220 protein-coding genes and 3 pseudogenes (1 of these 223 cut by a window edge) are annotated in these 221,215 nt (G+C 67.3%); 124 read left to right on the forward strand and 99 right to left on the reverse strand.

Features of this window, described 5'->3' with window-relative positions; translation table 11 throughout:
- Positions 1–246 precede the first annotated feature (246 nt).
- The 4 genes from AC1PZ7_RS07500 to AC1PZ7_RS07515 all read left to right on the forward strand — a co-directional run bounded on the left by AC1PZ7_RS07500 (position 247) and on the right by AC1PZ7_RS07515 (position 2,902).
- A complete protein-coding gene (locus tag AC1PZ7_RS07500; protein ID WP_482358856.1) occupies positions 247–570 on the forward strand; it encodes a DUF736 domain-containing protein in 324 nt (107 codons plus the stop codon).
- A gap of 391 nt (positions 571–961) precedes the next feature.
- Entirely contained in the window at positions 962–1,804 is an 843-nt protein-coding gene (locus AC1PZ7_RS07505) for a DUF932 domain-containing protein (protein ID WP_482358857.1), read from the forward strand.
- Positions 1,805–2,112: 308 nt separating this feature from the next.
- A complete protein-coding gene (locus AC1PZ7_RS07510; RefSeq protein ID WP_482358858.1) occupies positions 2,113–2,367 on the forward strand; it encodes a transcriptional regulator domain-containing protein in 255 nt (84 codons plus the stop codon).
- Positions 2,368–2,413: 46 nt separating this feature from the next.
- Positions 2,414–2,902, forward strand: coding sequence for a DUF2285 domain-containing protein (locus AC1PZ7_RS07515; RefSeq protein WP_482358859.1), 489 nt, complete (start codon positions 2,414–2,416; stop codon positions 2,900–2,902).
- Positions 2,903–2,939: 37 nt separating this feature from the next.
- Here AC1PZ7_RS07515 and AC1PZ7_RS07520 read toward each other — a convergent pair whose 3' ends face one another.
- Positions 2,940–3,656 carry an alpha/beta hydrolase gene (locus AC1PZ7_RS07520; protein WP_482358860.1) on the reverse strand — a complete coding sequence of 239 codons (717 nt, stop codon included), beginning with the start codon at positions 3,654–3,656 and terminating at the stop codon, positions 2,940–2,942.
- 260 nt (positions 3,657–3,916) lie between these two features.
- On the opposite strand from AC1PZ7_RS07520, the gene AC1PZ7_RS07525 reads away from it, so the two are divergent.
- From AC1PZ7_RS07525 to AC1PZ7_RS07565, 9 genes are all read left to right on the forward strand, one after another.
- Positions 3,917–4,186 carry a helix-turn-helix transcriptional regulator gene (locus AC1PZ7_RS07525; protein WP_482358861.1) on the forward strand — a complete coding sequence of 90 codons (270 nt, stop codon included), beginning with the start codon at positions 3,917–3,919 and terminating at the stop codon, positions 4,184–4,186.
- Complete coding sequence (locus AC1PZ7_RS07530) at positions 4,187–5,281, forward strand: replication initiator protein A (protein ID WP_482358862.1); 1,095 nt, start codon at positions 4,187–4,189, stop codon at positions 5,279–5,281. It begins immediately after the preceding gene.
- Positions 5,278–5,931: a ParA family partition ATPase gene (parA, locus tag AC1PZ7_RS07535; protein ID WP_482358863.1), complete on the forward strand. Its 654-nt coding sequence runs from the start codon at positions 5,278–5,280 to the stop codon at positions 5,929–5,931. Before AC1PZ7_RS07530 ends, parA (AC1PZ7_RS07535) begins: the two co-directional genes overlap by 4 nt.
- Positions 5,928–6,182 carry a ribbon-helix-helix protein gene (locus tag AC1PZ7_RS07540; RefSeq protein ID WP_482358864.1) on the forward strand — a complete coding sequence of 85 codons (255 nt, stop codon included), beginning with the start codon at positions 5,928–5,930 and terminating at the stop codon, positions 6,180–6,182. The genes parA (AC1PZ7_RS07535) and AC1PZ7_RS07540 overlap by 4 nt, the downstream gene beginning before the upstream one ends.
- Positions 6,179–6,700 (forward strand): DUF2840 domain-containing protein, encoded by a 522-nt coding sequence (locus AC1PZ7_RS07545; protein WP_482358865.1) that lies wholly within the window; start codon positions 6,179–6,181, stop codon positions 6,698–6,700. Before AC1PZ7_RS07540 ends, AC1PZ7_RS07545 begins: the two co-directional genes overlap by 4 nt.
- Positions 6,697–7,242 carry a S26 family signal peptidase gene (locus tag AC1PZ7_RS07550; RefSeq protein ID WP_482358866.1) on the forward strand — a complete coding sequence of 182 codons (546 nt, stop codon included), beginning with the start codon at positions 6,697–6,699 and terminating at the stop codon, positions 7,240–7,242. The genes AC1PZ7_RS07545 and AC1PZ7_RS07550 overlap by 4 nt, the downstream gene beginning before the upstream one ends.
- A gap of 68 nt (positions 7,243–7,310) precedes the next feature.
- Entirely contained in the window at positions 7,311–7,646 is a 336-nt protein-coding gene (locus AC1PZ7_RS07555) for a DUF736 domain-containing protein (protein WP_482358867.1), read from the forward strand.
- Positions 7,647–7,650: 4 nt separating this feature from the next.
- Positions 7,651–8,565 (forward strand): lytic transglycosylase domain-containing protein, encoded by a 915-nt coding sequence (locus AC1PZ7_RS07560; RefSeq protein ID WP_482358868.1) that lies wholly within the window; start codon positions 7,651–7,653, stop codon positions 8,563–8,565.
- A 1,108-nt stretch (positions 8,566–9,673) separates the two neighbouring features.
- Positions 9,674–10,909, forward strand: coding sequence for a DUF3363 domain-containing protein (locus AC1PZ7_RS07565; protein WP_482359594.1), 1,236 nt, complete (start codon positions 9,674–9,676; stop codon positions 10,907–10,909).
- A 32-nt stretch (positions 10,910–10,941) separates the two neighbouring features.
- On the opposite strand, the gene AC1PZ7_RS07570 is transcribed toward AC1PZ7_RS07565, so the two are convergent.
- A complete protein-coding gene (locus AC1PZ7_RS07570; protein ID WP_482358869.1) occupies positions 10,942–11,850 on the reverse strand; it encodes a LysR family transcriptional regulator in 909 nt (302 codons plus the stop codon).
- Between the two features lie 170 nt (positions 11,851–12,020).
- Here AC1PZ7_RS07570 and AC1PZ7_RS07575 point away from each other — a divergent pair, with 170 nt between their 5' ends.
- Both AC1PZ7_RS07575 and AC1PZ7_RS07580 read left to right on the forward strand, forming a co-directional pair.
- Complete coding sequence (locus AC1PZ7_RS07575) at positions 12,021–13,238, forward strand: MFS transporter (RefSeq protein WP_482358870.1); 1,218 nt, start codon at positions 12,021–12,023, stop codon at positions 13,236–13,238.
- 34 nt (positions 13,239–13,272) lie between these two features.
- Positions 13,273–14,466 (forward strand): serine hydrolase domain-containing protein, encoded by a 1,194-nt coding sequence (locus AC1PZ7_RS07580; protein WP_482358871.1) that lies wholly within the window; start codon positions 13,273–13,275, stop codon positions 14,464–14,466.
- A 61-nt stretch (positions 14,467–14,527) separates the two neighbouring features.
- Here the strand turns inward: AC1PZ7_RS07580 and AC1PZ7_RS07585 are convergent, their stop codons facing one another.
- On the reverse strand, positions 14,528–15,433 hold the full coding sequence (locus AC1PZ7_RS07585; protein ID WP_482358872.1) for a LysR family transcriptional regulator: 906 nt from the start codon (positions 15,431–15,433) through the stop codon (positions 14,528–14,530).
- Between the two features lie 144 nt (positions 15,434–15,577).
- On the opposite strand from AC1PZ7_RS07585, the gene AC1PZ7_RS07590 reads away from it, so the two are divergent.
- From AC1PZ7_RS07590 to AC1PZ7_RS07600, 3 genes are read left to right on the forward strand one after another with little or no spacing between them, the layout of a single operon-like run.
- The gene (locus AC1PZ7_RS07590; RefSeq protein ID WP_482358873.1) at positions 15,578–16,792 is read left to right on the forward strand and encodes an MFS transporter; all 1,215 of its coding nucleotides are present in this window, start codon (positions 15,578–15,580) and stop codon (positions 16,790–16,792) included.
- Position 16,793: 1 nt separating this feature from the next.
- Positions 16,794–17,723: an alpha/beta hydrolase gene (locus tag AC1PZ7_RS07595; protein ID WP_482358874.1), complete on the forward strand. Its 930-nt coding sequence runs from the start codon at positions 16,794–16,796 to the stop codon at positions 17,721–17,723.
- 6 nt (positions 17,724–17,729) lie between these two features.
- The gene (locus tag AC1PZ7_RS07600; RefSeq protein WP_482358875.1) at positions 17,730–18,683 is read left to right on the forward strand and encodes a LysR family transcriptional regulator; all 954 of its coding nucleotides are present in this window, start codon (positions 17,730–17,732) and stop codon (positions 18,681–18,683) included.
- Here AC1PZ7_RS07600 and AC1PZ7_RS07605 read toward each other — a convergent pair.
- Positions 18,675–18,887: a helix-turn-helix domain-containing protein gene (locus AC1PZ7_RS07605; RefSeq protein WP_482358876.1), complete on the reverse strand. Its 213-nt coding sequence runs from the start codon at positions 18,885–18,887 to the stop codon at positions 18,675–18,677. The two genes, AC1PZ7_RS07600 and AC1PZ7_RS07605, sit on opposite strands and share 9 nt — an antisense overlap.
- Before the next feature lie 206 nt (positions 18,888–19,093).
- Here AC1PZ7_RS07605 and AC1PZ7_RS07610 point away from each other — a divergent pair, with 206 nt between their 5' ends.
- The 17 genes and pseudogenes from AC1PZ7_RS07610 (at position 19,094) to AC1PZ7_RS07690 (ending at position 35,495) form a co-directional block, all read left to right on the forward strand.
- On the forward strand, positions 19,094–19,393 hold the full coding sequence (locus tag AC1PZ7_RS07610) for a DNA -binding domain-containing protein (protein ID WP_482358877.1): 300 nt from the start codon (positions 19,094–19,096) through the stop codon (positions 19,391–19,393).
- A gap of 118 nt (positions 19,394–19,511) precedes the next feature.
- Positions 19,512–21,503, forward strand: coding sequence for a conjugal transfer protein TraG (locus AC1PZ7_RS07615; protein ID WP_482358878.1), 1,992 nt, complete (start codon positions 19,512–19,514; stop codon positions 21,501–21,503).
- Positions 21,504–21,515: 12 nt separating this feature from the next.
- Complete coding sequence (locus AC1PZ7_RS07620) at positions 21,516–21,965, forward strand: ribbon-helix-helix domain-containing protein (protein ID WP_482358879.1); 450 nt, start codon at positions 21,516–21,518, stop codon at positions 21,963–21,965.
- Positions 21,966–22,901: 936 nt separating this feature from the next.
- On the forward strand, positions 22,902–23,918 hold the full coding sequence (gene trbB, locus AC1PZ7_RS07625; protein WP_482358880.1) for a P-type conjugative transfer ATPase TrbB: 1,017 nt from the start codon (positions 22,902–22,904) through the stop codon (positions 23,916–23,918).
- Positions 23,915–24,247 carry a TrbC/VirB2 family type IV secretion system protein gene (locus AC1PZ7_RS07630; protein ID WP_018390147.1) on the forward strand — a complete coding sequence of 111 codons (333 nt, stop codon included), beginning with the start codon at positions 23,915–23,917 and terminating at the stop codon, positions 24,245–24,247. Before trbB ends, AC1PZ7_RS07630 begins: the two co-directional genes overlap by 4 nt.
- Positions 24,247–24,525, forward strand: a complete 279-nt coding sequence (locus AC1PZ7_RS07635) for a VirB3 family type IV secretion system protein (protein ID WP_482358881.1) — start codon at positions 24,247–24,249, stop codon at positions 24,523–24,525. Before AC1PZ7_RS07630 ends, AC1PZ7_RS07635 begins: the two co-directional genes overlap by 1 nt.
- 13 nt (positions 24,526–24,538) lie before the next feature.
- Positions 24,539–26,977, forward strand: a complete 2,439-nt coding sequence (gene trbE, locus AC1PZ7_RS07640; RefSeq protein WP_482358882.1) for a conjugal transfer protein TrbE — start codon at positions 24,539–24,541, stop codon at positions 26,975–26,977.
- A complete protein-coding gene (gene trbJ / locus AC1PZ7_RS07645; protein ID WP_482358883.1) occupies positions 26,974–27,750 on the forward strand; it encodes a P-type conjugative transfer protein TrbJ in 777 nt (258 codons plus the stop codon). Before trbE ends, trbJ begins: the two co-directional genes overlap by 4 nt.
- A 14-nt stretch (positions 27,751–27,764) precedes the next feature.
- Positions 27,765–28,040: pseudogene (gene trbK-alt / locus AC1PZ7_RS07650) on the forward strand (putative entry exclusion protein TrbK-alt); the annotation flags it as partial.
- Positions 28,041–28,128: 88 nt separating this feature from the next.
- A complete protein-coding gene (trbL, locus tag AC1PZ7_RS07655) occupies positions 28,129–29,433 on the forward strand; it encodes a P-type conjugative transfer protein TrbL (RefSeq protein ID WP_482358884.1) in 1,305 nt (434 codons plus the stop codon).
- Positions 29,433–30,116, forward strand: coding sequence for a conjugal transfer protein TrbF (gene trbF, locus AC1PZ7_RS07660; protein ID WP_482358885.1), 684 nt, complete (start codon positions 29,433–29,435; stop codon positions 30,114–30,116). Before trbL ends, trbF begins: the two co-directional genes overlap by 1 nt.
- Positions 30,113–31,189: a P-type conjugative transfer protein TrbG gene (trbG, locus tag AC1PZ7_RS07665; RefSeq protein WP_482358886.1), complete on the forward strand. Its 1,077-nt coding sequence runs from the start codon at positions 30,113–30,115 to the stop codon at positions 31,187–31,189. Before trbF ends, trbG begins: the two co-directional genes overlap by 4 nt.
- On the forward strand, positions 31,186–32,430 hold the full coding sequence (locus tag AC1PZ7_RS07670; RefSeq protein ID WP_482358887.1) for a TraB/TrbI/VirB10 family type IV secretion system protein: 1,245 nt from the start codon (positions 31,186–31,188) through the stop codon (positions 32,428–32,430). Before trbG ends, AC1PZ7_RS07670 begins: the two co-directional genes overlap by 4 nt.
- The gene (locus tag AC1PZ7_RS07675; RefSeq protein ID WP_482358888.1) at positions 32,427–32,669 is read left to right on the forward strand and encodes a DUF2274 domain-containing protein; all 243 of its coding nucleotides are present in this window, start codon (positions 32,427–32,429) and stop codon (positions 32,667–32,669) included. Before AC1PZ7_RS07670 ends, AC1PZ7_RS07675 begins: the two co-directional genes overlap by 4 nt.
- 213 nt (positions 32,670–32,882) lie before the next feature.
- Positions 32,883–33,101, forward strand: coding sequence for a hypothetical protein (locus tag AC1PZ7_RS07680; RefSeq protein ID WP_482358889.1), 219 nt, complete (start codon positions 32,883–32,885; stop codon positions 33,099–33,101).
- Positions 33,102–33,250: 149 nt separating this feature from the next.
- Entirely contained in the window at positions 33,251–33,649 is a 399-nt protein-coding gene (locus AC1PZ7_RS07685; protein ID WP_482359595.1) for an HVO_A0114 family putative DNA-binding protein, read from the forward strand.
- On the forward strand, positions 33,639–35,495 hold the full coding sequence (locus AC1PZ7_RS07690; RefSeq protein WP_482358890.1) for a recombinase family protein: 1,857 nt from the start codon (positions 33,639–33,641) through the stop codon (positions 35,493–35,495). Before AC1PZ7_RS07685 ends, AC1PZ7_RS07690 begins: the two co-directional genes overlap by 11 nt.
- Positions 35,496–35,596: 101 nt before the next feature.
- On the opposite strand, the pseudogene AC1PZ7_RS07695 reads toward AC1PZ7_RS07690, so the two are convergent.
- From AC1PZ7_RS07695 to AC1PZ7_RS07760, 14 genes and pseudogenes are all read right to left on the reverse strand, one after another.
- Positions 35,597–37,041: pseudogene (locus tag AC1PZ7_RS07695) on the reverse strand (IS1182 family transposase).
- Between the two features lie 64 nt (positions 37,042–37,105).
- Entirely contained in the window at positions 37,106–37,552 is a 447-nt protein-coding gene (locus AC1PZ7_RS07700) for a CopG family transcriptional regulator (protein WP_482358891.1), read from the reverse strand.
- Between the two features lie 5 nt (positions 37,553–37,557).
- Positions 37,558–39,549, reverse strand: a complete 1,992-nt coding sequence (locus AC1PZ7_RS07705) for a conjugal transfer protein TraG (protein WP_482358892.1) — start codon at positions 39,547–39,549, stop codon at positions 37,558–37,560.
- 21 nt (positions 39,550–39,570) lie between these two features.
- Positions 39,571–41,310, reverse strand: a complete 1,740-nt coding sequence (locus AC1PZ7_RS07710; RefSeq protein WP_482358893.1) for a relaxase/mobilization nuclease domain-containing protein — start codon at positions 41,308–41,310, stop codon at positions 39,571–39,573.
- Between the two features lie 243 nt (positions 41,311–41,553).
- Positions 41,554–42,216, reverse strand: a complete 663-nt coding sequence (locus AC1PZ7_RS07715; RefSeq protein WP_482358894.1) for a lytic transglycosylase domain-containing protein — start codon at positions 42,214–42,216, stop codon at positions 41,554–41,556.
- 1 nt (position 42,217) lies between these two features.
- Positions 42,218–42,763, reverse strand: coding sequence for a S26 family signal peptidase (locus tag AC1PZ7_RS07720; RefSeq protein ID WP_482358895.1), 546 nt, complete (start codon positions 42,761–42,763; stop codon positions 42,218–42,220).
- Positions 42,760–43,281, reverse strand: a complete 522-nt coding sequence (locus AC1PZ7_RS07725) for a DUF2840 domain-containing protein (protein ID WP_482358896.1) — start codon at positions 43,279–43,281, stop codon at positions 42,760–42,762. Before AC1PZ7_RS07725 ends, AC1PZ7_RS07720 begins: the two co-directional genes overlap by 4 nt.
- Entirely contained in the window at positions 43,278–43,529 is a 252-nt protein-coding gene (locus AC1PZ7_RS07730; RefSeq protein WP_482358897.1) for a hypothetical protein, read from the reverse strand. Before AC1PZ7_RS07730 ends, AC1PZ7_RS07725 begins: the two co-directional genes overlap by 4 nt.
- Complete coding sequence (gene parA / locus AC1PZ7_RS07735; protein ID WP_482358898.1) at positions 43,526–44,179, reverse strand: ParA family partition ATPase; 654 nt, start codon at positions 44,177–44,179, stop codon at positions 43,526–43,528. Before parA (AC1PZ7_RS07735) ends, AC1PZ7_RS07730 begins: the two co-directional genes overlap by 4 nt.
- Positions 44,176–45,285, reverse strand: coding sequence for a replication initiator protein A (locus AC1PZ7_RS07740; RefSeq protein WP_482358899.1), 1,110 nt, complete (start codon positions 45,283–45,285; stop codon positions 44,176–44,178). The genes parA (AC1PZ7_RS07735) and AC1PZ7_RS07740 overlap by 4 nt, the downstream gene beginning before the upstream one ends.
- 11 nt (positions 45,286–45,296) lie before the next feature.
- The gene (locus tag AC1PZ7_RS07745; protein WP_306892167.1) at positions 45,297–45,578 is read right to left on the reverse strand and encodes a helix-turn-helix transcriptional regulator; all 282 of its coding nucleotides are present in this window, start codon (positions 45,576–45,578) and stop codon (positions 45,297–45,299) included.
- A 119-nt stretch (positions 45,579–45,697) separates the two neighbouring features.
- Entirely contained in the window at positions 45,698–46,159 is a 462-nt protein-coding gene (locus tag AC1PZ7_RS07750; RefSeq protein ID WP_482358900.1) for a DUF2285 domain-containing protein, read from the reverse strand.
- A 102-nt stretch (positions 46,160–46,261) separates the two neighbouring features.
- Positions 46,262–46,477: a transcriptional regulator domain-containing protein gene (locus AC1PZ7_RS07755; protein ID WP_230360584.1), complete on the reverse strand. Its 216-nt coding sequence runs from the start codon at positions 46,475–46,477 to the stop codon at positions 46,262–46,264.
- A gap of 108 nt (positions 46,478–46,585) precedes the next feature.
- On the reverse strand, positions 46,586–46,846 hold the full coding sequence (locus tag AC1PZ7_RS07760) for a DNA -binding domain-containing protein (protein WP_482358901.1): 261 nt from the start codon (positions 46,844–46,846) through the stop codon (positions 46,586–46,588).
- Positions 46,847–47,171: 325 nt separating this feature from the next.
- Here AC1PZ7_RS07760 and AC1PZ7_RS07765 point away from each other — a divergent pair, with 325 nt between their 5' ends.
- A complete protein-coding gene (locus AC1PZ7_RS07765; protein ID WP_230360585.1) occupies positions 47,172–47,447 on the forward strand; it encodes a helix-turn-helix domain-containing protein in 276 nt (91 codons plus the stop codon).
- 23 nt (positions 47,448–47,470) lie between these two features.
- On the opposite strand, the gene AC1PZ7_RS07770 is transcribed toward AC1PZ7_RS07765, so the two are convergent.
- Together AC1PZ7_RS07770 and AC1PZ7_RS07775 are read right to left on the reverse strand one after the other, a co-directional pair.
- Positions 47,471–48,409 (reverse strand): LysR family transcriptional regulator, encoded by a 939-nt coding sequence (locus tag AC1PZ7_RS07770; protein ID WP_482358902.1) that lies wholly within the window; start codon positions 48,407–48,409, stop codon positions 47,471–47,473.
- Complete coding sequence (locus tag AC1PZ7_RS07775) at positions 48,406–49,233, reverse strand: hypothetical protein (protein ID WP_482358903.1); 828 nt, start codon at positions 49,231–49,233, stop codon at positions 48,406–48,408. The genes AC1PZ7_RS07770 and AC1PZ7_RS07775 overlap by 4 nt, the downstream gene beginning before the upstream one ends.
- A 209-nt stretch (positions 49,234–49,442) precedes the next feature.
- Between AC1PZ7_RS07775 and AC1PZ7_RS07780 the strand changes: the two genes are divergently transcribed.
- The 9 genes from AC1PZ7_RS07780 (at position 49,443) to AC1PZ7_RS07820 (ending at position 56,789) form a co-directional block, all read left to right on the forward strand.
- Positions 49,443–50,126, forward strand: a complete 684-nt coding sequence (locus AC1PZ7_RS07780; RefSeq protein ID WP_026221112.1) for a GntR family transcriptional regulator — start codon at positions 49,443–49,445, stop codon at positions 50,124–50,126.
- An 8-nt stretch (positions 50,127–50,134) separates the two neighbouring features.
- On the forward strand, positions 50,135–51,256 hold the full coding sequence (locus AC1PZ7_RS07785) for an ABC transporter ATP-binding protein (protein ID WP_482358904.1): 1,122 nt from the start codon (positions 50,135–50,137) through the stop codon (positions 51,254–51,256).
- 31 nt (positions 51,257–51,287) lie between these two features.
- Entirely contained in the window at positions 51,288–52,361 is a 1,074-nt protein-coding gene (locus AC1PZ7_RS07790) for an ABC transporter substrate-binding protein (protein ID WP_482358905.1), read from the forward strand.
- Entirely contained in the window at positions 52,358–53,530 is a 1,173-nt protein-coding gene (locus AC1PZ7_RS07795; protein WP_482358906.1) for an ABC transporter permease, read from the forward strand. The genes AC1PZ7_RS07790 and AC1PZ7_RS07795 overlap by 4 nt, the downstream gene beginning before the upstream one ends.
- Complete coding sequence (locus AC1PZ7_RS07800; protein ID WP_482358907.1) at positions 53,527–54,345, forward strand: ABC transporter permease; 819 nt, start codon at positions 53,527–53,529, stop codon at positions 54,343–54,345. The genes AC1PZ7_RS07795 and AC1PZ7_RS07800 overlap by 4 nt, the downstream gene beginning before the upstream one ends.
- Positions 54,342–54,566, forward strand: a complete 225-nt coding sequence (locus AC1PZ7_RS07805; protein ID WP_482358908.1) for a hypothetical protein — start codon at positions 54,342–54,344, stop codon at positions 54,564–54,566. Before AC1PZ7_RS07800 ends, AC1PZ7_RS07805 begins: the two co-directional genes overlap by 4 nt.
- On the forward strand, positions 54,563–56,005 hold the full coding sequence (locus AC1PZ7_RS07810) for an amidase (protein ID WP_482358909.1): 1,443 nt from the start codon (positions 54,563–54,565) through the stop codon (positions 56,003–56,005). The genes AC1PZ7_RS07805 and AC1PZ7_RS07810 overlap by 4 nt, the downstream gene beginning before the upstream one ends.
- Positions 56,006–56,118: 113 nt before the next feature.
- Positions 56,119–56,415: a type II toxin-antitoxin system HigB family toxin gene (locus AC1PZ7_RS07815; protein ID WP_482358910.1), complete on the forward strand. Its 297-nt coding sequence runs from the start codon at positions 56,119–56,121 to the stop codon at positions 56,413–56,415.
- Positions 56,412–56,789, forward strand: coding sequence for a helix-turn-helix domain-containing protein (locus tag AC1PZ7_RS07820; RefSeq protein WP_482358911.1), 378 nt, complete (start codon positions 56,412–56,414; stop codon positions 56,787–56,789). The genes AC1PZ7_RS07815 and AC1PZ7_RS07820 overlap by 4 nt, the downstream gene beginning before the upstream one ends.
- A 155-nt stretch (positions 56,790–56,944) precedes the next feature.
- On the opposite strand, the gene AC1PZ7_RS07825 is transcribed toward AC1PZ7_RS07820, so the two are convergent.
- Together AC1PZ7_RS07825 and AC1PZ7_RS07830 are read right to left on the reverse strand one after the other, a co-directional pair.
- Entirely contained in the window at positions 56,945–57,652 is a 708-nt protein-coding gene (locus AC1PZ7_RS07825; protein WP_482358912.1) for a GntR family transcriptional regulator, read from the reverse strand.
- Positions 57,653–57,675: 23 nt separating this feature from the next.
- Positions 57,676–58,827 carry a M24 family metallopeptidase gene (locus tag AC1PZ7_RS07830; RefSeq protein WP_482358913.1) on the reverse strand — a complete coding sequence of 384 codons (1,152 nt, stop codon included), beginning with the start codon at positions 58,825–58,827 and terminating at the stop codon, positions 57,676–57,678.
- A gap of 126 nt (positions 58,828–58,953) precedes the next feature.
- Here AC1PZ7_RS07830 and AC1PZ7_RS07835 point away from each other — a divergent pair, with 126 nt between their 5' ends.
- From AC1PZ7_RS07835 to AC1PZ7_RS07845, 3 genes are all read left to right on the forward strand, one after another.
- Entirely contained in the window at positions 58,954–59,691 is a 738-nt protein-coding gene (locus AC1PZ7_RS07835; protein ID WP_482358914.1) for a maleate cis-trans isomerase family protein, read from the forward strand.
- Complete coding sequence (locus tag AC1PZ7_RS07840; RefSeq protein ID WP_482358915.1) at positions 59,692–60,378, forward strand: GntR family transcriptional regulator; 687 nt, start codon at positions 59,692–59,694, stop codon at positions 60,376–60,378. It abuts the gene before it with no gap.
- 102 nt (positions 60,379–60,480) lie between these two features.
- Positions 60,481–60,699 carry a helix-turn-helix domain-containing protein gene (locus tag AC1PZ7_RS07845; protein ID WP_482358916.1) on the forward strand — a complete coding sequence of 73 codons (219 nt, stop codon included), beginning with the start codon at positions 60,481–60,483 and terminating at the stop codon, positions 60,697–60,699.
- Between the two features lie 55 nt (positions 60,700–60,754).
- Here AC1PZ7_RS07845 and AC1PZ7_RS07850 read toward each other — a convergent pair whose 3' ends face one another.
- Positions 60,755–61,081 (reverse strand): DUF736 domain-containing protein, encoded by a 327-nt coding sequence (locus AC1PZ7_RS07850; protein ID WP_482358917.1) that lies wholly within the window; start codon positions 61,079–61,081, stop codon positions 60,755–60,757.
- Positions 61,082–61,546: 465 nt separating this feature from the next.
- Between AC1PZ7_RS07850 and AC1PZ7_RS07855 the strand changes: the two genes are divergently transcribed.
- Positions 61,547–62,263, forward strand: a complete 717-nt coding sequence (locus tag AC1PZ7_RS07855; RefSeq protein ID WP_482358918.1) for an AAA family ATPase — start codon at positions 61,547–61,549, stop codon at positions 62,261–62,263.
- A 19-nt stretch (positions 62,264–62,282) separates the two neighbouring features.
- Here AC1PZ7_RS07855 and AC1PZ7_RS07860 read toward each other — a convergent pair whose 3' ends face one another.
- The 7 genes from AC1PZ7_RS07860 to AC1PZ7_RS07890 all read right to left on the reverse strand — a co-directional run bounded on the left by AC1PZ7_RS07860 (position 62,283) and on the right by AC1PZ7_RS07890 (position 69,260).
- Positions 62,283–62,450, reverse strand: coding sequence for a hypothetical protein (locus AC1PZ7_RS07860; protein ID WP_482358919.1), 168 nt, complete (start codon positions 62,448–62,450; stop codon positions 62,283–62,285).
- Positions 62,451–62,732: 282 nt separating this feature from the next.
- Entirely contained in the window at positions 62,733–63,155 is a 423-nt protein-coding gene (locus AC1PZ7_RS07865) for a PIN domain-containing protein (protein WP_482358920.1), read from the reverse strand.
- On the reverse strand, positions 63,152–63,406 hold the full coding sequence (locus AC1PZ7_RS07870; RefSeq protein ID WP_132036189.1) for a FitA-like ribbon-helix-helix domain-containing protein: 255 nt from the start codon (positions 63,404–63,406) through the stop codon (positions 63,152–63,154). The genes AC1PZ7_RS07865 and AC1PZ7_RS07870 overlap by 4 nt, the downstream gene beginning before the upstream one ends.
- Before the next feature lie 85 nt (positions 63,407–63,491).
- Positions 63,492–64,418 carry a DUF2493 domain-containing protein gene (locus AC1PZ7_RS07875; protein WP_482359596.1) on the reverse strand — a complete coding sequence of 309 codons (927 nt, stop codon included), beginning with the start codon at positions 64,416–64,418 and terminating at the stop codon, positions 63,492–63,494.
- A 314-nt stretch (positions 64,419–64,732) separates the two neighbouring features.
- The gene (locus AC1PZ7_RS07880) at positions 64,733–65,767 is read right to left on the reverse strand and encodes a DUF7146 domain-containing protein (protein WP_482358921.1); all 1,035 of its coding nucleotides are present in this window, start codon (positions 65,765–65,767) and stop codon (positions 64,733–64,735) included.
- A gap of 69 nt (positions 65,768–65,836) precedes the next feature.
- Positions 65,837–67,900, reverse strand: a complete 2,064-nt coding sequence (locus tag AC1PZ7_RS07885) for a ParB/RepB/Spo0J family partition protein (protein ID WP_482358922.1) — start codon at positions 67,898–67,900, stop codon at positions 65,837–65,839.
- A gap of 166 nt (positions 67,901–68,066) precedes the next feature.
- Complete coding sequence (locus AC1PZ7_RS07890; protein ID WP_482358923.1) at positions 68,067–69,260, reverse strand: DUF932 domain-containing protein; 1,194 nt, start codon at positions 69,258–69,260, stop codon at positions 68,067–68,069.
- A gap of 283 nt (positions 69,261–69,543) precedes the next feature.
- On the opposite strand from AC1PZ7_RS07890, the pseudogene AC1PZ7_RS07895 reads away from it, so the two are divergent.
- A pseudogene (locus tag AC1PZ7_RS07895) lies at positions 69,544–69,711 on the forward strand (JAB domain-containing protein); the annotation flags it as partial.
- An 86-nt stretch (positions 69,712–69,797) separates the two neighbouring features.
- Here the strand turns inward: AC1PZ7_RS07895 and AC1PZ7_RS07900 are convergent.
- The 11 genes from AC1PZ7_RS07900 to AC1PZ7_RS07950 all read right to left on the reverse strand — a co-directional run bounded on the left by AC1PZ7_RS07900 (position 69,798) and on the right by AC1PZ7_RS07950 (position 80,529).
- The gene (locus AC1PZ7_RS07900) at positions 69,798–70,829 is read right to left on the reverse strand and encodes a glycosyltransferase family 2 protein (protein WP_482358924.1); all 1,032 of its coding nucleotides are present in this window, start codon (positions 70,827–70,829) and stop codon (positions 69,798–69,800) included.
- 198 nt (positions 70,830–71,027) lie between these two features.
- Positions 71,028–71,882, reverse strand: a complete 855-nt coding sequence (locus AC1PZ7_RS07905; RefSeq protein WP_482358925.1) for a hypothetical protein — start codon at positions 71,880–71,882, stop codon at positions 71,028–71,030.
- A 127-nt stretch (positions 71,883–72,009) separates the two neighbouring features.
- Complete coding sequence (locus AC1PZ7_RS07910) at positions 72,010–72,750, reverse strand: protease inhibitor Inh/omp19 family protein (RefSeq protein WP_482358926.1); 741 nt, start codon at positions 72,748–72,750, stop codon at positions 72,010–72,012.
- A 12-nt stretch (positions 72,751–72,762) separates the two neighbouring features.
- Positions 72,763–73,746, reverse strand: coding sequence for a 2-hydroxyacid dehydrogenase (locus AC1PZ7_RS07915; RefSeq protein ID WP_482358927.1), 984 nt, complete (start codon positions 73,744–73,746; stop codon positions 72,763–72,765).
- A gap of 108 nt (positions 73,747–73,854) precedes the next feature.
- Complete coding sequence (locus AC1PZ7_RS07920; protein WP_482358928.1) at positions 73,855–74,349, reverse strand: MarR family winged helix-turn-helix transcriptional regulator; 495 nt, start codon at positions 74,347–74,349, stop codon at positions 73,855–73,857.
- Between the two features lie 125 nt (positions 74,350–74,474).
- Positions 74,475–75,062, reverse strand: a complete 588-nt coding sequence (locus AC1PZ7_RS07925) for an NAD(P)H-dependent oxidoreductase (RefSeq protein ID WP_482358929.1) — start codon at positions 75,060–75,062, stop codon at positions 74,475–74,477.
- Positions 75,062–76,483 carry an FAD-binding oxidoreductase gene (locus AC1PZ7_RS07930; RefSeq protein ID WP_482358930.1) on the reverse strand — a complete coding sequence of 474 codons (1,422 nt, stop codon included), beginning with the start codon at positions 76,481–76,483 and terminating at the stop codon, positions 75,062–75,064. The genes AC1PZ7_RS07925 and AC1PZ7_RS07930 overlap by 1 nt, the downstream gene beginning before the upstream one ends.
- Positions 76,473–77,795: a cytosine deaminase gene (locus tag AC1PZ7_RS07935; protein ID WP_482358931.1), complete on the reverse strand. Its 1,323-nt coding sequence runs from the start codon at positions 77,793–77,795 to the stop codon at positions 76,473–76,475. The genes AC1PZ7_RS07930 and AC1PZ7_RS07935 overlap by 11 nt, the downstream gene beginning before the upstream one ends.
- Entirely contained in the window at positions 77,792–78,574 is a 783-nt protein-coding gene (locus tag AC1PZ7_RS07940; RefSeq protein ID WP_482358932.1) for an ABC transporter permease, read from the reverse strand. The genes AC1PZ7_RS07935 and AC1PZ7_RS07940 overlap by 4 nt, the downstream gene beginning before the upstream one ends.
- A 14-nt stretch (positions 78,575–78,588) precedes the next feature.
- On the reverse strand, positions 78,589–79,389 hold the full coding sequence (locus AC1PZ7_RS07945) for an ABC transporter ATP-binding protein (protein ID WP_482358933.1): 801 nt from the start codon (positions 79,387–79,389) through the stop codon (positions 78,589–78,591).
- A 114-nt stretch (positions 79,390–79,503) separates the two neighbouring features.
- Positions 79,504–80,529, reverse strand: a complete 1,026-nt coding sequence (locus tag AC1PZ7_RS07950; RefSeq protein WP_482358934.1) for an ABC transporter substrate-binding protein — start codon at positions 80,527–80,529, stop codon at positions 79,504–79,506.
- A 191-nt stretch (positions 80,530–80,720) separates the two neighbouring features.
- Between AC1PZ7_RS07950 and AC1PZ7_RS07955 the strand changes: the two genes are divergently transcribed.
- From AC1PZ7_RS07955 to AC1PZ7_RS07965, 3 genes are read left to right on the forward strand one after another with little or no spacing between them, the layout of a single operon-like run.
- Entirely contained in the window at positions 80,721–81,110 is a 390-nt protein-coding gene (locus AC1PZ7_RS07955; RefSeq protein WP_482358935.1) for a RidA family protein, read from the forward strand.
- A gap of 39 nt (positions 81,111–81,149) precedes the next feature.
- Positions 81,150–81,968 (forward strand): creatininase family protein, encoded by an 819-nt coding sequence (locus AC1PZ7_RS07960; RefSeq protein WP_482358936.1) that lies wholly within the window; start codon positions 81,150–81,152, stop codon positions 81,966–81,968.
- Positions 81,968–83,008 carry an Ldh family oxidoreductase gene (locus tag AC1PZ7_RS07965; RefSeq protein ID WP_482358937.1) on the forward strand — a complete coding sequence of 347 codons (1,041 nt, stop codon included), beginning with the start codon at positions 81,968–81,970 and terminating at the stop codon, positions 83,006–83,008. Before AC1PZ7_RS07960 ends, AC1PZ7_RS07965 begins: the two co-directional genes overlap by 1 nt.
- A gap of 80 nt (positions 83,009–83,088) precedes the next feature.
- On the opposite strand, the gene ppa is transcribed toward AC1PZ7_RS07965, so the two are convergent.
- Positions 83,089–83,616, reverse strand: coding sequence for an inorganic diphosphatase (gene ppa, locus AC1PZ7_RS07970; protein ID WP_482358938.1), 528 nt, complete (start codon positions 83,614–83,616; stop codon positions 83,089–83,091).
- A 239-nt stretch (positions 83,617–83,855) separates the two neighbouring features.
- Between ppa and AC1PZ7_RS07975 the strand changes: the two genes are divergently transcribed.
- From AC1PZ7_RS07975 to AC1PZ7_RS08010, 8 genes are all read left to right on the forward strand, one after another.
- Positions 83,856–84,194 (forward strand): hypothetical protein, encoded by a 339-nt coding sequence (locus tag AC1PZ7_RS07975; protein ID WP_482358939.1) that lies wholly within the window; start codon positions 83,856–83,858, stop codon positions 84,192–84,194.
- Entirely contained in the window at positions 84,194–84,949 is a 756-nt protein-coding gene (aztA, locus tag AC1PZ7_RS07980; RefSeq protein WP_482358940.1) for a zinc ABC transporter ATP-binding protein AztA, read from the forward strand. The genes AC1PZ7_RS07975 and aztA overlap by 1 nt, the downstream gene beginning before the upstream one ends.
- Positions 84,949–85,815 carry a metal ABC transporter permease gene (locus AC1PZ7_RS07985; protein WP_482359597.1) on the forward strand — a complete coding sequence of 289 codons (867 nt, stop codon included), beginning with the start codon at positions 84,949–84,951 and terminating at the stop codon, positions 85,813–85,815. Before aztA ends, AC1PZ7_RS07985 begins: the two co-directional genes overlap by 1 nt.
- 13 nt (positions 85,816–85,828) lie before the next feature.
- Positions 85,829–86,812: a metal ABC transporter substrate-binding protein gene (locus AC1PZ7_RS07990; RefSeq protein ID WP_482358941.1), complete on the forward strand. Its 984-nt coding sequence runs from the start codon at positions 85,829–85,831 to the stop codon at positions 86,810–86,812.
- 140 nt (positions 86,813–86,952) lie between these two features.
- Positions 86,953–87,927: a CobW family GTP-binding protein gene (locus AC1PZ7_RS07995; protein WP_482358942.1), complete on the forward strand. Its 975-nt coding sequence runs from the start codon at positions 86,953–86,955 to the stop codon at positions 87,925–87,927.
- Between the two features lie 213 nt (positions 87,928–88,140).
- Positions 88,141–89,136 carry a WD40 repeat domain-containing protein gene (locus AC1PZ7_RS08000; RefSeq protein ID WP_482358943.1) on the forward strand — a complete coding sequence of 332 codons (996 nt, stop codon included), beginning with the start codon at positions 88,141–88,143 and terminating at the stop codon, positions 89,134–89,136.
- 178 nt (positions 89,137–89,314) lie between these two features.
- Positions 89,315–92,764, forward strand: coding sequence for an autotransporter outer membrane beta-barrel domain-containing protein (locus AC1PZ7_RS08005; RefSeq protein ID WP_482358944.1), 3,450 nt, complete (start codon positions 89,315–89,317; stop codon positions 92,762–92,764).
- Positions 92,765–92,895: 131 nt separating this feature from the next.
- On the forward strand, positions 92,896–93,636 hold the full coding sequence (locus AC1PZ7_RS08010) for an acetoacetate decarboxylase (RefSeq protein WP_482358945.1): 741 nt from the start codon (positions 92,896–92,898) through the stop codon (positions 93,634–93,636).
- A gap of 108 nt (positions 93,637–93,744) precedes the next feature.
- Here the strand turns inward: AC1PZ7_RS08010 and AC1PZ7_RS08015 are convergent, their stop codons facing one another.
- The 6 genes from AC1PZ7_RS08015 to AC1PZ7_RS08040 all read right to left on the reverse strand — a co-directional run bounded on the left by AC1PZ7_RS08015 (position 93,745) and on the right by AC1PZ7_RS08040 (position 99,173).
- On the reverse strand, positions 93,745–94,713 hold the full coding sequence (locus tag AC1PZ7_RS08015) for a nickel/cobalt transporter (protein ID WP_482358946.1): 969 nt from the start codon (positions 94,711–94,713) through the stop codon (positions 93,745–93,747).
- Positions 94,704–95,342 (reverse strand): DUF1007 family protein, encoded by a 639-nt coding sequence (locus AC1PZ7_RS08020; protein ID WP_482358947.1) that lies wholly within the window; start codon positions 95,340–95,342, stop codon positions 94,704–94,706. The genes AC1PZ7_RS08015 and AC1PZ7_RS08020 overlap by 10 nt, the downstream gene beginning before the upstream one ends.
- Before the next feature lie 139 nt (positions 95,343–95,481).
- Complete coding sequence (locus tag AC1PZ7_RS08025; protein WP_482358948.1) at positions 95,482–96,519, reverse strand: aspartate-semialdehyde dehydrogenase; 1,038 nt, start codon at positions 96,517–96,519, stop codon at positions 95,482–95,484.
- Between the two features lie 260 nt (positions 96,520–96,779).
- Positions 96,780–97,172, reverse strand: a complete 393-nt coding sequence (locus AC1PZ7_RS08030) for a rhodanese-like domain-containing protein (protein WP_482358949.1) — start codon at positions 97,170–97,172, stop codon at positions 96,780–96,782.
- A 5-nt stretch (positions 97,173–97,177) separates the two neighbouring features.
- Positions 97,178–98,485, reverse strand: coding sequence for a flavodoxin-dependent (E)-4-hydroxy-3-methylbut-2-enyl-diphosphate synthase (gene ispG / locus AC1PZ7_RS08035; RefSeq protein ID WP_482358950.1), 1,308 nt, complete (start codon positions 98,483–98,485; stop codon positions 97,178–97,180).
- Between the two features lie 112 nt (positions 98,486–98,597).
- The gene (locus AC1PZ7_RS08040) at positions 98,598–99,173 is read right to left on the reverse strand and encodes a Fur family transcriptional regulator (protein ID WP_482358951.1); all 576 of its coding nucleotides are present in this window, start codon (positions 99,171–99,173) and stop codon (positions 98,598–98,600) included.
- Between the two features lie 393 nt (positions 99,174–99,566).
- On the opposite strand from AC1PZ7_RS08040, the gene AC1PZ7_RS08045 reads away from it, so the two are divergent.
- The 4 genes from AC1PZ7_RS08045 to AC1PZ7_RS08060 all read left to right on the forward strand — a co-directional run bounded on the left by AC1PZ7_RS08045 (position 99,567) and on the right by AC1PZ7_RS08060 (position 102,898).
- Positions 99,567–99,812 carry a hypothetical protein gene (locus AC1PZ7_RS08045; protein WP_482358952.1) on the forward strand — a complete coding sequence of 82 codons (246 nt, stop codon included), beginning with the start codon at positions 99,567–99,569 and terminating at the stop codon, positions 99,810–99,812.
- Between the two features lie 137 nt (positions 99,813–99,949).
- Positions 99,950–100,732, forward strand: coding sequence for a 3-hydroxybutyrate dehydrogenase (locus AC1PZ7_RS08050; protein ID WP_482358953.1), 783 nt, complete (start codon positions 99,950–99,952; stop codon positions 100,730–100,732).
- Between the two features lie 19 nt (positions 100,733–100,751).
- On the forward strand, positions 100,752–102,026 hold the full coding sequence (locus AC1PZ7_RS08055; protein WP_482358954.1) for a patatin-like phospholipase family protein: 1,275 nt from the start codon (positions 100,752–100,754) through the stop codon (positions 102,024–102,026).
- 104 nt (positions 102,027–102,130) lie between these two features.
- The gene (locus AC1PZ7_RS08060; protein WP_482358955.1) at positions 102,131–102,898 is read left to right on the forward strand and encodes an RluA family pseudouridine synthase; all 768 of its coding nucleotides are present in this window, start codon (positions 102,131–102,133) and stop codon (positions 102,896–102,898) included.
- Here AC1PZ7_RS08060 and AC1PZ7_RS08065 read toward each other — a convergent pair.
- The gene (locus tag AC1PZ7_RS08065; protein ID WP_482358956.1) at positions 102,873–103,844 is read right to left on the reverse strand and encodes a glucokinase; all 972 of its coding nucleotides are present in this window, start codon (positions 103,842–103,844) and stop codon (positions 102,873–102,875) included. The genes AC1PZ7_RS08060 and AC1PZ7_RS08065 overlap by 26 nt on opposite strands.
- Positions 103,845–104,000: 156 nt before the next feature.
- On the opposite strand from AC1PZ7_RS08065, the gene AC1PZ7_RS08070 reads away from it, so the two are divergent.
- The 3 genes from AC1PZ7_RS08070 (at position 104,001) to purH (ending at position 108,882) form a co-directional block, all read left to right on the forward strand.
- Positions 104,001–105,338: an RsmB/NOP family class I SAM-dependent RNA methyltransferase gene (locus AC1PZ7_RS08070; RefSeq protein ID WP_482358957.1), complete on the forward strand. Its 1,338-nt coding sequence runs from the start codon at positions 104,001–104,003 to the stop codon at positions 105,336–105,338.
- A 110-nt stretch (positions 105,339–105,448) separates the two neighbouring features.
- A complete protein-coding gene (locus AC1PZ7_RS08075) occupies positions 105,449–107,167 on the forward strand; it encodes a heparinase II/III family protein (RefSeq protein WP_482358958.1) in 1,719 nt (572 codons plus the stop codon).
- Between the two features lie 113 nt (positions 107,168–107,280).
- Positions 107,281–108,882 carry a bifunctional phosphoribosylaminoimidazolecarboxamide formyltransferase/IMP cyclohydrolase gene (purH, locus tag AC1PZ7_RS08080; RefSeq protein WP_482358959.1) on the forward strand — a complete coding sequence of 534 codons (1,602 nt, stop codon included), beginning with the start codon at positions 107,281–107,283 and terminating at the stop codon, positions 108,880–108,882.
- 61 nt (positions 108,883–108,943) lie between these two features.
- Here the strand turns inward: purH and AC1PZ7_RS08085 are convergent, their stop codons facing one another.
- Positions 108,944–109,648, reverse strand: coding sequence for an OmpW/AlkL family protein (locus AC1PZ7_RS08085; protein WP_482358960.1), 705 nt, complete (start codon positions 109,646–109,648; stop codon positions 108,944–108,946).
- A gap of 240 nt (positions 109,649–109,888) precedes the next feature.
- Here AC1PZ7_RS08085 and AC1PZ7_RS08090 point away from each other — a divergent pair, with 240 nt between their 5' ends.
- Entirely contained in the window at positions 109,889–114,742 is a 4,854-nt protein-coding gene (locus AC1PZ7_RS08090) for an NAD-glutamate dehydrogenase (protein WP_482358961.1), read from the forward strand.
- A 194-nt stretch (positions 114,743–114,936) separates the two neighbouring features.
- Here AC1PZ7_RS08090 and acs read toward each other — a convergent pair whose 3' ends face one another.
- A complete protein-coding gene (gene acs / locus AC1PZ7_RS08095) occupies positions 114,937–116,892 on the reverse strand; it encodes an acetate--CoA ligase (RefSeq protein ID WP_482358962.1) in 1,956 nt (651 codons plus the stop codon).
- 493 nt (positions 116,893–117,385) lie between these two features.
- Positions 117,386–118,666, reverse strand: coding sequence for a histidinol dehydrogenase (gene hisD, locus AC1PZ7_RS08100; RefSeq protein WP_482358963.1), 1,281 nt, complete (start codon positions 118,664–118,666; stop codon positions 117,386–117,388).
- A gap of 125 nt (positions 118,667–118,791) precedes the next feature.
- On the opposite strand from hisD, the gene AC1PZ7_RS08105 reads away from it, so the two are divergent.
- The 5 genes from AC1PZ7_RS08105 to AC1PZ7_RS08125 all read left to right on the forward strand — a co-directional run bounded on the left by AC1PZ7_RS08105 (position 118,792) and on the right by AC1PZ7_RS08125 (position 123,793).
- The gene (locus tag AC1PZ7_RS08105) at positions 118,792–119,340 is read left to right on the forward strand and encodes a cupin domain-containing protein (protein WP_482359598.1); all 549 of its coding nucleotides are present in this window, start codon (positions 118,792–118,794) and stop codon (positions 119,338–119,340) included.
- A gap of 140 nt (positions 119,341–119,480) precedes the next feature.
- Positions 119,481–120,530 carry an ABC transporter substrate-binding protein gene (locus AC1PZ7_RS08110; protein ID WP_482359599.1) on the forward strand — a complete coding sequence of 350 codons (1,050 nt, stop codon included), beginning with the start codon at positions 119,481–119,483 and terminating at the stop codon, positions 120,528–120,530.
- A gap of 188 nt (positions 120,531–120,718) precedes the next feature.
- Entirely contained in the window at positions 120,719–121,795 is a 1,077-nt protein-coding gene (locus AC1PZ7_RS08115; RefSeq protein ID WP_482358964.1) for an ABC transporter ATP-binding protein, read from the forward strand.
- Positions 121,792–122,970 carry an ABC transporter permease gene (locus AC1PZ7_RS08120; RefSeq protein ID WP_482358965.1) on the forward strand — a complete coding sequence of 393 codons (1,179 nt, stop codon included), beginning with the start codon at positions 121,792–121,794 and terminating at the stop codon, positions 122,968–122,970. Before AC1PZ7_RS08115 ends, AC1PZ7_RS08120 begins: the two co-directional genes overlap by 4 nt.
- Before the next feature lies 1 nt (position 122,971).
- Positions 122,972–123,793, forward strand: coding sequence for an ABC transporter permease (locus tag AC1PZ7_RS08125; RefSeq protein WP_482358966.1), 822 nt, complete (start codon positions 122,972–122,974; stop codon positions 123,791–123,793).
- 264 nt (positions 123,794–124,057) lie between these two features.
- On the opposite strand, the gene AC1PZ7_RS08130 is transcribed toward AC1PZ7_RS08125, so the two are convergent.
- From AC1PZ7_RS08130 to AC1PZ7_RS08150, 5 genes are all read right to left on the reverse strand, one after another.
- Positions 124,058–125,377: a TRAP transporter large permease gene (locus tag AC1PZ7_RS08130; RefSeq protein ID WP_482358967.1), complete on the reverse strand. Its 1,320-nt coding sequence runs from the start codon at positions 125,375–125,377 to the stop codon at positions 124,058–124,060.
- A complete protein-coding gene (locus AC1PZ7_RS08135; RefSeq protein ID WP_482358968.1) occupies positions 125,377–125,949 on the reverse strand; it encodes a TRAP transporter small permease subunit in 573 nt (190 codons plus the stop codon). The genes AC1PZ7_RS08130 and AC1PZ7_RS08135 overlap by 1 nt, the downstream gene beginning before the upstream one ends.
- Positions 125,950–125,962: 13 nt before the next feature.
- On the reverse strand, positions 125,963–126,967 hold the full coding sequence (locus tag AC1PZ7_RS08140) for a TRAP transporter substrate-binding protein (protein ID WP_482358969.1): 1,005 nt from the start codon (positions 126,965–126,967) through the stop codon (positions 125,963–125,965).
- A 110-nt stretch (positions 126,968–127,077) separates the two neighbouring features.
- Positions 127,078–128,601, reverse strand: a complete 1,524-nt coding sequence (locus AC1PZ7_RS08145) for a malonate--CoA ligase (RefSeq protein WP_482358970.1) — start codon at positions 128,599–128,601, stop codon at positions 127,078–127,080.
- A gap of 9 nt (positions 128,602–128,610) precedes the next feature.
- On the reverse strand, positions 128,611–129,978 hold the full coding sequence (locus tag AC1PZ7_RS08150) for a malonyl-CoA decarboxylase (RefSeq protein ID WP_482358971.1): 1,368 nt from the start codon (positions 129,976–129,978) through the stop codon (positions 128,611–128,613).
- A 192-nt stretch (positions 129,979–130,170) separates the two neighbouring features.
- Between AC1PZ7_RS08150 and AC1PZ7_RS08155 the strand changes: the two genes are divergently transcribed.
- Both AC1PZ7_RS08155 and AC1PZ7_RS08160 read left to right on the forward strand, forming a co-directional pair.
- The gene (locus AC1PZ7_RS08155; protein WP_482358972.1) at positions 130,171–130,836 is read left to right on the forward strand and encodes a GntR family transcriptional regulator; all 666 of its coding nucleotides are present in this window, start codon (positions 130,171–130,173) and stop codon (positions 130,834–130,836) included.
- Between the two features lie 148 nt (positions 130,837–130,984).
- Positions 130,985–131,335 carry a YdeI/OmpD-associated family protein gene (locus tag AC1PZ7_RS08160; protein ID WP_482359600.1) on the forward strand — a complete coding sequence of 117 codons (351 nt, stop codon included), beginning with the start codon at positions 130,985–130,987 and terminating at the stop codon, positions 131,333–131,335.
- 147 nt (positions 131,336–131,482) lie between these two features.
- Here the strand turns inward: AC1PZ7_RS08160 and AC1PZ7_RS08165 are convergent, their stop codons facing one another.
- The 3 genes from AC1PZ7_RS08165 to AC1PZ7_RS08175 all read right to left on the reverse strand — a co-directional run bounded on the left by AC1PZ7_RS08165 (position 131,483) and on the right by AC1PZ7_RS08175 (position 135,945).
- Positions 131,483–132,547, reverse strand: coding sequence for an alpha/beta fold hydrolase (locus AC1PZ7_RS08165; protein WP_482358973.1), 1,065 nt, complete (start codon positions 132,545–132,547; stop codon positions 131,483–131,485).
- Positions 132,548–132,738: 191 nt separating this feature from the next.
- Positions 132,739–134,157: an aldehyde dehydrogenase family protein gene (locus AC1PZ7_RS08170; protein ID WP_482358974.1), complete on the reverse strand. Its 1,419-nt coding sequence runs from the start codon at positions 134,155–134,157 to the stop codon at positions 132,739–132,741.
- A 192-nt stretch (positions 134,158–134,349) separates the two neighbouring features.
- On the reverse strand, positions 134,350–135,945 hold the full coding sequence (locus AC1PZ7_RS08175) for an ABC-F family ATP-binding cassette domain-containing protein (RefSeq protein ID WP_482358975.1): 1,596 nt from the start codon (positions 135,943–135,945) through the stop codon (positions 134,350–134,352).
- A 96-nt stretch (positions 135,946–136,041) separates the two neighbouring features.
- On the opposite strand from AC1PZ7_RS08175, the gene AC1PZ7_RS08180 reads away from it, so the two are divergent.
- A complete protein-coding gene (locus AC1PZ7_RS08180; RefSeq protein WP_482358976.1) occupies positions 136,042–136,692 on the forward strand; it encodes a TetR/AcrR family transcriptional regulator in 651 nt (216 codons plus the stop codon).
- A gap of 147 nt (positions 136,693–136,839) precedes the next feature.
- Here the strand turns inward: AC1PZ7_RS08180 and AC1PZ7_RS08185 are convergent, their stop codons facing one another.
- Positions 136,840–137,745 carry a LysR family transcriptional regulator gene (locus AC1PZ7_RS08185; protein WP_482358977.1) on the reverse strand — a complete coding sequence of 302 codons (906 nt, stop codon included), beginning with the start codon at positions 137,743–137,745 and terminating at the stop codon, positions 136,840–136,842.
- Positions 137,746–137,887: 142 nt separating this feature from the next.
- On the opposite strand from AC1PZ7_RS08185, the gene AC1PZ7_RS08190 reads away from it, so the two are divergent.
- The 4 genes from AC1PZ7_RS08190 to AC1PZ7_RS08205 are packed head-to-tail and all read left to right on the forward strand — an operon-like array spanning position 137,888 to position 141,656.
- Complete coding sequence (locus AC1PZ7_RS08190; protein WP_482358978.1) at positions 137,888–138,874, forward strand: Bug family tripartite tricarboxylate transporter substrate binding protein; 987 nt, start codon at positions 137,888–137,890, stop codon at positions 138,872–138,874.
- A 14-nt stretch (positions 138,875–138,888) separates the two neighbouring features.
- Positions 138,889–139,338 (forward strand): tripartite tricarboxylate transporter TctB family protein, encoded by a 450-nt coding sequence (locus AC1PZ7_RS08195; protein ID WP_482358979.1) that lies wholly within the window; start codon positions 138,889–138,891, stop codon positions 139,336–139,338.
- A 16-nt stretch (positions 139,339–139,354) separates the two neighbouring features.
- Positions 139,355–140,854 carry a tripartite tricarboxylate transporter permease gene (locus AC1PZ7_RS08200; protein WP_482358980.1) on the forward strand — a complete coding sequence of 500 codons (1,500 nt, stop codon included), beginning with the start codon at positions 139,355–139,357 and terminating at the stop codon, positions 140,852–140,854.
- Between the two features lie 37 nt (positions 140,855–140,891).
- Positions 140,892–141,656, forward strand: a complete 765-nt coding sequence (locus AC1PZ7_RS08205) for an aldolase/citrate lyase family protein (RefSeq protein ID WP_482358981.1) — start codon at positions 140,892–140,894, stop codon at positions 141,654–141,656.
- 164 nt (positions 141,657–141,820) lie between these two features.
- Here the strand turns inward: AC1PZ7_RS08205 and AC1PZ7_RS08210 are convergent, their stop codons facing one another.
- The 5 genes from AC1PZ7_RS08210 to AC1PZ7_RS08230 form a co-directional block, all read right to left on the reverse strand.
- Complete coding sequence (locus tag AC1PZ7_RS08210) at positions 141,821–142,699, reverse strand: hypothetical protein (RefSeq protein WP_482358982.1); 879 nt, start codon at positions 142,697–142,699, stop codon at positions 141,821–141,823.
- The gene (locus AC1PZ7_RS08215) at positions 142,696–143,367 is read right to left on the reverse strand and encodes an ABC transporter ATP-binding protein (RefSeq protein WP_482358983.1); all 672 of its coding nucleotides are present in this window, start codon (positions 143,365–143,367) and stop codon (positions 142,696–142,698) included. Before AC1PZ7_RS08215 ends, AC1PZ7_RS08210 begins: the two co-directional genes overlap by 4 nt.
- Positions 143,364–144,614, reverse strand: coding sequence for an ABC transporter permease (locus AC1PZ7_RS08220; RefSeq protein WP_482358984.1), 1,251 nt, complete (start codon positions 144,612–144,614; stop codon positions 143,364–143,366). The genes AC1PZ7_RS08215 and AC1PZ7_RS08220 overlap by 4 nt, the downstream gene beginning before the upstream one ends.
- A gap of 19 nt (positions 144,615–144,633) precedes the next feature.
- Positions 144,634–146,490 carry a hypothetical protein gene (locus AC1PZ7_RS08225; RefSeq protein ID WP_482358985.1) on the reverse strand — a complete coding sequence of 619 codons (1,857 nt, stop codon included), beginning with the start codon at positions 146,488–146,490 and terminating at the stop codon, positions 144,634–144,636.
- Between the two features lie 87 nt (positions 146,491–146,577).
- Entirely contained in the window at positions 146,578–147,321 is a 744-nt protein-coding gene (locus tag AC1PZ7_RS08230; RefSeq protein WP_482358986.1) for a J domain-containing protein, read from the reverse strand.
- Between the two features lie 323 nt (positions 147,322–147,644).
- Between AC1PZ7_RS08230 and AC1PZ7_RS08235 the strand changes: the two genes are divergently transcribed.
- The 3 genes from AC1PZ7_RS08235 (at position 147,645) to AC1PZ7_RS08245 (ending at position 151,567) form a co-directional block, all read left to right on the forward strand.
- The gene (locus AC1PZ7_RS08235; RefSeq protein ID WP_482358987.1) at positions 147,645–148,118 is read left to right on the forward strand and encodes a hypothetical protein; all 474 of its coding nucleotides are present in this window, start codon (positions 147,645–147,647) and stop codon (positions 148,116–148,118) included.
- A gap of 374 nt (positions 148,119–148,492) precedes the next feature.
- Entirely contained in the window at positions 148,493–149,473 is a 981-nt protein-coding gene (locus AC1PZ7_RS08240) for a TAXI family TRAP transporter solute-binding subunit (protein ID WP_482358988.1), read from the forward strand.
- 21 nt (positions 149,474–149,494) lie between these two features.
- A complete protein-coding gene (locus tag AC1PZ7_RS08245) occupies positions 149,495–151,567 on the forward strand; it encodes a TRAP transporter permease (RefSeq protein ID WP_482358989.1) in 2,073 nt (690 codons plus the stop codon).
- A 201-nt stretch (positions 151,568–151,768) separates the two neighbouring features.
- On the opposite strand, the gene AC1PZ7_RS08250 is transcribed toward AC1PZ7_RS08245, so the two are convergent.
- From AC1PZ7_RS08250 to AC1PZ7_RS08290, 9 genes are all read right to left on the reverse strand, one after another.
- Positions 151,769–152,650 carry a sugar kinase gene (locus tag AC1PZ7_RS08250; RefSeq protein ID WP_482358990.1) on the reverse strand — a complete coding sequence of 294 codons (882 nt, stop codon included), beginning with the start codon at positions 152,648–152,650 and terminating at the stop codon, positions 151,769–151,771.
- A 4-nt stretch (positions 152,651–152,654) separates the two neighbouring features.
- Entirely contained in the window at positions 152,655–154,124 is a 1,470-nt protein-coding gene (locus AC1PZ7_RS08255; RefSeq protein WP_482358991.1) for a mannitol dehydrogenase family protein, read from the reverse strand.
- Positions 154,121–155,338 (reverse strand): mannonate dehydratase, encoded by a 1,218-nt coding sequence (gene uxuA / locus AC1PZ7_RS08260; RefSeq protein ID WP_482358992.1) that lies wholly within the window; start codon positions 155,336–155,338, stop codon positions 154,121–154,123. Before uxuA ends, AC1PZ7_RS08255 begins: the two co-directional genes overlap by 4 nt.
- Positions 155,339–155,371: 33 nt before the next feature.
- Positions 155,372–156,442, reverse strand: coding sequence for an L-idonate 5-dehydrogenase (locus AC1PZ7_RS08265; RefSeq protein ID WP_482358993.1), 1,071 nt, complete (start codon positions 156,440–156,442; stop codon positions 155,372–155,374).
- 8 nt (positions 156,443–156,450) lie between these two features.
- On the reverse strand, positions 156,451–157,728 hold the full coding sequence (locus AC1PZ7_RS08270; protein WP_482358994.1) for a TRAP transporter large permease: 1,278 nt from the start codon (positions 157,726–157,728) through the stop codon (positions 156,451–156,453).
- Entirely contained in the window at positions 157,728–158,228 is a 501-nt protein-coding gene (locus AC1PZ7_RS08275) for a TRAP transporter small permease (protein ID WP_482358995.1), read from the reverse strand. The genes AC1PZ7_RS08270 and AC1PZ7_RS08275 overlap by 1 nt, the downstream gene beginning before the upstream one ends.
- Before the next feature lie 56 nt (positions 158,229–158,284).
- Positions 158,285–159,259 carry a TRAP transporter substrate-binding protein gene (locus AC1PZ7_RS08280; protein ID WP_482358996.1) on the reverse strand — a complete coding sequence of 325 codons (975 nt, stop codon included), beginning with the start codon at positions 159,257–159,259 and terminating at the stop codon, positions 158,285–158,287.
- 44 nt (positions 159,260–159,303) lie between these two features.
- The gene (locus AC1PZ7_RS08285; protein ID WP_482358997.1) at positions 159,304–159,993 is read right to left on the reverse strand and encodes a GntR family transcriptional regulator; all 690 of its coding nucleotides are present in this window, start codon (positions 159,991–159,993) and stop codon (positions 159,304–159,306) included.
- 200 nt (positions 159,994–160,193) lie between these two features.
- A complete protein-coding gene (locus AC1PZ7_RS08290; protein WP_482358998.1) occupies positions 160,194–160,871 on the reverse strand; it encodes a TetR/AcrR family transcriptional regulator in 678 nt (225 codons plus the stop codon).
- Between the two features lie 282 nt (positions 160,872–161,153).
- Here AC1PZ7_RS08290 and AC1PZ7_RS08295 point away from each other — a divergent pair, with 282 nt between their 5' ends.
- Genes AC1PZ7_RS08295 through AC1PZ7_RS08305 form a run of 3 tightly spaced genes read left to right on the forward strand, consistent with a single transcriptional unit; the run spans position 161,154 to position 165,572 of the window.
- Positions 161,154–163,313: a TonB-dependent siderophore receptor gene (locus AC1PZ7_RS08295; protein ID WP_482358999.1), complete on the forward strand. Its 2,160-nt coding sequence runs from the start codon at positions 161,154–161,156 to the stop codon at positions 163,311–163,313.
- A gap of 11 nt (positions 163,314–163,324) precedes the next feature.
- Entirely contained in the window at positions 163,325–164,446 is a 1,122-nt protein-coding gene (locus AC1PZ7_RS08300) for an ABC transporter substrate-binding protein (RefSeq protein ID WP_482359000.1), read from the forward strand.
- A gap of 4 nt (positions 164,447–164,450) precedes the next feature.
- On the forward strand, positions 164,451–165,572 hold the full coding sequence (locus AC1PZ7_RS08305; protein WP_482359001.1) for a siderophore-interacting protein: 1,122 nt from the start codon (positions 164,451–164,453) through the stop codon (positions 165,570–165,572).
- A gap of 13 nt (positions 165,573–165,585) precedes the next feature.
- Here AC1PZ7_RS08305 and AC1PZ7_RS08310 read toward each other — a convergent pair whose 3' ends face one another.
- From AC1PZ7_RS08310 to tsaD, 4 genes are read right to left on the reverse strand one after another with little or no spacing between them, the layout of a single operon-like run.
- A complete protein-coding gene (locus AC1PZ7_RS08310) occupies positions 165,586–166,278 on the reverse strand; it encodes a class I SAM-dependent methyltransferase (protein WP_482359002.1) in 693 nt (230 codons plus the stop codon).
- Positions 166,275–166,694 (reverse strand): EVE domain-containing protein, encoded by a 420-nt coding sequence (locus tag AC1PZ7_RS08315; RefSeq protein ID WP_482359003.1) that lies wholly within the window; start codon positions 166,692–166,694, stop codon positions 166,275–166,277. Before AC1PZ7_RS08315 ends, AC1PZ7_RS08310 begins: the two co-directional genes overlap by 4 nt.
- 1 nt (position 166,695) lies before the next feature.
- On the reverse strand, positions 166,696–167,685 hold the full coding sequence (locus AC1PZ7_RS08320; protein ID WP_482359004.1) for an NAD(P)H-dependent glycerol-3-phosphate dehydrogenase: 990 nt from the start codon (positions 167,683–167,685) through the stop codon (positions 166,696–166,698).
- Positions 167,685–168,761, reverse strand: coding sequence for a tRNA (adenosine(37)-N6)-threonylcarbamoyltransferase complex transferase subunit TsaD (gene tsaD, locus AC1PZ7_RS08325; RefSeq protein WP_482359005.1), 1,077 nt, complete (start codon positions 168,759–168,761; stop codon positions 167,685–167,687). Before tsaD ends, AC1PZ7_RS08320 begins: the two co-directional genes overlap by 1 nt.
- A 62-nt stretch (positions 168,762–168,823) precedes the next feature.
- Between tsaD and hemC the strand changes: the two genes are divergently transcribed.
- From hemC to AC1PZ7_RS08345, 4 genes are all read left to right on the forward strand, one after another.
- A complete protein-coding gene (gene hemC, locus AC1PZ7_RS08330) occupies positions 168,824–169,753 on the forward strand; it encodes a hydroxymethylbilane synthase (protein WP_482359006.1) in 930 nt (309 codons plus the stop codon).
- A 2-nt stretch (positions 169,754–169,755) separates the two neighbouring features.
- Positions 169,756–170,475, forward strand: coding sequence for a uroporphyrinogen-III synthase (locus tag AC1PZ7_RS08335; RefSeq protein ID WP_482359007.1), 720 nt, complete (start codon positions 169,756–169,758; stop codon positions 170,473–170,475).
- A gap of 95 nt (positions 170,476–170,570) precedes the next feature.
- Entirely contained in the window at positions 170,571–171,980 is a 1,410-nt protein-coding gene (locus AC1PZ7_RS08340; protein WP_482359008.1) for a COG4223 family protein, read from the forward strand.
- Complete coding sequence (locus AC1PZ7_RS08345) at positions 171,977–173,584, forward strand: heme biosynthesis HemY N-terminal domain-containing protein (protein WP_482359009.1); 1,608 nt, start codon at positions 171,977–171,979, stop codon at positions 173,582–173,584. The genes AC1PZ7_RS08340 and AC1PZ7_RS08345 overlap by 4 nt, the downstream gene beginning before the upstream one ends.
- A gap of 320 nt (positions 173,585–173,904) precedes the next feature.
- Here the strand turns inward: AC1PZ7_RS08345 and cobT are convergent, their stop codons facing one another.
- The 3 genes from cobT to AC1PZ7_RS08360 all read right to left on the reverse strand — a co-directional run bounded on the left by cobT (position 173,905) and on the right by AC1PZ7_RS08360 (position 177,665).
- Positions 173,905–175,866 carry a cobaltochelatase subunit CobT gene (cobT, locus tag AC1PZ7_RS08350; RefSeq protein WP_482359010.1) on the reverse strand — a complete coding sequence of 654 codons (1,962 nt, stop codon included), beginning with the start codon at positions 175,864–175,866 and terminating at the stop codon, positions 173,905–173,907.
- Positions 175,867–176,007: 141 nt separating this feature from the next.
- Positions 176,008–176,994, reverse strand: coding sequence for a cobaltochelatase subunit CobS (gene cobS / locus AC1PZ7_RS08355; protein WP_482359011.1), 987 nt, complete (start codon positions 176,992–176,994; stop codon positions 176,008–176,010).
- Between the two features lie 53 nt (positions 176,995–177,047).
- Positions 177,048–177,665: a J domain-containing protein gene (locus tag AC1PZ7_RS08360; RefSeq protein ID WP_482359012.1), complete on the reverse strand. Its 618-nt coding sequence runs from the start codon at positions 177,663–177,665 to the stop codon at positions 177,048–177,050.
- A gap of 134 nt (positions 177,666–177,799) precedes the next feature.
- Here AC1PZ7_RS08360 and AC1PZ7_RS08365 point away from each other — a divergent pair, with 134 nt between their 5' ends.
- The gene (locus AC1PZ7_RS08365; protein WP_482359013.1) at positions 177,800–178,108 is read left to right on the forward strand and encodes a BolA family protein; all 309 of its coding nucleotides are present in this window, start codon (positions 177,800–177,802) and stop codon (positions 178,106–178,108) included.
- 73 nt (positions 178,109–178,181) lie between these two features.
- Here the strand turns inward: AC1PZ7_RS08365 and AC1PZ7_RS08370 are convergent, their stop codons facing one another.
- Genes AC1PZ7_RS08370 through AC1PZ7_RS08380 form a run of 3 tightly spaced genes read right to left on the reverse strand, consistent with a single transcriptional unit; the run spans position 178,182 to position 181,198 of the window.
- The gene (locus AC1PZ7_RS08370; RefSeq protein WP_482359014.1) at positions 178,182–179,459 is read right to left on the reverse strand and encodes an HlyC/CorC family transporter; all 1,278 of its coding nucleotides are present in this window, start codon (positions 179,457–179,459) and stop codon (positions 178,182–178,184) included.
- Between the two features lie 9 nt (positions 179,460–179,468).
- Positions 179,469–180,608, reverse strand: coding sequence for a 3-dehydroquinate synthase (gene aroB / locus AC1PZ7_RS08375; protein WP_482359015.1), 1,140 nt, complete (start codon positions 180,606–180,608; stop codon positions 179,469–179,471).
- Entirely contained in the window at positions 180,605–181,198 is a 594-nt protein-coding gene (locus tag AC1PZ7_RS08380) for a shikimate kinase (protein WP_482359016.1), read from the reverse strand. The genes aroB and AC1PZ7_RS08380 overlap by 4 nt, the downstream gene beginning before the upstream one ends.
- 204 nt (positions 181,199–181,402) lie before the next feature.
- Between AC1PZ7_RS08380 and AC1PZ7_RS08385 the strand changes: the two genes are divergently transcribed.
- From AC1PZ7_RS08385 to AC1PZ7_RS08400, 4 genes are all read left to right on the forward strand, one after another.
- Positions 181,403–181,546: a hypothetical protein gene (locus tag AC1PZ7_RS08385; RefSeq protein WP_482359017.1), complete on the forward strand. Its 144-nt coding sequence runs from the start codon at positions 181,403–181,405 to the stop codon at positions 181,544–181,546.
- A 10-nt stretch (positions 181,547–181,556) separates the two neighbouring features.
- Positions 181,557–182,531: a site-specific tyrosine recombinase XerD gene (locus tag AC1PZ7_RS08390; protein ID WP_482359018.1), complete on the forward strand. Its 975-nt coding sequence runs from the start codon at positions 181,557–181,559 to the stop codon at positions 182,529–182,531.
- A 117-nt stretch (positions 182,532–182,648) separates the two neighbouring features.
- The gene (locus AC1PZ7_RS08395; RefSeq protein ID WP_482359019.1) at positions 182,649–183,602 is read left to right on the forward strand and encodes an acetyl-CoA carboxylase carboxyltransferase subunit alpha; all 954 of its coding nucleotides are present in this window, start codon (positions 182,649–182,651) and stop codon (positions 183,600–183,602) included.
- Positions 183,603–183,779: 177 nt separating this feature from the next.
- The gene (locus AC1PZ7_RS08400) at positions 183,780–185,501 is read left to right on the forward strand and encodes a L,D-transpeptidase family protein (protein ID WP_482359020.1); all 1,722 of its coding nucleotides are present in this window, start codon (positions 183,780–183,782) and stop codon (positions 185,499–185,501) included.
- 48 nt (positions 185,502–185,549) lie between these two features.
- On the opposite strand, the gene AC1PZ7_RS08405 is transcribed toward AC1PZ7_RS08400, so the two are convergent.
- On the reverse strand, positions 185,550–185,936 hold the full coding sequence (locus tag AC1PZ7_RS08405; RefSeq protein ID WP_482359021.1) for a DUF4440 domain-containing protein: 387 nt from the start codon (positions 185,934–185,936) through the stop codon (positions 185,550–185,552).
- Positions 185,933–188,734, reverse strand: coding sequence for a preprotein translocase subunit SecA (secA, locus tag AC1PZ7_RS08410; protein ID WP_482359022.1), 2,802 nt, complete (start codon positions 188,732–188,734; stop codon positions 185,933–185,935). Before secA ends, AC1PZ7_RS08405 begins: the two co-directional genes overlap by 4 nt.
- 423 nt (positions 188,735–189,157) lie before the next feature.
- Here secA and AC1PZ7_RS08415 point away from each other — a divergent pair, with 423 nt between their 5' ends.
- Positions 189,158–190,141, forward strand: a complete 984-nt coding sequence (locus AC1PZ7_RS08415) for a peptidylprolyl isomerase (protein ID WP_482359023.1) — start codon at positions 189,158–189,160, stop codon at positions 190,139–190,141.
- Between the two features lie 688 nt (positions 190,142–190,829).
- Here AC1PZ7_RS08415 and AC1PZ7_RS08420 read toward each other — a convergent pair.
- Positions 190,830–191,459: a TetR/AcrR family transcriptional regulator gene (locus AC1PZ7_RS08420; RefSeq protein ID WP_482359024.1), complete on the reverse strand. Its 630-nt coding sequence runs from the start codon at positions 191,457–191,459 to the stop codon at positions 190,830–190,832.
- A gap of 1,025 nt (positions 191,460–192,484) precedes the next feature.
- Here AC1PZ7_RS08420 and argJ point away from each other — a divergent pair.
- Both argJ and mutT read left to right on the forward strand, forming a co-directional pair.
- Positions 192,485–193,723, forward strand: a complete 1,239-nt coding sequence (argJ, locus tag AC1PZ7_RS08425; protein ID WP_482359025.1) for a bifunctional glutamate N-acetyltransferase/amino-acid acetyltransferase ArgJ — start codon at positions 192,485–192,487, stop codon at positions 193,721–193,723.
- Between the two features lie 19 nt (positions 193,724–193,742).
- Positions 193,743–194,153, forward strand: coding sequence for an 8-oxo-dGTP diphosphatase MutT (gene mutT / locus AC1PZ7_RS08430; protein WP_482359026.1), 411 nt, complete (start codon positions 193,743–193,745; stop codon positions 194,151–194,153).
- Here the strand turns inward: mutT and AC1PZ7_RS08435 are convergent.
- Entirely contained in the window at positions 194,150–195,034 is an 885-nt protein-coding gene (locus AC1PZ7_RS08435) for a methyltransferase domain-containing protein (RefSeq protein WP_482359027.1), read from the reverse strand. The two genes, mutT and AC1PZ7_RS08435, sit on opposite strands and share 4 nt — an antisense overlap.
- A gap of 96 nt (positions 195,035–195,130) precedes the next feature.
- Between AC1PZ7_RS08435 and AC1PZ7_RS08440 the strand changes: the two genes are divergently transcribed.
- From AC1PZ7_RS08440 to AC1PZ7_RS08455, 4 genes are read left to right on the forward strand one after another with little or no spacing between them, the layout of a single operon-like run.
- Complete coding sequence (locus AC1PZ7_RS08440) at positions 195,131–195,988, forward strand: ComF family protein (RefSeq protein ID WP_482359028.1); 858 nt, start codon at positions 195,131–195,133, stop codon at positions 195,986–195,988.
- A gap of 50 nt (positions 195,989–196,038) precedes the next feature.
- On the forward strand, positions 196,039–196,296 hold the full coding sequence (gene grxC, locus AC1PZ7_RS08445; RefSeq protein WP_482359029.1) for a glutaredoxin 3: 258 nt from the start codon (positions 196,039–196,041) through the stop codon (positions 196,294–196,296).
- Between the two features lie 47 nt (positions 196,297–196,343).
- On the forward strand, positions 196,344–197,237 hold the full coding sequence (locus AC1PZ7_RS08450; protein ID WP_482359601.1) for a carbon-nitrogen hydrolase family protein: 894 nt from the start codon (positions 196,344–196,346) through the stop codon (positions 197,235–197,237).
- Positions 197,234–197,740, forward strand: coding sequence for a DUF1178 family protein (locus tag AC1PZ7_RS08455; RefSeq protein ID WP_482359030.1), 507 nt, complete (start codon positions 197,234–197,236; stop codon positions 197,738–197,740). The genes AC1PZ7_RS08450 and AC1PZ7_RS08455 overlap by 4 nt, the downstream gene beginning before the upstream one ends.
- 157 nt (positions 197,741–197,897) lie before the next feature.
- Here AC1PZ7_RS08455 and AC1PZ7_RS08460 read toward each other — a convergent pair whose 3' ends face one another.
- Genes AC1PZ7_RS08460 through AC1PZ7_RS08475 form a run of 4 tightly spaced genes read right to left on the reverse strand, consistent with a single transcriptional unit; the run spans position 197,898 to position 199,714 of the window.
- Positions 197,898–198,488, reverse strand: a complete 591-nt coding sequence (locus AC1PZ7_RS08460; RefSeq protein WP_482359031.1) for a DsbE family thiol:disulfide interchange protein — start codon at positions 198,486–198,488, stop codon at positions 197,898–197,900.
- Positions 198,485–198,658, reverse strand: coding sequence for a heme exporter protein CcmD (ccmD, locus tag AC1PZ7_RS08465; RefSeq protein ID WP_482359032.1), 174 nt, complete (start codon positions 198,656–198,658; stop codon positions 198,485–198,487). Before ccmD ends, AC1PZ7_RS08460 begins: the two co-directional genes overlap by 4 nt.
- Complete coding sequence (locus AC1PZ7_RS08470) at positions 198,658–198,987, reverse strand: antibiotic biosynthesis monooxygenase family protein (protein WP_482359033.1); 330 nt, start codon at positions 198,985–198,987, stop codon at positions 198,658–198,660. The genes ccmD and AC1PZ7_RS08470 overlap by 1 nt, the downstream gene beginning before the upstream one ends.
- Positions 198,980–199,714, reverse strand: coding sequence for a heme ABC transporter permease (locus AC1PZ7_RS08475; protein ID WP_482359034.1), 735 nt, complete (start codon positions 199,712–199,714; stop codon positions 198,980–198,982). Before AC1PZ7_RS08475 ends, AC1PZ7_RS08470 begins: the two co-directional genes overlap by 8 nt.
- A gap of 135 nt (positions 199,715–199,849) precedes the next feature.
- On the opposite strand from AC1PZ7_RS08475, the gene AC1PZ7_RS08480 reads away from it, so the two are divergent.
- The gene (locus tag AC1PZ7_RS08480) at positions 199,850–200,251 is read left to right on the forward strand and encodes a DUF930 domain-containing protein (RefSeq protein ID WP_482359035.1); all 402 of its coding nucleotides are present in this window, start codon (positions 199,850–199,852) and stop codon (positions 200,249–200,251) included.
- Positions 200,252–200,379: 128 nt separating this feature from the next.
- Here the strand turns inward: AC1PZ7_RS08480 and AC1PZ7_RS08485 are convergent, their stop codons facing one another.
- Complete coding sequence (locus tag AC1PZ7_RS08485) at positions 200,380–201,894, reverse strand: pyruvate kinase (RefSeq protein WP_482359036.1); 1,515 nt, start codon at positions 201,892–201,894, stop codon at positions 200,380–200,382.
- A 300-nt stretch (positions 201,895–202,194) separates the two neighbouring features.
- Between AC1PZ7_RS08485 and ffh the strand changes: the two genes are divergently transcribed.
- From ffh to rplS, 5 genes are all read left to right on the forward strand, one after another.
- Positions 202,195–203,736 (forward strand): signal recognition particle protein, encoded by a 1,542-nt coding sequence (gene ffh / locus AC1PZ7_RS08490; RefSeq protein WP_482359037.1) that lies wholly within the window; start codon positions 202,195–202,197, stop codon positions 203,734–203,736.
- 175 nt (positions 203,737–203,911) lie between these two features.
- Complete coding sequence (gene rpsP, locus AC1PZ7_RS08495) at positions 203,912–204,286, forward strand: 30S ribosomal protein S16 (RefSeq protein WP_482359038.1); 375 nt, start codon at positions 203,912–203,914, stop codon at positions 204,284–204,286.
- Positions 204,287–204,505: 219 nt separating this feature from the next.
- On the forward strand, positions 204,506–205,048 hold the full coding sequence (rimM, locus tag AC1PZ7_RS08500; protein ID WP_482359039.1) for a ribosome maturation factor RimM: 543 nt from the start codon (positions 204,506–204,508) through the stop codon (positions 205,046–205,048).
- An 11-nt stretch (positions 205,049–205,059) separates the two neighbouring features.
- On the forward strand, positions 205,060–205,779 hold the full coding sequence (gene trmD / locus AC1PZ7_RS08505; RefSeq protein WP_482359040.1) for a tRNA (guanosine(37)-N1)-methyltransferase TrmD: 720 nt from the start codon (positions 205,060–205,062) through the stop codon (positions 205,777–205,779).
- 96 nt (positions 205,780–205,875) lie between these two features.
- Complete coding sequence (gene rplS, locus AC1PZ7_RS08510; RefSeq protein WP_482359041.1) at positions 205,876–206,289, forward strand: 50S ribosomal protein L19; 414 nt, start codon at positions 205,876–205,878, stop codon at positions 206,287–206,289.
- A 118-nt stretch (positions 206,290–206,407) separates the two neighbouring features.
- Here rplS and AC1PZ7_RS08515 read toward each other — a convergent pair whose 3' ends face one another.
- Positions 206,408–207,163 carry an SDR family NAD(P)-dependent oxidoreductase gene (locus tag AC1PZ7_RS08515; protein ID WP_482359042.1) on the reverse strand — a complete coding sequence of 252 codons (756 nt, stop codon included), beginning with the start codon at positions 207,161–207,163 and terminating at the stop codon, positions 206,408–206,410.
- Between the two features lie 157 nt (positions 207,164–207,320).
- Here AC1PZ7_RS08515 and AC1PZ7_RS08520 point away from each other — a divergent pair, with 157 nt between their 5' ends.
- Positions 207,321–208,208 (forward strand): AraC family transcriptional regulator, encoded by an 888-nt coding sequence (locus AC1PZ7_RS08520; protein ID WP_482359043.1) that lies wholly within the window; start codon positions 207,321–207,323, stop codon positions 208,206–208,208.
- Between the two features lie 84 nt (positions 208,209–208,292).
- Here the strand turns inward: AC1PZ7_RS08520 and AC1PZ7_RS08525 are convergent, their stop codons facing one another.
- Positions 208,293–208,541, reverse strand: a complete 249-nt coding sequence (locus AC1PZ7_RS08525) for a hypothetical protein (protein ID WP_482359044.1) — start codon at positions 208,539–208,541, stop codon at positions 208,293–208,295.
- A gap of 513 nt (positions 208,542–209,054) precedes the next feature.
- Between AC1PZ7_RS08525 and leuC the strand changes: the two genes are divergently transcribed.
- A complete protein-coding gene (leuC, locus tag AC1PZ7_RS08530) occupies positions 209,055–210,476 on the forward strand; it encodes a 3-isopropylmalate dehydratase large subunit (protein ID WP_482359045.1) in 1,422 nt (473 codons plus the stop codon).
- Positions 210,477–210,529: 53 nt separating this feature from the next.
- Here the strand turns inward: leuC and AC1PZ7_RS08535 are convergent, their stop codons facing one another.
- Positions 210,530–210,964 (reverse strand): hypothetical protein, encoded by a 435-nt coding sequence (locus AC1PZ7_RS08535; RefSeq protein WP_482359046.1) that lies wholly within the window; start codon positions 210,962–210,964, stop codon positions 210,530–210,532.
- Between the two features lie 158 nt (positions 210,965–211,122).
- Here AC1PZ7_RS08535 and AC1PZ7_RS08540 point away from each other — a divergent pair, with 158 nt between their 5' ends.
- The 10 genes from AC1PZ7_RS08540 to leuB all read left to right on the forward strand — a co-directional run bounded on the left by AC1PZ7_RS08540 (position 211,123) and on the right by leuB (position 218,190).
- Positions 211,123–211,257: a hypothetical protein gene (locus tag AC1PZ7_RS08540; RefSeq protein WP_482359047.1), complete on the forward strand. Its 135-nt coding sequence runs from the start codon at positions 211,123–211,125 to the stop codon at positions 211,255–211,257.
- Positions 211,258–211,261: 4 nt separating this feature from the next.
- Complete coding sequence (locus AC1PZ7_RS08545) at positions 211,262–211,690, forward strand: metallopeptidase family protein (RefSeq protein ID WP_482359048.1); 429 nt, start codon at positions 211,262–211,264, stop codon at positions 211,688–211,690.
- A 64-nt stretch (positions 211,691–211,754) separates the two neighbouring features.
- Entirely contained in the window at positions 211,755–212,315 is a 561-nt protein-coding gene (locus AC1PZ7_RS08550) for a cytochrome b (protein ID WP_482359049.1), read from the forward strand.
- A gap of 115 nt (positions 212,316–212,430) precedes the next feature.
- On the forward strand, positions 212,431–213,036 hold the full coding sequence (leuD, locus tag AC1PZ7_RS08555) for a 3-isopropylmalate dehydratase small subunit (RefSeq protein ID WP_482359050.1): 606 nt from the start codon (positions 212,431–212,433) through the stop codon (positions 213,034–213,036).
- A gap of 156 nt (positions 213,037–213,192) precedes the next feature.
- Positions 213,193–213,579: a RidA family protein gene (locus tag AC1PZ7_RS08560; protein ID WP_482359051.1), complete on the forward strand. Its 387-nt coding sequence runs from the start codon at positions 213,193–213,195 to the stop codon at positions 213,577–213,579.
- A 93-nt stretch (positions 213,580–213,672) separates the two neighbouring features.
- Positions 213,673–214,014, forward strand: coding sequence for a ribbon-helix-helix domain-containing protein (locus tag AC1PZ7_RS08565; RefSeq protein WP_482359052.1), 342 nt, complete (start codon positions 213,673–213,675; stop codon positions 214,012–214,014).
- 155 nt (positions 214,015–214,169) lie between these two features.
- Positions 214,170–214,565, forward strand: coding sequence for a VOC family protein (locus AC1PZ7_RS08570; RefSeq protein WP_482359053.1), 396 nt, complete (start codon positions 214,170–214,172; stop codon positions 214,563–214,565).
- Positions 214,566–214,622: 57 nt separating this feature from the next.
- A complete protein-coding gene (locus tag AC1PZ7_RS08575; RefSeq protein WP_482359054.1) occupies positions 214,623–215,159 on the forward strand; it encodes a Twin-arginine translocation pathway signal in 537 nt (178 codons plus the stop codon).
- Positions 215,160–215,174: 15 nt separating this feature from the next.
- Positions 215,175–216,746 (forward strand): GMC family oxidoreductase, encoded by a 1,572-nt coding sequence (locus AC1PZ7_RS08580; RefSeq protein WP_482359055.1) that lies wholly within the window; start codon positions 215,175–215,177, stop codon positions 216,744–216,746.
- A 334-nt stretch (positions 216,747–217,080) separates the two neighbouring features.
- Complete coding sequence (leuB, locus tag AC1PZ7_RS08585) at positions 217,081–218,190, forward strand: 3-isopropylmalate dehydrogenase (RefSeq protein WP_482359056.1); 1,110 nt, start codon at positions 217,081–217,083, stop codon at positions 218,188–218,190.
- 116 nt (positions 218,191–218,306) lie between these two features.
- On the opposite strand, the gene AC1PZ7_RS08590 is transcribed toward leuB, so the two are convergent.
- Positions 218,307–218,579, reverse strand: coding sequence for a hypothetical protein (locus tag AC1PZ7_RS08590; protein WP_482359057.1), 273 nt, complete (start codon positions 218,577–218,579; stop codon positions 218,307–218,309).
- Positions 218,580–218,675: 96 nt separating this feature from the next.
- Entirely contained in the window at positions 218,676–219,599 is a 924-nt protein-coding gene (locus AC1PZ7_RS08595) for a polyprenyl synthetase family protein (protein ID WP_482359058.1), read from the reverse strand.
- Between the two features lie 136 nt (positions 219,600–219,735).
- On the opposite strand from AC1PZ7_RS08595, the gene AC1PZ7_RS08600 reads away from it, so the two are divergent.
- From AC1PZ7_RS08600 to AC1PZ7_RS08610, 3 genes are all read left to right on the forward strand, one after another.
- Positions 219,736–220,404 (forward strand): transglycosylase domain-containing protein, encoded by a 669-nt coding sequence (locus AC1PZ7_RS08600; RefSeq protein WP_482359059.1) that lies wholly within the window; start codon positions 219,736–219,738, stop codon positions 220,402–220,404.
- 179 nt (positions 220,405–220,583) lie between these two features.
- Positions 220,584–220,769 carry a 50S ribosomal protein L32 gene (gene rpmF / locus AC1PZ7_RS08605; protein WP_018387408.1) on the forward strand — a complete coding sequence of 62 codons (186 nt, stop codon included), beginning with the start codon at positions 220,584–220,586 and terminating at the stop codon, positions 220,767–220,769.
- A 299-nt stretch (positions 220,770–221,068) separates the two neighbouring features.
- Positions 221,069–221,215: the 5' portion of an alpha/beta hydrolase gene (locus AC1PZ7_RS08610; protein WP_482359060.1), read on the forward strand. Its footprint extends 1,050 nt past the window's final position; 147 of the gene's 1,197 nt are visible here — the first part of the coding sequence; it begins with the start codon at positions 221,069–221,071; its stop codon lies beyond the right edge, outside the window.

Below are 221,215 nucleotides of genomic sequence, written 5' to 3' on the forward strand. Positions count from 1 at the left end.
ACACCCACGGCGCCCTCGAATGGATTGGGTCTGACCGAAGACCGGCTGCGCCTCGCTCGTCTTCCCGCAACGTCCGCCGCCAGCTTTTTTCCGCCGCCTGCGGCTTTGCATCGCGAAGCAAAAAAGCCGTCGCCTCACGCCTTCCACTGCGTTCCAGCCCTCCGGGTGCGGGGCCGATCGTCCCCGATCGCACGACCACCATCGAGGCCGCGATAGGCGCGGCCCGAAGGAAAAAGGAACACGGCCATGGCGACCATCGGCACCTTCACCAAGAACGACAACGGCTCGGCTGGCTTCACCGGCGCGGTCAAGACCCTGACCCTCAACGTCAAGACCGTGAAATTCGTGCCCACCGAGGGCGACAGCGAGCGCTGCCCCGACTTCCGTATCTTCGCAGGGGCCACGGAATTCGGAGCGGCCTGGAAGAAGACCGCCCGCGAGACGCAGCGCGAATATCTCTCCGTCAAGCTGGATGATCCAAGCTTTCCCGCACCGATCTACGCCAGCCTGGTCGAGGGCGAGGATGGCGAAGGCCATAATCTCATCTGGTCGCGCCGCAACGGCGACTGAGACCGGACACCTCCCGAAGCCTCGCTCGCCCGAGCGGGGCTTCGTCCTGGTCATGACCGTCACCGCCTGTCAGGGAGTACGGCGATCAGGATGTACCGTTTTTCAGGGTTTGCGGGTTTGCACATCCCGATCAGATCCTGATGCCCGGCGCCCGCTGGCGCTCATGCCGGGCGGGTCTGGCTAGGGGCGCTGCCCCCGCGCGGCGCAAGGGATCGCTGGCGCTCGTCCGGGCCGGTGTCCCCGGCCTTCCTTCACGTCGTTCCTCCGTTCCGTGCAGGTCGGGTGATCCCCCTCCGGCCCGGCCGCCCTTGCACCTTGCTACCCCGGTCTCGGCGACGGCCAGGGTTGCAGCGCAGCGCTGCGCTCCAACCCAAGCCCACGGAGACAGAAAATGTATCATCAACTCGCCACCCGGTTCGGCCGGAACAGCCACCAGATCAGCGGGCGCGAAGCCCTCGACAACGAAGCCCTCTACCGCCACGTCCCGTCCGTCTTCGCCCGCGAGGCGCATGACAGCCGGTCGGATCGCTACGTTTACGTCCCTACCATCGAGATCGTGGAAGGGCTGCGAAAGGAAGGATGGTTCCCGTTCTTCGCCGTGCAGTCGGTGCCGCGCGACGGCAGCCGTCACGGCCACGCCAAGCATATGTTGCGCCTGCGCCGGGATGACGGCATCGGCAAGCCGGAGGCGGCGGAAGTCATCATCGTCAACAGCCATGACGGAACGTCGGCCTATCAGATGTTCGCGGGGATGCTGCGGTTCGTCTGCACAAACAGCATGATTGCGGGCGAGCGCTTTGAGGAAGTGCGCGTTCCCCACAAGGGCGGCATACAGGATCAGATCATCGAAGGCGTCTATACGGTCGCCGAAGACTTTCCGCGCCTGATCGACGCGACCGAGACGATGAAGGACACGCGACTGTCGCAGGACGAACAGCGCGTGCTGGCCGAGGCGAGCCTCGTCGCCCGTTATGGCGAGGACGAAAGCCCCGTCCGCCCGGATCAGATCATCGCACCGCGCCGTCGCGAGGATGTCGGGCAAAGCCTGTGGAGCACCTTCAACGTCATTCAGGAGAACATGATACGCGGCGGGCTGGAGGGTCGCCGGACCAATGCCGATGGCTGTATCCGCCGCAGCCGGACCCGCCCGATCAACGGCATCGGTCAGAATGTCGGACTAAACCGGGCGCTGTGGACGCTGGCGGAAAGGATGCAGCGCCTGAAGCGCGGATGATCGTAAAGCCGTGCAGCCGGATTTCCGGTTGCACGGCTTTACGTCTTTCCGGTTCCGCACACCCTGAGATTTTCCGCCGATCCGTGGGACCGGATCGGCGGGCGCGGCCATGTCTATGACACGGCCGCTGCTCGCCGGGCTGCGCCCGGCTCGCTAAATCACATCTGCGATGTTAAGTAATGATTCACCAATATTGATCGGATTGTGCGATCTACATATCCTATAACAGCAAGTTCAAAATACACCTCAAGTTGTGAATACTCGATCTTTCCGGTGCCGACGGCGCATTGGAGGAAAGAGGTGACGCCATGCCGAGTTCTGATTGGCGCGCGCCGGCCGCTTATGGACATGCTCAGAGCATTCCTGCCGCCGGCTTCGCTTGGGAATATCTCCGCCGCGACGACGAGTATCGCCGCGACTTCCATCGCCTGAAACGAAAATCCCGCGACGACACCGAGGCGCAGACCGCGTTCTCCAACCGCTGGGGGTTACGATTTCGCGGCGGACCCGGACCAGCCCGCCGATCGCGCCGCGCTCTTCTGGACGCCCGCGCTTCAGCCTGACGCCTTCGAGCTTCGTCCGTCAGGCGATCCACCCGGCGACTTCGCCATGCCCATCGTGCTGCCGGGACTTCCCGGTCTCGCGGCACGATCGCCGATGGACAGCGCCTGGCACGGTCTTTGGCGCGGATGGGGTGGGGATCATCGATTCTGGCTTGCGGAACCGCCGCCGGGCGATCCGACGAACTTCGTCGTCATCCTGCCGCTCGACGCCCTGTTCGAGCTGCGCGCCGAGGCCGCGCTGCGCTTCTGGCTGGCGCTGGCCGGACGCCCGCCCGGCGATCGGCGGCACGACCTTCCGCCCCAGACCCGCGACCGGCATATCCTGATCCTGCGCGCGCTTGACGCAAAACTGGCCGGGGCCAGCTATCGCGCCATCGCCGAAGCGTTGCTCGGCTTTCGCGGCAACAAGACCGATTGGGAGAGCGATCCCCGCAAGAACCAGACGCGCCGTCTCGTCGCCGATGGCACTCACTATGTGCGCGGCGGCTATCGCGATCTCCTTCACTATCCCGTCCATCTCCCGACTAAGTGGTAGCCCAGCGTGCCTGGCCGGCGCCGTTCAGCGGCGCGCTTCATTCATGAGGGCCAGCGCCGTATCCGGCCAGGAAGCGGCCCGTGTCCGTCGCCAGCGACCGGAGGAAATCAACCCGCGCCGGGTGCGGATCTGGGGTGTTCGGTGGCAGTTCGTCCATGAAGGTGAAGTGCCCAGCCTTTTCGACGACATGCAGATCCACGGGAGCCTGGTCCTTCAGCGCGTCCTTGAGGAAATGTGCCTGTGCGGGCGGCGTGAGTCTGTCCTGACCGCCCGCCCAGACTTGCATCGGAACCGTAACCGACGCCAGTGCACCCGGACGCCGAAAAAAGTCCGTCGGCGGGGTGAAGAGCACCAGCCGATCGAAGGGGCGCTCGGCCGTGATAAGCAGTTCGTCTCCCGCCAGCGTCGAACCCGTCGCGCCCGCGAGCACTAGCAGCACCACGGTGCCGATCGAATGGCCGACGCCGCAGATCGGCAGATCGGGCGGGCAATAGCGGGCCATCGCCAGCGCGACTCTCCTGGCACGCTCCGTCAACTCAGCCTTGGTCGGGACGGGTGAGGCCAGCATCTCGAAATGAGGCGCGACCACCAGGAAGCCCTTGCCAGCAAAATCTTGCAGCAGTCCCAGGTGGCGCATCGGATTTCCGCCGCGCCCGGCCGCGAAAACAACACACCGCGTGACGGTGCCGGGGTGCAAGACGGTGATGTCGAAAGCGCCCTCGCTGGTCTCAATTCTATGTGTCGTCACGCCCATGACGCCTTCCGTTTGCTTGTGATCGCGCTGCGCGGTCAATAATGCCGATTTAAAGCCGCGACATCTCCACGGCGCGACAAGTTCAGCTCTAGCAAATATCGCAGCGCTGTTCCTGGCCGTTGTTGCTCTTTCGCCTGCCGGGGTGCCGGAATCGCACTCCCCTGATTCCGGCACGCTGCAAGCCGCCGATCCTCCGCCACGGTTCGCCATAGCCCGCTGTCGCCGCCGACAGCCGCCGAACCTGACCCGGAGGTATTATCATGATCGACCCGAAGACGGGGCTGCCGCCCCGATTCCTACGCACGCCCGATGCGGCCCGCTTTCTCGGCATCTCGCTGCGGACGCTGGAGAAGCACCGCACCTACGGCACCGGCCCGACCTATCGCAAGATCGGCGGGCGCGTCGTCTACGCGCTGGACGATCTGCAAACCTGGACGGCGGTCGCCGCCCGCAAATCCACCACCGACAAGGATGCCGACCGGGTTTTCCCGGCGCGTCCCCTGACGCCCGCCGAGCGGGGCGCACGCTGAATGTCCGGCGCTCCCTCCCACGACGCCGCACGGCGCTCCCAGCGCCTTGTCGGCAGCGAGCGGGCGCGGCTCGATCCGTTCGTCGTCGCGACGGGCGATGCGTCGCCCCGCGATCAGCGCGACCTGATGGAACGGCCGTTCTTCTCGCTATCGAAGACGCCGCGCACCACGCCGATCCTCTACAAGGCCGCCGACATCGAGGTGCAGGTGCTCGGAATGCCCGAGCATGGCATGGCGACCATCTGGGATGCCGATGTGCTGATCTGGGCCGCCAGCCAGATCGTCGAGGCCGAGAACCACGGCCTGCGCACCTCGCGTTTCTTCCGCTTCACGCCGTACCAGCTCCTGCGCGGCATCGGCCGCGACACCGGCAATCGCCAGTATCAGTTGTTGAAGGCGTCGCTGGCGAGGCTCCAGTCTACCGTCATCGCCACCACCATCCGCAACGGCGTTCATTGGCGGCGGCGGCAATTCTCCTGGATCAACGAATGGGAGGAGATGACCACCCGCGACGGCCGCGTCGAAGGCATGGAATTCGTCCTGCCCGAATGGTTCTACAATGGCGTCGTCGATCGCTCGTTGGTCCTGACCATCGACCCGGACTATTTCCGGCTGACTGGCGGTATCGAACGCTGGCTGTATCGCGTCGCCCGCAAGCACGCCGGTCGCCAGCCGCACGGCTGGCTGTTCGAGGTCGCTCATCTCCACGAGAAGTCCGGCAGCCTGGCGCGGATTTCGGATTTCGCGCTGGATCTCCGGCGCATCGTCGCCCGCCAGCCGCTGCCCGGCTACCGCATCGACATCTGGCGGGAGGGACGGCGCGAATACTTGCAAATCCGGCCCGCCGAACAATTCACAGTGCCTGTGGATAAGGCTGTGGAAGCCATCGGTACATCAGGCGCAAAGGGTATCGGTACATCAGGCGCAGCCCTATCGGCACATCAGGCGCATGGACCACAGTTAAACCTTTGGCCTAAAACGCTGAATCCGACCGCTAACTTAGAGTCTAATAAAGAATCTAACTCTTTTTCTTTGACGCGCGCGATCGCGAGCCATGGTGCCAGTGCCGCCGGGCGATCGAGGCGCGTGCCATGATCGTCGCCCTGCTCAATCAAAAGGGCGGCGTCGGCAAGACGACGCTGGCCCTGCATCTTGCCGGCGAATGGGCGAGAACCGGCCATCGCGTCACGCTGATCGACGCCGACCCGCAAGGCTCGGCACTCGACTGGTCACAGCAGCGGGCGCGTGAAGGCCGTCCACGGCTGTTCGGCGTCGTCGGCCTGGCCCGCGATACGCTGCACCGGGAAGCGCCAGAACTGGCGCGTAATGTCGATCACATCGTCATCGACGGACCGCCGCGTGTCGCCGGGCTGATGCGCTCGGCATTACTCGCCGCCGATCTCGTGCTGATCCCGGTGCAGCCGTCACCGTTCGACGGATGGGCCTCGGCCGAGATGCTGGCGCTGCTGACGGAAGCGCGCATCTACCGGCCGGAGCTTGTCGCCCGCTTCGTGCTCAATCGCTGCGGCGCGCGCACAGTCATCGCTCGTGAGACGGCCGAGACGTTGGCCGATCACGATCCGCCCTTGCTTGCCGCCACCATCGGCCAGCGCGTCGTCTTCGCCGACGCCGCGCAGTCCGGGCGGCTCGCATCGGAAATCGACGCGGACAGTCCGGCCGCGCGCGAGATCGCAGCGCTGGCCGCAGAGATCGGCCGCCTCAACATCGGAAGGATCGCGCCATGAGCGAACGATCCCCGAAACGCGGCTTCGCGGCGCGTCCCGCCGATCCCGAGAGCTGGATCAAGGCCAGCGAACCGCCACCAGCCCGAGCGGGAGACGGTGCTGCGTTCACCGCGCGACTGACGATCGACATCACGCCGGAACTGCGCGGCCGGATCAAGATCGTGGCCTTCCAGCGCGGCGTCACCGTCGCCGAGATGCTGCGCGCGCTGCTCGCGCGCGAATTCCCATCCACCGAAGGAGACACCCCATGACCGGCAACGCGGCTCCCCGCGTGCGCGGCGGCCCCGTGCCGTCAGCACTACCATTTGACAGCCTGACCCGCGTCGAACTCACCCATGTCGAGAACAAGATCGAGCACTGGATCAGGTTCGGTCGCGAAGCCCATGAACAGATCCTCGACCGCCGCCGCCGCATCTTCTCGTTCCGGCCAGGTAGCACCTTCGCCTTCGTCCGCTGGGCCTCGAACGACTTCGGCACGATCATCTCGCGCATCGACATCGTGCGGACCGTGGGGCCGGGCGAACCCTATCAGACGCTACCTTTCGTGCGCCCCGGCGGCGACATCCTGCTCAAGATCGACGGCTGGTCCAGGGTCGAACAGGTGCTCCGTCACATCGACGCCATCCAGGCGATCGGCATCGATCCGGAGAAGGTTTCGCCCGATCACTGGCGGCACGTCCACAACCGTCTGACCGCCGGTCACGAGCCGCGCGCCTACACCGCCGATCAGCATCGGGCGTTCTTGCTGCGCCGGAGGGCCGAGCCATGACCCGCTTCGGCTATGTGATGGTGACGTATTTCACGATCATGGGCGTCACTATTTCGTCCTTCATCCCGACACCGACCCGGCTGGTGTGGAACGTCTCCGCCAGCGCGCCGATCGGCCTCTACGATATCGATCCGCCCGGCGACATCACCGTCACCGATCTGGTCGCGGTCGATCCGCCCGAAGCGCTCGCCGACTTCATGGTCGAGCGCGGCTATATCGGTCGCGGTGTGCCGCTGCTCAAGCGCGTCATGGGACTGCCGGGGCAGGAAGTCTGCCGCATCCGCCGCACGATCACGGTCGATGGCGTCGAGCTTGGCGCGGCGCTCGACCGTGACCGGACGGGCCGCGAACTGCCGGTCTGGCAGGGCTGCCACCGTATCGGCGGTGACGAGATCTTCCTGATGAACCCGGCTGTCCGCGACAGCCTGGACGGCCGCTATTTCGGCCCAATCCCGGTCAGCGCCGTCATCGGCCGGGCGACGCCGATCTACACCGACGAGGACGGCGACGGCCGCTTCGTCTGGCGCGCCGCGACGCGCTGACAGCCGTAATTCCGGCGGGTGCGGTGCTCGCCGGCTTTCACCCAACCCCCAGCATCGAGGAGATTTCCATGCCGCAGATCGGCCAGTTTACGCGCGAGACGACAGGTTTCGTCGGGCGCGTCCATACGCTCACGCTTTACCGCGAACTCACCATCGTTGCGGCCGAGCCGTGCGATGCCGAAAACGCGCCGGACTATCGCATCCACCACGGCGCCGACGATGGCCCGGAGATCGGCGCGGGCTGGAAACGCACAGGCGAACGCGCGGGCGAATACATCTCGCTGTTGATCGACGACCCGGCCTTGCCGCAGCCGATCCGCGCCAATCTGTTTCGCGACGATGACGGCGGAGCCGCCTGGTCGCTGCACTGGACGCGCCCGGTCAAGCGCAGCGAGCGGGAGTGAGGTCATGCGCTATCTCTTCAGAATTGCGCGCCTGATTTCTCGTCAAAGCCCCATCCCTTTGTTCGCGAACAGGCCGTCTCATCCCTTCGTCCCGCTCGACGATCCGTCGGCCAGCGCGCGCAGCGAAGGTCCAGGGCGATCGAAGATCGGCGCGTCGCGCACACCCTTGACCGCAGCGAGCACGCTGGCAGACTGGCGTCGAAGCGGAGACAGAACGTCCGTCCGATTGGCGGTCCTTCTACTTTCCTCTGTGCTCGCCGTTGCGATGCCGCTGCCCTCTCGCGCGCAATCCGAGCCGGTCCAGCATCAGATTCAGGCCGATCCCTATGCCGCTGATATCGCCGAGGCGGCGCAGCGGTTCGGCATTCCGGCGGCGTGGATCAGGGCCGTCATGCGCGTCGAAAGCGCCAATGACGTGCGGGCGATCTCGCCGAAAGGTGCGATGGGCCTGATGCAGATCATGCCGGCGACCTGGGCCGATTTGCGCGCTCGCCATCGGCTCGGCAGCGATCCCTACGATCCGCGCGACAACATTCTGGCGGGCGCGGCGTATCTGCGCGAGCTGCATGACCGCTACGGATCACCGGGGTTTCTCGCCGCCTACAATGCCGGTCCCGGTCGCTACGAAGAGCATCTCGCGGGCCGTCCGTTGCCCGCCGAGACCCGCGCTTATGTCGCCACGCTCGCGCCGCTGATCGGCGGCGGCGCGGTCACCGCGCTGGTCGAAGTCGCGGGGGCCGATCCGCTGTCATGGACCCGCGCACCGCTGTTCGTCGCGCAGGCCGAGCGCACATCGTCCGCCGATTCTGTGCAGTCGAATGACACACCGGCTGCAACGCCCGTGCGCGATGTCTTGGCGATCGCGCCGCAGTCAGGCGGCTTGTTCGTGGCCCGAGCGGAAACGGGAGGGCCACGATGAGCATGGCGGTTGGGTGTGCCCGGCAGTCCTTTCCAGTGTGCAGCGTGTATGGATCGGATCAGGCTGGATCAGGGTCAGGACGGGCAGAAGGGGTAGGAAGGCGGGAGGGCAAGATTAAAGCGGACGGCACCCCATGGGTCCGATCCGGGGGCCAAGCCCTTGTCTGCACACTGTTTGAGACGGCACCGCCGTTAGGCCAGCATGGTGCCGCCGGTTGCCGCAAACCCAGCATCCGCTGCGTTTTCGGCGGCACTCTCGCCCAAAACCGACGGTTTCGGGAGGTTTGCCGTCGATGAGCGCCGACGACGACAACCGCTTCCGTCCGAAGCCCGGCCGCGTCCGCTCCGATGCGGCGAAGGTCGGCCACGCGAAGAGCTTCCTCACCAAGGTCCGGAAGATCGCCCGCCAGCAGGGCGCGGCCTCCGGTCGGGTCTCTCGCGGCAACGCTGGAGTATCCGGCAAGCCGAGCCGCAATGGTGCGGTCGCCTCCGGCCGGGGCGTCAAGCGCGGGCGTGGCGCGGCCTTCGTCCGTTCGCGCAACCTGTCGAACGGCTGGAGCCATCGCCAGCCCGGTAGCCGCCGTGTCATCGTCAAATCGCGTTCCGTCCGCGCTGCCGGCAAGAGCGGCAAGGCCGCCGCCCATCTGCGCTACATCCAGCGCGACGGAACCTCGCGCGACGGCGAGCGCGGCCGGCTCTATTCGGCGAATGAGGACCGCGCCGACGGCGACGCCTTCCTCGATCGCGGCAAGGACGACCGTCACCAGTTCCGCTTCATCGTCTCGCCGGAAGACGGCGCCGAGATCGAAGACCTGACCGGCCATACCCGCGACCTGATGCGCCAGCTCGAAGCCGATCTCGGCACGAAGCTCGATTGGGTGGCAGTCAACCACTTCAACACCGGCCATCCGCATGTCCATGTCATCGTCAACGGCCGCGACGATCTCGGCGAGGATCTGGTCATCAACGGCGACTATCTCGCCAATGGTATCCGCGAACGGGCGAGCGAACTGGCGACGCTGGAACTCGGCCCCGTCACCGAGATTGAACAGCGCCGCAAGCTGACGGCCGAGATCGATCAGGACCGCTTCACCCGCATCGACCGGGCGATGCTGAATGAGGTCGCCGAGGATGGACGGCTCGACCTGCGCCATGCGCCCGACGATCTGCGTGGCCAGGAGGACCGGACGCTTCGCATCCGCCGTCTCGGCAAGCTGGAGAAGATGGGCCTCGCCACCGAACCGTCACCCGGCGTCTGGGAACTGAGCGACCGGCTGGAGCCGACTTTGCGCGAGATGGGCGAGCGCGGCGACATCGTCCGCACCATGCAGAAGGCGATGCGCGCCGGGGGCCATGACCGCGATCCGATGAGCTTCCAGATTCACGACGCAGCACCCGCGACGCCGATCGTCGGCCGGGTGGTGGACAAGCATCTCTCTGACGAGCTGGGCGAGAACCTGACGCTGGTGATCGACGGTATCGACGGCCGCACGCATTACGTCTCCGGCGTCGATCAGGCGAAGGTGGCCGACGCCCGCATCGGCAGCGTCATCGAGATCGGCGCGACCGACGCCGGGCCGCGCCCGGCCGACCGCGCCATCGCCGGCATGGCCGAGGACGGCATCTACCGGCCGAGCCGCCATCTGGAGCAGGCGCGCTTCGATGGCCGTGTGCCGGGTGGGGACTATGAGGGCTTCGTCGATGCTCATGTGCGGCGGCTGGAGGCGCTGCGCCGCGACGGGATCGTCGAACGGATCGACGCCGATCGGTGGCGCATCCCACAGGATTTCGAGTCCCGCGCTGCCGCCCATGATGCAGGCCGTGGCCGCCAGTTCAACATCCGCGTCCTCTCGACCTTCGATCTGGAAAAGCAGATCACGGCGGATGGCGCGACCTGGCTCGACCGGAAGCTGGTCGGGCGCGGACCGTCCGACATCGCACCGGCGGGGTTCGGGCAGGAGGTCAGTCAGGCCATGGACCGCCGACGCGAGCGTCTGATCGAACAGGGCGATGCCGCGCGCCAGCAAAACGGCCGCGTCCTTTACCGCCGCGACCTTCTATCGACGCTGGAGGCGCGCGAGGTCGCCCGCGCCGGTGCGGAGCTGGCGGCGACGAAGCCGACGCCGTTCCGCGCGGCCGGCGACGGAGAGTCCGTCAGCGGCACCTTCACCGGGACCGTCAATCTCACCAGCGGCAAGTTCGCCATCGTCGAGAAGAGCCACGAGTTCACGCTCGTCCCGTGGCGGCCGGTGATTGACCGGCAACTCGGCAAAGAGGTGACGGGCATCGTGCAGGATGGGTCGGTGTCGTGGCAGATGGGGCGGCAGCAGGGATTGGGATTGTAAACCGCGAGGAGTTTCAGCCTGTCCTTCGCGGGTCAACTTATGGGAACGACGGGCCGCTCAGCGAACAGGTTCTCCGCCATGAAGTCCACAAAGACCCGCAGTTTGGGTGAGAGCTGACGGCTGGACGGCCAGAGAATTCGAAAGGCGCCCGCATTCTGGACGTGATCGGTCAGGACAACCACCAGCCGACCTTCTTCAATCTGTTGGCGCACGGCAAAATCCGGGAGACAAGCGATGCCGATGCCCTGTTCGGCCATATGGATCAGCGGCTCGATATTGTTCGCGATGGCGGACTGGGGAAGCGCGATGTCCAGATCCTTGCGGCCGCGCTTCAGCGGCCAGCGTTCGAGCTTGCCGGTGGTCGGATAGCGGTGATGAAGGCAGGCGTGCGACAGGAGATCGTCGGGCGCCTGGGGCGTGCCGCGCCGGTCCAGATAGTCCGGCGCTGCGACGATCTGGTGATGGTAGGCGCCCAGCACCCGCATCATCAGCCGTGAATCGCTGACCTCGCCGGTTCGCACCACGGCGTCGAACCCTTCGTCGATGACATCGACAAGCCGGTCGGTGAAATCGAGGTCCAGTTCGATCTCCGGCCAGGTGCGCATGAAGGCGGTTAGCGTCGGCATCATCAGCATACCGACGAGCGGCAGGCTGACCCTCAGTTTGCCCCGCGGCGCACCCTGGGTCTGCGACAGCTCCAGTTCGGCCGCCTCGACCTCGCAGAAGATGCGGCGACAGCGTTCGAGAAACAGCGTGCCCTCCGGCGTCAGCGTGATCGTGCGCGTGGAGCGATGGAACAGCCGCACGTTCAGCCGTTCTTCCAGCCGAGCGATCGCCTTCCCGATCGCCGATGGGGACACGCCCAACTGTCGTCCGGCGAGCGTAAAGCTGCGGGCGTCCGCCGCTTGAACGAAGGCGTTGAGCGAACCGAGACTGTCCATCCATCACACCGCTATTACGGACAATATTGTCCTGTGTGTTGTGAATTGTAGCTGTGTTATCATCGATATCCAATCGATTTATTATGCCTGCCAAAGCTTTAGCCGGGGACCGGCGCTGTCGCCGACCTTGGCGCGCGCCTGTCTGCCGCATCTCCAGAGCAGGCAGACCGATGACGATCAGCACCGAAGCGAAGACGATTGACGAAACGCACGAGGACGAAGGCCAACCGGCGCGGCTTCCAATGGTCGGACTGCTGGCGCTCGCCATGGCCGGGTTCATCACCATCCTGACCGAGGCTCTGCCGGCCGGTCTTCTGCCGCAGATCAGCGAAGGCCTCTCTGTCTCCGAAGCCTTGGTGGGGCAACTCGTCACCATTTACGCCATCGGCTCGCTGGTCGCCGCCATTCCCCTGACGGCTGCCACGCAAGAGATGCGGCGACGCCCGCTGCTGCTTGCCGCTATCGCCGGATTTGCGGTCGCCAACACCGTGACGGCTGTGTCCGGCAGCTACACGCTGACAATGGTGGCTCGCTTTTTTGCGGGCGTTTCGGCGGGTCTGCTCTGGGCGCTGCTCGCCGGCTATGCCGCGCGCATGGTGCCGGAGCATCTGAAGGGACGCGCGATTGCAGTCGCCATGGTCGGCACGCCACTGGCGCTGTCGCTCGGCGTGCCCGCCGGCACGTTCCTGGGCGCGGCCATCGGTTGGCGCGCCTGCTTCGGCATCATGAGCGTGTTGACGCTGATCCTGATCGTCTGGGTGCTCGTCAAGGTGCCGGACTATCTCGGCCAGGCGGCGGACAAAAGGCAGCAACTCGCTGCTGTCTTCACCATTCCCGGCATCCGCCCGGTTCTGTTCGTCACGCTCGCCTTCGTGCTCGCCCACAACATCCTCTACACCTATATCGCGCCGTTTCTCGGCCAAGCCGGCATGAGCGAACGGACGGATCTCGTTCTGCTGGTCTTCGGCGTGACCTCGCTCGTTGGCATCTGGATCGTCGGCGTCCTGATCGACCACAGGCTGAGGGAACTGACCCTTGTCAGCACGTTCCTGTTTGGCCTTTCGGCAAGTGCGATGGGGATCTGGAACGATGCTCCCGCCGTGATCTATGGCGCGGTTGGAGCTTGGGGTCTCGCCTTCGGGGGAGCCGCTACTCTCTTTCAGACGGCCTTGGCGAAAACGGCAGGCGAAGCCGCCGATGTCGCGCAGTCCATGCTTGTCACGGTCTGGAACACGGCCATCGCGGGCGGGGGAATCGTCGGCGGCCTGCTGCTCGAAAGCTTCGGGGTCCGCGCGTTTCCGATCGCGCTGGTCGTGCTGCTGCTGGCGACGCTCATCGTCGCCTGGGCTTCGCACACCAACGGCTTCCCTGCCGCGCGCCGATCCTAATCCAACACATCAAACATCCATTCAGGAGGCCCTTATGCCGCAGTTCACCGCCAACCCATCGTCCCCAGAGCGTCTTCCAGATAACTCCGCACTCTTTGCGCGGGTCGATGCAGTCATTGAGACGGCGATTGCCGAACAGCGTATCGCAGGGGCCGTGGTGCTCATCGCCCGCGATGGTGAGACAATTTTCACCCGCGCCGCAGGGCTTGCCGATCGCGAGGCGGAACGGCCGATGCGGATCGACACGCTGTTTCGCCTGTCATCTGTCTCGAAGGTCTATGTTTCCGTGGCAGCCATGGTGCTCATGCATCAAGGCAAGCTGGCGCTCGATGCTCCGGTGGCGACCTGGCTCCCGGATTTCAGGCCACCAGCGCCAGACGGCACGATGCCTGACATCACCGTTCGACAGCTCCTGAGCCACACGGCCGGTCTCGGCTACGGCTTCCTGGAGCCGACGGACGGTCCCTACCATCGGGCGGGTGTCTCAGACGGCATGGATGCGTCGGACATCACGCTCGACGAAAATGTCCGCCGTATCGGGACGGTGCCACTGCTCTTCACGCCCGGCACGTCCTGGAGTTATTCGCTGGCGACCGACGTGCTCGGCGCTGTGATTGAGCGTGCAACCGGCCTGCCGCTGGACAAAGCGATACGCAGTCTCGTCACCGGGCCGCTCGGTCTTTTCGATAGCGACTTCGCGTTGACAGATGCCGATCGCCTTGCCGCTGCCTATACAAGCGATCCATCCGGCTTACGCCGCATGAACGATCTGGAGATCGTGCCGCTGTGGGAGGGAGTCGAAGGCCTACGCCTCTCGCTCACACGGGCTTTTGACGCGAACGCCTTTCCTTCAGGCGGGGCCGGCATGATCGGCACGGCTGGCGATCTGCTGCATCTCCTCGAAACCCTGCGAAACGGCGGCGCGCCGCTACTGCCAGCACCGTTGGTGGACGAGATGGCTGTGGACCACGCCATCGGCATGGAACTGATGCCTTGGCCCGGTCGCGGATTTGGTCTCGGCTTCACCATTCTGCGCGATCCGGTGGCGGCGGGCTTTCCGGAGGCGCCCGGCACATGGCGTCTCGGCGGTGCCTACGGGCACTCTTGGTCCGTCGATCGGACGAACAAGCTTACGGTCGTCGCCTTCACGAATTCGGGCTTGGAGGGGCAGTCACCCGGTGGTCGATTCCCGGCAGAACTCACCCAGGCGATTTATGCTGGTCTGTGATTTTCGAGGCAGCCGGGGCCGAAGCGGGATTGCGCCTATATTTCCCCGGCGCGCGAGCCGCTTAGTGCTCCCAAGGGGGCTCGCGCCAGAGCTGGGCGAGGAAATCTCCAAAGACGCTGATCCGCTTTGGCACAGGCTCGCGTTTGGCACGGACGAAGCTGATCGGACTCGCTTCTTCCACCCAGCCGGGAAGGATGTGGACCAGCCGTCCCGCTTTCAATTCGTCCGAGACGTCCCAAAGCTCTCGCAGGGAAATGCCAAGCCCTGCCACACACCATGTCCGCAAGGTGATGCCGCTGTCCGTCGCAAGGTCGCTCGACACCGCCATTTCCGCCGTCGTCCCACCGTTGTGCAGCGTCCAGATGTTTCGCAGCCCCGGATAGGCGATGAGCAGGCAAGTGTGCCCGGTGAGATCTTGCGGGTGCTCCGGCATACCCCGTCGAGCGAGATAGTCTGGCGCGGCGACCAGAATGCGGCGATTGTCGGCAAGATGGCGGGCAATCAGGCGGGAGTCGGAGAGCTTTCCAACCCGGATCGCGACATCGATCTCGCCCGCATAGAGATCGACGATCCTATCGGTCAGATGCAACTCGAACCCCACCTTGGGATGGAGCTTGCGAAACTCCGCCGTCGCAGCGGCGACATAGCGGCCTCCGAAGGGCACGGGTGCGGTGATGCGGATCGTGCCAGAAAGGTCGGCGGAACCGGCTCTCGCAATCTCGGACGCCTCTTCCAGCAGCGCGATAGCGCCACGGGCGCGTTCGGCGATGGCGTGCCCTTCATCGGTGATCTTCAGCCGGCGGGTGTTTCGCTGAAACAGGCTCGTACCGAACTGCTTTTCCAACCGCGCAATCTGTTTGCTGACCGTCGTTGGCGCGAGATCCATCGATCGCGCCGCAGCCGAGAAGCTGCCGCAGTCGACGACACGAACGAACACCATCAGATCATCGAGATTGCGCGGAATCATTTAATCCATATCGCCATAAGTGTTCTCCTATTATGCACCTTTCCGCCCAATTGCGCTATGGGCAAACTGCCGACCAAGAGCCCATGCCCGCCTGTTCCAGACGCTCGCCAAAGGAGACGCGGGCCTCATTGGAAAGGTCGGACCATGCCTCCCGTCATCTACATCTTCTCGCTATGCGCCTTTGCCGTCGGATTCACCGAGTTCATCACCATCGGCCTCGTCTCGGCCATGGCGAGCGACCTTCAGGTAGACGTCACCCGTATCGGACTGACGGTCACGACCTATGCCGCCGGCGTCGTCATCGGCGCGCCGGTGCTGACCGCGCTGGCCTCGGGTCTATCGCGCAAGCGGCTGATCCTCATCGCCATGCTGATCTTCAGCGCCGGGAACCTGATCGCCGGTCTGTCTGAAAGCCTTATGCCACTGCTGTTCGCCCGGCTGCTCTCGGGTCTGGCTCACGGAGTTTTCTTCGCGGTTGCATCGAGCGTGGCGACACGCCTTGTCGCGCCGGAGCGTGCGGGCGCAGCCCTCGCACTGGTGTTCGGCGGCGTGACTGTCGCGATGTCACTCGGCGTACCCATCGGCACCTGGCTCGGAACCATCTTGCACTGGCAGTTGATCTTCCTGGTCATCGCCGGATGCGGCCTTATCGGCAGTCTCGGGATTGCCACGCTGATGTCGGCGAACGCCGGAGAGGCGGCGACGAAAGGCGCGGGCTGGCGCGATCTCGGCGTATTGTTCGACCGGCGGCTTCTGGCCGGTGCCAGCATTCCAATGCTGTCCTATACCGGCTCGTTCGCGCTCTATACCTACGTCTCTCCGATCCTGCTCGACATAACCCAGGTCAGCGTCGAGACCGCGAGCCTGACCTTGCTCGCCTATGGCCTCGGCGCAGCGCTGGGCAATGTGCTGGGCGGTAAACTGACGGACAGCCAGGGCATGGACCGGGCTTCACTGATCCTGCTCATCGGCGTCGTCGTCTCGCTCGGCCTGATCTCCTTCGCCTTCCATGCATCGCTCGCCATGATCGGGCTGGTGGCGTTGCTCGGCCTCACTACCTATGGCGCGATCCCCCCGCTTCAGTCGCGCATCTTGATGCTGGCACAGCGCCACCAGCCACAGGCGATGGACGTAGCCTCCGGCATGAACATCGCCGCCTTCAATGCCGGGGTGGTGGTCGGCTCGGGCATCGGCGGGGCCATTATCCCCGCTATGGGGCTGACCGCGCTGGCCCCGCTCGGGGCGGTTGTCGCGCTTGTCTCCATCGTCGCGCTTCTCTGGCAGATCGCGCTGCCGTCGATGAAGGCCCCGGCGCGCGGGGTGGGGACTACGCCAGCGCCCCTGCAGGGAGGACACTGAGATGGCGCTGCAACCGCAAGCCAAGGCTTTCCTCGACGCCTACAACGCAAACGCGTCAACGATCGACTACAATACGATCTCCGCCGAGGATTTGAGGCGTCTCTTCGCCATTCCCAAACCAGCGATCGTCTCCACCGGGTTGAAGGCCGTGGAGGATCGGTCGATCGACCTACCATCGGGTCCGCTAGGGCTGAGGGTCTATCAGCCGAAAGGCCTCGGACCGTTTCCAATGACACTGTTCGTTCACGGTGGCGGTTTCGTCATTGGCGATCTCGACACGACGGACGGTATCTGCCGCGCCCTCGCGGAAGATGCCGGAAGCCTCGTGGTGTCCGTCGATTATCGGCGCGCACCAGAAGCGCCTTTTCCGGCAGGATTGGAGGATTGCTGGGCTGCCTTGCGCTGGATCGCGACCCATGGTCACGCGATCGGCGGCGATCCTTCGCGGATTGCCGTGGCGGGTAACAGTTCGGGCGGCAATTTTGCCGCCGTCCTCGCCCAGCGCGCCAGACAGGAAGGCCACGACCTGCGGCATCAACTTCTGCTGTTTCCCGTAACGGACAGGCGCATGGCGCATTCGTCTCACCATCTGTTCGGCGATGGCTACTTCCTGACGGCGCGGATGATGCGCTGGTTCTGGAAGCAGTATTTGCCGGTGGGGACCGATGATCTCGATCCCCGGATTACGCCGTTGCTGGCGCGTGATCTCTCTGGCCTCGCACCCGCGACCATTTTCACGGCGGAGTTCGATGTCTTGCGCGACGAGGGCGAGAATTATGCGCGATCACTCAAACGCGCGGGCGTGCCCGTCAGCATGAAGCGCTGGCCGGGGCAAATCCACGATTTCACGCTGATGCAGGGCAAGATTGATGATGCGGACTTCGCGCTTCGCGAGGCGGCGGCATCGCTAAAACGCAGCTTTGACCAATAGGTGACGATGAGACGTACAGCGAGAAACAGGACAAGCGATGATGAGGATGCTCCGGGCCGCAGTGCGGGGAGAATACCGCTTGTTGCCCTGAAGCAAGCCGTTGCCGTCGCGGAATATCTCAACTTCCGCCATGCTGCCAACAGGCTCGGCGTCAGCCAGTCTAGTGTCAGCACCCGGATCAAGGCATTGGAAGAGGACCTTGGCATCCTGCTATTCGAGAGGCGGCATCGAGGAGTTCGATTAACCGACGCTGGTCGCAGCTTTATCGCGGAAGTCGCAGCAGGCATCGAGCATCTCGATCACGCCATCATAACGGCTGGGGCCATTTCGTCCGGCACGGTCGGGCGTCTCTCCGTCGGGCTACATTCGTCTATCGCGGCTGGCTTCCTGGCCGATCTCCGGCGTCGGTATCGGGAAGATTACCCGAACGTCGAAGTCGTTATCGCCGAAGGGCGATCCGCCGATACGATCCGACGGGTTCGGGAAGGCGCGCTCGACATCGCCTTTGTCATGGGAGCCGTCGATGCACCCGACTGCCATTCCCGCGTGATCTGGAGCGAACCATTTGTCATCGTTGTGCCTGTCCGTCATCCATTGGCAACGGCCGGAAACTTTGGATGGCTTGATCTGGCGTCGGAGACTTTTCTTGTTCGACGGGGCGGCGCTGGTCCGCAGGTGCAGGACCATATCGTCCGCAGACTCGCCGAGTTGCACCGGTTTCCGAACGTCCGCCGGTGCGATGTCGGCCGCGACACGCTGATGCACATGGTTGCTGATGGCGAGGGGGCCACGCTCACCACCGAAGCAGCGACGCATGTGCCGTTTCCTGGCGTTGTGTTCCGTACTGTCGCCGACGAGACGGAACAGGCCCGGTTCAGCGCCGTGTGGTCGCCGCACAACCGCAGCCAGGCGCTGAAGAATTTGCTCGATCTTGCCGCCGAGATGGGCCGCTCAGCCTGATGTCGTCACAAGCTCAGCCGGTTTGACGCCCAGCGCTTCCGCGATCTGACCGAGGACGGTGACGCTGGCCGACACATCGGCGCGCTCGATAGCCCCGATATAGCGCGCGCTCAGGCCAGCTCGATCAGCCAACTCCTCCTGCGTCAGTTGCTTGTCATGACGTATCCGACGCAGATTGATCGCCATGACCTCCTTGAGATCCATGACGAGAGCGGAGCCTGAATAGGAATGATCGTTCCAGGAACGATCATTCCGATTCGTCGTGCGATGTGATATTCACCGGATCGCTTCGACTATTGGCGACGAAACGATGCTTGGCGGAACTGTATCGCCGGACGCGACCGTCTCACACGAGAAGCAAAAATGAGGTAATCATTTTCCCGAGCCGCGGTGCCGGAAGGAGGCCGCAGATGCGCGTCAAACCCGAACTCGATCCCGACGTCGATGACCTCGCTCCCATGGAGCCGGATGTGACCATCTATGACGAGGCGCATTTCGTCACCTATCTGCGCTTGCTGGATGCCGAGACCGCCGGTGCGGACTGGACGGAGGTGGCGCGGATCGTACTGCATCGCGATCCGCTTGCAGAGCAAGGCCGGACGCGGACGTGCTGGGAAAGCCATCTCGCCCGCGCCCAGTGGATGACGAAGATCGGCTACCGGAAGATACTCGAACAGGCCGTCGAGGAAGCCCGCAACGCGCGGCACTGACCCGTCCGATTTCTACGCCATGGTATCCGGCAGCACGCTCGCTGTTCTTTCCTGTTGCCTATCGCGAAACCGCCTATTCTCTGATCGGCTCCGTCTCTTTTGCCGATTGGAGCCTCGCATGTCGGGAAGCCGTGTCCTCTGGGGCCAGATCACCATCGTCGTCGCCATCGTGCTGGCGACGATCTGGGGTGCGACCGAGTGGACGGCGTGGCGGCTCGGCTTTCAGGGGCAACTCGGGACGCCATGGTTCGAGTTGGGGGGCTGGCCAGTCTATTATCCGCCGACCTTCTTCTGGTGGTGGTACGCCTACGACGCCTATGCGCCGACGATCTTCATCGAAGGGGCGATCATCGCCGCGTCGGGCGGGTTCCTCTCCATCGTCGTCGCCATTACCCTGTCGGTCTGGCGCGCGCGTGAGGCGAAGAATGTCGCCACCTACGGGTCGGCGCGCTGGGCCTCGCCCGAGGAGGTGAAGGCGGCCGGACTGCTCGGCCCGGATGGGGTGGTGCTCGGCAGGCTGGAGCGCGATTATCTCCGCCATGACGGCCCGGAGCATGTGCTGTGCTTCGCGCCGACCCGTTCCGGCAAGGGCGTCGGCCTCGTCGTGCCGACGCTGCTGACCTGGCCGGGCAGCGTCATCGTTCACGACATCAAGGGCGAGAACTGGGGTCTGACGGCGGGTTTCCGCGCCGGGCATGGCCGCGTCCTGCTCTTCGATCCGACCGACGCGAAGTCGTCGGCCTACAATCCGCTGCTGGAGGTGCGGCGCGGCGATTGGGAGGTGCGCGACGTTCAGAACATCGCCGACATCCTGGTCGATCCCGAAGGCGCGCTCGACAAGCGGAACCATTGGGAAAAGACCAGCCATTCGCTGCTGGTCGGCGTGATCCTGCACGTCCTTTACGCCGAGCCGGACAAAACGTTGGCGGGCGTCGCCAACTTCCTCTCCGATCCGAAGCGGCCGATGGAGGCGACGCTGCGCGCGATGATGTCCACGCCGCATCTGGGCGAAGCCGGTGTCCATCCCGTCATCGCGTCGTCGGCGCGCGAGCTGCTCAACAAATCCGACAACGAGCGTTCGGGCGTACTTTCAACCGCTATGTCTTTCCTCGGTCTCTACCGCGATCCCGTGGTGGCGAAGGTGACGGCGCGTTGTGACTGGCGCATCGCCGATCTCGTAGCGGGCAAGCGGCCGGTCAGCCTCTACCTCGTCGTGCCGCCGTCCGACATCGCCCGCACCAAGCCGCTGATCCGCCTGATCCTCAATCAGGTCGGACGGCGGCTGACCGAGGAATTGAACGCCGCCAACCGCCATCGCCTGCTGCTGATGCTGGACGAGTTTCCGGCGCTGGGGCGGCTCGACTTCTTCGAGTCCGCGCTGGCCTTCATGGCCGGCTACGGCATCAAGAGTTTTCTGATCGCGCAGTCGCTGAACCAGATCGAGAAGGCCTATGGCGCGAACAATTCGGTGCTCGACAATTGCCATGTCCGCGTCGCCTTCGCCACCAATGACGAGCGCACCGCCAAGCGGGTGTCGGACTCGCTCGGCACCGCGACGGAGATGCGCGATTCCACCAACTATGCCGGCCACAGGCTGTCGCCCTGGCTCGGCCATCTCATGGTGTCGCGGCAGGAAACGGCCCGTCCGCTGCTCACCCCCGGCGAGGTGATGCAGCTTCCGCCGACCGACGAACTGCTGCTGGTCGCGGGCGTGCCGCCGATCCGGGCGAGGAAGGCGCGCTATTATGAGGACGCCCGCTTCAAGGAGCGGTTGCTGCCACCGCCAGACCTGTCCGCCGCGGCCAAGGCGCCGAAAGCGCCATCAGGCGACGACTGGTCGGCACTGACGATCCCGACGCCTGCCGCGCCATCAGCCCCCCCGATCGCTGACGCGGCCGCGACCGATCCCGCCAATGCCGGCATCCGCCGCGAACCGGAACTGCCCGAGCATGAGGAGATCGTCCCCGACGAACGTCCGGTGGCGGGCGAGTTCGATGTGCTCGACGACGAACCGGACGTGGACGCCGCCAAAGCCCGCACCATCCGCCAGCAGGTCACGTCCGTTGCACGTCAGGCGACCATGGACCCGGCCGACGGCATAGAACTGTAAGGAGCCGCCGCCATGCAGACCAAGGCCCGCATGAATGTCTATTTCGAGCCGGACCTGTTGAAGAAGGTCGAGGCGCTGGCGCTCCGCCGCAACGTCTCCAAGTCGGCGGTGATCGAAGCCGCCGTCGCGTCCTTCCTGTCAGCCGACGCCTCCGAGCGGCTGGAGGCGGTGTTCGCCCGCCGCATGGACAAGCTCGGCCGGCAGGTCGAAGGACTGGACGAGGATCTCGCCATCCTCGGCGAGACGCTGTCGCTGTTCATCCGCTTCTGGCTGACCGTGACCCCGCCGCTGCCCGACAGCGCCCAGGCATCCGCGCGGGCGAAAGGCGCGGAGCGGTTCGACGGCTTCCTGCAATCGCTCGGACGCAGGCTGGCGACAGGTGATCGGTTCCTGAAGGAGTTGTCGCGGGACGTGCCCGAGACTTCCTTATCAGAGTCGATGAAAGAGGGTGGCTCAAACTGAGTCGGACCACGAAACCAAGCCAGAGTTCCGCGTGTCTTTTCAAGATTACGCATGATATTGACATTTTATGCGTCGTATCAGATTATTACGCAAGGAATCGTAATCAGGAGGCGTTATCATGGCATTCAGGGCAGATGAGGCCGCATTGAGAGGGTTCGAACGGGCCAAGACCTATTTGATCCCACGCAACGCCAGTCCGGCCGAACGTGTTCGGGCCGAAACGGTCCTGCGTGAGGTACTTGAATCTTGTGGGCCTGTGGTGGAGGCATATCCGTCTTGGCATCCACTGGTAGCTCAGCATGACGGCCATGATCCTGCGAGGTTTCCGGGAGAGAACTGTGGCTATCGTGGCTTAGATCACACGATATACTTCGCGCACGGCTTCATTACCTGCCCATACCATAATGGCAGTGCCGTTATCGAATCCGCTCAGAAAATCCGGACAGCCCATTGTGCAAGCATTGAGGCTGAGGAGTTGGATGCTCCTCTCTACAATCAAGGGACGAAGCCCATACTAGTCCGTTGCGAGTGGTCCCAGCCTCTTGATGCGGATCTCCTTATTCCGAAAGCCTTGGCAGTACCATTGATGCTGGAGCAAGAAGTCCCGGTGTGGACATGGTCTCAGCGAGCAGAGACTTGGGACACCATGCGCCCATATTTGTTAGGCGATCCTCACGGCAACAGGTCTTCGCTATTTGTCGGGCAAGACACGGCGCTCGCTATCAAGAAAATATATCTCGCTCTAATAGAGAGTGGAATGTTCGGGCCGATAAAGTCGAGGTGACACCGGTAATATTCCGACCCTCCTATTTACCGCCGTTTGCCGCCGATCCCCGCACGGCGTCAGATACGTGTTGAATCAGCCAAACTTCCGGCTCTTTTAATCATCCCCGTCGGGGAAGCGTCTGTGTCGTCCCCGGCGAGATCGGGGATGGAATGGCGGGATCGCAGCAGAATTCGGAGAGTTTGACGCGAGGCGCGCGGATGCTGCGCACCGCGCTCGGCCCCGCTATCGCGCGCTTTCTGGAAGACCCCGCCGTCGTCGAGGTGATGCTCAACCCGGACGGGCGGTTGTGGATCGACCGGCTGTCGGAAGGACTGTCCGATACCGGCGAGCGGCTCGCTCCGGCCGATGGCGAACGCATCGTGCGCCTGGTGGCGCATCACGTCGGGGCCGAGGTCCATGCCGGTGCGCCGCGTGTCTCGGCCGAACTGCCCGAGACCGGTGAGCGGTTCGAGGGACTGTTGCCGCCCGTCGTTGCCGCTCCGGCCTTCGCCATCCGCAAGCCCGCCGTCGCCGTCTTCACCCTCGCAGATTATGTCGCGGCCGGGATCATGACGCCGGGCCAGGCAGAGGCGCTGCGCTCGGCCGTCACGGCGCGCGCCAACATCCTGGTCGCCGGCGGCACCTCGACCGGCAAAACCACGCTAACCAATGCGCTCCTGGCCGAGGTGGCGAACACCACCGATCGCGTCGTCATCATCGAGGATACGCGCGAGCTGCAATGCGCCGCGCCCAACCTCGTCGCGATGCGCACCAAGGATGGCGTCGCCTCGCTGTCCGATCTTGTCCGCTCATCGCTGCGCCTACGGCCCGACCGCATCCCGATCGGTGAGGTGCGCGGCCCAGAGGCGCTCGATCTCCTGAAGGCCTGGGGCACCGGCCATCCCGGTGGCATCGGCACCATTCATGCCGGCAGCGCCATCGGCGCGATCCGCCGCCTCGAACAGCTCATCCAGGAAGCCGTCGTCACCGTGCCGCGCGCCCTGATCGCCGAGACCATCGATCTCGTCGCCGTGCTCGCCGGGCGCGGCGCGCAGCGCCGCCTCGTCGAACTCGCTCGCGTCGAGGGTCTCGGCCCCGACGGCGATTACCGCGTCGTGCCTGCCGTCACCGACGGCGGCGACATCCAGCCCGTCCTCAACCTTGAACCCACAGGAGATATCCGATGATCCGCACGCTTTCACGCGGCTGCCGCCACATGGCGATGGCCGCTGCCACCGTTTCCCTCAGCCTCATGCTGGCGCCCGCCGCCTATGCCTCCGGTTCGTCGATGCCGTGGGAAGCGCCGCTGCAATCCATCCTCCAGTCGATCGAAGGTCCGGTCGCCAAGATCATCGCGGTGATCGTCATCATCTCGACCGGTCTGGCGCTGGCCTTCGGCGACACGTCGGGCGGCTTTCGCCGACTGATCCAGATCGTCTTTGGCCTGTCGATCGCCTTCGCGGCCAGTTCGTTCTTCCTGTCGTTCTTCTCCTTCGGCGGCGGGGCGTTGGTCTGATGGCGAGCGTCGCCGAGCAGGCCGAAGTGCCGGGCTACACGGTGCCGGTCCACCGGGCGCTGACCGAGCATATCCTGCTCGGCGGCGCGCCGCGTGGCCTCGCCATCCTCAACGGCACGCTGGCGGCCGCACTCGGCCTGGGCCTGCGCCTCTGGCTGGTCGGCCTCGTCATCTGGGCGATCGGCCATCTCGCCGCCGTCTGGGCGGCGAAGCGCGATCCGATGTTCGTCGATGTGGTGCGCCGCCATCTGCGCATCCCCGGCCATCTCGGCGTTTGAGGAGACTGGTCCCATGATGAACCTCGCAGAGTATCGCCGCACCGCCACCCGTCTCGCCGACTTCCTGCCCTGGGTGGCGCTGGTTGGCTCCGGTGTCGTCCTCAACAAGGACGGCAGCTTCCAGCGCACGGCGAGCTTCCGTGGTCCCGACCTCGACAGTGCCGTGCCCGCCGAACTGGTCGCGGTCGCTGGGCGGCTCAACAATGCCTTCCGCCGCCTGGGATCGGGGTGGGCGATCTTCGTCGAGGCCCAGCGCCATGAGGCTGCGTCCTATCCCGCCAGCCGTTTTCCCGACACCGCTTCGGCGCTGGTCGATGCCGAGCGCAAGGCGGACTTCGAGGAGGCCGGCTCGCACTACGAATCCAGCTACTTTCTGACCTTCACCTACCTGCCGCCGGCCGAGGACGCGGCACGGGCCGAGGCCTGGCTTTACGAGGGCCGCGAGCGGTCGGGCGTCGATGGCCGCGAGATGCTCACCGTCTTCGTCGATCGCACCGACCGCGTGCTGCAACTGGTGGACGGCTTCATGCCGGAGTGCGTCTGGCTCGATGATGCCCAGACGCTGACCTATCTGCACTCGACCGTCTCCACCAATCGGCACCGCGTTCGTGTGCCCGAGACGCCGATGTATCTCGATGCGCTCGTCGCCGACCAGCCGCTCACCGGCGGGCTGGAGCCGCGCTTGGGTTCGACGCATCTGCGCGTGCTGACTGTCGTCGGTTTCCCGACCGCGACCACGCCGGGTCTGCTCGACGAGTTGAATCGCTTGGCGTTCCCGTATCGCTGGTCCACCCGCGCCATCCTGCTCGACAAGACCGACGCCACCAGGCTGCTGACCAAGATCCGGCGGCAATGGTTCGCCAAGCGCAAGTCGATCGCCGCCATCCTCAAGGAGGTGATGACCAATGAGGCCTCCGCCCTGGTCGACACCGACGCCGCTAACAAGGCGGCCGACGCCGACATGGCCCTGCAGGAACTCGGCGCGGACTATGCCGGTATCGCCTATGTCACCGCGACCGTTACCGTCTGGGACGATGATCCGCGTCTCGCCGACGAGAAGCTGCGACTGACGGAAAAAATCGTCCAGGGCCGCGACTTCACGGCGATGGCCGAGACGATCAACGCAGCCGACGCCTGGCTCGGCAGTTTGCCGGGCCACGTCTACGCCAACGTCCGGCAACCGCCCATCAGCACCTTGAACCTCGCCCACATGATCCCGCTTTCGGCGGTGTGGGCTGGTCCGGAACGGGACGAGCATTTTGCAGCGCCCCCACTGCTCTTCGGCAAGACCGAAGGCTCGACCCCGTTCCGGTTATCCCTTCATGTCGGCGATGTCGGCCATACGCTCATCGTCGGCCCGACCGGCGCCGGCAAGTCCGTGCTGCTGGCGCTGATGGCGCTTCAGTTCAGGCGCTACCCGAAAGCGCAGGTCTTCGCCTTCGACTTCGGCGGCAGTATTCGCGCCGCCGCGCTCGCCATGGGCGGCGACTGGCACGACCTTGGCGGCGGACTGTCGGACGGCAGCGACGAGAGCGTGTCGCTCCAGCCGCTCGCGCGCATTCATGATGTCCCCGAACGGGCCTGGGCAGCCGACTGGATCGTGGCGATCCTGACGCGCGAAGGCGTCGCCATCACCCCCGAGGTCAAGGAATACATCTGGACCGCGTTGACTTCGTTGGCGTCCGCACCCGTGGCCGAGCGCACGATCACCGGCCTCACGGTTCTGCTCCAGTCGAACGACCTGAAGCAGGCGTTGCGACCCTATTGCGTCGGCGGCGCCCATGGCCGTCTCCTCGATGCCGAGGCCGAATATCTCGGCTCCGCAACCGTTCAGGCCTTCGAGACCGAAGGACTCATCGGCACCGAGGCCGCGCCCGCCGTGCTGGCCTATCTGTTTCACCGCATCGGCGACCGGCTCGACGGATCGCCGACGCTTATCATCATCGACGAAGGCTGGCTCGCCCTCGACGACGAGGGATTTTCCGGCCAGCTCCGCGAGTGGCTGAAGACGCTGCGCAAGAAGAACGCCAGCGTCATCTTCGCCACGCAGTCGCTGTCCGACATCGATGGCAGCGCCATTGCGCCCGCGATCATCGAAAGCTGCCAGACCCGGCTCCTGCTCCCGAACGAACGCGCGATCGAGCCGCAGATTACCGCCATCTATCGGCGGTTCGGCCTCAACGACCGCCAGATCGAGATCCTCGCGCGGGCCACGCCGAAGCGCGACTATTACTGCCAGTCGCGGCGCGGCAACCGGCTGTTCGAGCTGGGCCTGTCCGACGTGGCATTGGCGCTCTGCGCCGTCTCGTCGAAAACCGACCAGACCGAGATCGCCCGCATCGTCGCCAAGCATGGCCGCGACGGCTTCCTCGCCGCCTGGCTTCGCCATCGCGGCGTCGCCTGGGCCGCCGACCTCATCCCCAACCTCACCAATATGGAGATCGCATCATGACGCTTCCTCGTGTCCGTGGCCGTTCCCGCGCGGCGTTTGTCGCCACATCCATCCTGTCCATGCCGCTGGCGCTGTCACCGATCGTCACCACGCCGGCCGCCGCGCAGTGGATCGTCTACGATCCGACCAACTACGCGCAGAACGTCCTCACGGCGGCGCGCACGCTCCAACAGGTCAATCAGCAGATCACCCAGCTTCAGAACGAAGCGACGATGCTGATCAATCAGGCCCGCAATCTGGCAAGCCTGCCGTACTCGTCCCTCAGCCAGCTTCAGCAGTCGATCGCCAAGACGCAGGCGCTTCTCACGCAAGCGCAGAACATCGCCTACGACGTCCAGAATATCGATCGGGCCTTCCAGACGACCTACGGCACGGCCTCGACCTCGGCGAGCAGCGCCACCCTGATCGCCGACGCCAAGACGCGCTGGCAGAACTCCGTCGCCGGTTTGCAGGACGCCATGCGCGTGCAGGCCACCGTCGTCGGCAATATCGACACCAACAGCACCCAGATGTCGGCGCTGGTCGGATCGAGCCAGTCCGCGACCGGCGCGCTTCAGGCGACGCAGGCCGGCAACCAGCTTCTCGCGCTTCAGGCCCAGCAGCTCGCCGATCTGACCGCTGTCGTCGCCGCCAACGGCCGGGCACAAGCGCTGACCGAGGCCGAACGCGCGGCGGCGGCCGAACAGGGCCGCGAGCAGCGCCGCCGTTTCCTGACGCCGGGCACGGGCTACCAGCCCGGCAACGCGCAGATGTTCAACAACGGCAGCAACTGACCGGGGGACACGCCATGGAAGGCAAGACGTTCGCCCGCATCGCTGCCGCCATCTTCGCTGGCGTTGCCATCACCGCGACCGCGATCGAGATGACCCGCGAGGACGACACGCCGGCCAATCCGGCTGCGGCCGTGGTTGCGTCGGCCGCGACCGATCCGTTGCGCGAGGGGCAGCGCCGGTGCCAGCGTCTCGGTGAGGCCGGCGCGCGTGACGCCGAATGTCTGCGCGTCTGGGCCGAGAGCCGCGACCGCTTCCTTGGTCTCGACAGGTCGCCGCGACCCACGACCCCGCAATCCGCGCCGGCTGTCACCACGACCGACGATCCCGTCATGAAGCAGACCGCGCCGGCCGAGCCGAATACGACCGAGGAACGATAGTATGGGCGGCACCGGCGTCATCGACCAGTTCCTGGCCGTCTTCACCCGCTACATCGACAGTGGCTTCGGCCTGCTGTCGGGCGAGGTCGCCTTCATCGCCACGACGCTGATCGTCATCGACGTGACGCTGGCGGCGCTGTTCTGGTCGATGGGCGGCGACGACGACATCATCGGACGGCTCATCAAGAAGACGCTGTTCGTCGGGGTGTTCGCCTACATCATCGGCAACTGGAATAACCTTGCCCGCATCGTCTTCGAGAGCTTTGCCGGCCTTGGCCTGAAGGCGAGCGGCACCGGGTTCACGACCGCCGATCTCCTGCGGCCCGGCAAGGTGGCGCAGGTCGGTCTCGACGCGGGGCGGCCGCTGCTCGAATCGATCTCCGGCCTGATGGGTTGGATCTCGTTCTTCGAGAATTTCATCCAGATCGCCTGCCTGCTGTTCGCCTGGGCGCTGGTGCTGCTGGCCTTCTTCATCCTCGCCATCCAGCTCTTCGTCACCTTGATCGAGTTCAAGCTGACGACGCTGGCAGGCTTCGTGCTGATCCCCTTCGGCCTGTTCGGCAAGTCCGCCTTCATGGCCGAACGGGTGCTGGGCAACGTCATTTCGAGCGGCATCAAGGTGCTGGTGCTCGCCGTCATCATCGGCATCGGCTCCACGCTGTTCAGCCAGTTCACCGCAGGGTTCGGCGGGACAGCGCCGACGATCGACGACGCCATGGCGATCGTACTCGCCGCGCTTTCGCTGCTGGGCCTCGGCATCTTCGGCCCCGGAATTGCCAACGGCCTCGTCTCCGGCGGTCCCCAGCTTGGCGCGGGTGCGGCGATCGGCACCGGCCTTGCCGCTGGCGGTATGGTCGCCGCCGGAGGGGCTGCGATCGGCGCCGTCGCGTCCGGTGGGGCTGCTCTCGCGGGAGGCGCAGCCGCTGCGGCCCGAGGCGGGGCCACGCTCGCGGGCGGCGCCACCGCCGCCTATCGCGCAGGTGGTGCATCGGGCGTCGCCAGCAGCGGCGCATCCAAGGCGGGAGCCGCCATCGCCAACCCGTTCAAGCGCGCCGCCGCGTCGATGAAGGACAGCTTCCAGGCGGGCGAACGGTCCGTCGCTGGCGAGACTGCATCCGCCGAGGGCGCTGACGCGCCGTCTGATTCTTCGCCGTCCGCTGCCAGCAACGGCCTGCCTGCCTGGGCCAAGCGCATGAAGCGCGGCCAGCAAGCCTCGCACGGCATTCAGGCCGCCGCCCATGCCGTCAAATCCGGCGACAGCCATGGCGGCGGCTCTTCCGTCAACCTCTCCGAAAGCGACCGCTGATGTTCAAGCGACCCGCCACCCATTACGGCAAGACGCCGCAACCCGAGACACCGTATCAACGCGCCGCCCAGGTCTGGGACGACCGTATTGGCTCCGCCCGCGTACAAGCCAGGAATTGGCGGCTGATGGCCTTCGGATCGCTGATCCTGTCGGCCGGACTGTCCAGCGCGCTGGTCTGGCAATCCGCCAACGGCTCGATCGTGCCGTGGGTGGTGCAGGTCGACAAGCTTGGGGCAGCACAGGCCGTCGCGCCGGCGCAAGCCGACTATCGTCCGACCGATCCGCAGATCGCCTGGCACCTCGCGCGCTTCATCGAGCAGGTCCGCTCGATCCCGGCCGACGCCATCATCGTGCGGCAGAACTGGCTACGCGCCTACGAGTTCACCACCGATCGCGGGGCGATGGCGCTGAACGACTATGCCCGCGTCAACGACCCCTTCACCAAGGTCGGCAAGCAACAGATCGCCATCGAGGTGTCGAGTGTGATCCGCGCATCGCCCGACAGCTTCCGCGTCGCATGGGTGGAGCGCCGCTATCAGGACGGCTCGCTCGCCGAAACCGCGCGCTGGACCGCCATCCTCACCATCGCCGTCGCGCCACCCCGCGACGCCGAAAAGCTCCGGGCCAATCCGCTCGGAATCTACGTCAACGCCATCAACTGGTCGAAGGAGCTTGGACAATGATCCGGCCGTCTCATCTGACCGCCGGACATCCGGCGAACCGTATTCACGCCATGCCGCCCATGTGCGGAGCCGGAAAAGCGGCTTTCCGTAAAACCACGCTGGCGGCTTTGCTGCTGTCCGCCACGATGCTTGCCGGCTGCGCCACGACGCAGAAGCCGCCCGAGATCGCCTATGACGATGCCGCGCCTGCCGTGCAGATGGTCGATGCGCCAGCGCCCGTCACCGTCGTCGAGTTGCCGCGCCCCTTGCCGTTACCCGGCCAAATGAAGCCGGTGGAGGAATCCCGGCGTGCGCCGGAGCCGACCGATCCAGCCGCGCGCGTCAATCAAGCCAACGCTGCCGCCCGCATCCAGCCCGTCCGCGACGGCTTCATCAACGCCATGCAGGTCTATCCCTACACCGGCGGCGCGCTCTATCAGGTCTATACCGCCGTCGGGCAGATTACCGACATCGCGCTTCAGCCCGGCGAAACCCTCGTCGGTTCTGGCCCGGTGGCCGCCGGCGACACCGTGCGCTGGATCATCGGCGACACGCTCAGCGGCTCCGGTGCGACCCAACAGGTCCATATCCTGGTGAAGCCGACCCGCGCCGATCTGATGACCAACCTCATCATCAACACCAACCTGCGCACTTACCATATGGAGCTGCGCTCGACCGAGCGGACCTATATGGCGTCGGTGTCCTGGCAGTATCCGCAGGACCAGCTCATCGCACTGCGCCGCCAGAACAGCCAGGCCGAAGCCGCGCAGCCCATCGCCAGCGGCGTCGATCTCGCCAACGTCAACTTCCGCTATGCGATCGAGGGCGACCGAGCGCCGTGGCGGCCGTTGCGCGCGTTCGACGATGGCCGGCAGGTGTTCATCGAGTTCCCGCGCGGCATCGCCCAAGGCGAGATGCCGCCGCTGTTCGTCGTCGGTCCCGAGGGCAACACCTCCGAGCTGGTGAACTACCGGGTGCGCGGCCGGCATATGATCGTCGATCGGCTGTTCGCCGCCGCCGAACTGCGCTTCGGTACGGGTGACAACCAGAAGCGTGTCCGCATCACCCGTACCGACGGGAGGCCGGCATCGTGAGCGAGATCGATCCCGATAAGAGCGCCAAGCCAGGACCGACGCCGGACACGTCTGACGATGACGCCAAGCCACTGACCGGCGAGCCGGCTGCCCCGATGCGGCTTCGTGCCGAGCCACCCCGCGTCACTCGCTTGTCGCGGAAAGTTCTGGCCAGTCTCGGCCTGGTCGCCAGCGTCGGTATCGGCGGCGCGCTGATCTATGCGCTCCAGACCCGTGATGGCGGCGGCGGAAACACTGAACTCTATTCGACCGAAAACCGCGCGACTGCCGACGGTCTCAATACTTTGCCGCGCGACTATACCGGCCCGGTCCTGGGACCAGCTTTGCCGGGCGATCTCGGGCGGCCGATTCTCGATGCCCAGAACAGGGGCCAGCCGGTCCCCGCGCCGGGCATCGCCACACCCACGCCGGGTCTCAGCGCCGAAGAGCAGCGCCGGCTTCAGGAAATCGAAGCGGCGCGGACCGGCCGACTGTTCGCCTCGACCGAGACGCGCAGCGTCGCGTCACCGGCGACCACGACCGCCAATGCCACAGCGCCCCTGCCGGACCTGACCAGCCTCGGTCTCGCGCCGCAGCCGGCGACACCTTCGGCTCAGGACCGCCAGCTCGCTTTCCTCAACCAGGCGGCCGACAGGCGCACCGTCGCGCCGGATCGCGTCGCCGCGCCGGCGTCGCCGAACATCCTTCAGGCCGGCGCTGTCATTCCGGCCGCGCTCATCACCGGCATCCGCTCCGATCTGCCCGGCCAGATCACCGCCCAGGTCACGGAGAATATTTACGACAGCCCTACGGGCCGCATCCTGCTGGTGCCGCAGGGCACGCGGTTGATCGGCCAATATGACAATGGCGTCGGCTTCGGGCAGCGCCGCGTCCTGCTGGTCTGGAACCGGCTCATCATGCCCGACGGCCGCTCGATCGTTCTGGAGCGCCAGCCGGGCACAGACGCAGAAGGCTATGCGGGGCTTGAGGATGGCGTCGATTATCATTGGGGCGAACTGTTCAAGGCCGCAGCGCTTTCGACGTTGCTGAGCATCGGCGCCAACACCGGATCGTCCAGCGACGAGAGCGATCTGCTCGGCGCCATCCGCGACGGCGCCTCCGACAGCATCGGTCAGACCGGACGGCAGATCGTCCAGCGCCAGCTCAACATCGCCCCGACGCTGACCATCAGGCCGGGTTTCCCCGTCCGGGTTGTCGTTACGAGAGATCTCGTGCTCGAAGCCTACGGAGCCACGCCATGACCAAGCTGAAGCTCGGCCCGATCACTGAGACCAAGCCGGTGAAGATAACGGTGGACCTACCCGCCGACCTGCACCGCGATCTCACCGCCTATGCCGAAGTCCTCGGCCGCGAAAACAACCATCCGCCGACCGATCCCGTCCGCCTGATCGTGCCGATGCTGGAGCGGTTCATCGCCACCGATCGAGGATTTGCGAAGGCGCGGCGGGCTATGCCGTCCGGCACGGGTGGGCAATCATGACGCCGACGCTCGCCCGTTTTCGCGTGACCGATCGCGCAACCCGATCGAGGTTTCGGACCGTACCGTCTTCACATGAAATTAAATCCGCCGATGCTGGGAGAATTGCGCGGCGTCAGGGCGAGGGAGCGAGTGTCTTTACGGTTGGTCATCTCCCGGAACGCGATCCCCATGTCCCGGCGCGGCGCTGATCGCTCGCAACGCCGGCTCCGTATCGTGTCCGGCGCTTTGCCCGACGACCTCTACGACTATATCCCGCAGGACGACATCGAGACGCCGGCCCCGCGCATCGGCCGACCGCCGAAGCATGACGTCGAGTCCTGGACCGTGACCGACGACTGGCCCGAGCGCGTGCCGGTGACGGAGGCCGAGATCGACCTGTTCGAGGCATGGTTCGGCGACATCTTCGATGAGATATTCGGACCGTCCGCATGACGATTTCAGGAATTGCCGAGGCGGGAACAGCATCTCTTTTTCCTTGATAAAGTTATGTAAGTGTGATAATTATAATGGCGAGTTTCTGTTTCGCCGTTTGACACCTTCGTCGGTCGGCGAGTGCCCCAAGGGAGGCCACGCCCGTGACCATGCTGAAGGTCGGCATTGCCGATTCCGAGGAGATGAAGGCCCGCACGCTACGTATTGCGCGAGGTGAGGAGAAACCTTCGCCGGGAGATCCGACGGTCTGGTTCGTCTCGACAGAATCCTTCTCCAAGGTCTTGTCGGCTCCCAATCGCGAGATGCTGCGCATCATCGCACACGAGAAGCCGGATTCGCTCGACGCTCTGGCCGCACTGACCGGGCGTGCGAAGTCCAACCTTTCCCGTACCCTGAAAGCCATGATCGGCTACGGCCTGATCCGTATGGAGCGCGATGGCCGCAAGCTCGCGCCGAAACTCATCCACGATCGCGTCGTGCTGGAACTGGCGTTGACCGGCCCGCGCCGCCAGCCACCCCGCAGCAAGGAGACCCTTCATGAACGCTGAAACACCCGGCATCGCCACGCGCGCAGCCCTCTATCTCCGGGTCTCGACCGCGCGGCAGGCAGAGCATGACGTGTCCATCCCCGACCAGAAGCGTCAGGGCGAGGCCTACTGCCTGTCGCGCGGCTATCAGCTTGTCGATACCTACGTCGAGCCAGGCGCGACCGCCACCAACGACCGCCGACCCGAGTTCCAGCGCATGATCGAGGCGGGCACCACCAAGCCCGCACCCTTCGATATCGTCGTCGTCCACTCGTTCAGCCGCTTCTTCCGCGATCACTTCGAGCTGGAGTTCTACGTCCGCAAGCTGGCCAAGAACGGCGTGAAGCTCGTCTCCATCACCCAGGAAATGGGCGACGACCCGATGCACGTCATGATGCGCCAGATCATGGCGCTGTTCGACGAGTATCAGTCCAAGGAGAACGGCAAGCACGTCATGCGCGCCTTGAAGGAGAACGCCCGGCAGGGCTTCTGGAACGGCGCATTGCCGCCGATCGGCTACCGCATCGTCGCCGCAGAGCAGCGCGGGACCAAGACCAAGAAGAAGCTGGAGATCGATCCGCTCCACGCCGACACGGTGCGGCTGATCTACCGGCTGGCGCTGGAGGGGAACGGCACGTCCGGTCCGATGGGCGTCAAGGCGATCGTGTCCCACCTGAACGCGCGCCGCATCTTCACCCGCGACGGCGGGCGCTGGGGTATCGGCCAGCTTCACCGCATTCTGACGCGCCGCACCTATATCGGCGAGCACGAGTTCAACAAGCGCTCCAAGACCAAGGAGTTGAAGCCCATCAGCGAGATCGTCACGGTGCCCGTGCCGCCGTTGATCGACCTTGAGACCTTCGACGCCGTGCAGGCGCATCTGAAGGCCCGTAATCCCAAGGTCACGCCGCCGCGCGTGGTCAGCGGGCCGACCTTGCTCACGGGCATCTGCTTCTGCGCCAAGTGCGGCGGGGCCATGACCATCCGCACCGGCAAGGGCGGGCGCTATCGCTACTACACCTGCTCGATCAAGGCGCGGCAGGGCGAGACCGGCTGTTCGGGCCGCTCGATCCCGATGGAGAAGCTCGACACCATCGTCGCCAGCCATATCGAAGGCCGGCTCCTCCAGCCCGACCGGCTGGAGGAGGTGCTGGCTTCGGTCCTCGACCGTCGCCATGAGCGCGCAGAACGCCGGCAGGAGCATATCGGCGAGTTGAACCGCAGGGCGGCCGAGACCGACCTTCGCCTCAAGCGCCTCTACGACGCGATCGAATCAGGCGTCGCCGATATCTCCGATCCGGCGCTGAAAGACCGCATCGCCGGGTTGAAGGCGCTCCGCGATCAAGCACAGGTCGATGCCGAGCGGGCGCAGGCCATGCTCGAAAGCTCCGGCAATCAGGCGGTGACGCCCGCCACCGTGCGCCGGTTCGCCGACGTGGCGCGGCAGCGCATCAAGCTCGACGGGGGCGGTTATCGGCGGGATCACCTGCGCGCCTTCGCCCAGCGCGTCGAGGTCGCCGAGACCGAAGTTCGCATCATGGGATCGAAGGGAGAGCTGCTCCGCACGCTCACCGCCGTTTCCAGCGGGAAATCGGCGGGAATCGGCGTGCCCAGCTTGGGACTGAAGTGGCGGACCGCGTGGGATTCGAACACATACGCCGAAGAAATTTGCTGGCTGTCGGCCGCTCCACAAGCAATGTCGGCTTTCGGGAAGTCTCAAGTGTCAGGCCAACGTCCGAGATGGCGGCGCAAAGCGGACGTCGCTGAAAGGGCAGTCGAGGGTCCGCAACGGGTCTTGGCCGTGTCAAAACGCCTGATCGAACGCGGTTTTGTTCTTGCCGCCGTGGCGAGGGACGGCGTGGCGTGAAGTTGACGCCGACAACCCGCTGAAGTGCTCGATCCCGCAAGCCGATGCTCGTGGGGCTTCGTTCCCTGCTGGGAGGCCGGTGCAGGCTATGAAGGGGCCGGTCAGACGGCCCTGATGGCGGCGATCAGCGCTTGCCGGCGGAGGATGTTCATCACTCGGGTCAGATTGTAGGCGAGCACGTGCAGCGCCATCTCGGCGGCGACGTTGGGCAGCCGCTTCATCAGGAAGTGGGTCGCGCCCATCCTGGCTTTGATCGTGCCGAAGGGATGCTCGACCGTCTCGCGCCGCACCCGCATCAGTCCGGGATTGGCATCCAGCCTGTTCTGGACGTCCTCGTTCAGATGCTCATGCTCCCAGCGGGTGATCCGGCGTTCCTTGGCTGTCGTGCATTGCGCCTTGATCGTGAAGGCCAGGCAGGCGGCCGTCGACCAGTAGCGCCGCAAGTCCATACCCTTCTCGACAGTGCTGAAGTGGTAGGTCAGAACAGCGCCCGCCGGGCAGCGCTACGCATCCTGGTCAGGGAGATAGACGAAGTCCTGCTTGCCGAAGCGTCCCGCCGCCTTCGCGCCCGATGTCTGCGGCCTGGGCAGCGTCACGGTGAGACCGGCATCCACACATTCCTTGATCTGCTCGCCGTCGAAGTAGCCGCGATCTGCGATGACATGGAGTTCATCGGCGCCGAGCGTCCGCTGCGCCGCCTTGGCCATAGGCGCCAGCTGGGCGCGTTCGTTGCCTATGTTGGTGACCTCGTGGGTCACGATCAGATGATGCTCCGCCTCGACGATGACCTGCACATTGTATCCCACGACGCCGGAGCCCCGGCCGCTCGTCGCCATCGAGCGTGCGTCGGGATCGGTCAGAGAAACCTGCTGGTCGGGTGATTGCCTCATCAAACCATTGAGCGCGTCGAGATGGACCATCTCCTGCCGGAGCCTACCGATCTTCTCCTTCAAGCGCACCGTCTTAGTGGTGATGGCCTCGCTAGGTTCCTGCTGGTCGGCACTGTCGAACTGACTGAGATAGCGCGCGATGCTTTCCTCGATCTGCGCGAGGCGGTGGGCCATCTTGGCGTGGGTGAAGTTCCTGTCGCGATTGTTCACTGCCTTGAACTTGCTGCCGTCGACGACAACCGTGTGGCCCGCGAGAAGTCCCATCTGTCGGCAGAGGGAAGCGAAGCGGACGCAGACACCGCGGAGCGCCGGGCCATTCTTCTTCCGGAAGTCCGCGATCGTCTTGTGGTCAGGCACAAGCCGCCCGAGTAGCCACATCAGCTCGACGTTGCGGCCTGCTTCGCGCTCCAGGCGTCGGCTCGACTGCACCTGGTTGAGATAGCCGTAGATGTAGAGCTTCAGCAGCACGGCGGGATGGTAGGCAGGCCGCCCCGTGCTCGCCGGCATCGCGCCGCCGAAGCCGAGACCTAGCAGGTTCAGCGTATCGACGAAGGCCTCAATTACGTGAACCGGGTTGTTTTCGTCTACCCAGTCGTCGAGACACTCGGGCAGGAGGCAGAGCCGGATCGATCTGCACCTTCCACGAAACGGCCCATCCGGCCCCTCCCGTAATCCTACGCGGAGATTCTACCCGACTCACCTGTTTTCACATAGCCGGGGTCAACTCCGGCCGCCCCCGTCTTCCTCCGATCCCGCAACATCCTCCACGATCTCCTGCCGCAGCTGGGGCCCCTTAGCGAGGCGCCGGCCGAGCGCGCGGGTATAGGCCGCGTAGCGCTCGGAGAGCTTGACCCGTGCCGCCTGGGCCGCGGGCTCGGGCAGTGCGGGAGTCGTGGCAAGCCAGAAGCGGATGAAGGTGGCGAAGGCCTCTGTCGAGATGCCGAGGTCGCGCTCCAGCCGCGCGAGACGTCGGTCAAGCTGGCCTAGGCGCCGGGCAAGAGCGGCGTCCTGGCGTTCGGCGCTGTCGGGCGACAGGAAGGAGGCAATCGCGGCCTGGGCGATCAGGGACATGGACTGGTCGCGCTGGGCGGCGTAGTGCGCCAGCAGGTCCATGATGTCGGGCTCGAGATAGACGGAGATCTGCGCTTTCTTCGTGCGGCCTGCCATCGCGATCACAACTCCATGCCGTCATTGGGATTGAGGCTGAGCTGTCGGGCGACGCCTTGCATCAGGCCGGTCATGCGCCGGTTCCGGGTGGCGACGTCCTCCATCTCGTCGTCGCGATCCGTGTCGAACTCGAACTCGTTCTCGATGGGCTGCATTTTCTCGACGGCCTTCACGCGGCTGAGCTCCAGCTGATGCCGGTGCTCTGAGCCGGTGGGGTCATCGTCTTGACCTCCGACGGTTGCACTCCCGCCCATGCCCTCCGGCGGCTTTGGCAACGGCAGCGCTGTCCAGTCATCGTGTTGGACGGTCGGGCCACGAGAGGAGGGTGGTGGCGGCAGGAGCCGGTCCCGAAAACGCGCGTCCTCATAGTAGCGGGCCTTCTTGGCCCGGATCGGCGGGGTGCCGGCGACCATGACGATCTCATCAGTGGATGGCAGCTGCATGACCTCGCCGGGGGTAAGCAGCGGTCGGGCGGTTTCCGAGCGCGACACCATGAGATGGCCGAGCCAGGGCGAGAGGCGGTGGCCGGCATAATTCTTCATCGCCTTCATCTCGGTGGCGGTGCCGAGCGCATCCGAGACGCGCTTGGCGGTGCGCTCGTCGTTCGTCGCGAAGCTCACGCGGACATGGCAGTTGTCGAGGATGGAGTTGTTCGGGCCATAGGCTTTTTCGATCTGGTTCAGCGATTGGGCGATGAGGAAGGCTTTCAGGCGATAGCCGGCCATGAAGGCGAGCGCGGACTCAAAGAAGTCGAGCCGGCCGAGCGCGGGGAACTCGTCCAGCATGAGCAGCAACCGATGGTGTCCGCTCTTGGCCTGCAGGTCCTCGGTCAGGCGCCGGCCGATCTGGTTGAGCAGAAGGCGGATCAGCGGTTTGGTGCGGTTGATGTCGGAGGGCGGCACCACAAGATAGAGGGTCGCGGGGGCCTTGCCGCCGACGATATCGGCGATGCGCCAGTCGCAGCGCCGCGTCACCTCGGCAATCACCGGATCGCGGTAGAGGCCGAGGAAGGACATGGCCGTGGAGAGCACGCCCGAGCGCTCGTTGTCGGATTTGTTCAGCAGTTCGCGCGCGGCGCTGGCGATGACGGGATGCGGGCCCGCCTCGCCGAGGTGGGCGGTCTTCATCATGGCAGCGAGCGTGGTCTCGATCGGCCGTTTCGGATCGGAGAGGAAGGCGGCGACGCCCGCGAGCGTCTTGTCCTTCTCGGCATAGAGCACGTGAAGGATGGCGCCGACGAGCAGCGCGTGGCTGGTCTTCTCCCAATGGTTCCGCTTTTCCAGCGAGCCTTCGGGGTCCACCAGGATGTCGGCGATGTTCTGGACGTCGCGGACTTCCCATTCACCGCGGCGCACTTCCAGCAGCGGATTGTAGGCGGCCGATGTCGCATTGGTCGGGTCGAACAGCAGCACGCGGCCATGCCGGGCCCGGAAGCCGGCGGTCAACTGCCAGTTCTCGCCCTTGATGTCATGGACGATGGCTGAACCCGGCCAGGTCAGCAGTGAGGGCACCACCAGGCCGACACCCTTGCCGGACCGGGTCGGTGCGAAGCACAGCACATGCTCTGACCCGTCATGGCGCAGGTAGTCGCGTTCATACTGGCCGAGGACGACGCCATCCGAGCCGAGCAGCCCGGCGGCGCGGACCTCCTCCCTTTCGGCCCAGCGCGCCGAACCATAGGTCTCGACCCTGGAGGCCTCGCGTGCCCGCCAGACCGACAGGGCGATGGCGACCGCGATGGAGAGGAAGCCGCCGGAGGCGGCGATCAGTGCGCCGCGAAAGAACACGTCCGGCGCATAGGCATCGAAAAAATACCACCACCAGAAGAAGGCTGGTGGATAGTAGACCGAAACCCCGAGCCACTCGAACCACGGCGCGCCCAGCTGCGCCTGATAGCCGAGGCTCCAGGCCACATATTGTGTCGCGCCCCAGATGGCCGCGAGCACGATGAGCAGCACGGTGAGGATCTGCCCCCAGAGGATTTTCGTCGCCGACATGGTGATGATCCTTCTCCCAGGTCAGAGGCCGAGGCCGCGCTTGCGACCGAAGCTCCAGTCGACGCCACCATCGTCACGGGCGACACCGGAGACATGCTTGCCGAGCCGGCGCTCCAGAGAGGGCGACCAGGGCACGAGCTGGAAGCCGATCGCATCGTCCAGCATGGCGAAGCGGCCGGACGCGAGGTTGAGGCGCTGGCGATACGTGCCGGCGACATACTCGCCGGTGCCGGCCTTGTTGAAGGGAAGGCCGCTCTCGGTTGAAAGCTTGTGACCGATAGCCTCCAGTTCGCGGCGACGCAGCGTCTCGATGAGATTGCGGGCGTGGACGACACGGCGTCCCTGGCGCTCGGCGAGGCCCTCGCGGATGAGATGCTCGGCGCGCCGGTCGAGTGCCTGGCTCACCTCGGCGCCGAAGCCGCCGTCCGACAGAGCGACGGGCTCACGCGCAATGGCCTGCCGGTCGAGCCAGGTGGCACCGGTAGCGCTCACCTGATGGGCGAGGTCCAGATCGGAGCGCACGGCGAGCGCGACACGCCGTTTGCCGTGCGCGTCGTCGAAGGTCCGCAGTTCGACGATAGAGCCCGGCGCGCCATCGCCGGCGGCGTCGAGATCGGGCAGCCGGATGTGATGGGAGCGCCCGTCCACGCCATCGACGATGGCATAGGCCGAGCCGTGGAGTTCATCATGAAGGCCGCGGGCGACCAGCCGGCCGATCACCGGCGTGTCGAGACTCTCTGCGGCAAGGACATAGTTGGCTGTGCCGCGCTCTATGCCCCGCTCATTCAGGGCGCGGTGCATCCGCTTGATGATATCGCCACGCTCACCGAGCGCGCGCAGGGTGGATTCCGCCTCCGGCTCCATCACCCATTGAGCGCTGCCGATCTCGCTGGTGAGCCCGAGCGCCTCGAGTTTGCGGAGGCGCCCGATCTTGAGCGCATGGTGTTCGTCCGGCTGCCGGCCGGAAACCGGCGCCATGTCGATGATGCCGCTCTCGCGGACCTCGCGGACAAGCTGGCGGTCGAGCTCGGTCCAGCGCTCGGCCTTGATCTGGCGTTCCAAACTCCGGCGAATGTCGCGTTCGGTGCGCGGGCCGAGTTCCTGGGTGATCAGGTCACGGGCGCGATCGCGCATGCCCTCTTTGATGTAGTCGCGGGAGATCACGAGATCCTGGCCATCGTCGCGGCGGCCCCGGACGATCAGATGCACATGGGGATGCTCGGTGTTCCAGTGATCGACGGCGACCCAGTCGAGCCCGGTGCCGAGGTCCTTCTCCATCTGCCGGGTGAGGTCACGGGTGAAGGCCCGCAGGTCCTCCATCTCCAAAGCGTCGTCAGGCGAGACGATGAACCGAAAATGGTGACGGTCATCGCGGCAGCGCTCCGTGAAGGCGTCGACATCCACGCTCTCGATCTCGGGACCGAACAGCCGCGCCCTCTCACCATCGCGGGTGACGCCCTCGCGGCGGAGATAGGTGAGGTGCTGACTGAGGGAGCCCGCACGGGCCGTGTGTCGGACGACGCGGGCCTTCACCACGGCGCCGCGTGAGCGCGCGGTGATCCGGCGGCTGGCCTGAAGGCTGGCGACCTGTCCGCTGCCGAAGCGCAAGCGGTTGCCGACAGCGATCTTGCCAGACAGAGAGCCCCCGCCGCCGGCCTTCCGGGCTGCGGCGAGCGCCTGGGCGACGAAGGGACGGGCCTGCTGGGCGCGGGTCGAGCGGATGCGGCCGGGACGGACGCGGAACTCGCGTTCATCGCTCATGGCGAAACCTCGCAATGTGCGGAAAATCGTTGATGCGCAGCCATTTGCCGGATGCGCAAACCTTGCGGTCCGGCGCGGTAAGGTGCCGAAGGCGCCGAAAACATCTGCAGAACCAACATCCCGACCGTCGCGCAATGTGCGCCCTTTTATCCTGCCCTCGTGCGGTCGTGGTTCCTGTCCTGCGCCTCCTTGCGCGCCATGGAACGCCAGAGCCCGACAGGATGCGAAAGCGGGTCCGCCTCGTCATGGCGCCCTCCGCGATGGCAAAGGTGCAACGAAAAGCGCTCCCGATCGCGGCGCGAGGAACGCCGCATCGATGGGATTGCTGCGCGCGGGCGGCGTGGCGAACAGCGGCGCCTCGCGCCAGCTTTGCGCCATTGGACGCAGCAATCCGGTGGCGCCGGCTGCAGACTCTTTGTCGAGGATTGGCGCCAGAGCCGCGATGTAAGTGCGCGTCTCCGGCGGCAGCGGCTTGCCGGCACGCGACGCCTCATAGCGCGCCGGCCCGGCATTGTAGGCCGCGAGCATGGCGCGGATGCTGTCATAGCGGTCATGGAGCTGCCGCAGATAGGCGGCGCCAGCGAGGATGTTGTCATGCGGGTCGAACGGATCGGCGCCGAGACCGTGATGGACGCGAAGCTCGTCCCAGGTCGCAGGCATGATCTGCATTAGGCCCATGGCACCGGCGGGTGAGACGGCACGCGGATCGCCGCCGCTCTCGGCCCGCAGGACCGCACGGATCCAGCTGGTCGGAAGCTCGAAGCGCTGCGCGGCTTCGTCGATAAAGGCAGCATAGGACGTGACGACGTACGCCGCAGTTGGCGTCATAGGTTGCGCGCTGGCAGAGTCAGGCGACGCACCGCCGATCAGCAGTCCGGATGCGAGAAAGAGCGCAGCGCGATGCATGTCAGCGCACCGCCGCGCGCCAAATGAAGTCACTGTGGCCGGCCTCATCCGTGAGGAGTGGCATTGCCCGCCCGATGACGGTCGTCGCCGGGATCGGGCCAAAGTAGCGCCCGTCGAGACTGTCCGGAACATCCGGGTTCATCAGGAACAGATGGTCAGGAGCGATACGCCGGCAGCCCTGCCAGACCGGTAGGTCACGACCCAAGCGATCGCGCCGAAGGGCCTCGCCCAGCGGCACGCCATCGATGGTGACGGCGTCGCCGAGGCGGCAGACTTCTTGCCCCGGCAGCCCCATCACGCGCTTAAGCAGCGGCGTGCCTTCGCCGATATAGCCGCGTGCGATGAAGAACGCGGCGAGCGGCGGTGGCGGCATTATCGCGACCAGATCGGTGATCTCAAAATGATCGGCGGGCTCGAGAGCATAGACACCGACCGGCACGCTCGCCGAGACATTCCAGATCAGCTTGAGCGGTGTCGGCACCGTGGCGGCGAAGGCTATGCCGACGCTGGCGGCCGTCGTTATCAGCACATAGGCGGCGCGGTTCATTGTCCGCACTCCTGCCGCTTCAGCCACGCCTGATGACGCTCAATCGTGTAGGCGCGCGGCTCGAAGCCGACGCTGACGCGGTGGGCGACGTGACACCAATGGTCAGGGGCGACGGTCCCCGCATCGATGCCGATCGCCTCGATGGCGTCGATGTGCTGCAGAATTTTCTCGACCTTCGGCCATCCATCCACCCGCAGCAGGATCTCGCCGCCCGGACGCACGAAGGGCAGCGTCTGGTAGCTCTCGCCTTGCGCCACGCAGCGCACGATGTCGAGGCGGGAGGCCACGGTGCCGAAATCGTTCGACGCCCATCGGACGAAGGCGAAGATGCAGCCGGGAGGGAAAGAGAGGATGCGCCGGCGGCGATCCAGAAGCTGCTCATGCGCGTGATGGCCGAAGCGGATCCAGTTCTCGATACGCTTCTCGATATGGGTCAGCTCGGCGTGGGTCAGGGCATCGGATGGGGGACTGGACGCGGATGCCGTGCTTGCCGCACGGGGCGCAAACGCCTCGCTCATGGCTGATCTCCTGATGTCGGAGGGAATTCACGCGCGAGCAGGTCGCGCAGCATCTCGGCGACGGTGACGCAGCGCCGGAAGGCGGCGACCTTGATCCGCCCACGCAGTTCAGGCGTCACATCGATGGTGAGGCGCGCGGTGAACGCGGCGCCGGGGCGGCGTTCGGCAGAGACATCCGCCGCCTTGATCCAATGCTCGGGATCGGCAGGCCGGGAGGCAAAGTCGCGGCGGATCGGGCGTTCGCTCATCGCGCGGCCCTCCCGAGGTCGAGACCATTGATCTCGGCGTTCAGAGCGGCGATCTCGCGCGTGGCCGGCCCCGCATCGTCGCGCTCGAAGACGAGACGTCCGGATTGCGCGGCCGCCGCAAAGGCGATGCGCTGGCCTATCGTACTGGCGAGCACTGGAGGATCGTGATCGGCCAGCGTCCGTGCGGTCTCGCGGGCGAGAACGGTGCGCGCGCCGCAGCGGTTCAGGACGAACCGGACCAACATTTCTGGGCGGTAGATGCGCGCCTCGCGGATCAGCGCCAGCATCTCGGCCGACGCCCAGCCGTCAAAGGGCGAGGGCTGCACCGGGATCAGCACCAGATCGGCGGCGAGCAGCGCCGAGCGCATCAGCCCGGCGACGCGGGGCGGTCCATCGATGACGATGTGATCGGCGTCACGCGCGAGCTCCGGCGCCTCCCGGTGCAGGGTGTCGCGGGCGAGCCCGACGACACCGAACAGCCGTGACAGGCCCTCGCGGCCCCGCTGCTGCGACCAGTCGAGGCTGGAGCCCTGCGGATCGGCGTCGATCAGCGTGATCCGCTGTCCCTGCTGGGCCCACTGCCCGGCGAGATGGAGCGCCAGCGTCGTCTTGCCGACCCCGCCCTTCTGGTTGAGGAGCGCGACGATCATCGATGCCCCCTCGCGCGAGGGGGCGTCTGCGAGGGCCTGTGAGGCGGCGTTTTTCCAGGCCACTTTGCCCCCAGTTGGGGCTGATCGACGGCGCTCGCAAAAGCGCTCGCACGCCTCTTAAAGTTAGATTCTGGGTTAGACTCTAAGTTAAGGGCGCGATTTTCTGATGCAGGACAGTGAGTTCGGGCCTGTTTGGGTTCCTGATAGCACGAGGCACCGGTTCCCGATGGCACGATAGCCCGGGTTCCCGATAGCACGAGGCTATCTACAGGCTGTTCACAGGGCGCGGCAGGCTCGAAGGCGAGCAGCAGCCGGCCGCCGACCTCGACCTCAACGAACAGCATGTAGCCGGGAAGCGGCTGGCGCCGGATCAGATCCCTGAGCTCGAAGGCGAAGCGCTTGAACGGCGACAGGCTGCCCGACTTCTGGTGCAGGTGCCGGAAATCGAACCGCCACCCGTCCTGTTGCCGCCCGCCATGCTTGCGCACCAGCCGGTAAAGCCAGCGCTCCAGCCCGCCCGTCAGCCCGAAATAAGCCCGGTCGATGGTGAGCACGAGCGCGTCATCGAGCACGGCGCGGTAGAACCAGTCCGGCAGGATCAGGTCGACACCATCGGGCCGGCCGTTGCGGTCGGTCCGTTCCTGCCATTCATGGATCCAGGAGAAGCGGTGCCGGCGTCCCTCCGCCGGCTGGCGGATGGTGGTCGAGACCGTCGTCGACTGGAGGCGGTCGAGCGCGGCCTTGAGGCGCTGATAGTCGCGCAGCGAGGTGCCTCGCCCGACAAAGGTGAGGATCTCATAGGGCGTCGCCGCCATCAGGCGCGAGGTGCGCAGCCCCGCGTCGCGCGCCTCGACGATCTGGCTAGCGGCCCAGATGAGAATGTCGGCGTCCCAGATCGTCGCCATGCCGTGGTCGGGCACGGCCTCGACCCGGATGGCGATGCTGCCGGTTCGGAAATCGATCGGCGCGACGCGCGGTGTCTTGGAGAGGGAGAAGAAGGGATAGGCCATGAGATCCTGCGCATCGCGTAGTGCGAAGTCCCCCGGCAGGGCGCGGAACAGATCGAGCTGTCCGCGCTCCGAGAGGCTGTGATGCCGCGCCGCCATGGGTGGGGCGTTCAGCGTGCGGCGCGGCCGGCGAACGAACCGGCGGCAAGCGCATGGCGCTTGGCCGGCAGCACGGTGCCGCGCGGATCGGAGGTCGAGGTGACCGCGCCGCGCTCGGTCCAGGCCTGGAGGTCGTCGATGGAATAGACGACGCGCCCGCCAAGCTTGCGATAGGCGGGGCCGGTGCCATAGGTGCGGTGCTTTTCCAGCGTGCGGGCCGACAGGCTGAGAAACGCGGCGGCTTCCTTAGTGCGCAGGTAGCGCGGCGGGAGGGTGGCGAGATCGGGTCGCATGGAGCGGGCCTCCGTGGGCGTGGCGGGAGCCGCCGGAGTGCGGCGGCGGACGGTGACCACGGTGGCGGAGGAGGAATGTCGGGAGGGATGGGGAAGATTGGGGGGCTGAAATCCCCACCCTAGCGGGGCGAAGTGTGGCGGCGTCGCCGATGAAGGAGCTTGCGGTAATCGCCCTCGATCATGCGCCGCGCATCCTCCACGAGCGCGATGACGGTGTCGCGCAGGGAGGACGTCTTCCAGGGCGCTGCCGCGACCCGAGCCTTACCGAATAGGCTGGTGGCGATCTCACGATAGGTCGCGCCCGCACGGCGACCGTCCCCCGCTTGAAACATGTGGCGCAAGCGACGGCGCTGCTGGAGTGTGATCCTCCGGTCTGGCGGCACGGCCGCTCTCTGCATATGGGCCCAGAGCCGCAACAGGGCCTCAATCCGATCTGCCAAGTGCGCATCCATCCGGACGAGCGCGCATAGGGACGGATGGAGGCCATGGCCGTTTGGCAGCATGACGGTGATCGCATCGCGGCCCGCGCCGACGATTGCACAGCCGGGTGCAGGCGGGTGATGGATTGCGTCTAGTGGCATTGGTCGGCGGTCACGCGGCCATCGTCGATATCGCGCAGCGCGACAAGCGCGATGAGGCCAGGGTCGGTTTCTAGGTCCCAGACGACAGAAACGGTCCGGGCATCACGTGCGGGATCGATCGGGAAATCGTAGACCCCAGCGCGCTTGCATGAGCGCCGCGAGGGTCTCCTTCTCAGGATCGTCGACCACACGGAACCTGGCGTAGTCCCGCCGATACGCCTCGTTGCGCCGAAGCCATTCCCAGGCGAGCTGTGAGGGTGAGAGAGCATCTACGAAGGCGTAGGCCTCTGATGACTGCCAAGCCGTTTCCAGGACCATTGGGGAGCCCTTTCGAGCGTGCCGCGATACGCCCGACGATCTCGTCAGAAGGGAGCTTCCGGAAGAAACGCCGAAGACATGGCCTGATGCCCGGCCGGCATCACCCGATCACTTGTCGGGTCGACGCAGGAATTCCTGATATCCTTGCGCCGACATCCAGCGCGCCCGCGCCAGATGGGCTGCGTGGACACGCCGGGCGTGTCCCGGCGCGGTGAGCGGGTCCAGGCCGAACAGCAGCGCTACAACTTCCTCCCAATCGGCGCCCGCCGCTTCGGCATCGAGCAGCTGCAGATAGAGCACGGCATGACTGCGATCATAGTCGGTTACGGTCGGCGCATCGGGCGGCGTATCGTGGAAGGCTCGGGTCATGGCGAGCGTCGCTCTTCATCGTGATGAGCGAGAGACTAGGCCGAACACGTGGTGGGACGGCAGGCCGTGGAGCGCCATCATGTGATGAGGCCACGGCATCGCGGGAGCGTGCCCAGATGCGTACGCCCGCACGTGATCGGCGGTCGGCTGGACGGGTATCGAACCGTTCTACTCTCAGGACAATCGAAGCCGCCGGCATCGAGTTCATTCCCGAGAATGGTGGCGGGGCTGGCGTTCGCTTCAGGACGCCAGCGCGCAAAGCAGATTAGTCTTTACATATTATAGTTGATAAACTTGGCTACCGGAATCCGCGACCGCTTGCGCCATGGACATGCGCAAGCTGGTCGGCCGCAATCTCGCGCGCCTGCGTCAGGCTCAGAAGCTGACTCAGGAGGAGCTTGCCATGCGTTCGGGGTTCAGCCAGCAATATCTGTCCGACGTTGAGCGCGGCCTCAAGAATCCGACGATCATCACACTGTACGAGATCGCGCTGGCCCTGAGCGTGAGCCATGTGGCGCTCGTCGAGCCGGACGGCATGGCAGAGGAGACGGCGCCACAGCCTAAGCGAAGGCGCGCCGCAGGGACGGGCCGGATCAAGTGACACGACAACGGAATGTGCGGAGATCACGTTCGGACGGCGCACCGGTGGCCCGGCGATTTCCTCAGTTCGCGCGCGACGGACAGAAGCCGCGTCAGAGCCGGGTTGGGATTCGATCGTGACCAGACGGCACGAAGCGGCAATCCCTGTCCTTTGAGAGGACGGCAGGTGACCGGTGCATGAGATGACACGGAAACGGTCGTCAGCGTCAGGCCCTGTCCAAGCGCGACCAGTTGCAGGAGGTTTGTCTCCCGGGCGAGCGGCTCAACGGAGAGGCAAACGGTAGGCACGTGGGCCAAGAGGTCTCGGAAAACGGGCAGAGCCGGGTCGCCCGCCATGAAAATGAAATGCCGCCTGGCGAGTTCATCGAGGTCGATCGCGGGCGACGCGGCGAGAACATCCCGCTCTGCCATGACGATAAGCACAGGCTCGTCCCACAGATCGAGTCCGGACTTGCCCTTCAGCGCTGGTGCCCCGGCTTGAATCACGACATCAAGTTCATGTCGCCGAGCCGCCTGACACTGCGACGCCGGATCCGTGTCGACGAGTTCGACCCGGACGTGCGGACAGACCTGCAGGAATCGGTGAAGCAGTTGCGTGAGGCGTGCTCCCGGCGTGATCGGAGGCAGACCGATGCGAAGCACGCCTTCTTGTGCGGTTCCGGCGCGCTCCACCGCCAGTGCGGCCTGCGATGCCTGTGCCAGGATCTCTTGCGCGGGTCCCAGCAGACGACGGCCGGCGAAAGTCGGCCGCACGCCGGCATGGGACCGGGCAAAAAGGGTGGCCCCAATGGCATCCTCAATGTCACGAATACGCCGGCTCAGAGTCGATTGCTGCACCCCCAGCCGGTCCGCTGCCCGCCGGAAGCTGCCCTCTTCGGCCGCGGCTAAAATGAACCGCCAATGTTTCAGCAGGAAGGGATCTAGGCGCTGCGCAATGGCGGCAATATCCCGCTGCGCCTTCATGCACCGTCCTCGCGAGGCGTCGACAGGTGGAAGGCGGCGTAGATATAGCCGGTCGTACGCTCCAGCCGATCATCCATGCCTTGCTCGGCCATCAAGGCGAGGATGGAGACGCGTTCGTGCTCGGTCGAGAACCGACGCTGGCGTTGCCGAAGGTGGGCGCTCTCGATGGTGACGAGACCGAACCCCGCCAGCATCGCGGCAATGTCCCCATAGCCGAAGGGATGCATCGCGAAGCTCGCGACCCAGGGGCGGGACGCGGCAGTCACCTCATAGACCCGTTTGAATGTTCGCACGGTCGCATAGCCGACGCAGCCCGTGCTGATGATCAGATCCGTGTCGCGAAGAGCTTCACGGTCCGCTGGGGAGAGTTCCTCGGTCTCCAGATTGGCTGTCACTGCTGCTCCAATCAGGCCGACGTCACGGGCGTAGCGCAACGCCTGCCGACTCGGATCCAGGCCCACGATCTCAAGGTCCTCCCGCAGCTTCTGGCGCGTGAAGAAGGCCTCGTGATCCTCAAGGCTTTGCGACGCCAGCGGCCCATCCGCCAGCGTATAGGCGGCGTAGAGATCGTCCAAGGTGAGCGGAGCGCGCAGCAGAGCCGCGTTGAGCCCGTAGGATGCACCGATATCCACGATCTTGAGAGGTCGATGCGGCCGCTGGCGGCGGAGACGCGCGATGATGGTTTCGAACACCGGTTTGGCACGGTCGCAGATCATGTAGTCGAGAGCGAGATGGGCCAGGTAATAGGCCTGCGGCCAGGGCTGGTCATAGGTCGGCGAGAAGTCGTGCTTGGCCGCCTGCATCCCAGATTCAGATCCGCTCATCGACATCATCCGCCTTCGCATTTTCTCGCGTGACAGCGAGGAATTTTCGCGGCCAGAGCCGTCGATGGCAAACTACTTTCAGGAATGTACCAGACATTTCATAAACTTACTCCAACTGACGCAAACCAGTATACCGGTTACTGAATCCGGGATGCGGCCGTTGACGATACATATTTTAAGATGTACCACTTGAACAACAGGAGGCCGCCATGACCGTGACTGTTGAGAGTCGACCCACGCCGAGGGAGCGGTTTTCCGCTATCCACCGCGCCCTGCGCGACCGTATCTGTCTTCTGATCTACCCGCCCGGGACGGCACTTAGCGAAGCCGAGCTCGCGCGCGAATTCGGTGTCAGCCGCACCCCCATGCGGCGGGTGATGCAGGCGCTGGAGAATGAAGGGCTGATCGAGACCACACCCAATGTCGGCTCGATGGTAACGTCGGTGGAACTCAAATCCCTGCGCGACGCCTATGCGCTGCGCATGAAGCTTGCTGAACTGCTCGGCGACCTCAACCCGGCGTCCATGCTCGACGCCATTACCGCGACGCTCCGCGAGCTTCTGGCCGAATGCCAGCCGCTGAGCGGTCAGGTCGATGTGCGCGCCCTGGCCCAGATCAGCCATCGGCTTCAGGACGAGATCCTGCATCTTTCCGGCAATGCCGAATACCGGCAGGTTTCCGAGGTTCTCTACTACAAGACGATCCGCGCCTATCTCGAGATCCTACCCGAACTCAACTGGGCGGCCGAGGTCGCGGCACAAGCCGACGAGATCACCGAAATCCTGGCTTCGCTCGCCGCTGGCGATATCCGCGCGGTGGGCTTCATCCGGCGCAACCACATCGCCCGCACCCTCAACCGCATCACCAGCTTCATGCTGGGTGATCACGATTGAGGGTGCCCATGCTGATGAAAGTTACGAGCGCGCTGGCGCCATCAGGCAACGGGGTCCAGGCGGAAGCTCTGGTGCTGCGCCGCGTAGACAAGACTTATGACGGTATCACCAAGGTAGTGGACGCGCTTGATCTCGACGTTCACCCGGGCGAGTTCCTGACTATTCTCGGTCCCTCGGGCTCCGGCAAGACCAGTCTACTGATGATGCTCGCCGGCTTCGAGCCGCCGAGCGCCGGGACAATCGAGATCGGCGGGCGCGACGTGTCCAGGCTGCCGCCCTACAAGCGTAATATCGGCATGGTGTTCCAGCATTATGCGCTGTTCCCGCACCTGACCGTCGGCGAGAACCTAGCCTATCCACTCCAGGCGCGCGGCTGGCGCAAATCCGAGATCACTGAGCGTGTCGCCTGGGCGCTGCAGCTTATCCGCCTTGACGGCATGCGGGATCGGCGCCCGGCGCAACTGTCCGGCGGGCAGCAGCAGCGCATCGCCGTGGCTCGGGCGCTGATCTACAAGCCGCAGCTCGTGTTGATGGACGAGCCGCTCGGCGCGCTCGACAAGCAGCTGCGCGAGCAGATGCAGGACGAGATTGTCCGGCTGCATCGCGAGCTACGACCGACCATCGTCTATGTCACCCACGACCAGAGCGAGGCCTTGTCGCTCTCGGATCGTGTCGCAGTGTTCGAAGCGGGGCGGATTGCCCAGATCGGCACGCCCTCTGAGCTCTATGAGGCACCGCGCACCGCCTTCGTGGCCGGCTTCATCGGCGAGAACAACCGCATCACTGGCATGGTGATCGCCACCAATACGGAATTCTGCCATGTCCGCTGCGCCGATGGCGCAGTCCTTGAAGCGCGAAACATCGCAGGCGCGCGCATCGGCCATCGGGTGAGCCTTGCGGTCCGGCCGGAGCGGCTGCGGCCGGCACAGGTCGGGGACGGATCCTCGGTCGAGGCGGAGGTCGCCGACATCGCCTATCTCGGAGAGGTTTCCCGTGTGCGCTGCCGGATGCGCGACGGCACCGAGATCATCTGGAAACTGCCCAATTGCGGCCAGAGCGCGCGCCCTGAGCGAGGCGCGACCATCGCTCTCGGTTTCTGCCGAGAGGACGCACGGGCCTTCGCCGCCTGACCGCACCCTTCCCATCTTAAGGAGGTTCATCATGGTTATCGCGTGCCCGAAATTGTTGACCGCAGCCGTTCTCTGCCTTCTGATTGCTTCTGGCCCCGCGCGCGCGGCGGACGCTCTGACCATCGCCTCCTTCGGCGGCCAATACACGGCAAGCCAGAGCAAGTCGCAGTATGATCCGTTCACCGCCAGAACCGGCGTGACGATCAAGTCGGTCGACTACAATGGGGGACTTGCCGAGCTCACCGCCCAGGTCCGTTCGGGCACGGTGAACTGGGACATCGTTGATGTCGAGTTGCAGGATCTTGATCGTGGCTGCGCCGACGGTCTGTTCGAGAAGATCGATCCGGCGCAACTGCCAGCAGGTTCCGATGGAGTTCCCGCCATCAAGGACTTTGTTACCGGGTCACTTCATGAGTGCGGTGTCGGCACCGTCATTTGGTCCAATGTGCTGGCCTTCAGCGATCCGGCCTTTCCCGATGCCAAGCCGAGCCGGATTGAGGACTTCTTCGATCTGGAGAGGTTTCCGGGTCGACGCGGACTGCCCAAGCGTCCTCACGCCATGCTTGAATGGGCGTTGATGGCCGACGGCGTGGCAGCCTCTGAGGTCTATCGGGTGCTGGCAACGCCGGAAGGTCTCGGCCGTGCCTTTGCCAAGCTCGATAGGGTCAAGGATCACGCCGTCTTCTGGGAGACCGGAGCGCAGATGATCCAGCTTCTCGCTGATGGCGAGGTGGCGCTATCCGCTGCCTATAATGGGCGCGTGCAATCGGCAATCTCGGAGGATGCCAAGCCGCTGAAGATCATCTGGGACCGCCAGATCTGGAACGCGGACTACTACGCCATTGTCGCCGGTACCGGAGCCAAGGACCGGGCGCTCGATTTCGTACGCTTTGCCACCGGAACCGTTCCGCTGGCCGAGCAGACCAAATACATCGCCTATGGTCCTGTGCGTCGATCCTCCCAGCCGCTGATCGCGCCGGCGATCGCCGCCACGCTTCCAACGGCACCGGCCAATTTCAACAACGCTCTGGCCTTCGACGCCGCCTGGTGGACAGTCCACGGCGACGCGATCAATGAACGTTATGCGGCATGGCTGGTCCAATGAACGCGGCCTCGCCCTCCCGCGCCGGCTGGGCGCTCGTGCTACCCCTTGTCGCCTTCATCGCCATCGCCTTCCTGGCGCCCATCGCGACCATGCTCCTGCGCAGCGTCCATGATCCGGAAATCGCCGATCTCATGCCGCGTACGCGCCAGGCCCTCATTCAGTGGGACGGGATCGGCGTTCCGCAAATGGCCGCTGAAGCGGTTACTGCGGATTTGCGCGAGGCGAGCGCGACCAACCAGATCGGCCGGCTCGCCCAACGCCTCAACCGCGAACAGAACGGGCTTCGCGCGCTGATCGACGTCACCGCGCGACATCTAGAGCGGGAGCCTGACACGAAGGTTACGCGGATCGATCCAGGCTGGAGCGATCCCGATCTCTGGCGGGTTCTGGCGCGCGTGACCCCGCCCTGGACGGGGCAACATCTACTCAATGCCTTGGATTTGACCGTGACAGCTGACGGAACAATGGTCCGGCAGGAGGAGGCGCGGCGGCTTTATGTCGATCTCTTCCTGCGAACCGCCTGGGTCGCTGCGTTGGTGACCATCATCTGTGCGCTGCTCGGCTATCCCTATGCCTATGCCATGGCAGCGGCCGGCCCCTCATTACGTGCGCTGCTGCTGTTCCTGGTGCTGCTGCCGTTCTGGACCTCGTTGCTGGTGCGCGCCACCGCTTGGATCGTGCTGCTGCAACGGCGTGGCGTCATCAATGAAGGGCTGCTCGCGATGGGCCTCATTGGCGAGACCGGCCGTCTCGACCTGATCTACAACATGACGGGCACCATCATCGTCATGGTTCACGTGCTGCTGCCCTTCTTCGTGCTTCCGCTCTATTCGGTGATGGCGGGACTGCCGACCTCCTATGTGCGCGCCTCAGCAAGCCTGGGAGCGCATCCACTGCGAACCTTCGCACGCGTCTATCTTCCGCTGACCTATCCCGGCGTTGCAGCCGGCGGTCTGCTCGTCTTCATCCTGTCGCTTGGCTATTACGTCACACCGGCCCTGGTGGGAGGACGAACCGGCCAGCTCATCAGCAATCAGATCGCTTTTCATATGCAGAGGAGCTTGAACTGGGGCTTGGCTGCCGCTCTTGGGACGTTGCTTCTGCTCGCGGTTCTGCTCCTCGCTTTGACGCTGCCGCGCCTCGCCGAACGCGGAGGGCTGCGCGCATGAGCCGGCTCGCCCGTTTCGGGTTCTATCTTCTCTGCGGGCTGATCGCGGCCTTCCTTGTGCTGCCACTCCTCGTGATCGTGCCGCTGTCCTTCAATCCGGAGCCGTATTTCTCCTTTACGCCGGCCATGCTTCAGCTTGATCCGGCGGGCTGGTCATTGCGCTGGTACCGGGAAATTACGGAAAGCGCGCAGTGGCGGCTGGCCCTGCGAAACAGCCTGAGCATCGCGGCCGTCGTCACGCCGCTGGCAACCCTGCTCGGCACGATGGCGGCGCTCGGATTGCGGCGGCTACCGGCGCGGCCGCGCAAGATGTTGGCCGTCATCATCGCGTCGCCGCTGGTGGTGCCCGTCATCCTGTTCGCCACCGGCATCTATTTCTTCCTGGCGCCGCTGGGGCTTACCCAATCCTTCGCCGGTATCATTCTCGCCCATACCGCATTGGCTGCGCCCTATGTGGTGGTGACGGTGGGAAGCACGCTCACCACCTTTGACGAGCGCCTGCTGCGGGCCGCGTCCATTCTGGGCTCGCCGCCCTTATCCGCCTTTTTCAAGGTGACCTTGCCGCTGATCGCGCCTGGTATCGCCTCAGGTGCTCTGTTCGCCTTTGTCACGTCATTCGATGAAGCGGTCATCGCCCTGTTCCTGGCTGGCTATGACCAGCGCACCATTCCGTTGCAGATGTGGTCGGGTGTGCGGGACCAGTTGAGTCCCGCCGTGCTCGCCGCAGCCACGCTCATGGTGCTTCTCGTCACCATCGTCATGCTCGCAGCGATGCTGATCGCTCGCTCGGCGCGATCGGCAGGAGCACGCAGATGAGCCGTCCGGACTGGCTCGACGCCGATTTCCTGGCCACCGTCGCTGCGCGGCTTGCCGGGCGTGACTGGCCCGCAGCGACGTTGGCGCCGCTGGTGCATGGGGCGGGGCATGGCCTCGTCAGTGGCCTGGGCGATCTGTTGGCAGGCCTGCAGAGGCTCGCTGATCAGGATCTCGCCGACATCGGACCGGCAATCACCCCTTTCCAGGAAACAGACCAATGAGCGACCTCACGCGTCTGTCCTTGCGCAAGCTCCGCCGGCTGATGGTCTCCGGGGAGGTCCGGCCGGAAGAGGTGACCGTGGCGTTTCTGGCGCGAGCCGAAGCCCGCAATAGTCGTGATCTCAGCTATGTCTCGATCGGAGCAGAAGAGGCTCTGGCATGCGCTAGCCGGGTGGAACAGGCTGGCGCATCGGGGCGCCTCGCCGGCATACCCTTCTCCTGCAAGGATGTGTTCGACACAGTGACGTTGCCGACCACAGCCGGCTCGCGCGCCATGCATGATTACCGGCCGATCAGAGACGCGCAGGCGCTTGAACGCCTCAAGGCGTCTGGCGCCATCCTTTTGGGAAAGAACAATCTGCACGAGTTCTGCTACGGCATCACCGGCGCCAACACGGCCTTCGGCACGCCAGCTAACCCACATGATCCAGGCCGCCTGGCGGGCGGATCCTCCAGCGGCTCCGCCGTTGCCGTTGCCAACCGCACGGCGATGTTTGCGCTCGGCACCGATACGGGCGGCTCGGTCCGGGTTCCCGCCAGCCTGTGCGGCCTTGTCGGCTTCAAGCCGACGCGCGGGCAGATCAGCCTGAAGGGCGCGGTGCCATTCTGCTGGTCGCTGGATCATGCCGGGATTCTTGCGCGAAGCTGCGGGGACGCGGCCGAGGTGTTCCTCGCCATTCGCGAAGCGGATGAGGGCGTCTTGGCAGCGAACGCCGATCATTCCGAGCGTGGTAACTCGCTGCATGGCCTACGCATCGGCGTACCCAGGGGAGCCTATCTTGAGGATACGACGTCCGACATTGCCCTACGCGTGCATCAGCTGATCGCGGAATGCCGCCGGCTCGGGGCTCACATCATCGACGTGGTGATGCCAGACGCTACCTATGTGCGCACGGCCTCGCTGGCCGTTCAACTGGTCGAGGCCTTTGCCTGGCACCGGACAAATCTCCAGCGCCGATTTGATCTGTATGGCGAGGATGTTCGCGAGGGCCTGCTTCAAGGCCAGTTCATCCTGGCCGAGCACTATGTGCAGGCGCTCCGGCTGATCGCCATGAAGCAGGCCGAGGTGAGCGTGGTACTCAAAGACGTCGATGTGCTGATGACGCCGACGACGCCGATCGTCGCACCAGCGCTGGATCAGCAGCAGGTGACGCTAGCGGGCGTTCCGGTGCCTGTCGGCAATGCGCTGTCGCACTTCACCTGTCTTTTCAACCTGACCGGTCACCCCGCGCTATCCGTTCCCATCGGTCGGGACGGTGATGGCCTGCCGATCGGGGTGCAACTGATCGGTGCGCATCATCGGGACATGAAGCTCCTGGCGATCGGCGCCGCACTGGAACGGGTCGGTCTGGCCGGCTGGATCGAGCCGAATGACGAGATGGATGATGGCACCGCCATGCCGTCTCCGCTGGCGGAGCAGCGAGAGCTCTATCCGCATTAGGGATACGGGCGCTACGGATACCATCCAACTCCGAGTGGCGCCGCCTGTGGAGATGGCGTTCCCAATCTGGGAAAATGCCTTGTTCCCGATTCGGGAATTCGCTATAAGCTCCTATGCAGATCATCGCTCGCCGGACTCTCAAGCTCTTCTGGGAGCGCTATCCGCAAGCTGAGACGCCACTCGTGCTTTGGTATGCCCGCGTGGGGAAGGCCGCGTGGGCCGGCCCTCAGGACGTGAAAGCGACCTTCGGGACTACCGTGGATTTCATAGGGGACAACCGCCTGATCTTCGATGTCGGTGGCAACAAGTTCCGCCTCATCGTCCACGTCGCCTATCCATTCCGTCGGGTGTTGATCAAGTTCGTGGGCACTCACGCTGAATATGACGCCATAGATCCGGAGACCGTTTGATGGACATTCGACCGATCAAGACCGACGCGGACTATGAGTGGGCGCTGGCCGAGGTGACACGGTATTTCGAGCAACAGCCTGAGCCAGGCTCAATGGAAGGAGACCGCTTCGACGTGCTCTCGGACCTTATCGCGGTCTATGAGGAGCGGCACTTTCCGCTGCCAGATGCCGATCCTGTCGAAGCGCTGCGCGCTTTCCTTGAGGCGACTGGGCGAACGCAGCAGGATCTTGCCGCACTGCTCGGCTCCGCACCGCGCGCATCGGAAGTCTTGCGCCGCAAGCGGGCCCTGACCGTCGATATGATCGGCAAATTGAGCAAGGAGTGGGGTATTCCGGCGGATGTCCTGGTGCGGCCTTACAGGCTGGCGGCGTAAGACGTCTCCAAGTAAGATTTCATCGCGGGGGATGGTGCGGGTACGATCAAGCTCGATTTGCGAAGGCCAACCGATTAGTGGGGTCATTGAGATCCACAGTGTCCGCCTTTCCGGGCATTACTCGATCGAGGTGATTTCTTTCTCGATCACACGCGTTAGTCCTGCATCAAGGAGGTCGCGAGCGCGCGCATGACCAGATCCGGCAGCGCCACCTCAAGAACCTGGAAATGATCGTTCAGAGCCATCACAGCCGCCTCCATTCTTCCCTCGTTCAGTGCCGAGGTCAGGGCGGCGAGGGAGGCATGTAGCGGCGCGGTCAGCTCGGATGATCGATAGGCGCAGCGGCGAAGATGATGGGTCCGTTCGCACAGATCGATCACGTTGCGCTCAATGACATCGCTGCCCGTCCATCGGCTCATGGCGATGAGCAGGGCTTCGGTTCGGCGTGCCAGCGCAACGGCCGTCCTTGGATCGCACGGCGTCAAGGGAGGAGGTCCCAGGTCGGCCAAAGGGCGCAATGATTCCTGACATGCCCCGACTTCGAGGCTGTGTCGGAGGAGAAGCTGCAGGAGGTCATGGATTTCCTGCATCTCGCGCAGGCGCAGTTCGAGGGCGAAGAACCCTCTCGCTGGAACAGCAGCAATATGACCTTCGGCATGCAGGCGGATCAGCGCTTCGCGCACAGGCGTATTACTGACCTTCAGCTGGTCCGACAGTTCGACGACGGCCAAATGCTGGCCAGGACGGAACCTGTAGAGCAGCGCCCGTGTTTTCAGGGCACGGTAGACCTGATGCCGCCGGTCCCCGCCGAGACATCCTGATGGCCGCGATCCCGGGCAAAAACGGTCCTCGTCCCGTTTCATCCTAGCGTCTGCGGCTCCCTGCTTCAAAGAACCTTCAGGTCGCGGGGATAGGGCGTGAGATAGTCGAAACCGTCGTCAGTCACGACGATTGAGTCGCCGATGCGTCCACCGCCCTTGCCGGGCACGGTAATGCCGCCGTCGATAGCAAAGGTCATGCCGGCCTGTAATTCACGCATCTCACCGCGCTTGAGTTCCGGCGCCTCCAGCAGCGACATGCCGACCGAGCGGCCGGTGCGATAGCCCGGCGAGAAGCCAGCCGCCGCATAGGCCTCTTCCGCTGCGGCATTGACCGCCTCGCAGCGTATGCCGGGACGAATTGTGGCGAGTGCGGCGCGCTGGGCAGCCACGGAGGCCTCCTGGATGCGTGCCTGTTCGTCAGTCATGGACCCCACAAAGAACTGGCGGTCAAAGCCGAGCTTGTAGTTGCGGAAGTTTACCATGCCGCAGAAGCACAGATAGACCGGATCGCCCGGCTCCAGCGGGCGCACGGCGGCGCGGCGATGGACCATGCAGGTGTCTGTGCCTGACTGAAGGATCTGCAGATTGTGGATCAGCGGCGAGACATAGCGGTCCTGCGGATCGCGCAGCAGGGAGGCGGCCCGGCGCGTGCCGGCCTGCATGGCGGCGAGCGCGATCTCATATTCGGGCACACCGGGACCGATCGCGTCCGCGGCCGCATCCATCATGGAAACGGCAACCTCGCCGGCCTGGCGCATGATGGCAATCTCGTCCGGAGACTTGATCATGCGCTGCTCTGCGATCAGCGGAGCAATATCCGTCAGGATGCGAGCTGGAAGTTGCTCCCTGATCTCGGCGGCGATCACATTCGGTAGCCGGGCCGCTTCGATCCCGATCTGCGTGGCCGTTGCGGGGCTGCCCAATAGTCCAATGAGCAGGTCCCGCCATTCCCGGCCGCCGTCGGTCCAGGGTCGGATGTCCCCGACCCAGCTCATGGCGGCGCACATTTCCGATTCCATCAGCGGAGTGAGGATCACCGGAGCCTGACCGGAACGCACGATCATCAGCGTCGGCCGCCCGAATTCCATGCCGAGATAATTCCAGTAGCCCCCGTAATAGGCGATCGAGTCTGGATCACTGAGAAGGGCCAGTTCGATGCCGGCGCTCTCGAGAGACCGGGCGAGAAGATGCGTGCGCATCTCAAAGGGGCTTGTCATTTGCCAACCTGTATGCAGCTATGGTGTGTCTCACGATAGAGAGACGCGAATTACGTTGTCAATAAGGGAATTAGGACTGTGTTGGCGGGGAGATTTTCCCTAGCTGCATACATCAAGGGGCGGGGCGTGCGTGAGATCAAGAGCGATGCTGGTCGCCATCACCGGGCAAAGATCGGATTTGTGCTGTTGGCGATGGAACAGACCATCGAGGACGACATGTTCACGCTCCGTCCAAGGGGCGTGGGCATTCACTTCACGCGCGCACCCATGGCGAACCGGGTCAGCGTCGATACACTGGCGGCCATGGCCTCGGGCATTGGCGATGCCGCCAGCCTACTCCTGCCGGAGGAGCCGCTCGATGTCGTCTGTTATGCCTGCACCTCGGGCAGCGTCGTCATCGGAGAGGATCAGGTGTTTGCTGAACTGAACCGGGGCAAGCCCAACGCCCGGGCCACTTCGTTGATCACCTCGGTCATGCGTGCACTGCAGGCACTAAAGGTGAGCCGCATTGCCATTGCCACGCCCTACCTTGCCGAGGTCGATGCCATCGAGCGCAGCTATATGGCGGCGCGCGGCTTTGAGATCGTTCACATGCAGGGATTGGGCATCGAGAAGGATGCCGATATGGTGAGGGTCACGCCGGAAGCCATTCTGGATTTTGCCCTCAGCGTCGATCGTCCCGAAGCAGAGGCGCTGTTCATCAGCTGTGGCGCCCTGCGCTCCCTCGACGTGATCGAGGAACTCGAGCGCAGGCTCGGCAAACCGGTCGTGACCAGCAATCAGGCGATGATGTGGGACTGTCTGCGTCTTGCCGGGATCGCCGACCAGCGGGATGATTATGGCATTCTGCTTCGGGAGCATTGAGTGAGCGAGAGCGCGACGAGCGAAGCCGCAAGGACACGAGCCCCGCGCGGTCAGGTCACCGACATCTACCGGACCTTGCGCGACCGTATCTGTCTGCTTCGCTACCCACCCGGGATGCTGCTCGGCGAGCACGAACTCGCCGAAGAGTTCACGGTCAGTCGCACGCCGGTGCGCCAGGCGCTGCAGCGGCTGGAATATGACGGACTTACCGAGACCCGCAACGGCGTTGGAACCATGGTGACGGGCGTCGACCCGAACGCCTTCCGCGATATTTATGCGTTTCGGCTGCGCCTGAGCGAAATGATGGGCGAGTTCCCTGCGGAAGAAGAGGTGCCACGCGCCCTCTCCACGATCCTGGTGCTTCAGGACCGACTGGGGGACCTGAAAGGCCATCGGGACATGGAAGCGTTCTGGCAGCTCAATCACGAGCTCCATCACGCCACCAACCGGCTGATCGCCAATCTTGCCCTGCGCGACACCCATGAGCGCTATTACTTCCAAGCCTCAAGGATCTGGTACAGCGTGATTGAGGCCTTCTTCGAGGAGCAACTCGCCGATCTGGCCAGTGAGCTCGGTGAGATCGCGGGCGCGCTGCGGGCCGGCGACATAAGGGCGGTCGGCTATATCCAGCGCAACCACATCGCCTTTGGCCTGCATCGTGTCGCGAGCGCGCACACCGCCGTTTGACGCTGCCAGCTCTGGCCGGACGGACCACGTCCCATGCGGCCAGATGTGTTTACATATTATAGTTGATAAACTTGGCACGACGGAATTGCGATCGGTTTGCGCATGGATATGCGCAAGCTGGTCGGACGAAATTTCGCCCGCGTGCGTCAGGCCAAGGACCTGACGCAGGAACAGGTTGCCGAGCGCTCGGGTCTGAGCCAGCAATATCTGAGCGGTCTCGAGCGGGGCCGGCGCAATCCGACGATCATCACGCTCTACGAGCTGGCGCGTGCTCTCGATGTGAGCCATGTCGAGCTCGTCCTTCCGCCTGACGAGAAGTGATGTCCGCCCGGCTGACCCCGGCCGGTGAGGCCGGGGCCGTGATCCGGGCGAGGTCTTAGTCGCTCCGGCGTCCGTTGGGGCGCGACCAAATCAGCGAAAAGCCTTCGCCGTCCTCATCGTCGAACAGGTTGGCGTAGATCGGCGCGGTGAAGCTCGGATCATCGAGCTTGAGGCCGAGATAGTCGCGGCCCTCGGTGGAGCGCTTGGACCAAGCGGCCCCGATCTCGGCGCGGCCGACCAACACGCGGTGGCTGGGGGCGTTCTCGCCGGTGGCGCGGGTGTCGGGGACAATGCGCACGCCTTTCGCCTGAACGCTGAGGGTGACGATGTCGCCGGTGAACTCGTTGGTGCCGGTCTTCTTGAAGGTGCCGATGGTCGCCATGATAAGTCTCCGATCTTCCGTTTCGGGCCCGCACCATTGCGGCCTCGATGGCGATCGACAGGCCGAAGGGGTTCGGCGGTGCACCCCATCTCCACGCGAGCGCGCGAGCGGCTGGGGTGGGGCCTGACAGCACAGGAGGACTTTGTTGCTCCGCGAGGAATGCCGGCTCCGCGAAGGGAGCCGGCAGGGGAAGAAAGTCCGACGCCGCTGTTGCACCTCGGCGATCCAGGCATCGCCGTCCTTCGGACAGATCAGGCCATTGAAGAGGCCGGTGGGTGGGGGCACACGTTCAACGGTTGGTGAGGCAGACGATGGCGTGTTCGCGCGGCCGGCGGGAAACCCACGTCGTATCAGCGGACGTCATGGCAAGCGTTTCGGGTCCGTTTAGCGGCATTCGGATCGACCCCCGCAACGACCGAGCCCATCTTCACCTGGCTGAGACTGCTTCAGGTCGGAGAAGCCGCCATGGCGAACGTCGACCAGGGCACGTATGCCGACCTCTGGCAGATGCCGTCAGCGTCACCAGCCGCATCGCGCGGGGTGCGCCGATGCCATAACGCGGTTGCGGCCTCGCGAATCCCCATCCAGGAAACGATGCCGGTGATGCGGGCCGGGTGTCATTTTGAAGAGCTACCAATGGATCGATATGTCGTCATTTCAGGCTGTTCAGGTGGCGGCAAGTCGACATTGCTGGCCGAGCTTGAACGTCGTGGCTTTGCCGCCGTGGAGGAACCCGGGCGCCGCATTGTCAGCGAACAGCTCCGCAGCGGCGGGACGGATCTGCCCTGGGTGGATAGGACCGCCTTCGCACGGCGCTCGGTCGCCCTGGCGCTGGAAGACAGAGCGGCAGCACTTGTCCGACCAGGATGGGTGTTCTTTGATCGTGGGCTGATTGATGCTGCGATCGCTTGTGAACGCGCGACCGGCAAGCCGATAGTTGTCACGCTTGGCGTGGCTCATCGTTACAATCGTCAAGTATTTCTGGCGCCTCCCTGGCCGGAAATCTATGAGGTTGATCATGAGCGGCGGCACGATCTTTCCGCGGCGATTGCCGAATATGAGCGTCTGATCGTCGCTTATCCCAACCTCGGTTATGAGGTGACGATCCTGCCCAAGGTCTCCGTTGCTGCTCGTGCCGACTTCGTCATCAATCGATTGAAAGCGCTGGGGGCTTCAGAGTGAGGATGCCCCTCCCGCCCGATCATGGCGCGAAGGGATCGATTTCACGGACGATCACAGCTTCGTCGCCGTCATATTCGGCAACCGGTACGACGGAGAGCGTGCCGTCGCCGGCGCGGAAGATGACGACGGTGGTCATCAGGGTGGTGGAGAGGCTGAAGGCGAAGGCGTGAGCGATCTGGGCGGACATCGACCTGGCTCCTGCGCGAGCGGAGGTCCATCCCCCGCTGACAGGCGCCCGAAAGGTCCGGTCGGTGGCCGCAATCACCGCCTGAGGCGCAGCCGGAGCGGCGGCACGCGCAGCGTTGTCCGACCCTTCATGGGTTGATGGCGTCAGGCCATTGGCTGGACCCAAGGATCAGCGTCGTGAAGCGGGGATTGTCGTCCGGTCAGGAGATCGTGATGGTGGGTTGCTGCGCAGGTCGCTTCTGCTGGGTTGCAAGGTCGAACACCTGCTGTCCGTGGCAGGTCGTCAGCGTTGCATGTTCCACGGATTGATGACCACCACACCGGCGGCATGGAACGCGCTGGTATCGCGCGTGGCCACAGTGAAGCCCCGGGAGGCTGCGATTGCGGCGATATAGCCGTCGGGCGTCGGAAAGCCCTTGCCGGCCGCGCGCGCCTTCACGGCGAGGTCGGCATAGTGTCGTGCGGCAGCGACATCGAACGGCAGGACGCGGTCAGCGAACAGCTCCATCACACCGTCCAGGGCTTCGGTGAGCCGGTCTTTGCGCTTGCCCGCGGGCAGCGCACCTATGCCATACAACAGTTCGGCGATGGTGACGCTGGAGAGATAGAGCGTCTCGGCCGCCTGCTCGTCGAGCCACGCCCGGACGGTGTCGTCAGGCGCGGGCTTCATCGCCTCCGATATGACATTGGTGTCGAGAAGGATCATTCGAAGCTCATGGGCTCGGCAGGTGTCCTGTCACGCGCCGGGCTGAGGGCGTCGATATCCTCATTGGTCAGCCCCAGCCGGCGGCTGCGTTCCGCGAGCGCCGTTCCGAGCCGGAGGCGCGTGTCAGGTCGGACGGCGGTCTCAAGAATGTCGCGCATCTCGGCTTCGGTGCTGCGGCCATGCTGTGCCGCGCGCACCTTGAGGGCACGGTGCGTCGCCTCGGAGAGGTTACGAATCGTCACTGCTGGCATGATGGCGCCTCCAGTAAGGCTGATAGCGTTGTTAGCAAAATAGAAAATTTGCCATCACATTCAAGATGGCGGGTTCCGGCGGCGCTTAGGCGCTGCCGGAGCCGAAGCGATAGACCGGGATGCCCATCTTACGGGCCTTGTCGGCCAGATTGTCCTGAATGCCGGTGCCGGGGAAGATCACGACCCCGATCGGCACCACGTTCAGCATCTGGTCGTTGCGCTTGAACGGCGCCGCCTTGGCGTGCCTCGCCCAGTCGGGTTTGAAGGCCACCTGCGGCACCTTGCGGCTGTCGGCCCAGAGGGACGCGATCTTTTCGGCGCCTTTGGGCGACCCGCCATGCAGGAGCACCATGTCCGGGTGCTTGGTGTGGATCTGATCGAGCTTGGCCCAGATCTGCCCGTGGTCAGCGGTGTCGCCGCCCGAGAAGGCGATCTTCGGCCCGGCGGGCACGAGTACCTCGGTATCCGCGCGCCGCCGGGCGGCGAGGAAATCCCGGCTGTCGATCAGCGATGCGGTGAGATGGCGATGGTTGACCCGTGATCCGGCGCGTGGCGCCCAGGGCGAGCCGATGGCGATATGGTAGCGATCCGCAGCGGCCTCGCGGAAGGTTTCCATGCCGTCGCGCCGGCCAATCAGGTTCACGCCCATGTCGATCAGGCGCTCGAGTTCGAGAGACTTTACCTCCGAGCCGTCCTGCTCGCGCTGAAGCCGCTTCTGGGCCTGCTCGTTGTCGTCCAGCTTCTGTTCGATCCGGTCCACGGCGCGGTGGAACATGTTGACGGTCGACCAGAAGAGATCGGGAAGCTCGGCATCGAGGCTGGTGTCGGTGATCGTGGCGACCAGGGCGTCGAAGATATCGGCGATGGCCCCTTCGATGAGGCGCTCCTCCGGTGGCGGGCGCTGGTCGCGTTCGTCTTCGGAAGGACGATGGCCGTGGAGCTGCAACTCCTGGATCAGGTGGTCGGTCGGGGATGACACGTGGTGCGGCTCGTGGTCGTCATGCGCGCTCATGGGATGTCCCAATGGTTGGACCGCGACCGTTGCGGCCTTCATGGCGACGAAGCCGTCGGGCGGGACGGACCTGCACCCGGAGCGAAGTGACAGGGCCACAGCGCCGGCGGAGGATGGCGACAAGCCGGCGATTTTGTCTCGCGATGGAAAGCGGCCTGAAGGCCGCGCCGGAAAATCGTCGGCTGCAGCCATTGCCGATCCGGCCCGGCTGACGGCCGATCGCCCTCTTGAAGGCGCAAGGCGCGGTCCTCTTGCCGTTACTGACGCATTCTTGCCGGCATGGCGGCCACGTATCGCGGTTCGGCCCTTTCCAGCTATGAGGCTAGGCTCATAAAGCGCGCGACGTCCTCCGCCGCGAGTCGCACCCGAACGCACGTCCGGAGGGCATCCATACCGAGCCGCTGGAGATCCTCGTTGAAGTCCCCGAGGGTTGGCGACAATGGAATGGCCTCGATGCCTTCGGCGTTCGCGCGTTGGATCAGCATGTCCCGTGCGGCGTTTCCCGCCGGATCGTTGTCGCGAACGATGTAGAGCCGCCTCAAGGCAGGTGGGAACAGGATGGCGGCCAGATGCGCGGCCGAAAGCGCCGGTGCCATCGCCATGCCGGGTAAGACCTGCCGAAGCGACAGCATGGTCTCGATGCCTTCGCCTGCCGCCATCACGCTACGGGGCACACCGATGCGGACGGTAGACCCAAGCAGATCACCCATCGCCTTGCGCGGCGTGTCGACCGGAGCTTTGCCGGAGCCGTCGGGGGCGAGCCAGGTGCGGTGCACGCCGGTGATCCTGTCGGTGAGATCGGTGACGGCGGCGATCATGGCGGGCCAAGTCTCGGTCGGGCCGTCGTCGGGCTTATAGTAGCAGCGCGGATGGAAGCGCAGGTTTCCGGTTCCGTGCAGAAGCGTAATGCCGCGTCGGCGCAAATACGTCTCTGCAATGGTCCCGGCGATGGGCTGCGACATGGCGAACAGCCGCCGTGCCGCTTCGACCGACCCTGATGGAGCAGGCATGACACGGCGACGTGGTGCTGTGGGCTCCGGTTTGGGATACGGCAGGTTGAGAAAGATCCGCGCTTCTTCGGCAACGTCAATGAAGTCGGTGAGGCGCAGCGATCCACGGATGACGTCGAGAAGATCGCCATGTTCGCCGGTGGCGGCATCGGTCCATTTGCCCGCCGGCCCCTTCGCGGATGCATGGAGCCGGACAAAGAGCGAGCGGCCGGGCGTGTTGCGGACATCGCCGACCAGCCAGTAGCGGTCCTCCCGGCGTCCATTGGAAAGATAGTGACGGCAGACGGCTTCGGCCCGATCTGCGAGCCGGCGCGATAGATCTTGAGCAATCCCGGACATGGCGAGCTTTTCAAAAACAAAGGCCCGCCGACAGAGCCGGCGGGCCGAGGTTCAGGATCGTGTTGAGGGTTACTCCGCCGCCACGGCAGGGGGGATGTCCGTGGTGTCCTCAGTATCCTCAGGGCTTTCGTCTTCGCCCAGGGCCGTTGTGCCGTCCTGCGCCGCCGTTTCTTCGCCGGCCTCCGGTTCGGTTCCGCGCAGCGGGTCAGGCAGCCAGCCGCTATCGGCCAGCAGAGCTTCGGCCTCGCGGGCCATGTCGCCCTTTTTGAGGTGCGCGATGCGCTCTGCGGAACGCACCCCCTTGGCCTCGCTCACCGCCTGCAGAATGCGGGCCTTGGTGACCCGACCGAGGAAACTGTCCACGGTTGGCCTCCACCCGGCTGCCACCATGTCGAGGTCGACGGCGCGGGCGAGCTGATCGGCATGGTTGAGCGCGCGTGGGCGCCGGTTCCAGGCCTCATGAACGGCGTTCACCGACAGGCTCACGATGTGAGCGAACAGGCCGGAGCGGCTGTCGCTGTTCCAATCCCGCAGCGCCTCCCAGAGATCGGCCGAGTCCTTCGGCAGGAGCTTGGCCCAGCCCTCATGCCGGGCGTGGATCTCCTCGGACGAGGCGCTGTCGTTCAGCCCCGGCGCCTGCGCGCTGAAGGTCACGCTCTTCAGGTCGAGTTCGAGGCAGCTATCCGAGCCGTAGCGATAGAAGCTCGTCAGCGTCAGGGCATGCAGAGCGGCGAGGAAGGCGACATCGGGCCGCTTGCCCAGCGCCTGGCGCAGGCCGAGCGTGCGGTGTGCGGTCAGTTCGGTCATCAGCCGGTCCGAGATGGATGACAAGCCTTCATCCTCCTCGGAACCGGAGATCGGTGCCTCCGCCGTATCGGCATCGTTCGCGCCCGTGGCCGAAGCCGCGACAAGATGTGGGCCGACGTCTTCCGCGGTGACTTCGGGCTCCACCGGCAACTCGTCCTCCGGCCGCACATAGCCGCGCTCAATACGCACTGCGCCATCATGGGCGATACTGACGAAGGCGCCGGCGCGCGCCACATCTAGCGGATCGAAGGTGATCGGACGCGCCTCGAAGGCCTCGATCGCCGTCTCGATCTCGCCAAGCCGCGCGTCGACCTCCTCCGGCAGTTCATCCGCCTCGGCGTGTTCCGCCGACAGTCGGTCATATTCCGCCTGAAGGGCGGCGCGGCTGGCCTCCTCTTCGGTGGTGAGCGGAATGGTCTCACCACGCAGCTGGCGCAGGCCATAGGTGTGACCATAGGCGAAGTCAGGGGCCATCTCGACCCATTTCCAGCCCTCGCCGGCGACAGCGTCCGCCTCGGCCTTGAGCTTCTCGGCCACCAGCCGGTCGATGAGCGCGGCATCCTGCAGCCAGCCGCCATCATCGCCCTGGAACAGGTCGCGCAGGATGGTGCCACCAGCCTCGACATAGGCCTCGAGGCCGATGAACTGGGCGCGCTTGTCGCAGGCACGCACCGCACCTTCGGTCAGCATGCGGCGGATGGCATAGGGCTGCTTGTCATAGGAGGTCTTCAGCCGCTCGAAGACCTGTTCCTGGCGCGCATGATCGCCGGAGACGGTGAAGGCCATGAGTTGGTCGAGCGTCATGCCGTCCTCGGCGTAGACTTCTAGCAACACCGGCGAGACCGAGGCGAGCTTGAGGCGTTGCTTGACCACGCCGATGGAGACGAAGAAGGCGGCAGCAATCTCCTCCTCGGACTGGCCCTTCTCGCGCAGAGCGAGGAAGGCTCGGAACTGGTCGAGCGGATGCAGCGGCGCGCGCTGAACGTTCTCGGCGAGCGAATCCTCCTCCGCGATGCCGCCCTCCCGGATGACGCAAGGCACCGGCGCGGTCTTGGCGAGGCGCTTCTGCTTTACCAGCAATTCCAGCGCCCGATAGCGCCGTCCGCCGGCCGGGATCTCGAACATGCCGGTCTCGGCTCCGGCGTCATCGACGACGGGCCGGACGCTGAGGCCCTGCAGCAGGCCTCGCCGGGCGATGTCCTCGGCCAGTTCCTCGATCGAGACGCCGGCCTTGATGCGTCGGACGTTCGACTGGCTGAGCAGGAGCTTGTTGAAGGGGATGTCGCGCGAGGGCGAGAGCGTGATCTTCTGAACCGTGGTCGCCATGGAAGGCACCTCCGCGACGGGCGGCCAAGAGCCTCTCTCTCGGCCTCCAACCCGTCACGAAGCGCAGCGCCGCCCTCTCACTCTGGAGGGCGACGCTGCAGAAACGCACAAGCGGAAAGACACAAAGCCGGAGACACAGTTTTCGGCATCTCCGGCTTTCCGGAACTCAGGCAGCCCGATCGAGCAGCTTCTTGGCCCGCCCCTCAAGATCGAGCCGGGCATCCTGGTGGGGCTTGTCGCGTGCGACGGCGGTGATGCCCTGCACGAAGTCGAAGATGCTCTCGGGCTTGCGCCCTTCCTCGGCCAGAGCCGTGTCGATGATCTTTGCCGTCTCCGCCTTGGAGAAGCCCCGGTTGTGCAGGAAGTCGCTGCGGTCCTCGTCGGTGCGCGCGACGATCTTCTCCCGTGCTGCCTTGATTCCGTTGACGAAGGGCATGGGCGAGGAATTGGCGAAGCGGGTCATGGCCGGCGCCGCCTCATGGGCAAAGCGCGAGGCCGCGTATTTGGAATGGCGGATGGTGATCTCCTGGAAGTCCTCGACGCCCCAGAGATTGCGGTTCTGGCAGACGGCACGCAGATAGAAACTCGCGATGCCGAGCGTCTTGGCCCCCACCTCCGAGTTCCAGCAGTAAAAGCCCCGGAAATAGAGGTCCGGCGAACCGTCGGGCAAATGCCCGGCCTCGATCGGGTTCAGATCGTCGACCAGAAACAGGAACACGTCGCGGTCGGAGGCGTAGAGCGTCGTCGTATCCTTGGTGATGTCGACACGCGGATTGTAGATGCCCGTCGACCAGTCGAGCACGCCGGGCACCTTCCAGCGCGTGTCGCCGGTGCCGTTGCCGGCAATGCGTTGCACCGCCTCGACCAGTTCGTGATCATAGATGCGACCATAGTCCGGGCCAGTCACGGCGCGCAGCTCGATGCGACCATTGGCGGTTTCAAAGGTCTTGATCTGCTCGGGGCGGTGCGAGGTCAGCCCATATTGCAGATTGATGCCGGCCAGCGCGGCGGGAAGCTGACGCAGATAGGCGGCCGGTGCGCCGATCTGAGCCGCGAGCTGACCGAAGGACCAATGGTTCGGCTCGACGGGCGCATCCGCCCCGGGCAGGACCAGCGACAGCCGCTCGGCATTGGAGCGGCTCGCCTCCACATGGATGCGGGACGTCTCAACAAGGCGCGACCGGCTGTGATCGGCCCGGCCCCGCACCATCGCGGCCAGTTCGCGGAGCGACAGGAACCGTTCGTCATCCGGCCGGGAGAACCATTCCGACGACACGCGCCCGACCCGCTCGCCGCGCGTGACATCCACCTTGTAGCCGCCACTGGCGTCGCGACCGGCATCCAGAACCTGCATGTTCATGGGGATCAACCTCCATGACGGGCGCTGGAAGACTCTCTCCCAGCCCTCAACCCGTCACGGAAGTCCGATCCGGCCTCTCACTCGTGAACTCGACGGTCATCGCTTCCCACTGCGAGCCCCGCGAGTGTACGACAGCACCCGCACTCAGCGTGCTGCGTTGCCGTTTCAGGCTATGAAGGCGGGATAATGCAGAGCCTTGAGCCATTGATATCCCAATTAAATATCCCAGTAAGACTGGTAATATCATATATGTGTTATATTTCAATGCATTAGTCGATATAATATCGTGATGCACAACCATCCGAGCGGCGATCCGACCCCCTCCAATGCCGACATCCAGATGACGCGGACCATCATCGACGTGGCCAAGCCGCTGGGCATCGAGGTGCATGACCACATCATCGTCGGCAAGGACGGCCACGCCTCGCTGCGCGGGCTCCGGCTGATCTGACGCGGGGGCTTCGGGCTCGCGCGAGAAGCCGCGCCTGTCCCGCGGCGATCCGGGAATATGATCGAGCATGAGACGAACAGGGAAATCTAGCGACTGCTGGCACCCTGATTGTGGGAAGCGCGATGGGCGCCAGATGATTTGAAGTACTTCTTGTAAAAATTGCGGGCGATCCGAATGGACCATTTGGGGGCCACCAGAAGCGGCAGGGCGCGTGTCCAGTACGCCGGAAGTGTTCCGTATGTCCTCGCGAGGAAAATGATCGCCTGTATGGTTCCCTCGGTTCGCTCGGGCATGGTCTTGGCGTTGGTAATTCGTGCCATTATGTGCGTATTGAAGATACGTTGGCGCATGATAGCGCGGGTTTCGGGGGCTTCCGCGAATAGTAGATCTGCAATGTCGCTATAGGCCTGTGCGTCGATCTTGAGCCGGTCCAGCCAGCCATAGCGCGCCTGCAGTTGATCATTTCCCGTTCGGAAGCCGACGCAGGGGGGCTGAATAACGCCCCACTGACCAGTCTCGCCGATGATGCGACCGAGTATTATTACCTGGACATAGTAATTCCTGATTGACTTTATCGTGGGATCATTGATCTCCCGGTTCCAAAGATCTCTCTTCACAACAAGCGCGGACATGAATCCCAACAATTCCGCCATGGAAGAGAATACGGCCTTCGCTCCCGTCATCAATTGCGTAGGCGGCGTGGCGCGAATGCCGACCGGGGTGCTCATGGTGATGTCGTAGTCGATTACGCCGAGCGTGAAGCCTACGGCGTGAGGCCACAGTTCAATCGCATCCAGCAGGCGGCGAATGCTGCCGGGCTCCAATCGGTCGTCGTCACCCATCAGCCAGATATAGGGGGAGGTAGCAGCGGCGACGACGGCGAGAAAATTTCCGTCAATGCCGATATTCGTGGGTTGCGAGATAAAATTATAGTTCTTAAAGCATGACCTGTAGCTCTCGGCCGTGGAGACGGTGCCGTCAATCGACGCGTCATCGCTTATGATGACTTCAATGTCGTCGGAATGTCCTTGTTCAATGATGCTGTCGAGAAGCTCGGAAAGTAATGATGCACGGTTATATGTCGGGATGCATATGGAAAGGATTGGCATCGCGAACATATCTCCATTTCAACATGCTTTAAAAATCGAAATATCAATTCGATGTAGAGTGCGCGTAAGAGCGTCGACGGGTACATCTCGTCCGCGACGGCTGCATGCTCGCTCCCTTGGTGGATCCTCTGCCATCCGGAGCGTGAGCCGTTCCGTACCGGAAGCCTCGTAACGCCCTGTTATCTGGGTGGCTCGACCCCGCCGGGCCTATGATCTCGCCGGCAAGGTCCTGAGCCGATCATACGCCTTCTTCATGTGATAGCGAGCGGTCGCGCGGACGATCTGTGCGCAAGAGAGCAGGCGCTCATGCGGCGCATTCTTCTTTCTTTCTATGCGTCCGAGCAATCCCCAGTCGATCCCGGGCAGGTCCCACCAGGGATAGGATCCCGTGAACGTCTTCGGCAGCACAATTGATCTGAAGTTCATCAGGCCGGCGGGCCGAATTCCTTCGCCGGAGCCAATCCAGAACTCCGCCGAGTGGCGACGCTTGTGCGCCGGCTGCGTCCAGTTCGTTCCGAACTTGTCCAGGTTCTGATTTTCAACGCGATCCGCAAAGACAGCGGGATCGACCAATGAAGCAATATAGTCGGCATTCGCCCACCAATTATTGCTTGCGAAATGCGGAAGTGGCTCTTCGTGCCAGAATATGCCGCAGGCGTCGTAACGCGCGAGCTTGGACAGGCAATCGGACATGTCGTCGATGTAATACTGATACAGCATCTGCCTCCAGGTTCGCCGTATCTCGAACCCAGGCCCGACATATCGTCCTCCGAGACAATTGAAATACAGCACCTTCGCGTCGGCGTTTTTGACGCTGTAACGTCGTATTGACTGCAGTGTAGGTACTTCAAATACGGTTATGTCGTCGTGTCGTCGGAATAATGATATCCGTGAATCGTTCGATTCAATGGTGACATTGCCATTGCCGACAGCGTTTATTTCGATAGATCGAATCAGGTGTTCAAGTTTCGATGTCGAAATGGCGTTCAGGACTTCATTCATCACCTCATTATATCGGCCGATCGTCGCGACATGAAGGAAGATGGCAACATGCTCGTTCATGGCGTCCATCCTGGCCCTTCGGGTACGTGCTTCATCAATATCATACGCATCAACGAGAGCCGCGGGCCAGGCATTCGGACGGATGATCGCGCCTTCCTGCGCGCGATGACCGCATCGCCGGTGCGCCTCAAGGCCGGGTCAGAAGCAGCGGCGTGCCCTCGTCGGGAGGCACCTTTTCCCAGCTGCCGTCTTCCTGCCGGGCGAAGCGCAGACCTTCACCGCTTGCCGTCAGCAGAACGAGATCGTTGCCGTCGAGACGCCAGCGGTCGGGCGCCAGCGCGACGACGGGCGCGGCGCAGGCCGGGCCGAGCGTGATCCGGAAGGTGCCGGCGTCCGCACGTGCATCGGTCAGTTCGAGCCGGCAGAGCGGCTTGCCGGCGGTCCGCGCCAGATCCCAGCCGCCGACGAGGTCGGCCGGGTGGATGCCGGGGTCGGCGAGGCGGGGGTTGACGAGGAAATAGACGCCGTCGCCTTCGCGCAGAGCCTCCCAGGTGCCGCCGACGCCCTCGGTGAACTCGGCGACCAGCCGACCGTCCGGTGCGAGCAGGCGGATGGCGTTGCCCGGCCCCGGCGTCCAGGCGGCGATATCGACGCTGAACAGGATGGCAGCGGCGCAGGCTTGCCTGTCGAAGCCCACGTCGAAGGCCACGCCGCCGGCGTCCTTGCGGGCGTGCGGCTTGCCGCTGAGCACGATCGGGCAGATGTGGTCGCCATCCGCATTGGTCAGCTGGTAGCTGTCGACCAGCGTGGCCGCCTCGGGTGTGGCGGCTTCCTGCGCCCGTGCCGGCGCGGCGAGGGAGAGGCACGCGAGCAGCGCGGAGAGCGCGGCGGCCCGTCCCGATGGTGCGATGGGCTGGCGCGGCCTCATGCGTGGCTCCTCTCAGGCCCCCGCCTTCACGGGCGTTTCCGGCACCGGCGTGAGTACGGGCCCGCCATCGCGCCAGGTGAGCAGATTGTCGACGACGAGCTGGCCCATGGCGTCGCGGGTGACGTGAGTGGCGGAGGCGACGTGCGGCAGCAGCACCGCGTTGTCGAGGGCGATCAGGGCTTCCGGCACATGCGGCTCGTCGGCGAAGACGTCGAGGCCGGCCGCGGCGATGGTGCCGTCCTGCAGCGCCCTGATCAGCGCCGGCTCGTCGACCACTGAGCCACGCGCCACATTGATCAGCACGCCCTTCGGCCCGAGCGCGGCGAGCACTTCGGCGTTGATCATGTTGTGCGTCTCCGGGCCGCCGGGGACGATGACGATGAGGGCATCGACGTCGCGTGCCAGCGCGAGCAGGTCGGGATAGTGCGCGTAGGGGACGTTCTCGACGGGGCGGCGGCTGTGATAGGCGATGGGCCGGCCGAAGCCTTCCAGTCGGCGGGCGATGGCCCGGCCGATCCGCCCCATGCCGACGATGCCGATGGTGCGGTCGCGCAGCGTCGCCGTCAGCGGGAAGCCGCCGGAGGGCCACTTGCCGGCGCGCAGATGGCGTTCGGCCTGTGGAATCTGGCGGATGGTGGCGAGCAGCAGGCCGATGGTGAGGTCCGCCACCTCGTCGTCGAGCACGCCGGGCGTATTCGTCACGACGACGCCCCGCCGGCCCGCCGCTTCGGCATCCACCGCGTCATAGCCGACGCCGAAATTGGCGACGATCTCCAGCGCCGGCAACCGCGCCATCAGCGCGTCCGTCACCCGGCGCGCGCCGCCCCCGGTGGAGCCGACGCCGGTGGCGACGGCGCGGATGCGCGGAGCAACCTCGGCGAGGACGGTCTCCGTGTCCGGGGCGTCGAGCCGGTGAACGGTGAAGTGCTCGTTCAGCTGCGCCTCGATCATTCCCATCATGGGGCCGGTCTGGAGAAGGTCGGGGCGAGCGGACATGGGGAACTCCTGGGCGGTGGGGGCGGTATTCCTCACCAAAGCCCGCGCGGTTTCAAGTCCCCTTCCGCCGGTCGCGACGGGGAGCGCGTCGACGTCGCGGCGAAAGGATCAGGCCGTCTCTTCCTCGACGCCATCCTCGGCGTCCTCGTCCGGATCGGCGACGACGCTGCCGAGCTGGGCGGAGAGGTTGCGCTCGATCTTGCGCAGCATCTTGCGCATGCGCTTGCGCTCTTTGCCGTCGAGGCCCGCGGTCATGGTCTCTTCCAGCGAGTCCCATATGCCATCGATCGCGCCGGCGCGCAGGCGCCCTTCCTCGGTGAGGTGCACCCGGACCAGCCGGGCGTCGCCCTCCGAGGCGCGCCGGACCAGAAGGCCCTGCGCCGAGAGGCGCCCCACCGTCTTGGAGGCGGTGGGCGGGCGTACCTTCAGCGCGGCGGCCAGCTCGGTCATGGTGCGGCCGTCCGATTCGGAGAGCAGCTTGAGCACATTTTCCTGCCCCGGGAACAGGCCGAGCTCCTGGAGCCGACGTGCCGCCAAGACCCGCTGAAGGCGCGCGACATGGTGCAGTCGCTGGCCAATCTTCTTATCGAAGCTGTCCTTCATGCGGGCCCCCGCGACCGAAACACGTCAGGCAACAACTATTTGTTGCGATAAAAACGCGTTGCCGTGACACGAACATGGCGGCAATCGGCAGCTTCGTCAAAGCGGCGGTAAATTGCAGCTGCTTTCTACAGTTCGGCGAAGCGCGCCTCGACCCGGGCGAGGAAGGCGGCACGCTTTTCCGCACTCACCGAATCCATGCCGTGAAGGGCAAACCACAATCTGCGCGCGCGCGGATGCGCGATCCCGCCAATGCCGTCGAGCAGGATGCGCCGCCCCGGCTGGCCGATCCACAGCCACCAGTACCAGGGCGAGCCGAGGGTGGTGACGGCGGCGACGATGCGGATGTTGGTGAGCCGGCGTTCGAGCGGCCGGTTGGGTTGCGGCATGCCGAAGGTCTCGTGCGGCACCAGCACCCGGTCGAGCCAGCCTTTCAGCATAGCGGGAGGGCCGTACCACCAGGTCGGGGCGACGAAGACCAGCGCCTCGGCCTTTTTCACCCGCTCGAGAGGGTCGGCGATGGGCCGCACATTGGTGCCGGGCTGGTGATAGCCGAGCCGCTCCTCGCGGCACATGACGGGATCGAAGCCCTCGGCATAGAGGTCCATCAGGTCGACCTCGTGGCCGGCGGCCTTCAGCCCGCGCAGCACGGCGTCGCGCACCGCGGCGTTGAAGCTCTCCTCTACCGGATGGCAGTAGACGACGAGCGCGCGCATCACGCCTCGCTCCGCGCCGCATGGCGTTCGAGGCCGGGGAAGAGATAGGTGCGGTTGCCGCCGAAATCGAAGTCGGGACGGTCCCAGGCGATCATCTTGCCGGGGTTGAGCAGCCCCTCGGGATCGGCCTCGCGCTTGAAGGCGAGCTGCGCCGCGTCCGTCTGCTTCATGCCGCCTTCCTCCAGCGTGTAGCGGTGGGGGTTGAACACCGGGATGCCGAGCCCTTCGTGCAGGGCGACGATCTCGGCCAGCCGGTCCTCGCTCGTGAAGCGCACCAGAGGCAGGCCGAAGCAGGTGACCTTGCCGTCGAAGCGGACGAATTCGAGGTGCGCAGGCACCTCCTCGCGCAGTATCGCATGGACCTGTACGACCAGCGCGAGCTGGTCGGGGAAGGGATAGAGCGTCTGCAGATAGGTGATCGCCGGGTCGACGCGCAGCGCCCGCAGCGTCGTGTGGTTCCAGGCAAGCTCATAGAGCGGTGGCAGGCCTCGGGCTTCCTCGGTGGAGAGGAGGTCTGAGCGGAACAGCATTCTGCCGCCCCGGCGCGCGGTGAAGCTCTCGAAGGCCGCGCGCGCGATCGGCGCCACCATCGCCAACACGACGTGCATCCCGTCGGGCAGGTATTTGCGGTGACGCAGAAAATAGTCCTGCGGGACCGGCGCGGCGATGACCGAGAGCAGCTTCTTGAGGATGGCGTCCTGCTCGCCCAGCGCATTGGCATAGGCGGCAGCCTCGGCGAAGTCGTCAAAGCCGACGATGGCCTCGATCCAGCCATAGGCCGGGGCGAGCGGCATCTCGACCTCGAGGATGATGCCGTTGGTGCCATAGGCGTGCGCGATCTTCTGCACTTCCTCGCCGGAGAGGTCGAGGAGGCGCGGCTCGGCCTCCATGGTGGCGATGCGCAGCGAGATGATGTTGCCGAGATCGCGCAGGCCGCCCCAGCTGATCGAGCCGACCCCGCCCGAACCGCCGGCGATGAAGCCGCCGATGGACGCCGTGCGGTAGGTGGAGGGGTGCAGGCGCAGTTCCTGCCCGCTCGCCGCGCAGGCGGCGTCGATATCGGCGATGATGGCGCCGGCCTGCGCGCGCACCCGGCCGGGGGCGATCTCCAGCACCCTGTCGAGGCCGGACAGGTCGAGCACCAGCCCGCCCGCCAGCGGCATGGCCTGGCCGTAATTGCCGGTGCCGGCGCCGCGCGGGGTGACGGGAATGGCGAGCGCGAAGCAGGCGGCGAGGACGCGCAGCACCTCCTCCTCGCTGGTCGGGAAGGCGACGATGTCGCCGTTCACCGCGTCGAGCTGGCGCTTGAGGGTCGGCGAGTACCAGTAGAAATCCCGGCTTTTCTGGCGCACCAGAGCGGGGTTGTCCTCGGTGCGGATGCCGCCGAGCCGGGCCTTGAGGGCGGCGAGGTCAAGGGTCACGCGGGCGCTCCATCAGCTCGTCGAGTTCGGCATAGTCGGGCGGCGTCGCGTCGATGGCGCGGCCGGCGCGCAGCACGCGGCGGTCGGTCTGCGGCCGCGCGAGCCACTCGTTGAGGCTGCGGGCCTGGAAGATCGACAGGTCGGCCGGGCGGCCCGGCGCGAGCAGGCCGGCGGCGACGCCCATATGAACGGCGGGCGTGCGGGCGATCAGGGCCGGCCAGTCGCCATGCGGATGGTCGAGATGGGCGATGCGACTCGCTTCCCGGTAGACCTCGACGAGATCGAGGTCGCCATAGGCGTAGAAGGGGTCGCGGGTATTGTCGCTGGCGATCATGACGGGAATGCCGCGCGCCTTCATCTCGTGCAGCAGCGTGACGCCGCGCCAGCGCGGGGTACGGGCGGGGATGCGGTCCTGCAGATAGAGGTTGCACAGGGGGAGCGAGACGGCGGCGATTCCGGCCTGCGCCACGAGGTCGAGGGTGCGGTCGATCTCGCTGTGGTCCTTGAGCGCCAGCGCGCAGCAATGGCCGGCGAGGAGGGGGCCCTGGAAGCGGCGGCGCAGCGCGATCCGGGCGATGTCGTGCAGCGCGCGCGCCTCGCTGTCGCGTTCGTCGATATGCAGGTCGAGGGCGAGGCCGTGGCGCTCGGCGGCGTCGAACAGCCGTTCCAGCCCGGCATCGAGTGCGGGCGTCACATAGGTGTAGGTGCCGAGCAGCCCGTCATGCTCGCGGATCAGCTCGAGGAGGGCAGCAAAAGGAGCCGCGTCGAGGACGCTGTCGATCGCCATCAGGCCGACCGCCTGCAACTCGATGCGCCCGCGCCATGCCTCGCGCATCTCGGCGAAGACCTTCCACGCGGCTGCCGCGCGCGGGCCGTCGGAATCGATGTGGGTGCGGATCGCGACGGTGCCGTGCGCGAAGGCGCAGCGCAGCGCGAAATCGAAGCGGCGGCGGACGTCCGCCTCGTCCCAGTTCGCGGCGCGATCGGCGGCGACGGCGGCGATGGCGCTCTCGAACGTGCCGTCCGGGTTCGGCGCGCGCTTCCAGATGAAGCCCTTGTCGAGATGGGTGTGGATGTCGACGAGGCCGGGCAGGACCAGCCGGCCGGCCAGATCGAGGCGGGGTCCGTTCGAGGCCAGCGCGCCGGCAGGGGCGAGGCGCGCGAGGCGGCCGTCCTCGATCGCGAGGTCGAGCGCGATCAGCCCCTCGGCATCGACCGGGCCGGGGGGCGCCGCCGGCATCAGGCAGGCCGGCGCGCGCGCATCGCCGAGCACATAGGCGGCGGGCGGGGCGGCAAGGTCGGGCGTCCTCATGCAGGGCCGCCGATTTCACTCTCGTGCCAGCGGCGCAGCACGAGCCATGAGAGCAGGCTCAGCACCGCATAGATCAGGATGCCGGCGAGCGAGATCAGCAGCAGCGCGGCGAAGAGGCGCGGAATGTTGAGCCGGTAGGCGGATTCGATGATGCGGAAGGCGAGGCCCGAGCCCTGCCCGGCCGAGCCGGCGGCGATCTCGCCGACCACCGCCCCGATCAGCGCCAGCCCGCCGGCGATGCGCAAGCCGCCGAGAAAATACGGCAGGGCGGTCGGCAGCTTGAGCTGCATCAGCGTCTGCCAGCGCGAGGCGCCGGCGAGGCGGAACAGGTCGCGCAGGTTCGGATCGACCGAGTTGAGCCCCAGCGTGGTGTTGGACAGCACCGGGAAGAAGGCGACGATCCAGGCGCAGACCAGCACGGCGGCGTCGGTCGACATGTAGATCAGCATCAGCGGCGCCACCGCGATCACCGGCGTCACCTGCAGGATGACGGCGATCGGGAACAGCGAGAACTCGACGATGCGTGCGCTGGCGAAGATGAGCGCCAGCCCGACGCCGCCGACCACCGCGATGAGCAGCGCCAGCGCCGTCGTCTCCAGCGTCACCAGCATGGAGCGCAGCAGCACGACGCGGTCGTTGATCAGGGTCTCCAGCACCAGACCGGGGGCCGGCAGCACATAGGGCGGCAGGTTGTTCACCTTCACCACCATGGCCCAGGCGAAAACGAGCGCGGCGAGCACGCCGATCGGCAGGAGCCAGCGGAAGGGCGAGCGGGCCATGCGCGCCTCCAGTCTCAGTTGGCTTCCATCGCCCGGGCGAGGGCGAGCGAGGTTTCCCGGCACAGGCCGGCATATTCCGGCGAGGTGCGGAACGCCTCGTCGCGCGGCTGGTTCGGGTCGATATGGAGCTCGGCCGAGACGCGGCCCGGCCGGGCGCGGAACACCAGGATGCGCGAGGAGAGATAGACCGATTCGAACACCGAATGGGTGACGAAGACGATGGTGCAGCCCAGACGCCGCCAGACCTCGAGCAGATCGTTGTTCAGCTTGAAACGGGTGATCTCGTCCAGCGCGGCGAAGGGCTCGTCCATCAGGAGCAGGCGCGGCTTGGTGACGAGGGCGCGGGCGATGGAGACGCGCATCTTCATGCCGCCGGACAATTCGCGCGGATAGGCGTCGCGGAAGGACGAAAGCCCGACCATCTCCAGCGCCTCGGCGATGGCGGGCTCGGCCGCGCGGCGCCCGACGCCGGCGAGCCTGAGCGGCAGGTGCACATTGCCGAACACGCTCGCCCACGGCATCAGCGTCGGCTCCTGGAACACGAAGCCGATCGACGGCGGGTCGTTGGAGCGGCGCGCGGCCTCGCCACGGCTCCAGTCGATGCGCCCGGCGCTCGGCTCGGTGAGGCCGGCGATCAGCCGCAGCGCCGTCGACTTGCCGCAGCCGGAGGGGCCGAGCAGCGAGAGGAACTCGCCCTGCCGGACCTCCATGTCGAGGCCGTCGAGCGCCGTCACGGTGTTGGCGAAACGCTTGCCGACGCCGTTCAGGCGTAGCAGCGCCTCGCCGGCATCGGCTTCCGGGGCGGCTTGGTTCATGCGGGGCACGCCCGGGAACCCGGGGCCGCCAGGGCGCGCATCAGGGCATGCGGCATCACGGCGTGCGGTATCATGGCGTGCGGTATCATGGCGCGCAGCGTCATGGACGTTCCGTCATTTCGGCGCCAGTTCCTTGCCGACGCCCTTGTTCACGAACTGGATGGTGTAGGATTTGCCGAAGTCGATGCCGGGCTTCAGCACCTTGGCCTGCACCATCTTGTCATAGAAGCTCTTCATCCGTGCGTCGGTCATGGCGCCGATGCCGAGCGACGTGGTGTCGCCGGAATCGACGATGCCATATTCCTTCAGCTTGGCGATGGAGAAGGCGATCATCGCGTCGGTCATCTCAGGATTGTCCTGCTTGATCAGCGCGTTGGCCTTGGTGTTGTCGCCGTAGAGATAATTGTACCAGCCGATGATCGAGGCATCGACGAAGCGCTGCACCAGATCGGGGTGCTGCTTCACCAGCTCGCTGCGGGTCTCGATGGTGGTGGCGTAGGTGTCGAAGCCATAATCGGCGAGCAGGAACAGCTTGGGCTTGAAGCCGCCCTGCTGCTCCACCGCATAGGGCTCGGAGGTGACGTAGCCCTGCATGGCGCTGTTCTTGTCGACGAGGAACGGCGCGGCGTTGAAGGTGTAGGGCTTCACCTGGTTCTCGCTGAAGCCGTAATCGGCGACCAGCCACTGGTAGTAGCTCGCCAGCCCCTCCTTGGAGATGAACAGCGTTTTCGTCTTGAGCTGCTCGAAGGTCTCGACGTCCGGATGGGCGATCAGGACCTGCGGATCCTTCTGGAACATCGCCGCGACGACCACCGTGGGGATGTCCTCGACCACCGAAGAGATCGCCTGCAGCATGTTGGCGCCCATGTAGAAATCGATCTTGCCGACCGGCAGCAGCAACCGGTTGTTGGCCTGCGGACCGCCGGGCAGGATGGTGACGTTCAGCCCGTATTTCTCGTAGGTGCCGTCGGCCACCGCCTGGTAGAAGCCACCATGCTCGGCCTGGGCCACCCAGTTGGTGCCGAAGGTGACCTTGTCGGCGGCCGCGGCCGGGGTGCCCGGCACGAGGGTGGCGAGGGCGATCGCGGTCAGCACCGCGAGGGGGAAGAAGGACCGCAAGCGTGGCAAACGCAGGCGCATCGATGTCTCCATCCGGGTATGAAGGGGCGGTGCGTGACGGATCATATGCCGTCATGATAGGCGAGCTTAATCGCGATGCACATACACTGCGGTGACAAGTCTGTGCATTCGCGTCGCGCTGCGCGCATCCCCTCCGTCTCGCCGCGCGCCGCCCGATTTCGCCGCTGGATATCCCTGCCGAGTGTACCGACATGCTGCGCCATCTGGTTCCGCCCGACATCCGCCGCCCCTTCGCCCGCTACAGCCATGCCGTCGAGGTAACGGCGGGCGCACGGCTGCTTCTCACCTCCGGGCAGCTCGGCATCTCGGCGCAGGACGCCATCCCCGAGGACGTCGAGGCACAGGCCGAGCTGTGTTTTCGTGCCATCGCGGCGTGCCTCGCCGAGGCCGGCATGGAGCCGGCCGACATCGTCCGGCTCAACGCCTATGTCACCGATCGTGCCCACATGGCCGGCTACATGGCGGCGCGCGACCGCTTCGTCGCCGATCCGCCGCCGGCCTCGACGCTGATGATCGTCTCCGGCTTCACCCGGCCCGAGTTCAAGGTCGAGATCGAGGCGCTGGCCGCACGGGCGGATTGAGACTAAAACCCCGCGACCCTCTTCGCCCGGACCGCTGCCATGCCCCCCAAACGCTTCTGGACCGAACTCGCCTGGACCGACTTCGCCGCCGGCGATACCGAAAACTGGATCGCCGTGCTGCCGGTGGCGGCGGTGGAACAGCACGGGCCGCATCTGCCGGTCGGCGTCGACGCCTATATCGGCGAGGGTTATCTCAAGGAGGTGGCGCGGCTGCTGCCGGACGACATTCCGGCCGTGTTCCTGCCGCTGCAGGCGGTCGGCAAGTCCAATGAGCACGTCCACTTTCCCGGCACGCTCACCCTGTCGGCCGAGACGGTGATCCGCGCCTGGACCGAGATCGGCGAGAGCGTGCGCCGCGCCGGGGTGCGCAAGCTGGTCATCGTCAATTCGCATGGCGGCAACGTGCCGATCCTCGACATCGTGTCGCGCGATCTGCGCGCCCGGCTCGGCATGCTGGCGGTCACCGTCTCCTGGCATCGTTTCGGTTATCCCGAGGGGTTGTTCTCGGCACAGGAGCGCCAGCACGGCATCCATGCCGGCGGGGTCGAGACCTCGCTGATGATGGCTTTCCGCCCGGACACGGTACGGAGCGAGGAAGTGCGCGACTTCCCGCCCGTGACGCTTGCCATGGAGCAGGAATTCGCCTTCCTGCGCGCCGGCACGCCGGCCGGCTTCGGCTGGATGGCGCAGGATATCCAGCCCGCCGGGGCGATGGGCGACGCCACCGAGGCGAGCCTCGAGAAGGGCGAGACCTGCGCGCTCTACGGCGCGCGCGCCTTCGTCGAACTGCTTGCCGACGTCCACCGCTTCGATCTCGCCCGGTTGCCGGCGGGGCCGCTCGGCGGGGCGGCAATGTGATGGAAGGATCGCCTGCCCGGGCGGGGTTCCACGCCCGCCGTCTCGACCTCGACGAGGCGCGGGCCTATGCCGCCCGCGTGCTGGAGCGTTTCGGCACCGCGCCGTCCAATGCCCGCATCACCGCCGAGGCGTTGATCCGCGCCGAGGCGGACGGGCTCGGCACGCACGGGCTCACCCGCCTGCCGAGCTACGCCGCCATGGCGGCGGCCGGCAAGATCGACGGCCATGCCGTGCCGACGCTGCGCCGCGTGGCGCCCTCGGTGCTGGCGGTCGATGCCGGCAACGGTTTCGCCTATCCCGCCATCGAACTGGGCCTGCCGGAGATCGCCGCGGTTGCCCGCGAGAGCGGCATCGGGCTGATGGCGATCCGTCGTTCCAGTCATTTCGGTGTTGCCGGCCAGCCGGTCGAGACGTTGGCCGCCGAGGGACTGGTCGGCCTCGCCTTTTCCAACGCCTCGGCCTCCATCGCTCCCTGGGGTGGACGCAAGCCGGTGTTCGGCACCAATCCGATCGCCTTCGCCACGCCGCTGAAGGGGCGGCCGCCGGCGGTGGTGGACCTCTCCGTCGCGCGGGTGGCGCGCGGCAACCTGCTCGCCGCCGTGCAGCGGGGCGAGGCCAGCATTCCCGAGGGCTGGGCGTTCGACACGGAAGGCAACCCGACCACCGACGCCAAGGCGGGGCTTGCCGGCACGATGGTGCCGATGGGCGAGGCGAAGGGCACGGCGCTCGCCTTCATCATCGAGGTGATGGCCGCCGCGCTGACCGCCTCGACCTTCTCCTTCGACGCGCCGAGCTTCTTCGACGGCAAGGGGCCGCCGGCCTCGGTCGGCCATGTGGTCATCGCCATAAACCCCGGCGCGGTGGCGGGCGACGCCTATCTCGACCATCTGGAGCGGCTGGCGCTCACCATCGAGAGCGAACCGGGCGCGCGGCTTCCGGGCACGCGGCGGCTGGTCAACCGCGCGCGCTCCGTGCGCGAGGGCGTGGTGCTCGGCGCGGCGCTGCAGCGGGCGCTGGCCGAGATGGGCTTCGAGGGCTGAGCAAAGCGCCGAAACGCAAAGAGGCCCGGGCGTGGCCCGGGCCTCTTCATCCGCCGATGGATCGGCTCAGTCGGATCGGCTCACTTCTTGGCAGCCTGAATCGCCTTGACGATGATCTCGCGGGCGCGCTCCGGGCCTTCCCAGTCGGCCACGGAGACCTTCTTGCCCTTCTCCAGATCCTTGTAGTGGGTGAAGAAATGCGCCACCTGCTCGACGACCAGCGGCGGCAGGTCGGCATAGCTCGTCACCTTGGAGTGGTAGGGGTAGACCGAGTCCGCCGGCACGGCGAGGATCTTCTCGTCGCCGCCCTTCTCGTCGGTCATCATCAGCACGCCGATCGGGCGGGCGGCGATGACGGAGCCCGCCAGCAGCGCGATCGGCGAGATGACGATGACGTCGAGCGGGTCGCCGTCGTCGCCGAGCGACTGCGGGATGAAGCCGTAATTGCCCGGGTAGAACATCGGCGTGTGCAGGAAGCGGTCGACGAACAGCGCGCCCGATTCCTTGTCGAGCTCGTACTTCACCGGCGCGCCGCCGGCCGGGATCTCGATGACGGCGTGGATTTCGTCAGGCGGATTGGGTCCGGCCGAAATGCGTGAAATGTCCATGGACGGGCTCCAGATCGAACAGGCCGGCAGCGCCGGCGGGGCAAAAGGCGCCCTCTCATAAGTCGATGCGGGCGCGCCGTCGAGACGGGGCGTCCCATCAATTCGGCGGGGCGAGCATTCCGTGCGACGGCGCGCGGCGTCGTTGACGCCGCGCAAGCCTCCCGTCGATACAGTGTATCTTTTCGGCTGGACGGGCGTTGCCGATATACTGTATCAATCTCCCACTCTGGAGTTTGAGCATGTCCGTCGCCCCCGCCCGTCTTCACGTTCATGGCCATGATCGTTCCCCTCCGCATGGGCATGGAGCCGCCGAAGCCGGCGCCGCGGGGCACGGGCATGCTCATTCCCCGGACGGGCCGGGCCACGCCGGACATGCCCATGTCCATGTGGCGCAGGACGGTGCGGGCCATGCCCACGCGCACCGCCACCACTCGCATCCCGCCGGCGCGCGCCATCCGGCGGCGCGACCGGGCTTCTCGCTGCTGCGCCTGTCGGCCTGGCAGCGCCTCGCCATCGCCCTGCCGCTGGCCGGGCTGCTCTGGGCGGCGGCGCTGGCGGTGATCGGGGTCGGCGCGTGATGGGCAACGTGCTTTCCTTCCGTGACCTGACGCTCGGCTACGACCGGCATCCGGCGGTGCACCATCTCGACGGCGACGTGCCGGCGGGCGACCTGCTCGCCATCTGCGGGCCGAACGGCGCCGGCAAGTCGACCCTGCTCAAGGGCATCGCCGGCGTGCTGTCGCCGTTGAACGGCCGCATCGAGGGGCATGTTCCCGCCCATGAGATCGCCTATCTGCCGCAGGCGGCGGAAGTCGACCGCTCCTTTCCCATCGATGTCTACGACCTTGTCTCCATGGGGCTGTGGCGCCGGGCCGGGCTGTTCGGCGGCATCAGCCGGGCCGACCGTACGCGCATCGAGGCGGCCATCGCCGCCGTCGGGCTGGAAGGCTTCGAGGCGCGGCCCATCGGCACGCTGTCGGGTGGCCAGATGCAGCGCACGCTGTTCGCCCGCCTGCTGCTGCAGGACGCCCGCCTGATCCTGCTCGACGAGCCCTTCACCGCGCTCGACGCCGGCACGGTCGCCGATCTGGTGGCGGTGGTGGAGCGCTGGAATCGCGAGGGCCGCACTGTCCTCGCCGTGCTGCACGACCTCGAACTCGTCCGCAGCCATTTCCCGCGCACGTTGCTGCTGGCCCGCGAGGCGGTGGCCTGGGGCGCCACCCGCGAGGTGTTGACCGCCTCCAACCTCGCCGAGGCTCGCCGCATGTGCGAGGCGTGGGACGAGGATGCCCCGGCCTGCGCGCCGGCGGATGCGCCGGGAAGGGCCGCGTGATGTACGATCTCCTCATCGGCCCCTTCGCCGAATTCGACTTCATGCGCCGCGCGCTGGTCGGCGTGCTGGCGCTGGGCATCGGCGCCGGCCCCATCGGCGTGCTGATGATGCTGCGCCGCATGAGCCTCGCCGGCGACGCCATGGCGCATGCCGTGCTGCCGGGCGCGGCGGTCGGCTTCCTCGCCGCCGGGCTCAACCTCTTCGCCATGACCGTGGGCGGGCTTGTCGCCGGCTTCGCGGTGGCGCTCGGTGCCGGCGCGGTGGCGCGGGCGACGCAGATGAAGGAAGACGCGGCGCTGGCCGCCTTCTACCTCATCTCGCTGGCGCTCGGCGTGCTGCTGGTGTCGCTGCGCGGCTCGAATGTCGACCTGCTGCACGTGCTGTTCGGCACGGTGCTGGCGCTCGACGACGCGACGCTGCTGCTCATCGTCTCGATCTCCAGCCTGACGCTGGTGGTGCTGGCGCTGCTGTGGCGCCCGCTGGTGCTGGAGAGCGTCGATCCCGGCTTCCTGCGCTCGGTCAGCCGGGCGGGGGCGCCCTCGCATCTCGTCTTCCTGGCGCTGGTGGTTATGAACCTCGTCGGCGGCTTCCATGCGCTCGGCACGCTGCTGGCGGTCGGGCTGATGATGCTGCCGGCCGCCGCCGCCCGCTTCTGGACCCGCGAACTGACCGCGCTGGTCGGCGTGTCGGTGCTGGTCGCCTGCGCCTCGGGTGCCCTCGGCCTGCTGGTCTCCTACCATTCCGGCGTGCCCTCCGGGCCGGCCATCATCCTTGTCGCCGGCGGCGCCTATGCGCTGTCGGTGCTGTTCGGGCCGGTCGGGGGGCTGCTGCCCCGCTTCCTGCCGCACCGCCATCTCGAAGCTTGAGGAGCCCTTTCAAATGCTCACCCGCCGCCTCTACCTTGCCGGCGCACTTGCGCTCGGTGTCGCCATCCCCCTCGCGGCTCCCGCCATGGCGCAGGATGCCGCGCCGAAGATACCCGTCGTTGCCTCCTTCTCGATCCTCGGCGATTTCGTCAGCGAGGTCGGCGGCGACCGGGTCGCGGTGACGACCCTGGTCGGCCCCAATGGCGATGCCCATGTCTTCCAGCCGGCTCCCGGCGACGCCAAGAAGGTGGCGGCGGCGAAGCTGGTCTTCGTCAACGGCCTCGGCTTCGAGGGCTGGATCGATCGCCTCGTGAAGGCGTCCGGCACCAAGGCCGAGATCGTCGTCGCCACCAAGGGCATCACGCCGCGCGAGATGGCCGACGAGGACGAGGAAGAGCACGGCCACGCGGATGCGCATGATCACGACAAGGGCCACGAGCATGCGCAGGAGCACGGCCACGACCATGGCGGCACCGACCCGCATGCATGGCAGTCGGTTCCCAACGCCGAGATCTACGTCGCCAATATCCGCGACGCGCTGATCGCCGCCGATCCCGCCGGCAAGGCGACCTATGAGGCGAATGCGAACGCCTATACCGCGAAGCTCCAGGCACTCGATGCCGAGGTGAAGGCGGCGGTCGCGGCCATTCCCGCCGACAAGCGCCGTATCATCACCTCGCACGACGCCTTCGGCTATTTCGGCGCCGCCTACGGCATCGAGTTCGTCGCTCCGCAGGGAGTGTCCACCGAGGCGGAGGCCTCCGCCAAGGATGTCGCCACGATCATCCGCCAGATCAAGGCCGAGAAGATCCCGGCGGTGTTCGTCGAGAACATCTCCGACCCGCGCCTCGTCAAGCGCATCGCCAGCGAGACCGGCGCCAAGATCGGCGGTGAGCTGTTCTCCGACGCTCTCTCCGATGACAAAGGCCCGGCGAGCACCTACATCGACATGATGAACAACAACATCCGCGAGCTCTCCTCGGCACTGTCGAGCTGAATGGGGCTGCTCCCTCTCCCCGAGGGGGAGAGGGTTGGGGTGAGGGGGACGCCGGCGCGGCAGTTCCCCTCACCGACCCGCTTCGCGGGCCACCTCTCCCCGACGGGGAGAGGGAAAGTAGAGACGATTGGAGTGGCGCGATGCCCGACACTGAGACCAACAAAATCCCCGTCACCGTGCTGACCGGCTATCTCGGCGCCGGCAAGACGACGCTGCTCAACCGCATCCTCTCGGAGCCGCACGGCAAGAAATTCGCCGTCGTCGTCAACGAGTTCGGCGAGATCGGCATCGACAATGACCTCGTCGTCGGTGCCGACGAGGAAGTGTTCGAGATGAACAATGGCTGCATCTGCTGCACCGTGCGCGGCGATCTCATCCGCATCATCGACGGCCTGCTCAAGCGCAAGGGCGATTTCGACGGCATCATCGTCGAGACCACGGGCCTGGCCGACCCCGCGCCGGTGGCGCAGACCTTCTTCGTCGACGAGACCGTCGGCGCCAAGACGACGCTCGACGCCGTGGTCACGGTCGCCGATGCGAAATGGCTGAAGGACCGGCTGAAGGACGCGCCGGAGGCGAAGAACCAGATCGCCTTCGCCGACGTGATCCTGCTCAACAAGACCGACCTCGTCTCGGAGACCGAGCTGAAGGACGTCGAGATGCGCATCCGCGCCATCAACCCCTTCGCCCGCGTCCACCGCACGCAGAACTCGAACATCGCCATCGACAAGGTGCTCGGGCAGGGCGCCTTCGACCTCGACCGCATCCAGGCGATCGACCCCGATTTCCTCGAAGGCGGCCACAAGCACTTCCACGACGAGGACATGCAGTCCTTTTCCTTCTCGTCGGGCAAGCCGCTGGATCCCGACAAGTTCTTCCCGTGGATCCAGGAGCTGACCCAGAAGGAAGGCCCGAACATCCTGCGCTCCAAGGGCATTCTCGCCTTCAAGGACGACCCGGACCGCTTCGTGTTCCAGGGCGTGCACATGATCCTCGATGGCGACCACCAGCGCCCCTGGCGGGCGGACGAGCCGAAGACCAGCCGCATCGTCTTCATCGGCCGCAAGCTCGACGCCAAGGCGCTGGAGGCCGGCTTCCTCTCCTGCGTGGCGTGAGGGATGCCGCCCGGGACGCACCCGCCGTCATCCCGGCCGTAGCGCAGCGTAGAGCCGGGATCGCTCTCCATTCGGCATACGGTCCCGGATACGGCCTGACGGCCGTTCCGGGATGACGGACGGGGGGCAGCCTCTCCTCGATGACCGTGCGGCGTGACGGCGGGCGCGAATTGGGCTAACCCGACATCCGTTCCTCAGAAAGCTGGTAAGCCCATGGCCGCCCTGTCTTCCTCCCCGTCCTCCCTGACCTCGAAGCTGCGCCGGCTCGATCTCGGCGGCGCCGTCGCCGGCGTGCGCTTTCTCGGCGACACGGCAGCCTTCGTGCTCGGCGAGGGCGAGGTGGTGCTGGTGGGGCCGGAAGAAACCCGCCTGCGCGCGCATCAGGGGGCGGTGCTTTCGGTGGCCGGCGACGCGCGGCGGATCATCACCGGGGGCGACGACGGGCGTGTGGCGACGACGAAGGCCGATGGTTCGGTCGAGACGCTGTTCGAGCAGAAGGGCCGCTGGATCGACCAGGTGGCGGCCGGTCCCGATGGCGCGGTCGCCTATTCCACCGGCAAGACCGCGCATTTCCAGCCGGTCAAGGGCGAGCGCAAGTCGCTCGACCTGCCCTCCACCGTTGGCGGCCTCGCCTTCGCCCCCAAGGGCACGCGGCTCGCCATCGCCCATTATGGCGGCGTGACGCTGTGGTTTCCCAATGCGGTGGCCAAGCCGGAAGTGCTCGAATGGAAGGGCTCGCATCGCGGCGTCATCTGGAGCCCGGACATGCGCTTCGTGGTGACGACGATGCAGGAGCCGGCGCTGCATGGCTGGCGGCTCGCCGATGGCGGGCACATGCGCATGTCGGGTTACCCCTCGCGGGTGAAGTCGATGGAGTTCACCGCCGGCGGCAAGTTCCTCGCCACCTCCGGTTCCGCTGAGGCGATCCTCTGGCCTTTCGCCAGCAAGGAAGGGCCGATGGGCAAGCAGCCCAGCATGCTGGCGCCGCGCGACGTGCGCGTCTCGGCCGTCGCGACCCATCCCAGGGACGAGGTGATCGCCTGCGGCTATGAGGACGGGCTGGTGCTGATGGTGCGCGTCTCGGACGGCGCCGAGATCCTGCTGCGCGCCCCCGACGACAATGCGGTGAGCGCCATGGCGTGGCGCGCCGACGGCGGCATGCTGGCCATCGGCACCGAGGGCGAGGCGGCGGGCCTGATGGCGTTCTGACGCCGGCGCCTTTCCGCTCAAGGACTTGGACGGGAAGCTGTGACACTCGCGCCACAATGGCGCGGGGAGGGCGGTGGTCCGCCGCGATCCGGCGCCGTGTCACCGGGCTGTCACCCCCCTGTCATCCCTCCTGGCTAGCCCCGGACATCACAAGAATGATGTCCGGGGATGTCTCATCATGAACCGCCTGTTTACGTCGGCCAGCTACTCCGCGCTGCTGGCCGCCAGCGCCCTCCTGTTCGCGCCGCTTCCCGCCGGCCTCGCCAGTGCCCGCGCCGACTCCTTCACCGTACCGACCGGCACCACGCAGACCGAGACGCAGAGCGTGTCGGGCGCCGATACGGGCCTGATCGAGAGCGGTGGCCTGCTCGACGTCGACGACACCGCCATCGTCTGGGACGGACCGGCCACCGGCGCGGGCATCAGCATCGTCAATGACGGCACCGTTGCGAGCACCGACCGCGCCATCGACACCGACGGCGCGGTGAGCGGCACGCTGACGCTGCACAATAATGGCGCGATGACCTCGGACGACGACACGCTGCGCCTCAACAATGTGTTCGCCGACGGTTATCTGCACGTCGTGAACACCGGTTCGATGACCTCCGCGGAAGGGCAGGTGCTCGACCTGAACAAGGCCAATGCCGACAGCGCGCAGGTGCTGATCGAGAACAGCGGCACGATCACCGCGAACGAGAACGACGCCATCCGCTTCGGCGCCGGCACCATCACGCTGATCAATTCGGGCACGATCCAGACCCTCAGCGAGGACAATCGCGCGCTCAAATTCGACAATAAGGACAATATCGACACGCTGAAGTCGTTCACCCTGGTCAACCAGGAGGGGGCGCGCATCCTCGGCGGCGACGACGGCTTCAAGTTCGCGGCGGATTCCGACACCTCGAACGCCGTCATCACGATCGAGAATCACGGACTGATCGACGGCGGCGCGGGGCAGGCGCTCGACTTCGCCGACCTCACCTCGCCGACCAACACCATCACCATCCTCAACTACGGCACGCTGCAATCGACGAGCGCCGACGGCATCCGCCCCGGCGCGGGCGCCAGCGTGACCAATCACGGGGTGATCCAGTCCACCGACCTCACCAGCGACGGCGACGGCATCGATTTCCAAGATGCCGGCGGCACGGTGGTGAACACGGGCACCGGCCAGATCCTCGGCGCCAAGCACGGCATCACCGGCGACGGCGCGGTGAGCGTGACCAACGAGGCCGGCGGCCTGATCCTCGGCAATAACGGCTCGGGCATCAATGTCGACAGCTCGGGCGACACGCTCGTCACCGTCATCAACCACGGCACCATACGCGGCGCCGTCACCGGGCTGCTCGACGACGACGGCGATCCCGACGGCGTGCCGGACGGCGACGGCGACGGCGTCGACGTCGACGGGCAGGTGGTGCTGCACAATTACGGCCTGATCCAGGGCACCGGCGCCACCGGTACCAATGACGGCGACCCGAACACCGCGGACGGCATCGCGGCGGGCGGCGGCACCATCTACAACCACCAGGGCGCGATCATCGAGGCGTTCGACAATTACGCCAATGAGGGTCTCGACGATGTCGGCCGCGCCATCCTGATCGACGACAGCTCGCAGGGCGCCGCGCCCTTCGCGACCACGCTGATCAACGAGGGCACGATCCGTTCGGACGGCACGGCGGTGACGTTCATCGGCGCGCAGGACGACGTGATCGACAATGCCGGCCTGATCCGCAGCGACAACGAGATCGCCGTCGACATGGGCGGCGGCGACGACCTGTTCATCTACCGCGCGGGAAGCGAGGTCGTCGGGCTCGTCATCGGCAATGACGGCGACAACACGTTCGAGCTCGGCGGCACGGGCAGTTTCGACCTCTCGCTGCTCGGCGACGACGCCCAATACCGCGACTTCAACACGCTCTGGGTGGGCGAAGGGTCGAGCTTCACCGGCACCGGCACCTCCGGCTTCGACGGCGCGGTGGTGATCGACGGCGCCTTCGTGCTCAACGGCGCGATGCCGTCGGCCGCGGTCACCATCGAGGACGGCGCCCGGCTCGGCGGCAACGCCACGATAGGCGAGCTGACCGTCGCGGCGGGGGGCACCGCCTCGCCCGGCAATTCCATCGGCACCCTCACCGTGTCCGGCACCGCCACCTTCGAGGCCGGCTCGTTCTACGAGGTGGAGATCGACCGGACCAGCAGAGACCGCATCATCGCCGGCACCTCGGCCATCAATGGCGGCACGGTGCTGCTCGCCTCCGATGGCGGCCCGCTTGATGTGGGCGCGGTCTACACCATCGTCTCGGCCACCACGACGACCACGCCGGACGGCCAGTTCGACACGCTCGTCGGGCCGGACTTCCTGTTCATCGACCCGACGCTCGGCCGCGACGGCGCCTCGGTCACGCTGACGCTGGAGCGCAACGGCATCGCCTTCTCGAGCCTGGGCCGCACGGCGAACCAGCGGTCGGTCGGCACGGCCATCGACCACGCCGCCGGCGGTCTTCTCCAGGCCACGGTGTTCGGCGCGACGGTGGGCGAGGAGGCGGCGATCCGGGCGGGCTTCGACCTGCTCTCGGGCGAGGTGCACGCCTCGGTCGGCACCACGCTGTTCTACCAGTCGACGCTGATCGCCGACACGCTGGTCGGCCGCCTGCGGCAGGCTGCGGCGGCCGGTGCCGGCACCTCGCCGGCGATGGCCGCGCTCGCCTCGGGCGGGCCGGCGACGGCCTATGCCGCCAAGGCGCCGGAAGCGGCGAGCCCCTTCCCGGTGAAGGCGCCGCCGGTCGAGCCGGCCGGCCCGGCCTACGCGGTCTGGGCGCAGGGCTTCGGCCAGTGGAACACGGCGGACGGCAACGGCAACGCCGCCGATGTCGACAGCTCGCTCGGCGGCTTCCTCGCCGGTGGCGACGTCACCTCGGGCGCCGTGACCTTCGGCCTCGCGGCCGGCTACGCCTCGGCCAGCGCCGACATCAACGACCGCCTGAGCAGCGCCGACGCCAGCACCGCGCTCATCGCCGCCTATGCCGGCGCGAGCCTCGATGCCTTCCGGCTGCGCGGCGGCGTCAGCTATGGCTGGAGCGACGTCGACACCAAGCGCACCGCGGTCATGCTCGACCTGGTCGAGAACCCGCTCGGCTCCTATGACGGCTCGACGGCCAACGTCTTCGTCGAGGCGGCCTATGCGGTCGAGGCGGCCGGCATCGCCTTCGAGCCCTTCGCGCAGATGGCGTGGAGCTGGATCGACACCGACGGCTTCACCGAGACCGGTGCGCCGGTCACCGGGCTCGCCTCGTCCGGCCTGTCCTACGACGTGCCCTATTCGACGCTGGGCCTGCGCCTGGCGACCCGCTTCGAGGCCGGTGCGGGCACGCTGACGCCGCACGCCACGCTGGCCTGGCGGCACGCCTTCGGCGATCTCTCGCCGGAGGTCGGCATGTCCTTCGCCTCGACCGGCGGCGCCTTCACCGTGGCCGGGGCGCCGATCGCCGAGGACAGCCTCGTGCTGGGCGCCGGCATCGACGTCGCGGTGGGCCAGAACGTGCTGCTGAACATCGGCTATGAGGGGCAGTTCGCCAGCGATGTCGACACCAATGCGGTCAAGGGCGGTTTCACCTACCGCTTCTGATCGTCGCGGCGGCGGGGGGCTGCCTCCCCCGGCGGGACCTGCCTCTCCTGCGGGACAGGCCCCCGCCGCCCGGCCTTTATCGCAGTGCGGCAAATGGGATACGCTGACACGTCACAGGAGATAAGCCTGCCATGAAGATCGAGGACGTTCGCCGCACCGCCTATTCCATGCCGCTCACCAGCCCGTCCTATCCGAAGGGCCCGTATCGCTTCTTCAACCGCGAATACTTCATCATCACCTACCGTACCGATCCGGCGGCGCTGGAGAAGGTGGTGCCCGAGCCGCTGAAGGTGACGGAGCCGATCGTCAAATACGAGTTCATCCGCATGCCGGACTCGACCGGCTTCGGCGACTACACCGAGACCGGGCAGGTCATTCCCGTCGAGTTCGAGGGTAAGAAGGGCGGTTTCGTCCATTCCATGTATCTCGATGACGAGGCGCCGATCGCCGGCGGCCGCGAGCTCTGGGGCTTCCCCAAGAAGCTGGCCAAGCCGAGCTTCGAGGTCGAGAGCGACACGCTCGTGGCCAAGCTGAACTATGGCAGCGTGCTCTGCGCCTGCGGCACCATGGGCTACAAGTACCAGGCGCTCGACAAGGATGCGGTGCTCAAATCGATGCTGGCGCCGAACTGGATGATCAAGATCATCCCGCATGTCGATGGCACGGCGCGCGTGTGCGAGCTGGTCGAGTACTATCTGGAAGAAGTGACGATCAAGGAGGCGTGGACCGGGCCGGCCGCGCTCGGCCTGTTCCCGCACGCGATCTGCGACGTCGCCAAGCTGCCGGTGCTGGAGGTTCTCTCCGCCACGCACATCAAGTCCGACCTGACGCTCGGCCTCGGCAAGGTGGCCTACGATTATCTGAAGGACTGAGCTTTCGGTCATCCCGGCCGCGGCCTAGCGCAGGTCCGGGATCGCTCGCCCGTGTCACGCGATCCCGGACCGGCCTGTGGCCGTCCGGGATGACGCTGTCTTCCGTGCTCAGCCGAGCGTCAGCCGCTCGCTGACGGCGAAGCCGAGGAACAGCGCCAGCCCGAAGCCGACCAGCGCCAGCGCGGCGAGGAATTCCATGCCGCGCAGCACCACCGCCCCTGCCGAGCCGGGCCGGTTGGCGGCGAGCTTTACAGCGGCATGCTTGGCGAACACCGCCAGCGCCGCGATGGCGCTCACCGTGATCGCCGTGCCGACACCCATCAGCAGGGCGGAGGCGGCGCCGACCCAGAAGATGCCCTGCGCCAGCGCGAAGACCAGAACGAGGATCGCACCGGAGCAGGGGCGCAGCCCCACCGACATCACCGCGCCCCACCATTCGCGCCAGCCGCCGCCCCTGGGCAGCGCCGAGGGCGCGGGCATGTGGGCGTGGTCGTCATCGCAGCCGCAATCGGGGGCGTGCGCATGCGCCGGCGCGCCGCGCCAGGCGGCGAGGAGCGCGCGGCCCTTCACCCAGGCGAGGCGCAGGCCGAGGGCGACGATCAGCCCATAGGCGGCAAGTTCGATGAAATAGACCGCCCGGCTCATCGAGGCCGCGGTCGCGCCGATCAGCACGGCGAACACGCCGGCGACGAGGATGGCAGTGAGCGCCTGCGCGAAGGCGCTGGCGAAGGCCAGGCCGACGCCGCGCTTCAGCGTCGCCTCATTGGCGAGCAGATAGGAGGAAATCACCGCCTTGCCGTGCCCCGGGCCGGCGGCGTGGAATACGCCATAGGCGAAGGAGATGCCGCCGAGCAGGAGGACGGCGTGGCCATCCTGCTTCGAGGCGCGCACCGCCGCGGTGAGCAGTCGGTAGAACTCGGCCTGCTTGGCGAGGATGAAGCCGGCGAGGCCGCCCCCCTCCACCGGCGGCGCTGGGGCGCCGACGCCGAACGGGCTCTGCGCGAGGGCGGGGTGCAGCATCAGGACGCCGGCGAGGAGAGCCAGCGCGAGGACGACCGGCCGGCGGCTCACGAACATTTCACCGTGACGCGGTTGGCGAATTGCGAGCCGAACTGGCTCGCCGAGGTGAGGGCATTGAAAAAGCCTTCCGACAGCGTCGTCGTGCTGCCGGTCGCCGCCGGGTCCGGCCGATGCAGGGTCAGCGCGCAGTCGGCCGCATTGCCGGCAAGCGTCACGGGATTGTCGTCGGCGAGCTGGAAGGCGACGAAATAGGTCGGGTCATAGACGTCGAGCGCCAGCTCGCCCTTCTTCGCCGGCGGCTGGGCGAAGGGCAGGGTGAAGTGCAGCGTCAGCGCCGTGTCGTCATAGGTAAGGGAATAGTCCCTCGGCGGCAGGAACGTGATGTCCTGCTTGCCGCGCTTGGCATAGGTGAAGAAATCGAACTCGTGCAGGGAATCGATGTTCACCTGTGCGAGCTCCTTCAGCGTCTTGTCGCTGGGCTTGCCGTCGGGCGTCGTCTCCAGCCCCTGCAGCGCATAGGTCGAGAACGCCTCGTCGAACTTCCAGTGGTGACGTACACCCGAGAGCGTGCCATCCGGGGCGTAGTCGAGCTCGGAATGAACTTCGACCCACACATGCGGATGGGCGAACGCAGAGCCCGTGAGGGCGCCAAGCACAAGGACGGTCGCCAGAAGTCGCTGAATCACGGTGGGCCCTTTCCGAAGCAGCCGCGGTGACGGAGTGGTGGCGGTGGAGTTCGGCGGAATGGTGACGGAGCCGGCCTGAAACGACAGCGGCCGCCCGGAGGCGGCCGCTGGAATGATCGTGACGTCGGGTAATGCGGACTCAGGCCGCCTTCTGCGCCTTGGGCTGGATCAGCTTGCGGTTGACCAGCACTTCGGCGATCTGCACCGCGTTGAGCGCGGCGCCCTTGCGCAGATTGTCCGACACGCACCAGAAGGCGAGGCCGTTCTCCACCGTCGCGTCCTCGCGGATGCGCGAGACATAGGTGGCGTCCTCGCCGGCCGCCTCGTAGGGCGTGATGTAGCCACCCGGCTCGCGCTTGTCGACGACGAGCACGCCCGGCGCGTTGCGCAGGGCCGCGGTCGCCTCCTCGACGGTGATCGGCTTCTCGAACTCGACGTTCACCGCTTCCGAGTGCGAGATGAACACCGGCACGCGCACGGCGGTGCAGGTGAGCTTGATCTTCGGATCCAAGATCTTCTTGGTTTCCGCCATCACCTTCCATTCCTCCTTCGTGTAGCCGTCTTCCATGAAGACGTCGATGTGAGGAATGACGTTGAAGGCGATGCGCTTGGGGAACTTCTTGGCCTCGACCGGGTCCGACACGAACACCGCGCGGGTCTGCGCGAACAGCTCGTCCATGGCGTCCTTGCCGGCGCCGGAGACGGACTGATAGGTCGCCACCACGACGCGCTTGATCGTCGCCAGATCGTGCAGCGGCTTGAGGGCCACGACGAGCTGGGCGGTCGAGCAGTTCGGGTTGGCGATGATGTTCTTCTTGGTGAAGCCCTTCACCGCGTCGGCGTTCACTTCCGGCACGATCAGCGGCACGTCGCTATCGTAGCGGAAGGCCGAGGAGTTATCGATCACCACGCAGCCCTGGCGGCCGATCTTCGGCGACCATTCCTTGGACACGTCGCCGCCGGCCGACATCAGGCAGATGTCGGTGTCGGAGAAATCGTAGTTCTCGAGAGCTTTGACCTTGAGCGTCTTGTCGCCGAACGAAACTTCCGTCCCGACCGAGCGGCGGGAGGCAAGCGCGACCACCTCGTCGGCGGGAAACCCGCGCTCCGAGAGGATGTCGAGCATTTCGCGGCCCACATTACCCGTGGCACCGGCGACGGCGACCTTGTAGCCCATGTCCTGATCTCCTGAAGGCCCTGCCATTCACAGGCTCGGGCGAGCGCGGGCTTTTACGCGATAAGGGGCAAGAGGGCAACGGGCGTGGGCGCAGAAGGGGGCGGAGGGCGGGGCCTTTCGCACGTCTCGCGCGGTTGTGTTCGGTCGATGGAGCTGTCGGCCTCTCCCGGAGGCCCATCCTTCGAGGCCCGGCGGTGCCGGGCACCTCAGGATGACGGCGATGGGGTGGGGGGACAAGCGTGTCCCAGCCTCGGCCGGCCTTAGCGTCGCGGCAGGTTCTCCACCGCGCCGCCCGCCGCCTTCCAGGCGGTGAAGCCGCCCTTGAGGTGGCAGACTTTCTCCAGCCCCATGTCCTGCGCCGTCCTGGTGGCCAGCGCCGAGCGCCAGCCGCTGGCGCAGAAGAACACGAAGCGCTTGTCTTCCTGGAACACCGGCTTGGCGTAGGGGCTTTCCGGGTCGATCCAGAATTCCAGCATGCCGCGCGGGCACGAGAAGGCGCCGGGAATCGAGCCCTCGCGCTCGCGTTCGCGCGGGTCGCGCAAATCCACGAAGACCACGTCGTCGCGACCGTCGAGCATGGCGGCTTCGGCGGGGTCGATGGCCGTGATCTCGGCCTCGGCCTCGGCGAGAAGCTGCTTGTAGCCCTTCTTCATCGCCCTCACTCCGCCGCGTCGACGCCTTCGGCCGTCGCCCGGGCGCCGCCGACGCCGAAGCGCTGCGCCACATAATCCTCGACGATCTTCTTGAAGTCCTCGCGCAGGCTCGGGCCGCGCAGCGTCATCGCCTTCTTGCCGTCGAGATAGACCGGCGCGGTGGGGAACTCGCCGGTGCCGGGCAGCGAGATACCGATATCGGCGTGCTTGCTCTCGCCCGGGCCGTTCACGATGCAGCCCATCACCGCGACGTTCAGCGTCTCGACGCCGGGATAGTGCTTCTTCCATTCCGGCATGGAGGTGCGGATGAAGTCCTGCACCTCGAAGGCGAGCTCCTGGAAGGTGGTGGAGGTGGTGCGCCCGCAGCCAGGGCAGGCGGCGACCAGCGGCACGAAGGTGCGCAGGCCCATCGTCTGCAGCATTTCCTGCGCCACCGTCACCTCGCGGGTGCGGTCGCCATTCGGCTCGGGGGTCAGCGACACGCGGATGGTGTCGCCGATGCCTTGTTGCAGCAGGACTCCCATGGCGGTCGACGAGGCGACGATACCCTTGGAGCCCATGCCCGCCTCGGTGAGGCCGAGATGCAGCGCGTAGTCGGCGCGACGCGCCAGCTCGGCGTAGACGGTGATCAGGTCCTGCACCGCCGAGACCTTGGCGGACAGGATGATCTTGGTCCTGGGCAGGCCGATCTCCTCGGCCAGCGCCGCCGAGAGCAGGGCCGAGCGCACCAGCGCCTCGCGGGTGACGGCGCGGGCGTTCGCCGGACGCGGCAGCTTGGCGTTCTCGTCCATCAGCGCGGTGAGCAGATCGTCGTCGAGCGAGCCCCAATTGGCGCCGATGCGCACCGGCTTGTCGTGGCGGATCGCCGCCTCGACGATGGTGGTGAAGTGCCGGTCGCGCTTCTCGCCGAAGCCGACATTGCCGGGATTGATGCGGTACTTGTCGAGCGCGGCGGCGCACTCGGGATACTTCGTCAGCAGCAGGTGGCCATTGTAATGGAAGTCGCCGACGAGGGGGGTGTCGAGCCCCATCCTGAGCAGGCGCTCCTTGATGTCCGGCACGGCGGCGGCGGATTCGTCGCGATCCACCGTGATGCGCACGATCTCGGAGCCGGCGCGGGCAAGCTGGGCGATCTGCCGGGCGGTGCCCTCGGCGTCCGCCGTGTCGGTATTGGTCATGGACTGCACGACCACCGGCGCTGCGCCGCCGACGGTGACGTTGCCGACGCGCACGGCGATGGTCTGCCGGCGCGGCGCGGGGCCGGCGGCTTCCAGCTCGGGGGCGACGATGGGGGCGGCGGAAGGGGCGTCCATGGCGATCACAGTCCGGCGGCGCGCCGGCCCGTCGGGGCCAGCCGTGTCAGGTCTTCGTGGCGATCCTGCTGCAGGCAGGCGAGCAAGGGGTTAAGCCTGCATCCGGCGGCCGTCAACGGGAGGTCCCGGCGCGGGTCGGGGCGGCCTCGGTGTGCCCGGACTGGATTGCCTCCGCCTCGGCTTCCACGCCTGTGGCGGCGCGGCAGCGGGCGCAGGTGCCGGCGATCTCGATCACCGGCGTGCGCGGGGTGAAGCCGGCGGCGCGCGTCGCCCAGGCGAGGTCGCGCCCGATGGCGTGCGAGGCGACTTCCGAGGTGACACCGCATTTCTCGCAGATGAGGAACACGATCACATCGTCGTCACCATGGTCGCGCCCGCAGACGAGATAGGCGTTGCGGCTCTCGATGCGGTGGGCGAGGCCCTCCGACACCAGGAAGTCGAGCGCGCGATAGACCGACATCGGCGGCGGCTTCTCGCCGCTGACACCGAGGCGTTCCACCAGCTCGTAGGCGCCGAGCGGGGTGTGGCTGTCGGCCAGTTCCTCCAGCACGCGGCGGCGCAGCGGCGTGAGGCGCGCGCCGCGCCGGGCGCAGCGTTCCTCGAAGCGCGCGATCGCGCCCGCCACGCAGGCGGCGTGATCGTGGTCGGGCTCGTGCGCGCCCTCCAGGGTGGGTCGGGAAAACAGCATGTGGCCAATATAACCCTTCGCCGCTCCCGGCGCCATGCGGCCGGGGCCATCCGGGCGCGGTCGGGGACGGTTCCCTGAGCCTCCGGAGGGCTGCGTCGACAGGGAGGCGAATTAGGTGCGATGGCACCTTGTGACCCCGAGGCAGGGCGGGCAGGATATGGCGGGCTGGGTAGCCCATTGGGGGATTCCATGCGGTCGTTCAAACTACTTCTCGTCGCGGCGCTCGCCTTGCCTTTGGCAGCGTGTTTCGAAGGCCCGACCGGGCCGGCCGGTCCGAAGGGAGAGGCTGGCGCGGCGGGGCCGTCCGGTCCGGCAGGCGTGGCCGGTCCGGCCGGTCCCGCGGGTCCTTCCGGTCCCGCAGGTCCTGCCGGTGCCGCTGGCACTGCGGGCGCCGTGGGTCCTGCAGGTCCGGCCGGCACTCCGGCCTCGGCGCAGATCGCGGTGCGCAACGTCGCGTGTCCGTCGGCGGGCTGCACCAGCAGTTGCGAGGACGGTGAAGCGCTGATCGGCGGCTATTGCGTCAACACCGAGCGCGGCTTCCAGCACATCGCCTCCTTCGCGGCGGAGGGTGGCAAGACGGTGGTTGCCTGCGAGCATCCGGTGAAGGAAGTCGTTGCGGTCTGCCTCAAGCAGCCGTGACCGCACCCTGTTGCGCCTGCCGATTTTGCAGCGCAAGGTCGACAGCGCAGGTGCAGTGACGCCACCGTCACAGCCCCGGGTTAAACGTCGGCGAGCGGCCACTGGCCGCCCGTCTTTCATCGAATGGGGAACCGGACATGTCCTTGAAGGGGAAGAACGCCGTCATCACCGGCTCGACCAGCGGTATCGGTCTCGCCATCGCCCGCGCCTTGGCGGCCGAGGGAGTGAACGTTACGCTGAACGGCTTCGGCGATGCGGCGGCGATCGAGAAGGAGCGCTCCGGCATCGAGAGCGAGTTCGGCGTCAAGGCGATCTATTCCGCCGCCGACCTCACCAAGGGTTCGGAGTGCGCGGCCCTCGTCAAGTTCGCCGAGGACACACTCGGTTCGGTCGACATCCTCGTCAACAATGCCGGCGTGCAGCATGTGGCGCCGGTCGAGGAATTCCCGGACGACAAGTGGGACCTCATCATCGCGCTGAACCTTTCCGCCGCCTTCCACGCCATCAAGGCCGCGGTGCCGGGCATGAAGGCGCGCAAATGGGGGCGCATCATCAATACCGCCTCCGCCCACGCGCTGGTCGCCTCGCCCTTCAAGTCGGCCTATGTCTCGGCCAAGCACGGCATCGCCGGCCTGACCAAGACCATCGCGCTCGAGACCGCCACCTTCGGCATCACCGTCAACGCCATCTGCCCCGGCTATGTATGGACGCCGCTGGTGGAAAAGCAGATCCCGGATACCGCCAAGGCGCGCGGCATCACGGAGCAGCAGGTGAAGGACTTCCTGTTGGCCGAGCAGCCGACCAAGGAGTTCGTCACCGTCGACCAGGTCGCCGCGCTGGCCGTGTTCCTGGCGGGCGACAGTGCCCGGTCGATCACCGGCTCGATGCAGCAGATCGACGGCGGCTGGGTCGCCGAATAACTCCAGGAGTTTGAGAAGAGTGGCCGAAAGCCCGAAAACGCCCCGCCCGAAATCACCCCGTGCGGCGTCGCCCAAGCGTGGCGGCACCAAGGTGGCGTCCGCCGAGCCCGTGACCGACGTGGCGCCCGGAACCGCGGTGGAAGCGGCGGCCGGCGCGCTCGCCACGCCGACGGGCAAGGGCGAGGTGAAGCCCGAGACCCTTCACGCTGAGCCTACCCTTCACGCTGAGCCTGCCGTCCAAGCGGACAAGTCGTCCGGTCCGGTGCTCAAGCCGATCAACCTCGCCCTGCAGGGTGGCGGCGCCCACGGCGCCTTCACCTGGGGCGTGCTCGACCGGTTGCTGGAAGACGGGCGCATCTCCATCGAGGGCATCTCCGGCACCAGCGCCGGCGCGATGAACGCGGCGGTGCTGGCGACCGGGCTGGCGCGCGGCGGCAATGAGGGCGGACGCGAGGCGCTGACCCGCTACTGGCGCGCCGTGTCCAAGGACGGACGCACCAGCCCGCTGCAGCGCACCCTGCTCGACCGGCTGATGGGCAACTGGTCGCTCAACTCCAATCCGAGCTACATCGCCTTCGACGTGATGAGCCGGTTCCTGTCGCCCTACGACTTCAATCCGCTCAACATCAATCCGCTGATGGAGCTGATCGAGGAACATGTCGATTTCGCCGCGCTGCAGTCGTGCAATCATGTCCACGTCTTCATCAGCGCGACCAACGTGCACACCGGCAAGGTGCGGGTGTTCGCCAAGCATGAGCTGACCGCGCAGGCGATCATGGCCTCGGCCTGCCTGCCCTTCATGTTCCAGGCGGTGGAGATCGACGGCGTTCCCTATTGGGACGGCGGCTATATGGGCAATCCGGCGCTGTTTCCCTTCTACAACGCGGTGAAGACCGACGACATTCTGCTGGTGCAGATCAACCCGATCATCCGTCGCGAGACGCCGAAGACGGCGCGCGACATCAACAATCGGATGAACGAGATCACCTTCAACGCCTCGCTGCTGGCGCAGCTGCGCGCGGCCGAGTTCGTCACCCGCCTGCTCAAGCATGGCAACCTGAAGAAGAAGGGCAACGGCGTCGAGGGCTATCGCGATCTGCGCCTGCACCGCATCGACGGCGCGGAGAAGCTGATCGCGCTCGACGCCTCCACCAAGATGAACGCCGAGTGGGAGTTCCTGCTCTATCTGCACGCCATCGGTCGCGAGGTGGCGGACAACTTCCTCGAGAAGCACTTCGATTCCATCGGCGTACGCTCGACGCTCGACGTGCGCGAGGAACTGGAGAAGAGCTGACCCGCTCCCCATGGGCCTCGTTGGCCCCCAATAGGGCCCCTGTCGGGCGCCTCCTCGGCGCCCTGCCTCTCGACGCGCCGTCGCCTTTGTGGTGTGACGGCGCGATGAGCCCGACCGAGACCACTCCAGCCGACGCCCCGCTCGACATCGCCGCGCGCGTGCTCCACCGCGACGGGATGATGCTCGTCATCGACAAGCCGGCGGGTCTTGCGGTCCACAAGGGACCGAAGGGCGGCGAGACGCTGGCCGACCATCTCGACGCGCTGCGCTTCGGCCTGCCCAATGCACCGGAACTGGCGCACCGACTCGACAAGGACACCTCCGGCTGCCTGGTGCTCGGTCGCCATCGCAAGGCGCTGGCCGATCTCGGCAAGGCCTTTGCCGATGGTACGGTCGGCAAGACCTATATGGCGGTGGTACGCGGCGTTCCGGCCGAGCCGCGCGGGCGCATCGAGCTCAGGCTCTCCAAGCGCTCGCCGACGCGCGGCTGGTGGATGGCCGTCGATCCGAAGGGGCAGGAGGCGATCAGCGAATGGGCGCTGCTGGCGGCGGGCGAGGGCTTCGCCGTGCTGGCGCTCTCGCCGCTCACCGGGCGCACGCATCAATTGCGCGTGCATCTCGACGCCATCGGCCACCCGATCCTCGGCGACAGCATCTATGGCGGCGCCTCGCGCCTGCCGGGCGGGCCGATCCTGCACCTGCATTCGCGCCGCGTCGTGCTCCCCCAGCGCAAAGGACGCGAGCCGGTCGACGTGCGGGCGGGGCTGCCCGCCCATATGCGCGCGACGCTGGAGCGGGCGGGGCTCGACCCGGCGGCGCTGGAGGCGGCGGCCGATGCGGCCGACTTCACACCACGTGCAGGGTCGGCCTGAGGCTGCGGGCGAGCCGCGCGCCGAGCTGGCCGCAGCCGATCAGTCCCGGCGTCGGGTGCACGATGATGTGAACCGGCATGTTGACCAGGCGCGCCTCGAAGGGGGGGTGTTCCTCGAAGGCGGTGCGGAAGGGCGAATCGGCGACGAGCGGGGCGAGGCCGGCGGAGACGCCGCCGGCGAGGTAGACGCCGCCGCGCGCATTGGTGATCAGCGCGAGGTCGCCGGCGATGCGGCCGAACAGGCGCAGGAACACGTTGCAGGTCTCGCGCGCGGCGTCGTCGCCGCGTTTGGCGGCGGTGATCACTTCCTCCGGCGTCAGGGTCGCGCCGGAGAGGATGCGGTGGATGCGGGCAAGGCCCGAGCCCGACAGGGCGTGCTCCACCGCCACCGGCCCCAGCTCGCGCACCAGATGGCCGAGCAGCAGCGCCTCTTCCGCATCGGCGGCGCCGAGCCGTACGCGCCCGCCCTCGCCGGTGAGGACGTGACGGTTGCGGCCGAACTGCACCAGCATGGCCGAGCCGAAGCCGGTGCCGGGGCCGCAGACGAGAATGGGTGCCTTCGGTTCGGCGATGCCGCCGCCGACAGCGACGAGATCGTCCGGGCCGAGCGCCGGCACGCCATGGGCCAGCGCCTCGAAATCGTTCACCGCGGCGAATTTCTGCCAGCCGAAATGCCGGCGCATGTCGCGCTTGGTGAAGGACCAGTTGCGATTCGTCAGCTTCACCGTTTCGAGGTCCGTCGGCCCGGCTACCGCCAGCACGGCGCCGCCGACCGCCGTATGTGCGCTCGGGCCGCGCAGGGCGAGATCGGCCTCGATCATCTCCTTGAAGCCCGCGAAGTCATCGTTGCGGTGAATCTGGATGTCGTGCGGCACGCCGTCCACGCCGGCGAGGGCGAGGCGGGAGGAGGTTCCGCCGATGTCGGCGATGAGGATGAGATGGGGCATGATCCGGTCGCTGCAGGGACGGAGGCTCGGTGCGGGCATGGATAGGAACCAATCTCGTCCGCTTTCACAAGCCCTGGCCGGCGTTTCGGTTCAATCGGCGTTCCGCGCGTCGCGATAAGGTTGCCTTCGCGCGCCCCTCGGCCTAGTCCCATCGCGATGAACGATGCTCCGCACTCCTCCCGCCCGGCGAAGGCCGGCCCGCGCTCGCCGGATGCGCCCGGCCTCGGCCCGCGCCGCGCCGCCGCCGACGCCATCGATGTCGTGCTCGAGAAGGGCCGGCCGCTGGAAGAAGACCTCGACCGGCTGACGCGCGATCTCGACGAGCGCGACCGGGCGCTGGCGCGTATGATCGCGGCGACGGCGTTGCGGCGGCTCGGTAGTTTGCGGGCACTGCTGCGCGCGCTGCTGGAAAGGGGCGTGCCGGCGAAGGCGCGGCGGGTGGAGACGCTGCTGCTCGTCGGCGCCGCGCAGATCCTGTTCATGGACGTGCCGGACCACGCGGCGGTGGGCACCACGGTGACGCTGGTCGGCGAGACGCCGGCGACGGCGGGCTTCAAAGGCCTTGCAAATGCTGTACTTCGGCGGATCGCGCGGGAGGGGAGGGCGATCCTTCCCGACGTGCCGGACCAGCCGAGCTGGATGGTCGAGGGCTGGGTCGGCGCCTATGGCGCGGCGCAGGGCGAGGCGATCGCGCGGGCGCTCGCCAGCGAGGCCCCGCTCGATCTTACCGCGCGCCAAGATGCTGCCAATGTTGCGGAAAAGCTCGGCGGACGGTTGCTACCGACCGGCACCATCCGCCTCGTCGATGCCGGCAACGTCACCGCGCTGCCGGGCTTCGCCGAGGGCGAGTGGTGGGTGCAGGACGCGGCGGCGGCACTGCCGGCGCTGCTGCTACATCCTGCTGCAGGCATGACCATCGCCGATCTGTGCGCTGCACCCGGCGGCAAGACCGCGCAGCTCGCGGCGGCCGGGGCGCAGGTGGTGGCGCTCGACCGCTCCGGCCCGCGCCTGCGGCGGCTCCGGCAGAATCTCGAACGGCTGAACCTCACGGCCGAGATCGTCGAGGCGGACGCCACGAGCTGGCGCGGCGGGCCGTTCGACGGCGTGCTGATCGACGCGCCCTGCTCGGCGACGGGCACCATCCGCCGCCATCCCGATGTCGCCTGGACCAAGGCGCCGGGCGATATCGCCAGCCTCGCCGGGCTGCAGCGCCGCCTCCTCGCCCACGCCGCCGATCTGGTGAAGCCGGGCGGCGTGCTGGTCTATTCCACCTGCTCGCTGGAGCCGGAGGAGGGCGAGCGGCAGATCGAGGCGCTGCTGGAGCGGCGGAGCGATTTCGTGCGCGATCCGGTCACATCAGGCGAATGCGGCATCGCCGCCGCGTGGATCAACGCCGCCGGCGAGGTGCGCACGCTGCCCACGCACCTGCCGGACGAGGATCCGCGCTTCGCCGGCCTCGACGGCTTCTTCGCCGCGCGCCTGCGCCGGACATGAGGATCGGCCCGGCCGTGCCGGCCCGGCTGGACGTCGCCGGCTGCTCGTCTAAGCTCGCCGCATGGCAGAGCTGGTGATTCCCGGCGGCTTCGAGAGGGACTGAGGCGCTGATGACCCGCGACATCTACGCGGATCGCGCCCGTCTGGCGCTGTTCGCGATCGAAACCGGCTGGAGCAGCCTCGTGGCGCGCACGCTGGCGCACCCCTGGTTCCCCTGGCGCGCGGCATCCGTGCCGGTACCCTCGCGCCTGCTATTCGCGCCGCACGAATTGCGCACCGGCGATCCGGCCCGTGCCGGCGAGTTCTATGCCGGGCGCTACGCCTTCGCCGGCAAGCTGGTGCTCACCGAGGGCGCCTCGCCCTTCGAGATGGAGCCGCCCTCGGCGGAATGGGCGCGCGAGCTCTATTCCTTTGGCTGGCTGCGGCACCTGCAGGCCGCCGCCTCGCCCATTGCCCGGGCGCATGCGCGGGCGCTGGTCGGCGACTGGATCACCATGCGCGGCCACCGCCTGCCGCAGGCCTCCGTCCCCGAGGTCGCCGCCCGCCGGGTGATGAGCTGGCTGACGCAATCGCCGCTGATCCTGCAGGACGCCGATCCCGGCTTTCACCGCCGCTTCATCCGCAGCCTGACGGCGCAGGTGCGCTACATGAAGAGCGTCGGGCCGAATGCCGCCGACGGTCGGCCGCGTCTGGCCTGCGCGCTGGCGCTGGCGCTGGCCAGCCTGTGCATGGCCGACCAGACGCGGCTGATGCGCGCGGCGCAGAAGCGTCTCGTCGACGAGCTCGACCGGCAGATCCTCGGGGATGGCGGCCATGTGAGCCGCAATCCCGGCCTGCTGATTGACCTGCTGCTCGATCTGCTGCCGCTGCGCCAGTGCTACGGCGCCCGCCATGTGCCGCCGCCGCCGGCGCTGATGAACGCCATCGACCGCATGATGCCGATGCTGCGCTTCTTCCGCCATGCCGACGGTGCCTTCGCGCTGTTCAACGGCATGGGGCCGACGCCGGCCGACGGGCTCGCCACCGTGCTGGCCTATGACGACGCGCGCGGCCGCCCGGTGTCGAACGCACCCTATTCCGGCTACCAGCGCATGGAGGCGGGCGGCACGGTGGTGATCGCCGATACCGGCACGCCCCCGCCGATCTCGGTGAGCCTGGAGGCGCATGCCGGCTGCCTGTCCTTCGAGCTGTCCGCCGGCCGGCACCGCATCGTCGTCAATTGCGGCCTGCCGGCCACCGGGCGGGAGGAATGGCGTGCGGTGGCGCGGCAGACTGCCGCGCATTCGACCGCCGTGGTCGAGGACGCCTCGTCCTGCCGTTTCCTCTCCGGCGGGATCCTGGCGCGGCTGTGCGGCGCGCCGGTGCTCGGCGGGCCGGGCGAACTGCATGTCGACCGCGGCGAACGCGGCGGCGCCGACGTGCTGCGCGCGAGCCATGACGGCTATGCGCAGCGTTTCGGCATCGTTCACCAGCGCTCGCTGCGGCTGTCGACGGACGGCATGCGGCTCGATGGCGAGGACCTGTTCCGCGTCGCCCATGGCGAGGAGTTCTCCGCCGACCAGCCCGGCCGCTATGCCATCCGCTTCCACCTGCATCCCTCCGTCGAGCCCTCGCGCGCCTCGGACGGGCAGACCGTGATCCTGCGCATGCCGGACGGCGACGACTGGGCCTTCACCGCGCCGGACAGCACGGTGACGATCGAGGAGAGCATCTTCCTGGCCGGCGGCACCGGCCCGCGCCGGACCGAGCAACTGGTGATTTCCGGCATGGCGCGTCAGGTGCCGCGGGTCGAATGGACCTTCGTCCGGCTGAAGGCGCTGCGCGGCTGAGGGGGCGCCTGAGCGATGGGCAGGGCAGCCCCGCCGCGCGCGCCGGTTCACGCAGGGGCCGAGACGTGATAGGGCGGCGCCATTCCTCGCTGCAACGAACATTGGCCATTCCCATGCCCGCTGACGTCCGCCCCATCGCCCGCGCTTTGCTTTCGGTCTCCGACAAGACCGGCCTCGTGGCGTTCGCCCGGCGGCTCGCCGCCAAGGAGATCGAGCTGGTTTCCACCGGCGGCACCCGCAAGGCGCTGGCCGAGGCGGGGCTGAAGGTGCTCGACGTTGCCGATCTCACCGGCTTCCCCGAGATGATGGACGGGCGGGTGAAGACGCTGCACCCCGCCGTGCATGGCGGCATCCTCGCCATCCGCGACGACGCCGCCCACCGGGCCTCGATGGACGCGCACGGCATCGTCCCGATCGACCTCGTGGTGGTCAATCTCTACCCCTTCGAGGCGACGGTGGCGCGCGGCGCGGGCTATGACGACTGCGTCGAGAACATCGACATTGGCGGCCCGGCGATGATCCGCGCCGCCGCCAAGAACCACGCCGACGTGGCGGTGGTGGTCGATCCGTCGAGCTACGAGACGGTGCTGTCCGAGATCGAGCAGAAGGGCGGCACCACGCTCGCCACCCGCCGCAAGCTGGCGCAACTCGCCTATGCCCGCACCGCCACCTATGACGGGGCGATCGCCAGCTGGCTCGCCGAGGTCGAGGCGAAGGACAATGCCGAGGCGGCGGCGGAAAGCCGGGTGTTCGGTGGCCGCCTCGCCGAGGCGCTGCGCTATGGCGAGAACCCGCACCAGAGCGCCGCCTTCTATGTCGGCGGCCCGGCGCGGCCGGGCGTCGCCACGGCGCGCCAGCTGCAGGGCAAGGCGCTCTCCTACAACAACCTCAACGACACCGACGCGGCCTTCGAGGCGGTGGCCGAGTTCGACCCCGCCCGCGCGCCGGCGGTGGTGATCGTCAAGCATGCCAATCCCTGCGGCGTGGCCGAGGGCGCGACGCTGGTCGAGGCCTATCACAAGGCGCTGGCCTGCGACCCGACCTCGGCCTTCGGCGGCATCGTGGCGCTGAACCGCACGCTGGACGCCGACGCCGCCCGCGCCATCGTCGACATCTTCACCGAGGTGATCGTGGCGCCGGACGCGACGCCGGACGCCATCGCCATCGTCGGCGCCAAGAAGAACCTGCGCCTGCTCGTCACCGGCGGGCTGCCCGACCCCAAGGGGACCGGGCTGACGGTGAAGTCGCTGGCGGGCGGCTATCTCGTGCAGTCGCGCGACAATGCGGTGGTGGACGACATGGCGCTCAAGGTCGTCACCAAGCGCGCGCCGACGCCGAAGGAGCTGGCCGACCTCGCCTTCGCCTTCCGCGTGGTGAAGCATGTGAAGTCGAACGCCATCGTCTATGCCAAGGACCTCGCCACGGTCGGCATCGGCGCCGGGCAGATGAGCCGGGTCGATTCGGCGCGCATCGCCGCCCACAAGGCGCGCGACGCGGCGGCGGCCGGCGGCTTCGCGGAACCGCTGACGCGCGGCAGCGTGGTGGCCTCGGACGCGTTCTTTCCCTTCGCCGACGGGCTGATCACCGCCATCGAGGCCGGCGCCACCGCCGTCATCCAGCCGGGCGGCTCGATCCGCGACAATGACGTGATCGCGGCGGCGGATGCGGCGGGCATCGCCATGGTGTTCACCGGCGTGCGCCATTTCCGCCACTGAAGGCGCGACACGAAAAAGGGCCGGCGGATGCCGGCCCTTTGCACGTCCGTATGGCGGCGTATCAGAAGCGGTAGGTGACGCCGACGCCGACGATCCACGGGTCGAGATCGGCCTTGCCGGACAAGGCCTGGCCGGCGACGACGACGTCGAAATCGGGCTTGAGGAAGAGCTTCTTGACGTCGACGTTGAAGCCCCAGTGCTCGTCGAACATGTAGTCGAAGCCGGCCTGCAGCGCCCAGCCGAAGGTGTCGTGCACGTCGATCGAATCGGCCGAATAGGCCTTCTGGTCGAAGAAGAAGGTGTAGTTGATGCCCGCGCCGACATAGGGCTTGAAGGCGCCGAAATCGGTGAAGTGGTACTGCAGCGTCAGGGTCGGCGGCAGCAGCCATACCTCGGCGATCTTGTCGAGGCTGGAGATCGTGCCGGCGCCGTTGATGTCGTGCGGGGTGACGCCGAGAATCAGTTCGGCCGCCCAGTTCTTGGTGAAGTAGTAGGTGATGTCGAGCTCGGGCACGACCGAGTCGGAATAGTCGAGGTTCGAGCCGTTGACGCCGTGCACCGAGCCGCCGTCCTCGGGGATGACGCCGAGCAGGCGCAGGCGGATCTGCCAGGGGCTCTGCTCGACGACCGGTGCCGGCGCCTTGTAGACCGGCGATTGCGTGGCGATGTCCGCGGCCGTCGCCGTCTGGCTGAGAAGCGGAGAGCCCAGCATCAGAAGTGCGGCCAGCGTGGAGAATTTACGAAAGCTTGACCGATGTGTCGGCATGCCCAGACCCCTTGATTTTCTTGCCCTCGTGATCGGGCACGCGCCTATTGGTGGGGCGTCGGGGCGGGCATGAGCTTGATCGAGATCAAGGCTGGCATACTCTTGCGTTTATGTGACCAACAGGCAACAGAGGCGGGCCACGGCAGGAATTTTGGTTTCAGCAGGTACAATTGGATGCTTTGATGGAAGTGGGACGCGGCGGGCCATGCGGGGCCGGCCTCGTCCCATTGGGGGGAAGTGATGGGCGTCGAAGGGTTCTTCGCCAGCGAGGACGAGCGCGTTGCGCGCCAGCTCGTCGAGCAGGCAGACCTTATATTGCAGGCGACCGACGGCGATGTGCCGGCGCGGTTCGCGAGTCGTTTGTTCGATCGCGCCGTCGGGGAGGATATGCGTGTCTACACGCCGCATGAAATTGCGAACCTCGCCCGTCTCGCCTATGTGCACCTGAAAGTCCGGCGTCGCGACAGCTTCGACGTCCGGATCGAGCAGCCGCAGCCCGCCGAGGGCGGTGACCGGCTGGCGCGCGTGTCGGTTATCGAGATCGTCAATGACGACATGCCGTTCCTGCTCGATTCCGTCATGGGCGCGCTCAACGCCCAGGGGCTGACGGCGAGCTTCGTCGTGCATCCGATCCTCGGCGTCGACCGCGACGGCAGCGGGCAGATCATCAGCATCGCGCCGGGCGAGGCCGCGGCCGGCGCCCGCATGCGGCGCGAGAGCCTCATCCATATCCATGTGCCGCGGATCGAGGACGAGACCCGGCGCGCCGCGCTCGTCGAGGAACTCACCTCCGTCCTGAGCCAGGTGCGTTCGGTGGTGAACGCCTGGCAGCCGATGATGGCGCAGGTGCGTGCCGCCGTGACCAACCTCACTTTGGCGCCTTCCATGGTGCCACGCGAGGAGCGCGAAGAGGCCATCGCCTTCCTCGAATGGCTGCTGGCCGGCCGCTTCACCTTTCTCGGCTGCCGTCAGTACCAGGCGTCCGGCATCCCCGGCGGACCGCGGCCGGTGCAGTTCGAGCGGCGGATGGAGGATGCCCTCGGCCTTCTCGCCGACGAGGATTTCAGCCTGTTCCGCGGCCACGGCGACCAGCGCAGCGTGAGCTCCGATCTCGCCGACGCGCTCGCCGAGTCGAGCCCGCTCATCGTCACCAAGTCGCGCACGGTCTCCAATGTGCACCGCCGCGCCTGGATCGACGTGGTGCTGGTCAAGCGCTACGATTCACAGGGGCGCGTCGTCGGCGGGCTGTGCATCGCCGGTCTGTTCACCGCGACGGCCTATACGAGTTCGGTGCGCACCATTCCGATGCTGCGGCGCAAGTCGACCAGCGTGCTGGCGCGCGCCGGCTTCGCGCCGGAGAGCCATTCCGGCCGTGCGCTGGTGAAGGTGCTGGAGACCTATCCGCGCGACGACCTGTTCCAGATCGACGCGACGTCGCTGTTCCAGTTCTCGCTCGCCATCCTCCAGCTCGACGAGCATCCCCGCGTGCGCGTGCTGGCGCTCAACGAGCGGTTCGACCGTTTCGTCTCGGTGCTCGTCTTCGTGCCGCGCGACCGCTATGGCAGCGACATACGCGAGCGGATCGGCAATCTGCTGGCGGCGAGCTTCGGCGGCCAGATCGCGGCGTTCTGTCCGCTGTTCATGGACGGCCCGCTGACCCGCGTGCATTTCATCATCGAACGCGGGGCGGGCGAGGTGCCCACCGTCAACCGCGCGGTGCTGGAAGAGGCGATCAGCGAGATCATCCGCACCTGGGCCGACGGCTTCGGCGAGGCGCTGGCCGCCGCCTTCCCGCCGGCCAAGGCGTCCGAGCTGCTGGAGCGTTACACCAAGGCGTTTCCGGCCAGCTACCAGTCGAGCTGCCCGCCGGCCGACGCGATCGAGGACCTGCGGCTGATCGAGGGGCTGAGCGACGCCCACCCGGTGGCGGCGGATTTCCGCCCGCCGGTGCTGCGCGAGCGCGAGCGGGTGGCGCTGAAGGTGCTGAGCTACAAGGTGCCGCGCCTGCTTTCCGAGCGCGTGCCGCTGCTGGAATCGATGGGCTTCGTCGTCATCGACGAGCGGACCTTCACGGTGAAGCCCGCCGGCGGCGCGCCGGTCTATGTGCACGACATGCTGCTGTCGCGGCGCGGCGGCGGCGCCATCGCGCTCGACAAGCTCGGCGTGCGGCTGCACGCGACGCTGATGGCGGTGCTGCGCGGCGGCGAGAGCGACGGCTTCAACGCGCTGGCGCTCAACGCCCAGCTCGGCTGGCGCGACATCGCGCTGCTGCGCACGCTGGGGCGCTATCTGCGCCAGGTCGGCATTCCCTTCAGCCAGGACTATCTCTGGCAGACGCTGAACGCGCATCCCGCCATCAGCCAGAAGCTCGTGGCGCTGTTCCACGCGCGCTTCGATCCCGACCATCCCGAGCGCCGGGCGGAGCGGCAGGCGGAGATCCGCGACGAGATCGAGGCGGCGCTGGTCGACGTCCAGAGCCTCGACGAGGACCGCATCCTGCGCCGCTTCACCAACCTCATCGAGGCGGCGGTGCGCACCAGTTTCCACCAGCGCGGCGCCGATGGCGGCTACCGGCCGACCATCGCTGTCAAGTTTGCCAGCGGCGCGGTCGAGGGCCTGCCGCTGCCGTGCCCGCTCTACGAGATCTTCGTCCATTCGCCGCGCGTGGAGGGCATCCATCTGCGCTTCGGCCGGGTGGCGCGCGGGGGCTTGCGCTGGTCGGACCGGCCGCAGGATTTCCGCACCGAGGTGCTCGGCCTCGTCAAGGCGCAGCAGGTCAAGAACGCGGTGATCGTGCCGGTCGGCGCCAAGGGCGGCTTCGTGCCGAGCCAGCTTCCCGCCGGACCGCGCGAGGCGATCCAGGCCGAGGGTGTTGAAGCCTACAAGCTCTTCGTCTCGAGCCTGCTCGACCTGACCGACAACATCGAGAACGGCCGGACGGTGCACCCGCCGCAGACCGTGCGGCACGACGAGGACGACCCCTATCTCGTGGTCGCCGCCGACAAGGGCACGGCGACCTTCTCCGACACCGCCAACGGGCTGTCGCAGCAGCGCGGCTTCTGGCTCGGCGACGCCTTCGCCTCGGGCGGCTCGGTCGGCTACGACCACAAGGCCATGGGCATCACCGCGCGCGGTGCCTGGGAGGCGGTGCGCCGGCATTTCCGCGAGATGGACATCGACATCCGTACCACGCCCTTCAGCGTGGTCGGCGTCGGCGACATGTCGGGCGACGTGTTCGGCAACGGCATGATCCTGGAGAACACGATCCGGCTGGTCGCCGCCTTCGATCACCGCGACATCTTCCTCGATCCCAATCCCGACCCGGAACTGTCGTTCCGCGAGCGCAAGCGGCTTTTCGCACTGCCGCGCTCGAGCTGGCAGGACTACGACAAGTCGCTCATCTCGCCCGGCGGCGGCGTGTTCCCGCGCGCGGCCAAGAGCATCCCGCTCACCATGGCGATGCGCGAGGTGCTGGGCTTCGACAAGAGCTCGGCCGCGCCGGCGGAAGTGATCAGCGCCATCCTGCGCGCGCCGGCGGACCTTCTGTGGTTCGGCGGCATCGGCACCTATGTGCGGGCCTCTGCGGAGAGCGACCTGCAGGCCGGCGACCGCGCCAATGACAGCGTGCGGATCACCGGCGGTGAGGTGCGTGCCCGGGTGATCGGCGAGGGCGCCAATCTCGGCGTCACCCAGCGCGGGCGCATCGAGGCGGCGCGGCACGGCGTGCGGCTCAACACCGACGCCATCGACAATTCGGCCGGCGTGAACACCTCCGACCTCGAGGTGAACATCAAGATCGCCATGGGGCCGGCGCTGCGCGAGGGCCGGATCGACGCGCCGGGGCGCGCGCAGCTGCTCGCCGGCATGACCGGCGAGGTGGCTGGGCTGGTACTGCGCAACAACTACCTGCAGACGCTGGCGCTCTCGCTCGCCGAGCGGCGCAACCTCGACGATCTCGGCTTCGTCCAGCGGCTGATGCAGCGGCTGGAGGGGCGCGGGCTGCTCGACCGGGCGGTCGAGTTCCTGCCCTCCGACGCGGAGATCGGCGAGCGGCGCGGGCGCGGCGAGGGGCTGAGCCGGCCGGAGCTGGCGGTGCTGCTGGCCTATGCCAAGCTGACGGTGCATGCCGATCTGCTCGACACCGACGTGCCGGACGACCCCTATCTCGCCCGCGACCTCGCCGGCTATTTCCCGGCCGAGCTGCGCGAGCATTTCCCCGAGGGGATCGAGGGGCACCGGCTGCGGCGCGACATCATCGCCACGCGGCTGTCCAACGCCATGATCAACCATGGCGGACCCGCCTTCGTGGCGCGCCTCGCCGACGAGACCGGGGCCGGCGTCGACAGCATCGCCAAGGCCTTCGCGGCGGTGCGCGACGGCTTCGGGCTCTCCGCGCTCAACCGCGAGATCGACATGCTGGACGGGCAGGTGCCCGGCGCGGTGCAGCTCGACCTCTACGGCGCGGTGCAGGACATGCTGCTCGACCGGTCGATCTGGTTCCTGCGCAATGTCGATCTGCGCGGCAGCCTGGAGGAGCTGGTGACGCGCTATGCCGGTGGCATCGCCCCCGTCGAGAAGGTGCTCGCCGGGCCGGTGCGCGAGCTGCTGCCGGAGGAGACCCGCACGCTGCACGATGCGCGCGTCGCGCAGTGGACGCAGGCCGGCGTGCCCGAGCCGCTGGCGCGCCGCATCGCCCGCCTGCCGGCGGTGGAAAACGCCACCGACATCGTGCTGATCGCCGAACGCACGCGCGCGCCGCTCAGCGACGTCGCCGTCACCTTCTTCGCCGTGGCGCTGCTGTTCCGGCTCGACCGCATTCTCGGTCCGGCGCGCGCGCTCGCGGTGGCGGATTATTACGACCGGCTCGCTCTGGAACGGGCGCTCGCGGCCTTCGAGGTGGCGGTGCGCCGGCTCACCGCCGAGGTGATCGAGCAGCACGGGGCCGGCGTCGCCGGCGTCTCGGCCTGGGCGCGGGCGCGCGGCGAGGTGGTCGAGCGCGCGCGCAACGGCGTGTCCGAGATCGCCGGCACCAGCCTCACCGTCTCGAAGCTCTCGGTCGCGGCGAGCCTGATCGGCGACCTCGTGCGGGGCTGACGCCCCGCGCGCGAGCCGTATGGGGGCAGCGGGAACGGCGCGGATGGCCGACGCGCGACATCTCGACCGGCATCGTCATCCTCGCCACCGGCCGCACCATGGCGATGGACAGGGCCCGGAACGAAACCGGCCGCGACGGGCGCGGCCGGTCCGCCTTGCAATGATGCCGGTGCCGGCGCGCCCGCAGGCGGCGCTCAGGCCGCGTGCTTCTTGTTCTGCCGGTGCGAGATCAGGTCGTCGACCACGCCCGGATCGGCCAGCGTCGAGGTGTCGCCGAGATTGCCGAACTCGTCTTCGGCGATCTTGCGCAGGATGCGGCGCATGATCTTGCCCGAGCGGGTCTTCGGCAGGCCGGGGGCGAACTGGATGAGGTCCGGCGAGGCGATCGGGCCGATCTCCTGGCGCACCCAGCTCACCAGCTCCTTGCGCAGCTCCTCGGACGGCTCGACGCCCGACATCAGCGTCACATAGGCGTAGATGCCCTGTCCCTTGATGTCGTGCGGATAGCCCACCACGGCGGCTTCCGACACCTTGGGGTGCGCCACCAGCGCGCTCTCCACCTCGGCCGTGCCCATGCGGTGGCCGGAGACGTTGATCACGTCGTCGACGCGGCCGGTGATCCAGTAATAGCCGTCGGCGTCGCGCCGGCAGCCGTCGCCGGTGAAGTACTTGCCGGGATAGGCGGAGAAATAGGTCTGCATGAAGCGCTCATGGTCGCCATAGACCGTGCGCATCTGGCCGGGCCAGGAATCGGCGATCACCAGATTGCCCTCGCAGGCGCCGGTGAGCACGTTGCCCTCGGCGTCCACCACTTCCGGGATCACGCCGAAGAACGGGCGGGTCGCCGAGCCGGGCTTGAGCTTGGTGGCGCCCGGCAGCGGGGTGATGAGGATGCCGCCGGTCTCGGTCTGCCACCAGGTATCGACGATGGGGCAGCGCTCGTCGCCGACCACGCGGTGATACCATTCCCACGCCTCGGGGTTGATCGGCTCGCCGACCGAGCCGAGCAGGCGCAGCGAGGCGCGGCTGGTCTTCGTCACCGGCGCGTCGCCCGACTGCATGAGCGCGCGGATGGCGGTCGGGGCGGTGTAGAAGATGCTGACCTTGTGCTTGTCGATCACCTCCCAGAAGCGGGAGTTCGACGGATAGTTCGGCACGCCCTCGAACATCAGCGTGGTGGCGCCGTTGGCGAGCGGGCCATAGACGATGTAGCTGTGGCCCGTCACCCAGCCGATGTCGGCGGTGCACCAGTAGATGTCGCCGTCGTGGTAGTCGAACACGTATTGGTGGGTCATCGAGGCGTAGACGAGATAGCCGCCGGTGGTGTGCAGCACGCCCTTGGGCAGGCCGGTCGAGCCCGAGGTGTAGAGGATGAACAGCGGGTCTTCCGCGTTCACATGGGCGGCGGGGCACTCGCTGGTCACCAAGTCGGCGGCCTCGTGGTACCAGACGTCGCGGCCGGGCTCCATGTTCACCGCGCCGCCGGTGCGCTTCACCACGATCACATGGTCGACCTCGAATTCGTGCACCTTGGCGATGGCGGCGTCGACATTGGCCTTGAGCGGCACCTTGCGGCCGCCGCGCAGGCCCTCGTCGGCGGTGATGACGACCTTGGATTCGCAGTCGCGGATGCGGCCGGCGAGGCTGTCCGGCGAGAAGCCGCCGAACACCACCGAATGCACGGCGCCGAGCCGCGCGCAGGCCAGCATGGCGTAGGCCGCCTCGGGGATCATCGGCATGTAGATGGTGACGCGGTCGCCCTTCTCGACATTGCGGTTGCGCAGCACGTTGGCGAAGCGGCAGACCTCGTCGTGCAGCTCCTGATAGGTGATGCTGCGCGACTGCGAGGGATCGTCGCCCTCCCAGATGATCGCGACCTGGTCGGCGCGGGTCGGCAGATGGCGGTCGATGCAGTTCCAGGCGACGTTGGTCACGCCGTCCTCGAACCACTTGATCGAGACGTGGCCGGGGTCGAAGGAGGTGTTCTTGACGATGGTGTAGGGCTCGAACCACTCGATTCGCTTGCCCTCGTCGGCCCAGAAGCCTTCGGGATCGCGCACGGACGCCTCGTACTTCGCCCGGTAGGCGTGATCGTCCAGGAAGGCGCGCTTGGCCCATTCGGCGGGCACGTCGTAAATCTTGTCGGACATGGCGTTTCTTCCCCTTCAGGCAGGCGCTGGCGCGCATTCTTGCTTCGCCGGGATTATGGGGCAGCCGGCCGTGGCTGGACAAGCCGCGCCGGCGCGCGACTTTGGTCGGTATGTAGTTGCGCGGAGCCCGACCGGTTGCGGAAGCGGCCCGCCCGGCACCGCGGCGGCATGGCGGAGCCGGTGGCTCAACCGATTCCGGCACTCGGGACAAATGCCCGGCGCGGAAGGAGAATTGGCGCCCTGATGCGTGCCCGGGCGCCTTCGGGATTCAGCCACGATACCCGGCGTCGCGTGGTGGGGTCCTTCAGGCGGCGCTGCCGGTTCCACCGGATGATGCCGATATGGAGCCGCAAAGATCGGCCGCCGCATGAGGGTGCTCGACGGAAGGGACGCCGAGCACCGTCTGGCGGCGTGTACAGGGAAGGCGTTGCGATCTCCGACCGGGCGACGTGTACGACTTCCACGCCCTCGCAGCGAATAAGGTCGTGAGATATCAGGCCTTCATGCGGAACGCCGCGGCTCTCCTGTGGCCTTCCAGCCCTTCGCTGGCGCTCTGGCGCACCGCCGGGGGCGCGACGGCGGCGACGCCGCGCTCGTCCAGCCACTGATGGGTGCAGATCTTCACGAAGGAGCCGACCCAGAGGCCGCCCGTGTAACGGCCGGCGCCCATGGTCGGCAGCGTGTGGTTGGTGCCGCAACATTTGTCGGAATAGACCACGCTCGCCAGCGTGCCGATGAACAGCGAACCGTAGTTCCGCAGCTTTGCCGCCATTGCGTGCGCATCGCGCGTGTGCACCTGCAGATGCTCGGCGGCGATGTGGTCGGAATAGGCGATCATCGCCTCTTCGGTGTCGCACACCGCGATCTCGCCGAAATCGGCCCATGCCTTGCCGGCCACGGGAGCGGTCGAGAGCGTCGCAAGCTGCTTCTCGACTTCCACCAGCGTCGCCTCGGCGAGCGCCCGGCTGGTGGTGATCAGGCCGACGCGGGTGCGGATGTCGTGCTCGGCCTGGGCCAACAGATCGGTGGCGATCATCTCGGCGTCGCCGGTCTCGTCGGCGACGATGAAGATCTCGCTGGGGCCGGCGAGCTGGTCGATGCCGACCGGCCCGAACACCTGACGCTTCGCCTCGTTCACATAGGCATTGCCGGGACCGACGACCTTGTCGACGGCGGGAATTGTCTCCGTGCCGAAGGCCATCGCCGCGATGGCCTGCGCCCCGCCGACGCGGAAGATGCGGTCGGCGCCGGACAGATGGCAGCCGGCGATCATGGCGGGGTGCGCGGTCGGCGGCAGGCAGGCGATGACCTCGTCGCAGCCCGCCACCTTGGCCGGCACGATGGTCATGATTGGCGCGGAGAGCAGGGGATAGCGCCCGCCCGGCACATAGGCGCCGACACGCTCGATCGGGATCACCCGATGCCCGAGATGCAGTCCGGGAAGGGCCTCGATCTCAAGCGGCAGGATGGTGGCGAGCTGAGCCTGAGCGAAGGCCCGCACGCGCCCGATCGCGAACTCCGTGTCGCGACGGGTCTGCGGGTCGAGATTGGCGAGGGCGCTCGCGCGCTCCTCCTGCGTGACCTCGATGGCGGTGATGTCGCTCTTGTCGAAAAGCTGCGAATAATGCCGCACCGCCGCGTCGCCGCGCGAACGTACCGCGTCGAGCACCTCCTTGACGGTCGCCGCGATCTTCGTGGTGTCGCTGCCATCATCCTGGCGCGGCGCCTTGATATGGTGAATCTGGTCGCGAAGATCGGGGCTGAGAGCGGGCATGATGGTTTCCTGTGATGGCGGGCGAATGGTGAGGCCCGCCGGCACCTCCCGCAATTGGCGACCGCGCTCTCGTCTATTATATTCACCACCTCATTCGGATTTTGCGTGAGGCAGGTGAGGCCCCAATGCCGCATATCGGACCCGGAATTCGCGAACTCCGCCGCCGCCGCAATCTCGGCATTCGCCGCCTGGCCCTGCGCTCCGGCGTCTCGCATTCCTCGATCTCGCTGATCGAGCGCGACCGCATCAGCCCTTCCATCGACACGCTCGCGGCCATCCTGGAGGCGTTGGGAACGACGCTGGTGGGCTTTTTCTCCGAGCTTCAGCAGATGTCGTCCTACTCGCCGTTCTATGAGGCTTCGGAGCTTCCGGAAGTCGGCAGTGGCGAGGCGATCTCGTATCGCGTGATAGGGATCAATCACCCCAACCGGCAAATACTGGTCCTGCACGAGACTTATGCCGTCGGCGCCGATACCGGGGAAGCGTTCTCGCACACCGCTCAGGAGGCCGGCATGGTCATACGCGGTGCCGTCGAAGTAACGGTGGAGAGCAATTCCAAGATACTGAAATCGGGCGATGCCTATTATTTCGACAGCAAGCTGCCGCATCGTTTTCGTAATGTGGCGGATGAGCCGAGCGAGATTGTCAGCGCGATAAACCCGCCGACCTATTAGAGCGCCCCCGCCCGAGAATAGGGTGGGGTCGGTCATTATATTCACCGCCTCCCCCCTGAGGCTCCCCGGCGTTCTGTCACACGTGCCGGTAGCGTGCTTTGCTGCACGGACAAGCGAAAAACAGGGGAACTTCCATGACGGTGAAATCTGCTCTTCTTCGGATCGGCGGCGCCGGCCTCGCCCTTGGGCTGATGGCGGCGGGCGGCACGGCCTCGGCACGCGATCTGACCGTCGTGTCCTGGGGTGGAAACTACCAGGACGCCCAGCGGAAAATCTATTTCGAGCCGTTCTCCAAGAAGATCGGCAAGCCCGTGCTCGATGAGAGCTGGGATGGCGGTATCGGCGTCATCGCCGCCAAGGTGAAGGCCGGCGTGCCGAACTGGGATGTCGTGCAGGTCGAGACCGAGGAACTGGAACTCGGCTGTGCCGACGGCTTCTACGAGAAGATCGATTGGGACAAGCTCGGCGGCAAGGACAAGTTCCTCCCCGCCGCGGTCAGCGACTGCGGCGTCGGCGCCATCGTCTGGTCGACCATGCTCAGCTACGACGCCGACCGGCTCAAGACCCCGCCGACTTCCTGGGCGGACTTCTGGGACGTGAAGAAGTTTCCCGGCAAGCGCGGCTTCCGCCGCGGCCCGAAATACTCGCTCGAATTCGCCCTCATGGCCGACGGCGTGAAGCCGGAGGAGGTCTACAAGGTGCTCGGCACGCCCGAGGGCGTCGACCGTGCCTTCAAGAAGCTCGACGAACTGAAGCCGAACATCGTGTGGTGGGAAGCCGGCGCGCAGCCGCTCTCGCTGCTCGCTTCGGGCGAGGTGGTGATGTCGACCGCCTATAATGGGCGGCTCGCGGGCATCAACAAGACCGAAGGCAAGAACTTCCAGGGCGTCTGGCCCGGCAGCATCTACGCCATCGACAGCTGGGTGATCCTCAAGGACAGCCCGAACGCGAAGGAAGCGATGGACTTCATCGCCTTTGCCAGCGCGCCGGACAACCAGTCGAAGCTGCCGGAATTCATCGCCTATGGCCTGCCCAACAAGGCCGCCGCCGCGATGGTGCCGGCCGCCCTGCAGAAGGACCTGCCGACCACGGCCGCCAACCTCACCGGCGCCATCGCGCTGGACGGCGCTTTCTGGGTCGACAATGTCGAGGAACTGACCAAGCGTTTCAACACCTGGCTTGCAAAGTAGGTCTCGCTCCCGAGCTGCGCCTCCCAAAGGCGCAGCTCGGGAGAGGGGATATCCTCGCATTGCTGCACGCGATTCCAGATCGACGGCCGTTCCGGCCGGACGACTGAAGGTATGATCGCCGTCGTTCGCTTGGAGCTGGCCTCCCAGCCGGGTAGCTTCACGCAAAGCCATCACTTCGGAGATTGCGGTTGGCGCCCTTCATCCATTTCGATCAGGTCACGAAATCCTATGGCACCCTGCGCGTGGTCGATAAGCTCGATCTGCTGGTCGCCAAGGGTGAGTTCCTCAGCCTGCTGGGCCCCTCCGGTTCGGGCAAGACCACGATCCTGATGATGCTGGCGGGTTTCGAGCACCCGTCGCACGGCGCCATCTGGCTGGACGGCACCCGCATCGAGAACCTGCCCTCGCACAAGCGCAACATGGGCGTGGTGTTCCAGAACTACGCGCTGTTCCCGCATATGACGGTCGCCGAAAACGTCGCCTTCCCTCTCGTCATGCGCGGGGTGGGAAAGGCGGAAGCGGCCGATCGCGTCGCCCGTGCGCTCGACATGGTCCGGCTCGCGCATCTGAAGGACCGCCGCCCGGTTCAGCTTTCCGGTGGCCAGCAGCAGCGTGTCGCGCTGACCCGCGCGCTGGTCTTCGAGCCGACGGTGGTGCTGATGGACGAGCCGCTCGGCGCGCTCGACAAGCAACTGCGCGAGCACATGCAGCTCGAACTGCGCGACCTGCATCGCAAGCTCGGCCTGACGGTGATCTTCGTCACCCATGACCAGTCCGAAGCGCTCACCATGTCGGACCGCATTGCCGTGTTCAATTCCGGCCGCATCGAGCAGCTCGACACGCCGGAGGGCATCTATGACCGCCCGCGCACCCGCTTCGTCGCTGAGTTCATCGGCGAGACCAATCTGTTCGAGGGCGTGGTGAAGAAGGTCGCCGACGGCATCGCCGACGTCGCGATCAACGATGGCGTAGTCGTTCGCGCCGCGATCACGGCCCCGGTCGAGGTCGGCGCGCCCATCCTGACCTCGGTGCGTCCCGAGCGGGTCCACCTGCAGGGTGAGGCGGGATCGGCCAACGTCATTCCCGTCACCATCACCGATAATGTCTATCAGGGCGACCATCTGCGCACGCATCTTTCGGGGGCGGGGCTCGATCTCGTCGCGAAGGTCCAGCGGCGCGTCCCGGTCGGGTCGGTCGGCAGCACGGCATTCGCCTGCTTCGAGCCCTCCGAATGCACGTTGATCGCACCGGGAATCGCGCCGTGAGCGGGTCTCCGGCACGCGCCCGCGCCTCGGCGCTTCTGCTTGTGGCGCCGCTGTTCCTGTTCCTCGCGGTGTTTTTCGTGTGGCCGCTGGTCATGATGATAACCGTCTCCGTCACCGACGGGACGGTGCGCGCGGTGATGCCGGAAACCGCGCGCACCATCGGGACATGGGATGGTACAGGCGTGCCACCGAAGGCGGTGCAGGACGCCTTCGTCGCCGATCTGCGCACGCCCGCCGACCAGATGGCGTTCGGTGACGCCGTGCGCCGCCTCAACAGCGAGGTATCGGGCTTCCGCACGCTGCTCGGGCGCACCGCCAGCGCGGTGCGCGACGCGCCACCCGATCAGCCCGTCGACCTTGCGGGCGTCGACAAGCGCTGGGGTGAGACGAAGTACTGGCAGGCGCTGCAACGGGCCATGCCGAACTACACCGACCGCAATCTGCTCGCCGCGGTCGACCTGAAGCGCGACACGGGCGGCAGCGTCGTGGCCGACACCTCGGCCAATCGCATCATCATGGTGCGAACATTCACCATTGCCGCGCTGGTGACGCTGATCTGCGCGGCAATTGGCCTGCCCTATGCCATGATCGCAGCGGCAAGCACGGGCTGGGTGCGGAACGTGATGTTGCTCGCCGTGCTGTTGCCGCTGTGGACCTCGCTGCTCGTGCGCACCGCGTCATGGGTGATCCTGCTGCAGAACGAGGGACTGATAAACAAGGCCCTCATTTCCATCGGCATCGTCGATCAGCCGTTGCAGCTGATCTTCAACCGCACGGGTGTCGTCATCGCGATGACCCATGTGCTGCTGCCCTTCATGGTGCTGCCGATCTACAGCGTGCTGCTCGGCATACCGCGCAATCTCATGCCGGCGGCCAGCTCGCTGGGGGCGAGCCGCCTGCGGGCCTTCTGGCATGTGTTGCTGCCGATGGCGCTGCCGGGCGTGCTGTCCGGCTCGCTGCTCGTCTTCATGGTGGCGCTGGGCTACTACATCACGCCCGCTCTTGTCGGCGGGGCGGAGGATCAGATGATCTCGTCGGTCATCGCCTTCTTTGCCACCGGTACCGCGAACTGGGGAATGGCGGGCGCGCTCGGCCTGATTCTGCTGGTCACGACGACCGCGCTTTACCTCGTCTACGGCCGTCTTTCGCGCTCACCGAACATGGTGGGGGCCTGACATGGCGGCAAACTCCCCAGCTTTGCGCACGGCTCAGATCGTCTTCGGCGCGGCGGTGGTGTTCTTTCTCGTCGCGCCGATCATTGCGATCCTGCCGCTGGCGTTCAATTCCAGCGTTTTCCTGAATTACCCGATCGAGAGTTTCTCCTCGCGCTGGTTCAGCGAATTGCAGACCAGCGAGACGTGGCGGCGCTCCATCATCAACAGCCTGATCATCGGTTGCGGCGCCACCGTGGTGTCGACCGTCATCGGCACGCTGGCCGCGCTCGGCTTGCGCAATACGCGCCTGCCCTTTGCCAGTCTGCTGCGGGTGATCTTCCTGCTTCCCATGGTCGTGCCGGCCGTCGTGCTCGGCGTCGGCATGCAGATTCTCTATACGCGGCTCGGTCTTGCCAGCACATATCTCGGCGTCATCGTCGCCCATGCGGTTCTGTGCGTGCCGTTCGTCATCGTGAGCGTGTCGGCGTCGCTCGGCGGCATCGATGGTTCGGTCGAGCGTGCGGCGAGCAGCCTGGGCGCCAGCCCCGCCTCCGTCTTCCTGCGCATCACCCTGCCGCTCGCCCTGCCGGGTGTCATCTCGGGCGCGGTCTTCGCGTTTGCGACGTCGCTGGACGAAGTCGTCATCACGCTGTTTGTCGCCGGTCCCAACCAGCGCACGCTGGCACGGCAGATGTTCGCGAGCATCCGCGAGAATGTGAGCCCGACGATCGCCGCGGCGGCGTTCCTGCTGATCATCGGCACGCTTTGCCTGGCAGGGCTGGCCGGATTGCTCCGCTGGCGGCAGGATCGCCTGGCCAGGGCGGCGACGAAAGAGGGCGAGTAGGGTTGGCCTTGCCGATCTTCGGATCCGCGCCGCCCGATATCCGGCGCGTTCAGGCTACTCCTTTCGCCGACGACCCGCTTTCCCGCGCGTGCAGACAAACGCGCTCATATGTCGGACGCCGGTAGCGGCGCGGTTGCGCGTGCGCCTCGGTCGATGACGGCGCGGCGGAAGCGTCGGGCGTGCCTGGAGGACGGTGCGCGACATGGACGTCGCCGCCGAGGTGATGGGGCTCTCGCTGCTGCGCACCAGGCTGCAGGCCGTCCCTCACAGGGGACCCATGATGTAGGTGGGCAGCCAGGTAGCGATCTCCGGGAAGATGCTCAGGATGACGATGCCGAGCAGCATCAGCAGCACATAGGGCAGGGAGCCGCTCAGCACCTGCTGGGCCGGCACCTGCGGCGCGATGGCCTTGACCACGAACAAGTTGAGCCCCACCGGCGGGGTGATGAGGCCGATCTCCATGTTGATCGTCAGCACGACGGCGAACCAGTAGGGATCGAAGCCGGAGGAGATGATGATCGGGTAGAGCAGTGGTGCCGACATCACGATGATGGCGACCGGCGGCAGGAACATGCCGGACACCAGCAGGAACAGGTTGATCAACCCCATTAGCACCCAGCGGTTCACGTCGAGCGAGGCGATGGCGCCGGCGACGGTCTGGGTGATGAAGAGCGAGGAGAGGGCGAAGGCGAAGAGCTCTGCCGAGGCCATGATCATCATGATCATGACGCTTTCGCGCAGGGTGGAGGAGAAGATCTCGAAGATCGGCTTGGGCTGGAACAGCCGGTACATCACGATGACGACGCCGAGCGTCAGGAAGGCACCCGCGCCCGCCGCCTCGGAGGGCGTGGCGACGCCGCCATAGAGCACGTAGAGCGTGCCGAGGATGATGATGAGGAACGGGGTGACCTTGGGCAGCGCCGCGAGTTTCTGGGTGAAGGTGAAACGATTGCGGCTCACGCCGAAATCGAAGTTCTTGCGGCGGCAGTCATAGAGCGCCCAGGCCATGAACATGGCGACCAGCATGAGGCCGGGCATCACCCCCGCCAGGAACAGGCGGCCGATCGAGGTTTCGGTGGCGATGCCATAGACGATCATCGTCACCGAGGGCGGGATGAGGATGCCGAGCGTGCCGCCGGCGCAGATCGACCCGGTGGCGACCGAGGCCGGGTAGCCGCGCTTGAGCATTTCCGGAATGCCCATCTTGCCGATCGCCGCGCAGGTCGCCGGGCTGGAGCCGGTCATGCCGGCGAAGATGGCGCAGGCGCCGATGTTCGACAGCACCAGCCCGCCGGGGACGCGGTTGAGCCAGCGGTCGAGCGCCTCGTAGAGATCGCGCCCCGCCGGCGTCGCGGCGACCGCCGCGCCCATCAGCACGAACATCGGGATGGAGACGTAGGCGAGGTTGGCGATGCCGGCGAACATCGTTTCGGCCAGCACGTCGAAGACGCCGACGCCGTTGGCGATCAACAGGCCGCCGATGGCGGTGAGGCCAAGTGCGAAGGCGATCGGCATGCCGGTGGCCAGCAGCACGAAGAGCAGGCCGATGATCATGATGCCGGAGGATGTGGGGGAGAGGCTCATCACGCGTGACCTTCGGCTTCGTCGGCGCCGCAGCAGCGACGGATCAGTTCGGCGATGTATTGGAGCGACAGCAGGCCGAAGCTGACCGGCAGCGGCAGCAACGGAATCCAGAGGGTGATGGCGGCCACCGTCGAGGTGCGCCATTCATTGACGTAGGCCTCGTGGAAGAAGATCGCGCTGGCGAAGGTCATCAGGAGGGCGAAGAGCAGGCCGAGGACGGCGCCGATGATGCCGAGCACGCGCCGGGGACCGGGCGCCAGTGCGATCTCGATCACGTCCACCCCGACATGGCCACGTGTCTTCAGCACATAGGGCGCGCCCAGGAACATGGCGGCGGTGGCCGAGAACACGACGAAATCCGTCTGCCAGATCGTCGGCGCGCGAAATACGTAGCGCAGGAAGATCATCTCGCAGATCACCAGCATCGCCGCGATGAGCATCAGCCCGGCGATGACCGCGGCAATTCGGGAGACGAGATCGACCGCTCGCAGGAACTCGCGGATCATCGGAACGCCTTCGTTGATGGTGGGAATGGCGACGCCGGAGCAGGGCTCCGGCGTCCTGCCGGTCATGGAGCGGCTGGGCTCACTGGACCGAGAGCGCCTTCTTGATCAGCTCGTCGCCGCCCTTCACCTTCTCGGCGAAGTTCTTGTAGGAGCTTTCCTGCGCCACCTTGAGCCAGGCGTCGTAATCGGCGGCGGACATCTCCACCACCTCGACGCCGGCCTTCTTGTAGGTGTCGATCAGCTTCTGGTCGCCCTTGCGCACTTCCTTGGCGAACCAGGCCTGCGCCTTCTTGCCCGCCGCCAATATGGCCTTCTGCTGCGCCGGGTTGAGCCGGTCGAAGACCTGCTTGGACACCAGCACCGGCTCGTACATGAACCACAGGGCGTTGGCGCCCGGCGCCGTGAGGCACTTCACCTGCTCGTAGAGGCGGTAGGAGACGAAGCTCTCGGAGGAGGTGTTGGTGGCGTCCAGCACGCCCGTCTGCATGCCCGAATAGATTTCCGACGACGGCATGGAGGCGATGGAGGCGCCAGCCGCGGCCAGCATCTGCTCGAAGGCCGGGCCGGCGGCGCGCGTGACCTGACCCTTGATGCTGTCGGGGCCGGTAATGCAGCCCTTCTTGGAGGCGAAGGCGCCGGAGAGCCAGGCGTCGGCGATGACGATGGCGCCGTTCTTCTCGATAAGCGCCTTGATCTCCTGCATGAAGGGCGAGTCGTTGAGACGCTCGGCGCGGTCGAAATTGCGCACCAGGCCCGGCATCAGCGTGGCCGAGAATTGCGGCACGCGGCCCGAGGCGTAGTCGAGCGGGAAGGACGTGATGTCGAGCTGGCCCTTGGTGATCGCGCCCCACTGCTCGTTCGCCTTGAACAGCGACGAGCCCGGGAAGACCTGGATCTTCAGGCCGACATTCGCCGCCTCGACGTCGCGGGCGATCATCTGCACCATCTCGTCGCGGGGGTCGCCCTTGCCGCCCGGGAACTGATGCGAGGCGCGCAGCGTGATGTCCTGCGCGAAGGAAGAGGTGGCGAAGGCGAGTGCGCAACCAAGGGTCAGGGCGCGCGCGATCTGTCGCGTACGGTTCATGCTTTCCTCCATGTCGACCGCCTTCCGGCGGACTGTTGGCGTTTCCTCAAAGTCTTCTTGCGGGGCGGTTGATCCGCCACCTTGTTCGGTTGTCCGGTGCCGCCTTTATCCTAGGCGCTCCGGCGATAGATGTCCTTGTAGCTGTCGCGCAGGACATTCTTCTGCACCTTGCCCATGGTATTGCGCGGCAACTCCTCGACGAAGAACACGCGCTTGGGCTGCTTGAACTTCGCCAGCCGGCCTTCCAGGGTGCGAAGGACGGATTGCTCAGTCAGGCGCGTGTCCCGGCCGGGCACGACGACGGCGGTGACGCCCTCGCCGAAATCGGGATGCGGCACGCCTATGACGGCGCTCTCCACCACGCCGTCGATGGCGTCGATCTCGCCCTCGATCTCCTTCGGGTAGACGTTGAAGCCGCCGGTGATGACGAGGTCCTTGCCGCGGCCGACGATGCTGAGATAGCCGCGCGCGTCGATCAAGCCGAGGTCGCCCGTGACGAAGTATCCGTCATGGAACTCGCTCGCGGTCTTCTCGGGCATGCGCCAGTAGCCCTGCGTCACGTTCGGACCCTTCACTTCCACCATGCCGATCTCTCCCCCGGCGAGTTCCGCGCCCGAGGCCGGATCGGTGATCCGGATGGATACGCCCGGAAGAGGGAGGCCGACCGTGCCGGCAACGCGCTCGCCCTCATAGGGGTTCGAGGTGTTCATGCAGGTCTCGGTCATGCCGTAGCGCTCGAGGATGGCGTGGCCCGTCCGCTCCCGGAACGCGCGGTGGGTCTCCGCCAGAAGGGGCGCCGAGCCGGAGACGAACAGGCGCATATGCGCGGTCGCCTCGCGCGTCAGGTCCGGCTGGTCGAGCAGCCGGGTGTAGAAGGTCGGCACGCCCATCAGGCAGGTCGACCGCTCCATCAGTTCGATGGCCTCGCGCGGGTCGAACTTCGCGCGGAAGAACATCGACGCCCCGCTCAGCAGGACGATGTTGACCGCCACGAACAGGCCATGGGTATGGAACAGCGGCAGCGCGTGGATCAGCACGTCCTCGCCGGTGAAGCGCCAGCACTGCTTCAGCGCCAGTGCATTGGAGAGCAGATTGCCGTGGCTCAGCATGGCGCCCTTGGCGCGGCCGGTGGTGCCCGACGTGTAGAGAATGGCTGCGAGGTCGTCCGGCCCGCGCGGCAGATCGTCGAAAGCCGGCGGAAACGTTGCCGCGGCGTCGGTGAGCGAGCCGGTGCCGTCGGCACCGAGCGTCTCCAGGCAGGGCACGCCGAGTTCATCGGCAAGCACGCGGGCTTCGGCGGCGACCTCAGGTCGGCAGACGAACAGGGCGGGCTCGGCATCGCCGAGGAAATAGTGCACCTCGTTCAGCGTGTAGGCCGTGTTGAGAGGCAGATAGACCGCCCCCGCGCGCACCGTCGCAAGATAGAGGGCGAGGCCGGGCCACGACTTCTCGACCTGCACCGCGACGCGATCACCCGGCTTTACGCCCCGCGCCACGAGAAGCCCGGCGAGCCGACCGGAAAGAGCCAGCATCTCGCCATAGGTCACGCCCGATCCGTCCGCCAGCAGGGCCAGCGGCTTGTCGGGGGAGGGGATGGCGGCGCGGACAGCAGCAAACAGATGGTTTTCGGACATGACGGCTTTTCAGGTGACGGGAACGAGGGCACGGGAAACCGGATCGACCTTGAGCAGCTTGCGCACCTGCGCGCTCGCGACGATCTCGCCTTTGCCGGCAAAGGCTTCGTGATTCTTCTCGATGTCGGCGGGAACGTAGCGGTAGTTCACCATCAGCCCGGCCGCCTGGGCGACGCCCTTTGCCGACAGGTCGCCCATGAGGTTGATGCGCTCCAGCCGCGCCCCGTTGCCGAGATGGAACCGGGCGACCGGATCGAGCGGCGCGCCCTTCGGCGTGCGGGCGGCGAGGAAATAGTAGGCGGCGATGGGGGCGAGCACGCCCACCACTTCCTCGCGGAGCTCCGGCCTGTCCGCCCAGTCCGGCGCATCGAGCGTCTCGAGCGCCTTGCGGTCGGCGGCGGACAGGACAACGCTCTGCTCGGCCCGGCGCTCGGCATCCAGCCATTTGCGGAATCCGGGCACCGGGGAGAGCGTGACGAAGGTCGAGAGGTTGCGCAGTTCGCGCGAGATTTCCTCGAGCACCTGCTTGATGAGGAAATTGCCGAAGGAGACGCCGGCCAAGCCCTTCTGGCAGTTCGAGATCGAATAGAACACGGCGGTCGTGGCCTCCTGCGGGTGGAGCTGCCTGCGGGCCGAATCGAGGATCGGGGCGATCGCGCCCGGTGCCTCCTGCATCAGCGCCACCTCGACGAAGATCAGCGGTTCGTCGACCAGCGCGGGATGAAAAAAGGCGTAGCAGCGCCGGTCAGGGGAATCGACGCGGGCGCGCAGGTCGTCCCAGTCGCGAATGGCGTGGACCGCCTCATAGCGAATGATCTTCTCAAGCACGTTGGCCGGCGTCGACCAGTCGATACGCTTCAGCACCAGGAAGCCGCGGTTGAACCAGGACGAGAACAGGTGCGCGAAGTCGCGGTCGACCTCGGCGAGATCGCGCCGGCGCACCATCGCGTCCATGAGCTGCTCGCGCATGCGCACGAGGGACAGCGTGCCGCCCGGCGCGAGGTTGAAGCGGCGGAAAAGCTCCTGCCGCCGCGGCTCGCTGGCCCGGTGCAGGTCGACCGCCGCCGCCGCGCCGTTGCGCCCATAGGCCTCGACCGCGGCGGCGAGCCGTTTGGAATCCGGCCCGAACTTCTCGGCCAGCACCTCGAAGAAGGCGATGCTCTCACCGGTCTTCATATGTGCGTAGCGGTCGAGGATGTCGGCAGCCAGGGCGACGCCCGAGGCTTCGCCGCGTCCGGAGAGCAAGGTCTCGCAGCGCTCGTAGAGCGTTTCCACCCGGGTCGCTCCGCTGACGCGGGGGGAGCGGTCGAGCAGGGTGCGGCCGCGCTCGGCGATGGAGGCCAGAAGGTCCGCCACAAACGAGGTGTTCGATCCCATGGACATCCCGACGTTGAATGTGAACGGCTGTTACGCGGAGGCGCGGCTCCCGATCGCGTGCGATCGGACCGATGTCTGTCGGTCCGTATCAAATGAAGAGGAACATGCATCGAAAGTCAATCGTCAAGTATACAAGATGCTGCCTCTTGCATTGCAGCACGAGGCATGGCTTTCTGCCTGCGGAGGTATGCCGTGCGTGGTGAACAGACCCCCAGGCTTCGCGAAGCGCTTGAAGAGGACATCGTCGCGGGTCGGCTGCGGCCCGGGCAGAGGCTCGACGAAGCAGGTCTCGCCGAGCGCTTCGGCGTGTCGCGTACCCCCATTCGCGAGGCGCTGATCCAGCTCTCCGCCTCCGGCCTGATCGACATGCGCCCCCGGCGGGGAGCCTATGTCGCGCTGCTCGGACCTCGCGAACTCGTCGAATCCTTCGAACTCATGGCGGAGATCGAGGCCTCCTGCGCGCGGCTTGCCGCGCAGCGGCTCGGCGAGGCGGACCGCGCCGCGATCAACCGGGCGCACGCCGCCTGTTGCGCGGCTGTGGCCGCCGGGGACGACGACGCCTATTACCCGGCCAATGCGCAGTTCCATGCGGCGATCTATGCCGCGACCGGCAATCGCGTCCTGCGGGCCGAGGCCATAAGGTTGCAGACCGCGCTACAACCCTATCGGCGCCTTCAACTGAAAGTGCCCCGACGCATAGCGGCGTCGCTCGCCGAGCACGAAGCCATTCTGCAGGCCCTGCTCGAAGGGGATGGTGCCGGCGCGGCGGAGCGGATTCGTGCCCATGTGCTGGTGCAGGGCGAACGATTCATGTCGCTGCTCGCCGCCCTCCAGCACGAAGCTGAAACCGCCGATTGACCAGGTCGACCATGGAGGAGCGCCGCCCCGGTCATGGCGAGCCGACCTGCCGGCGCGGGCACGGTTCGTTTCCGACGTCCCACTCGCGGACATTTCGCCTTTCCATCGTCAGGCTTGTTCGCCAACCTGTCCGGCAGCGGCGATGGAAATGGAAGCAGCTCGGGTGGGCTCGCGTGGAGGTGTCGTGGTGAGCGCTTTTTCGCATGGTACCGTCCACGAGGCAGGTGAAGACCTTCAAGCCGCCGTCGAATCGGATTCGCGCGTGTTGGCGTTGTGGGAAAACCTGACGCCATTGGGGCGGAACGAGTTCATCTGCTGGGTCGACGACGCGAAACAATCGGCGACACGCCAACGCCGCATCGCGCGGACCTGTGACGAATTGCTGGAGGGGAAAAAGCGCCCCTGCTGCTGGGCCGGTTGCATTCACAGGGCCGACAAGAAGCCAGGCCGATGCCAGCAGGCCGTCCTGATCGATCAGAAGGGAAAGAGCCGGGCATGAGCTCGACCTTCGAGCAAAGGTCATCGGCGGAACCAAACACCTAGGCAAGAGCGCCGCCATGCCGGCTTTCCCAATCGCCGACGGCCTGCTGCCGGTGCCCGACAGCGAGCGGGTAGTACACGGGCTATATCATCGCCATGCCCGCCCTCAGGCTCGGTCCACGTCGATGATCGCCTTGGCGAAGGCCTCCGGCGCCTCCTGCGGCAGATTGTGCCCGATGCCGCCGGAGATCAGCCGGAACTCGTACTTGCCGGTGAACCGCTTCGCATAGGCTTCCGGCGCCGGATGGGGCGCGCCATTGGCGTCGCCTTCCATGGTGATGGTCGGTACGCCGATGGTGGGGAAGGTGGCCAGCTTCCTCTCCAGCGCGTCGTACTTCGCCTCGCCCTTTGCCAGTCCGAGCCGCCAGCGGTAATTGTCGATGCTGATGGCGACGTGATCGGGATTGTCGAAGGCCGCGGCGGAGCGGTCGAAGGTGGCGTCGTCGAACGCCCATTTCGGCGAGGCCAGTTCCCAGATCAGCCGCGCGAAGTCACGCGTGTACTGGCGATAGCCCTTCAGGCCGCGTTCGGTGGCGAAATAATACTGATACCACCACCGCAACTCCGCCTTGGGCGGAAGCGGATTGCGGTTGGCTTCCTGGCTGCCGATCAGATAGCCGCTGACCGACACCATGCCCTTGCAGCGCTCGGGCCACAGCGCGGCCACGATGTTGACGGTGCGCGCGCCCCAGTCGAAGCCGCCGAGAACCGCCTTGTCGATCTTCAGCGCGTCCAGGAAGGCGATGGCATCGACCGCCAGCGCCGCCTGCTGGCCGTTGCGTGGCGTTTTCTCCGCGAGGAAACGCGTGCCGCCATAGCCGCGAAGATAGGGGACGAGCACGCGATAGCCGGCTGCCGCGAGGATGGGGGCGACCTCGACATAGGCGTGGATGTCGTAGGGCCAGCCGTGCAGCAGGAGCACCGGCGGGCCGTCTGCGGGCCCCTCCTCGGCATAGGCGACGTCAAGCTCGCCGGCATTGACATGCTTGAGCGTGGAGAAGGTGGTGCGCGTGCCGCGTGTTGCAGTCCCTGCTTCGGGCGCGGCCGGGCCGGTCTCACCCGTGCCGGACTGGGCTGCCGCGGCGGCGAGAGCGCTGAAGGGCACGACGGCCAGCCCGAGCGCGGTCGCGCCGAGGAGGCCGCGCCGCTGCTGGTTGATCTGATTGGACATGTCGGGGGTTCCACTTGCTGCTGAACGGCGGCGATGAATGACGCCGGGCTGTGTCCGGCCGGTGTGGGATGCGGCCGGCTTTGAAAGCGCATGTAGATTTTCGTCGAGCCGACACAGTGCGATACACATCGCCGAACGACTGTTCGGAACGCACGGGGAAGCGATCGGACCGGTCGATTTGGCACGCCCCGTCACGCAGCGACCTCGGTCTTCGGCTCCAGGAAGGATTCAAGGCCGAAAATGCCGAACTCGCGACCGATGCCGGACTGCTTGACGCCGCCGAAGGGAGCGATCAGCTCGGGCCGCAGCGTGTTGATGAGCACCGTTCCGGCCTGCAGCCGATCCGCCACCCGCAGCGCACGCTCGCTCTGGCCGGAAAAGACGTAGGCATAGAGGCCATAGGCGGAATCATTGGCGATCTCGATGGCCTCCTCCTCGGTGTCATAGGCGATGATCGAAAGTACCGGGCCGAAGATCTCCTCCCGCGCGATGTCCATGTCGTTGCTCACATCGGCGAAGACGGTGGGCCTGACGAAATAGCCCTTCGGCAATCCCTCGGGCCGGCCTTGCCCTCCGGCGACGAGCCGGGCGCCTTGCTCCAGCCCGCGGGCGATGTAGCGCTGGATGCGATCATATTGGGTCTGACTGGCGACGGGACCGATGGTCGTGGCGGGATCGCGCGGATCGCCGACGCGCACGCCGGCGAGCGCCGACCGCACAAGCTGAAGCGCTTCGCCGAGGCGGCTGCGCGGAACGAGGATCCGGGTTCCCGCGATGCAGGCCTGCCCATTGTTGTTGAAGCCGCCATTGAGAGCCAGCGGCACGGCGGCGGCGAGATCGGCGTCGTCGAGGATGATCGACGCGGATTTGCCCGACAGTGACAGGCTGACCCGCTTCATGCTGTCGATCGCCGCGCGGGCGATGATCTTGCCGGTGGCGGTCGATCCGGTGAAGGAAATCCGCGTGATGCGGGGATTGATGGCCAGCTCGTCGCCGACATCTGCGCCACGGCCGGTGACGACATTGACCACGCCGGCCGGCAACCCGGCGGCGTGCAGCGCCTCCGTGACGACGTGCGTCTGGAGGGGGCTGAACTCGCTCGGCTTGATGATCGAGGCACAGCCTGCGGCCAAGGCGGCGGCGAGCTTGCTGCAGATCGTTCCGGCGACGCTGTTCCACGGCGCGATGAGCGCGGAAACGCCGACCGGCTCCATGCGCACGCGGGCCTCGCCGATCTCTCGGGTAAAGCTGTAGTCCTCCAGGATCCGGGCCATCGAACCGAACACCTGCGCGGCATACTGGGTGACGAAACCGACGCGCGCGGCAGGTGCGCCATATTCGGCGATGGTGGCCTCGGCTATGTCGCCGGAGCGGGCCGCGAGCGCGGCCTCGAGGCTTCGCAACATCTCGATACGCTCGACGCTGCTGCTCCGTCCGATTTCCGGCTGGGCCCGCCAGGCCGCGTCAATCGCGCGCTGCGCGTCCTCACGGTTGGCGAGGCGGGCCTTGGCGATGACGGTCCCAGTCGCGGGATCCGCGACGTCGAGCCTCTCGGTCCCCTGAACCGGCACGAAGCCACCCGCGATATAGGCCGCATCGATGACGCGCATGGTGAGTTCCTTCATTGGACGGAGAGCCAGCCGGCCGCAGGGCCCGCCGTGACCGGGTGGCCGGGCTCGTCGGCCATGTCGCCGGCCCTGTCGCCGGCCATCGAGAGTTTAGGTCGCCCATGCACGCCACGATGGCCGGAACGCCCGGCATGGCCCTAAAGACACGGCGGCCGGCAGGCTGAGCCCAGGCGGCTACGTGCTCTGAGGCGGAGCACCGAGTTCCAGCCGGCGCTCGACGGCGATGTTGGCGAGGAAGTGTTCGTCATGGCTGACGACGAGCAGCGCGCCGTCATAGGCACGCAGACCGGCTTCGACGGCTTCGATGGAATCGAGATCGAGGTGGTTGGTCGGCTCGTCGAGGATCAGCAGTTCGGGCGGGCAGGGCCCGCCGAGCACGCAGGCGAGCCCGGCGCGCAGCGCCTGCCCGCCGCTCAGCGTGCCCACCTGCTGGAGCGCGCTTTCCGCGCGGAACTGGAAAGCGGCAAGGGCGGCGCGACAGGCGTTCTCGCTGGCGCCGGCATTGAGGCGCATGAAATTGTCGCGAATGCTGAGGTCGGGGTCGAGCAGGGCGATGCTCTGGTCGAGCATGGCCATGGAGACACTCAGTTGAACGTTCCCTTTCAGCGGCGCGAGCTGGCCGGCGATTAGCTTCAGCAGCGTGGTCTTGCCCGCACCGTTCGGCCCGACAATGGCGACCCGTTCCGGGCCGGCCAGCGAGAAGGAAAGGGACGCGATCAGGGGGCGACCCGCCTCGTGGCCCACGGTGACTGAATCGAGCCGTACGACCTGCCGGTTCGCCGGCAGGTGTGTCGAGGGCAGAACGACGCGGAGTTTTTCGAGGATCTCGACCTTGGATCGCGCCTCGGCGAGCGCCTCGGATGCTTCTGCCTGCCGGCGGTCGGCGAGGCGCTTTCCATCGCCCCGGCTGGCCTCGGCCCGTTCGCGGCGCCCACCCAGCAGCAGGCGCGGCAGGTCGCCTCGCGCACCCTTGCGGGCACCGGCGGCGTCGTGGCGGTCCTGGCGTTCCAGGGCCGCCTGCGCCTTGCGGCGCACCTGCGCGATCTGCTTGTCAGCTTCGGTCAGCGCGTGTTGCGCCGCATCCGCCTCGCTCTGCCTGCGCGCCCGGTACATCTCCCAATTGCCGCCATAGCGGTTTGCCCCGAGCGACGAGAGCTCGACGATGGCATCGACATGCGCGAGCAGTTCGCGATCATGGCTCACGATGATCGCGCCGGACCGCCAGCCGCGGAGAAGCTCCACCACCGCCTGCCGGCCCGCCCGGTCGAGATTGTTGGTCGGCTCGTCCAGTAGCAGGAAATCCGGCGCGGCGAAGAGTGCGGCAGCGAGCGCCGCACGGGTCCTCTCGCCACCCGACAGCCGATCCAGCCGGGTGTCGGCGGCCACGTGAAGCCCCATCCGGCCCAGCGCCTCCTGCACGCGCCTCTCGACGAGCCAATCGACCTCGGCGAGTTCGTCCGCTCCCGCCCGGCCGGCTTCCGCCCGCCGCAGCGCGGCAAGCGCGTCGGAGATGTCGAACAGATCGGCGACCGTCTGCCCGGCCAGCGGCCGGACCGCCTGCCTAAGAAAGTACACGGACCCGTCCACATGCACCGATCCCGCCGCCGGCGTCCGTTCGCCCGCAATGAGCTTCAGCAGCGTGGACTTGCCGACGCCGTTGCGGCCGATGAGCCCTGTGCGCTCCTTGCCAAAAACGAGATCGAGCCCGGAGAAGAGCGATTGCCCGCCGGGAGCGAGCCATGCGAGCCCGGCGAGGCGGATCGAGGACACGTTCCGATACCTCTGGATAACGACACGGTATCGTGCTGTTATCAGGCCCGCGACCGAAACGCAACGAAACCATGCCGTTTCAGCCATGAGGGCAGGATGAACCACGAACCAAGGCCGGGAGGGCGGCCGAGCAAGCAGCAGGCCGCCGCGCTGGATGCACGGCTGCTCGACGGCGCGCGGACGGCGTTCGGGCGAAGGGGCATCGCGAACACCTCGCTGGAGGAAATCGCGACGGGCCTCGGCATCTCCAAGCACACCCTCTATCGCCGGCATCCGAACAAGCAGGCCTTGCTCGATGCCGTCGTCGAACGCGACATGCGCGCCTTTCGCGAGACGCTCCTGGCGGCGGCGGTCGACGGCGGGGCGGGGGATCCGCTGGAGGCAATCCGCCGTGTCGCCTTCCGCTATGTCGAGATCGGCAGCCGGCGGGAATATGCCGCCTTCTACCTGTCCGTCTGTGCCGAGGCCGCGCTGTCCGCCGGGTTGCGGCGGCGCCTCGCCAACTGGTCGGAACGGGCCCTCGAACCGCTGACCGACGCGGTCCACGCGGCTGTGGACGCCGGTGTTCTGCGGCCGGGCGATCCGGCCGTCATTGCCGGCCTCCTCGTCGACCTGCTCGAAGGCGTGAACAACCGCATCCGGTTGGGACCGGCGGAGGACGATGAGGGAACCGCGTTGAATGCGCTGTTCGAGCCACGATGGACGGCGTTCCTCGCCGCGACGGGCGAGAACAAGGAACGGGGGTGATCCCGTGACCAGGACCGACTGCCATCATGCCACGCGATGCCGGGCAGCAGGGGCCGGCCCCCCATCAAGGACAGCATGCGCGATGAACCGCTCAACGAGACGCTGTTCTCCAGCCTGTCGCGGGCCGGATCGAATATTCCGATGCGGCTAGACATCCTGCTCAGGCGTGGACACCAGGCGCTGCAGTGCGTGATGTAACGCGCTTATGGTCGGGTTGGCGTTGGCTGGCCGCCAGATGGCGTGAAGCTCGACGGTCGGCGAGGTGCCCGGCGCCAACGGGCGAAGCGCTACCCCTTCGAATCTCAGATTGCGCGCGGCGCGCGGCACCAGGGCCAATCCAAGGCCTGCCTTCACCAGACCCAGGATGGAATGCACCTGGCTGATGTGCTGAACGTAGCGCGGCGTTATTCCCGTGGTGGCGAAGAGCGTGGCCAGCAGGTCGTAGAAGTAGCGAGCCTCATAGGGCGAGTAGGTGACCATCGGCTGCCGATCGAGGTCCGCCAGCTGCACATCGGCCGCGTCGGTCAAAGGATGCCCTTCCGGGGCCGCCAGCAGAAGCGGTTCGCGCACGACGCACAGCGAGGCCACTTCGCGCCGGTTGAAGGTCGGCCGCACCAGCCCGACATCGATGAGCCCGGAGGTCAGCGACTCGAACTGGTCCGTCGACACCATTTCCTTCAGAACGAGATCAATGCCCGGTGCCGCGGAGCGGAAATGGGCAATGAGGCGCGGCAGGAAGTCGTAGCCCGACGCCGCCGTGAAGCCGAGGGTGATGGACCCCATGTCGCCGCTGGCCGTGCGCCGGGCGGCGAGGGCGGCGCCTTCCGCCAGCCGCAGCAGCCGGCGCGCTTCCGGCAGGAAGCTGTGGCCGGCGCGGGTCAGGCTCACCGAGCGGCTGGTCCGTTCCAGAAGGCGGACATCGAGCGTGTGTTCGAGCAGTTGGATCTGCCGGCTGAGAGGGGGCTGCGTCAGGTTCAGGCGCGCGGCGGCGCGGCCGAAGTGCAGTTCCTCGGCGACGGCGACAAAGCAGCGGAGATGGCCGAGCTCAAACATCGATGCAAAATTGGCATTGATTGATGCTCAGAACAACTCATTGCCGCATCGACCGGCGGCTAGATTGGCGATGGAGGCTGCGACGCCTCCCAATCGAGAAAGGGCGCAACGCCGCCATTGCCACTCCCTGGAGGTAACGCCAATGAGCCTTCGCATTCTCAAGGCGGCCACAGCCGCTTTCGCGCTTTCCGCCCTCGTGACGGCCCTCGCGCCCGACGCCGCCAGCGCGCAGAGCTTCGATCGCCCGGTACGCATCGTCGTGCCGTTCGCGCCCGGCGGCACGTCCGACATTCTTGCCCGCCTCATCGCGCCCAAGCTTTCCGAAGCCGTCGGCCAGCCGGTCGTGGTCGAGAACAAGCCGGGTGCGGCCGGCAATATCGGCGCCGATGCGGTCGCCAAGGCCCGCCCCGACGGCCACACCCTGCTGTTGATGGACATCGGCTCGCTCGCCATCGCGCCGAGCCTGTTCCCCGACCTTTCCTACAATGTCGAGACCGATCTGGCCCCCGTCGGCATGGTCATGTTCGGGCCCTATGTGATGGCGGTGAACCCCTCGGTGCCGGCGAAGAACGTGGCCGAGCTGGTGGCCTACGCCAAGGCCAATCCCGGCAAGCTTGCGGTCGCCAATTCCGGCGTCGGCGCGCTCAACCACATCACCGCCGTGGCGTTGGCCCGCGATCTCGGCATCGACTGGAAGAACGTGCCCTACAAGGGGGGCGCGGCGGCCTCGCGCGCCGTGGTCTCCGGCGAGAGTACCGTGATCATCAACGGCGCGACCGCGACCTTGCCCTTCGTCACCAATGGCCAGCTGGTCGGCATCGCCGTCACCGGCGACGAGCGGCTCGCCGCGCTTCCCGATGTCGAGACCTTCAAGCAGGCGAAGCTGCCGCTCGGCGAGGCCGGCACCTGGCAGGGCCTGCTCACCACCGGCAAGACGCCGCCCGAGGTGGTGGCGAAGCTGAACGCCGAGCTGAACAGGATACTCGCCATGCCCGACATCAAGGCGAAGATCGCGGAGCAGGGCGGTTCGGTGCGTCCGGGCTCGCCGGAGGAGGTGAAGAACTGGCTCGTGACCAACATCAGGAGCTGGGGCGAGATCGTCCGCGACGCCGGCATCAAGACCAACTGAGCGCGGTAGAGGTCGTGCCCCATCGCCGCTTCGACTGGCCGGATGTCCTGTTCGGCGCGTTTCTCATCGCGGTGGCGGCAGGCACTCTTGCCGCCACCTGGAGGCTCGCCGGTGGCACGGCCGCCGATATGGGGCCCGGTTACATGCCGCGCGCCATCTCGCTGATCCTGCTGGTGTTCGGCGTCTTCTTCGCGGGGCGCGGCCTGCTGCGCGGCCATGTCGGCATCGCGCCGGTGCACGTGCGGCCGCTCCTCGGCGTCGGGCTGGCGGTGGGGGTGTTTGCCGGACTCATCGAGAGCGCGGGGCTGGCGCTCGCCTCCTTCGCCGCCATCCTCGTCGCCGCCTGTGCCAGCCGCGAGAGCCGCTTCTTCGAGGTCATCGTCTTCGGCCTCGCCGTGACCGCCGGCGCGGTGCTGCTGTTCATCAAGGCGCTGGCGCTGCCCGTGTCCATCTGGCCCTCGTGAGCATCGCAGGCGCGCCATGGAACTGTTCGACCATCTCCTTCTCGGCCTCTCCACCGCCCTGCAGCCGAACAACCTGATCTACTGCTTCATCGGCGTGGTCATCGGCACGGCGATCGGCGTGCTGCCCGGCATCGGGCCGATCCCGACGGTGGCACTGCTGCTGCCCTTCACCTTCGGTCTCTCCCCGGCCTCGGCGCTGATCATGCTCGCGGGCATCTTCTATGGCGCGCAGTATGGCGGCTCGACCACGGCGATCCTGGTCAATGTGCCCGGCGAGACGTCCTCCGTCGTCACCTGCCTCGATGGGCATGAGATGGCCAAGCAGGGCAGGGCCGGCCCGGCGCTCGCCATTGCCGCGATCTCCTCCTTCTTCGCCGGCACGGTCGCGACACTCGTCATCGCGGTGCTGAGCCTGCCGCTCGCCGCGCTGGCACTGAAGTTCACCGCGGTCGAGTATTTCAGCCTGCTGGTGCTCGGCCTGTTCGCCGCCGTCATCCTCGCCCACGGCTCGGTGGCGAAGTCGCTGGCGATGGTCTTTCTCGGGCTGCTCGTCGGCACGGTCGGCATCGACGTGAATTCCGGCGTCGCCCGCATGACCTTCGGCGTTCCGGCGCTCGCGGACGGGCTGGATTTCGTGCCCGTCGCCATGGGCATGTTCGGTCTCGCCGAGATCATCGCCAATCTGGAACGCCCGACCGTCCGGCGGGTGGTCAGCCAGAAGCTGCGCGACCTCGTCCCCTCGCGCGCCGATCTGAAGGCGGCGTTCCCGGCGATGCTGCGCGGCACCTTCATCGGCTCGGCGCTCGGCGTGCTGCCGGGCGGGGGCGCGGCGCTGCCGCCCTTCACCGCCTATGCGCTGGAGAAGAAGGTGGCGAAGGATCCCTCCCGCTTCGGCAAGGGTGCCATCGAGGGCGTCGCCGGGCCCGAGGCGGCGAACAATGCGGGGGCGCAGACCAGCTTCATCCCGCTGCTGACGCTGGGCATTCCCTCCAACGCGCTGATGGCGCTGATGATCGGCGCGCTGATGATGCAAGGCATCCAGCCCGGCCCGCAGGTGATGACCGAACAGCCCGAGCTGGTCTGGGGCCTCATCGCCAGCATGTGGACCGGCAATCTGATGCTGCTGGTCATCAACCTGCCGCTGGTCGGGCTGTGGGTCTCGATGCTGAAGATTCCCTACCGCCTGCTGTTCCCGGCCATCGTGCTGTTCTGCTGCATCGGCACCTACGGCATCTCCAACAGCGCCTTCAACGTATGGCTGATGCTGGGCTGCGCGCTGGTCGGCTACTTCTTCATCAAGGTGGGCGTCGAGCCGGCGCCGCTGTTGCTCGGCCTCGTGCTCGGCCCGCAGCTCGAGGAGAATTTCCGCCGCGCCATGCAGCTCTCCGATGGCGACCCTTCGGTGTTCCTCACCCATCCGATCAGCGCGGCCCTGCTCGGCATCGTCCTGATGCTGCTGCTGGCGATGCTGTCCCCCGCCGTTCTGCGCAAGCGCGAGGAAGCGCTTGCCGAATGACCCTCTCCTTTGTCGTCCTTTGAACGAGGATACCTCCGTGGACCTGCCCGTGAATTCCTTCAAGCGCGCCATCCAGGCCGGCCAGCAGCAGATCGGCTTCTGGAACAGCATGGCCAGCGCGACCGCTACCGAGATCCTCGCCGGTTCCGGCTTCGATTGGCTGCTGATCGATGCCGAGCACGCGCCTAATGACGTACCCGGCGTGCTTGGCCAGCTGCAGGCGATGATGGAGAACCGCACGCACCCCATCGTCCGCGTGCCCGAGAACGACGCCATCATCATCAAGCGCTATCTCGACATCGGCGCCCAGACCTTCCTGATCCCGATGGTCGAGACGGTCGAGCAGGCCGAGGCGGCGGTGGCGGCGACGCGCTTTCCGCCCGACGGCATTCGCGGCTTTGCGGGTGCGGCCCGTGCCTCACGCTTCGGGCGCGTCGCGAACTACCACAAGCGGGCGCATGAGGAGGTCTGCATCCTCGTGCAGATCGAGACCCGGCAGGCGATCGACAACATCGAGGCCATCGCCGCCGTTCCCGGCATTGACGGGCTGTTCATCGGCCCCGGCGACCTGTCTTCCGACCTCGGCTATCTCGGCGACCAGGGAAATCCCCATATCGTCGAGCTGATCGAGGCCTCGCTGCATCGCATCGTCGCCACCGGCAAGCCGGCGGGCATTCTCACCGGCGACGAGACGCTGGCGCGGCGCTACATGGCGGCGGGCTGCGTGTTCACCGCGGTGGGAATCGATACCGGGCTTCTGGCCCGCAGCACAGAGGCGATCGCCCGCAGGTTCAGATCGTGAGAGGATGAGCGGCGGGAAGGCCGGTTTCGTTGGACCCGGCATCATGAGTGCGCCCAGGGCCGCAAACCTCCTTGCCGCCGGCCACGCCCGTGAAGAACCCGCCCCAGAGCGCCTCCCTCCCTTCACCGGGAAAGGCGGCACCAGCACATGCCGGGATCGGACGCCTAATGCGGCGGCATGGGAATGAACACCGGCGGGGTACCGGGGAAATGCGACCTCGCCTGGATCGCCGCATCGTCGGCTCCCAGGGGCTTGAGATAGACATAGAAGCGGTTCGCCCGCGCCGCGATGTCGTCCTGCGGCTCCGCCCGGCGGCTGATGAGCATGTCGCTCTCGATCCGCACATGCATGTAACCGGGGATGAGTTCCGACCAGCCCGGCACGTCGACGGTGAAGCTGGCGCCATACTCCGCCTCGCCGTCGAGCCTGGTCACCCCCCCGCGCGTGCCCTCCGGCGCTGTCGTCGGCACCTCGCGCCACGCGAGCCCCGCCTGCACGAACACCCGCACCGGGCTCATCATTATGAAGAGCGGCTCCGCAGGGTTGAGGTTGCGCATGGCGAAGGTGGCACGGTAGCCGGCGCCATCGGGGGCGTAGGCGACGCGGATCAGCTCCACATAGAGCCCTTGCCCCGCCGCCGCGCGCAGCACCAGTTCGGCCTGCTGCTGCATCATCAGCGCACGGCGCTGCCACCAGGAGAGTGCGTAGTCGGCCAGGAAGCCGAGCGCGATCAGCAGGACGAGCAACTGCAGCCAGCGCCATTCCAGGAAGGCGAAGACCCCGCCGCCACCCGGTCGGGCGGCGCCGACGCGGCCGCGCCGCGACGGCGCGGTCTGAGCAAGGCGGGCGCTGAGCTCCGCCCGGCGCCCATCGACGGCCGGCTGCGCCGGGGCAGGGGCCGCGCGGGCGGACGCGGCGGCACTCCCGTCCAGCGCGGTCAGCGTCTCCCACAGGCTGACGATCAACTCGTCCTTCTCGCCATCGCTCAAGGCGGCGAGATCCGGAAGCGGCGGCACGCCATCCCTCGGCACCGGCGGGGTCATGGCGCCACCTGCCCGTCGACGATGTGCACCACCTGTTCCGCCTCGGCGGCCAGTGCGAGATTGTGCGTGACCAGGATGAGCGTGGTCCCGCGCGCGCGCTGCAATTGGCGCAGCAGCGCCAGCACCTCGCGCTCGGTCTGCTCGTCCAGGTCCGCTGTGGGCTCGTCCGCCAGCAGCAGGGCAGGGTCGTGGACGAGGGCGCGGGCAATGGCCACGCGCCGCTGCTCGCCGGAGGACAGCTCGGTGGGATAGGCGTCCAGATGGGCGCCGAGCCCCATCTCGTCGAGCAAGGCGCAGGCCCGCTGATACGCCTCCTTGCGCCGCGCGCCGCCCGCCAGCAGCAAAGGCAGCGCCGCATTGTCCAAGGCGCGCAACGTCGGGAGCAGGCTGGCGGACTGGAAAACGAAGCCCAGCCGCTGGTTGCGGAAGCGGGTGCGCGCGGCCTCGCTCAGGCTCCAGATATCGGTGCCCGCCACGGTCACGGTCCCGGCGCTCGGCCGGGCAAGCCCCCCCACCATGGCCATGAGCGAGGATTTGCCCGAGCCCGAGCGGCCGATGATGGCGGCGAAACGCCCGTCCGGCACCGCAAGGTCGATGCCGCGCACCGCCGCGACGTCCCCCCGGTCGGTGCGATAGGTCTTGGCGAGAGCGCGGCAGAGGAGCGTCATCGGTCTCCCCGCATGAGGTCATAGGGCTCGCTCGCGCTCGCCCGCCAGGCGGGCAGGAGCGCGCCCAGCGCGCCGATGAGCGCGGCACCGAGCACGCAGACCATCGCCGCCGTCAGCGTGGAGGTCCGGTCGAGCCAGAGGAACGGCACGCCCATCTGGGTGAGGTGGAACACCAGCGCGTGCTCGAACAGTCGCAGCAGCAACACGCCCACCAGCACGCCGATGACACCGCCGCCGCCCGTGGCGATCACCGCCTCCAGCATGGTGAGGCCGACGATCTGCCCCCGCCGCGCGCCGAGGGCCTTGAGCAGGCCCAATTCCTGGCCCCGCTCCGCGACGATGGCGGAGAACAGCACGCCGACCAGCACCGCGGTGGAGGCGAACACCAGCGCCATGAGCACCACCGTGCCGCCGAGCAGCGCCGCGAGCCCCTGACGAATGCCGGTGAGCAGCGAGCCGCCGGCCACCACCTTGACGCCCGGCACCTTGGCCAGCAAAGCGAACCGCACCTGCAATTCGCTCGCGCCCGGCGCCAGTTCGAGCAGGAAGCCGGACACCTTGTCGGGTGCCAGCATGGGCGGCAGAGCGCCGGTGGCGTCGCGCACCGCGGGGCCGAGCGCAATGAGGCTCTGGGACCAGAGGAAGAAGCCGCGTTCGTGCGGTCCGACGCCAGTGGGCGCCAGCTTGGCATAGACCCGGAACGACCGGCCAAACAATGTCACCTCGGCGCCCAAAGGCAACGTCTGCGCGGCACCGAGGATCACATCGTCCGGTCGCATGGGGCGTCCGAGCCGCTCGGATATCCAGGGCTGCACGGTGAAATCCGCCGCCGGCTCGAAGCCGATCAGGTCCACCGTCTCGCCATGCAGGCCCTGGCCGGAGCGATCGGTGCGCAACACCCGCTGCGGTGCGACGCGCGCTATGCCGGAGAGCCGGGCCCGGGCGATAAGGTCCGCATCCACCACCTGGTCCGTCGGCTCCACGGTCAGTAGCGCCACGGTAATGTTGGTGAGCGCCTGCTCGGCCACCACCATCAGGTCGGCCCCGAGCCGGCTGAAGCTCACCGCCATGCTGGTCTCAATGGAGCGCATGGTCACCGTCCCGGCAAAGGCGATGGCGCTGGCGAGCGCCACTGCCGCCAGGAGCAGCCCGGTGCGCGTCTTGCGGCGGCCGAGATTCTCCAGCGCCAGCCGCGCCAGCAGCCAACGCGGCGGTGCCGGCAGGCCGGCGCCCGCCTCATGGCTCATGGATGCCTCCCGTGCGCCATCACAGCGTGCAGGAGCGGGTGTGCTTCATGTGCGCAAGTTCCGTGGGCACGATAACGCAGTCATGATGTCCCCCGCTGGACGGCAGGATGCCGACGAGCGTGTCGGTGGCGGTCTCGATCACCGCAATGCCGCTGGACAGGCGCTGAAAGCCGCTGAAGGGCACGATGACATATTTGCCGTCATAGGTGATGGCGGGGGTCTGCAGGTCCGGCCCGATTCCCTGGATTTCCTTGCGGATCGTCCAGGTGTCGGTATCCACCACCATGATCCCGCTGGCCGCCGGCGCCGGGTGAAGGACGGAGAGGTAGAGCTTCTTGGAATCCAGTGAGAACACCATGTGGAACGGGTTGGGGTACTTGCCCCGCCACAGCGGGTCCTCGACATGGGCAATCTTCTTCCATTTGCGTGGGTCGGCATCCTCGGTGGAGAAGACCGAGCAATTATTCTCCCGCAGGTTGTTCATCATGCACAGATAACGGCCGTCGGGGGAGAAGCCGATCTCGTGGCCGGGGGAGTGGATCTTGTCGAATGTCACTTCCCAATGGTCGGCGTCGATCTTCACCACCTCGTACTGGTCCTGCGAGGCGGTGTTGAACTGGAGGAACGCCACCGGCGCGAAGTTGGCCTCGGCATCCAGAATGGCGATGCCGCCACACAGCCGGACCACGGTGGCCGCCCAGCGGCCGGAGGGGTGCCAGATGGTGCCGTCGGCCCCGCTGAGGCCCATGGGGTCGTCGCCGGGCAGCGTGCCCTCCTCGACGAACAATTCGCCCATGGGAACCATCTCCCATTCGATCTTCTGTCCCTTGGTGCCGAGATAATCGTATTTGCCGGTGGCGGGATCGGGATGAATCCGGGAAATCTTCAGGACGCCGCCATCCTGCCAGGCGCGCGCCAACTGCTTGGAATTGGCCACCCAGTCGAATTTCAGTGCCGCTTTCACCTGTGAGGTGGTGCGGTCGAAGCAGGCGGCGATGTCCTTCTGTCCATCCGTTACGAAATAGGACTGCGCATCCTTCGGATTGATGGTGACGTGCACGCCAAGGCCAAGGCCCGTGGTTTCCGACACGTTCTCCATCAGCTGCATCTGGGCGCCGTCATAGCGCACGCGGTAGATGTTGAAGCCCGGCGCCGGCTCGGTGATGTTGGTCGGGATGCCGTAGATCAGGGCGTTCTTGCCGCCCTGGGTGCTGTTGACGAATTCGAACGTGCGGTACGGATCGGCGCTGGGAAATGCGCACAGATGGTGGGCGATGGGGTTGTAGTCGCCATAATTCCAGTACCAGATCGAGGCCAGCACCCGGTTGGTGTTGAGATCCAGCGCATAGGCGCCGCCGCCGAGCTTGGTGGGAAGCACGGCCACCCACTTGCCGAGGCTCTGGCCGCCGAAATCGGCGCGAGAATCGATCAGCTCGCGGGCGATCGGCGTCTGCTGCGGCTGCGCGAGCGCCGCGCCCTGCGGATCCTGCGCCTGGGCTGTGCCGGTCAGTCCGCCGAGCGCACCGCTCGCCGTCGCCTGATAGCCGAGCACAGCGGCCTCGCCCACCAGCGCCGTGGCCGCCGCCGCCTTGAACACGCCCCGCCGGCTGATCCGCGGCGGCGCCGTCTGCGCCGGTTCCACAGGGGACGGCAGGGAGGCCGCCTCCGCCGCCGCGCGGACGGCGAGCGCGTGCGCCTGCTTGTCCTTCAGATAATCCTGGAAGTGCGCGTGGTCGGACTTCGTCACCTCGGCCCGACGGGCAACGAACGCCTCCACCGCATTGGCTGCCGGCGCGATCTCGCTGTCCGCCGGTGGGAGGTCGAAGGCGATGCGGTCTGGCGCTTCATCCGTCGTGGGCCGGCGATCGTCGTTCATGCTTCCCTCCGTGTTGGTGTGCGCCTTCGGCGCTCGATGGTGACTGATGCCGGACCCGCGCCGCGCGGAGGCCCTTCCACAGCGGGTTCAGGTGTTCGTGGTGGTCGGCCGCTCCGGCGACGCTTTCCGCGTCCGCGGCGTGCGCGGGCGGCGCGCCGCTGCCGCAAGCAGCACGTCCTTTGCTTCGTTGATCTTGGTCGCAAGATAATTGGAGCCGCCTCGGTCGGGATGGACCAGTTGCACGACCCGTCGATGCGCGGCCCGCACCGCAGCGGGCGTGGCGCCGGGGGCGAGGCCGAGCACGTCCAGCGCCTCCTCCGGGCTCATGCCTTCGCCCGGCAGGTTCGCCGACGCGGCGGCGTCCGCCATTGCATCGCCGCGCCGCATGGGCCGCGAGGGCCCGGCTTCGAGACGCGCGGCCATGTCCTCTTGCCCGGCATGGCGCAGATAGTCTTCGAGCACGATGGCGGCCCTCCGGGCCAGCTCCGCATCCGGCGGACGCTGTCCGAAGTCACCACGCAAGTCGTCCGTGGGAGGGATCTCCGACCACAGCGGCGTGAAGCGGCGGCGCGGCAGGAACGCACGCCAGTTGAGCGCGACGGCCCCCGACAGCACGCCGGCGCCGAGCGCGAGTGCTCCAGTCCATTGCTGGAACGCCAGCAGCAGTATGAGCGCGGGGACGGACGCCACCGCCGCGCTGAACGCCGCGTAGCGCCCCATGCGCATGAGGGCACGAGGTTCGGAATGCAGCAGCCAGTCCACCAGCTTGAGCAGGCTGATGATCAACGACACACCGAACGCCACGGAACTGACGATCATCCCAAAGCTCATCGTCCCTCCTTCCTGGCCAGCCGGCAGTTCCTTGCCTCCGGCTCGGAGACACACGCCCGCGGTCCGTCCATGCTCATATGAGCGTCATGGGCATAGTAGTATGCAATACACATGTTTCAACGTGACGACAACGTCGATAATATATAGCAAGTTCGATCAAAAACAAAACCTGACCGTGTAATAAATCATGAAACGACCTGATGATGATCGATGAGAAGTGATTTTATGTTTATAAATTTTGGAGATATGGCTCGGATTGGCAATTTTTGGCGTGACATATAGGAAGATAATTTTACCTCCGGCTTCCTGTGGGCTCTGATGACATGGCAATTTCCCCGCGCTCCTTCCTGCGCCGTGGACTGGTTGTTCCGGTGGTGGCCGCGCTGGGCCTCGTCGCGGCGCTGGACGCCCGCTGGAGCGGCACGGACCAGTTTGGCGCGGTGCTCCCCAGCCTTGCGGATGCCTCCCCCACGGCCTCGGGGGTGGAGGCCACCCTGGCTGCGCGCCTGGTGACGATCGGGAGGGAGGCCGGCATTGGTCCGGCGCAGCAAACGGCCTGGCAGGCATTCACCGACGACATGCTGCGCCTGTCGCGGCTGACCGCCGAATATGAACGTCGTCTGGCGGCGGGTGAGGCCGTAGACACGGTGCGGGAGCAGGCGATTCACACGCTGATGTTCGGCGCGGCCCTCGCCGCCCTCGACGACCGCCTCCCACCGCAGCAGGCGGCCGTGGTGCAGAGTGCGGTCGGCCAGCTGGCAGGCAACCTCATCTGCCGCGGTCTCGCCGGCGGATAGGCGCAGGCGCGGCGGCCGCCACCGCGTTGCGACCATCGTTTCGCCACGGGCATTATGGCTCGGAAATCAACCGTGAGCGCGTCCTTGAAGGCGGTGTTCTGGCGGCGGCGAGCTGTCCGCTGGAGCCGGCGGAGAGCACCGCATTGGCCGGTCGGGCGCTAGTCGCGGCGGGGCCGATCGGCTTGCTGGCCCTTGGGCTTCCCTCGGGTCGCCGACGGTAACAGGGGCGCGCGCCGAGGTCGCAGGGCGATCCTGGCGGCGCGGGAGCAGGATCGCCAAAGGCGGCTCCTCCGACAAAAACCGCGCCCGTCGCGGATCGACAAGGCATGCCTGCTCGCTCATGCTGCGCTCTGATTTGGCAGGAGGGCAAGTTCATGAAGTTCATCAACGGATCGAAACTGACCGCCGCACTCGCCGGTCTCGCGCTCATGACCGGCCTCGCAATTGCCCAGCAGCCGACCTTCTTCCGCATCGGAACGGGCGGCACGGCGGGCACCTACTATCCGGTGGGCGGGCTCATCGCCAATGCGATCTCGGGCAATGGCGACAAGGGCGTTCCGGGCCTCGTGGCGACCGCCGTCGCCTCCAACGGCTCGGTGGCGAACGTCAATGCCATCCAGTCCGGTTCGCTCGAATCGGGCTTTTCGCAATCGGACGTCGCCTATTGGGCGCACACCGGCACGGGCCTCTATGAGGGCAAGCCGAAGGTCGAGGATCTGCGCATCATCGCGACCCTCTACCCCGAAACCATCCATCTCGTGGCCGCCAAGAGCGCCAATATCAAGTCGGTCCGGGACCTCAAGGGCAAGCGCGTCGCGCTCGACGAGCCGGGCTCCGGCACGCTGGTCGACGCGCGTATCGTGCTCGCGGCCTATGGCCTGACCGAGAAGGACATCAAGCCGGAATATCTCAAGCCCGGCCCCGCCGGCGACCGGCTGCGCGACGGCGCGCTCGATGCGTTCTTCTTCGTGGGCGGCTATCCCACCGGCGCCATTTCCGAACTCGCCTCATCCTCGGGCATCGAGCTTGTCCCCATTACCGGGCCGGAAGTGGACAAGCTGCTGGCGCAGTACCAGTTCTTCGCCAAGGACAAGGTGCCGGCGGACACCTATAAGGGCGTCGGCGCGACCGACACCATCTCGGTCAATGCGCAATGGCTGACCAGCGCCAAGCAGCCGGACCAGCTCATCTACGACATCGTCAAGGTCTTGTGGAACGACGCCTCGCGCGCCGCGCTCGATGCCGGTCACGCCAAGGGCAAGCTCATCACCCTTCCGAACGCCACGAAGGGCCTCGGCATCCCGCTGCATCCCGGTGCGGAGCGCTTCTACAAGGAAGCGGGCGTCCTGAAGTAACGGGCAGTCGGCATCGCCGACATGGCTGTTCGCGAGGAACCATCCGGGCCGTCCGGCACGAATCCGGGTCTCGAACTCGACGAGGCGAGGGTTCGGGCGCTGGAGGAGGTCTATGACCCCGAAATCCGCTTCCGGCCGCTCGCGCCGGGGGCGGGATATCTGGTCGGCGGACTGCTGATCGCGCTGTCGCTGTTTCACTATTACACGGCCGGCTTCGGTCTGCTCCAAGAGACGATGCACCGGGGCATTCACCTGTCCTTCGTGCTCGGCCTCGTCTTCCTGGTGTTCCCGGTCACCAAGCGGGGCTATGCGCAGCCGGCGCGGTCGGGGCTGCTGCGTCCTCTTGGCATCGCGCTGCCGGACTGGCTGCTGGCGGCCGCCGCTGTCGTGGCGGTGATGCACATTCCGCTCATCCCTCTGGATGATCTCGCCTTCCGCGTCGGCAACCCCACGACGCTCGATGTCGTGCTGGGCGGCCTGCTCATTCTCACCCTCCTGGAAGCCACGCGCCGCTCGCTCGGCGTACCCTTGCCGATCATCGCGCTTGTCTTCATGGCCTATGCGCTGTGGGGGCGGCACATGCCGGGGATACTGGTGCATCCCGGCGCCAGCTTTCCGCAACTCGTCGACCATCTCTATCTCACGACGCAGGGGATCTACGGGGTCGCCCTCGGCGTCGTGGCGACCTACGTCTTTCACTTCGTGCTGTTCGGCGTATTTGCGACACGCATCGGCCTGGGCCAGCTGTTTCTCGACTGCGCCGCCTGGGTCGCCGGACGCTATGCCGGCGGACCGGCCAAGGTGTCGATCTTCGGCTCGGCGCTGTTCGGCATGATCTCCGGCTCGTCGGTAGCCAACACGGTGACGGTTGGCTCACTCACCATCCCGGCGATGATCCGTCTCGGCTACAAGCGCCACTTCGCCGCGGCGGTGGAGGCGACGGCCTCCACGGGCGGACAGATCACGCCGCCGATCATGGGCGCCGCCGCCTTCCTGATGATCGAGTTTCTCGACCTGCCCTACACCACGATCATCCTGGCGGCGATCGTTCCCGCCTTCATGCATTTCTTCGGCGTCTTCATCCAGGTGCATTTCGAGGCGAAGCGGAACGGCCTCAGGGGCCTCGAACCGCATGAAATGCCGGATGTGAAGGCGGCGCTGAAGCGCGACTGGCCGACCGCCATTCCGCTCGTCGTGCTCATCACGCTGCTGATGGTGGGGTATACGCCCTATCTCGCCGCCTTCTGGGGCATCACCCTGTGCGTGGCGGTCGGCCTGCTCAACCCGCGCAACCGCATGAGCCCGACCGACATCGCCGAAGGGCTGCGCGACGGAGCCAAATACGCCCTCGCGGTCGGCGCGGCGGCGGCAACCGTCGGCATCGTCGTTGGCGTGGTCACGCTCACCGGCGTGGGATTCAAGGTCTCCTTCATCGTCACCTCCACGGCCGCCTCCATGGCGGCATGGGCGAGCGATGTCCTTCCGATGATGCTCGCCGCTCCGCAGGCGCTGACGCTGCTGTTCACGCTGATCATGACCGGCATCGTCTGCATCCTCATGGGCTGCGGCATTCCGACGACGGCCAACTACATCATCATGGCAACGATCGCCGCTCCCGCCCTGGGCCTCCTGGGTGTGGAGCCGATCGTCGCCCATTTCTTCGTGTTCTATTACGGCGTGCTGGCCGACATCACGCCGCCGGTGGCGCTCGCGGCCTATGCGGCGGCGGGAATGGCGAATGCCGATCCGTTCCGAACCGGCAACACCGCCTTCAGGCTCGGCCTCGGCAAGGTGCTGGTGCCCTTCGTCTTCGTGTTCTCGCCCTCGCTGCTTCTGGTGACGAAAGGGTTCAACTGGCCGGATTTCGCTCTCGCCTTCACCGGATGCGTCATCGGCATCGCCTGCCTCGGCGCCGGCATCTCGGGGTGGATGCTGACCGGCCTGCGGGCCTGGGAACGCCTCGTCCTGCTGGCGGCGGCGCTGCTGCTGGTAGCGCCCGAGCTCTATTCGACCTTGTTCGGACTGGCGTTGATCGCGCCGGTGCTGCTGCGACAGTGGATGAGGCTGCCCGGCCGAGCGGGAGGGGCGCATTGACGCTCGCAGAGCCGACTCGGGCGCGCGTGCGCCATGATCGAGCACCATGGCAGCGATATAGCGCGGACACAGTGCTCGTCCTGGTCGTTCTCTGCCCGCCGGCCTGCGCGCCGGGAAGGGCCACCGCACGCCTGTCGAGGCGGCAGGCCATGGCGGTCGTCGAGGTGGAAGATGACGGTCCCCGACATTGTGCGGGCCAGTTCAGACGAGCGCGCCCCTGTGCGAAATGACATGCGTGGCCAGCCCGTGAGCGCGTGCCAGGCTTTCTTCCGGTGACAATCCCTCAAGCCGAGCGGAAAGCCAGCCGGCGTTGAAGGCGTCCCCCGCTCCCGTGGTGTCCACCGGCTCGATCGGGGCCATCGCATGGTGGATGCACCTGCCCCCGGTAACGACCGCTACATCCCGTCCGCCATTCTTGACGACGACCTCGCGGTTGCCATCCGTGTCGTAGCGCCGGGCGCAGTCCTCGAGGCTGGCATCGCCGAAGTGCTGGGCCTCGTCCTCGAAGCTGGGCAGGACGATGTTCGCCACCTTCGCCGCGCGCGTGATGGTCGCCCGCATGATGGCGGCGCTCTCCCACAGGCGGGGGCGAATATTGGGATCGAAGGCCACCGTCACGCCCGCTGCACGCGCGAAAGCCAGGGCCGCCAGCAGCCGCTCGCGCGCCTCGGGCGCGAGAATGGCGAGCGTAATGCCGCTGAGATAGGCCATGTCGGCCCAGCCGAAGGCGGCAGCCAGCGCCGCTTCGTCATCGGCCAGCAGCTTCGCCGCCGAGCGGTCGCGCCAATAGGTGAAGCTGCGCTCTCCATCACGCAGCGAGATGGCGTAGAGGCCCGGCCCCCGCGACGCCTCGTGGCGGATGAAGCGGGTCTCGATCCCCGCATCCGCGATGAAGCCCTCGATCCGCGCCGAAAACGGATCGCTGCCGAGAGCGGTGAAATAGGCGACGTCGGCGCCGTCGCCGGCAAGGCGTTTGAAGTGCCAGGCCGTGTTGAGGGTGTCGCCCGCCACGTTCATCGCCCAGAGCGGCGCCCGCTGCTCGGAAAGCTCCAACATCGCCTCGCCGATGGAGAGAAAGCGCACGGCCTCACTCCCCGTCCAGCGTTGCTTCGCGGGCGATGACCGCTGTCATGCCCTCGCGCAGGATCGCGTCGAGGAGTTCCGTCAGCGTCGCGCCGAAGGCCCCGGCATTGAGAGCGCCCGGCAGGATGTCCGGGCAGGCGGCGGCAATTGCCGGAAGCAGCGTCGCCGCATCCCTGCCATTGGAGACCGCCGCGAGAAGCGTATCGGCACACGGATCATCGACACGGATGGGAACACCGCAGGCATCGCGGCGCGCGAGATAGGCGACCCAACTCGCCAGCGCGAAGGCGAAGGGACGAATGGGGGTTCCGGCTTCCAATGCCTCCAGCGCGGGGGCGGTGATGCGCTGTGGCAGCTTCTGAGTGCCGTCCATGGCGATCTGCGCGGTGGCGTGGGCAATCGAGGGGTTGGCGAAGCGCTCGGCGAGGGCCGTGGCATAGGCATCGAGATCGATGGCCAGGCCGCGTAGGGTAGCGGAAGCGGCCTCGAGATGGCGACGCACCAGAGCGGCATGGCCGGGATCGGACATCACGTCCCGCACATAGGTCTTGTCGGACAACTGCCCGCTATAGGCCAGCGCGGAATGCGCGCCATTGAGCATGCGCAGCTTCATTTGCTCGTAAGGGCCGACATCCCTCACGAATAGCGCGCCGGCAAGTTCCCACTCGGGCCGGCCGGCACCAAAATCGTCCTCGATTACCCATTGCCGGAACGCCTCGGTCTCGACCGCGGCGAGATCTTCATGGCCGATCAGCGTGGCGGCGGCGGCAAAGGTCTCCGTGGTCGAGGCCGGGGTGATGCGGTCGACCATGGTGGAAGGGAAGCGCACCTGTTCCAGAATCCAGCCGGCGACGTCCTCGCCATACACCTCTGTCGCGAATTCCAGCACCGCCGTTCGCAGCTTCTGCCCGTTATGCGAGAGGTTGTCGCAGCTCAGCACGGTGAAGGGCGGGATCCCCACAGCCCGACGCTGCGCCAGGGCCGCCACGATCAGCCCGATGACACCAGCCGGTGCCTCGGGACGGGCAAGATCGGTGCTTACGGCCGGATGCGCGCGGTCGAGATGCCCGTCGCTGGTGATGCCGTAGCCCTTCTCCGTCACGGTGATGCTGACGATCCGGCAGGTCGGGCGGGTCATGGCCGTCAGCGCGCAACGCGCCATATGCGTGCCGGAAATGACGTGTTTCAGCGCGCCGATCACCCGGGCATGGGTCTGCTGGCCGCGGACGATCAGCGTGTAGCGCCCATCCTGCGGGTTCAACGCCTCGGCGACGGACGTGCCGCGCAGCGACACGCCGATCGCCCGCCAATCGCCGCCCCGGCTGGCCAACACCTCGTCGGTATAGGCCAGCAGATGCGCCCGGGCGAAATTGCCAAGTCCGAGATGCACGATTCCCGCCCGGTACTCCTCCGGCCGGTAGCGCGGCCATTCGGCCATTCCCGCGGGAATGGCGGTGGCTGAGAGCCGGTTCATTGCGTAGCCCTGGCGCGCGGATGCGACAGCGCAGTCATGATCCCGCGCAGTTCGGCAAGGCCCTTGAGGCGGCCGATCGAGGGGTAACCCGGCTGGCCACCCCGCTTGAGGTCGTCGAGGATGTTCTGGCCGTGGTCGGGTCGGAACGGCATGTTCCAGTCGGTGCGCCCTGCGGCCTTGCGGCGTTTCTCCTCGGCGAGAATGGCGGCGATCATCGCCACCATGTCGGTGTGTCCCTCGAGATGCGCCGCTTCATGGAACGAGCCGCCGAGATGGCGCTCCTCCAGGGCGACGTTGCGCAGGTGAAGGAAGTGCACGCGGCCGCCGAGGCGCTCCATCATGCCCGGCAGATCGTTGTCGGCGCGCGCGCCCAGCGAGCCGGTGCACAGGGTGATGCCGTTGGCGGGAATATCCACGGCCGCCATCGCCGCGCGGTAGTCGGCTTCCGTCGACATGATGCGCGGCAGGCCGAGCAGCGGAAACGGTGGGTCGTCGGGATGGCAGCACAGCCGCATGCCGATCTCCTCGGCGAGCGGGCTGACCTCGGACAGGAAGTCGATCAGATGCTGGCGCAGTTTGGCGGGCGAGATGCGGTCATAGCGCGCGAGATGGCCCTTCACGTCGTCCATCGACATCGCCTCGGCCGAACCGGGAAGGCCAAACACGACATTGCCGGCAAGCTCGGTCCTGCGGGTCTCCGACATGCCGGCGAAGCGCTCGCGCGCCGTCTCGACGATCTCGGGCGAATAGCTCTCCTTCGCTCCGACACGCTCCAGGATGAACAGGTCGAACGCCGCGAAGTCGACGGCGTCGAAGCGCATGCAGGTCGCGCCATTGGACAGGCGATAGGCGAGGTCGGTGCGCGTCCAGTCGAGGATCGGCATGAAATTGTAGCAGATCACCTCGATGCCGGCCGCACGCAGGTGGCGCATCGAGGTCTTCCAGTTGGCGATGTGATCGCGCCATGCGCCGCTTTGGCGCTTGATGTCCTCGGAGACCGGAAGGCTCTCGACCACATCCCATGTGAGAGAGGAGGGCGAGCCATCCGTCATGGTGCCGATCTCGGCCTGACGGCGGGCGATCTCCTCCGGCGTCCACACCGCCCCGGTCGGCACATGGTGAAGCGCCGACACGACGCCTTCCACATCCGCCTGCCGCATGTCGTCAATGGAGCAGAGGTCCTTGGGGCCGAACCAGCGCCAGGTTTGTCTCATGAGGTCGTCTTTCGTTCTTGGTAGCTCGCGCCGTCAGCTGGCTGCGAAGGCGAGTTGCACTTTGACCGAGGCCGAGCGGTCGGAAGCCGCGTGGAAGGCGGCAAGCGCCTCGCTGATCGGATAGGTCGAGGTGATGATCGGGCGCGGATCGATGGCGCCGGATCCGATCAGCTCGGCGGCTTCGGCAAACTCGATGTCGAAGCGCTGCGAGCCGACGAACAGGATCTCCTTGCCCACCATCACGTTGAGCGGCAGGGGCGTCGGTCCGGCGACGCCGACCTGCACCAGCGTGCCGAGCGGACGCAGCACGCCGACCGCGTCGCGGATCGCCGCCGCCGCGGCCGAGCACTCGAAGACCAGGTCGACCTGGCCCTTGCCTTCCTGCCAGCGGGCGAGGCCTTCCGGCTCGCGGGCGGTGTTGACGATGTGGTCCGCCCCCATCTGGCGGGCAATGGCAAGCGTCGCGTCCTGGATATCGGTAACGATGATCTCGGCCGCGCCACGCTGGCGGGCGACCGCGACGCACAGCGCGCCGATCGGCCCCGCGCCGGTCACCAGCACCGTCTTGCCCTTCAGGCTGCCGGCGACGGCCTCGCCGCGATTGGCGGCGTGCAGGCACACGGCGAGCGGCTCGCTGCACGCGGCCGCGCCGGGCGTGATGCCCTCCGGCATGGGGAAGCACTGCGCGGCACCGATGACGAGGTGATCGCGGAACATGCCCTGTTCATGGGGCAGGTACATCGCCGAGCCCTTGAAGCGCATGTTCGCGCAATGGCGCGGCAGGCCCTTGCGGCAGAACTCGCATTCGCCGCAGGGGTGTGAGGGATTGACCGCCACGATCTGGCCGATCCCGAGCCCCGTGACGTCGGAACCCAGCGCCTCGATGCGTCCCGCCACCTCATGGCCGAGGATGATCGGCTCGCGCACGCGGATCGTGCCGATCCCGCCCTCGTGCCAGTAATGCAGGTCCGAGCCGCAGATGCCGCCCGCCAGCACCGAGACCCGTACCTCGCCGGCCCGAAGGGCGGCGACCGGCAGGGTTTCGATCCGCAGATCGTCCTGCGCGTGGAGACGGACCACGCGGGTAAGACTTTCATCACTCATGGCGGACCTCAGGGCATCAGCAGGTTGGGCAGCCAGGTCGCCAGCGGAGCGAAATAGCTGACCATCAGAAGGACGATGATGTTGGTGACGATGTAGGGCACGACGGCGCTGATCACCGGGGAGAGCGGCAGCCGGGCGATGTTGGCCGCCACGAACAGGCACACGCCGACGGGCGGCGTCGTCAGTCCGATCATCAGGTTCAGCACGGCGAAGCAGGCGAAGTGCAGCGGCTCGATGCCGACCGCCGTCGCCAGGGTGAGCAGCGGCACGAACAGGATGATCAGCGCCGCGATCGTCTCCATGAACATGCCGACGAACAGCAGCAGGATGTTGATCAGCAGGATGACGAGGAACTTGTTGTCGGTGATCGACAGCACGGTATCGGCCAGCATCTGCGGGATGCGCTCGGCCACCAGGATCCAGCCGAACACATTGGCGGTGCCGACCAGCACAAGGATGCCCGCCGAGCTGATGGCGCTGTCGATGATGATCTTCGGAATCCGGCTGACGGGCAGCTCGCGATAGACGAAGAGACCCACCACGACAGCATAGAGACAGGCGACGATGGCGGTCTCGGTCGGCGTGGTGATGCCGAGCAGCAGGCCGCCGACGATCAGCACCGTCATGGCGATCGCCCAGATCGCACCCGCGAAGGACGTGAGCAGTTCGCGCAGGCCCTTCCAGGCCTCGCGCGGGAACTCGTGCTTCTTCGCGAGAAAATAGGTGGTGACCATCATGGCGCAGCCCATCAGCACGCCCGGCACCGCGCCCGCCAGGAACAGCTTGCCGACCGAAAGGCCGGACAGCGAGCCGACGATGATCATCGGCACGCTCGGCGGGATCATCGGGCCGACCGTCGAGGAGGCCGCCGTGACCGCCGCCGAGAAAGCGGCGGGGTAGCCGGCCTTCTTCATGCCGGGGATCATCATGCCGCCGACCGAGGCGACGTCCGCCACCGCCGTGCCGGAGATGCCGCCGAACAGCATCGAGGCTGCGATATTCGCGTGCGCAAGGCCGCCGCGCATCCAGCCGACCAGGGCATTGGCGAAGCGGATGATGCGCTCGGTAATGCCACCGGAGTTCATGAGATTGCCGGCCAGAATGAAGCCGGGGATGCAGAGCAGCACGAAGCTGTCCATTCCGGCATACATCTTCTGCGGAATCACCACGAGCGGGATGTCCGCGAAGACGAGATAGACCATCGAGGATATGCCGAGCGTGACCGCTACCGGCAGGCCGATGGCGAGGCCGGCCACGAAGGTGCAAAGCAACAATGTGAGGCCCATCACTCGTCCCCCGAGATCGGAATTGGACGGCCGTCTTGGCGGCCGGCGAGCATCTCGTAGACGCGCATCAGCGACCACAGCGCCAGGGTGACGAACAGCACGAGCATGGCGGCGTGGATGAAATCCATGCGCCATCCCAGCGAGGGAGCGGTCTGGCGAACGCCAATGGAGGTGTAATCCCAGGCCGCGGGGATCAGCGCCAAGGCGAAACCGGCCGTGAGCAGCGCGCAGAGGAGCCGCAATATCCAGGGGTGGCGGCCCGGCAGGCTTTCGCAGAGCAGATCGACATTGACCATGTCGCCGCTGCGCAGCGCCAGCCCGGCGCCGAGGGCGCCGATATAGATCAGGCAAAACCGGGTCAGTTCCTCCGTCCACACCGGGGCGGTCGAGAGGAAGGTGCGGGCGAACACCTGCAGCAGCACCGAGCCCGACAGTACAAGAAATGCCGCCAGTATCAGGAGGCGGCACAGCCCCTCCAGCCCTTTGAACAAGCGTGTCATGAATGCCTCCGCGCGAGCTGGCCGGCTCATCGGTCGAGCCGGCCGCTACCGGCGTGTCAGTTGCCGGTGAAGATCTGCTCGGCAAGCGGACGGACCGAGGCGGGCACGGCATTGATAACCGCATCGCGCGCCTTGGCGGCGAATGCCTCCTTGTCGACGTCGACGAACGTCACGCCACGGCCTTCGAGATCCTGCACCAGCGCGGCCTCGTCCGCGAGGAACAGCTTGCGCTCATAGACCTGGGTGCGCTTGGCGGCTTCGAGCACCGCTTCCTTGTCCTTGTCGGACAGCTTGTTCCAGGTGCGCTCGGAGATGACGAGATAGATCCAGGACCGGACATGCTCGGTCTTGTTGATGACCTTCTGCACCTCGTAGAAGCCGCCCGACTTGAAGAGAGCGAGCGGGTTCTCCTGGCCGTTGACCGTGCCGTTCTGCAGCGAGGTGAACACTTCGGAAAAGGCCATCGGGGTCGGGTTGGCACCGATGGCCTGCCAGGCCGCGACGAAGATCGGCACATTCGGGACGCGCAGCTTGAAGCCCTTGAGCTCGTCCGGTGTCCTGATTTCCTTGTTGGCGGAAAGGTTGCGCGGGCCGCGCGCGAAATAGGTGAGCGGACGCACGCTGGCCTTCTCGATGATCTCGGCCTCGATCTGCTTGCCGATCTCGCCGGAGGCGACCTTGTCCATGTGCTCCAGCGAGCGATAGCCATAGGGCAGCGCCAGCAGCGAAGCCTTGGGCGCCCAGTTCTGCAGGCTCTCGCCGGTGATCGTCATGTCGGCGGTGCCGAGCTGCATGCCGTTGATGAGATCCATCTCCTTGCCCAACGACTCGTTGGGATAGACCTGCACCTTCACGCGGCCATCCGAGAGGGCCTGGACCTCCTCGCCGAACTTTAGGGCGGCCTTGTGCCAAATGTTCTCCTCATTGGCGAGGTGGCCGAGCTTGAGGGTTACGTCCGCCATGGCGGCGCCGCCGAGCAGCGTGAGGGCGGCGCAGGTGGCCGCCAGTCGCGCGATCGTCTTGAACTTCATTGCTTCCTCCTCGTTTTTTTGATTTCCGGCGGTGGGCCGGAGGGCTAGCGGAAATATTCGGGGTGTTCCCGCTCAATGACCGGCAGGTCCTGCAGAATGCCTCTCAGGTGAGAGCGGATCGCTTGCTCGGCGCGGGCGCCATCGCCCGCCGCAATGGCTTCGACCAGCTGCGTGTGCTGATCGACGAGGCGCGCGACCGAGAAATGCACGCTGGACAGGAAGCGCACACGGTCCATCTGCGCCTTCATCTCGACGATGACCCGCCAGGCGTTCTCCTTGCCGGCGCCAGCTGCAAGAGTGTGATGAAAGGCCTCGTCGGCCTCCATGAAGTCGCGGGCCGAGCCGCCGATAATGTCGCGCTGACGGACCAGGTGGCTGCGCAGGTCAGCGACCAGCGCCGGTTCGGGCGCCTGCGCCAGCAGCTTCACGATGTCGGCTTCGACGGCCTCGCGCACGAAGCGAGCGTCCATGACGGCGGGCAGCGAGATTTTCGCGACGAAGGTGCCGCGCTGCGGGCGGATTTCGAGCAGCCCCTCATTGGCGAGCTTGATGAAAGCTTCGCGCGCCGGCTGACGGCTGACGCCGTAATGCTGCGCGATCTCGGTTTCCGAGATCCGGGTGCCGGGGCTGAGGTCATTGTCGATGATCGCGCCGCGGAGGGTCGCGTAGAGCTGATCCACGACGCTCAAACGCACCGTCTGCAGCGATGCGGCATCCAATCTGGCGAGTTGCATTTTCTGTTTCCTGCCTACGCTCACCATCTTGCATACTACCATACAAGTCAAGAAGGCGTGGCGATCCCCTTATTCCCTGGTTCCCTGTCGTGACGGATCGCAGCGGGATGGGCGTTGCAGCGTCCGCGCCCGCACTCCTGCGGTGGAGATCTATTTGCGCCGCGCGGAGGGTGTTGGATGGGTGCCGCTTGAACCGGCCGTCATCCGGCGCGCGCGCTTGCTGGTTCGGGCATGGAGGCGGCCACGCCCGTCATGAGCCACTCCCAGACCGTCCGGAAATGCCGGTCGAGCGCTTCCGGCTCGCCGTAGCGGCTACCGCCTAGCATGGCATCGGCGGTCGGGATCGATACCAGGCTGTGGATGAGGTGGGCGGCAATGCTCTCCGGGTCGCCCGTCCGCAGCACGCCTTCCGCCTGCGCCGCGACGACTGTCTCGACCAGGCGCGCCATGAGCGGATCCGGCTGCGAGGGGACCGGCCCTGATCTTTCAAACACCACGGCCTCGCTGAAGGTTATGCGCTTCAGCGCGATCAGTTCCGGCTCCATGTTGATCGACAGGAAGGTGCGCAGCAGGCCGCTCAAGCGTTCCATCGCCCCGCCTTCGATCGGCGCCAGTTCCTGAAGCCGTGCGAGCGCACGGGCACGCGCTTGTTCGACCACGCCTTCGAACAGCGCCACCTTCGACGGGAAACGTCGATAGATCGTGTCCTTGCCGGCTCCGCAAAGGGCCGCGACCTGATCGATCGAGGTGCCGGCGAATCCGCGGGAGGCGAACAGGCGGGTCGCGGTCTCAAGGATCCGTTCGACGGGCTCCTGCGCATTTCCCCGCGACGGACGACCGCCACGCTGCCCCCGACGCGCCACCTTCCGTTCGACCATGCTCACCCCCATTGGTGCCGGCTGTCATGCCGCGTGCCTGTCGCGTACCTGCCGCGCGGGTGCGGGAGGCCGACAAGTGCGGCGACATCCGCCGCATGACACGCCGCGTTCCATAGCGCCAATCGCAATCAGTTCCAATTCTAATCTATTGATATATCGCATGATTAAACTGGACGGGATCGTCCCGTTTAGATATTCGGGGCGCTGTTGGAGCTGATGCCGTCACGTGCGCGCCGCGCACACGCCGGATCGGCAAGACGGGAACGATTCCGAGAGGACATGATGACCCAGCGTAGGATGTTCGGGCGGCGGCACGCCGTATCCATCGGCGCATTGCTGGTCGCCGTAAGTGCCGCCTCGGCTGAGGACGCAGCCATACAGCTCGATACTGTCACGGTCGTGGAGGATGGCGCCGAGCCGTCCGACAGCCGGGACACCCTGCTTCTGAAGCGCAGCTCGACCGCTACCCGCACCGACACGCCCGTGCTGGAGACGCCGCAATCGGTGACCAGCGTCACGCGCCGCCAGATGGACGAGCAGAACCCGCAAACCGTCAGCGAGGCGCTGCGCTACACCGCCGGCGTGCTGTCGGATCGCGACACCAATGGCCGTTATGATTCGATCTTCATCCGCGGCTTCGGGTCGTTCGGCACGGCGACCAACTATGTGAGCTTCCTCGACGGGTTGAAGCTGCCGCGCGGGCAGGCCTTCGCCCAGACCGCCATCGACCCGTTCCTGCTGGACCGCATCGATGTGCTCAAGGGGCCGTCCGCGGTGCTCTACGGAGCGGTCAGCCCCGGCGGCCTGGTCAACCAGATCAGCCGCGCGCCGTCGGCCGAGCCGTATAACGAGGTCCGCCTCGAAGGCGGAAGCTATGGCCGCATCCAGGGCGGGCTGACCTCGCGCGGCGCGCTGACCGAGGATGGCACCTGGCAGTACAGCTTCAGCGCCCTCGGCCGTCAGGCCGGCACGCAATATGACGATGTCGACGAGGAGCGGGTCGGCGTTGCGCCGGCGGTGAAATGGCAGCCTGACGCCGACACGTCGCTGACCCTGTACAGCTACTACCAGAAGGACCCGGATGGCGGCTATTTCAACTCGCTCTATCCGAGCGCGCTGGCGCCGGCGGCCTATCAGCCCTTCCTGAACCGCGAGCTGAACATCGGCGATCCGGCCTTCGATGCGTTTGAGCGCGAACAATACGGCATCGGCTACAAGTTCGAGCACCGCTTCGACGAGTTTCTGACCTTCCGGTCGAGCCTGCGCTACGCGCATGTCGACGTCGATTTCCAGTCGCTGCAGATGGCCGGCCCGATCACGGCAGCCGGGCTCATTCCACGTTATGCGGTGCAGTCGATCGAGGATGTGGGAGGCCTTTCCTCCGACAACCATGTCCAGCTCGACTTCGCCACCGGCGCGGTCCGGCACAAGGTCCTGCTCGGCGTCGACTACCAGAATTCGTCGAGCGGCTGGGAATATCTGATGGGCGCGGCGACGCCGCTCAATGTCGTCGCCCCGCAATATGGCCAGCCCGTCGGCCCGCTGGCGACCGTGATCGACAGCGATCAGTCGCTCTGGCAGACCGGCCTCTATGCGCAGGATCAGCTCGCCTTCGGCGGCTTCCATGCCGTGCTGGGCGTGCGGCATGACTGGCTGCGGCAGGACACCGACAACCTGCTGGCGGACACCTCCTCGGAACAGGCGAGCGAGGCCACGACCTATCGGGCCGGCCTGCTTTATCTGTTCGACAATGGACTGGCGCCCTATGCCAGCTACTCGACCTCATTCGAGCCAGTGATCGGCGTGGATGCCGCCGGCACCCCCTTCGTGCCCACCACGGCGGAGCAGTACGAGGTCGGCCTCAAATATCAGCCACAGGGCCTCGATGCGTTGTTCACGGTCGCCGCCTTCGACATCCGCCAGCAGAACGTGCTGACCCAGGACGTTATTCCCGGCTTCAACGTCCAGCAGGGTGAGATCCGCTCGCGCGGTCTCGAATTCGAGGCCAGAGGCAACCTGACCAGCAATCTCGAACTGATCGCGGCCGTCACGCTGCTCGATACCACGATCACCCAGTCGACCGTCGCGGCCGATATCGGCAAGCATCCGCAGGCTGTGCCGAACTATTTCAGCTCGTTCTGGGCCAGCTACACGTTCGATGCCGGCGTGCTCAGGGGCCTGATGGTCGGCGGCGGCGTGCGCTTCGTCGGCTCCAGCTACGCCGACAATGCCAACACGTTCAAGGTCGATGGCTACACGCTGGTGGATGCGGCGCTGCGCTATGATTTCGGCGTTCTGGCCCCGCGTCTGCAGGGCCTGCAGGGCACGCTCAACGTCACCAACCTGTTCGACGTCGATTATTATTCCAGCTGCAGTTCCGACATCTACTGCCAGTTCGGCAATGGGCGTCTCGTACTGGCCGGCCTGCGCTACACATGGTAGCCGGCCCGGACATGGACCGGCGCCGCTTCTGCGGTGCGCTGGCGTTCGGTGGCTTGCTGGGCGCCGGCCCGGCGCGTGCGGACACGATCGCGGTCGCCGACATGGCGGGCCGCACGGTCTTTCTTGCCGCGCCGCCGAAGCGGATCGTGCTGCTGGAGGCGCGGGACATCCTCAGCATGGCGCTGCTGCACCCAGACCCCGCCGCGCTCGTCGTCGGTTGGGCCGCGGCCGAGCGTATCGACAGCGCGGCGCTGCAAGCCCGCATCGAGGGAGGCCGGCGGATCGCGACCGTCGGCCAGATGACCTCCGACTCGATCTCCCGCGAGATGATCGCCAGCCTATCGCCCGATCTCGTGGTGGCGAATGTCTTCATGGCCCCGGAAGGGCCACGCGACCCGCTGGTGGAATGGCTGGAGCGCAATGGCATTCCGGTCGTCTTCAGCGATGCGTCGAGCAATACGCTCAGCGGGGCGACGCGGGAGGGCCCGATCACGGATCTGCGCATTCTCATGCGGATGTGGGGAGACCTTCTCGGCGCGCGGGAGAAGGCCGACGCTTATGTCGCGTTCGTGGACCGGCATGTCGAACGGGTGCGGGGGCTGCTGGCGGGCGCCCCGCCGGTCACCACCTATCTGGAGATACAGTCGACCGTCGACGACTGCTGCTGGGCGGCGGGCAACCGGATCTGGGGCGACCTGCTCGGGCTCGCAGGTGGCCGGACCCTGCCTGCGGTCACCGCGCCGTGGTTCCAGAAGCTGCACTTGGAATATCTCATCAGTACGCCGCACGAGGTCTACATCGCCTCGGGCGGCGGCTGGGCCGCCGGCCGCCGCCCGGCCATCGGACCCGGGCTCGATCCCGACGCGGCGCACGCGGCGCTGTCGCGCCTGATCGAGCGGACCGGCTTCGACCAGATGGCGAGCGTACGTCGCGGTCGCGTCCATGCCGTCTGGACCGGGCTGATCAGTGTGCCACCGCTCAATGTGCTCTTCATCGAAGCCGCGGCGAGGTGGCTGCACCCGGATCGCTGCGGCGACATCGATCCCGCGGCGACGCTTGCGCAGATCAATGAGCGCTTCCTCGCCGAGCCGATCGACGGCCCGCTCTGGATCTCGCTGCAGAAGGAGGGATAGCACGATGAACACGTCCCCGGAGCCGCGCATCTTTCGCGCGACGGCGAGTGTCGTCTTCCCGCGGCTGACCCAATTTCTCGACCCGATCCTCGCCTCGATCGCCACGCATGACATGAGCGTGGCCGGGGCGGACGGGATCTACGAGGTGACAGGTCCCTTCGGGCGCGCGCGGCTCGACGCGCGTCCCGGCCTGCTGCACCTGGCGGTGGAAACGTCCGACCGGACGGCCTTCAACCGGCTGAAGCATGCGCTGGTCGGACCGATCACCTTCATCGCCGCCGGCGAGCGGCTGGATATCGTCTGGACCGGGGACGCGATCGGCCCCGCTCCGCCGGACGACCTGCGCGTGCTGAAGGTCGCACAGGTGCGCGCGTTGACGCCGCGCATGCGCCGCATCACCTTCAAGGGCGACGATCTCGCACGCTACGATCGCCCGGACCAGTTGCACTGCCGGCTGATCTTCCAGCCCAAGGGCGTCTCGGCGCCCGAATGGCCGGTGCTGGACGATCGCGGCCATGTCGTATGGCCGCGCCGGCAGAAGCTTGCGACGCGGGTCTACACCATTAGAGGCATCGACGCCGCCGCCGGCGAGATCACCATCGACTTCGCCCTGCATGAGCGGCCCGGCCCGGCGACACGCTGGGCGATCGAGGCGGAGCCGGGCGATATCGTCGGCATTCTGGGGCCGGCCGCCAATGGGGTGAAGCCGGCGGATTTCTATGTGCTCGCCGGCGACGAGACCGGCCTTCCCGGCATCGCGCGCATTCTCGAACGTCTCGCCGAGGGCGCGCGCGGGCTTGCCTGCATCGAGGTCGACAACCCGTCGGAGCAACTGCCGCTGATCCATCCTGCGGGCATCGAGCTGCGCTGGCTGCATCGCGCCGGCGCTCCTGCGGGCACGACCTGCCTGCTTCTCGACGCGGTTCGCTCGGTCGCCTGGCCGTCCGATCTCGACCGCGCCTTCTTCTGGGGCGGCTGCGAGCACAAGGCGTTCCGGCAGATCCATCGAATGCTGCGCCAGGAAGTGGGCCTGCCTGCGGAGCGCCAGACGCTCTATTCCCACTGGAATCGTACCTTCAGCGAAGAGCAGATCATCGCCATCGGTGCCGACGCCTATCTGCCATAGACAGTGACGGGCGTTAGCGGCGTGGGCGCCAGACGCTGGTGTGCTTTATCTCGGCGTCCTCCAGGTCGCGCGAGACGGGCACGCCATAATCGGCAATCTTCTCCAGCCTCTCGCGTGGCAGATAGGAGCGGCCGGGATCGCCGATCCACACGCTCGCGCCGCGCGCGGCAAGGCTTTCCAGCCAGTCGAAGACCTTCGCCGCGAGGTCGCGCTCATAGGCGATGTCGCCCGCCAGCACGACATCCCAGCCGGCATCCGTGCCCACGACATCGGTGACGATAACGGTGACGTCGCAGGCGGCGGGGGTGTCCGGCGTCGCCAGCGGGTCCGCGTTGGCGGCCATGTTGAGGCCGATGGCGGCGTGGGCGAACGGGTCGATGTCGGCGCAGGCGACGGCGCGCGCGCCGGCCCTGCGGGCGGCGATGCCGACCAGCCCGGAGCCGGCGGCGAAGTCGAGCACGCCTTTGCCGCGCACGATGTCGGGATGGTCGAGGACGTGGCGGGCGAGCGCCTGCCCGCCGGCCCAGGCGAAGGCCCAGAAGGGCGGCGGCAGGCCGATCTCGCCCAGCTCCTCCTCGGTACGCTGCCAGATGGGCAGCGATTCGGCGGCGAGGTGGAGCGTGATTTCCGGCACCAGTGGCGGCGCGACGAGACACGTTTCCGCGCGTATGAAGGCCTGCGGATCGGCGATGGCGCGCCGCGTCACCGTGTTCCGCCGGCCATTTCGAGCACGATGTCCCATTCCCGGTCGGTGACGGGCTGGACCGACAGGCGGGAATATTTCAGCAGCGCCATCTCGGCGAGGCGCGGCTCGGTCTTGATGGCGGCGAGCGAGACCGGGTTCTTCAGCGCCTCGACGGCCTTGAGATCGACCATGACGAACTTGCCGGTGGGATCGGAAGGATCGGGGTAGGCCTCCCTGATCACCTCGACGATGCCGACGATCTCCTTGCCCTCGTTGGAATGGTAGAAGAAGCCCCGGTCGCCGGTCTTCATGGCGAGCAGCTGCTGCTTGGCGAGGTGGTTGCGCACCCCGTCCCAATGCGTGCCCTTGGCGCTCGCGGCGACCTGATTGTCCCAGGACCATTTGAAGGGTTCGGACTTGTAGAGCCAGTGCGCCATCTCATGCTTCCGCTTTCTGGGGGCGGGCCAGCAGCGACCCGATCGCCTGTTCGATGTCGCTGCGCCCCGCCAGCACCGCCTCGACGGCGCGGGCGATCGGCATGTCGACGCTGCGCGCATCGGCCATCGCCATCAGCGCGCTGGCGGTCAGCGCGCCTTCCGCGAGCTGACCGGTGGGGTGCAGGCCCTCGCTCTCGCCGAGGCGGAGGCCGAGCGCGTAGTTGCGCGACTGCGCCGTCGAGCAGGTGAGGATGAGGTCGCCGAGGCCCGACAGTCCGGTGAGCGTCTCGGCCCGCGCGCCATAGGCCTTGCCGAAGCGCATCAGCTCGGCGAAGCCGCGCGCGATCAGCGCCGCGCCGGCGCTGGCGCCGAGCCGGCGCCCGCCGACGATGCCGGCGGCGATGGCGAGCACGTTCTTGGCCGCGCCGCCGATCTCGACGCCGCGCACATCGTCGCTGTGATAGAGCCGGAACGAGGACGAGCCGAGCGCGGCGGCCAGCGCCGCGGCGAGGCCGAGGTCGCGGCTTGCGAGCGTCACCGCGGTGGGCAGGCCGGCGGCGACGTCGGCGGCGAAGCTCGGGCCGGAGAGGATCGCCGGGGTGGCGGTAGGGCAGGCCTCGGCGAGTACCTGCGTCATGAACAGCGCGGTGCCGCGCTCGATGCCCTTGGCGCAGGTCACCACCGGAACGCCGGCGGCCAGATGCGGGGCGAGCAGGGCGGCGACGCCGCGGCTCGCCTGCGCCGGCACCACCAGCAGCACCGCGTCGACCCCCGACAGCGCGGAGAGCGCGGTCGTCGGGGCGACCGCCGGGGCCAGCTCGACGCCGGGCAGGTGCGCCGCGTTGGTGCGGTGGCGCGTCATGGCGTCGATCGCCTCGGCGTCGCGCCCCCACAGCACCACCTCGCGCCCGGCGCGGGCGGCGGCATTGGCGAGCGCGGTGCCCCAGGCGCCGGCGCCGACGACGCCGATGGACGCGAAGCGTTCCGGCATCAGGCCCCGCGCCCCACGGGGCCGCGGCCGGCGCCATCCACCTCGGCCAGCGGCCAGCGGGCGCGCGGCGAGGTGTCGAGGTCGTCGGTGAGGCCGCGCGCCAGCCGCTCGGCCCCCGCCCAGGCGATCATCGCGCCATTGTCGGTGCACAGTTCCGGCGGTGGCACGGCGAGACGCGTGCCGCCATCGGCGGCGACCTTGTGCAGCACGCGGCGCACCGCCTGGTTGGCGCCGACGCCGCCGGCGAGCACCAGCGCGTTCGGCACCAGCCCGCGCTCGCGCATCACCCGCAGTGCGCAGCGCACGCGGTCGGACAGGATGTCGACGATGGCGGCCTGGAAGGAGGCGCACAGATCGTTGACGTCCTCCTCGCCCAGCGGCGCGATCTTCAGCGCCTCCAGCCGCACGGCGGTCTTGAGGCCGGACAGCGAGAAATCCGGCACCGGCTTGCCGTGCAGCGGGCGCGGCAGGGCGAAGCGCGAGGCATCGCCCTTGAGCGCCGCGCGCTCCACCTCCGGGCCGCCCGGATAGGGCAGGCCGAGCATCTTCGCGGTCTTGTCGAAGGCTTCGCCGATGGCATCGTCGATGGTGCCGCCAAGCCGGGTGTATTCGCCGATGCCGGTGACGGCGACGAGCTGGGTATGTCCGCCGGAGACCAGCAGCAGCAGGAAGGGGAACGGCACCTTGTCGGTCAGCCGGGCGGTCAGCGCATGCGCTTCCAGATGGTTGACGGCGATGAGCGGCTTGCCGGCGGCCAGCGCCAGCGCCTTGGCCGTGGTGAGCCCGACGATCACCCCGCCGATCAGCCCCGGGCCGGCGGCGGCGGCGATGCCGTTCAGCTCGGACAGGCCGACGCCGGCCGCGCGCAGCGCCCGCGCGATCACATGATCGAGGATCTCGACATGGGCGCGGGCGGCGATCTCCGGCACCACGCCGCCATAGGCGGCATGGTCCTCGGTCTGCGAATGCACCACATTGGACAGGATCGTGCCGGTGCCGTCGCCGCGGCGGCGCACGACCGCGGCGGCGGTTTCGTCGCAGGTGGTTTCTATCCCGAGGAGGAGAAGATCGCTCATTGACTTTATATGGTTGGACAGTGATCTGAACCGGCACCAAACCGCTAGCACCGCAGGACCGCATGACGCAATCGCTTCCCAGACTCCGGCTCGGCACGCGCGGCAGCCCGCTCGCGCTCTGGCAGGCGCATGCGGTGCGCGATGCCCTGCTCAAGGCGCATGGCTGGCCGGCCGAAGCCGTGGAGGTGCAGGTGATCCGCACCACCGGCGACGCCATCACCGATCGCGCGCTGGCCGAGGCCGGCGGCAAGGGACTTTTCACCAAGGAACTGGAAGAGGCGCTGCTGGAGCGGCGGATCGACCTTGCGGTGCATTCGGCCAAGGACATGGCGACCCGGCTGCCGGACGGGCTGCATCTGGTCGGCTACCTGCCGCGCGCGGATGTGCGCGACGCGCTGATCCTGCGCGAGGGTGTGGCGCTGCGCGACCTCAAGCCGGGCGCCAAGGTCGGCACCGCCTCGCTGCGCCGCGAGGCGCAGCTGCGCCGGCTGCGGCCGGACCTCGAGGTCTCGCTGCTGCGCGGCAACGTCCATACCCGCCTCGCCAAGGTCGAGAGCGGCGAATTCGACGGGACGCTGCTGGCGGTGGCGGGGCTCACCCGGCTCGGCCTGGCCGACAAGGTGAGCTCGGTGCTGGAGACTACGGATTTCCTGCCGGCCGTCGGGCAGGGGGCGGTGGCCATCGAGACCCGCTTCGGCGACATCGCGGTGGACGCGCTGATCGTGCCGGTGGTCTGCCCGGCCACCGGGCTCGCGCTGCGCGTCGAGCGCGCCTATCTCGCCGAGCTGGACGGCTCCTGCCGCACGCCGATCGGCGGGCTGGCCGAGGTCGTCGGCGACGAGATCCGCTTCCGCGGCGCGGTGCTCTCGCCCGACGGTACGCGCTACTATGAGCTCGTGCGCTACGGGCCGGCCAATCGGGCGCTGGAGCTCGGCATCGCCTCCGGCAAGGAGATGCGCGCCATGGTGCCGCCCGAGCTGATCCCGAGCTGACCATGCGGGTTCTGGTGACTCGGCCGCAGCCGGATGCGCGGGCGACCGCCGCGCGCCTCGCCGCCGCCGGCCACACGGCCCTCGTCGATCCGATGCTCACGGTGGAGGCGTTGCCGCAGGCACGCCTGCCGGCGGGACGTTTCGACGCGGTGGCGCTGACCAGCGTCAATGGCGCCCGTCTTCTGGGTGCGCGGCTTCTGGGTGCGCGGACGGAGCTGCCGGCGCTGGCCGGACTGCCGCTCTATGCGGTCGGCCGCCGGACCGCGGCGGCGGCGCCGGGAGGCTTCGCCGAGGTACGGATCGCCGGCGGCGACGGGGTGGCGCTGGCGGCGCTGCTGCGCGCGGAACTGCCGCGCGGGGCGCGGCTGCTCTATGTCGCGGGGGAAGAGCGAGCGGTGGATCTTGGTGCCGCGCTCGCGGATGACGGCATTTCCACCGAACTTTTCGTGATCTACCGTACTCTTCAGGCGCCGGTGCTGGCGCCGGAGACGTTGGCGGCGGCGGCGCAGCGACGGATCGACGCCGCCTTCCATTTTTCGCCGCGCACGGCGGCGACGCTGGCTCTGCGCGCGGCGCAGGCGGGGGCGGCGACGCATTTTCGCCATGTCGAGCATCTGTGCTTCTCGGCCAATGTGGCGGCGCCGCTCGCCGCCGCCGGCTGGCCGACTCGCATCGCCGCCGAGCCGACCGAGGATGGCCTGTTCGCCCTGCTCGGGGGGTAGACCATGGGGCTCTCCCGAGGTTGCGGCGTGGGGGCAGGCGGTCTATCCCGGGAACAAGGGCCGGTCCGGCGCTTTATCAAGGCAGAGGTAGGGACGTGGCGAAAGACGATCCGAACAGCGGCCAGCAGGACAAGGCGGAGGCGGGCGCGAAGCCGGGACGCCGTTCGCCGCCGACCCTCGATCTCTCTGCCAAGGACGTGACGCCCGTCTCCGACGACGCGGCGACCGCCGAACCGTTGCCGCCGGAAGCGGCCAAGCCTGAGAATGTCGCGCCTGAAGGTACCAAGCCCGAGGGCGAGGTGCCGGTGCTCGACGTCGATGGCGCCGAAGCCGGGCCGCAGGCGGCCGCGCCGGAAGCTGCCGGCTCGCCGCCGTCTGGTCCACGTCCGGTGCGCCAGTTCGGCCTTTTCGGCGGACTCATCGTGGCGCTGATCTCGGGCGTGCTTGGCGGTGCCGTGGCGCTTGCCGTCGTTTCCACCTTCTACAGCGCGGAAGACAGCATCGATTCGATCACCGAGCTGGAGGCGCGCGCGGTCGATCTGCGCCAGCGTGTCGAGGCGCTCGAGGCGCGCGGCGGCGAGGCCCCGGCGGTCGACACCGCCGCGCCGGCCGAGCTGGCGGCACGGCTGGATGCTCTGGAAAGCGGGCTGGATGCGCTCGGCAAGAAGGTCGACGGCCTTCCCGCTGCGGCTCCCGCCGGCGACGTCCCGGGCGGGCCGTCCGGCGCCTCGGCGCAGGATCTCGCCGCGCTGGCGGGCCGGGTCGGGTCGCTGGAGGACAAGATCGCCGCGCCTGTGACCCCGGCCGCCACGCCGGACGAGGTGGCAGCGGTGAAGGGCCAGGTCGCGGCGCTGGAGCAGCGCGTGGCGGCGCTGCCCGCACCCGCGCCGGCGGCCTCGCCCGCCGATCTGGACGCCGCCAATGCCCGCATCGGCGCGCTGGAGAGCAAGCTTGCCGCCACGGCCACCGCGCAGCGCGCGAGCGGGCAGGGCGCGGCGCAGCTCGTGGCGCTGCGTGCCCTGCGCGAGGCGGTGGCATCGGGCCGCCCCTTCGCCATGGAACTGAAGGCCTCGATGGCGCTGCTGGCCGAGGAGGGCGCGCCGCTCGCCGCGCTGGAGGCTTCGGCGCCGGAGGGCTTCGCCACCGGTCCGGCGCTGGCCGACCGGCTCAAGGCCGCGACCGCCCCCGCGCCGGCACAGGCGACGCCCGCCGCCGCACCGGCCGATGACGGCGTGGTCGCGCGGCTGCTGCACAGCGCGCAGAATCTCGTCACGGTGCGCCGTTCCGAGGAGGCGGTCGCCTCGCCCGGCCTCGCCCGGGCGGAAGCCGCGCTGGCGCGGGGCGATGTCGATGCCGCGCAGGCGGCGCTCGCCGCGCTGCCCGATGCCGAGCGCGCCGCCGCGCAGCCGGTCCTCGCCATCCTTGACGCGCGGCAGGCGGCGCTCGCCACCATCGCCGATCTCGATCAACGCGTGCTCGCCACTCTCGCGGGAGGAGCCCAGTGATACGGCTTGTCGTCTATCTGCTCGTTCTCGCCCTCGTCGCCTTCGGTGTCGCCTGGCTGGCGGACCGTCCGGGCGCGGTGATGATCGACTGGCAGGGCTGGCAGATCGAGACCAGCATCCTCGTCGCCGCGAGCGCGCTGCTGGCGCTGCTGGCCGCAACCATTCTGCTGTGGACCCTGCTGCGGATGATCGTCCGCTCGCCGGACCTCATCGCCTTCTCCTGGCGCAATCGGCGCCGCAATCGCGGCTGGGCGGCGGTGACGCGCGGGCTCGTCGCGGTGGGCTCGGGCGATGCCGTCGGCGCGCGCCGCGCCGCCAACGACGCGCAGCGCCTGCTGGGCCAGGAGCCGCTGAGCCAGCTTCTGGCGGCGCAGGCCGCCCAACTCTCCGGCGACGCGGCCGGGGCCGAGGCGGTGTTCCGGGCGATGACCGAGACGCAGGGCACCCGCCTGCTCGGGCTGCGCGGCCTGCATGTCGAGGCGCGTCGGCGCGGCGACCAGAGCGCCGCACTGCAGGCGGCGGAAGAGGCCGCGCGGCACGAGCCGGGCCTCGCCTGGGCCGCCGATGCGGTCATCGAGGCGCGCTGCCTCAACGGCGATTTCTCCGGGGCGCTGGCCATGCTGGAGCGCGAGGCCGCGCATGGCGGGCTCGACCGGCCGGCGCACCGGCGCCGGCGGGCGGTGCTGCTCGCCGCGCAGGCGCAGGCGCTGGAACTGTCCGATCCCGCGGCCGCCCGCGAGCGGGCGCAGGAGGCGACCCGCCTCGCGCCGACACTGGTGCCGGCGGCGGAGATCGCCGGGCGCCTGCTCGGTGCCGCCGGCGACGCGCGCAAGGCGGCCAAGGTGATCGAGACAGCCTATGCCGCGACGCCGCATCCCGACCTCGCCGATGCCTATCTGCACCTGCGGCCGGGCGATGCCTCGCGCGAGCGGCTCAAGCGCATCCGCACCCTCACCGCGCGCATGCCGGCGCATCCCGAAAGCGCCATGGCGCTCGCCCGCGCGGCCATCGATGCGCAGGATTTCGACGTCGCCCGCACGGCGCTGGCGCCGTTGCTGGCCGCACCGACGCAGCGCACCTGCCTGCTGATGGCCGAGCTGGAAGCCGCCGAGAACGGGGATGTCGGCAAGGCCCGCGAATGGACCGCCCGCGCGGTGCGCGCGCAGCGCGACCCGGCCTGGGTCGCCGACGGCGTGGTGGCCGAGGCCTGGGGTCCGGTCTCGCCGGTGACCGGCAAGCTCGATGCCTTCGAATGGAAGCTGCCGCCCGGCGTCGCCACGACGCCGATGCTGGAGAACGAGGCCGAGCGGGTGAAGGCGGCGATCGCCGCCGCCATCGAGGCCCGCCCGGCGCCCGCGCCGGAGGCGCCGGTGATCGACCTGACGGCGGAGGATGGCGCGGCGAGCCTGGCGCCGGAGGCGGACGTGAAGACGGACGCGCTCAAGAGCGACACCGCCGGGACGGAGGCGGAGCCGGCCCGGCCCGCCGCCCGCGCCGCCGCCTCGCCGGTCGTGGCCATGCCGCATCTGCCGGACGATCCCGGTCCCGACGGCTCATTCTCGGACGAGCCGGCCCGCGGCGCGCGTCCGCCCTACGGCGTGTGAGGGCGGGCGGCGCGGCGTCAGACGTGGCACAAAAGAAAAGCGCGCCCTGCGGCGCGCTGTCCTTTCGCGAAAATACGCGCCCTGCGGCGCGCGGTCTTTTCTTTCGGAGAAGTTCCCCGGCCAGTGGCCGGCCGCTCGTCTAGCGGCCGGAGGGAAAGAACGCGGCCGGAGTACATCCGTCCTGACCGCACTCCAACCGGCGAGGCGCTGACGAGGCGCCAACATGCCGGAAGCCCTGTTCTGGCTGGGGTATCACCTATGTAGGCAGGCGCGCCGCCGTTTCAAGGGGCGCCGCGCCAGTTCCTCCGGGTACCCGCGCGTCAATGGACGCGGCGGGCGGGCAGGGCGATCGCGCCAGCCCGGCCGGCTCGGCCGCCCTTCGGCGCGCCCGCGTGGCGCCCGCCGGCCTGACTGGAGCGTTGAGATGACTCGTCGAACAGCTCCGCCAGCTTGTCCGTCATGGCGCCGCCCAGCTCCTCGGCATCGACGATGGTGACGGCGCGCTTGTAGTAGCGGGTGACGTCATGGCCGATGCCGATGGCGATCAGCTCGACCGGGGACTTGTCCTCGATCTGCTGGATCACCCAGCGCAGATGCCGCTCGAGGTAATTGCCGGGGTTCACCGACAGGGTGGAATCGTCCACCGGCGCGCCGTCGGAGATCATCATCAGGATGCGGCGCGATTCGTTGCGTGCCAGCAGGCGGTTATGCGCCCAGTCCAGCGCCTCGCCGTCGATGTTCTCCTTCAGCAGGCCCTCGCGCATCATCAGGCCGAGATTGCGCCGGGCCCGCCGCCATGGCGCGTCGGCGGCCTTGTAGATGATGTGGCGCAGGTCGTTCAGCCGGCCGGGCGCGCCCGGCTTGCCGGCGGAAAGCCACGCTTCCCGCGCCTGTCCGCCCTTCCACGCCTTGGTGGTGAAGCCGAGGATCTCGACCTTGACGCCGCAGCGCTCCAGCGTGCGCGCCAGAATGTCGGCGCAGGCGGCGGCGACCGTGATCGGCCGGCCGCGCATGGAGCCGGAATTGTCCAGCAGCAGCGTCACCACCGTGTCGCGGAAGTCGGTGTCGCGCTCGCGCTTGAAGGACAGCGCCTGCATCGGGTCGGTGATGACGCGGTGCAGGCGGGCGGGGTCGAGCAGTCCCTCTTCGAGATCGAACTCCCAGCCGCGATTCTGCTGCGCCATCAGCTTGCGCTGGAGACGGTTGGCGAGGCGCGCGACGATTCCCGAGAGGTGGACGAGCTGCTTGTCGAGATAGGCGCGCAGCCGCGCCAGCTCCTCCGGGTCGCACAGTTCGTCCGCGTTCACCGTCTCGTCGAAGCGCGGCGTGAACGGGTGGTACTCGGGCGGACGCGGCTCGGTCGGCACCGCGTTCTGCGGGCGCCAGGGCTCGGAGGAATCATCCGATTCGCCGAGCTCCGCGTCGTCGGAAAGCTCCGAATTGGGCTGGTCCTGCTGCTCCTCGGATTCCTCGGGATTCTGGTCCGAGGCGAGATCGGTGTCGACCTCGGTCTGGCCTTCGGCGTTCTCCTCGTCCTCAGTGTCGCTGCCCTTGCCGCTGTCGTCGTCGCGCGTGTCGTCGGCCTCGGTCGAGGGATCGTTGTTCTCGTCGAAGGGGGCGATGTCCTCGCCCATGCCGAGCGAGGACAGCAGGTCGCGCATCGCCTCGGCGAAGCGCTTCTGGTCGTCGCTGGAACTGGCCAGTTCGTCGAGCGCGCTTGCGCCGTGCTCCTCGATGAAGCCGCGCCAGAGATCGACCATCTCGCGCGCCGCGGCCGGCGGGGCCATGCCGGTCATGCGCTCGCGCAGGATGAGCGAGAGCGCGTGTTCCAGCGGCGCGTCGGAGCGGTCGGCCAGATTGGCGAAATTGGCCTTCTGGTAGCGGTCCTCCAGCATGGCCGAGAGGTTGAGCGCCACCCCGTCCATGCGCAGCGCGCCGAGCGATTCGCAGCGGGTCTGCTCGGCCGCCTCGAAGGCGGCGCGGGCCTGCTGGCCCATGGGTACCAGGCGCTGGTGCACCTTCGGGTCGTGGCAGGCCATGCGCAGCGCCATGGAATCGGCATGGCCGCGCATGATGGCGGCGTCCTGCCGGGTCATGCGCCGCGCCGGCTCGGGCAGGCGCGCGCGGCCGTCGGCATAGCCGGGCTTCTCCGAGCCGAAGGTCACGTCGATCTCGCGATTGCCCGCAATGGCGCGCAGGCAGCCCGTTACCGCGCGCTTGAGCGGCTCGGTCGGGGCTTCCTTGGGCGGGGTGCGGGTAGTGCGGTTGGACGTGGTGCTCATGAAGGCGCTCATCGCTTGGATTACCTCTCCCCGACGGGGAGAGGTCGGCGGCAACGCCGCCGGGTGAGGGGGAAGGACCCTTGCGGAGCGTAAAAGCCCCTCACCCCAACCCTCTCCCCGCGGGGAGAGGGGGAAGTCCGATCACGACAGAACGACGTTGACGGCCGACTCGGTCAGCTCCTTGCCGAAGCAGCGCTGGTAGAATTCGGCCACCAGCGGACGCTCCAGCTCGTCGCACTTGTTGAGGAAGGTCACGCGGAACGAGAAGGCGAGCTCCTTGAAGATCTCGGCGTTCTCGGCCCAGGTGATCACGGTGCGCGGGCTCATCACGGTCGACAGGTCGCCATTGATGAAGGCCTGACGGGTGAGGTCGGCCAGGCGCACCATGCGCGCGACGGTGTCGCGGCCCTCAGTGGTCTGGAAGTTCTTGGCCTTGGAGACGACGATGTCGACCTCCTTGTCGTGCGCCAGATAGTTCAGCGTGGTCACGATCGACCAGCGGTCCATCTGCGCCTGATTGATCTGCTGCGTGCCGTGATAGAGGCCCGTGGTGTCGCCGAGGCCGATGGTGTTGGCCGTGGAGAACAGGCGGAAGGCGCCGTGCGGGCGGATGACGCGGTTCTGGTCGAGCAGCGTCAGGCGGCCGGCCGATTCCAGTACGCGCTGGATCACGAACATCACGTCTGGGCGGCCGGCGTCGTATTCGTCGAACACCAGCGCGATGTTGTTCTGGTAGGCCCAGGGCAGGATGCCGTCACGGAATTCCGTGACCTGCAGGCCGTCCTTCACCACGATGGCGTCCTTGCCGATCAGGTCGATGCGGCTGATGTGGCTGTCGAGGTTGACGCGGATGCACGGCCAGTTGAGGCGGGCGGCGACCTGCTCGATATGGCTCGACTTGCCGGTGCCATGGTAGCCCGTGACCATCACGCGGCGGTTATGCGCAAAGCCGGCAAGGATGGCGAGCGTGGTCGGACGGTCGAACAGATAGTCGGGATCGACTTCCGGCACGTACTCGTCCGGCTCGGCATAGGCCGGAACCTCAAGGTCCACGTCGATGCCGAACACCTGGCGAACCGAGACCTTCATGTCCGGCAACGCGGCCGTTTGCGTGAGCGGGGCAGTCATTGTTCCTCCGTTGCCGCGATGCGCGTCGCGGACTGGTCTGGCACACGCGGCTCCTAGCAGAAGCCCGCGGTCTTGAGGTGATTATAGGCCTGGATGACGTCGCGCAGCCGGTCCTCGGTCGAAATGTCGCCGCCATTGGCATCGGGATGGTATTTTTTGACCAGCACCTTGAAGCGGGCCTTGATCTCTTCCGGCGTGGCGGAAATCTCCATGCCGAGGGATTCGAAGGCGCGGCGCTCCACGTTGCGGATCATCCGGCTCTCGCGCGCCGGCTCGGGCTCGGGCCGCTCGCGTCCGCCCACCTCGCCGAACATGCCGAAGGGATCGGCGAAACCGTCGGCCGAATTGCGGCTGGCCTGGCCGGCCTCGCGGCCGCCGCTGCGCGCGCCCATCTTCCAGGTCGGGCGGTGGCCGGTGAGCGCGTCCTTCTGGTAGGCCGCGACGGCGTCGTCGCCCATGCCGGAGAAATAATTGTAGGACTGGTTGTAGGCGCGCACATGGTCGAAGCAGAAGCGCCAGAACTGCCCTTCGTGCTGCCGGCCCTTGGGCGCACGATGACTCGCGGCGTTGCAGCACCCCTGCCATTCGCAGGTGGGGCCTTCCGCCTTCACGCGGCGATCGCGGTCCGGCTTGACGCGGATGCGGTCGAATATGGGGGAGTCGAGCTTCATGATCCGTCGATTATGCGGGTGCTGGGGCAGGTATACAAGAAACCGCTGGTTCGTCACTGCCCCCGAAGGTGATCTTTGCGAGGATCGCCGGGGCGATGTTGACGGGGATGGGAGGCCGGCGTACCGCAAGGCCCATGAGCACGCATCCGAGCCCGCACACTCCTACCGACGATGCCGTGGCGCAGGCGCTCGCCCGCGTGCGCGCCGCCCTGGCCGAACTGTCCCCCACGATTCTGGAGCTGGAGGACGAAAGTCATCGGCATGAGGGTCATGGCGGGCACCGTGCGGGTCAGCTCACGCATCTGCGTGTGCGCATCGTGGCGGAAGCGTTCCGGGGACAAAACCGGCTGGCCCGCCATCGCGTGGTGAACGGCCTGCTCGCGGACGAGATCGCCCGCGGCCTGCACGCTCTCGCCATCGAGGCCAAGGCGCCGGGAGAGTAGCCGGGAAGTTCCCCCTATATGGGCGGGTCCGGCCGAAATTCCAGATCGGGCGAGCGCGCGGCGCCGCCCGCCCTTACGCCACGCTGCGGCGCAGGGGCACCATGCGCAGCAGCGTGATGCGGTTGCGCTGCTTGCGCATCACCTGGAAGCGGAAGCCGTGGAACAGGAAGGCCTGCCCAGGCTCGGGAATGATACGCGCCTCGTGAATGACGAGGCCGGCGATGGTGGTCGCCTCCTCATCCGGCAGGTCCCAACCCATGGCGCGGTTGAGGTCGCGGATCGGCACCGATCCCTCGACGCTGACCGAGCCGTCCGGGTTGCGGCGGGCGCCGGTGAAGGCCCTGTCGTGCTCGTCGGAAATGTCGCCGACGATCTCCTCCAGAATGTCTTCCAGCGTCACCAGCCCCATCACCTCGCCATACTCGTCGACGACGAGGGCGAAGTGCTGCTTGCGGCGGCGGAACGCCTTGAGCTGGTCGGCGAGCGAAGTGACGTCGGGCACGAACCAGGGCGGGCGGGCGATGGCCTCGACGTCGAGCTTGTCGGTGTCGTTGCCGAGCGCGCGCAATTCGCGCAGCAGGTCCTTGGCGTGCAGCACGCCGACGATGTTGTCCGGCCGCTCGCGCCACAGCGGCAGGCGCGTATGCGGCGAGGCGAGCACCTCCTGGACGATCTTCTCGGGCGGCTCGTCGGCGTTCAGGCTGGCGATCTTGGTCCGGTGGACCATGATGTCGGAGACTTCCAGTTCGCCGAGATCGAGCAGGCCGCCGAGCATGTCGCGCTCGTCCTTCACCACGCTGCCCTCGCGATGGAGCAGATCGACGGCGCCGCGCAGTTCCTCCGAGGCGGTGAGCACATTCTCGGACTTGCCGAGCGGCACGCCGATCGCCTTCAGCATCGCCCGCACCAGCGCCTCGATGGCGAGGGTGAGCGGGCCGAACAGGCCGACGATGGCGCGGATCGGGCGGGCGACCATCAGTGAGACGCGGTCGGGATGGTTGATCGCGATGGTCTTGGGCAGGACCTCGGAGAAGATGACGACGACGATCGTCATGCCGAGCGTGGCGTAGGCGATGCCCGCCGTGCCGAACCAGGCCAGCAGCAGGCCCGTCGTCAGCGACGAGGCGGCGATGTTGACGAGATTGTTGCCGAGCAGGATGCCGCCGATCAGCCGCTCGCGCCGCTCCATCATGCGGTTGACCAGCGCGGCGCGGCGGTCGCCGCCTTTCTCAAGCGCGTGCATACGCGCCTTGGAGGACGCGGTAAGGGCCGTCTCGCTGCCCGAAAAGACGAAGGACAGCAGAAGACAGACGACAACGGAGCCGAGGGCCAGCCAGTCGTAAAAGGTCATGGCGGTTTCTTAACCGGCCACGCGCTCCGCCTCAAGGAAGGACCGCACCTTGGCCGCGTCGACGTCGCGGGCGATGAAGCTCTGGCCGATGCCGCGCGCGAGGATGAAGGTCAGCGCGCCGCGCGAAACCTTCTTGTCCTGGGCGATGAGGTTCATCAGCCCGTCCGTGTCGGGCAGCTCGCCGGGAATGTCGGCGATGAGCGTCGGCAGGCCGACGGTTCTGAGATGGGTCGCCACGCGTTCGGCGTCGGCGGGCGCGCACAGGCCCTGCGCGGCCGAGAAGCGGAAGGCCTGCGCCATGCCGATGGCCACCGCCTCGCCATGCAGCAGGCGCTGCGAGAAGCCGGCGCCGGCCTCCAGCGCGTGACCGAAGGTGTGGCCGAGATTGAGCAGGGCACGGTCGCCCGTCTCCTTCTCGTCGCGGCTGACGACGGCGGCCTTGGAGGCGCAGCTCGTGGCGATGGCCTCGATCCGCGCCGGTCCGCCGCCGAACACCTCCTGCCATTTGCGCTCCAGCCACCCGAAGAAGGGCGCGTTGTCGATGAGGCCGTATTTGGCGACCTCGGCATAGCCGGAGCGGAACTCGCGCAGCGGCAGCGTGTCGAGCGCGCCGGTGTCGGCCAGAACGAGGATGGGCTGGTGGAAGGCGCCGACGAGGTTCTTGCCGTGGCGCGAATTGATGCCGGTCTTGCCGCCGACGGAGGAATCGACCTGGGCCAGCAGGCTGGTCGGCGCCTGCACGAAGTCCACGCCGCGCCGCAGCGCCGCCGCCGCGAAGCCGGCGAGGTCGCCCACCACGCCGCCGCCGAGCGCCAGAACGAGATCGCGCCGCTCGATGCGGGCGGCCAGCAGCCCGTCGAGCACCTGCTCGAACACGGCGATGCTCTTCGACTTCTCGCCCGGCTCGACGACCACCGCCGTCGGGGTGAGGCCGGCCTCCTTCAGCGACTGCTCGACGGTGCCGAGATGGCGCTCGGCGACGTTGCGGTCGGTGACGATGCCGACCCGCGCGCCCGGCCGCAGCGCGGCGATGCGCGCGCCGGCCTGCGCCAGCAGGCCCGGGCCGATGACGATGTCGTAGGAGCGCTCGCCGAGCCCGACCCGGAGCTGGGTCGGATCGGCGGGCAGGGTGGCGGCAGCCTGGGTCACGTCTCGTCTCCCGATCCCGGCGGGGCGAGATGGCGCGCCAGCGCCTCGATCACCTCGTCGACCATGATTTCCTGCGGTACGTCGTGCGACACGACGGTGACGTCCGCCAGCGCATAGACCGGATAGCGCTGGTCGATCAGCCGGGCCAGCGTCGCCTCCGGGTCGCCGGTCTTCAGCAGCGGACGGTCGTCGCGCCGGCGCACGCGGCGCAGCAGCACGTCGAGCTCGGCCTTCAGCCACACCGCGACGCCATTGCCGGCGATGGCGCTGCGGGTCTCGCCATTCATGAAGGCACCACCGCCGGTGGCGAGCACCATCGGGCCGGTCTCCAGCAGGCGGGCGATCACCTTCTTCTCGCCGTCGCGGAAGGCGGGCTCGCCGTGATGGGCAAAGATCTCCGGGATGGTCATCCCGGCGGCCTGCTCGATCTCGGTGTCGGCATCGGCGAAGGGCAGGGCGAGCCGCCGGGCCAGGCGCTTGCCGACCGAGGACTTGCCCGCTCCCATCATGCCGACGAGCACGATCGAGCGCGCGCCCAGGAGGTCGCGCAGCCGCACCGCCTTCTCGTCCGGTTCGATGTCCGCCGTCATGGCACCATGCTCGTTCACGGGCGCCGACTATCATCCGCGCAAGAGTGACGCAATGCGAGGGCGACGCAATGTGGGCAGGTGCCGCGTCATGGCGCTTTCAGGCAGTCGTGGCATGGCTGGCGACCGGCTTGCTTTCGTCGGACCGGCGAAAGGCCTTAGGATCGGCGAAAGCTGACATTCGAATCGCGCAAGGCCATCTTCCTCATGCCGAGCCTCATCCGTCTCCTCATCGTCCTCGGCGTGCTCGGCGCCATCGGCTACGGCACGCTGTGGGCATTTGCCAATCTCGTGCATCCGCAACCGCGGGAGATGAGCGTCGTCGTGCCTCCCGACCGGTTCGCCAAATGAGCGCGCGGGCATGAGCGGAGTTGGCTCGGCGCGGCTTTTCCTCGACATGATGGCCGCCGAGCGCGGCGCGGGTGCCAACACGCTGGGCGCCTATGGTCGCGATCTCGACGATTACGAGAGCTTCCTCGCCGGGCAGGGCCTCGACGCCGGAGCGGCGCAGACATCGCATATCCGCGCCTATCTCGCCGAGCTGTCGGCGCGCGGCCTCGCCAGCGCCAGCGTGGCGCGCAAGCTCTCGGCGGTGCGCCAGTTCCACCGTTTCCTCTATGCCGAGGGCTATCGCGGCGACGATCCGGCGGCGGTGCTGGAAGGCCCGCGCCGCAGCCGGCCGCTGCCCAAGGTGCTGACGCTCGACGAGGTGAGCCGCCTCATCGAGACCGCCTATGACCGCGCGCGGGAGCCGGTACCGAGCCCGGGGGAGGCGGCGCGCCGGGCACGCGTGGCCTGCTTCATCGAGCTGCTCTACGCGACCGGGCTGCGCGTCTCCGAGCTGGCGGCGCTGCCGGCCTCGGCGGCGAATGCCAAGGGCGACGCCATCATCGTGCGCGGCAAGGGCAACAAGGAGCGGCTGGTACCGCTCGGCGAGGCGGCCAAGGCGGCGATGGCCGACTATCGCACCGCGCTGGCGCGGGCGGCCGGAAAGCCGGCGAAGGCCGGCGAGCGGGCATCGGCGGTGGAGACGACGGCGCGCTGGCTGTTTCCTTCCGGTGCGGCCAGCGGCCACATCACCCGCCAGCAGGTGGCGCTCGACCTCAAGGACCTGGCGCTGGCCGCCGGGCTCGACCCGGCCCGGCTCTCGCCGCATGTGCTGCGCCATGCCTTCGCCAGCCATCTCCTGGCGCATGGGGCGGACCTGCGCATCGTGCAGACGCTGCTCGGGCACAGCGACATTTCGACCACGCAGATCTACACCCACGTCCTCGACGAGCGGTTGAAAAGCCTCGTGCGCGACCTGCATCCGCTGAGTGATCCGGGCGGCGATTAAGCGCATTTGCGTGCTTGCCTTGACGTCGCCACCCTCTCGGGGCAGCTTCTGCGCGTTTTCGCGAGCCGCCCTTCGGGGTCGGCGCCCCTTCCTTGTGAGCCGGTTCACCGATTCCCGATGCGCAGCTACCTCGATTTTGAGAAGCCCGTGGCCGAACTCGAGGCCAAGCTGGAAGAATTGCGCGCCATGGCGGCGCAGGGCGACGCGGTCGCCATAGGCGACGACATCGCCCGCCTCGAAGGCAAGGCGACGGACGCGCTGCTCCAGCTCTATTCCAACCTCTCGCCCTCGCAGAAGACGCAGGTGGCGCGCCATCCGCTGCGCCCGCACTTCTCCGATTACGCCAGCACGCTGTTCGAGGAATTCGACCCGCTCGCCGGCGACCGCAAATTCGGCGACGACCATGCGATTCTCGGCGGTCTGGCGCGGTTTCGCGGCCGCGCGGTCTGCCTGATCGGGCAGGAGAAGGGCTCGAGCACCGAGACCCGCATCAAGCACAATTTCGGCATGGCCCGGCCGGAGGGCTACCGCAAGGCGGTGCGGCTGATGGAGCTGGCCGACCGCTTCGCGCTGCCGGTGATCTCGCTGGTCGACACGGCCGGCGCCTTCCCGGGCCTCGACGCCGAGGAGCGTGGCCAGGCCGAGGCGATCGCCCGCTCGACCGATGCGTGCCTGTCGCTCGGCGTCCCCAATGTCGCCGTCATCATCGGCGAAGGTGGCTCGGGTGGCGCGATCGCCATCGCCACGGCGAACCGGGTGCTCATGCTCGAACATTCGATCTACAGCGTGATCTCGCCCGAGGGCGCGGCCTCGATTCTTTGGCGCGACACCGCCAAGGCGCAGGAAGCGGCGATGAACATGAAGATCACGGCGCAGGACCTGCTGCGTTTCCACGTGATCGATTCGATCATCGCCGAACCGCCCGGCGGCGCGCATCGCGATCCGCAGGCGGCGATGGAGGCGACGGGCGACGCCATCGAGGCGGCACTCGGCGAACTGGAGGGACTGGATCCCGCCGCGCTGCGCAAGGCGCGCCGGGAGAAGTTCCTCGCCATCGGCCGGAATCTCTGATCCGGCCTTGGTGACGTGCCGACTCCCGCGCCGGGATGGCGGGGATGAGTAGTATCCGGGACGGGATTGCGGCCACGCCCGGCGGGGTATAACGCTTTTGAATCGGGCACGCGCCGCGTGGGCGCCGTTGGGGAGTCTCGGGTGAGGGTTCCAGGGATGTCGAGCCTTTTGCGCGGTATGCGCAGTCGGGCTCCCGGCGCCGGTTGGCGCCCGACTCTGCTCGCCGGCTGCGCCGCGCTTGCCCTTGCCGGCTGCAACGGCAATGACGGCCCCTCGCCGATGTCGAAGGCGAGCAAGTCGCTCTCGCCGCAGACCGTCGCCCTGATCCAGGAGAAGGGCATGACGAAGGCGAGCCCCCTCGTCGTGCGCATCTTCAAGGAAGAGTCGGAGCTCGAGGTCTGGAAAGAGACCACGAGCGGCAGCTATGCGCTGCTGAAGACCTACCCGATTTGCCGCTGGTCCGGCGAATTGGGACCGAAGGTGAAGGAAGGCGACCGGCAGGCGCCGGAGGGTTTCTACGTCATCACCCCCGGCCAGATGAATCCGAATTCCAGCTACTATCTGTCGTTCGATCTGGGCTTTCCCAATGCCTATGACCGGGCCTGGGGGCGTTCGGGCAGCAATCTGATGGTGCATGGCGACTGCTCCTCGCGCGGCTGCTACGCGATGACCGACGAGCAGGTGCAGGAGATTTTCGCGCTCGGCCGCGAGAGCTTCTATGGCGGCCAGCGCTCCTTCCAGGTGCAGGCCTATCCGTTCCGCATGACCTCCGACAATCTGGTGCGGCACCGCAACAACCCGAACCTCGCCTTCTGGAAGATGCTGAAGGAAGGCAGCGACGTGTTCGAGCTGACCAAGGCGCCGCCGAAGGTCGATTATTGCGGCAAGCGCTACGTGTTCAACGCCACGCCGGTGGATCCGAGCCAGCGCTTCCAGGCCTCCGCGCCCTGCCCGGAATACACCATGCCGGAAGGGCTGGAGCAGGCCGTCGCCGCTCGCCAGAAGGAAGCCAATACCCGCATCGCCAGCGCCGGCATGCTGCAGCCGGCCGCGCCGATCAAGACCGGCAAGGACGGCGGCATGCACAAGGTGTTCCTCGCCAAGCTGGAAAACCCCGAGCTTTCGGCGCCGGGCTCCCTGCCGCCGGTGGTGAAGCCGCCGGGGAGCGATTATGGCGTTTCGACCACCGAGCCGGCGCCGGCCGAGAGCATCGAGCTTGCCAATGCCGACTCGGTGATGGCGGCCGCCAATGTGCCGCTGCCGGCGCCGCGTCCGGCCGATGCGCCCGGCGGCGCGCGCACCGCCGTGGCGACTGCACCGTCGTCCGGCGGCCTGTTCGGGTTTTTCGGCGGCTCGTCGAGCGCCAAGACGGAGAGTGCACCCGCACCCGCCGCTTCCGCCAGCCCCGCGGCCGTGGGCACGCCACCGGCGGCGTCCTCCCAGCCTGCCGCGGCTACGAAGGTGGCCTCGCTGGATTCCGGCGGTGGTTTCTTCGAGGGGTTGAAGAACCTCTTTGGCGGCAGCTCGCAGCCTGCGCCCGCCGCGTCTGAAGCCGCCGCTGCGGACGTGCCGGTGCCGCCCGTCCGTCCGCCGGCGCCGCGGCAGGCGGCTGCACCGACGGCCGCCGCCGTGCGCCCTGCGGCGCAGCCGGCCGTCACGCCGCCGGCTTCACGCCCCGTGGTGGCTTCCCCGGCCGATCCGGTCATGCCGCGCCCGACCCACCCCGGCTACGGTAACACCACCAGCACGGTCGCCGCGCCTCCCGTTCAGACCCAGCCGGCGGCGCCGGCGCTGCGTCCGTCGGTCGCCGCGACCGATGGCGAGCCGCTCTTCGGTACGCAGGCCCTGCCCGGCGCGTCGATCCTGACGCCCGGCAGCTTCTCGACGAGCGTGCAGTAGGCGCGGCAATCCGCGCTCCCGGACGACGCGCCGAGGCAATGGGTGCTTTCAGGCGATGAAGGTCGCATGGGCGCTGGCGACCCGCCAGCCCGAGGGCTCGCGGCGCCAGAGGCGTGTGAAGCGCAGGGCCGCGACGAACGGCACCCCGCCGCGCAGGCCCGCCGCATCGGCGCGCAGCACCACGAGCACAAGGCCCGGCCCAAGCGGGCGCAGGCGATATTCCGAGAAGTGCAGCGAAGCGAGCTTGAGCGCGCCGGCCCGGTGTAGGTCGAGATCATCCGCCTTGGAGAGAAGGCGGCCGGCCTGATCGACAAAGCTCAGATCGTCGGCGAGCAGTGCGTCGAGGCGTTCGACGTCGCCCGAGAGGGCGGCGTCGCGCAGGTTCCGCTCGGCGGCTTCGACATCGCGGATGTCGTCAGCCGCTGGCGCGCTCAAATGAACTTGCCGTGGCAGTGCTTGTATTTGAGACCCGAGCCGCAGGGGCAGGGCTCGTTGCGCCCGACCCGGCCCCAGGTGGCGGGATCATCGGGATCGCGACGCGGCGCGGCAGCATCGTCCGCCGGCGCCAGCGTCGCCTCGACGGCGATCTCGGCATCGGCCAGCGCGAACTCGTCCTCGCCGGTGGCGGGGTCGACGTGGTGGGCGCTGATGGTTGGCGCGGGCATCGGCTCCGGCGGCGGCGCGGTCATCACCTCGACGCGCATGAGCTGCGCCGTCACCGCCTCGCGCAGGCTGGCGAGCATCGCCTCGAAGAGCTGGAACGCCTCGGACTTGTACTCGTTCAGCGGGTCGCGCTGGGCGTAGCCGCGCAGGCCGATGACCTGGCGCAGATGGTCGAGCGTCACCAGATGCTCGCGCCAGAGATGGTCGAGCGTCTGCAGCAGGATCGACTTCTCGACATAGCGCATGATCTCGGGGCCGTATTTGGCGACCTTGGACGCCATGGCCTCGTCGGCGCGCCGCTGGACGCGCTCGCGCATCTCCTCGTCGGCGATGCCTTCCTCGGCCGCCCATTCCTTGACCGGCAGATCGAGGCTGAGCGCCTGCTGCAGCGCCTCGGCGAGGCCGTCGGTGTTCCACTGCTCGGGATAGGCGTTCGGCGGCACGAACTTGGTGACGATGTCGTCGATGACGCCGTGGCGCATCTCGACCACGGTCTCGGCGACGTCCTCGTCCTGCATCAGCTCGACGCGCTGTTCGAACACCACCTTGCGCTGGTCGTTCATCACGTCGTCGTATTTCAGCAGGTTCTTGCGGATGTCGTAATTGCGCGCCTCGACCTTCTGCTGCGCCTTCTCCAGCGCGCGGTTGATCCAGGGATGGACGATCGCCTCGCCCTCCTTGAGGCCGAGCTTCTGCAGCATGCCGTCGAGCCGGTCCGACCCGAAGATGCGCATCAGGTCGTCTTCCAGCGACAGGAAGAAATGCGAGTGGCCGGGGTCGCCCTGGCGGCCGGAGCGACCACGCAGCTGGTTGTCGATGCGCCGGCTCTCGTGGCGCTCGGTGCCGATGACATAGAGGCCGCCGGCCGCCAGCGCCTTCTGCTTGAGCGTCTCGATCTCCTGGCGGATGCGGGCCTCGGCGGCGGCGCGCTGCTCGCCCTCGGGCATGTTGGACAGCTCGTGGGAAATGCGCATGTCGGCATTGCCGCCGAGCTGGATGTCGGTGCCTCGGCCGGCCATGTTGGTGGCGATGGTGATGGCACCGGGCACGCCGGCCTGGCTGACGATGTAGGATTCCTGCTCGTGGTGGCGTGCGTTGAGCACCGCGAAGACCTTGTCGTCCGCCTTGCCCTGATCGCCGTCATAGAGCGGGCGGAAGGCGTCCGGATCCGAGAAGTCCTTCTGCTTGAAGCCGCGCTTCTTGAGCAGTTCGGCCAGCAGCTCCGACTTCTCGATCGAGGTGGTGCCGACCAGCACTGGCTGGCCGCGCGTCTTGCAGTCGGCGATGAGGTCGATGATGGCGTCGTACTTCTCGCCGGCCGTGCGGTAGACCTCGTCATCGTCGTCGATGCGCCGCACCGGCAGGTTGGTCGGGATCTCGATCACTTCGAGATTGTAGATGTCCTGGAACTCCGCCGCCTCGGTGTTCGCCGTGCCGGTCATGCCGGCCAGCTTCTCGTACATGCGGAAATAGTTCTGGAAGGTGATGGAGGCCAGCGTCTGGTTTTCAGGCTGGACCTGCACGCGCTCCTTGGCCTCGAGCGCCTGGTGGAGGCCTTCCGAGTAGCGGCGGCCGGGCATCATGCGGCCGGTGAACTCGTCGATGATGACGACCTCGCCGTTGCGGACGATGTAGTCCTTGTCACGCTGGAACAGCGTGTGGGCGCGCAGCGCCTGATTGACGTGGTGGACGACCGAGACGTTCTCGATGTCGTAGAGGCTGTCGCCCTTGAGCAGGCCGGCGTCGCGCAGCAGGTTCTCGATCTTCTCCATGCCGGCTTCGGTCATGGCGACGGAACGCTGCTTCTCGTCGACCTCGTAGTCTTCCTTCGCCATCCTCGGAATGTAGGTGTCGATGGTGTTGTAGAAGTCGGAGCGGTCGTCGAGCGGGCCGGAGATGATGAGCGGCGTGCGTGCCTCGTCGACCAGGATCGAGTCGACCTCGTCGACCACGGCATAGAAATGCGGGCGCTGCACCATCTGGTTCAGCTCGTATTTCATATTGTCGCGCAGATAGTCGAAGCCGAGCTCGTTATTGGTGGCGTAGGTGACGTCGCAGGCATAGGCCGCGCGGCGCTCATTGTCGTCCATGCCGTGATGGATGATGCCGACGGTGAGGCCGAGGAAGCGGTAGACGCGCCCCATCCATTCGGCGTCGCGCTTGGCGAGGTAGTCGTTCACGGTGACGACGTGCACGCCCTTGCCGGTCAGCGCGTTGAGGTAGACCGGCGAGGTGGCGACCAGCGTTTTGCCTTCGCCGGTGCGCATCTCGGCGATGCCGCGCTCATGCAGCACCATGCCGCCGATGAGCTGCACGTCGAAGTGCCGCTGGCCGAGGGCGCGCCGCGCCGCCTCGCGCACCGTGGCGAAGGCCGGAACGAGAAGGTCGTCGAGAGTGGCGCCGGCGGCGAGCTGCTCGCGGAAAGCGACCGTGCGGGCGCGCAGCTCCTCGTCGGAGAGAGCCTTGACTTCCGGTTCGAGCGCATTGATGGCCACGACCTTGGGCTGATAGCCGCGCACGCGGCGGTCATTGGCCGATCCGAAGAGCTTTCGCGCGAGAGCGCCGAACATGAGACTTCCAATCCGTGTCCGCCAGGATCCGGTGTCAAACGGGCGGTGACGGGCCGCCGCGTCCTCGTGTGCAAGTTGCCGCCGCGAGCGCGCGAGCCAAGCCTCATCGAGACGCCATTTGCGGCCGAAATGGGTCTTCTGGGCCCGGCCGCCGCGAACGGCATGAGGGTTCTTGCGTCACATAAGCGCGAGCGCCGGGGAGGGCTCGCACCGCGTGCCACACTTATGAACGGGTTTGGGGGTTGTCAATCGCGGGCCGGACGACAGTTTTGCCTTACACGCAAGGTGCCACGCCGGTTGTCGATGCCCGGCGCCCGCCTCCGCGATTATTCGGGCGTTGGTAATCTTACACGCTTGCAACCTGAACCCGACTAGGCCAGCTTTCGCGGCCAACGCGGACAACCGCAATTTGAGGAACGTTCCATGACCCGTCTTCGCCCGCACGCCGCGACCAAGGCGTATCTTCGCCCCGCCGCCGGCATCGTGCGCGCCGGCCTTCTCGCTGCCTTGCTCGGCACCGCTCTTCTTCCCGCGCTGCCGGCACTCGCGCAGGACGCTCCGGCCGCCGCCACCGCGCAGGGCGATGACCCGGTGCTCGCGACCGTCAACGGAACGCCGATCCGCCGCAGCGACGTGGCCGCGGCCGCCATCGAGCTGGCGCCGAACCTGCCGCAGCAGATCCAGGGCCCGGCGCGCGACGAATATGTTCTGGGCTTCCTGATCGACCTCACCGCCATGTCACAGGCCGCCGAAGCCGCCAAGCTCGACGAGACGGCCGAGTTCAAGCGCGAGCTGGCGTTCATCCGCAAGCGCCTGCTGATGCAGGCCGCGCTGGAAAAGGCGACCAAGGCCGCCCTGACCGACGAGGCGATGAAGAAGACCTATGACGAGGCGATGACGCAGCAGAAGCCCGAGGACGAGGTGCGCGCCCGCCACATCCTGTTCCGCGCCGATCCCAACGACAAGGCCGCCTCTGACGCCGCCGAGAAGAAGGCCAAGGATGTCGAGGCCCGGCTCAAGAAGGGTGATGACTTCGCCAAGCTCGCCGGCGAGCTGACCGAGGATCCGTCCGGCAAGCAGGATGGCGGCGATCTCGGCTTCTTCACCAAGGAGCAGATGGTGCCGGAATTCGCCGAGGCCGCCTTCGCGCTGAAGCCGGGCGAGGTGTCGCAGCCGGTGAAGACGCAGTTCGGCTGGCACGTCATCAAGCTCGAGGAGAAGCGTCAGCGGCCGATCCCGACCTTCGATGAGGTCAAGCCGCAGATCGAGCAGTTCCTGGCGCAGAAGGCGCAGGCCGAGACGGTTCAGAAGACCCGCGAGGCCGCCAAGGTCGAAAAGACCGACGCCGCGCCGAAGCCGAGCGATCTCACCACCCAGCCGGCCGCCCCCGCCAAGCCGGCGCCGTGAGGCGGGCCCGGCGTCGCCCGGAGGGGTGACGTACGGCGCGTTCCTGCCGGGTGCGGCGTGCCCCTGAAGCGTCGGCCCGCCAGCGCGCGGAGCTGCGGAGATAGAGAGAAGGAAAGGCCCCGGATCGAACGCCCGGGGCCTTTTTCATGTCAGGTCCCCGGAGCGCGCGAAGGCGCGAAAGGGCTGCGTGCGCGGAGCCGCCGCCGCTCCGAAGCGGCATCACCGGTCGCGGCAGCACCCACCCGGCCGACCGCGCGGTGTGTGATCCTGCGTCGCCTTGCTGGCAACCCGTGCCGTCATATGTGCCGTGGCGTCCGTTCGGCGCGGACACGCCGTGGAGTGGACGGAGAAGTGCCGCGACAACTGAGCGACGCGACAACTAAGAGATGCGGACCGCCAGGAGAGATGGACCGCCAGCCCCGGAGGTTTTGGGGGAGGCCGACGCCTCACCGGCGTGTCGCCGATGCCGGACGGCCGCGCTCAGGGGCGCGTCGCGCCGCGCGCGATCAGCCGTGCGGCGGCCGCGATGGCGGGCGCTGCGATCGCGGGGCGTGTGTGCGTCCCGGTGCGGTGATGTGACGGTGCCGCTGTGCGGTCAGGTGCTTCCGCGCGTCCCGATCTCGTTCGCGCGGCTATCCTGCATCCGCCGACGCCTCGCCGGGGTGTCGCCGATGCCGGACGGCCGCGCTCAGGGGCGCGTCGCGCCGCGCGCGACCAGCCGTGCGGCGGCCGCGATGGCGGGCACGTCGTCGTCGATGCGGCGGGTGAGCAGGCGGGCCCAGATGTAGCCGGAGACGATGTCGAGGGCGGCGTCGAGCTGGACGCCGGGCGCCAGTTCGCCGCGCCGTGCCGCGCGCTCGAACACTGGCGCGAGGTGGTAGCTGCGCTCGGTGAGGAAGGCGCGCAGCGCCTGCAGCGCGGAGGCATCGGATTGCGCCTCGACGATGATGGACGCGAAGGCCAGGCCGGCGGGCGTCTCGCGCCAGAAGCGGAACAGATGACGCATCATGGCGACGAGGTCGCCCTCCAGCGAGCCGGTGTCGGCGTCGGTCTGGTCGGGCTTCTGCCGCGCGTAGATTTCGAGGAGGAGCGCCGGCTTGCCACTCCACCAGCGATAGATGGTCGGCTTGCCGGCACCGGCGCGGCGGGCGACCTGCTCGATGGTGAAGCCGGCATAGCCGACCTCGCCGAGCAGGGTCTCGGCGGCGTCGAGAATGGCGTCGGCGGCGGCCCGGCTGCGACGCGGCCCAGCCGAAACCCGCCGCGCCAACATGTGCGGGGAGGGGGCTGGCCTTTCCGTACCTCGGCCGTTAACCATGTTCATTAACCATGTTGCGGGCTGCGCTGGTCCCTGGGGTGCAAGCAGCAGCTTCTTACCATCATAGCGCGAAAAATACCGGAACGAAACGGAACGTTTCGATGAACGGAACGTTTCGATGAACGGAACGTTCCGTTTCGTTTAATAAGCCGTTGTGATCAATGACTTTACATGGCTTCCGACTCGGGCGTTACGGCCCTCGCGTCACAAGCCAGCGCTCCGGCGCCGGCCGACGACGTTCCCGGATCAAGCGCGCGGTCGTTCCCGAATCCGCCGAATCACCTGCGCGATCGCTCGATCCCCAGCGGCCGGCGACGACACCGCCGGCCCCCCTCGCGCCGTCCGCCTTGGTCGCTCGCCTGCACCCTTGGTTCGGTCGCTCCTTTCGGCCGTTCACCTCATTTTTCGCGACGCTCGATTTTTCACGACGCTCGACTTTGCCTCCCCCGGTGTCGATGCCCAGCACCGCCAACGGCGGACGGCGGATGTCGAGCGCCGCGCCTGGGACCGAGGCCTGTTGTCGATGGCCGGCCTCGGGCTCCGGATGCCGGGACAAGGAGCCGAGGTTGGCCACGCAGCTGGATGCGCGACGCGGAACCGACGCGCCCGCGCACGGCTACGGACGCTCGCGTCCAACGCTCAGGCTACGGGTCCCGCCGGGGCCTATCCCCGAGGTACTGGCGCCCGCCAACGAAAGAGGCGAGCGAGGGCGTCGAAGACGGACGCCCGGTGGCAAAGAAGCGTCGCGGCCGGCGACCATGCGCAAATTACTGAGCCGGCTACAAAATGGCCCGCGCCAACGCTGTCCAAGGAAATTAGGGTTTTGCGCCGGGATATCACAACGCTGGGCACTGCCGACAGCCGACGATACTGAGCCGGATACAGTTCACGCGCACGCGTCACGCTCTTCGTCGCCGACAGAGTTCTGCGACGCGAATCACCTGCCCGTATTATAGCAGCGTCTTGCGGATGTTGCGCATCTCGGGCACACCCGTCGGGCCCTTTCCCGCCCTAGAGTCCCCGCCATGGCCCACGCTTCTCCCGTCTCGCCGCTCGCCCCCACGACCACGCCTGATGTCGGCCCCGTCGCCGGCGTGCGCTTCGCCACCGCCGAGGCGGGCATTCGCTATCGGGGCCGCACCGACGTGCTGCTGCTGGCGCTCGACGCCGGCACGAGCGTGGCGGGCGTGTTCACGCGGTCCAAATGCCCGTCCGCGCCGGTCGAATGGTGCAGGGCGATCCTGCCGAAGGGTACGGCGCGTGCGCTGGTGGTGAATTCCGGCAATGCCAATGCCTTCACCGGCGGCAAGGGTCGAGAGGCGACCGCGCTCACGGCGAAGATCGCCGCCAAGGCGCTGGGCTGCCGCGAGGACGAGATCTACCTCGCCTCCACCGGGGTCATCGGCGAGCCGCTGGACGCCACCAAGTTCGCGGGCGTGCTGGACGAGACCGCGACCCGTCTCGCGCCGCTGCCGTGGATCGAGCCGGCCAAGGCGATCATGACCACCGACACCTTTCCCAAGCTGGCAACAGCGAAGGTGAAGATCGACGGCGTGGAGGTGACGATCGCCGGCATCGCCAAGGGCGCCGGCATGATCGCGCCGGATATGGCGACCATGCTGTCTTTCGTCTTCACCGACGCGGCGATCGCGGCGCCGGCGCTGCAGGCGCTGCTCTCCAAGGGCGTCGTCGACAGCTTCAACGCGGTGACCATCGACGGCGACACCTCGACCTCCGACACGCTGCTGCTGTTCGCCACCGGCGCTTCCGGTGCGCCGCGCATCACGGATGCGAAGGATCCGCGCCTCGCGCGCTTCCGCCGGGCGCTTACCGGCGTGCTGGCGGACCTCGCCGAGCAGGTGGCGCGCGACGGCGAGGGCGCGCGCAAGCTGGTGCGCATCCATGTCACCGGCGCGGTGTCGAAGCGTTCCGCCCGGCGTATCGCCATGTCGATCGCCAATTCGCCGCTGGTGAAGACGGCGGTCGCCGGCGAGGACGCCAATTGGGGCCGCGTGGTGATGGCGGTCGGCAAGGCCGGCGAGCCGGCCGAGCGCGACCGGCTCTCCATCTCCTTCGGCCCGATCCGCGTCGCGCATGAGGGCACGCGCGATCCCGCCTATGACGAGGGCGAGGTGTCGGCCTACATGAAGAACGACGTGATCGATCTCACCGTCGATCTCGGCCTCGGGCGCGGCGCCGACCGGGTGATGACCTGCGACCTCACCAAGGAATATGTCGCCATCAATGGCGACTACCGTTCCTGAGCGGGCAGGGGGCGCCGGCATGAAGCTCATTCTCGTCGCCGCCGCCGCGCTCGTCGATGCCGACGGGCGGGTGCTGCTGACCGAACGGCCGGAGGGCAAGGCGCTGGCCGGGCTGTGGGAGTTTCCCGGCGGCAAGGTCGAGCCCGGCGAGCGGCCGGAGGAATGCCTGATCCGCGAGCTTGCCGAGGAGCTGGGCATCACGGTGAAGGAGCCGTGCCTCGCCCCGCTCGCCTTCGCCAGCCACACCTATGAGAGCTTCCAGCTGCTGATGCCGCTGTGGATCTGCCGGCGCTGGGAGGGGAGCGCCCATGGCCGCGAGGGCCAGCGCCTCGCCTGGGTGAAGCCGGGCAGCCTGCGCGACTACCCCATGCCGCCGGCCGACGAGCCGCTGATCCCGGTGCTGCTCGATCTGCTGGGGCCGGGGCGCTAGGCCCCATCCCCCGGCAGCTTGCCCTCGGGCACCTTGAGCGCATCGGCCAGCCGGACCTTCGCCGAGCCGGGGCGCAGCGGCTTCTGCTGGCTCTCATGCGGCGCCCAGCCGGAAACCCAGGCGATCTCGAAGGTGGCGCGCAGGCGCCCGTCGGGATCGGAGAAACGCTCGGCATAGACCTCGAACAGCCGCATCAGCGTCTTGCGCAGCAGCGGCGCGCGGCGCCGGGCCGCGAGCGGGTTCGCCGCGCCCATGCGGCGCAGATCGTGGAGAAGCGACAGCGGGTCGCCATAGCGCACCACGACGCGGTCGACATCGGTGACGGGCAAAGCGAGGCCGGCGCGCTGCAGCAGGCCGCCGAGGTCGCGCAGATCGGCGAAGGGGGCGACGCGCGGCGAGATGCCGCCCAGCGTGTCGCTCTCGGCGATGGCGAAGGCCTCGCGCAGCTCGGCCAGCGTTCCCGAGCCGAAGAAGCCGGCCAGCAGCAGCCCGTCGGGCCGGAGCGCGCGGCGGATCTGCGCCAGCACCCCCGGCAGGTCGTTGACGGTCTGCAGAGCCAGGGCCGAGACCACCAGATCGAGCGAGGCCGGTGCGAAGGGCAGGATCTCGGGGTCGATCACCGCGTCGACATCCGCCCGCTCGGAAGGCCCGAAAGCGTAGAGCCTGCCCACCGCGTCGGAGCCGGCCAGCGCCGCGCGCAGCACGGGCGTCGGCGTGCCGAGATCGGCGGCGGTCTCGAAGCGGCGCTTCACCGCGCCGAGCCGGTCGGCGAGATCCTCGGCCACCCGGTCGAGAAGGAAGGTTTCCGGCCCGAGGGCGCGCGCGCGGCGGCGACGCTGGGCCAGCGTGCGCGGGTCGAAGATGTTCGCGGGTCCGGACATGGAATGCTCCTCGGGCGAGAGCCATAGGACGAGCGCCGTACCGGGTCAAAGGCCGGCATGGGTCGCTGCGAAAAGCGCGGCGGGTGCGCGGGGCGCATGCTAGGCTTTCCCGTCATGGAGAGGTCTTTCGAACCCGCCCGTCTCGAACCTGCCCGCGAAAGCGGACCGCCGGGCGCTGCCTTCGCCCTGCGCGCCCGCGGCGTCGGGGTGCGCCTGGCGCGCAGCCTCGTCGATTTCGCGCTGCCGCCGGTCTGCATGGCCTGCCGCGCGGCGGTGGACGAGCCGGGCTGCCTGTGCGCGGGCTGCTGGAGCCGCATCGGCTTCATCGAGCGCCCGTTCTGCGACCGGCTCGGCACGCCGCTGCCCTATGAGGCCGGGGAAGAGGCGGGGCCGCCGCTCTCCGGCGCCGCCCTGGCGGATCCGCCGGCCTATGGCCGCGCCCGGGCGGTGGCGGCGTTCGGCGATGTGGCGCGCGACCTGATCCACGCGCTGAAATATGCCGACCGGCTCGACGTCGCCCGCCCGATGGCGCGGATGATGGTGCGGGCCGGGGCGGACATCCTCGCCGATGCCGAGGCGCTGGTGCCCGTGCCGCTGCACGGGCTGAGGTTGTGGCGGCGGCGCTTCAACCAGTCGGCGGCGCTTGCCGGCTTCATCGGCGCGCAGGCGGCCGTGCCGGTGCGCACCGGCTGGCTGGTGCGGCGGCGGGCGACGGTGCCGCAGGTCGGGCTCGACCGGGCGGCGCGGGCGCGCAACGTCGCCGGCGCCTTCGCCGTGCCGGAAGCCGCGCGGGCGGAGCTGCGGGGGCGGCGTCTGGTGCTGGTCGACGACGTGCTGACCACGGGGGCGACCCTCGACACCTGCGTGAAGGCGCTCATCCGCGCCGGGGCGGAACGGGTGGACGTGCTGGTGTTCGCGCGGGTTGTTGACGGGCAGGCCGCGCCCATATCATAGGTCGCCCGGCGCCGGGGTCCGGCGGTGGTCGGTTCGGAGAGATCGGAACGATGTCGCAGATCGAGATTTACACCACCTATACCTGCCCCTATTGCCTCGCCGCCAAGGATCTACTGAAGCGCAAGGGCGTCGCCTTCTCCGAGATCAACGTGACGGGCGACCCGGTGGCGCGCTCCACAATGTCCAGCCGGGCCAATGGGCGCACCAGCGTGCCGCAGATCTTCATCGACGGGCGCCATGTCGGCGGCTGCGATGATCTTTACGCGCTCGAGGAAGCCGGCGAGCTCGACTCGCTGCTGGCGAGCTGAACGAGACCGAAAGCATGACCGCCGTTCCCGATTCCTCCTCCGCCGGCATGTCGCCGCAAACGCCTCCGCTCGGCGCGCCGTTTCGCGCCGCGCTGGTGCAGATGCGCACGGCCAAGAGCGTCGAGGCGAATATCGCGGCCGCGTCCGCGCTGATCCGTGAGGCGGCGGCGCAGGGAGCGAGCTACATCCAGACGCCGGAGATGACCGGCACGATGGAGGAGAACCGGCAGGCGCTGTTCGCCGTGCTGCACGCGGAGGAGGACGACCCGGCGCTGGCGGCATTTCGCGCGCTGGCCGCCGAGCTGCAGGTGCATCTGCACATCGGCTCGCTGGCGGTGCGGGCGAGCGAGCACCGCGCCGCCAACCGCTCCTATCTCATCGCCCCGGATGGCTCCGTCGCCGCCCGTTACGACAAGATCCACATGTTCGACGTCGACCTGCCGAATGGCGACGTCTACCGCGAATCCGCCGCCTACCGGCCCGGCGAACTCGCGGTCGCGGCCGACCTGCCGCAGATTCGGCTCGGCTTCGCCATCTGCTACGACCTGCGCTTTCCCGCGCTGTTCCGCGCGCTCGCCGAGGCGGGGGCGGGGATGATCGCGGTGCCGGCGGCCTTCACCCAGTCGACCGGCGAGGCGCACTGGCACATCCTGCTGCGGGCCCGGGCGATCGAGACCGGCGCCTATGTGCTGGCGGCGGCGCAGGGCGGCACGCATGAGAACGGCCGCAAGACCTTCGGCCACAGCGTGATCATCGACCCGTGGGGCACGGTCCTCGCCGAGGCCGGCACCGAGCCCGGCGTGATCGTCTCCGAGATCGACCCCGCCAAGGTCGCGGCGGTGCGCGCGCGCATTCCCTCGCTGTCGAATGGCCGCCGCTTCGAGGTGGTGGCCCCGTCCGATCACGGCGGGCTGCACCTCGTGCCCGGTGGCGCGACATGATCCTCTACCGCCTGTGCTGCGCGAAGGACCACGAATTCGAGAGCTGGTTCCGCGATTCCGCCGCCTATGACGCGCAGCGCGGGCGCGGCCTGGTCACCTGCCCGGTCTGCGGTTCGCCCGAGGTCGGCAAGGCGATCATGGCACCCGCGCTGGGGCGCGGGGCGCGCAAATTCGCGTCGGAAGCTGCGTCCCCGCCCGCGGAGGAGCCCGTCCCGTCCGAGGTCGCGGTGCCCGCCGCACCGATGCCGGCGGCGCCGTCCGTGGCGCTGATGTCGGAGAAGGAGCAGCAGCTTCGCGCCATGCTGCGGGCGGTGCGCGCGCATGTCGTCGCCAATTCCGACTATGTCGGCGACGAGTTCGCCGCCCGCGCCCGCCGCATGCATGAGGGCGAGGAAGAACAGCGCGCCATCTATGGCGAGGCGAGCCCCGACGAGGTGCGCGCGCTGATCGAGGACGAGATCGAGGTGCTGCCGCTGCCCGTACTGCCGGACGAGCGGAACTGAGCGGCGGGAGATAGTCCGCCTGCTTCCCTCTCCCCGTCGGGGAGAGGTGGCCCGCGAAGCGGGTCGGTGAGGGGTGATGCGTTGCGGGGCCGGGAAGACCCCTCACCCCAGCCCTCTCCCCGTCGGGGAGAGGGAGGTGCCCGGCCCGTCCAGCCCCTCAGTTCGCCGCCATGGCTTTCTCGATCTCCGGCAGCAGGCGGTCCTTCAGCCCCTGCGCGTCGATCGGGCCGATGAACTTGTAGGCGATGCGCCCGTCCTTGCCGATGACGAAGGTCTCCGGCACGCCATAGACACCCCAGTCGATGGCGGTGCGCCCGTTGGCGTCGACGCCGACCGCCGCATAGGGATTGCCGAAGCGGCCGAGGAAGCGGCGGGCATTGCCGGCGTCGTCCTTGTAGTTGAGGCCGACCAGGCGAAAGCCCGGCATCTTCGACAGCTCGACGAGATAAGGATGCTCGTCGCGGCAGGGCACGCACCAGGAAGCGAAGACGTTGAGCACCGTCACGCCGCCCTTGAGACCGGCGGAGGCGAGGCCCGGTACCGGCAGGCCCTCGCGCGCCAGCCCTTCCAGCGGCGGCAGGTCCAGCGGCGGGGCGGGCCGGCCGATCAGCGCCGAGGGGACGCGCGAGGGATCGCCGGAGAACAGGCGGCCATAGAACAGCGCCGCCAGTGCCAGGAAGGCGATCAGCGGCAGCAGGACGAGCAGCCGGCGGCGGCTGGCGCTGGCGGGAGAGGGGGGCTGGCTCATGCTTCCTCGCGTCCGGCCGAACGGCGGCGCACGCCGCGCGCGTCGAGCGCGTCGAGCCGGCGCCGCACGATGCGGCCGTCGACCACGATCCACAAGGCCAGCGCGCCGAGCACCAGCGCGCTCACGCCGTAGCAGGCGATGATGAAGAACCCGTGCTCGCCGAACATCATCAATCTTCGCCCTCGGTATCTGGCACGAAGGTGCGCACGACCTCGTAGATGCCGGGATCGAAGGTCGCTATGGACAGCGCTTCCTCGAAGAAGCGGCGCGGCGCGGGATCCTCCCGCATCGCCTGATAATCGGCCATGCTCCGCCACTGCGCGTACATCGTAACCTTGGTGCCGTCGAGGCTCCGGTGCAGCGTGGCGGAGATGAAGCCGTCCGCCCGGTTGACGGTGGTCTCGGTCGCCGCGGTCAGGACCTCGATCAGCCGCTGCTGGTTGGCGGGATCAACCGTGAATACGTTGATCAGCACGATCGCCGGGCTTACCTCACGCATAGGCGGCCTCGGCGGCGGCGCGCGCTTCCAGCGCCCGAAGGCGCCGGCGCAGGATCTCGTTGCGCATCGCCGCCATGTGCAGCGCCAGCATCAGCAGGGTGAAGCCCAGCGCGCAGATCAGCAGCGGCCAGAGCATGCTTGGGTCGATAGTCGATCCGCCCATGCGGAATACCGAGGCCGGCTGATGCAGCGTGTTCCACCAGTCGACCGAGAACTTCACGATCGGCACGTTGACGAAGCCGACGAGGCTCAGCACCGCGGCGGCGCGGCCGGCCTGGTTTGGATCCTCGATGGCAGAGCGCAGCGCCAGCAGGCCGAGATAGAGCAGCAGCAGCACCAGCATCGAGGTGAGGCGTGCGTCCCACACCCAATAGGTGCCCCACATCGGCCGGCCCCACAGCGAGCCGGTGACGAGGCACAGGAAGGCGAAGACGGCGCCGATCGGGGCCATCGCCTTGTGCGCGACATCGGCGAGCGGGTGGCGCCACACCAATATGCCGAGCGCCGACACCGCCAGCAGCGAATAGCCGAACATGGCGAGCCAGGCGAAGGGCACGTGGATGTACATGATCTTCACCGTCTCGCCCTGCTGGTAGTCGGCCGGGGCGTTGAAGGCGAGAAAGAAGCCGAAAGCGAGCGTCGCCAGCGCGAGGCCCGTCAGCCACGGCAGAACGCGCCCGGAGAGGGCGAGAAAGCGGGTGGGGTTGGCTAGGTCCATCAGCGCCATGGCGCGGTTCTAATCTGCCCCGACGTGCCCGGCAACACGCCTGCCCTGCGGCAGAACGCGGATGTGAAGCCACAGGATGGACAAAACTGCGCTATTGAAACCGTCCATCGTCGACCGAAAGGGATTCGAGCGCCCATGCCGACCGTGTCCGCCGCCCGCGCGGCCGCCATTTTCCTCGCCCTTGCGGCCGTGCCCCTGCCGGCGAGTGCGCGCAGCAATGACGACCAGATGATGATGCTCGACCCTTCCGAGCGTATCGAGCAACGCTGCAACGCCCGCGCCATGGGCGATGTCGGCCGCGACAACAGGGGCATGAAGCCGGACGAACTCGTCGCCTACGCCTATCGCGACCCGGTCATCAAGGGAGCGAAGATCAAGGCCCCGGGAGCCGCCATCCGCAGCGGCCGCACCTGGTACCACCTCGCCTATGATTGCGAGACCGAGCATGACGGGCTCGACGTGAAGAGCTTCAGCTACAAGCTCGGCGCGGCGATCCCGACCTCGGAATGGTCGGGGCACTATCTCGTCGCGCCATAGGCGACCTTCGTGCCCGGAACCGTCATGCCGGGGCCAAGGCCCAAGGGGGCGGCACTCGAGGATGGCGAGCGATCCCGGCTCTCCGCTGTGTTTCGGCCGGGATGAGGGCTCAGCCGGGCAAGGCTGCGCTACCACGAATGCAGGGCGCGCAGCGTCGGCGTCTTCTTGTCGAGATGGTCGGCCATGCGGCTGAGCAGCCGGTCGAGCAGTTCCACCGCCTCGACCACCGCCGGCCCCTTGTTGAGCATCACGCATTCGGCGCGGGCGGCCATGGCGGCGTCGGTCATCTCGCCGCGCGAGGGGATGCCGTCGCGCACCAGGTCCTCCAGCACCTGCGTCGCCCAGATCGCCGGCACGGCGGCGGCCTCGCAGATCCACAGCAGCTCCTCCTGCATCTCGGCGAGCCGCTCGAAGCCGATCTCGGCGGCGAGGTCGCCGCGCGCGATCATCACGCTGAAGGGCCCGCGCCGCGCGGCGCGGGCGATGAGGTCCGGCAGGTTCTTCACCGCCTCGGGCCGCTCGATCTTGGCCATCAGGCCGAGCGGGCGCGCGCCGCGCCCATGCTGCTCGATCGCCTGTTCGAGCAGGTCGAGGTCCTCCGCCCGGCTGACGAAGGAATAGCCGAGGAGGTCGGCGCATTCGATGACGGTGGCGAGGTCGGCATCGTCCTTGGCGGTGAGCGGCGAGAGGCCGAGCGCGGTGTCGGGCAGGTTGATGCCCTTTTCCGGCTTGAGCTTGGTGCCCTCCGCCCGGGCATGGACGATCCGCACGACCGCCTCGCCGTCCGCAACGCTCTCCACCACGCCCTCGACCTTGCCGTCGTCGTAGCGCACGCGGTCGCCCAGGCCGAGCCGGGTCACGATCTCGGGCAGCGAGACGGCGGCGCAGAACGGCACGTCGTCGTCGACATGGGGGGCGCCCGCCGCCACCAGGCGCAGCCGGTCGCCGGTCTTCAGGCGCCCGGCGGGCTTGTCCTTCTTCATCGGCAGCACCGCCTCGGTGCGGATCTTCGGCCCGGCAATGTCCATCAGCACGGCGATGCGCCGGCCGACCGCCTCGCCGGCGGCGCGCACATTGTGCGCCATGGCGCGCCAGGCGGCCGCATCGTCATGCGCGCAGTTGATGCGGGCGACGTCCATGCCGCTGCGCGCCAGCGCCAGCACGAAATCGGCGTCGGCGGCGGCCTCGCTCGGCAGCGTGACCATGATGCGGGTGTAGCGTCCCGCCGGCTCGGGCCCGAGGATCGCCGCGCTCGCGGCGTCGAGCCGCGCCGTGCCGGCGAAGAAGGCGGCCTCGTCCGGCGCGTCGTGTGGCGCGGGGCGGCCGGCGAGGGCGGCAAGCGCCACCAGCACGGCGTCGAGCGTCGGCAGCACGCGGCTTTCCAGCCGTCCGAGCGAGGACAGGCCGCGCCGCATGAGCTGGCGCTGCAGCGGCCTCAGATCGTGGCGCCGCAGCACGAGGTAATGGGCAAGATTGACGAGGGCGGGGTCGAGGGTGAGGCCCTCGCGCCCGGCCTCGCCGCAGAAGCGCTCGATCAGCGGCGCTGAGGCCGCGACCACGTCGTCCCGCAGGGCGACGACCGCGTCGAGAAGCGCCACGTCGTCGAGATCCTCGCGCAGGCCTTCGGATGTGTTGTCGAGCATGTCCACCGATCCGCTTTTCCGCCGTCATTCCTACGCTAGGATGCTGCCGTGACGCCGCCATGACCCGCGTCAATCCCGCGTGAGGGACACGCGAAGCGCGGCTTTCCCCGGCATGAAATTCCCGCAAAACTTGACTTCGCGGCGAGTGGCGCTTACGAACCGCGCATCCTCGCATGACCCGCGAGCCGACCCGCCGCCCGGATCCTGAGCCCGGAGGTTAACGCCCGACAGCGCGATGCGCCCTCGGGCGCCAATCGGCTTTGCGCCTCTACCGATGCGAGAAGGGAGCCGAGCGAACGCATGTTCGATTCACTGACCGACCGCCTTGGCGGCATACTCGACCGGCTGAAACGGCGCGGCGCCCTCACCGAGGCCGACGTCAACGAGGCCATGCGCGAGGTCCGCCGGGCACTGATCGAGGCCGACGTCGCGCTCGACGTGGTGCGCTCGTTCACCGACAAGGTGCGCGCCCGCGCGGTCGGTGCGGAAGTGATCAAGTCGGTCACGCCCGGCCAGATGGTGGTGAAGATCGTCAATGACGAGCTGATCGCCATGCTCGGCTCCGACGCCAAGCCGATCGATCTCGATGCCGCCCCGCCCGTGCCGATCCTGATGGTCGGCCTGCAGGGCTCGGGCAAGACGACCTCCACCGCCAAGATCGCCAAACGCCTCACCGAGCGCTCGAACCGCAAGGTTCTGATGGCCTCGCTCGACACCCGCCGCCCGGCGGCGATGGAGCAGCTCGCCACGCTCGGCGTGCAGGTGGGGGTGGAGACGCTCCCCATCGTCGCCGGCCAGTCCGCCGTCCAGATCGCGCGGCGCGCGATGGAAGCCGCCCGCCTCGGCGGCTACGACGTGGTGATGCTCGACACCGCCGGCCGCGTCACCCTCGACGAGGCGCTGATGGCCGAGGTGGCCGAGGTGAAGGCGGCGACGAAGCCGCACGAGGTCATCCTCGTCGCCGACAGCCTCACCGGCCAGGACGCGGTGAACACCGCCAAGGCGTTCGACGAGCGCGTCGGCCTCACCGGCATCGTGCTGACCCGCGCCGATGGTGACGGGCGCGGCGGCGCCGCGCTCTCCATGCGCGCCGTCACCGGCAAGCCGATCAAGCTGCTGGGCACCGGCGAAAAGATGGACGCGCTGGAGGATTTCGATCCCCGCCGCGTCGCCGGGCGCATTCTCGGCATGGGCGACGTGGTCTCGCTCGTCGAGAAGGCGGTCGAGAACATCGACGCCGAGAAGGCGATGGCCGCCGCCGAGCGGATGCGCAAGGGCCAGTTCGACCTCGACGATCTGCGCATGCAGCTCGACCAGATGGAAAAGCTGGGCGGCCTCGGCGGGCTGATGGGCATGCTGCCCGGCGTCGGCAAGATGAAGAACCAGCTTGCCGCTTCCGGCATGAATGACGGCGTGCTCAAGCGCCAGAAGGCGGTCATCGACTCGATGACGAAGAAGGAGCGGCGCAATCCCAAGCTGCTCGACGCTTCTCGCAGGAAGCGGATTGCCGCCGGCTCCGGCACCAAGGTCGAGGACGTCAACCGGCTGATGAAGATGCACCGCCAGATGGCCGACATGATGAAGGCCATGGGCGGGGCGGGCGCCAAGCGCGGCCCGATGGCCGGGCTGGCCAGCATGTTCGGCCTCGGCGGCGGCATGCCGAAGCCCGAGGACATCGCCAAGCTCGCCGAGAAGATGCCCGGCGGGATGGGTGGCGGCATGGGTGGCGGGATGCCGAACCTGCCGCCGAACTTCCCCGGCAATCTTCCGGGGCTGCCCGGCATGGGCGGCAAGCCGGGCGGGCTTCCGGGCCTGCCGGGCTTCCCGACGAAGAAGAAGTGACCGCCCGATGATGTGACCCGATTGCCGTCATCCCGGACGGCGCGTCATGCGCAGATCCGGGATCGTTCCCCGCGCAAGGCGGCAAACGATCCCGGATCTGCGTTCGCTGCGCTCTCTATCGTCCGGGATGACGACAGATACCAACCGACGAAACCGACACCAAAGGAAGAAAGACATGTCCCTGAAGATCCGACTCGCCCGCGGCGGCGCCAAGAAGCGTCCCTATTACCGCATCGTCGTCGCCGACTCGCGCTCGCCGCGCGATGGCCGCTTCATCGAGAAGATCGGCACCTTCGATCCGCTGAAGCCCAAGGACGCCGCCGACCGCTTCACCCTCGACGTCGAGAAGGCCAAGGCCTGGCTCGCCAAGGGCGCCCAGCCGACCGACCGCGTCGCCCGCTTCCTCGACAGCCTCGAGCTGGTGAAGCGCGCCGCGCGCAACAACCCGGAGAAGGCTGTGCCCGGCAAGAAGGCGCAGGAGCGCACCGCCGCCGCCGCCAAGGCCGCCGAAGCGGCTGCCGCCGCCGCGGCTGCGCCCTCGGCCGAGTGAGGTCTCGCGCCGGAGGCGTCGATCCGGGAGATCGACGCCTCCGGCGCAGTCTCGTGCTGGGTCCCGGATCGGCGCTCCGCCTTCGGCGTCGCTGGTCCGGGACACGCGAACGGATTCCGTTTCCCGGACAAGGCGCGCGCAGCGCGCCGCCGATCCGGGATCCAGGGGCGACTCGCGCCGGCAGGCGCGCCCCCGATTCCTGATCTTGTGAGACAACGCATGCCTCATGACCGCATCCTCCTTGCCCGTATCGGCGCGCCGCATGGCGTGCGCGGCGAGGTGCGGCTGTTCGTCTTCGCGGGCGAGGCGGAGGCGCTGCAGGACTACGCGCCGCTCACCGACGAGGCCGGCAGCCGGACCTTCCGCATCAGGACGATGCGGCCGGCCAAGGACCATTTCGTCGCCCGGATCGAGGGCGTCGACACGCGCGAGGCGGCCGAGGCGCTGACCAATGTCGGCCTCTATGTCGCCCGCGACCTCCTGCCCGAGCCGGAGGACGAGGACGATTTCTACCACGCCGACCTGATCGGGCTTGCCGTCGTCGACACGGAGGGCGCGCCCTTCGGCAAGGTGGTGGCGGTGCATGATTTCGGTGCCGGCGACATCGTCGAGGTCGCACCGGAAGGCGGCGGCAAGACGCTGATGCTGCCCTTCACCAAGGCCGTGGTTCCCATCGTCGACGTGAAGGCCGGACGCCTCGTCGTCGATCCCGGCGAATGGGCGCGCGAGGAAGCCCCGCCCCCCGAAGCGGATCAGGGGTAGGAGCGCGGCTCATGTGGCGCGCCTCCATCGTCACCATTTTCCCCGAGATGTTTCCCGGTCCGCTCGGCCTGTCGCTGGCCGGGCGCGCTCTGGCACAGGGCGCGTGGGGCGTGGAGCCGGTCGATCCGCGCGACCACGCCACGGATCGCCACCGTTCGGTCGACGACACGCCGGCCGGCGGCGGGCCCGGCATGGTGATGCGGGTCGACGTGCTCGCCCGCGCGGTCGATGCCGCCGCGCCCGAGGGCGACACCCGCCCGCGCCTGCTGATGACGCCGCGCGGCGCGCCGCTGACGCAGAAGCGCGTGCGCGAACTGGCGGCGGGTGAGGGGGTCGTCATCGTCTGTGGCCGCTTCGAGGGCGTCGACGACCGGCTGGTCGCGGCGCGCGGGCTGGAGGAGGTCTGCGTCGGCGACGTCGTGCTCTCCGGTGGCGAGATCGGCGCGCTGGTGCTGCTCGACGCCTGCGTGCGGCTGCTGCCGGGGGTGATGGGCCATCCCGATTCCGGCACCGAGGAGAGCTTCTCCGCCGGCCTGCTGGAATATCCGCAATACACCCGGCCGCAGAGTTTCGAAGGCGCGGAGATTCCGGCCGTCCTCACCGGCGGCGACCATGGCAAGGTCGCGCGCTGGCGGCGCGAGCAGGCGGAGAAGGTCACGAAGGTGCGACGCCCGGACCTCTGGGCGGCCTATGTCGCGGCGCATGGCGGTTCTGCGGCGAAGGGGGAATGACAAAGGCCCCGACTTCGCGTATAGGGCGCGCCGTCACTATGAACTGACAACAGCAAGATGCGAACGGCAAAAGCCGATTTCGCCTGAGGTGATAAAATGGTCGATATTATCCGCGAGCTCGACATCGAGCAGGCTGCCAGGCTTTCCGAGATCCGGGCGATCCCCGATTTCCAGCCGGGCGATACCGTGATCGTGAATGTGAAGGTGAAGGAAGGCGAGCGCTCCCGCGTTCAGGCCTATGAAGGCGTGGTGATCGCCCGCAATGGCGGCGGCATCAACGAGAGCTTCACCGTCCGCAAGATTTCCTATGGCGAGGGCGTCGAGCGCGTGTTCCCGCTCTACTCGCCGAACATCGACAGCCTCAAGGTTGTCCGCCGCGGCAAGGTGCGCCGCGCCAAGCTCTATTACCTGCGCGACCGTCGCGGCAAGTCGGCCCGTATCGCCGAGCGCCAGGACAAGAACGCCGGCAAGGGCAAGAAGGGCGCCGCCCCGGTCGTCGCCGCCGAGTGATCCATGCGTCTCGACGCATCTGAATGAAAAGGCCGGGGCATGCCCCGGCCTTTTTGTTGGCATCTCGCCATTCGCAACGGCTGCGGCCGGGGCCGCGATCGGGCGCGGGGCGCCGCCGTCAGATTGTCTGCCCGCCAGAGACCTCGATCCGCTGGGCGTTGATCCAGCGATTGTCCGGCGAGAGCAGGCTGGCGATCATCGAGCCGATATCGTCGGGCACGCCGACGCGGCCGAGCGCGATCATCCCGGCGAAGGTCTTGTTGAGGTCGGGCAGGTCGCGTACCGCGCCGCCGAGGAAGTCGGTCTCGATCGCGCCGGGCGCCACCGTGTTCACCGCGATGCCGCGGCTGCCCAGTTCCTTCGCCATGTAGATGCTCAGCACCTCGATGGCGCCCTTCACCGCCGCATAGGCGGCAAAGCCGGGATAGGAAATGCGCGTCAGACCCGAAGACAGGTTCACGATGCGCCCGCCATCAACGATCAGCGGCAGCAGCGCCTGCGTCAGGAAGAGCACGCCCTTGAAATGGACGTCCACCAGCCGGTCGAACTGAGCCTCGGTCGTCTCCGCGATCAGCGCCATGTCGCCATGGCCGGCATTGTTGACGAGATGGTCGAAGTGCTCGCGCTGCCAGGTCCCGGCGAGCGCCGCCCGCAGGTGCTCGGCGAAGGCCGCGAAGCTGGCGACGTCGCCGACATCGAGTGGCAGCGCGACCGCCTTGTGGCCGAGCGCCGCGATTTCCGCGACGACGGCTTGCGCCTCCTGGGCGCGGCTCTGATAGGTGAGAACGACATCGCCGCCATGGCGGGCAATGCTGAGCGCGGCGTTGCGGCCGAGCCCGCGGCTGGCGCCGGTAACGAGGGTGATCGTGGTCATGGTCCGTCTCCTGTGACCCACCGTGCGGCCGGTGGCGTGAATTCGACCCTCTCCTTGTCGATCGGGAAGGCTTCGCCCTGTTGCGTGATGGTCGTCGTTTCTTGCCTGTTTCTCCAAAGCCGATGCGGGGTGCGTCGGCATGGGTTAGTGTTGGGCCATGACAAGCCTGCTCGACACCGTCGCCCGCCACGGTCAGCGCCATGCCGATGAGAACGGCTTGGCGCTGACGCCCATTCCGGGCCTGATGACCGTTCGCGCCACCGCGCCGAGCGGCCTGCTCCACGCCATTTCGCGGCCGCTCGTCTGCCTGGTGGTGCAGGGCCGCAAGCATGTCACCATGGGTACGCAGGACTTCGCCTTCGGTGCCGGCGATTCCCTGCTGATCACCGCCGACGTGCCGACGGTGAGCCAGATCATTCAGGCGAGCCACGCGGCGCCCTATCTGTCACTGGTACTGGAACTCGATCCGGGCGTGATCGCCGAACTGGCGGCGCAGATGAAGGCGCCGCCGGCCGGCACTTCGGGGCCGGTGCGGGTCGATCCGACCGACGCCGAAGTGGCCGATGCGGCACAGCGACTCATGCGCCTGCTCGATCGTCCGGCTGCGGTGCCGGTGCTGCAGGCGCAGTTGATCCGCGAGGTGCATTACTGGCTGTTGGCGGGACGGCACGGAGCGGCGATCCGCCGGCTCGGCTGGCCGGACGGCCATGCGCGGCGGGTGGCGCGGGCCGTCGCCGTGCTGCGCGCCGAGTTCGCGCGCCCTGTGCCGGTCGAGCGTCTGGCGGCGGAGGCCGGGATGAGCCTTTCCGCATTCCATCAGCATTTCCGCGCCGCGACCTCGCTGTCGCCGCTGCAGTTCCAGAAGCAGCTGCGGCTGATCGAGGCGCGCCGGCTCATGGCCGGGGAGGGTCTGTCGGCCAGTTCCGCAGCCTTTGCCGTGGGCTATGAGAGCGTGCCGCAGTTCACCCGCGAATATGGCCGGCAGTTCGGCCTGCCGCCGGCCCGGGACATGAAGGTGGCGCGGGAGAGCGTGCGGGCGGCGTGACGAGCGTTGGCGTCCCCGACGACCCGCGTCCCGCGCGGTGTCGGTCCGGAAGAGGATGTCCGCGGGCGCCGGAGCGGCCGGCCCTCAGCAATCCTTGATGTGCAGGACGCGGGTATTGGTCTGCTGCTCGACGAGGAGAGTCCCGTCGCCGAGCATGGCGGCCTGCATGATGGTGGCGAAGTCCGGCTTGCGTAGCGGGCAGGTGATGAGCTGGGCGTGTTTGACCGGCGCGGCTTCCGGTTCCTGCACCACGTCGACGTGGTTGCGCGCCTCGACGGCGACGACCAGCGCTCCGCACGTCGCGATGATCAGGGCGATGTCGGCCAGACGCATCGTTCACTCCATCTGCCGGGCGGCTTAATCTGGTGTGTTACGTTACGCCATATTTCGACGATGCTGCAAAAAGCTGAGAGATTCAGGTTGCAGCCTCTTGAGATTACTTTGTAATACATTATTTCAAGCGAAATTCCGGGGAGTTGCGCTTCACGCGCTCGTGTGAATGCACCGGGCGCGGGATCTGCGTCCGCCAATTGTTTGCGGCGCCGAGACTTGCTAGAAGGGTTCCATGATGAGGGCAGGCACCATGATGACGGCTCGTTGCGGCGCTGAGGCTTCGGCTGCGCCCGATGTCGCGCGTCCGGAAGCCCGCCGCCGCCTGCCGACGACGATCGGCTTCGCCGCCGTTCCGGACCATGTTCGCCTGCCGGCGCGCTTTTTCGGGCGTTTCACCGCCTGCGCGGTCGCCGGGCTTAGCTGAGCGCCGCCCGGAGCGAGAGCCTCAGGCTTTGCGCTCCCGGCGCGCGCATGCGAGCCCCGCCCCTTGTTCCTGATCAGTGAGACGCCGAAATGAGCACGTCCGCTCCCCGTACCCTGTACGACAAGATCTTCGACGACCATGTCATCGACCGGCAGGAAGATGGCACCTGCCTCCTCTATATCGACCGCCATCTGGTGCATGAGGTGACCAGCCCGCAGGCCTTCGAGGGTCTGCGCGTGGCCGGCCGCAAGGTGCACGCGCCGAACAAGACGCTCGCCGTCGTCGACCACAACGTGCCGACCTCCGACCGCCGCTTCGGCATCGACGATCCCGAGAGCCGCCTGCAGGTGGAGACGCTGGCCGAGAACGCCCGCGACTTCGGCGTCGAATATTTCAACGAGCTCGACAAGCGCCAGGGCATCGTCCACGTCATCGGCCCGGAGCAGGGCTTCACCCTGCCGGGCACGACCATCGTGTGCGGCGACAGCCACACCTCGACGCATGGCGCCTTCGGCGCGCTCGCCCATGGCATCGGCACCTCGGAGGTCGAGCATGTGCTCGCCACCCAGACGCTGATCCAGAAGAAGAGCAAGAACATGCGCGTGTCCGTCGACGGCAGGCTGCCCGACGGCGTGACCGCCAAGGACGTGACGCTCGCCATCATCGGCGCCACCGGCACCGCCGGCGGCACCGGCTATGTCATCGAATATGCCGGCGAGGTGTTCCGCAACCTGACGATGGAAGGCCGCATGACGGTCTGCAACATGTCCATCGAGGGCGGGGCGCGCGCCGGCATGGTGGCGCCGGACGAAACCACCTTCGCCTATGTGAAGGATCGCCCGCGCGCCCCCAAGGGCGCGGCGTGGGACGCGGCGCTGCGCTACTGGGACACGCTGCGCACCGACGAGGGCGCGTTCTTCGACAAGGAAATCCGCCTCGACGGCGCCTCGCTGCCGCCGATCGTCTCCTGGGGCACGAGCCCGGAGGACGTGATCTCGGTGGAGGGCACGGTGCCGGACCCGGATCTCATCGAGGATGAGGGCCGGCGCGAGGCCAAGAAGCGCGCGCTCGCCTATATGGGCCTGGTCGCCGGTACGAAGATCACCGACATCGCCATCGACAAGGTGTTCATCGGCTCCTGCACCAATGCCCGCATCGAGGATCTGCGCGCGGCGGCGAAGATCGTCGCGGGTCACAAGGTGCGCGAAGGCGTGGCCGGCATGATCGTGCCGGGCTCGGGGCTGGTGAAGCTGCAGGCCGAGGCCGAGGGGCTGGACGCCATCTTCCGGGCGGCCGGCTTCGACTGGCGCGAGCCGGGCTGTTCCATGTGCCTGGCGATGAATGCCGACAAGCTCGGCCCGGAGGAGCGCTGCGCCTCCACCTCGAACCGCAACTTCGAGGGAAGGCAGGGCCACAAGGGCCGCACGCATCTCGTCTCGCCCGCCATGGCCGCCGCGGCGGCGATCGCCGGGCGCTTCGTCGACGTGCGTCGCTGGCCCTACGAGGCGTGAGGCGCGACCGGCGGTCCGGCTCGACAGCGAGCGCGGACCGCCCTTCGCCTTCATCAGATGCAGCTATATTCGCGCACATAGCGGCGGTGGAGCGGCGGTCCCACGCGCACGATATGGCTTCCGCAATCGGTCCCGTAGTCCGGAGAGCTCAGGTAGGGATCGAGGTCGTAGCCGTCGTCGAACGGGAGACCGTAGAAGCCATAGCCATAGTGGTCGTGATGGTAGACGTTGTGGAACGGCACGCCGTGGAAGAAGCCGCCACCATGAAAGCCGCCACCATGGGGGAAGGGGATGCCGCCGCCATGAAAGCCGCCGCCATAGCCTCCTCCATGGAAGCCGCCTCCGAACCCGCCGCCCATATGGCCGCCGAAACCGCCGCCGCCAAATCCGCCATGAGCGGAGGCGGCGCCGGCCCCGGCGACAAGCAGCGAGAGTGCGAGAAGGCCGGCCTTGAGCGCGCCGGCCGCACGCGAAGTGTGGGATATCATCATCGTCGTCCTCTATGCGAGGGACGTCGCCCATCCCGGATGTGGGGAGGTGCCGGCGCCTTGTCCCGCCTCCTGACCCTGCGGGACCCGTGCATGAGGGTGCGAATTGGCAATGTCGGGCCGGTCGCTTCCGGGGCCCGGCGAGGGGAGGTGCGGGCGTGAGCCGGGAGCCGCACGAGTTTCCGCCGGACGACGATCCCATCGAGGTGTGGGGCCGGCGCATCGGGCGCGGGCTGGCCGTCGTGGTGGGCCTCGGGCTCGCCTATTATCTGTTCACGACCTATCTCAGGTGAGGCGATGAGCGGTGATCCCGACAGTCCGGCGGTGTGGCTGAAGCGCAGCGCCCCGACGCTGGCCGAAATGGAGGTCATGGCGGGTGACGCCTATGCGCGCCTGCCCGAGGCGTTCCGCGTCATGTGCGGCAACCTCGTCATCCAGGTGGAAGACTTCCCCACCGACGAGGTTCAGGAGGAACTGGAAGCGGAGAGCCCGTTCGATCTGCTCGGCCTGTTCCAGGGCATCGGGCTGGCGCAGGGCTACGAACTCGCCGCCGGCGTGCTGCCGAACATGATCTTCCTCTATCGCCGTCCGATCCTCGATTACTGGGCGGAGCACGAGGAGACGCTGGGCGACGTCGTCACCCATGTGCTGGTGCATGAGATCGGCCACCATTTCGGCCTGTCGGACGAGGACATGGAGCGCATCGAGGAGGAGGCCGATACGTAGCCGACCGCATTGGAGGAGAGGCCGCCAGTCATTAGAGTTCCTCTAAATCAGAGAGGCTTTGACCATGGCAAAAGCACCGCTCCACCCGACCGCGGTCGATCATTACAGCGTGCCGCTCCGGGCGCTCCACTGGCTGACGGTGATCGCCATCATCGTCGTCTACGGAGTGACCTATCTGGAGGATTTCTTCGATCGCGGCACCCCTGAGCGCGCCCTCGTCTGGTGGACGCATATCTCGGTGGGGCTCGCGGTCCTCGGCCTTGTCGCGCTGCGCTTCGCGTTTCGCGCCATCGGGCCGGTGCCGCCGCCATCGGCGGCCCTGTCGCGGCCGGTCCATCTGGCCGCGGCCGCGGCGCATGTGCTGCTCTACCTGCTGCTGGTCGCGACGCCTCTGGTCGGCATCTATCTCGCCTTCCTGCGCGGCAATGAGGTGACGTTCTTCGGCCTGTTCACGATCGCCTCGCCGGTGGCGGTCGATCGGGAGGCCGCCCGGCAGGTGAGCGAGCTGCACGAGGTGCTGGCGAACGCGCTGGTCATCCTGGCGCTGCTCCACGCCCTGGCGGCGCTGGCGCATCATTTCGTCCTCCGGGACGACGTGCTGCGCCGCATGCTGCCGGAACGCTGAGTCCGCCGCACCTTGCCGGCCGGCGCTGGGCTTTCGCCCGGCGCCTTGATATGGAGGGCGGGATTGCTGGAGCCGGCGGCGTGCCGCGCGGCGTCCGGAACGTGAGGAGAAGGTCGTGCAGAAGTTCACCACGCTGACCGGCGTCGCGGCGCCGCTGCACCTGGTCAATGTCGACACCGACATGATCATCCCGAAGCAGTATCTGAAGACGATCAAGCGCACCGGGCTCGGCACCGGCCTCTTCGCGGATCTGCGTTACAACGAGGACGGGTCGGACAACCCCGACTTCGTGCTCAACAAGCCGGCCTACAAGGGCGCGCCGATCCTCGTCGCCGGCGACAATTTCGGCTGCGGCTCCTCGCGCGAGCACGCGCCCTGGGCGCTGCTCGACTTCGGCATACGCTGCGTGATCTCCACGTCCTTCGCCGATATCTTCTACAACAACTGCTTCAAGAACGGCATCCTGCCGATCAAGGTCACGCCCGAGCAGCTCGCCGCGCTGTTCGACGATGCCGAGCGCGGCGCCAACGCCAAGATCTCCATCGATCTGGAGAGCCAGACCATCACCGGCCCGGACGGCGGCTCGATCACCTTCGAGATCGACCCGTTCCGCAAGCACTGCCTGCTGAACGGGCTTGACGACATCGGCCTCACCCAGGTGAAGGCGGACAAGATCAAGTCGTTCGAAGCCAAGCTCGCCGAGGACCGCCCCTGGTCGTGAGACGCGTCGGGTGGGACCGGCCTCGGGCGCGAGGCGGGTCACCCCTCGGTGTCGCCCCGGACGGCCGCGGGCTGATCCGGGATCGGGTCAGATCGGGAAGCGCTCCCGGCTCTCCGGCGCCGCCCGCCGCCGGGATGACACGTGAAAAGGCCAAGCATGACCGAGCGCCGTCTCATCTCTTCCGGCTCCGCCTTCGAGGCGGTGGCCGGCTATTCGCGGGCGGTGGTCGACGGGAACGACATCTTCGTCTCCGGCACCACCGGTTACGACTACGCGACCATGGAACTGCCGGAAGGGCTCGTCGAGCAGACCCATGGCTGCTTCCGCAACATCGCCGCGGCGCTGGCGCAGGCGGGTGCCTCGCTCGATGACGTGGTGCGCGTGCGCTATATCGTGGCCCGTGCCGATTTTGCCGAGACGGTCTTCCCGATCTTCGGTCAGTACTTCGCCACGGCGCGGCCCGCCGCCACGCTCATCGTCGCCGGGCTGCTGCAGCCCGAGATGAAGATCGAGATCGAGGTGACGGCCCGCCGTCGAGGCTAGTTGCACGGCCCCGACCAATTTTCGACTTTACAGCGCGGCATTCCCGGGATGGAATCGTTAAAAATAACGAGAACATTCCGGGAGACGCCCCCCATGTGCCACATCTTCGCGGGCCAAGTGCCCTCGACCTATGAGAGCCAGACGCGCTCGGTGCGGATCGGCGGCCATTCGACCTCGATCCGGTTGGAGGCCGCCTTCTGGACCGTGCTTGAAGAGGTTGCCGCCCATCAGGGCATGAGTCTCGGCAAGTTCGTCACCAAGCTGCATGACGAGGTGCTCGACCTGCATGGCGAGGTGCGCAACTTCGCCTCGCTGCTGCGCTGCTCCTGCCTGATCTTCCTGGCCGAGGTCCGCCCGGCGGAAACCGCTCCGGCGATCGCGCGCGAGCGCTATCTGTGCGAGAGCACGCGGCTGCATCTTCAAGCTGCCGAATGACCGTGGCCGGACGGGCGTTCGCGCCCGTCAGCCGCCCCGAAAAGCACATCGTGGTGATGTGTTAGCGGTCTACCACCTCCCGCCCGCCGGGCGGCCTAGCATCGTCCTTATCGGCGGCATTCCCGCCGCGACGAGGTTCAAGGCCGGAGGAGCAGGTGGCGAAGGCCATTCATTCGATGATTCGCGTGCTGGACGAGGCGCGCTCGGTTGACTTCTATTCGCGTGCCTTCGGGTTGGACGTAGCTCAGCGGCTGCCCTTCGACGGTTTCACGCTGGTCTATCTGCGCAACGCGGAAGCCGATTTCGAAGTCGAGCTCACCATCAATCACGACCGGACCGAGCCTTATGTGCTCGGCGACGGCTATGGCCATATCGCCTTCGTGGTGGACGACCTCGACGCCGAGCATGCGCGCTTCACCGATGCCGGCCTCGCCCCCAATCCGATCAAGGAATTCTTCCACGAGGGCATGCTGCTCGCGAAGTTTTTCTTCGTCACCGATCCCGACGGCTACAAGATCGAAGTTCTGCAGAAGCACGGTCGCTACAAATAACGCGTCGAAACGGCGCGAAAGACGTAAATAATACATAAAAATACCTGGGAGGTAACAATGGCAACACTGATCGACAGGCGCGGTCCGTCACGCCGCGCCCTGCTCGCCGGCATCGGAGCGGCCGGCGCGCTCATGGTGAGCGGCGCCGCCGTGCTCAATCCGCGCGAGGCGTGGGGGCTGGAGGTCACCGCCCTCAAGCCCGAGACCATGCGCACGCTGATCGTCATGGCGCGCGACGTCTATCCGCACGACCGCATCGCCGACCGCTTCTACGCCATCGCGATGAAGCCCTACGAGGCCGACGCGGCCAAGGATCCGGCGCTCAAGACGCTGGTGGAGGACGGGGTCATCACCCTCGATACGCTCGCCAAGGCCAATTACGGCGTGCCCTACGCCGATGTCGGCTGGGAGGACCAGCGCGTGGTGCTGCTGCGCGAGATCGAGGACAGCGCCTTCTTCCAGAAGGTGCGCGGGGGCCTCGTGGTCGGCCTCTACAACCAGGAGGAGGTGTGGCCGGTCTTCGGCTATGAGGGCTCCTCGGCCGAAAAGGGCGGTTACATCGACCGCGGCTTCAACGACATCGCCTGGCTCTGAGGGGAGGACGCGATCATGGCTGCACCCTTCGATCTCAATGACGACTCCGTCGTCGTCATCATTGGTTCCGGTGCCGGCGGCGGCACGCTGGGCACCGACCTCGCGCTCAAGGGCATCAAGGTGGTGATGCTGGAAGCCGGCGCGCGCCACAACATGGAAGACTTCGTCAACAACGAGTGGGAGAGCTTCGCCCAGCTAGCCTGGACGGACATGCGCACGACCTCTGGCTCCTGGCGCGTGCACAAGAACTTCCCCAACCTGCCGGCCTGGATCGTCAAGTCGGTCGGCGGCTCCTCCGTGCACTGGGCCGGCGCCTCGCTGCGCCTTCAGGAGCACGAGTTCAAGACCCGCGAGACCTATGGCGATCTCGACGGCGCCAACCTGCTCGACTGGCCGATCACGCTGAAGGAACTCGAGCCCTATTACGCCAAGGCCGAGGACCGGATGGGCGTGACCCGCACCAACGGCATTCCCGGCCTGCCCGGCAACAACAACTTCAAGGTGTTCGAGGCCGGCGCCAAGAAGGTCGGCTACAAGGAAGTCTCGACCGGCCGCATGGCGATCAACAGCGAACCGCGCAACGATCGCGGCGCCTGCCAGCAGATCGGCTTCTGCTTCCAGGGCTGCAAGTCGGGCGCCAAATGGTCGACGCTGATCGCCGAGATTCCGCGCGGCGAGGCCACCGGAAACCTGGAAGTGCGTCCCCAGTCCATGGTGCTCAAGATCGAGCACGATGCCTCCGGCAAGGCGACCGGCGTCGTCTATGTCGACAAGGACGGCAAGACGCAGCGCCAGAAGGCGCGGATCGTGGCGGTGGCCGGCAACTCGATCGAGAGCCCGCGCCTGCTGCTCAACTCGGCGAGCAACATGTTCCCGGACGGGCTCGCCAACTCCTCCGGCCAGGTCGGGCGCAACTACATGCGCCACATGACGGGATCGGTGTACGGCATCTTCGAGAAGCCGGTGCACATGTATCGCGGCACCACCATGGCCGGCATCGTGCGCGACGAGGCGGGGCTCGACACCAAGCGCGGCTTCGTCGGCGGCTACGAGATGGAGACGCTCTCCATCGGCGTGCCGTTCATGGCCGCCTTCCTCGATCCCGGCGGCTGGGGCCGTTCCTTCGCTTCCGCCATGGACGGCTATGCCAACATGGCCGGGCTGTGGATCGTCGGCGAGGACATGCCGCAGGAGACCAACCGCGTCACCCTCAATGCCGAGGTGAAGGACAAGAACGGCATGCCGGTGGCGAACGTGCATTTCGACGATCACCCCAACGACGTCGCCATGCGCAACCACGCCTATGCGCAGGGCGCGGCGATCTACGACTCGGTCGGCGCGACCCGCACCCTGCCGACGCCGCCCTATCCCTCGACGCATAATCTGGGCACCAACCGGATGAGCGAGAAGCCGCGCGACGGCGTGGTGAACAAGCACGGGCAGACCCACGACATCGCGAACCTGTTCGTCTCCGACGGCAGCCAGTTCACCACCGGCGGCGCCGAGAATCCGACGCTGACCATCGTGGCGCTGGCCATCCGCCAGGCCGAGTTCATCGCCGGCGAGATGTCGCGCGGCACGATCTGAGGAGGCCGGTCGCATCCAGTCGTCATCCCGGCCGCAGCGAAGCGGAGAGCCGGGATCGCTGGAAAGCGGAGAGCGATCCCGGCTCTCCGCTTCGCTGCGGCCGGGATGACGGCGGAGCTTCCCTCCGTCACCTCTCGCCAACGGGAACAGGGCTCTCCCCTGTCGTTGCGCCCGTATCTCCTCCCCACCGCCGGCATTCCCCATGCCGGCGGTTCTTTTATCGGCACCCGCGCGCGCGATGCTTGCCAGCGTCGGCGTCTGCCATTAGCACTCGCTCGCCGATCCGGACGTTCGGCAAAGATGCTTACCTAACAGGCGCAGGCGAGGGACCCCGATGGCCACCCACAAGCTCCTTCTTCTTCCCGGCGACGGCATCGGCTCCGAGGTGATGGCCGAGGTGAAGCGGGTCATCGGCTGGCTCGACCAGCGCGGCCTTGCCTCCTTCGCCATCGAGGAAGACCTCGTCGGCGGTGCGGCCTATGATTCCTGCGGCCAGCCGATCTCCGAGGAGGCGATGGCCAAGGCCTTCGCCGCGGACGCGATCCTGCTCGGCGCCGTCGGCGGCCCGAAATGGGACAACGTCGCCTATGAGGCGCGCCCGGAGGCGGGCCTGCTGCGCCTGCGCAAGGACCTGCAGCTTTTCGCCAATCTGCGCCCGGCCGTGTGCTATCCGGCGCTCGCCGACGCTTCCAGCCTGAAGCGCGATCTGGTCGAAGGCCTCGACGTGCTCATCGTGCGCGAGCTGACCGGCGGCGTCTATTTCGGCCAGCCCAAGACCATCACCGACCTCAGCGACGGCCAGAAGCGCGCCGTCGACACCCAGGTCTACGAATCCTACGAGATCGAGCGCATCGCCCGCGTCGCCTTCGAGCTCGCCCGCACCCGCCGCAACAAGGTGGTCTCGACCGAGAAGCACAACGTGATGAAGACCGGCGTGCTGTGGAAGCAGGTGGTGAGCGAGGTGCACGGTTCGGACTACAACGACGTGACGCTGGAGCACCAGCTTGCCGATTCCTGCGGCATGCAGCTCGTGCGGGCGCCCAAGCAGTTCGACGTCATCGTGACCGACAACCTGTTCGGCGACATCCTCTCCGACGTCGCTGCGATGCTGACCGGCTCGCTCGGCATGCTGCCCTCCGCCTCGCTCGGCGCGGTGGAGGAGATTTCCGGCCGCCGCCGCGCGCTCTATGAACCGGTGCATGGCGCCGCTCCGGACATCGCCGGCAAGGGCCTGGCCAATCCCATCGCCATGATCGGCTCGCTCGCCATGGCGCTGCGCTATTCCTTCGGCCTCATCGAGGCGGCCGACCGCGTCGAGGCGGCGATCGCCGGGGTGCTGGCGGGCGGCTTCCGCACGGCGGACATCTATTCCGAGGGCAAGACCCGCGTCGGCACGTCCGGCATGGGCGATGCGATTCTCGGCGAGCTCGAGCGGGCGGCCTGAGGCGGACTGCTTTCGCCGGCCTTCACCGGCCGGCGGCTCCCGCGCGGCAACGGTCCACGAATCAAAAAGCCCGGCGCGAGCCGGGCTTTTTCATGCCAGGGCGGAAGGGCCGCGAATCAGTTCCGCGGCAGGTCGAAGCGGCTCGGCAGCGGCCAGCGGATGCCGGTGATGCCGCCATCGTCGCCGTACTGCGGATAGTAGGGGTGAACCATGTGCACGTAATTCAGGTCGCGCGAAGTGCCGGGCTTCACCACCGGGCCGGGATCGAGGAACGAGCGCGGCGGCAGCTTGCGGATGATGATGCGGTTCTCCTGTGCCTCGGCGGGCGCCGTGGCGATCATGGCGGAGCCGGCAACCAGCGCGGCAAGGGCGAACAGGGCGACACGCATCTCAACCTCCCAGCGACGGTCACGTCACACGACGCGGACGATTACGTCACGATAACAATGAGCGCAACTTATCGTTCCGTCGAGATGAGGGAAGTACTAATTGCGCCGTGCGGCGACGAAATGCGCGGCTTCCACCAGGAGTGTTGCAGCGCTGCCGAAGCCGGCGAGCGCGGCTTCCGCTTCTCGTACCAGTCGTGCCAGTTCGATCCGCGCGCCGTCCACGCCGAGCCGGCCGACCAGCGTGGCCTTGCCAGCGGCGGCGTCCTTGCCCACCGCCTTGCCGACCGTGCCGGCCTCGCCCTCGACGTCGAGCAGGTCGTCGGCGATCTGGAAGGCGCGGCCGACGGCGCGGGCGTAGCGGTCGAGCCGCTCGCGTTCGGCCGGGCTCGCCCGCCCGAGCAGCGCGCCCGCCTCGCAGGCCTGCCGCAGCAGGGCGCCGGTCTTCATCGCCTGAAGCTCGATGATCGCCTCGGCCGGCAAATCGAGCGGGACGCCGTTGCCGAAGCGTCCCTCGGCGGCGAGATCGAGCATCTGGCCGCCGATCATGCCCGCGACGCCGGCCCCGCGCGCGAGGCTGGCGACTAGGGCGATGCGCACGCCGGCATCCGGGCCGGCCTCGTTCCGGGCGAGGATCTCGAAGGCGAGGGTGTGCAGCGCGTCGCCGGCCAGGATGGCGGTCGCCTCGTCATAGGCGCGGTGGACGGTCGGCTGGCCGCGGCGCAGATCGTCATTGTCCATCGCCGGCAGGTCGTCATGCACCAGCGAATAGCAGTGGATGCATTCGAGCGCGGCGGCGGCCGGCATGGCGGCGGCGGCCGGAACGCCGAACAGCGCGGCGGTTTCCACGACGAGGAAGGGGCGCAGCCGCTTGCCGCCGGCCAGGGTGGCATGGCGCATCGCCGCGGCGAGCCTGGCGCCCGGCGCGCCGCTCGTCGCGATGGCATCGTCGATATAGGCGGCGACCGCATCGGCGGTGCGGGCGAGGGCGTCGGCAAGGGGGAGGGCGTCGGCGGCGGACATCGCGGTTTGCGCAGGGACCTTGGGGAAGGGAGAGCGTTTCGTGCCCGAGGCGCGAGGGCGGGTCAAGCGACGCGGGGTGCGGCTCGGTCGACCGCCGCCATCCAGCCGGCTAGTGTAGCCCGGTCGGGGAGTGAACATGGGCGTGTTGTGGGGATGGGTATGGAAGGCGGCCCTTATCGTCGCGCTGGCGCCATTCGGGCTCGGCCTGCTCTATAATCTCGTGCCGGCCTCCTCGACGCTGATGCTGGCGCGCTGGGCGAGTGGACAGCCGGTGGAACGCATCTGGGTGCCGCTCGACGACATCTCGCCCAATCTGATCCGCTCCGTGCTGGCGTCCGAGGATGCGCGCTTCTGCACCCATTCCGGCGTCGACCTCGTCGAGCTGCAGGGCGTGATCGACGAATCGGACGGCTTGAGCGCGCCGCGCGGCGCCTCCACGCTCACCATGCAGCTGGTGAAGAACCTGTTCCTGTGGAACGGGCGCAGCTTCATCCGCAAGGGGCTGGAACTGCCGCTGGCGCTCTATCTCAACGCGGTGATGTCCAAGCGGCGGCAGCTCGAGATCTATCTCAACATCGCCGAATGGGGCCCGAATGGCGAGTTCGGCGCCGAGGCGGGCGCAAGGCGGGCCTTCGGGCGCGGGGCAGGGAGCCTGACACCCCGCCAGGCGGCGCTGCTCGCGGTGATGCTGCCGAACCCGCACAGGCGCGACGCCGGCAAGCCCGGGCGCGGGCTCAACCGGCTGGCCAGCAATCTCCAGGCGCGGCTGCCGCGCGAAGGGGCGGAGCTGACAGCCTGTCTCTGAGCGGAGCAGGGCGGTGTCGCGCGGCGTTTTCGGCCGGCGGTGCGGGAGACACGCGACAGAATTGCGCGAGCCCCTTTCGCTCGCGCGCATGAGTCTGTATAAGCCGCCACTCGAATTACGCACGATCCGGCGCCGGCCCTTCCGACTGGGCGTGAGCCAAGCCGGTACAGGAGAAGACCATGGCAGTTCCGAAGAAGAAAACCAGCCCGTCGCGTCGCGGCATGCGCCGCTCGGCCGACGCCCTCGCCAAGCCGACCTATATCGAGGACAAGGATTCCGGCGAACTGCGCCGTCCGCACCACCTCGATCTGAAGACCGGCATGTACAAGGGCCGTCAGGTCCTCAAGGTCAAGGCCGAGGCCTGATCGGCACCGGCCTCCTGCGGGCCTTGCCTGTCGCATTGCTTGAAGCCGGCCCCTGGGCCGGCTTTTTTGCGTCCGATCCACCGCCTGCCGCCGCCCCGCCATCGTGCGATGGGGTGTCATCGGCTGGTAACCATCCAGACGTTATCGCCTGTCTGGGAGCCCGTCGGGTTGTCGGGCGGCTTACCAGTGTGCGGGAATGATGCTACATCTTATGCGCGTGAAGCTGGGAGCCCATTGTGTTGCGTGACGCGGACGGTCGAGTACGCAGGGGCGTCGCCGGGCTCTTTGTGGTGGCCTTTATGGCCCCCGTCCTTGCCGGTTGCGCCTCCCGCCCCGGCGCGGATGCGCTGAGCGTGATCGAGGGGCCGGAAGCGGGCACCACGGAACACGTCATCCTTGTCGCCTCCTCGCGCGCCCGCGATCCGCAGTCCGGCGTGTTCTATAGC

The organism is Ancylobacter sp. TW_SC_1 (genome assembly GCF_056836805.1).

Bases quoted from the DNA above. Each gene is read 5' to 3' on its own strand.
- AC1PZ7_RS07500 (WP_482358856.1), top strand. From the start codon at position 247: ATGGCGACCATCGGCACCTTCACCAAGAACGACAACGGCTCGGCTGGC.
- AC1PZ7_RS07505 (WP_482358857.1), top strand. From the start codon at position 962: ATGTATCATCAACTCGCCACCCGGTTCGGCCGGAACAGCCACCAGATC.
- AC1PZ7_RS07510 (WP_482358858.1), top strand. From the start codon at position 2,113: ATGCCGAGTTCTGATTGGCGCGCGCCGGCCGCTTATGGACATGCTCAG.
- AC1PZ7_RS07515 (WP_482358859.1), top strand. From the start codon at position 2,414: ATGCCCATCGTGCTGCCGGGACTTCCCGGTCTCGCGGCACGATCGCCG.
- AC1PZ7_RS07520 (WP_482358860.1), bottom strand. From the start codon at position 3,656: ATGGGCGTGACGACACATAGAATTGAGACCAGCGAGGGCGCTTTCGAC.
- AC1PZ7_RS07525 (WP_482358861.1), top strand. From the start codon at position 3,917: ATGATCGACCCGAAGACGGGGCTGCCGCCCCGATTCCTACGCACGCCC.
- AC1PZ7_RS07530 (WP_482358862.1), top strand. From the start codon at position 4,187: ATGTCCGGCGCTCCCTCCCACGACGCCGCACGGCGCTCCCAGCGCCTT.
- parA (WP_482358863.1), top strand. From the start codon at position 5,278: ATGATCGTCGCCCTGCTCAATCAAAAGGGCGGCGTCGGCAAGACGACG.
- AC1PZ7_RS07540 (WP_482358864.1), top strand. From the start codon at position 5,928: ATGAGCGAACGATCCCCGAAACGCGGCTTCGCGGCGCGTCCCGCCGAT.
- AC1PZ7_RS07545 (WP_482358865.1), top strand. From the start codon at position 6,179: ATGACCGGCAACGCGGCTCCCCGCGTGCGCGGCGGCCCCGTGCCGTCA.
- AC1PZ7_RS07550 (WP_482358866.1), top strand. From the start codon at position 6,697: ATGACCCGCTTCGGCTATGTGATGGTGACGTATTTCACGATCATGGGC.
- AC1PZ7_RS07555 (WP_482358867.1), top strand. From the start codon at position 7,311: ATGCCGCAGATCGGCCAGTTTACGCGCGAGACGACAGGTTTCGTCGGG.
- AC1PZ7_RS07560 (WP_482358868.1), top strand. From the start codon at position 7,651: ATGCGCTATCTCTTCAGAATTGCGCGCCTGATTTCTCGTCAAAGCCCC.
- AC1PZ7_RS07565 (WP_482359594.1), top strand. From the start codon at position 9,674: ATGCTGAATGAGGTCGCCGAGGATGGACGGCTCGACCTGCGCCATGCG.
- AC1PZ7_RS07570 (WP_482358869.1), bottom strand. From the start codon at position 11,850: ATGGACAGTCTCGGTTCGCTCAACGCCTTCGTTCAAGCGGCGGACGCC.
- AC1PZ7_RS07575 (WP_482358870.1), top strand. From the start codon at position 12,021: ATGACGATCAGCACCGAAGCGAAGACGATTGACGAAACGCACGAGGAC.
- AC1PZ7_RS07580 (WP_482358871.1), top strand. From the start codon at position 13,273: ATGCCGCAGTTCACCGCCAACCCATCGTCCCCAGAGCGTCTTCCAGAT.
- AC1PZ7_RS07585 (WP_482358872.1), bottom strand. From the start codon at position 15,433: ATGATTCCGCGCAATCTCGATGATCTGATGGTGTTCGTTCGTGTCGTC.
- AC1PZ7_RS07590 (WP_482358873.1), top strand. From the start codon at position 15,578: ATGCCTCCCGTCATCTACATCTTCTCGCTATGCGCCTTTGCCGTCGGA.
- AC1PZ7_RS07595 (WP_482358874.1), top strand. From the start codon at position 16,794: ATGGCGCTGCAACCGCAAGCCAAGGCTTTCCTCGACGCCTACAACGCA.
- AC1PZ7_RS07600 (WP_482358875.1), top strand. From the start codon at position 17,730: ATGAGACGTACAGCGAGAAACAGGACAAGCGATGATGAGGATGCTCCG.
- AC1PZ7_RS07605 (WP_482358876.1), bottom strand. From the start codon at position 18,887: ATGGATCTCAAGGAGGTCATGGCGATCAATCTGCGTCGGATACGTCAT.
- AC1PZ7_RS07610 (WP_482358877.1), top strand. From the start codon at position 19,094: ATGCGCGTCAAACCCGAACTCGATCCCGACGTCGATGACCTCGCTCCC.
- AC1PZ7_RS07615 (WP_482358878.1), top strand. From the start codon at position 19,512: ATGTCGGGAAGCCGTGTCCTCTGGGGCCAGATCACCATCGTCGTCGCC.
- AC1PZ7_RS07620 (WP_482358879.1), top strand. From the start codon at position 21,516: ATGCAGACCAAGGCCCGCATGAATGTCTATTTCGAGCCGGACCTGTTG.
- trbB (WP_482358880.1), top strand. From the start codon at position 22,902: ATGGCGGGATCGCAGCAGAATTCGGAGAGTTTGACGCGAGGCGCGCGG.
- AC1PZ7_RS07630 (WP_018390147.1), top strand. From the start codon at position 23,915: ATGATCCGCACGCTTTCACGCGGCTGCCGCCACATGGCGATGGCCGCT.
- AC1PZ7_RS07635 (WP_482358881.1), top strand. From the start codon at position 24,247: ATGGCGAGCGTCGCCGAGCAGGCCGAAGTGCCGGGCTACACGGTGCCG.
- trbE (WP_482358882.1), top strand. From the start codon at position 24,539: ATGATGAACCTCGCAGAGTATCGCCGCACCGCCACCCGTCTCGCCGAC.
- trbJ (WP_482358883.1), top strand. From the start codon at position 26,974: ATGACGCTTCCTCGTGTCCGTGGCCGTTCCCGCGCGGCGTTTGTCGCC.
- trbL (WP_482358884.1), top strand. From the start codon at position 28,129: ATGGGCGGCACCGGCGTCATCGACCAGTTCCTGGCCGTCTTCACCCGC.
- trbF (WP_482358885.1), top strand. From the start codon at position 29,433: ATGTTCAAGCGACCCGCCACCCATTACGGCAAGACGCCGCAACCCGAG.
- trbG (WP_482358886.1), top strand. From the start codon at position 30,113: ATGATCCGGCCGTCTCATCTGACCGCCGGACATCCGGCGAACCGTATT.
- AC1PZ7_RS07675 (WP_482358888.1), top strand. From the start codon at position 32,427: ATGACCAAGCTGAAGCTCGGCCCGATCACTGAGACCAAGCCGGTGAAG.
- AC1PZ7_RS07685 (WP_482359595.1), top strand. From the start codon at position 33,251: ATGCTGAAGGTCGGCATTGCCGATTCCGAGGAGATGAAGGCCCGCACG.
- AC1PZ7_RS07690 (WP_482358890.1), top strand. From the start codon at position 33,639: ATGAACGCTGAAACACCCGGCATCGCCACGCGCGCAGCCCTCTATCTC.
- AC1PZ7_RS07700 (WP_482358891.1), bottom strand. From the start codon at position 37,552: ATGGCAGGCCGCACGAAGAAAGCGCAGATCTCCGTCTATCTCGAGCCC.
- AC1PZ7_RS07705 (WP_482358892.1), bottom strand. From the start codon at position 39,549: ATGTCGGCGACGAAAATCCTCTGGGGGCAGATCCTCACCGTGCTGCTC.
- AC1PZ7_RS07710 (WP_482358893.1), bottom strand. From the start codon at position 41,310: ATGAGCGATGAACGCGAGTTCCGCGTCCGTCCCGGCCGCATCCGCTCG.
- AC1PZ7_RS07715 (WP_482358894.1), bottom strand. From the start codon at position 42,216: ATGCATCGCGCTGCGCTCTTTCTCGCATCCGGACTGCTGATCGGCGGT.
- AC1PZ7_RS07720 (WP_482358895.1), bottom strand. From the start codon at position 42,763: ATGAACCGCGCCGCCTATGTGCTGATAACGACGGCCGCCAGCGTCGGC.
- AC1PZ7_RS07725 (WP_482358896.1), bottom strand. From the start codon at position 43,281: ATGAGCGAGGCGTTTGCGCCCCGTGCGGCAAGCACGGCATCCGCGTCC.
- AC1PZ7_RS07730 (WP_482358897.1), bottom strand. From the start codon at position 43,529: ATGAGCGAACGCCCGATCCGCCGCGACTTTGCCTCCCGGCCTGCCGAT.
- parA (WP_482358898.1), bottom strand. From the start codon at position 44,179: ATGATCGTCGCGCTCCTCAACCAGAAGGGCGGGGTCGGCAAGACGACG.
- AC1PZ7_RS07740 (WP_482358899.1), bottom strand. From the start codon at position 45,285: ATGGCGGCGCGGCATCACAGCCTCTCGGAGCGCGGACAGCTCGATCTG.
- AC1PZ7_RS07745 (WP_306892167.1), bottom strand. From the start codon at position 45,578: ATGCGACCCGATCTCGCCACCCTCCCGCCGCGCTACCTGCGCACTAAG.
- AC1PZ7_RS07750 (WP_482358900.1), bottom strand. From the start codon at position 46,159: ATGCCACTAGACGCAATCCATCACCCGCCTGCACCCGGCTGTGCAATC.
- AC1PZ7_RS07755 (WP_230360584.1), bottom strand. From the start codon at position 46,477: ATGGTCCTGGAAACGGCTTGGCAGTCATCAGAGGCCTACGCCTTCGTA.
- AC1PZ7_RS07760 (WP_482358901.1), bottom strand. From the start codon at position 46,846: ATGACCCGAGCCTTCCACGATACGCCGCCCGATGCGCCGACCGTAACC.
- AC1PZ7_RS07765 (WP_230360585.1), top strand. From the start codon at position 47,172: ATGGACATGCGCAAGCTGGTCGGCCGCAATCTCGCGCGCCTGCGTCAG.
- AC1PZ7_RS07770 (WP_482358902.1), bottom strand. From the start codon at position 48,409: ATGAAGGCGCAGCGGGATATTGCCGCCATTGCGCAGCGCCTAGATCCC.
- AC1PZ7_RS07775 (WP_482358903.1), bottom strand. From the start codon at position 49,233: ATGAGCGGATCTGAATCTGGGATGCAGGCGGCCAAGCACGACTTCTCG.
- AC1PZ7_RS07780 (WP_026221112.1), top strand. From the start codon at position 49,443: ATGACCGTGACTGTTGAGAGTCGACCCACGCCGAGGGAGCGGTTTTCC.
- AC1PZ7_RS07785 (WP_482358904.1), top strand. From the start codon at position 50,135: ATGCTGATGAAAGTTACGAGCGCGCTGGCGCCATCAGGCAACGGGGTC.
- AC1PZ7_RS07790 (WP_482358905.1), top strand. From the start codon at position 51,288: ATGGTTATCGCGTGCCCGAAATTGTTGACCGCAGCCGTTCTCTGCCTT.
- AC1PZ7_RS07795 (WP_482358906.1), top strand. From the start codon at position 52,358: ATGAACGCGGCCTCGCCCTCCCGCGCCGGCTGGGCGCTCGTGCTACCC.
- AC1PZ7_RS07800 (WP_482358907.1), top strand. From the start codon at position 53,527: ATGAGCCGGCTCGCCCGTTTCGGGTTCTATCTTCTCTGCGGGCTGATC.
- AC1PZ7_RS07805 (WP_482358908.1), top strand. From the start codon at position 54,342: ATGAGCCGTCCGGACTGGCTCGACGCCGATTTCCTGGCCACCGTCGCT.
- AC1PZ7_RS07810 (WP_482358909.1), top strand. From the start codon at position 54,563: ATGAGCGACCTCACGCGTCTGTCCTTGCGCAAGCTCCGCCGGCTGATG.
- AC1PZ7_RS07815 (WP_482358910.1), top strand. From the start codon at position 56,119: ATGCAGATCATCGCTCGCCGGACTCTCAAGCTCTTCTGGGAGCGCTAT.
- AC1PZ7_RS07825 (WP_482358912.1), bottom strand. From the start codon at position 57,652: ATGAAACGGGACGAGGACCGTTTTTGCCCGGGATCGCGGCCATCAGGA.
- AC1PZ7_RS07830 (WP_482358913.1), bottom strand. From the start codon at position 58,827: ATGACAAGCCCCTTTGAGATGCGCACGCATCTTCTCGCCCGGTCTCTC.
- AC1PZ7_RS07845 (WP_482358916.1), top strand. From the start codon at position 60,481: ATGGATATGCGCAAGCTGGTCGGACGAAATTTCGCCCGCGTGCGTCAG.
- AC1PZ7_RS07850 (WP_482358917.1), bottom strand. From the start codon at position 61,081: ATGGCGACCATCGGCACCTTCAAGAAGACCGGCACCAACGAGTTCACC.
- AC1PZ7_RS07855 (WP_482358918.1), top strand. From the start codon at position 61,547: ATGGCGAACGTCGACCAGGGCACGTATGCCGACCTCTGGCAGATGCCG.
- AC1PZ7_RS07860 (WP_482358919.1), bottom strand. From the start codon at position 62,450: ATGTCCGCCCAGATCGCTCACGCCTTCGCCTTCAGCCTCTCCACCACC.
- AC1PZ7_RS07865 (WP_482358920.1), bottom strand. From the start codon at position 63,155: ATGATCCTTCTCGACACCAATGTCATATCGGAGGCGATGAAGCCCGCG.
- AC1PZ7_RS07870 (WP_132036189.1), bottom strand. From the start codon at position 63,406: ATGCCAGCAGTGACGATTCGTAACCTCTCCGAGGCGACGCACCGTGCC.
- AC1PZ7_RS07875 (WP_482359596.1), bottom strand. From the start codon at position 64,418: ATGAGCGCGCATGACGACCACGAGCCGCACCACGTGTCATCCCCGACC.
- AC1PZ7_RS07880 (WP_482358921.1), bottom strand. From the start codon at position 65,767: ATGTCCGGGATTGCTCAAGATCTATCGCGCCGGCTCGCAGATCGGGCC.
- AC1PZ7_RS07885 (WP_482358922.1), bottom strand. From the start codon at position 67,900: ATGGCGACCACGGTTCAGAAGATCACGCTCTCGCCCTCGCGCGACATC.
- AC1PZ7_RS07890 (WP_482358923.1), bottom strand. From the start codon at position 69,260: ATGAACATGCAGGTTCTGGATGCCGGTCGCGACGCCAGTGGCGGCTAC.
- AC1PZ7_RS07900 (WP_482358924.1), bottom strand. From the start codon at position 70,829: ATGTTCGCGATGCCAATCCTTTCCATATGCATCCCGACATATAACCGT.
- AC1PZ7_RS07905 (WP_482358925.1), bottom strand. From the start codon at position 71,882: ATGAACGAGCATGTTGCCATCTTCCTTCATGTCGCGACGATCGGCCGA.
- AC1PZ7_RS07910 (WP_482358926.1), bottom strand. From the start codon at position 72,750: ATGAGGCCGCGCCAGCCCATCGCACCATCGGGACGGGCCGCCGCGCTC.
- AC1PZ7_RS07915 (WP_482358927.1), bottom strand. From the start codon at position 73,746: ATGTCCGCTCGCCCCGACCTTCTCCAGACCGGCCCCATGATGGGAATG.
- AC1PZ7_RS07920 (WP_482358928.1), bottom strand. From the start codon at position 74,349: ATGAAGGACAGCTTCGATAAGAAGATTGGCCAGCGACTGCACCATGTC.
- AC1PZ7_RS07925 (WP_482358929.1), bottom strand. From the start codon at position 75,062: ATGCGCGCGCTCGTCGTCTACTGCCATCCGGTAGAGGAGAGCTTCAAC.
- AC1PZ7_RS07935 (WP_482358931.1), bottom strand. From the start codon at position 77,795: ATGAGGACGCCCGACCTTGCCGCCCCGCCCGCCGCCTATGTGCTCGGC.
- AC1PZ7_RS07940 (WP_482358932.1), bottom strand. From the start codon at position 78,574: ATGGCCCGCTCGCCCTTCCGCTGGCTCCTGCCGATCGGCGTGCTCGCC.
- AC1PZ7_RS07945 (WP_482358933.1), bottom strand. From the start codon at position 79,389: ATGAACCAAGCCGCCCCGGAAGCCGATGCCGGCGAGGCGCTGCTACGC.
- AC1PZ7_RS07950 (WP_482358934.1), bottom strand. From the start codon at position 80,529: ATGCGCCTGCGTTTGCCACGCTTGCGGTCCTTCTTCCCCCTCGCGGTG.
- AC1PZ7_RS07955 (WP_482358935.1), top strand. From the start codon at position 80,721: ATGCTGCGCCATCTGGTTCCGCCCGACATCCGCCGCCCCTTCGCCCGC.
- AC1PZ7_RS07960 (WP_482358936.1), top strand. From the start codon at position 81,150: ATGCCCCCCAAACGCTTCTGGACCGAACTCGCCTGGACCGACTTCGCC.
- AC1PZ7_RS07965 (WP_482358937.1), top strand. From the start codon at position 81,968: ATGGAAGGATCGCCTGCCCGGGCGGGGTTCCACGCCCGCCGTCTCGAC.
- ppa (WP_482358938.1), bottom strand. From the start codon at position 83,616: ATGGACATTTCACGCATTTCGGCCGGACCCAATCCGCCTGACGAAATC.
- AC1PZ7_RS07975 (WP_482358939.1), top strand. From the start codon at position 83,856: ATGTCCGTCGCCCCCGCCCGTCTTCACGTTCATGGCCATGATCGTTCC.
- aztA (WP_482358940.1), top strand. From the start codon at position 84,194: ATGGGCAACGTGCTTTCCTTCCGTGACCTGACGCTCGGCTACGACCGG.
- AC1PZ7_RS07985 (WP_482359597.1), top strand. From the start codon at position 84,949: ATGTACGATCTCCTCATCGGCCCCTTCGCCGAATTCGACTTCATGCGC.
- AC1PZ7_RS07990 (WP_482358941.1), top strand. From the start codon at position 85,829: ATGCTCACCCGCCGCCTCTACCTTGCCGGCGCACTTGCGCTCGGTGTC.
- AC1PZ7_RS07995 (WP_482358942.1), top strand. From the start codon at position 86,953: ATGCCCGACACTGAGACCAACAAAATCCCCGTCACCGTGCTGACCGGC.
- AC1PZ7_RS08000 (WP_482358943.1), top strand. From the start codon at position 88,141: ATGGCCGCCCTGTCTTCCTCCCCGTCCTCCCTGACCTCGAAGCTGCGC.
- AC1PZ7_RS08005 (WP_482358944.1), top strand. From the start codon at position 89,315: ATGAACCGCCTGTTTACGTCGGCCAGCTACTCCGCGCTGCTGGCCGCC.
- AC1PZ7_RS08010 (WP_482358945.1), top strand. From the start codon at position 92,896: ATGAAGATCGAGGACGTTCGCCGCACCGCCTATTCCATGCCGCTCACC.
- AC1PZ7_RS08015 (WP_482358946.1), bottom strand. From the start codon at position 94,713: ATGTTCGTGAGCCGCCGGCCGGTCGTCCTCGCGCTGGCTCTCCTCGCC.
- AC1PZ7_RS08025 (WP_482358948.1), bottom strand. From the start codon at position 96,519: ATGGGCTACAAGGTCGCCGTCGCCGGTGCCACGGGTAATGTGGGCCGC.
- AC1PZ7_RS08030 (WP_482358949.1), bottom strand. From the start codon at position 97,172: ATGAAGAAGGGCTACAAGCAGCTTCTCGCCGAGGCCGAGGCCGAGATC.
- ispG (WP_482358950.1), bottom strand. From the start codon at position 98,485: ATGGACGCCCCTTCCGCCGCCCCCATCGTCGCCCCCGAGCTGGAAGCC.
- AC1PZ7_RS08040 (WP_482358951.1), bottom strand. From the start codon at position 99,173: ATGCTGTTTTCCCGACCCACCCTGGAGGGCGCGCACGAGCCCGACCAC.
- AC1PZ7_RS08050 (WP_482358953.1), top strand. From the start codon at position 99,950: ATGTCCTTGAAGGGGAAGAACGCCGTCATCACCGGCTCGACCAGCGGT.
- AC1PZ7_RS08060 (WP_482358955.1), top strand. From the start codon at position 102,131: ATGAGCCCGACCGAGACCACTCCAGCCGACGCCCCGCTCGACATCGCC.
- AC1PZ7_RS08065 (WP_482358956.1), bottom strand. From the start codon at position 103,844: ATGCCCCATCTCATCCTCATCGCCGACATCGGCGGAACCTCCTCCCGC.
- AC1PZ7_RS08070 (WP_482358957.1), top strand. From the start codon at position 104,001: ATGAACGATGCTCCGCACTCCTCCCGCCCGGCGAAGGCCGGCCCGCGC.
- AC1PZ7_RS08075 (WP_482358958.1), top strand. From the start codon at position 105,449: ATGACCCGCGACATCTACGCGGATCGCGCCCGTCTGGCGCTGTTCGCG.
- purH (WP_482358959.1), top strand. From the start codon at position 107,281: ATGCCCGCTGACGTCCGCCCCATCGCCCGCGCTTTGCTTTCGGTCTCC.
- AC1PZ7_RS08085 (WP_482358960.1), bottom strand. From the start codon at position 109,648: ATGCCGACACATCGGTCAAGCTTTCGTAAATTCTCCACGCTGGCCGCA.
- AC1PZ7_RS08090 (WP_482358961.1), top strand. From the start codon at position 109,889: ATGGGCGTCGAAGGGTTCTTCGCCAGCGAGGACGAGCGCGTTGCGCGC.
- acs (WP_482358962.1), bottom strand. From the start codon at position 116,892: ATGTCCGACAAGATTTACGACGTGCCCGCCGAATGGGCCAAGCGCGCC.
- hisD (WP_482358963.1), bottom strand. From the start codon at position 118,666: ATGCCCGCTCTCAGCCCCGATCTTCGCGACCAGATTCACCATATCAAG.
- AC1PZ7_RS08105 (WP_482359598.1), top strand. From the start codon at position 118,792: ATGCCGCATATCGGACCCGGAATTCGCGAACTCCGCCGCCGCCGCAAT.
- AC1PZ7_RS08125 (WP_482358966.1), top strand. From the start codon at position 122,972: ATGGCGGCAAACTCCCCAGCTTTGCGCACGGCTCAGATCGTCTTCGGC.
- AC1PZ7_RS08130 (WP_482358967.1), bottom strand. From the start codon at position 125,377: ATGAGCCTCTCCCCCACATCCTCCGGCATCATGATCATCGGCCTGCTC.
- AC1PZ7_RS08135 (WP_482358968.1), bottom strand. From the start codon at position 125,949: ATGACCGGCAGGACGCCGGAGCCCTGCTCCGGCGTCGCCATTCCCACC.
- AC1PZ7_RS08140 (WP_482358969.1), bottom strand. From the start codon at position 126,967: ATGAACCGTACGCGACAGATCGCGCGCGCCCTGACCCTTGGTTGCGCA.
- AC1PZ7_RS08145 (WP_482358970.1), bottom strand. From the start codon at position 128,601: ATGTCCGAAAACCATCTGTTTGCTGCTGTCCGCGCCGCCATCCCCTCC.
- AC1PZ7_RS08150 (WP_482358971.1), bottom strand. From the start codon at position 129,978: ATGGGATCGAACACCTCGTTTGTGGCGGACCTTCTGGCCTCCATCGCC.
- AC1PZ7_RS08160 (WP_482359600.1), top strand. From the start codon at position 130,985: ATGGAAGCAGCTCGGGTGGGCTCGCGTGGAGGTGTCGTGGTGAGCGCT.
- AC1PZ7_RS08165 (WP_482358973.1), bottom strand. From the start codon at position 132,547: ATGTCCAATCAGATCAACCAGCAGCGGCGCGGCCTCCTCGGCGCGACC.
- AC1PZ7_RS08170 (WP_482358974.1), bottom strand. From the start codon at position 134,157: ATGCGCGTCATCGATGCGGCCTATATCGCGGGTGGCTTCGTGCCGGTT.
- AC1PZ7_RS08180 (WP_482358976.1), top strand. From the start codon at position 136,042: ATGAACCACGAACCAAGGCCGGGAGGGCGGCCGAGCAAGCAGCAGGCC.
- AC1PZ7_RS08185 (WP_482358977.1), bottom strand. From the start codon at position 137,745: ATGTTTGAGCTCGGCCATCTCCGCTGCTTTGTCGCCGTCGCCGAGGAA.
- AC1PZ7_RS08190 (WP_482358978.1), top strand. From the start codon at position 137,888: ATGAGCCTTCGCATTCTCAAGGCGGCCACAGCCGCTTTCGCGCTTTCC.
- AC1PZ7_RS08200 (WP_482358980.1), top strand. From the start codon at position 139,355: ATGGAACTGTTCGACCATCTCCTTCTCGGCCTCTCCACCGCCCTGCAG.
- AC1PZ7_RS08210 (WP_482358982.1), bottom strand. From the start codon at position 142,699: ATGACCCCGCCGGTGCCGAGGGATGGCGTGCCGCCGCTTCCGGATCTC.
- AC1PZ7_RS08215 (WP_482358983.1), bottom strand. From the start codon at position 143,367: ATGACGCTCCTCTGCCGCGCTCTCGCCAAGACCTATCGCACCGACCGG.
- AC1PZ7_RS08220 (WP_482358984.1), bottom strand. From the start codon at position 144,614: ATGAGCCATGAGGCGGGCGCCGGCCTGCCGGCACCGCCGCGTTGGCTG.
- AC1PZ7_RS08225 (WP_482358985.1), bottom strand. From the start codon at position 146,490: ATGAACGACGATCGCCGGCCCACGACGGATGAAGCGCCAGACCGCATC.
- AC1PZ7_RS08230 (WP_482358986.1), bottom strand. From the start codon at position 147,321: ATGAGCTTTGGGATGATCGTCAGTTCCGTGGCGTTCGGTGTGTCGTTG.
- AC1PZ7_RS08235 (WP_482358987.1), top strand. From the start codon at position 147,645: ATGGCAATTTCCCCGCGCTCCTTCCTGCGCCGTGGACTGGTTGTTCCG.
- AC1PZ7_RS08240 (WP_482358988.1), top strand. From the start codon at position 148,493: ATGAAGTTCATCAACGGATCGAAACTGACCGCCGCACTCGCCGGTCTC.
- AC1PZ7_RS08245 (WP_482358989.1), top strand. From the start codon at position 149,495: ATGGCTGTTCGCGAGGAACCATCCGGGCCGTCCGGCACGAATCCGGGT.
- AC1PZ7_RS08255 (WP_482358991.1), bottom strand. From the start codon at position 154,124: ATGAACCGGCTCTCAGCCACCGCCATTCCCGCGGGAATGGCCGAATGG.
- uxuA (WP_482358992.1), bottom strand. From the start codon at position 155,338: ATGAGACAAACCTGGCGCTGGTTCGGCCCCAAGGACCTCTGCTCCATT.
- AC1PZ7_RS08265 (WP_482358993.1), bottom strand. From the start codon at position 156,442: ATGAGTGATGAAAGTCTTACCCGCGTGGTCCGTCTCCACGCGCAGGAC.
- AC1PZ7_RS08270 (WP_482358994.1), bottom strand. From the start codon at position 157,728: ATGGGCCTCACATTGTTGCTTTGCACCTTCGTGGCCGGCCTCGCCATC.
- AC1PZ7_RS08275 (WP_482358995.1), bottom strand. From the start codon at position 158,228: ATGACACGCTTGTTCAAAGGGCTGGAGGGGCTGTGCCGCCTCCTGATA.
- AC1PZ7_RS08280 (WP_482358996.1), bottom strand. From the start codon at position 159,259: ATGAAGTTCAAGACGATCGCGCGACTGGCGGCCACCTGCGCCGCCCTC.
- AC1PZ7_RS08285 (WP_482358997.1), bottom strand. From the start codon at position 159,993: ATGCAACTCGCCAGATTGGATGCCGCATCGCTGCAGACGGTGCGTTTG.
- AC1PZ7_RS08290 (WP_482358998.1), bottom strand. From the start codon at position 160,871: ATGGTCGAACGGAAGGTGGCGCGTCGGGGGCAGCGTGGCGGTCGTCCG.
- AC1PZ7_RS08295 (WP_482358999.1), top strand. From the start codon at position 161,154: ATGACCCAGCGTAGGATGTTCGGGCGGCGGCACGCCGTATCCATCGGC.
- AC1PZ7_RS08300 (WP_482359000.1), top strand. From the start codon at position 163,325: ATGGACCGGCGCCGCTTCTGCGGTGCGCTGGCGTTCGGTGGCTTGCTG.
- AC1PZ7_RS08305 (WP_482359001.1), top strand. From the start codon at position 164,451: ATGAACACGTCCCCGGAGCCGCGCATCTTTCGCGCGACGGCGAGTGTC.
- AC1PZ7_RS08315 (WP_482359003.1), bottom strand. From the start codon at position 166,694: ATGGCGCACTGGCTCTACAAGTCCGAACCCTTCAAATGGTCCTGGGAC.
- AC1PZ7_RS08320 (WP_482359004.1), bottom strand. From the start codon at position 167,685: ATGCCGGAACGCTTCGCGTCCATCGGCGTCGTCGGCGCCGGCGCCTGG.
- tsaD (WP_482359005.1), bottom strand. From the start codon at position 168,761: ATGAGCGATCTTCTCCTCCTCGGGATAGAAACCACCTGCGACGAAACC.
- hemC (WP_482359006.1), top strand. From the start codon at position 168,824: ATGACGCAATCGCTTCCCAGACTCCGGCTCGGCACGCGCGGCAGCCCG.
- AC1PZ7_RS08335 (WP_482359007.1), top strand. From the start codon at position 169,756: ATGCGGGTTCTGGTGACTCGGCCGCAGCCGGATGCGCGGGCGACCGCC.
- cobT (WP_482359010.1), bottom strand. From the start codon at position 175,866: ATGAGCACCACGTCCAACCGCACTACCCGCACCCCGCCCAAGGAAGCC.
- cobS (WP_482359011.1), bottom strand. From the start codon at position 176,994: ATGACTGCCCCGCTCACGCAAACGGCCGCGTTGCCGGACATGAAGGTC.
- AC1PZ7_RS08360 (WP_482359012.1), bottom strand. From the start codon at position 177,665: ATGAAGCTCGACTCCCCCATATTCGACCGCATCCGCGTCAAGCCGGAC.
- AC1PZ7_RS08365 (WP_482359013.1), top strand. From the start codon at position 177,800: ATGAGCACGCATCCGAGCCCGCACACTCCTACCGACGATGCCGTGGCG.
- AC1PZ7_RS08370 (WP_482359014.1), bottom strand. From the start codon at position 179,459: ATGACCTTTTACGACTGGCTGGCCCTCGGCTCCGTTGTCGTCTGTCTT.
- AC1PZ7_RS08380 (WP_482359016.1), bottom strand. From the start codon at position 181,198: ATGACGGCGGACATCGAACCGGACGAGAAGGCGGTGCGGCTGCGCGAC.
- AC1PZ7_RS08385 (WP_482359017.1), top strand. From the start codon at position 181,403: ATGCCGAGCCTCATCCGTCTCCTCATCGTCCTCGGCGTGCTCGGCGCC.
- AC1PZ7_RS08390 (WP_482359018.1), top strand. From the start codon at position 181,557: ATGAGCGGAGTTGGCTCGGCGCGGCTTTTCCTCGACATGATGGCCGCC.
- AC1PZ7_RS08395 (WP_482359019.1), top strand. From the start codon at position 182,649: ATGCGCAGCTACCTCGATTTTGAGAAGCCCGTGGCCGAACTCGAGGCC.
- AC1PZ7_RS08400 (WP_482359020.1), top strand. From the start codon at position 183,780: ATGCGCAGTCGGGCTCCCGGCGCCGGTTGGCGCCCGACTCTGCTCGCC.
- secA (WP_482359022.1), bottom strand. From the start codon at position 188,734: ATGTTCGGCGCTCTCGCGCGAAAGCTCTTCGGATCGGCCAATGACCGC.
- AC1PZ7_RS08415 (WP_482359023.1), top strand. From the start codon at position 189,158: ATGACCCGTCTTCGCCCGCACGCCGCGACCAAGGCGTATCTTCGCCCC.
- AC1PZ7_RS08420 (WP_482359024.1), bottom strand. From the start codon at position 191,459: ATGGTTAACGGCCGAGGTACGGAAAGGCCAGCCCCCTCCCCGCACATG.
- argJ (WP_482359025.1), top strand. From the start codon at position 192,485: ATGGCCCACGCTTCTCCCGTCTCGCCGCTCGCCCCCACGACCACGCCT.
- mutT (WP_482359026.1), top strand. From the start codon at position 193,743: ATGAAGCTCATTCTCGTCGCCGCCGCCGCGCTCGTCGATGCCGACGGG.
- AC1PZ7_RS08435 (WP_482359027.1), bottom strand. From the start codon at position 195,034: ATGTCCGGACCCGCGAACATCTTCGACCCGCGCACGCTGGCCCAGCGT.
- AC1PZ7_RS08440 (WP_482359028.1), top strand. From the start codon at position 195,131: ATGCTAGGCTTTCCCGTCATGGAGAGGTCTTTCGAACCCGCCCGTCTC.
- grxC (WP_482359029.1), top strand. From the start codon at position 196,039: ATGTCGCAGATCGAGATTTACACCACCTATACCTGCCCCTATTGCCTC.
- AC1PZ7_RS08450 (WP_482359601.1), top strand. From the start codon at position 196,344: ATGTCGCCGCAAACGCCTCCGCTCGGCGCGCCGTTTCGCGCCGCGCTG.
- AC1PZ7_RS08455 (WP_482359030.1), top strand. From the start codon at position 197,234: ATGATCCTCTACCGCCTGTGCTGCGCGAAGGACCACGAATTCGAGAGC.
- AC1PZ7_RS08460 (WP_482359031.1), bottom strand. From the start codon at position 198,488: ATGAGCCAGCCCCCCTCTCCCGCCAGCGCCAGCCGCCGCCGGCTGCTC.
- ccmD (WP_482359032.1), bottom strand. From the start codon at position 198,658: ATGATGTTCGGCGAGCACGGGTTCTTCATCATCGCCTGCTACGGCGTG.
- AC1PZ7_RS08470 (WP_482359033.1), bottom strand. From the start codon at position 198,987: ATGCGTGAGGTAAGCCCGGCGATCGTGCTGATCAACGTATTCACGGTT.
- AC1PZ7_RS08475 (WP_482359034.1), bottom strand. From the start codon at position 199,714: ATGGCGCTGATGGACCTAGCCAACCCCACCCGCTTTCTCGCCCTCTCC.
- AC1PZ7_RS08480 (WP_482359035.1), top strand. From the start codon at position 199,850: ATGCCGACCGTGTCCGCCGCCCGCGCGGCCGCCATTTTCCTCGCCCTT.
- AC1PZ7_RS08485 (WP_482359036.1), bottom strand. From the start codon at position 201,894: ATGCTCGACAACACATCCGAAGGCCTGCGCGAGGATCTCGACGACGTG.
- ffh (WP_482359037.1), top strand. From the start codon at position 202,195: ATGTTCGATTCACTGACCGACCGCCTTGGCGGCATACTCGACCGGCTG.
- rpsP (WP_482359038.1), top strand. From the start codon at position 203,912: ATGTCCCTGAAGATCCGACTCGCCCGCGGCGGCGCCAAGAAGCGTCCC.
- rimM (WP_482359039.1), top strand. From the start codon at position 204,506: ATGCCTCATGACCGCATCCTCCTTGCCCGTATCGGCGCGCCGCATGGC.
- trmD (WP_482359040.1), top strand. From the start codon at position 205,060: ATGTGGCGCGCCTCCATCGTCACCATTTTCCCCGAGATGTTTCCCGGT.
- rplS (WP_482359041.1), top strand. From the start codon at position 205,876: ATGGTCGATATTATCCGCGAGCTCGACATCGAGCAGGCTGCCAGGCTT.
- AC1PZ7_RS08515 (WP_482359042.1), bottom strand. From the start codon at position 207,163: ATGACCACGATCACCCTCGTTACCGGCGCCAGCCGCGGGCTCGGCCGC.
- AC1PZ7_RS08520 (WP_482359043.1), top strand. From the start codon at position 207,321: ATGACAAGCCTGCTCGACACCGTCGCCCGCCACGGTCAGCGCCATGCC.
- AC1PZ7_RS08525 (WP_482359044.1), bottom strand. From the start codon at position 208,541: ATGCGTCTGGCCGACATCGCCCTGATCATCGCGACGTGCGGAGCGCTG.
- leuC (WP_482359045.1), top strand. From the start codon at position 209,055: ATGAGCACGTCCGCTCCCCGTACCCTGTACGACAAGATCTTCGACGAC.
- AC1PZ7_RS08535 (WP_482359046.1), bottom strand. From the start codon at position 210,964: ATGATATCCCACACTTCGCGTGCGGCCGGCGCGCTCAAGGCCGGCCTT.
- AC1PZ7_RS08545 (WP_482359048.1), top strand. From the start codon at position 211,262: ATGAGCGGTGATCCCGACAGTCCGGCGGTGTGGCTGAAGCGCAGCGCC.
- AC1PZ7_RS08550 (WP_482359049.1), top strand. From the start codon at position 211,755: ATGGCAAAAGCACCGCTCCACCCGACCGCGGTCGATCATTACAGCGTG.
- AC1PZ7_RS08560 (WP_482359051.1), top strand. From the start codon at position 213,193: ATGACCGAGCGCCGTCTCATCTCTTCCGGCTCCGCCTTCGAGGCGGTG.
- AC1PZ7_RS08565 (WP_482359052.1), top strand. From the start codon at position 213,673: ATGTGCCACATCTTCGCGGGCCAAGTGCCCTCGACCTATGAGAGCCAG.
- AC1PZ7_RS08575 (WP_482359054.1), top strand. From the start codon at position 214,623: ATGGCAACACTGATCGACAGGCGCGGTCCGTCACGCCGCGCCCTGCTC.
- AC1PZ7_RS08580 (WP_482359055.1), top strand. From the start codon at position 215,175: ATGGCTGCACCCTTCGATCTCAATGACGACTCCGTCGTCGTCATCATT.
- leuB (WP_482359056.1), top strand. From the start codon at position 217,081: ATGGCCACCCACAAGCTCCTTCTTCTTCCCGGCGACGGCATCGGCTCC.
- AC1PZ7_RS08590 (WP_482359057.1), bottom strand. From the start codon at position 218,579: ATGCGTGTCGCCCTGTTCGCCCTTGCCGCGCTGGTTGCCGGCTCCGCC.
- AC1PZ7_RS08595 (WP_482359058.1), bottom strand. From the start codon at position 219,599: ATGTCCGCCGCCGACGCCCTCCCCCTTGCCGACGCCCTCGCCCGCACC.
- AC1PZ7_RS08600 (WP_482359059.1), top strand. From the start codon at position 219,736: ATGGGCGTGTTGTGGGGATGGGTATGGAAGGCGGCCCTTATCGTCGCG.
- rpmF (WP_018387408.1), top strand. From the start codon at position 220,584: ATGGCAGTTCCGAAGAAGAAAACCAGCCCGTCGCGTCGCGGCATGCGC.